The sequence below is a fragment of the Curtobacterium sp. AB451 genome (genome assembly GCF_050585845.1).
In the GTDB taxonomy this organism is placed as follows: Bacteria; Actinomycetota; Actinomycetes; order Actinomycetales; family Microbacteriaceae; genus Curtobacterium.
Genome location: NZ_JBOBQG010000003.1, coordinates 113,390 through 344,075, shown reverse-complemented (window position 1 = coordinate 344,075; position 230,686 = coordinate 113,390). Strand labels below are relative to the sequence as shown.

The window sequence follows — 230,686 nt, the reverse complement described above, 5'->3', positions numbered from 1 at the left end:
GAAGTCGGCGATCCCGACCGACGGTCGCATCGTCACCGTGCAGCAGGCGCTCGTCGCCGGCGCCACCGCTGCCGAGGTGTTCGAGGCCACGAAGATCGACCCGTGGTTCATCGACCAGATCGTGCTCATCAACGAGGTTGCCGACGAGGTCCGGGCCGCCGAGACCCTCGACGCTGACACCCTGCGCTGGGCGAAGGAGCACGGCTTCAGCGACGCCCAGATCGCCTCGCTCCGGAGCACCGGCGACCAGATCGTCACCGAGCAGGACGCGCGCGACGCCCGCCAGGCGTTGGGCATCCGCCCGGTCTTCAAGACCGTCGACACCTGCGCCGGTGAGTTCCCCGCCCTCACGCCGTACCACTACTCGTCGTACGACGCCGAGACCGAGGTCGCCCCGAGCGACCGCAAGAAGGTCGTCATCCTCGGTTCCGGTCCGAACCGCATCGGGCAGGGCGTCGAGTTCGACTACTCCTGCGTGCACGCGTCCTTCGCGCTGAGCGCCGCCGGGTTCGAGACGATCATGATCAACTGCAACCCCGAGACGGTCTCGACCGACTACGACACCTCGGACCGGCTGTACTTCGAGCCGCTCACCACCGAGGACGTCCTCGAGGTCATCGAGGCCGAGGCCGCGTCCGGCGAGCTGGTCGGCGTGGTCGTGCAGCTCGGCGGCCAGACGGCCCTGGGCCTGGCGAAGCCGCTCGAGGCGGCGGGGATCCCGATCCTCGGCACCAGCCCGAGCGCGATCGACTCCGCTGAGGAGCGCGGCCAGTTCTCCGCGATCCTCGACGCCGCGGGCCTCCTCGCGCCGCGGAACGGCACCGCCCACGACCTCGCCAGCGCGACCGCGGTGGCCGAGGAGATCGGCTACCCCGTCCTCGTCCGCCCGTCCTTCGTGCTCGGCGGCCGCGGCATGGAGATCCTGTACGACTCCCCGTCGCTCGCGGACTACTTCGACCGGATGGCCGACCAGGCGATCATCGGCCCGGAGCTCCCGCTGCTGGTCGACCGCTTCCTCGACGACGCGGTGGAGATCGACGTCGACGCGCTCTTCGACGGCGAGCGGCTCTACATCGGCGGGATCATGGAGCACCTCGAAGAGGCCGGCATCCACTCCGGCGACTCCGCCTGCACCCTGCCGCCGGTGGGCCTCGGCCGTGCCGAGATCCAGGGTGTCGTCGACGCGACCGAGAAGATCGCGCGCGGCATCGGCGTCCAGGGCCTGCTCAACGTGCAGTTCGCCATCGGTGCCGGGGTCCTCTACGTGCTCGAGGCGAACCCGCGCGCCAGCCGCACGGTGCCCTTCGTCTCGAAGGCGCTCGGCATCCCGCTGGCCAAGGCGGCTTCGCGGATCATGACCGGCACGGCGATCGACACGCTCGTCGCCGAGGGGCTCCTGCCCGCCCGTGACGGCGCGTTCGTGCCGATCCAGTCCCCGATCGCCGTGAAGGAGGCCGTGCTGCCCTTCCGCCGGTTCCGCACCCACGACGGCCAGGTCGTCGACTCGGTGCTCAGCCCCGAGATGCGCTCCACCGGCGAGGTCATGGGCATCGACCGCGACTTCCCGCGTGCGTTCCTCAAGTCGCAGGAGGCCGCGTACGGCGGACTCCCGACGAGCGGCACCGTGTTCGTGAGCGTCGCCGACACCGACAAGCGCGCCATCGTGCTCCCGGTGCACCGGCTGCAGCAGCTCGGTTTCACGATCACCGCGACCGAGGGCACGGCGGAGATCCTGCGCCGCAACGGCATCGAGGTCACGCTCGTGGGCAAGTTCAGCGAGGGCGGCGAGAGCGTCGTCGACCTGCTGGCCCGCAACGAGGTCGACATCGTCATCAACACGCCGTCGGGTGCCGCCGGTCGTGCGGACGGGTATGAGATCCGTGCGGCGACGGTCGCGGCGGACAAGCCGCTGTTCACGACGATCGCGCAGCTCGGGGCCGCGGTCGCGGCGATCGAGACGATCGGGTCGCCGCACAGCGTGCGGAGCCTGCAGGACTACGCCCTCGAGCGCGCCACCTGGTGAGCGCCACGACCGATCCGGGAGGCGCGGCCTCCTTCGGCGTCCGGCTCGCGTCCGCCATCGGGTCGCGTTCCGCCCTCTGCGTCGGCATCGACCCCCACGCCGCCACCCTGGCGGCGTGGGGGCTCGGCCGCGACGAGCAGGGCCTGACCCGGTTCGGGGCCATCCTGGTCGACGCGGCCGCCGGCCGCGCCGCGATCGTGAAGCCGCAGATCGCGTTCTTCGAGGCCGCGGGGGTGGCGGGCTACCGCGCGCTCGACGCGACGATCCGTCGGGCACGCGATGCGGGCCTCCTGGTCGTCGCGGACGTCAAGCGCGGCGACATCGGGTCGACGGGGGACGACTACGCACTCGCGTGGCTGGACCGCGACGGACCCTTCGCCGCCGACGCGATGACGGTCTCGCCGTACCTCGGCTACGGCTCGCTGACCGGCACGGTGGACGTCGCACGTCGGAACGGTGCGGGCGTCTTCGTGCTCGCCGCCACGAGCAACCCCGAGGCGCGCGTGCTGCAGACCGCGGTGCTCGCCGAGGGTCCGCGTTCGGGGCGGAGTGTCGCTGCCGGTATCGTCTTGGACGTGGCAGACGACAACCGGAGAGGCGGCGACCAGCCCCTCGGCGACGTCGGGCTCGTGCTCGGCGCGACCCTCGACCTCGACGACTTCGGCATCGACGCGGACACGATCGGCACCTCGCCGATCCTCGCACCGGGCTTCGGTGCCCAGGGCGCCCGCATCGAGGACCTCCGCGCGCTGTACGGCGCCCGCGCCGAGCAGGTCCTCGTCAGCGAGTCGCGCGGCCTGCTCACCGACGGTCCCGACGGCGTCGCCGCTCTCGTGGCCGACCGTGCGGACCGGATCCGTGCCGCGCTGGGGGCCGCCGCATGACGACGGACCGCGACGACCTGCCCGCACACCGGAACCCGCCGGAGGTCGACCGGGTCGCCGCGGCTGCCGCCGCCGTGGCCGCACGTCGTGCCCGCGCCGCCGTCAAGGCCGCGGTCGCCTCGGGGGAGCGCTCCGCGCTCGAGGTGGCCCGCACCGCCTGGTCGGACGGCGACGCCCCGGCCGAGAAGTCGCTCCGGGTCCGCGACCTGCTGACGAGCCTCGCCGGCATCGGCCCCGCCCGGGCGGAGTCGATCATGGGCGAACTGCGGATCGCCCCCTCGAAGCGCCTCGGCGGGCTCGGCACCCGGCAGCGCTCCGAGCTCGCCGACTGGCTCGCCGCCCGTGGTCGGAGGCGCGGCACCTCGAAGCTCGTCGTCCTCGCCGGCCCCACCGCGGTCGGCAAGGGCACGGTCAGCGCCCACATCCGCGAGCAGTACCCGGACGTCACCCTGAGCGTGTCGGCGACGACCCGCAAGCCTCGTCCGGGCGAGGTCGACGGCGTGCACTACTACTTCGTCGACGACGCCGAGTTCGACCGGATGATCCGCGACCGCGAACTCCTCGAGTGGGCCACCGTCCACAACTCGTACCGGTACGGCACACCCCGGCCGCCGATCGACCGCGCGCTCGACGCCGGCGAGAAGGTCATGCTCGAGATCGACCTGCAGGGCGCGCGCCAGGTCCGGGACGCCATGCCCGAGGCGGTCCTCGTCTTCCTGCTGCCCCCGTCGTGGGAGGAACTCGTCCGCCGACTGATCGGCCGCGGCACCGAATCCGCCGAGGAACAGGCCCGCCGACTCGACACCGCCAAGGTCGAACTCGCCGCCCAGGACGAGTTCGACGTGCGCATCGTGAACTCCGATGTCGGCACCGCGGCGCGCGAGGTCGTAGACTTGTTCACTGCGCCCTAGCCGGGCGACCCCCCGACCCGTCGACTGGAGACACCATGGCCAACCCCCAGGGCATCATCGACCCGCCCATCGACGACCTGCTCGCCAAGGTGGAGTCGAAGTACGCGCTCGTCATCTTCGCCTCGAAGCGTGCGCGGCAGATCAACGACTACTACGCCGACCTCCACGAGGGGTCCCTGTTCGACAACGTCGGCCCGCTGGTCGACTCGACGATCGACGACAAGCCGCTGTCCGTCGCGCTGCACGAGATCAACGAGGACAAGCTCACCGTCACCAAGCAGCAGCAGCCCACCGACTGATCGCGGTGACGAGCAGCAGCCTGCGCCTCTTCACGTCCGAGTCGGTGACGGAGGGGCACCCCGACAAGATCTGCGACCAGATCTCGGACACGATCCTCGACGCGCTGTTGACCGTCGACCCGCACGCTCGCGTCGCGGTGGAGACCATGGTCACGACCGGGCTCGTGCACGTCGCCGGCGAGGTCACGACCTCCGGCTACGTCGAGATCCCGAAGCTCGTCCGTGACGTCATCACGGGCATCGGGTACAACTCGTCCGAGGTGTCCTTCGACGGTCGCACCTGCGGTGTCGAGGTGTCGATCGGCGCGCAGTCGCCGGACATCGCCCAGGGTGTGGACGAGTCGCTCGACACGCGCTCCGGCGCCGGTGTCGACCCGCTCGACCGCCAGGGTGCCGGTGACCAGGGCATCATGTTCGGCTTCGCGACGAACGAGACGCCCGAGTACATGCCCGTCGCGATCTGGCTCGCGCACCGCCTGGCCGAGCGGCTCGCAGCCGTCCGCAAGTCCGGCGAGCTGACGTTCCTGCGCCCGGACGGCAAGACCCAGGTCACCGTCGGCTACGACGGCGTGGTGCCGAAGACCGTCGAGACCGTGGTCCTGTCCACCCAGCACGCGCCGTCCGTGACGCTCGACGAACTCACCGCTGCGATCACCGAACACGTGATCCGTCCGGTGCTCGACCAGGTCGACCTCGACTCGTCGCACGTCGACGTGATCGTGAACCCGACCGGCCGCTTCGAGATCGGTGGCCCCCAGGGCGACGCCGGCCTGACCGGTCGCAAGGTCATCGTCGACACCTACGGCGGCGCTTCCCGGCACGGTGGCGGCGCGTTCAGCGGCAAGGACCCGTCGAAGGTCGACCGCTCGGCTGCCTACGCCCTGCGCTGGGTCGCGAAGAACGCGGTCGCCGCGGGCCTCGCTGACCGCCTCGAGGTGCAGGTCGCGTACGCGATCGGCCGCGCGAAGCCCGTCGGGCTCTACGTCGAGTCGTTCGGCACCGGGCACGTCGACGACGCCACGATCGAGGCCGCGATCCTGCGGGTCTTCGACCTCCGTCCGGCCGCGGTCATCCGTGACCTCGACCTGCTCCGCCCGATCTACGCGCAGACCGCGACGTACGGTCACTTCGGCCGCGAGCTCCCCGGGTTCACCTGGGAGCAGCTCGACCGCGTCGAGGAACTCCGCGTCGCCGCAGGACTCGTCGCCGCAACCGTCTGAGGCTCCGCGTGACCACCGTCGCGCGCGTCGTCCTCGACTCGCCGCTCCCGCAGTTGGACCGACTGTTCGACTACCGGGTGCCGGCCGAGTTCGAGGACGACTGCGTGCCGGGGGTTCGCGTCAAGGTGCCGCTGCGCACCGGGGCGCGGATGTCCGACGGGTACGTCGTCGAGATCGTCACCGAGGGCGAGTACCCGGGCGAACTCAGTGCCATCGAGACGGTCGTCTCCCCGGTGCCCGTCCTCGCGCCGGAGATCTGGTCGCTCGCACGGGCTGTGGCCGACCGTGCCGCCGGGGTCGCGTCGGACGTGCTCCGGCTCGCCGTGCCGACGCGCCAGGTCCGTGCCGAGAAGGCCTGGCTGGCCCGCGACACCACCTGGTCGCCGCCGGCGGTGACGCCACCGCCGGTCACGGACTACGCCGAGGGCGTCCTGGAGGCGCTGGTCGCCGACCACGGTCGGGCTGCGGTCTCCGCCGTCCCCCACCCCGTCGCGCTCGGTGACCAGGACGCGCCCGTCTGGGTCCCCGGCTGGGCCGCGACGCTCGCCCAGGCGGCGGCGCACACGCTCGCCACCGAGCAGTCTGCGGTGATCGCCGTACCGGACTTCCGCGACGTCATCGACCTCGAGCGCGCGCTCCTCGCGGTGCTGCCGCCGGAGCGGGTCGTCCGGTTCGACGCCAAGCAGACGAACGGGCAGCGCGCGAAGTCGCTGCTGCAGGCCCGCACGCACGCGGTGGTCGCGATCGGCAACCGTACGGCGGTGTACGCGCCTGCGACCGAGCTCGGGCTCATCGCGATGTGGGACGACGGCGACGCCTCCTTCACCGAACCCCGGGCGCCCTACGTGCACACCCGCGACGTCGCCCTGGTCCGGGCCGCGCAGTCCGGTGCGGCGCTCCTGTTCGTCTCGCACGCGCGGAGCACCGACGTCCAGCGCCTCGTCGAGCTGCACTGGCTGCAGGAGGTCGCACCGCACCGCGTCCGGACACCCAAGGTCATCCCGACCGTGCAGCAGACCGGGGCCGAGGGCTTCGCGGCCGAGGCCCGCATCCCGAGCTCTGCTTGGCGAGCCGCCCGCGAGGCGAGCCAGCACGGCGCCGTCCTCGTGCAGGTCGCCAGTCCCGGCTTCGGGACGGGGCTGGTGTGCGCCGAGTGCGGGGAGCGGGCGCACTGCCGGATCTGCGGCGGACCGCTCGGCAGCCCGCACCGCGGAGCGACGCCGCAGTGCCGGTTCTGCGGTGCGCTGGCCGTCGGGTTCCGGTGCCCGACGTGCGGCAACGGCACCGTGAAGCCGGTCGGCCAGGGGGCGCAGCGCACCGCGGACGAGCTCGGCCGGGCGTTCCCCGGCACCCGCATCGTGGTCGCCGACGGGTCCCGTCCGCTCGACGAGGTCCCGGCGCGCCCCTCGGTCGTGGTCGCCACGCGCGGTGCCGAGCCGAGCGTCCCGGGCGGGTACGCGTGCGTGCTCCTGCTCGACGGGGAGCGCATGCTCGCGCGCGAAGGGCTCCGCGTGCAGGAGGACGTGCTGCGCTTCTGGACGAACGCCGCCGCCAAGGGAGCGCCGGGCGCCGAGGCCTACCTCGTCGGCATCGGAGGGAAGCTCGCGACGGCCATGGCGCTGTGGCGGCTCGACCAGCCGGCGCACGACGAGCTCGCCGACCGCCGGGAGCTGCACTTCCCGCCCGCCGTCAGGGTCGCGACGCTGACCGGCACGGACGAGGCGGTCACGGCCGCGGTCGAGGCGCTCGACGGCCTCACGGTCGGCCCGGTGCTCGGTCCGGTGCCCGTCGAGGACGATGCGGCTCCGGGTGCCGTGCGTGCGATCGTGCGCTTCCCGTACGCGCACGGTGCCGAGGTCGCGGCGACCCTCAAGGCCGAGGTGATCCGGCGCGCGTCCACCCGGCGGGTGCTCCCCGGGGGGAACCGACGACGGGCGGCGCCGGCGTTGCGGGTGCGGCTCGACGACGCGGAGCCCTTCAGCGAGGTCTGACGAGGGGTCGTCGTGGGGTGGCGGCCGACGTCGAACGACATCGTCGACGTCGTACGACAGCGGTCTCGTCGCTCGTTCCGTGTCGCGACTGCCGGCGTCTGCAAGGAGCGACATCGTCGACGTCGTACGACAGCGGTGCCGTCGCTCGTTCCGTGTCGCGAATGCCGGCGTCTGCAGGGAGCGACATCGTCGACGTCGTACGACAGCGGTCTCGTCGTTCCGAGTCGGCCACCCTGCCCGCTCGACCTGTGCCAGGCTGGACGACGGTGGCCACGAACCACCGTCGAACACATCACACGCACGACGAAGTGACGAGGTGACGCCGATGCGGGCGCTCTACAAGCCGGACGCTGCTCCGGGACTGATCATGACCGAGCGGCCGGTGCCGGTCCCCACCGAGGACGAGGTCCTCATCCGGGTGCTCCGGACCGGGATCTGCGGGACCGACCTGCACATCCGGCGGTGGGACGACTGGGCGGCCTCGGCGGTCACGGCCCCGCTCGTCCCCGGCCACGAGTTCTTCGGCGAGGTGGTCGAGGTCGGCGCCGCCGTGCGCGACGTCGCGGTGGGGGACCGGGTCTCCGGCGAGGGGCACATCGTGTGCGGCACCTGCCGGAACTGCCGGGCCGGACGCCGTCAGATGTGCATCCGCACGAAGGGCCTCGGCGTGCAGCGAGACGGCGCCTTCGCGGAGTACCTGACGCTGCCCGGAGCGAACGTGTGGGTCCACCACGCCGACGTCGACCCCGAGGTGGGCGCCCTGTTCGACCCGCTCGGCAACGCGGTGCACACGGCGCTCGCGTTCCCGGTCGTCGGCGAGGACGTGCTGGTCACCGGGTGCGGCCCGATCGGCCTGATGGCGATCGCCGTCGCACGGCACGCCGGCGCGCGGTTCGTGGTCGGCACCGACGTCAGCGCGAACCGGTTGGCGATGGCATCGGCGATGGGTGCCGACCTCGGCGTCGACGTCGGCACCGATGGCGACCCGATCCGCGTCGCGCAGGAGCGGCTCGGCATGCGCGAGGGCTTCGACGTCGGCTTCGAGATGTCCGGGGCGCCGCGTGCGCTGCCCGCGATGGTCGACAACATGAACCACGGCGGACGGGTCGCGATGCTCGGCCTGCCGACCGGCCAGATCGCGGTCGACTGGGGCAAGGTCGTGACCCACATGCTCACGGTGAAGGGCATCTACGGCCGCGAGATGTTCGAGACGTGGCAGACCATGAGCTCGATGCTGCAGACGAGCGCGGTGCTGCGCGACCGCATCGCCTCGATCGTCTCGGGGCGCTTCGCGGCGCGTGACTGGGAGGCAGCGTTCGCCGCGGCGGCGAGCGCGGACGGCGGCAAGGTCGTCATCGACTGGACGGAGATCTGATGTACGGCGCGATCAAGGACCACCTGGCGGCCGAGCTGGCGGGCATCGAGTCCGCCGGGCTCACGAAGCGCGAGCGGGGCATCGCCGGACCGCAGCGTGCGGCGATCGAGGCGGACGGTGCGCCGCTGCTGAACTTCTGCGCGAACAACTACCTCGGGCTCGCCGACTCCACCCACCTCGTCGACGCGGCGAAGGACGCCCTCGACCGGTGGGGCTACGGCATGGCGAGCGTTCGGTTCATCTGCGGCACGCAGGACCTCCACCTCGACCTGGAGCGCCGCGTCTCGGCGTTCCTCGGGACCGAGGCGACGATCCTGTACTCGTCGTGCTTCGACGCGAACGGCGGCCTCTTCGAGGTGCTCCTCGGCGCGGAGGACGCGATCATCTCGGACGAGCTGAACCACGCGTCGATCATCGACGGCGTCCGGCTGTCGAAGGCGCAGCGGTTCCGCTACCGGAACCGCGACGTGCAGGACCTCGAGGCGTAGCTCGTCGCCGCCGGGGACGCCCGGTTCCGCGCGATCGTCACCGACGGGGTGTTCTCCATGGACGGCTCGATCGCCCCGCTCGCCGCGATCTGCGACCTCGCCGACCGGTACGACGCGCTCGTCATCGTCGACGACTCGCACGCCGTCGGGTTCGTCGGCGAGCACGGCCGCGGCACACCCGAACTCTGCGGCGTCGCCGACCGGGTCGACGTGTACACGGGCACGTTCGGCAAGGCCCTCGGGGGCGCGTCCGGCGGGTACGTCGCGAGTCGGCGGGAGATCGTCGACCTGCTGCGTCAGCGCTCGCGCCCCTACCTGTTCTCGAACTCGCTCGCCCCGGTGATCGCCGCGGGGACGGTCGCGGCCCTCGACCTCATCGAACGGTCGGACGACGCCCGTGAACGGCTGCGGGCGAACGCGGCGCGGTTCCGGTCGCGCATGACCGACGCCGGGTTCGAGCTGCTGCCGGGGGAGCACCCGATCGTCCCGGTGATGTTCCACGACGCCGCCCTGACCGCGCGGGTCGCCGACCAGATGCAGGCACAGGGGATCTACGTGACCGCGTTCAGCTACCCCGTGGTGCCGAAGGGCCGCGCGCGGATCCGGGTGCAGCTCTCGGCAGCGCACACCGAGGATCAGGTCGACCGGTGCGTCGCGGCCTTCGTCGCGGCGCGCGAGACGGCCGGGGCCGACGACGGGGCGGTCGGGACGCGCTGACGGGCCGGAGCCGACGGCTCGGTCAGGCCGCGCTGACGGGCCGGGGGCGCTCGCGCGGGAAGACCACGCCGAGCGCCACCATCCCGATCGCGAGGACGAGGTGCAGCCAGTTGTCCGCCCAGTTCAGCGGCACGAAGTTCGCCCCGAAGTCGTGGCCGGCGGTGAACAGCCCGTAGACCCAGAGCACGAAGTAGACGACCCCGCCGATCACGAGGTACATGCGCGATCCGGTCGCGTACCGGGCCGCCAGCAGGCCGACGACCCCGAACAGCAGGTGCACGACGTTGTGCAGCACCGACACCTGGAACAGCCCGAGCAGCATCGCCATCGAGCCGTGTCCGGCGCCACCGAGGTCGCCCGTCGTCAGCCCGGGGACGAACCCGGCGATCCCGACGAGCAGGAAGACGATCCCGACGACGAGCGCGATCGCCTGGATCGACGAGCCCGCGTAGCGGTTGGTGGACGTGGTGACGTCGGACATGGGACCTCCTGGTGAGCCGTGCCGCCGAACCTACCGGCCCGCCGCCCGGCGCGTCCGGCAGCCGCGGGCATGGGAGGATCGAACCCATGCGTCTCGTCGTCGCCGGCAGCCCCGCTGCGGCCGTCCCCACCCTCCGCCGCCTCGCGGTGTCCGAGCACGAGATCGCCGCCGTGCTCACCCGTCCGGCGACCCCGCAGGGCCGGAAGCGCGTCCTCACGCCCACGCCCGTCGCCCAGGCAGCCGAGGACCTCGGCCTCCCCGTCATCGAGGCCGTCCGCGTCGACGACGAGGTCACGGCGCGGATCGCCGCCCTCGACGTCGACCTCGGCGTGATCGTGGCCTACGGCGCCCTGCTCCGACGTCCGGCGCTCGACGCTCCGCGGCTCGGCTGGGTGAACCTGCACTTCTCGGACCTGCCGCGGTACCGCGGCGCCGCTCCCGTCCAGCGTGCGGTGATGGCCGGCGACACCCGCACCGCCGCGACGGTGTTCCAGCTCGTCGAGGCGCTCGACGCCGGTCCGGTCTACGCCAGCGACCCGTTCGACATCGACCCCGAGGCGACCTCCGGCGAGGTCCTCGCCGCGATGGCCGAGACCGGTGCCGAGACCGTCGCCCGTGTCGTCGACGGCCTCGCCGCGGGCACCGCGGTCGCCGTGGAGCAGACCGGCGATCCCACCCTCGCCCCGAAGCTGACCATCGAGGACGGCCGCATCGACTTCGCCGCCTCCGCCGCGGTCGTGCACGCACGCCTGCGCGGCGTCACGCCCGAGCCCGGCGCGTACGCCCACCTCGGCGAGACCCGCGTCAAGCTCCTCCGCAGCACCCGCCTGCCAGGAGGCGCGGCAGACCCCGCCCCGTCGCTCGCCCCCGGTGTGCTCGGCGTCCAGGGCGGTCGGCTGCTCGTCGGGACCGCCGACGAGCCGCTCGTGCTCACCGAGGTGCAGCCCGCCGGCAAGCAGGCCATGGACGCCGCGGCGTGGGCCCGGGGCCTCGGCTCCCTCGACGGGAAGGTCCTGGCATGAGCGCCGCGAGCACCGGCCAGCGCCGGCACCACGGGCCGCGGCGGACGAGCGCCCGTCGTGTCGCCTTCGACGTCCTGCGGGCGGTGCAGGTCGACGACGCCTACGCCAACCTCCTGCTGCCGACCCGGATCCGCCGCGCCGGGCTCTCCGCGCGGGACGCCGGGTTCGCCACCGAGCTGACGTACGGGTCGATCCGGATGCTCGGCCGCTACGACGCGATCATCGCCCTCGCCTCCGGCCGCCGCATCGACAACGTCGAGTCCGACGTGCTCGACGTGCTCCGGCTCGGTGCCCACCAGCTGCTCGCGATGCGCACCCCGACGCACGCCGCCGTGGACGCCACGGTCGAGCTCGCCCGCGAGGTCGGTGCCCGTCGCGCCACCGGCTTCGTCAACGCTGTGCTGCGCAAGGTCGCGGCACGCACCGACGACGAGTGGGACGCGCTCATCACGGCGGGCCGCGGCGGGGACGCACTGCTCGCCACCCGGTGGTCGCACCCCACGTGGGTGGTGTCGGCGCTGCGGGACGCCCTGGCGGCCGAACGCTCGCGGGACGAGCTCGCGGCGCTCCTGGCGGCCGACAACGCCGCGCCTCGGGTGCAGCTCGCCGCGCTCCCCGGGCTGGCCACCGACGAGGACGTCGCCGCGGCACATTCCCACATCGCGACCGCGGCGGCCGAGCACGTCGAGCCAGCCGAGCACGTTGAGCACGCCGAGCGGGCGGATCCTGCCGAGCGGCGCGCTGCGACCGAGGACCGGACCGGGTCCGACGGGCCCGACGCGTCGACCGAGCCGACCGAGCCGACCGAGCCGACCGCCCCGACGACCGGAGCCGACGACGTGACGCGGGTCGCGCCTCCCGGACCGCCCACGGACCCCGAGGCGGACCTGCCGGTCTCGCCGGTCGGGATCCGCGGTCTCGCCGGCGACCCCGCCCGGGTACCGGCCGTGGCAGCCGGACGGCTCCGCGTGCAGGACGAGGGCTCGCAGCTCGCCGCGCTCGCCCTGAGCCGGTCGTCGGCGATCCGGCCGGGGGAGCGGTGGCTCGACCTGTGCGCCGGACCCGGCGGCAAGGCGGCGCTGCTCGCTGCCGAGGCAGCCGAGGGCGGCGCGACCCTCGTCGCCAACGAGCTCGTCCCGGCGCGTGCCGGACTCGTGCGGAAGGCCCTCGCCGGTGCCGGCGACAACGTGACCGTGGTCGAGGGCGACGGACGGCGCTTCGGCCGCGACGGCTCCGGCGTCACGTTCGACCGCATCCTGCTCGACGCACCCTGCACCGGACTCGGCGCCCTCCGCCGTCGTCCGGAGGCCCGGTGGCGCAAGCAGCCCGAGGACGTCCCGGAGCTCGCCGCGCTGCAGGCGGAGCTCCTCGACGCCGCGGTCCGGGTGCTCGCGCCCGGCGGGACCCTGGCGTACGTGACGTGCTCGCCGCACCTGGCGGAGACGCGCGGCCAGGTCGACGCGCTGATGGCCCGGCACGGTGGGGAGCTCGAGCAGCTCGACACCGCGTCGGTGGTTCGGTCCGTGGCCGCTCGGGACCCGCGCGTGGCGGACGGGAACACGGTGCAGCTCTGGCCGCACCGCATCGGCACGGACGCGATGTTCATCGCGCTGTTCCGCCGCGTCGCCTGACGCCGGTCGCAGACGGCAGTCGGTGTGATATGTTGGCTGCACAAGACCGGTTCCGCCTGCGCAAGCAGGTCCAGGGCCGGTCCTCTTCCTTTGCGCGATGGGGTGACGTGTCCGGGGTCAAGGAGTTCCGCTCGTACCGGGAGCAGATCGAGCTCCTCACGTCCCGTGGGATGGAGATCGACGACACGGACGGCGCCGTCGAGCAGCTGCGCAGGGTCAGCTACTACCGCCTGAGCGGCTACTGGTACCCGTTCCGCGCCATCGTGGACGGACGCCGATCCGATCGGTTCGTCGAGGGCGCTCGCCTGGTCGACGTCGTGGCACTCTACGAGTTCGACGAGCGCCTGCGGACCACCGTGTTCGACGCGCTCGCACCGGTCGAGCTCATGGTCCGGTCGTCGCTCGGACACGCGCTCGGGCGGCTCGACCCCTGTGCGCACCTCCACCCGGAACTCCTCGGCGCGCTGGCCCGTTCCGGCGACCAGTACGAACGGTGGCGTCGCCGGCACCAGAGCGAGGTCGAGCGGTCGCGAGAGGACTTCGTCGAGCACCACCGCGCCGCCTACGGTGGCACGCTCCCCGTGTGGGCCGCGGTCGAGGTCATGGACTGGGGCAGCCTCACCCGCCTGTTCTCGTTCACGCCGGAACTCGTGCAGCGCGAGATCGCCGAGGTGTTCGCGCTCCGTCCGCCGCAGTTGCTCTCGTGGCTGCGCGCGCTCAACGTGCTCCGCAACGCGTGCGCCCACCACGGGCGCGTGTTCAACCGGGTCTTCCCGAAGCCCCGTCTCCCGCGCGTGGGGACGCACGTCGCACTCGACCGGGCGGCGTCGGCGATGAACCGGACGTTCGGTCAGCTCACCCTCGTGCAGTACCTGCGTGCGGCCAGCGGCATCGGTCCCTCCCGGCTCGTGACCCGCGTCCTGTCGACCTACCCGGCGGTCGAGGTGGTTCCGTTCTCGCAGACCGGTGCCCCGGCCGACTGGCGTTCCTCCGATCTCTGGCGGTGAGGGGCGCCGGTAGGGTTGGCGGGTGACGATCCGCATCTCGCCGAGCATCCTGTCCGCCGACTTCGCGAACCTCGAGCGCGAGCTCCACCGCATCGAGACCGCCGACATGGTGCACGTCGACGTGATGGACAACCACTTCGTGCCGAACCTCACGCTGGGCCTGCCGATCGTGCAGCGCCTGCAGCAGGTCTCGCCGGTGCCGCTCGACGTCCACCTCATGATCACGGACGCCGACACCGAGGCCCCGAAGTACGCCGAGACGGGTGCGTCGAGCGTCACGTTCCACTTCGAGGCCGCGTCCGACCCCGTGGCGACCGCCGCGGCCATCCGGTCGAACGGTGCCCGTGCCGCCGTCGCCGTGAAGCCCGGCACGCCGATCACCCAGGTGCTCCACCACCTCGACGCCTACGACATGATCCTGCTCATGACGGTCGAGCCCGGCTTCGGCGGGCAGTCCTTCATGCCCGGGGTGATGCCGAAGCTCGCCGATGCCCGCGCGGCCGTGGACGCCTCGGGGCTCGACGTCTGGCTCGAGGTCGACGGCGGCATCGCGGTGGACACCGTCCCCGAGGCGGTGCGGAGCGGTGCCGACACGCTCGTGGCGGGCTCGGCGGTCTACGGCGGCGAGCCGGCCGAGCGCATCGCGGACCTCCGCCGGGCGGCGGCGGCAGCGCGCTCGTGACCCGACCGGCACCCGAGGTGACGGGCGAGGCGGACGCGCGCCGTGCCTCCCGTCCGGACGGTCGGTCCACCGCGTCGGCGGAGGGCGGTAGCCTGGTGCGCGTGAAGACGTTCGACGACCTGTTCCAGGAGCTCACCGAGAAGGCGCGCACGCGCCCCGAGGGCTCCGGCACCGTCGCCGAACTGGACGCCGGCGTGCACCAGATCGGCAAGAAGATCGTGGAAGAGGCAGCCGAGGTCTGGATGGCGGCCGAGTACGAGGGCGACGAGCGCACCTCGGAGGAGATCTCGCAGCTCGTGTACCACCTGCAGGTGCTCATGGTCGCCAAGGGGCTCACCCCGGCGGACGTCTGGCGACATCTCTGATCCGCTGATCAGCCGCCGGCCCCTCCACCAGAAAGCAGACCCCTGATGCTCCGCATCGCCGTGCCCAACAAGGGCTCCCTCTCCGAGACCGCCTCCGACATGCTGCGCGAGGCCGGGTACGCCGGCCGCCGCGACCCGAAGGCGCTCCACCTGCTCGACGAGCGCAACGGCGTCGAGTTCTTCTTCCTCCGCCCGCGCGACATCGCCACCTACGTCGGTTCCGGCGCGCTCGACGTCGGGATCACGGGCCGCGACCTGCTGCTCGACTCCGGCTCCGCGGCGCACGAGGTGGACGCGCTCGGCTTCGCCGACTCGACCTTCCGGTTCGCCGGGACGCCCGGCCGGTTCAGCACGCTGCAGGACCTCGACGGTGTGCGGGTGGCGACGAGCTACCCCGGCCTCGTCGGTGAGTTCCTCGCGAAGCACGGCGTCACCGCGACGCTCGTGAAGCTCGACGGTGCTGTGGAGAGCGCCGTGCGCCTCGGCGTCGCCGACGCGGTGGCCGACGTGGTGTCGACCGGCAGCACGCTCCGCGCCGCCGGGCTCGAGATCTTCGGGCCGGTCATCCTCGAGTCGACCGCGCTGCTCATCTCCACCGACGAGACGATCCCCGGCATCGACGTCCTGCGTCGGCGCCTGCAGGGCGTCCTCGTCGCCCGCGGGTACGTGATGCTCGACTACGACATCCCCACCGGGCTCCTGGAACAGGCCACCGCGGTCGCCTCCGGCATCGAGTCGCCCACCGTCTCGCCGCTGCACGGTCGCGACTGGTCGGCCGTCCGCGTGATGATCCCGCGCGACGACGCCAACCTCATCATGGACGCGCTGTACGACCTCGGCGCCCGCGCCATCCTCGTCAGCCCGATCCACGCCGCGCGGCTGTGAGCGGGGTCTCCGTCCGGGTCATCCCGTGCCTGGACGTCAAGGGCGGCCGGGTCGTCAAGGGCGTGAACTTCCTCGACCTGCAGGACGCCGGTGACCCGGTCGAGCTCGCCGCGCGCTACTACGAGCAGGGCGCCGACGAGCTGACCTTCCTCGACGTGGGCGCGACGGTCGAGAACCGCGCGACGATGTACGACACCGTGACGCGGACCGCCGAGCAGGTCTTCATCCCGCTGACGGTCGGCGGAGGCGTCCGGAGCGTCGACGACGTGTCCCGGCTGCAGCAGTGCGGCGCCGACAAGATCGGCGTCAACAGCGCCGCGATCGCGCGCCCGGCACTCGTCGGCGAGATCGCCGACCGGTTCGGCGCGCAGGCCGTCGTGCTGTCCCTGGACGTCAAGCGGTCGGACCGGATGCCGTCCGGCTTCGTCGTCACCACGCACGGCGGACGGACCGAGTCCGACCTCGACGCCCTCGCCTGGGCGCGCGAGGCCGTCGAACGCGGCGCGGGGGAGCTCCTCGTCAACTCGATCGACGCGGACGGCACGAAGAACGGGTTCGACCTCGAGCTCGTCGCCGCGGTGCGCGCGATCGCGACGGTGCCGGTCATCGCTTCGGGAGGCGCGGGTCGGCTCGAGCACTTCGCCCCCGCGATCGACGCGGGTGCGGACGCCGTCCTCGCCGCCAGCGTCTTCCACCGTGGCGAGATGACCATCGGCGACGTGAAGGCCGCGCTGGGCGCGACCGGGCACGCCGTCCGCTGACCCGCCGCCGTAGGCTAGGAGTCTCATGACCGACAGCACCAGCACCAGCACGGACGCGGTCCTCTACCGCGCACGGTTCGGTGCGGACGGGCTGCTCCCCGCCGTCGTGCAAGAGGAGTCGTCGAAGGACGTCCTCATGCTCGGCTACATGGACCGGGAAGCCCTCCGCCGCACCCTCACCGAGGGACGGGTGACCTTCTGGTCGCGCTCCCGCAAGGAGTACTGGCGCAAGGGCGACACCTCGGGGCACGCGCAGTACGTGCGCGGCGCCGCGCTCGACTGCGACGCGGACACCCTGCTCGTCACGGTCGAGCAGGTCGGTGCGGCCTGCCACACCGGTGCCCACCGCTGCTTCGACGTCGACCCGCTCGACCCCGTGACGGCGTCCGCGCCCGCAGGGGGCGTGTCGACACCCGCAGACGGCGGCGCCGCTCCCGCCGACGGCACGTCCGCTCCCACCGACGGCACGTCCGCTCCCGCCGGTGGGGCCGTGGAGGCGACCCGATGACGACCGCGACGCTCTCCGACACGCCGCACACGACCTCCCGTCCGGAGTTCGACGGCCTGCTGGACGGCCACCGCGTCGTCCCGGTCGTCCGTGCCCTCTACGCCGACAGCGAGACGCCGGTCGGCGTCTACCGCAAGCTCGCGGACGGCCGGCCCGGCACCTTCCTGCTCGAGTCGGCCGGGCAGGGCGGCCTCTGGTCGCGCTGGTCGTTCGTCGGCGTGCGCAGCTTCGGGGTGCTCACCCAGGACGACGACCGCGCGGCCTGGATCGACACCGGCATCCCGGCTTCCCGCGCGGTGGACTCGCTCGACGGCGAGCCGCTCGAGGTGCTCGCGCGCCTGCACGAGCGCTGGGCGACCCCGCGCATCCCCGGCACGCCGCCGCTCGTCGGCGGCACCGTCGGGTTCATCGGCTGGGAGGCCGTGCGCCAGCTCGAGCACCTGCCGAACGTGCCGCCGGCCGACTTCGACGTGCCGGGGCAGGCCCTCGCGTTCGTGTCCGAGCTCGCCGCGCTCGACCACCGCACCGGGCTCGTCCTGCTCGTCGCCAGCGTGCTGAACGACGGGGCCGACGACGCCGACACCATGTGGGTGGACGCGCAGGCCCGGCTCGACCGCATGCAGGGTGACCTCGTCCGGCCCTCGGTCGCGACGGTCGCCGAGGCGTTCGACATCGCCGAGCCGACCCCGACGCACCGCTCCACCCCCGAGGACTACATGGCCGCGGTCGAGCGGTCGAAGGGCTTCATCCGCGACGGCGACGTCTTCCAGGTCGTCATCTCGCAGCGGTTCGACCACGAGGTCACCGCGGACCCGCTCGACGTCTACCGCGTGCTGCGGACGCTCAACCCGAGCCCGTACATGTACTTCCTGTCGCTCGCGGACACCGCCGACGAGCGGTTCTGGATCGTCGGCGCATCACCAGAGGCCCTCGTGAAGGTGCAGGCCGGTCGTGCCATCACCCACCCGATCGCCGGGTCGCGTCCGCGCGGTGCGACGCCCGAGTCGGACGTCCGCCTCGGCGAGGAGCTGCTCGAGGATCCCAAGGAGCGCGCCGAGCACCTGATGCTCGTCGACCTCGCGCGGAACGACCTGCAGAAGGTCTGCGAGCCCGGCACGGTCGCCGTGACCGAGTTCATGACGGTGGAGCGGTTCAGCCACATCATGCACCTGGTGTCGAGCGTCGAGGGTGCCGTGCGACCGGATGCGTCGGCGATCGACGTGTTCCGCGCGACGTTCCCGGCCGGCACCCTGTCCGGGGCGCCGAAGCCGCGGGCGCTGGAGATCATCGACGAGCTCGAGCCCGCCACGCGCGGCGCGTACGCCGGGGTCGTCGGGTACTTCGACTTCGCCGGCGACGCCGACCTCGCGATCGCCATCCGCAGCGCCCTCATCAAGGACGGCGTGGCACGGGTGCAGGCCGGGGCCGGGCTCGTGGCCGACTCCGACCCGGAGACCGAGCACATCGAGGCCGTGAACAAGGCTGCCGCGCCGCTGCGTGCCATCGCGACCGCGAACCGGATGCGCGGGGTGCACTCGTGAGGGCGCGGCGCTCCCGGCCGCTCGTCGTCGTCGCCGGCCTCGCCGTGGCCGGCATCATCATGCTCTCGTGGACCCAGACGTGGTTCACCGTGCACCTGCACCCGGGTGCCGCCGTCGCCGCGAAGGTCGACGCCGACGGTGCCGCGGCGGTGCCGCAGTACACCGCCCTGGCGATCGCCAGCCTCGCGCTCTTCCTCGCGATGACCATCGCCGGACGCGTCGTCCGGATCGTGCTGGCCGCCGTCGAGATCCTGCTCGGCGCCGGCGTCGTGGTGTCCGGGATCACCGCGCTGGCCGACCCGGTCGCCGCGGCGAAGGGTGCCGTGGGCGAGGTCGCCGGCGTGGCCGACCTGTCCGCCGTGCGCCGTGTCGTGTCGAGCGTCGACGTGTCGGCGTGGCCGGCCGTCGGCATCGCGGGCGGCGTGCTCGCGGTGCTCCTCGGCGTCGTGGTGCTGGTCGTGCAGCGGTCCTGGCCGGGACCGAGCCGCAAGTACGGCGCCGCGACCGCCGGAGCCGCGGCCGACGCGCGTGCCGCAGCACCCGTCGAACGGGACGCGGTCGTGGACTGGGACGACCTGAGCGCCGGTGTCGACCCGACGTCGGAACCGGTCGCCGGGCCGGACGACACGGCCGGGGCAGCAGCGGACGACACGGTAGGATCGAAGGGACGCCGGTCGAACGACGGCGCCGAAGCAGAACGAGGAGCACCGTGAGCAACACTGAGCCCGCAGAACTCGGCGAAGGCCACTCGCCGGCAGCCTGGACCGCCGTCGTGATCATGTTGATCGGATTCGCGGCCGGCACGCTGTTCTTCTGGTTCGACCAGCCGTGGGGCGTCTGGGCTTCCGCCGGCGTGGTGCTCATCGGCCTCATCGTCGGTGGCGTCATGAAGAAGGCGGGCTACGGCGTCGACGGTCCGAAGTTCGTCCCCAAGCACCACGCGGAGTAGGTCCGGCATGCCGAACGTGCTCGAGACCCTCGTCGCGGGCGCGCTCGAGGACGCCGCGGCCCGTCGCGTCGACCGTCCCTACTCGGACGTCGAACGTGACCTGGACCGCGTCGCGTCCCCGCTCGACGCCCTCGCGTTCCTGGCGCCCGGTGACCGGGTGAAGATCCTCGCCGAGGTCAAGCGCGCCAGCCCGTCCCGCGGGTCCATGGCCACCATCGAGGACCCCGCTGCCCTCGCCGCCGACTACGAACGCGGCGGCGCGTCGACCATCAGCGTGCTGACCGAGGGGCGCAAGTTCCTCGGGTCCCTCGCCGACCTCGAAGCGGTCAAGGCCCGCGTGGGCGTCCCCGTCCTCCGCAAGGACTTCATCGCCGATCCCTACCAGGTGATCGAGGCGCGAGCCGCCGGAGCGGACGTCGTGCTCCTGATCGTCGCGGCGCTCGAGCAGCAGCAGCTGGTCGAGCTCCACACCCTGGCCGAGGAACTCGGCATGCGGGTCCTGGTCGAGGCGCACTCGGCGGACGAGGTCGCACGCGGCCTGGACGCCGGCGCCCGGATCCTCGGGGTGAACGCCCGCGACCTCACCGACTTCTCGCTCGACCGCGACCTGTTCGGCTCGCTCGCCGACCGCATCCCCGACGGGGTCGTGCGCGTCGCCGAGTCCGCGGTCGCCGGCCCCGCCGACGTGGCGCACTACCGCGCCGCCGGAGCCGACGTCGTCCTCGTGGGGGAGGCGCTCGTGACGGGCGACGACCCCGCCGCCACACTCGCGTCGTTCATCCGAGCCGCCGACCGCGACTGACGACGACGACCGTCCCCGCCCGGCACTGCCGAGCACCCCGCCCGGTACCGCCGGGCATCCCGCCCGGTCCCGCCGGGCACCCCGCCCGGCACCGCCGGGCATCCCGCCCGGTTCGCCGGGCCCGTCCCAGCCCGGTTCGCCGGGCGTGTCCCGGGAGACCCATCGTGACCTCACTCCGCGACCTGCACGGACCGTACTTCGGCGACTTCGGCGGGCGGTTCGTCCCCGAGTCGCTCGTCCTCGCGCTCGACGAACTCGAAGCGGCGTTCCGCGACGCCTGGGCGGACCCGGCGTTCCGGAAGGAACTCGACGACCTCCAGCGCGACTACACCGGACGTCCGTCGATCATCACCGAGGTGCCCCGGTTCGCCAAGCACGCCGGCGGTGCCCGGGTCATCCTCAAGCGTGAGGACCTCAACCACACCGGCTCGCACAAGATCAACAACGTGCTCGGGCAGGCGCTCGTGGCGAAGCGGCTCGGCAAGACGCGCCTCATCGCCGAGACCGGCGCCGGCCAGCACGGGGTCGCGACGGCCACCGCGGCGGCGCTGTTCGGGATGGACTGCGTCGTGTACATGGGCGCCGTCGACACCGAGCGACAGGCGCTGAACGTCGCCCGCATGCGACTGCTCGGCGCCGAGGTGGTCCCGGTCGAGACCGGCTCGCGCACCCTCAAGGACGCCATCAACGACGCGCTGCGCGACTGGGTCGCGAACGTCGACTCGACGCACTACCTGCTCGGGACCGTCGCCGGGCCGCACCCGTTCCCCGAGATGGTGCGCGAGTTCCACAAGGTGATCGGCGAAGAGGCACGGCAGCAGGTCCTCGACCTCGTCGGACGCCTGCCCGACGCCGTCGCCGCGTGCGTCGGCGGCGGCTCGAACGCGATGGGGATCTTCGAGGCCTTCCTCGACGACGAGTCCGTGGCGCTGCACGGCTTCGAGGCCGGTGGCGAGGGTGTCGAGACCGGTCGGCACGCCGCCAGCATCACGCTCGGCCGCGAGGGTGTCCTGCAGGGCACGAAGTCCTACCTCATGCAGGACGAGGACGGCCAGACCATCGAGAGCCACAGCATCTCCGCCGGGCTCGACTACCCGAGCGTCGGACCCGAGCACGCCTACCTGGCCTCGATCGGGCGGGCGAAGTACTCGCCGATCACCGACACCGAGGCGATGGAGGCGTTCCGGCTCCTCAGCCAGACCGAGGGCATCATCCCGGCGATCGAGTCGTCGCACGCCCTCGCCGGCGCGATGCAGCTCGGCAAGGAGCTCGGCCCCGAGGGCGTCATCCTCGTGAACCTGTCCGGCCGGGGTGACAAGGACGTCGCGTCCGCCAGTCGCTACTTCGGCATCCTCGACGAGAACGCGGTGCAGCTGTGACCACGACCAAGACCGTCGCGACGACGATCGACACCGCCAACGCCGAACGCGCCGGCGCCGTCGTCGGCTACCTGCCGGCCGGCTACCCCGACCTGCAGACGAGCGTCGACGCCGCCGTGGCCCTGGCCGAGAACGGCGTCGACGTCATCGAGCTCGGGCTGCCGTACTCCGACCCGGTGATGGACGGTCCGGTCATCCAGCGGGCGGCGGAGGAGAGCCTCGCCGGCGGCTTCCGCGTGGCGCAGGTGTTCGATGCCGTGCACCAGATCACCGAGCGTGCCGACGTGCCCGTCCTCGTGATGACCTACTGGAACCCGGTGCTCCGGTACGGCGTGGAGCGGTTCGCCGACGACCTCGTCGCCTCCGGTGCCTCCGGGCTCATCACCCCGGACCTCATCCCCGACGAGGGCCGCACCTGGATCGACGCGTCCGAGCGCACCGGCCTCGACCGCGTGTTCCTCGCCGCGCCGTCCTCGACCGACCACCGGATGCGGCAGGCCGTCGAGGCGAGCCGCGGGTTCGTCTACGCCGTGTCGACGATGGGCGTGACCGGCGCCCGCGTCGGCGTCGACGTCGCCGCCCGCACCGTCGTGTCCCGGCTCCGCGAGGCCGGCGTCGACCGCACCTGCGTCGGCCTCGGCATCTCGACGGCGGAGCAGGTCCGCGAGGTCCTCGAGTACGCCGACGGCGCGATCATCGGGTCCGCCTTCGTGCGAGCCCTCGCCGACCTCGGGGTGCAGGGCGTCGCCGACCGGGCGGCCGACCTCACCTCCGGCGCGACGCGCCGCTGACCGTCCAGGAGGCGCGGTGCCGGCCGTCCCGTCGGCCCACCCGCACCGCGGCGCGGGGACCTGACGTGTCCGGCTCGCACCGCGCCTCCCGACGGTCACAGTTTCCACAGGACCGCTCCCTCGGTTCCTGCCGCACGCACGTCCCGCGCTACAGTGAGCGGGGCCGACGGCACGTCGGTACCGCGCCCAGCCAGCACCGAAAGGCGACAGCACCTCCATGCCCCTCCTGAGCATCCCGAGCCCGAGCACCGCGTGGCAGTACTTCGACCTGACCGCCTGGCTGCGCGACGTGTTCGGCTGGTCGCTGCCGCTCGACTTCCGCATCCACGCGTACGCGATCTGCATCCTGCTCGGCATCGTCGCCGCCGTGGTCCTCGCGAACCGCCGGCTCAACGCGCGCGGCGTCGAACGCTGGATCATCATCGACATCGCGATCTGGGCGGTCCCGGCCGGCATCATCGGCGGACGGCTGTTCCACGTGTTCACGCACGTCAGCGACTACTTCGGCCCCGGGCGCGACCCGCTCTCCTTCCTCTACGTCTGGGAAGGTGGGCTCGCCATCTTCGGTGCGCTCATCCTCGGGTCGGTCGGCGCCTGGATCGGCTGCCGCCAGGTCGGGCTCCGCTTCACCGCCTTCATCGACGCCGTCGTCCCGGGCGTGCTGCTCGCCCAGGCCTTCGGGCGGCTCGGCAACTACTTCAACCACGAGCTGTTCGGCATGCCGACCAGCCTGCCGTGGGGGCTCCAGATCGAGTCGTCGAACGCGGCGTTCCCGAAGGGGCTGCCCGAGGGCACGCTGTTCCACCCGACGTTCCTCTACGAGATCATCTGGAACGTCGTCGGCGTCGTCGTCATTCTCCTGCTCGACAAGAAGTTCCGTCTGCAGTGGGGCAAGGTCCTGTCGCTCTACCTCATCTGGTACGGCATCGGCCGTTCGGTGCTCGAGTCCATCCGCGTCGACACGAGCGAGACGTTCTTCGGCATCCGGACGAACGTGTGGATGTCCTTCGCGGCGATCCTGCTCGGCATCATCATCTTCCTCGTGCAGTCGCGGCGGCACCTCGGCCAGGAGCCGAGCCCGTACCTGCCCGGTCGCGAGCCGCGCGCGAAGTCCGGGGTAGACTCGGACGACACCTGGTCGGAGCACGACGACGACGCTCCGGCGGCCGTCACCGAATCCGATCCGGTCACCAGCAGCACCGCTGGCCGCGCGTAGGAAGCACCCCTCCTGCGTGACCGATCCCGGATCGGTACCGCCTGCCAGCAGCACCACCCTGGACCCGCCACGAGCTGGTCCGACTCCTCGCACGCCGCCAGGGCAACTCACTGTCGGCGGGCACGGGCACCAGTCCCGCCCACTGCGGGCGGAACGCACCACCGGGCCACCGCTGTCCCTGTTCCACTTCCTCGTGAGGACGGTTCCCCATGGCGCTCCAGCCACCCCAGTCCCCGGCGGCACTCCAGCCGCCGCACCGTCGGTTCTCCGCGATCCCGGACGCCGCCGGCATGTACGACCCGGCGAACGAGAAGGACGCGTGCGGCCTGGCCATGGTCGCCACGCTCCGCGGCACCGCGGGGCACGACATCGTCGACGCCGCCCTCGGTGCGCTGCGCAACCTCGAACACCGCGGTGCGGTGGGTTCGGACGCCGGGACCGGTGACGGCGCGGGCATCCTCTGCCAGGTGCCGGACGACTTCTTCCGTGCCGTTGCGCCGTTCGAGCTGCCGGCCGCGGGGGAGTACGCGGTGGGGACCGCCTACCTGCCGGTCGACGAGGACGACCGTCACGCGGCGAAGGGCGCCGTGGAGCGCCTGGCCCGTGAAGAGGGCCTGCGTGTCATCGGCTGGCGCGAGGTGCCCGTCCGTCCCGAGGTGCTCGGCACCCTGGCACGTGCAGCGATGCCCGCGTTCGAGCAGCTCTTCGTCGCCTCGATCCGCCACGACGTGCACGGCGCGTCCTGGAGCGGTGTCGCGCTCGACCGTCAGGCCTTCCGCCTCCGCAAGCGTGCCGAGCACGACAGCGAGGTGTACTTCATGTCGCTGTCGAGCCGGACCATGGTCTACAAGGGCATGGTCACGACGCTCCAGCTCGAGCCGTTCTACCCGGACCTCAGCGACGACCGCTTCGCGTCGAAGCTCGCCATCGTGCACTCCCGGTACTCGACGAACACGTTCCCGTCGTGGCCGCTCGCCCAGCCGTTCCGGACGCTCGCGCACAACGGTGAGATCAACACCGTCCGCGGCAACCGGAACTGGATGCGGGCCCGCCAGTCCCAGCTCCAGAGCGAGCTCCTCGGGGACATGGCACCGCTGCTGCCGATCGTCAGCCCCGGTGCGAGCGACTCGGCGTCCTTCGACGAGGTGCTCGAGCTCCTGACGCTCACCGGCCGGTCGCTGCCGCACGCGGTCTCGATGATGGTGCCGGAAGCGTGGGAGAACCAGACGGGGATGGACCCCGAGCTCCGCGCGTTCTACGAGTACCACTCGATGCTCATGGAGCCGTGGGACGGACCCGCCGCCATCACGTTCACGGACGGCACGCTGGTCGGCGCGACGCTCGACCGCAACGGCCTGCGTCCCGGCCGCTTCCTCGTGACCGACGACGGTCTCATCGTGATGGGGTCCGAGACCGGTGTCATCGACGTGCCCGCCGACAAGGTGGTCCGCAAGGGCCGTCTGCGTCCCGGCCGGATGTTCCTCGTCGACACCGAGGCGGGCCGCATCATCGAGGACGACGAGGTCAAGCGCGAGCTGGCGACCTCCGGCCCGTGGGGCGAGTGGCTCGACGGCGGGCGGATCAACCTCGCCGACCTGCCTGACCGCGAGCACATCGTGCACACGCCGGCGTCCGTGACCCGTCGTCAGCGCGCCTTCGGCTACACCGAGGAAGAGGTCCGCATCCTGCTGCGTCCGATGGCGCAGACCGGGGCGGAGCCGCTCGGTGCGATGGGGTCGGACACGCCGATCGCGGTGCTGTCCCAGCGGCCCCGACTGCTCTTCGACTACTTCACGCAGCAGTTCGCGCAGGTGACGAACCCGCCGCTCGACTCGATCCGCGAGCAGGTCATCACCTCGATGGGCATGGGCCTCGGGCCGGAGCGCAACCTGCTCACCGCCGGTCCCGAGCACGCGAAGCAGATCACGCTCGACTTCCCGGTGATCGACAACGACGAGCTCGCGAAGATCCAGCACTTCGAGACCGAGTCCGGTCGGCACCTGACGGTCACGATCAAGGGCCTGTACCGCGTCGACGCCGGCAAGAAGGCCATGCAGAAGCGGATCGCCGCCGTCTGCGACGAGGTCGACGCCGCGATCGAGTCAGGCAAGCAGTTCATCGTGCTGTCCGACCGTGACGGCAACGCCGAGCAGGCCCCGGTTCCGAGCCTGCTGCTGCTCGCCGCGGTCCACCACCACCTCATCCGCACCGAGCAGCGCATGAAGGTCGGGCTCATCGTCGAGGCCGGCGACGTGCGCGAGGTCCACCACGTCGCGACCCTCATCGGCTACGGCGCCTCGGCGATCAACCCGTACCTGGCGATGGAGACCTGCGAGATCCTGGTCCGTCAGGGCATGATCACCGGCATCACCCCGGAGCAGGCCGTCAAGAACGTGATCAAGGCGCTCGGCAAGGGCGTCCTGAAGATCATGTCGAAGATGGGCATCTCGACGGTGTCGAGCTACGCCGGAGCGCAGGCCTTCGAGGCCGTCGGGCTCAGCCAGGAGTTCGTCGACCGGTACTTCACGGGGACGTCCTCGATCCTCGGGGGTGTCGGCATCGAGGTCATCGCCAAGGAGAACGCCGAGCGGCACGCCCAGGCGTACCCGCAGGACGGTGCGGTGCTCTCCCACGAGCGCCTGCAGACCGGCGGTGAGTACCAGTGGCGTCGCGAAGGCCCGCCGCACCTCTTCAACCCGGACACGGTGTTCCGGCTGCAGCACGCCACGCGCTCGCGCCGGTACGACATCTTCCGCGAGTACTCGCAGGCCGTCGACGACCAGTCCGAGCAGCTCATGACCCTCCGCGGCCTGTTCCGGTTCGCGCAGGGCGCCCGCAAGCCGGTCCCGCTCGACGAGGTCGAGCCGATCGAGTCGATCGTGAAGCGGTTCAACACCGGTGCGATGTCCTACGGGTCGATCTCGAAGGAAGCGCACGAGACCCTCGCGATCGCGATGAACCGGCTGGGCGGTCGGTCCAACACGGGTGAGGGCGGCGAGGACGTCGACCGTCTGCTCGACCCCGAGCGTCGCAGTGCGATCAAACAGGTCGCGTCCGGGCGCTTCGGCGTCACGAGCATGTACCTGACGCACGCGACCGACATCCAGCTGAAGATGGCGCAGGGTGCGAAGCCGGGCGAGGGCGGGCAGCTGCCCCCGACCAAGGTCTACCCCTGGGTGGCCCGCACCCGGCACGCGACCGCCGGTGTCGGCTTGATCTCGCCACCGCCGCACCACGACATCTACTCGATCGAGGACCTCAAGCAGCTGATCTTCGACGTGAAGCGGGCGAACCCGTCCGCACGCGTCCACGTGAAGCTCGTCAGCCAGTCGGGCATCGGCGCCGTCGCCGCCGGTGTCACGAAGGCCCTCGCCGACGTCGTCCTGGTCTCCGGGCACGACGGTGGTACGGGCGCGTCGCCGCTGAACTCGCTCAAGCACGCCGGCACCCCGTGGGAGATCGGCCTCGCCGAGACGCAGCAGACGCTCATGCTGAACGGCATGCGCGACCGCGTCGTCGTGCAGGTGGACGGGCAGATGAAGACCGGCCGTGACGTCGTCGTGGCCGCGCTGCTCGGCGCCGAGGAGTACGGCTTCGCGACCGCGCCGCTCGTGGTCGAGGGCTGCATCCTCATGCGGGTCTGCCACCTCGACACCTGCCCGGTGGGCGTCGCGACCCAGAACCCGGAGCTCCGCAAGCGGTTCAGCGGCAAGCCCGAGTTCGTCGTGAACTTCTTCGAGTTCATCGCCCAAGAGGTGCGCGAGCTCCTCGCCGAGCTCGGCTTCCGGTCCCTCGAAGAGGCCATCGGGCACGCCGACGCCCTCGACGTCGACCGCGCGGTGGAGCACTGGAAGGCCGCCGGCCTCGACCTCGAGCCCGTCCTCAAGGGGCCGCACTTCGACGCCGACGAGCCCCGTCGGCACCTGCGCGACCAGGACCACGAGCTCGAGCAGCACTTCGACGTGCAGCTCATCCAGCAGACGTCCGACGTGCTCGAGCACGGCGGGACGATCGCGCTCGACCTGCCGATCCGGAACACCGAGCGCGCGGTCGGCACCATGCTCGGGCACGAGGTCACCCTGCGCCACGGCGAGAACGGTCTCCCATCGGGCTCCATCGACGTGACGCTGCGCGGGTCCGCCGGACAGTCGCTCGGCGCGTTCCTGCCCGCCGGGATCACGCTCCGGCTCGTCGGCGACAGCAACGACTACGTCGGCAAGGGGCTGTCCGGCGGCGAGATCGTCGTGCGTCCCGACGCCGGCAGCGGGTTCGACCCCGCGCAGAACGTCATCGCCGGCAACGTCATCGGCTACGGCGCCACCCAGGGCAGCATGTTCATCCGCGGCATCGTGGGTGAGCGGTTCCTGGTGCGCAACTCCGGCGCCACCGCGGTCGTCGAGGGGGTGGGGGACCACGCGCTCGAGTACATGACCGGTGGCCTCGCGCTCATCCTGGGCGAGACCGGCCGGAACTTCGGTGCCGGCATGTCCGGCGGGACGGCGTACGTCCGTGGGCTCCGCGACGAGCACGTGAACACCGACGCACTCGCGTCCGGCGAGCTCCGGCTCGAGCCGCTCGACAGCGCTGACGTCGAGATCGTGAACGACCTGCTCGCGCGGCACGCCGCCGAGACCGGGTCGACCCTCGCGAGCGAACTGCTCGAGGCCGGTGACCTGAGCGACTTCGTCAAGGTGCTGCCGCGGGACTACGCGGCCGTGCTCGAGACCCGACAACAGGCCGTCGACGAGGGGCTCGACCCGGACGGCGACGTGGTGTGGAACCGCATTCTGGAGGTGACCGGTGGCTGACCCGAAGGGCTTCCTCAAGGTGCAGGAGCGCGAGCTCCCCGCCCGACGACCCGTGCCCGTGCGACTCATGGACTGGAAAGAGGTCTACGAGCAGCAGGAGTCCGGCGCGCTCAAGCGGCAGGCCGGTCGCTGCATGGACTGCGGCGTCCCGTTCTGCCACCAGGGGTGCCCGCTCGGCAACCTCATCCCCGAGTGGAACGACCTCACCTGGCGCGGCGAGGGCCGACAGGCGATCGAGCGGCTGCACGCGACGAACAACTTCCCGGAGTTCACGGGTCGGCTCTGCCCGGCACCGTGCGAGGCGTCCTGCGTGCTCGGCATCAACCAGCCCCCGGTGACGATCAAGCAGGTCGAGGTCTCGATCATCGACGAGGCGTTCCAGAACGGCTGGGTCACCCCGCACCCGCCGGAGCGCCTGACCGGCAAGACGGTCGCGGTCGTCGGGTCCGGCCCCGCCGGCCTCGCCGCCGCCCAGCAGCTGACGCGCGCCGGCCACACCGTCGCGGTCTACGAGCGCGACGACCGGATCGGTGGCCTGCTCCGCTACGGCATCCCGGACTTCAAGATGGAGAAGCGCCAGATCGACATGCGCCTCGCCCAGATGCAGGCCGAGGGCACCCGCTTCCGCGCGGGTGTCGAGATCGGGCGCGACATCACGTGGGTCGACCTGAAGTCCCGCTACGACGCGGTCGTCGTCGCGACCGGCGCCACGGTGCCGCGCGACCTGCCGATCCCCGGGCGAGACCTGGCGGGTGTGCACTTCGCCATGGACTACCTCGTGCAGCAGAACAAGGCGAACGCCGGCACGACCGTGGACAACCAGGTCACCGCCGAGGGCAAGCACGTCGTCGTCATCGGTGGTGGCGACACCGGAGCCGACTGCATCGGCACCGCGCACCGACAGGGCGCGCTGAGCGTGACGAACCTGGCGATCGGCAAGCAGCCGCCGCTGGAGCGTCCGTCCGACCAGCCGTGGCCGATGTTCCCGACCGTGTTCGAGGTCACCAGCGCCCACGAGGAGGGCGGTGAGCGGCACTACCTCGCGTCCACCGTCGAGTTCCTCGCGAACGAGGCCGGCGAGGTCCGGGCGCTCCGCGTCGCCGAGACCGAGTACCTGGACGGCCGTCGTGTCCCGAAGTCGGGCACCGAGCGCGAGATCCCCGCTGACCTCGTCCTCGTCGCGATGGGCTTCACCGGTCCCGAGACCGACACGCTCGAGCCGCAGCTCGGGCTGCCGGTGACGGTGTCCGGCGCCGTGGCGCGCCAGGCCGACTACACCACGAACGAGCCGGGCGTCTTCGTCGCCGGTGACGCCGGCCGTGGGCAGTCGCTCATCGTGTGGGCGATCGCCGAGGGCCGCGCCGCCGCCGCGAAGGTGGACGAGTACCTCGAGGGCTCGACGATCCTGCCGGCCCCCGTCAAGGCCACCGACCGTGCCATCTCCGTCTGACGTGGGCGGGCACGTGATGCTCACCCACTCGTGAGCGACCGGCCACCAGCACTCGATAGGGTGCTGGTGGCCTCGCTTCGTTCCGCGCGGCCCCACAGCGCGGAGCCCCAAGCACCATCCACCACCACGAAGGAATCCATTGAGACGCGCAAAGATCGTTTCGACGCTCGGACCGGCTACGTCGGAGTACGAGACCGTCAAGGAGATCATCGAAGCGGGCGTCGACGTCGCCCGCCTCAACCTCAGCCACGGTGACTACAGCGTCCACGAGGCCAACTACGAGAACGTCCGTCGCGCCGCCGAGGAGCTCGGCAAGCCCGTCGCGATCCTCGTCGACCTGCAGGGTCCGAAGATCCGCCTCGCGAAGTTCGCCGACGGCCCGCACGACCTCGCGGTCGGCGACGTGTTCACCATCACCACCGAGGACGTCCCCGGCTCGAAGGAGATCTGCGGCACGACGTTCAAGGGCCTCCCGCAGGACGTCCAGCCCGGCGACCCGCTGCTCATCGACGACGGCCGTGTCCGCCTCCGCGTGCTCGACACCGACGGCGTGCGCGTCCGCACCGAGGTCGTCGTCGGCGGCACGGTGTCGAACAACAAGGGCATCAACCTGCCCGGCGTCGCCGTGAACGTCCCCGCGCTCAGCGAGAAGGACGAGGCGGACCTCCGCTGGGGCATCCGCCAGGGTGCCGACCTCATCGCGCTGTCGTTCGTGCGGAACGCCGCCGACGTCCAGCGCGCGCACGAGATCATGGACGAAGAGGGCAAGCGCCTCCCCGTCATCGCGAAGATCGAGAAGCCGCAGGCGGTCGATGCGCTCGAGGAGATCATCGACGCCTTCGACAGCATCATGGTCGCCCGCGGTGACCTCGGTGTCGAGCTCCCGCTCGAAGCGGTCCCGATCGTGCAGAAGCGTGCCGTCGAGCTCGCCCGCCGCATGGCGAAGCCCGTCATCGTCGCGACGCAGATGCTCGAGTCGATGATCTCGTCCCCGATCCCGACCCGCGCCGAGACCTCCGACGTCGCGAACGCCGTGCTCGACGGCGCGGACGCCGTCATGCTGTCCGGCGAGACCAGCGTCGGCGAGTACCCGGTGCAGACCGTCCGGACCATGGCGCGCATCGTCGAGTCCACCGAGGACCACGGCCTCGAGCGCATCGCGCCGCTCGGCACGAAGCCGCGCACCCTCGGCGGCGCGATCACGCTCGCCGCGGTCGAGATCGCCGAGTTCACCGAGGCCTCGTACCTCTGCGTGTTCACCGAGTCCGGCGACTCGGCCCGTCGCATGTCGCGTCTGCGTCACGGTCTGCCGATCATCGCCTTCACCCCGAACGAGGCGACCCGTCGCCGCATGGCGCTCACCTGGGGCGTCCGTTCGTTCCTCGTCGAGCGCAAGACCCACACCGACGAGCTCTTCTCGCAGGTGGACGACGTCCTCCTCGAGAACGGTCTCGCCGCGCCCGGCGACCGTGTCATCGTGACGGCCGGTTCGCCTCCCGGCATCGAGGGGTCGACGAACGACCTGCGCGTCCACCGCGTGGGCGACGCCCACGCGGAGGCCGCTCCGGCCTACGTGCGCGACTGACGTCCGTCGCGTCCCGACAGGGCGCGGACAGGAGGCACGGTGCGGCGACGCACGCAGCCTCCGGTCCGCGCCCTGTCGCGTCCCGCCCCGCCCCGCGGCCGCCGCGACCACGCGGCTCCGCGAGCGGGCAAGATGGCCGGTGTGAGCCTCCAGTCCCGACCCACCGCCCAGCGCACCGACGTCCGACGCTGGCGCCGGTACCTGGCCGACGAGCGGGCGGAAGCCGCCGTCTACCGCAACCTCGCCGCCAGGCGCGACGGCGAGGAGCGCGAGATCCTGTCCGCCCTGGCCGAGGCCGAGGGGCGGCACGAGCAGCACTGGCTCGACCTGCTCGGTGACGACGTGGGCCGCCCGCAGCGCGGCAGTCTCCGTACCCGCGTGCTCGCCTCGCTCGCGAAGCGGTTCGGGTCGGTGTTCGTCCTCGCCCTCATGCAGCGTGCCGAGGACCGATCGCCGTACGCCGACGACGCCGACGCCACCGCGACCATGGCGGCGGACGAGCGGATCCACGGCGAGGTCGTGCGCGGGCTCGCGAACCGCGGGCGGATGCGCCTGTCCGGCACGTTCCGCGCCGCCGTGTTCGGCGCGAACGACGGCCTCGTGTCGAACCTGGCGCTCATCATCGGTGTCAGCGCGTCCGGGGCCGACCGGCACTTCGTCCTGCTGAGCGGCATCGCCGGCCTCCTCGCCGGGGCGCTCTCGATGGGCGCGGGGGAGTACGTCTCGGTCCGGTCCCAGCGGGAGCTGCTCACCGCCTCCGCCCCGCACCCCGAGGCCGGCCGTGCCGTCGCGGACCTCGACGTCGACGCCAACGAGCTGGCCCTCGTCTACCGGGCCCGGGGCATGTCCGAGACCGAGGCGCAGCAGCACGCCGACGACGTCCTCGGCGGTGCCACGGTGACGGGGACCGCGTCGGTCGACGACCACGAGGCGATCGGCAACGGCATGAGCGCGGCGATCTCGAGCTTCTGCTTCTTCGCGTCGGGGGCGATCATCCCCGTGCTGCCGTACCTCTTCGGGCTCGAGGGGTGGGCGGCGATCGCGGTGGCGGCGGTCCTCGTCGGGATCGCGCTGCTCGGCACCGGTGCCGTCGTGGGGGTGCTCAGCGGGGCGTCGCCGCTCCGGCGGGCGCTCCGGCAGCTCGCGATCGGGTTCGGTGCCGCTGCGGTCACGTACGGGCTCGGCCTGCTGTTCGGGACGGGGAGCGCCTAGCCGACCGGCGTAAACGGCCCCCGTCGTACACGACCCCCGGACCGTGCATCCTCGGACCGCGCGGCCCCGGACCGTGCGGGGTCTGGCGGGGTGCCGTTACCGGCGGAGGGCTGCCCGGGGCGGGAGCAGCAGCAGGGCCGCGGCGCCGACGACGATCAGCGCGATCCCGGAGAAGACCATGAAGACGGTCAACGCCAGGCCCGGCGCGACGAGCACGACCACGCCACCGAGGATCGACAGCACGCCGCTGACGACGGACGGGATCCGTGAGGACCCGGGGTGTCCGACGAACGCGCCCACCAGCGACGCGATCCCCTCGACGATGAAGCCGACGCCCGCGAGCACCGCGTAGACGAGGAGCGGGACGGCGGGGTCGAGCAGCGTCACGAGCCCGGCGACGCCGACGAGTCCGCCGACGATGCCGGACGTCCACCGCCACACCGCCGGGGTCCCGTGGCCGCGCACGGCGGCGAACACGCGGAGGGCACCGGCGACCACGAGGTACACGCCGAAGAGCAGCGCCACCACGACGAGGGACGGCCTGGGCCAGACGATCGCGACGACGCCGAGCACGACGGCGACGATGGCGGTGACGACGACGAACACCCGGAACGTGCGGACGGCACGAGAATCCACGAGCACTCCTCCCTGTCAGGTCTGCTCGCAACGACGCTACCTCGACCGGCCGGGGTCCGTTCGGGCCGCCGGGTGCGACCGGGATGCAACCGGATGCAACCCCGACGGTCGTAGCGTTCGGGCAGGCGCGGATCCAGCGCCCCGACAGCGTCGTCGAAAGGTGTCCACCATGACCATCGCACCGTCCCCCTCCACCTACGCCGCACCCGGCGAGGAGGGCTCCCTCGTCTCGTTCCGCTCCCGGTACGACCACTACATCGGCGGCGCGTACGTCCCGCCCGCCGGGGGCCAGTACTTCGAGAACCCCACACCCGTCACCGGCAAGGTCTTCACCGAGATCGCCCGCGGGGACTCCACGGACGTCGACCGGGCGGTCGAGGCCGCGTGGAAGGCCTTCCCCGCCTGGGGCCGGACGAGTGTCGCCGAACGCGCCGCGATCCTCAACCGCATCGCCGACCGGATGGAGCAGAACCTCGAGTCCCTGGCCGTCGCCGAGACGTGGGAGAACGGCAAGCCCATCCGCGAGACGATCGGCGCGGACATCCCGCTGGCCATCGACCACTTCCGCTACTTCGCCGGGGCGATCCGAGCGCAGGAGGGGTCGACGGGGGAGATCGACCACGACACCGTGGCGTACCACTTCCACGAGCCGCTCGGGGTCGTCGGCCAGATCATCCCGTGGAACTTCCCGATCCTGATGGCGGTGTGGAAGCTCGCACCCGCCCTGGCCGCGGGCAACTGCGTCGTCCTGAAGCCCGCCGAGCAGACGCCGGCGTCCATCCACGTCCTCATCGACCTGATCGGTGACCTGCTCCCCGCCGGTGTGCTCAACGTCGTGAACGGCTTCGGCATCGAGGTCGGCGCACCACTCGCGCAGCACCCGGACATCCGCAAGGTCGCGTTCACCGGCGAGACGACCACGGGCCGGTTGATCATGCAGTACGCCTCGCAGAACCTCATCCCGGTGACGCTCGAACTCGGCGGCAAGAGCCCGAACCTCTTCTTCGCCGACGTGGCCCAGGAGAAGGACGCCTTCTACGACAAGGCGCTCGAGGGGTTCGCCTTCTTCAACCTCAACCAGGGCGAGGTCTGCACGTGTCCGTCCCGAGCCCTCGTGGCGAAGGAGATCTACGACGGCTTCGTCGCCGACGGCCTCGACCGGGTCCGTGCGGTCAAGCAGGGCCACCCGCTCGACCTCGCCACGATGATCGGGGCGCAGGCGTCGAACGACCAGCTCGAGAAGATCCTGAGCTACATCGACATCGGCAAGCAGGAGGGCGCGAAGCTCCTCACCGGCGGCGAGCGGGCCGACCTCGGTGGTGAGCTGTCCGGTGGCTACTACGTCCAGCCGACCGTGTTCGAGGGCGACAACTCGATGCGGATCTTCCAGGAGGAGATCTTCGGCCCCGTCCTCGCACTGACGTCGTTCAGCGGCTACGACGACGCGATCTCGATCGCCAACGACACGCTCTACGGCCTCGGCGCCGGAGTGTGGAGCCGCGAGGCGACCACGCTCTACCGCGCCGGCCGCGACATCCAGGCGGGTCGTGTGTGGGAGAACACGTACCACCAGTACCCGGCGGGCGCGGCGTTCGGCGGCTACAAGCAGTCCGGCATCGGACGGGAGAACCACAAGATGATGCTGGAGCACTACCAGCAGACGAAGAACCTCCTCGTGTCCTACGCCGAGGGTCCGATGGGCTTCTTCTGATGCCGCACACCGACGACCGGCCCACGACCGCCCGGGTGGCCGTGACGCCGGCGGCGGCGGCGCTCCTGGGCTCCCTCGCCGCCCGGCACGGCCCGCTGATGTTCCACCAGTCGGGCGGGTGCTGCGACGGCTCGAGCCCGATGTGCTACCCGGTCGGGATGTTCACCACCGGCTCCGGCGACGTGCTCCTCGGCGCGCTCGAGGTCGACGGCATCGCGCCCGTCGAGGTCTACATGTCCCGCTCGCAGTTCGAGTACTGGAAGTACACCCACCTCACGATCGACGTCGTGGACGGCCGAGGTGCCGGGTTCTCCCTCGAGGTGCCGGAGGGCAAGCGGTTCCTCACCCGGTCCCGGATGCTCGACGAGGGCGAACTCGCGGATCTCGGCCTCGTCGGCCCTGGCCCGCGCGCGGCACCCGACGTAGGCTGACCGCACCGGTCGCGACGACGCGACGGGGACCGGACAGGAGGGCGCATGCGCGAACCGTCCGGTCTCCGTCCGCTCGTCGCCGCGTCCTGGCGCCGCTCCGCCCGCGTCGACCCGGACGCCGTGCCGACGCCCTCCCTCGGCGAGGACGAGCTCGACGCGCTCCGCCGCGCGGGCCCGCTCGGCACCGCACTGCCGGTCGTCCGTCGGCTCCTGCTCGACGACGTCCGCTCGGCCGGGTGCGTCGTCGCGGTCGCCGACGCGACGGGTCGGCTCGTCTGGGTGGACGGCGCACGGTCCGCCCGGCGCGCGGCAGAGGGCATGGGGTTCGTCCCCGGCGCCGACTGGGCCGAGGACCGAGCCGGGACGAGCGCCCCCGGGACGGCGCTCCGGCTCGGGCGCGCGGTCCAGATCCACGCCGAGGAGCACTACGCGACCGCGGTGAAGGGGTTCTCGTGCACGGCCGTCCCGCTCCGCGACGCCGCCGGCACGGTCGTCGGCGCGCTCGACATCACGGGCGACGACCGCGCGGTCGAGCGCCACACCCTCCCGCTCCTCACCGCGACGGCCGCGGCAGCCGAGGCGGAGCTCGCGCTGGCGGCCCTCTCGGCACGGACCACCCGTCCGGGACCCGTCGCGTCGGCGGAGCTCACCCTGCTCGGCGCCGACACCGCGACGCTGCACGTCGGCACGCGGTCGACCAGGCTGTCCGAGCGGCACTCGGAGATCCTGGCGGTGCTCGCAGCGAGCCCCGAGGGGCTGGCGGCCGCGGACCTCGCGGTCGCGGTCTACGGCGATGCCCGCGCCGTCCAGACGCTGCGCGCCGAGGTGGTGCGCCTCCGGCGCGTCCTCGCGCACCACGGGCTCGACGCGGGGCTCACGTCCAGGCCGTACCGCCTGCAGGGCATCCGCACCGACGTCGAGACGGTGCTGTCCGCGCTCGACCGCGGGGCGCGCCTCCAGGCTGTCGACCGCTACACGGGACCGGTCCTGCCGGGTTCCGCGTCGCCGGGTGTCGACGACCTGCGCGACCGGGTCCGGTCACGGTTCCGTGAGTCGCTCCTGCAGGACGGCGGCGTCGACGCGCTGCAGGCCTGGGCGCGCACCGCGGACGGCGCAGCCGACGAGCAGGTGCTGCTGGCGCTGCTCGCGGCACTGCCGCGTCGATCGCCGCGGCGCGCGAGCGTGGTGGCGGCGATCGAGGCGATCGAGCGTCCCTGAGGGCTCCGCCGGTCGGGAGGCGCGGCACGCGTCGGTCCGTCGGCCGACGGCACGCGCCTCCCGCGGCGGGTGCGGGGTGCTCAGGACCCGGTCGTCGGTTCCGGCGTCGAGGTGGCGTCGGACCCGGGAGCGGCGGGCGGGGTCGGTGCCGTCCCGTCCTTGGGCTGGGTGGGTGCCGTCCCGTCCTTGGGCGGGGTGGGTGCCTTCCCGTCCTTCGGCGGGGTGGGTGCCGTGCCGTCCTTCGGCGGGGTGGGCGCCTTCCCGTCGGCGAGCGGGCCGGCGACGCATCCGGGGGCGGAGCCCGCGGCGCCGTCCTTCGCGCCGGGGCCGGCGGCGGGACCGTCCGTCGGGGCTCCTGTCGGGGCTCCGGTCGGGGCGCCGGTCGGGGCGCCGCTCGGGCCGGCGGTCGGCGCGCCGGTCGCGGCCGAGCTCGGTGCGGCGGGGGCGGCCATCGCCGCGCTGACCCCGATCCCGCCGAGGACCAGCACGGCCGCCGCGGCGGAACCGATGCCGACCGCCCGGAGGCTCCGGCGGCGCGTGGTGGGCTGTTCGTCCTGCATGGTGATCTCCTGTTCGTCCGTCGGTCGACCGGGGCGGTCCGCCGACGAGGACGACGGTCGGGTTCGAATCTGAAGCAGGACTGAAGCATCTGCTGCGCACAGGGGTTCTCCAGCTCGTTCCATGCTCCGTGCTGGCGGAACCGCCCTACCGTGGCCGCCGTGAACGCACCCGCACGCATCCTGGTGGTCGAGGACGACGACTCCCTCCGCACCGCCGTCGTGACGACCCTCCGCGCCGAGGGCTTCACCGTCGCCGAGGTCGCCGACGGCCGCTCCATCGCGGCCGACCTGGACCGCACCGCCCCGGACCTCGTCCTGCTGGACTGGATGCTCCCCGGGCCGAGCGGCATCCTGCTGGCCGCCCGCATCCGCGCCCGCTCGGACGCCGCGGTCGTGATGACCACCGCGCGCGACGAGCTCGACGACCGACTCCGCGGCTTCGCCGAGGGTGCCGACGACTACGTGGTGAAGCCGTTCGCGATGGCGGAGCTCGTCGCCCGCGTCACGGCCGTGCTCCGGCGGCGCGGACGGGTGCCGTCCGTGATCGAGGTGGGCGACCTCGTCCTCGACCCCGACGGGTCGACGGTCCGGCGTGGCGGCGTGCTGCTCGACCTGACCGCGACCGAGTTCCGGCTGCTCCGGTTCCTCGCCGAGAGCCGGGGGCGGACCGTGTCGAAGGGGCAGATCACGACGCAGGTCTGGGGCTACGAGGACATCGCGCCGAACCTGGTCGAGGTCCACCTGAGCGCGTTGCGGCGGAAGATGGAGGCGCACGGTCCGCGGCTCGTGCACACCGTCCGGGGCCTCGGGTACCGGCTCGCCGTCGACCGGGGTGCAGCGTGATGCGCGACGGTCGGCTGCGCACCACCTCGCTGCGCCTGCGGACGGTGATCGCCATCCTCGTGCTCCTCACCGTCCTGCTCACAGCCCTCGTCGTCGCGGTCGAGGCCGTGCTCGGCGCCCGTCTGACCGCCCAGGTCGAGGACCGTCTGCGCGACCGCGCCTCGGCCGCCGCCGCGCTCGTCGGGGTGCTCGACGCGAGCGACCTCGCCGACCGGTTGTCCGCCCAGGGGCTCTCGGTGCGGATCGTCGAGCCCGACGGCGCCGCGGTCGAGGCGGGGCCCAGCCCGGAGCAGCTCCGGAAGGGTCCGCCCGACCCGGGCACACTGCCGGGGCCGGCACCGCGGTCGGCGGGGACGAGCGCGTCGGGGTCGAACGGCACGGCGTCGGACGGCACAGCGTCGTCCGACTCGGGGTCTTCCGGCACGGCGTCGTCCGCCACCGCCGGAGCGACCATCACGTCGTCGTCGGTGCACGAGGACGACGGGGTGCTCACGCTCCGCTCCGACCTCGCCGACGGCACCCGCATCACGCTGACCGCGGGGACCCGCGACGTGCAGGAGACCCTGACGCAGCTCGGCTGGGTCATGGGCGGGGCGTCGGCCGCGTTCCTCGGGGTCGCCGTCGTGGGTGTCGTGCTCGTCGTCCGCCGCTCCCTGCGGCCGCTCGACGAGATGACCCGGGCGGCCCGCTCCATCACCGCGGGCGACCGCGGACGGCGGCTCCGCCCGTCACGCACCGACACCGAGATCGGCCGCGTCGCACTCGCTCTCGACGAGATGCTCGACGCGGTCGAGGGCGCCGAGGCGCAGGCGGTCGCCGCCGAGGAACGGGTCCGCGCGTTCCTCTCAGACGCGGCCCACGAACTCCGCACCCCCGTCGCCGGCGTCCGCGCGGCCGCGGACACCCTCGTCCGGAACGGACCGGACGACCCCGCGACGAACGAGGTCCTGGCCGTGCACGTCGTCCGGCAGGCCGACCGCGCGGCACGCCTCGTCGACGACATGCTCACGATGGCGCGCCTCGACCGGGGCATCGCCCTCGACCGACGCCGCACCGACCTCGTCGACTGGCTGCGTGCCGAGGCCGATCGGCTCCGGATCCGGCTCCCCGGCGTGGAGGTCGACCTCGACGTCCCGGACCACGCGGTCGACGCCGACGTGGACCCGGACCGGCTCGCGCAGGTCCTCGGCAACCTGGTCGACAACGCCGCGCGGGCGACCGGTGGGACGGGCAGCGTCCGGCTGACGCTCCGCGCGGGGCCGGACGACGCGCTGCTCCGGGTCGAGGACGACGGCCCGGGCATCCCGGCAGCCGACCGCGAGCGCGTCTTCGACCGGCTGGTCCGGCTCGAGGACGCCCGGGACGTCCGCTCCGGTGGGGCGGGGCTCGGGCTCCCCATCGCCCGGGGCATCGCACTCGCGCACGGCGGGTCGCTCGTCCACGGGCCCGACGGGGACCTCGGTGGCGCGGTCTTCGAGCTGCGCCTCGCGACGAGCCCGACGGTGCCGGAGGGTGCGCGTCCGAGGGCGGGCGCCCTGCTAGCCTGATGTCCGCCAGCGAGTGTGGTGGAACGGTAGACACGGGGCACTCAAAATGCTCTGCCTCACGGCGTGCGGGTTCGAGTCCCGCCACTCGTACAACGCGGCTCACGGCGTGCGGGACAGTCCCAGTCCGACCGTCCCGCCACTCGTACAACGCGGCTCACGGCGTGCGGGGCAGTCCTGGTACGACCGTCCCGCCACTCGTACAACGCGGCATCCGCCGCCTGACGAACGCGCGTTCCGGTGTCTAGTAGGCTCTTGCGTGTGAGTGACACAGAAGCAACTGCAACAGCACCCCGTCGCGTCGTCGTCGCCGAGGACGAGTCGCTCATCCGCCTCGACATCGTCGAGATCCTCCGCGACAACGGGTTCGACGTCGTCGGCGAAGCGGGTGACGGCGAGACCGCCGTGCAGCTCGCCACCGACCTCCGTCCCGACCTCGTCGTGATGGACGTCAAGATGCCGCAGCTCGACGGCATCTCCGCCGCCGAGAAGCTCTCGAAGAACCACATCGCCCCCGTGGTCCTCCTCACGGCGTTCAGCCAGAAGGACCTCGTCGAGCGTGCGACCGAGGCCGGCGCCCTCGCCTACGTCGTCAAGCCGTTCACGCCGAACGACCTGCTCCCCGCGATCGAGATCGCCCTCTCGCGGCACCAGCAGATCATCACGCTCGAGGCCGAGGTCGCCGACCTCGTCGAGCGCTTCGAGACCCGCAAGCTCGTCGACCGCGCCAAGGGCCTGCTCAACGAGAAGATGGGCCTCACCGAGCCCGAGGCGTTCCGTTGGATCCAGAAGGCCTCGATGGACCGTCGGCTGACCATGCACGACGTCGCCAAGGCGATCATCGAGCAGCTCAGCGCCAAGAAGTAGCGACCCCGTCGCTCGCACGAGAGCGCCGTCTCCCCTCGGGGAGGCGGCGCTCTCGTCGTCCGTCGACGGACCGGGTTCGGTGGCCGGGCGGCCCGCGGCGGTGGACCCGACCACCTGGCAGGGTGGAGCGATGGACGACGTGGTGATCCGTGCCTCCCGGCCCGACGACATGCCGGCGGTAGCCGACCTGCGCTGGCGGTGGAGCGTCGACGAGGACGGCGCCGCTCCGGCGGTCACGCCGGAGGTGTACCGCGAGGCGATGACCGCGTTCGCCGCCGAGCACGCCGACTCGCACCGGTGCGTGGTGGCCGAGCGGGACGGGCGCGTGCTCGGGATGGCGTGGCTCGCTCTGAGCCCCCGGCCGCCGGCACCGCACCGTCCCGGGGGCCGGGTGGCCGCCGAACTGCAGACCGTCTACGTGCACCCCGAACTCCGGGGCGCCGGTGTCGCAGGACGCCTCGTCGAACGGCTGCTCGTCGAGGCGGACGACGCCGGCGCCGAACGCGTCGTCGTGCACTCGAGCGTGGTCGGCGAGACGCTCTACCGCCGCCTCGGGTTCGGCGACGCCCGGCTGCTGCTGCAGCGCCCGCCCGAGGACTGACCCGTCAGCCGCGCGACGGCAGCTCCTGCAGGGTCCAGGCGTTCCGGTCGGGGTCGGTGAAGAAGACGAAGCGACCCCAGGCCAGCTCGTCCACGCCGATCGCGTCGACGCCGAGCCCCTGCAGGTGCGCGAGCGCCTCGTCGGCGTCCGGCACGACGACCTGGATCGACTTGAGCGAACCCGGGACGACGTCCGGCGACATGATGCCCTCGCCGAACGCGATGGAGCAGGCCGACCCGGGCGGGGTGGCCTGCACGAAGCGGAGCTCGTCGGAGACGCGCTGGTCGTGGTCGATCGAGAAGCCGATCCGTTCGTAGAACGCGCGGGATCGGTCGACGTCGCTGACGGGGACGAGGATCAGTTCGATCCTCCAGTCGGTGGCGGGCACGGGTCACTCCTTCGTGACGCCCGCCGGGATCAGCGGGCTTCGCGGATCATGTTGGTGATGCGCACGGTGGAGCAGCGCCGCCCCTGGTCGTCGGTGAGGACGATCTCGTGCGTGGTGAGCGTGTTCCCCAGGTGCAGCGCCGTGCAGGTGCCGGTCACCAGGCCGCTCGTGGCGCTCCGGGAGTGCGAGGCGTTCAGCTCGATGCCGACGGCGTACCGGCCGGGACCGGCGTGCACGTTCGCGGCCATCGACCCGAGGCTCTCGGCGAGCACGACGTACGCGCCGCCGTGCAGCAGCCCGACCGGCTGCCGGTTGCCCTCGACCGGGAGCGTCCCCACGGCGCGCTCGGCGGAGAGCTCCGTGATGACCATGCCCATCTTCTCGGCGAGCTCGCCCATGCCGCGGTCGGCGAGCCGTCCGTCGACGCCCTTCGTGGAGGTGGCTTCGTCGGTCACGCTGGCGGACTCCCGTGTCGGATGGCGTCGGTAGGCTGTCCGGGTGTCGGACTCCGCAAAGCCTACCCTCATGGTCATCGACGGCCACTCGCTCGCCTTTCGGGCCTTCTACGCGCTGCCGGTCGACAGCTTCGTGAACCGCGACGGGCAGCACACGAACGCCATCCACGGCTTCATCTCGATGCTGCTGATGCTGCTCCAGCGGGAGAAGCCGACCCACCTCGCGGTCGCGTTCGACATCTCGCGGTTCTCGTTCCGCACCCGCGAGTACGAGGACTACAAGGGCACCCGTTCCGAGACCCCGGCCGAGTTCAAGGGGCAGATCCCGCTGCTGCAGCAGGCGCTCGAGGCGATGGGCATCACGACCGTGACGAAGGAGGACTACGAGGCCGACGACATCCTCGCCACCTTCGCCCGCCAGGGCGCCGAGCAGGGCTACCAGGTGTACGTGGTGTCCGGCGACCGCGACTCCATCCAGCTCGTGAACGACGACGTCACGCTGCTGTACCCGTCCGTCCGCGGCGTCTCCGAGCTCACCCGCTACGACCGCGACAAGGTCTACGAGCGCTACGGCATCGAGCCGCACCAGTACCCCGACATCGCCGCGCTCGTGGGGGAGACCAGCGACAACCTCATCGGCATCGACAAGGTCGGCGAGAAGACCGCCGTCAAGTGGATCACGCAGTACGGTTCGCTCGACGGGGTGCTCGAGCACGCCGACGAGATCAAGGGCGTCGTCGGCAACAACCTCCGCGAGCAGCGGGACCGCGCGATCCGCAACCGCAAGCTGAACCGTCTCGTCAACGACGTCGAGCTCCCGGTGGGCCCGGCCGACGTCGCGCTGCGGCCCCTCGACGAGACCGCGGTGCGCGAGCTCTTCGCCAAGCTGCAGTTCCGCACGTTGCTCGACCGCGTGTTCAAGGTCGCGGGCACCGGCGAGCCGTCCGACGCCACCGAGACCGCGGGGTCGGTCGACAGCGGGGCGCCGACGCCGCCGTCCGTCAAGACCCTCATCGACGAGGAACTCGGCTACTGGCTCGAGCGTCGCAACGCGGCCGAGGCGGCGAACGGCTACGGCGTCGCCGTCGAGGTCATCGACGGACGCCTCAGCGCCATCGGCATCGCGACGCACGACGACGCGGTCCTCGTCCCGGGCGGCAGCGGCGCGAAGGACTACGAGCAGCTCTCAGCGTGGTTCGCGTCCGACGCCCCGAAGCACTTCCACGACGCCAAGACCGCGATCAAGGCGCTGGCCACGGCCGGGTTCGAGGTGAACGGCATCGCCGGGGACGCCCGCCTGATCGGGTGGCTCGCACAGCCGGGCAAGCAGGGACAGCCGCTCGCCGACCTCGTCTACCAGGAGCTCGGCGAAGAGCTGCCGACGGCCGACCCGAACCAGCTCGTCCCCGAGACCGACCCGGTGAACGTCGGCGTGCACGCGTGGTTCGTGCTGCGGGTCACGACGGCGCTGCGTGCCCGCCTCGACGAGTCGTCGCTGCGGGTCCTCGACGACATCGAGCTCCCGCTCGTGCCGGTCCTCGCCGGCATGGAGACCACCGGCGTCGCGATCGACCGTCCCGTGCTGACCGGGCTCTCGCACGACCTCGGGGAGCGCGCGGCCGAACTCGCGCAGCAGGCCTTCGCCGAGATCGGGCACGAGGTGAACCTCGGGTCGCCCAAGCAGCTGCAGGAAGTGCTCTTCACCGAGCTCGCGATGCCGAAGACCCGCAAGACCAAGACCGGGTTCTCGACCGACGCCGCCAGCCTCACCGACCTGCAGGAGCAGCACCCGCACCCGTTCCTCGGCCTGCTGCTGCAGCACCGTGACGCCACGAAGCTCCGTCAGATCGTCGACACGCTGGACGCCGCGGTCGTCGACGGTCGCATCCACACCCGGTACGAGCAGACCGGCAGCAGCACCGGCCGGATCTCGTCGACCGACCCGAACCTGCAGAACATCCCGGTGAAGACCGCGGTCGGGCGTCGCGTGCGCTCGGCGTTCGCCGTCGCCGAGCCCTACACGACGCTCATCACCGCCGACTACTCGCAGATCGAGATGCGCATCATGGCGCACCTGTCCGGTGACCCGGGGCTGATCCAGGCCTTCAACGAGGGCGAGGACCTGCACCGTTTCGTCGGCGCCCGGGTGTTCTCGGTCGAACCCGCCGACGTCACGCCCGAGATGCGCACGAAGGTCAAGGCGATGTCCTACGGCCTCGCGTACGGCCTCAGCCCGTTCGGTCTGTCGAAGCAGCTCCGCATCGAGCAGTCCGAGGCGCGCACGCTCATGAACGAGTACTTCGCCCGGTTCGGCTCGGTCCGCGACTACCTGCGCGGCGTCGTCGAGCAGGCGCGCGAGGACGGCTACACCGAGACGATCTTCGGCCGTCGTCGTCCGTTCCCGGACCTGAAGAGCCCGAACCGCGTCCTCCGCGAGAACGCCGAGCGCGCCGCCCTGAACGCGCCGATCCAGGGATCGGCGGCCGACATCATGAAGATCGCGATGCTCGGCGTGGCCGCCGACCTCCGCGACGGCGGGCTGGACTCCCACCTGCTCCTGCAGGTGCACGACGAGCTCATCCTCGAGGTCGCTCCCGGCGAGCAGGAGCGGGTCGAGGACATCCTCCGCGCCCGCATGGGCGGTGCGGCCGAGCTCAGCGTCCCGCTGGACGTGTCCGTCGGCGTCGGCCCGAACTGGGAGGCGGCGGCGCACTGACGCGCGACCGCCTGTCGGCCCGCGAGCTGGGCCCCACCAGCCGGTACCGGCGCGACGCGCCGACGGCGTGGCGGCCGTGCCCGGAGGGACGGTGCGGGCTCGCACCGCGCCTCCCGTCCCACGGGTTCCACGTCGTGCGCGGACGTGGATAGGGTCGAGGACATGACCGATGACCGTCCCGTCCGCCAGCCCTCTGCCGTCGACCGGGTCGCCGAGGACTGGGTGACCACCCTCGTCGACCTCGACCCGACCGTCGCCACGTACATCGGAGTGCCGGGGCGGACGGGGGAGTACGGCGACACGTCGCTCGCCGGTGCTGCGGCCCTGGCGGACGCGGCGCGTGCGGCGAAGCGCGCGCTGGACGCTGCCGACGCGGTGGACGCCGTCGACCGGGTGACGAAGACGGACCTCGGCGCCGAGCTGGACCTCGTCCAGGAGTCCTTCGACCGGAAGCTGCACCTCCGCGACCTCAACGTCATCGCCAGCCCGGCGCAGTCGGTGCGCGACGTCCTCGACCTCATGCCGACCGCGACCGAGTCCGACTGGCAGGACATCGCGAGCCGTCTGCACGCCCTCCCCGACGCGATCGAGGGCATCCGCGAGACCCTGCTCGAGGGCACGCGTGAGGACGTGACGCCGGCGCGCCGCCAGGTGGCGCTCATCGCCGAACAGGCCACCCGCACCGGCGCCGAGGACGGTGTCTTCCGACAGCTCGTCGACGGTGCCGCGTTCGACGACGGCGGGTCCGTGCCCGAGGCGCTCCGTGCCGAGCTGGCCCGCGGGGCCGAGGTCGCCGCGGCCGCCTACCGGTCGTTCGGGCAGTTCCTCGAGCACGAGCTCATGCCGCTCGCGACGCCCGTGGACGCCGTCGGTCGCGAGGCGTACGAGCTGCACTCCCGACGCTTCCTGGGCGCGGTCGTCGACCTGGACGAGACGTACCAGTGGGGCATCGAGGAGCTCGCCCGGATGCGTGCGGAGCAGGAGCGCATCGCCGACCGCATCGAGTCCGGTGCGAGCGTCGCCCGCGCGATCGAGGTACTCGACGCCGACCCCGCCCGCGTGCTGCACGGCACCGACGCCCTGCAGCGGTGGATGCAGGAGACCAGTGACGAGTCGATCCGTGCGATGGACGGCAGGTACTTCGACATCGCCGACCCGATCAAGCGCCTCGAGTGCCGGATCGCGCCGACGCAGGAGGGTGGGATCTACTACACCGGCCCGTCCGACGACTTCTCGCGCGCCGGCCGCATGTGGTGGTCCGTGCCGCAGGGCGTCACCGAGTTCGGCACCTGGCGCGAGAAGACGACGGTCTACCACGAGGGCGTCCCCGGTCACCACCTGCAGATCAGCCAGGGCGTCTACAACCGCGGTGAGCTGAACACCTGGCGCCGGCAGCTCTCCGGGTCGTCCGGACACGTCGAGGGCTGGGCGCTCTACGCCGAGCGCCTCATGGAGCAGCTCGGCTTCCTGGACGACGACGGCGACCGGCTCGGCATGCTCGACGGGCAGCGGATGCGTGCGGCTCGTGTGGTGCTCGACATCGGCGTCCACCTGCAGAAGACGAACCCCGACGGCGGGGCGTGGACGTGGGAGTACGCGCTCGACTTCATGCGGCAGAACGTGAACATGTCCGACGAGTTCGTCCAGTTCGAGGTCGCCCGATACTTCGGGTGGCCCGGGCAGGCGCCCTCGTACAAGGTCGGGCAGCGCGTCTGGGAGTCGATCCGCGACGAGGTGGCGGCCCGCGAGGGTGCCGCCTTCGACCTGAAGGCGTTCCACCACCGCGCGCTCGCGCTCGGCAGCATCGGGCTCGACACGCTCCGGAGTGCCCTGCTCGACTGATCCGCCGGGCGTCGTCACGAACCGACACGCCCGGTTGTGGGCGCTCGCCCGCTGCGGTTAGACTTGTGCGGCGCAATCCGCGCTCATCAAACACATCGCCAGGACGGCTCGAACCGGCATCCGGTTCGGACCAGGGGGTCGCTCCCTCGCCGTCTGGCCCGACTCATGTCCGTTCGGAGCAATCTCTACATGACAACCACCACGACCAAGGCTCCCAAGCAGGTCGCCATCAACGACATCGGCTCGGCTGATGACTTCCTGGCCGAGGTCGAGAAGACCCTGAAGTTCTTCAACGACGGAGACCTCATCTCCGGCACCGTCGTGAAGATCGACCGCGACGAGGTCCTCCTCGACGTCGGTTACAAGACCGAGGGTGTCATCCCCTCGCGCGAGCTCTCCATCAAGCACGACGTCGACCCCAACGAGGTCGTCGAGGTCGGCGACGAGGTCGAGGCCCTGGTTCTCCAGAAGGAGGACAAGGAAGGTCGCCTCATCCTGTCGAAGAAGCGTGCGCAGTACGAGCGCGCCTGGGGCGACGTCGAGAAGATCAAGGAGTCCGACGGCGTCGTGACCGGTACGGTCATCGAGGTCGTCAAGGGCGGCCTGATCGTCGACATCGGTCTCCGCGGCTTCCTCCCGGCCTCGCTCATCGAGCTGCGTCGCGTCCGCGACCTGACGCCGTACCTCGGCCAGGAGCTCGAGGCGAAGATCCTCGAGCTCGACAAGAACCGGAACAACGTCGTCCTCTCGCGCCGCGCGCTGCTCGAGCAGACGCAGTCCGAGTCCCGGACCACGTTCCTCAACAACCTCCACAAGGGCCAGGTCCGCAAGGGCATCGTGTCGTCGATCGTCAACTTCGGTGCGTTCGTCGACCTCGGCGGCGTCGACGGTCTCGTCCACGTCTCCGAGCTCAGCTGGAAGCACATCGAGCACGCCAGCGAGGTCGTCGAGGTCGGTCAGGAAGTCACCGTCGAGATCCTCGAGGTGGACCTGGACCGCGAGCGCGTGTCGCTCTCGCTCAAGGCCACGCAGGAAGACCCGTGGCAGGTCTTCGCCCGCACCCACGCGATCGGTCAGATCGCGCCGGGCAAGGTCACGAAGCTCGTGCCGTTCGGTGCCTTCGTCCGCGTTGCCGACGGCATCGAGGGCCTCGTGCACATCTCGGAGCTCTCGAACAAGCACGTCGAGCTCGCCGAGCAGGTCGTCTCGGTCAACGACGAGGTCTTCGTCAAGATCATCGACATCGACCTCGACCGTCGCCGCATCTCGCTCAGCCTCAAGCAGGCGAACGAGGGCGTGGACCCCGAGGGCACCGAGTTCGACCCGGCGCTCTACGGCATGCCGACCGAGTACGACGACAAGGGCGACTACAAGTACCCGGACGGCTTCGACCCGGAGACGAACGAGTGGCTCGAGGGCTACGACACCCAGCGCACCGAGTGGGAGGGGCAGTACGCCGCCGCCCAGGCGCGTTGGGAAGCCCACAAGGCGCAGGTCGCGAAGACCATCGCCGACGAGGCGCAGGGTGGCTTCGACCTCCCGGCGACCGCTTCGTCGTCGTCGTCGACGTTCGCGACCGAGTCGAACGGTCAGGGAACCCTGGCCGACGACGCGTCGCTCGCAGCGCTCCGCGAGAAGCTCAGCTCGACCAACTGATCGAGCAGCGCTCCCGCACCGGAAGCCCGGCATCCCTGAGAAGGGGTGCCGGGCTTCCGGCCGTTCGTGCGGCGTGGGTCGGTACCCTGTCGCTGTGCGCATCATCGGTCTCACGGGCGGCATCGCCGCGGGCAAGTCGACCGTCTCCGGACGGTGGGCCGAGCACGGTGCGGTCGTCGTCGACGCCGACCGGCTCGCCCGGGACGCCGTCGCCCCCGGCAGTCCCGGCCTCGCGCAGGTCGCCGAGCGGTTCGGCCCCGGCGTGATCGCGGCCGACGGGTCGCTCGACCGGCCGGCGCTCGGCGCGATCGTGTTCGCCGACGCCGCAGCGCGGAAGGACCTCGAGGGGATCACCCACCCCGAGGTGTGGCGTCTCGCCCAGGCGGCCTTCGACGCTGCCGAGCGCGCGGACCCCGACGCCGTCGTGGTCTACGACGTGCCCCTCCTCGCCGAGGCCCGGGGAAGCCGGCCGCTGCGGTTCGACGCCGTCGTCGTGGTCGACGCCCCCGCGGCCCAGCGCATCGAGCGCCTCGTGGAGCACCGCGGGATGCCCCGGGACGAGGCCGAGCGCCGAGTGGCCGCGCAGGCGAGCGACGCCGAGCGGCTGGCACTCGCCGACCACGTGGTGGACGCCACGGGGAGCCTCGCGGACACGCTCCGCTCCGCCGACGCGGTCTGGGACCGTATCGGCCGATGAAGCACCGGCTGCTCCTCGTCATCGCCGCCGTCGTCCTCGTCGTCATCGGTGCCGCGTCGCTCGTCGCGGCGAACGTCCTCGGCGGGGAACGCGTGGCCGAGCACGGCCGGGTCGCCGCAGCCGATCGACCACGCGGTGACGAGCACGGTCCGGCGGGGGAGTTCCACCGCTTCCGACTCGGCACCATCAACGGGCAGCGGCTCGAGCCGAACCGTGACGACTTCGCGGCACGGACCGACTCGGGTGGCCCGCTGCTGCTCTTCCTGCCGGCGACCCGAGCCCGTCCCGCCGACTACCAGCTGTTCCTGTCCACGGCGCTGCGCGACGGCTACCACGTGCTCGGCCTCGACTACTGGAACCTCGGCAAGACCCTGTCGGGGACCTGCGAGGCGGACCCGAGCTGCTACGGCACGGTGCAGCGCAACCGGTTCGACGGCACCCGTCCGTCCCGGTTCAGTTCGGTGGAGCCGTCCGGGTCGATCGTCTCCCGGTTCCGCGACGCGATCGCGTACCTCGACGACCACGACCCCGAGGGCGGGTGGGGGCGCTTCGTGCAGGGTGACTCCGACATCGCGTGGGAGGACATCGTCGTAGCCGGGCACTCGCAGGGCGGCGGCGAAGCGGCGTACATCGCGCACATCCGCTCGGTCCGAGGAGCGCTGATGTTCTCGTCGCCCGTGGAGTCGCTCGGGAGCGAACACGCGGCCTGGATGGACCGCCCCGGCAGGACGCCGGTCGACCGGATGTACGCGATCGACGACGTCCGCGACGTGTTCGGGCCCCGGATCCGCGGGTCGTGGAAGGTGCTCGGCCTCGACGGCGACACCGGGCCGTTCCGGACCGACACCGCACCCCCGGGTGCCGGCCAAGACCCCCACGCGATCCTCACGGACATCCAGGTCGGTTCGCCGGGCGAGAGCCACTCGCGGACGATCAAGGACTCGACGCCGATCGGTCCGGACGGGCTCCCGCGGATGGAGGGGCTGTGGCAGTGGCTGCTCCACCGGTTCCCTTCGGACCCGTCATAGGATCCCGCAATACTCTGAGTCCGTGCAGCAAGCAGGTGAAGGACCCGACCTGCGCTCGACCATCCGTTCCCGGGCGGAGCAGGACGCCGAGCGCAACTACCTCGAGGACGCGCGCAGCGACCGCGTCCTGACCTACCGTGCGCTCGACGACGCGGTGTCCGCGTGGTCCTCGACGTTCGACGCGATCGGGGTCGCACCGTCCGGAGCGGTTCTCGTCGACCTCGGCGACCCGCTCTCCTTCGCCGTCGTGCACCTCGCCGCCCTCGCGACCGGGCGTCGGGCGATCCCCGTCGACACCGGGCAGCCGACCACGGAACCGGGCCGTCTCGCCGACCTGATCGGCGGCGCCTCAATCGTGGTGACCGACCGTGCCGTGGACGCGACCATCCCGGGCGCGCCCGCGAGCGGGATCGACGCGGCCACGTTCCTCCCGGCCGGCGTGCGCGACGGCGACCTGCCGACGGTCAGTCCGGACGCACCCGGCGAGGGGTCGGTCGTGCTCTTCACCTCCGGCTCCACCGGGACCCCGAAGGGCGTCGAGCTGCCCGAGTCGCAGCTGCTGTTCGTCGCCCGCGCGGTGGCGCGGCACAACCGGCTCACCCCCGAGGACCGTGGGTTCAACTCGCTCCCGCTCTTCCACGTCAACGCCGAGGTCGTGGGGCTGCTCGCCACCCTCGTCGCCGGTGCGACCCTGGTGGTCGATCGACGGTTCCGCCGGACCGGGTTCTGGGAGCTCCTCGCCGAGCGTCGGATCACGTGGCTCAACGCGGTGCCCGCGATCCTCGCCGTCCTCGCGAAGACCGGTCCGCTCGACTTCCCCGCGGGGCTCCGGTTCGTCCGGAGTGCCTCCGCACCGCTGCCGGACCCGGTGCGGCAGGCGCTCGGGGACGTGCCGCTCGTCGTCAGCTGGGGGATGACCGAGGGGGCGTCGCAGATCACCGCGACCCCGCTCGACGCTCCGGCGCGGGTCGGGACCGTCGGTGTGCCCGTCGGGTCCGAGGTGCAGGTCCGGGGCGAGGACGGCTCCGTGCTGCCCGCCGACGAGGTCGGTGCCCTCTGGATCCGCGGCGCGGGCATCGTGCGCCGGTACCTCTTCGGGCGCGCGGCCGAACGGTTCGACGCGGACGGCTGGCTGAGCACGGGAGACGTGGGCTCGGTCTCGGCGGACGGCTGGGTCTCGCTCGCCGGACGCTCCGACGACGTCATCAACCGTGGGGGCGAGAAGGTCTACCCGTCCGAGGTCGAGGACGTGCTGCTCGGGGACGACCGCGTGCTCGAGGCCGTGGTCGTCGGGCGGCCGCACGACGTCCTGGGCGCGGTGCCGATCGCGTACGTGATCCCGCAGCCGGACGAGGTCGTGGACGCCGATGCCCTGGTCGCCGACCTCACGGCGCGCGCCGAGGCCCGGCTCACCCGGTTCCGACGCCCGGTCGAGATCGTCGTGGTGCCCGACCTGCCGCGGGCGCCGACCGGGAAGGTTCAGCGGGCGAAGGTGCGGACGATGGCCGAGCAGCCGTGACCGGCAGTGCCTCTGTGCCGCGTGCTGCCGCTGTGTCCGGGGGCACCGCCCCGGCGTCCTCGCGCGCCGTGCAGACGCCGACCCGCACCGCCGAGGGGAAGCCCCGGCACCTCTACGAGGTCGACGTCCTGCGGATCCTGACCTTCGCCTGCGTCATCGGCGTGCACACGACCAGCCACACGGTCGCCGCCGACGACGTGCCGCTGAACGCGCTGCTCGGCCTGCTCCACTTCACCCGGCTCGTGTTCTTCTCGCTCACGGCCTTCGTCCTCGTGTACAGCTACACGCTGCGCCCCCGGCCGATGGCGCAGTTCTGGCCCAAGCGCTTCCTGCTCGTCGGCGTGCCCTACCTGGCGTGGTCGTTCGTCTACGTGGCGGCGTCCTGGCTCCTGAGCGCCACCCGCCGCGGCGACGTCCCCGACCTCGTGCGCACCTACGCCGAGGGCATCGTCACCGGCGTCTCCTGGTACCACCTGTACTTCCTGCTCGTGACCATGCAGGTGTACCTGCTGCTGCCCGTGATCGCGTGGCTCGTGCGGCGGACGCGCGGGCACCACGTCGCCGTCCAAGTCGTGACGCTCGTTGTCCAGCTCGTCGTCTTCGCCGGGTACAAGTACTTCCCGGCCAGCGACGCGTGGATGCAGGGCTACCAGAAGCAGTTCTTCTTCTCGTACGTCTTCTTCATCGTCTCGGGGGCGATCGCCGCCGACCACGCCGACGCCTTCCTCCGGTTCATCCGGGTGCACCGCCGCGCCGTCCTCTGGGGCTTCGCGGGCGTCGGTGCCCTCACGCTCGGCGTCTGGGCGCTGCAGGTCGGCCTCGGACAGTCGCTCTACGCCGCCGGCACCCCGCTGCAGCCGATCCAGGTGATCTGGAGCAGTGCCGTGTTCGTCGGGTTCCTGGCCATCGGCGCCCGGTGGGCGGATCGGCGCCGACCCGGCAGTCCGCTCGCCCGCGTGGTCGACTACGGCTCGGACCGGTCGTTCGGCATCTTCCTGAGTCACCCGTTCGCGATCTGGATCCTGCTCTACGGCGACAGCGTGCTCGAGCGGGTCGTCCCGAAGCCGTGGTTGACGCTCGTCACGTACGTCCTGGTGCTCGTGCTGTCGGTCCTCGTCACGGAGCTGTTCCGGTGGACGCCGCTGAGCGTGCCCCTGACCGGGCGGCCGTCGCTGGCGTCGCGGGGGCAGCGGGCGGCGCGGGCGCGGAGACGGGAGGCGGGTGCTCGGCGCGGGGCCGGGACCAGAGGGGGCGTTCCGGCCGCTGGCGGGTCGGGTGCGTCCGACTCGGCCGTCCAGCCGGGGGAGCCGGTGGAGCCGGTGGAGCCGGACGATGCGCTCGTGGGGGAGACGGACGACGTCGGGAGGCGTCCGACCCGCTGAGTGCGGCCTCGACGGCGACGCTGCCGGGCGGCGTTGCGCGCGGCGTTGCGGGCGGCGGGTGCGCGTGCGCACCGTGCTGGGTCCGCGGCGTGGTGCGGTGGTGCTTGCTGGGTGCGGGGTTGCAGTGGCGCACGGAGCGTGGAACGTCGCACGGGTTGACGGTCGGCGCACCGTGCGCTGGCCGGACGGGAGGCGCGGGGCGGGCTGGCATCGCGCGTCACGTCGAGCGTGGTGGCGGACGGGGGGGACGGGGCGGGCTGGCGCCGCGCCTCCCGTCCGCACCGTGCGGGCGTCGTGAACGGGTGCGGTGCTGCGCGCTGGGTGCGGGGTTGTGGCGGGGCACGGAGCGTGCAACGTCGCACGGGTTGACGGACGGCGCACCGTGCGCTGCCGGGGTTGGCCACGGCGGGGCCGCCCAGGCCAGGACCAGGCGGGCCGGGACCAGGCGGGGCGGGGTGGGCCCGCCCCTGCGGCGGTCAGGCGGTGTGCTGCTCGGCCTTCGGGACGCCGATCTCGAGGACGCCGTCCGTCATCGTGAGGCGCTTCGGCTTCATGTACCAGGCGACGACGGCCGCCGCGGCGAGGAGGGCGCAGGACAGCGCGAACGGGAGCTGCCACCCCGAGGCGTCGATCAGCGCGCCGAAGACGATCGGCGAGATCACGCCGGCGATGCCGAACCCGGTGTTCATGAACCCCGAGGCCGTCCCGGACCACTGCGGCGCGACGTCCATCGGGATCGCCCAGAGGTTGGCGTTGCAGAGCTCGAGGAAGAAGAACGACAGCGCGAGCGAGATCGTGGCGACGACGAGGCCCTGCCCGATGACCAGTGGGACGAGGCAGATGAGCGAGCCTCCGAGTCCGGTGACGAGGACGATCCTGCGGGCGTTCCGGCTGTCGCCGCCGCGGTGGATGATGCGGTCGCTGAGCATGCCGCCGACGGTGTCGCCGACGACCCCGGCGAGCAGCACGAGCGTGGTGAAGAGTGCGAACTGACTGATCGGCAGACCGTAGGTGGAGCTGAGGAAGGTGGGGATCCAGGTGAGGAACACCCAGAGCACCCAGCCGTAGCCGAAGTCGACGAAGGTCACCGGCAGGATCTGGCGCGCGAGCGTGCGCCACGGGACGGGCGGGCGCGTGGCGCGGGTCTCGACGGGCGGGAGCTCGTCGAGTTCGACCTGCCGGATGCCGGCGGTGTCCTCGGGCTTGTCGCGGAACCAGACGAACCAGACGACGGCCCACGCGATGCTCAGCACAGCGGTCGCGAAGAACGCCCACCGCCAGCTGCCGGTCGCACCGATCACCCACGCGACCAGGAGCGGCGCGAGCGCGTTGCCGAGGCGGGCGGCCGAGTGCACGACGCCCTGCGCGAAGCCGTTGCGATCGCGGGGGATCCACCGGCTCATCGCCTGGGTGGCGGCGGGGAACGCGGCGGCCTCGCTGAGACCGAGGAGCGCGCGGGCGGCGAAGAGGGTCCAGAACCCGACCGAGAAACCGGTCCACAGGGTCGCGACGCCCCAGACGACGGTGATGACGAAGAGGGCCTTCCGCGGTCCGAACTTCTCGGCGATCGTTCCGCCGAACACCTGGAGCAGTGCGTAGGGGAGCGCGAACGCCGAGACGATGAGTCCGGCGGTCGTCTCGTTGAAGCCGAAGTCCTCGGTGATGTGCGGGAGCGCGGTCGAGATGTTGGTGCGGTCGATGTACGAGATCGCGTACATGAAGCAGAGGAGGATGAGCACTCGTCCGCGGATGCGTCCGCGGAACGGGGTGCCCTTCGTCGGTGCGGCGGGGGTCGCCGTCGTCATGGGGCCTCTCCAGGGGAGTGAGAGCGATTCGGGTTGCTGAACGGATCGGAGGCTATGCCGGATCCCTATCAGCGGTCTTTGAGCCAGCCTGGGCTGGACGATACGCCGACGGCGAGCAGTCGGCTCCGGTGTCAGGGGTGCCGACTAGCGTTGTCGGCATGGCAGTGTCAATCGAGCCCACGCGCGCGGTCCGCCCGTTCGAGGTCATCAGCGAGTACTCGCCGAGCGGCGACCAGCCCGCGGCGATCGCCGAGCTCGCCGGCCGCATCAACGCCGGTGAGACGGACGTCGTGCTGCTCGGTGCGACCGGTACCGGCAAGTCGGCGACGACCGCCTGGCTCATCGAGCAGGTGCAGCGCCCGACGCTGGTGCTCGCACACAACAAGACCCTCGCGGCACAGCTCGCGAACGAGTTCCGGAGCCTGCTGCCGAACAACGCGGTCGAGTACTTCGTCTCGTACTACGACTACTACCAGCCCGAGGCGTACGTCCCGCAGACCGACACCTTCATCGAGAAGGACTCGTCCGTCAACGCCGAGGTCGAGCGGCTCCGACACTCGACGACCAACTCCCTGCTCAGCCGGCGCGACGTCGTCGTGGTGTCGACTGTGTCGTGCATCTACGGCCTCGGGACGCCGGAACAATACATGAACGCCTCGGTCGCGCTCCACGTCGGCCAGACGATCTCGCGCGACCAGCTCGTCCGCAAGTTCGTCTCGATGCAGTACCAGCGCAACGACGTCGACTTCGCGCGCGGCACCTTCCGGGTCCGTGGCGACACCCTCGAGATCATCCCGATGTACGAGGAACACGCGATCCGCATCGAGATGTTCGGGGACGAGGTCGAGGCGCTCTCGTACCTGCACCCGCTGACCGGCAACGTGATCGAGGACATGCCCGCGGTGTCGATCTTCCCGGCGTCGCACTACGTCGCCGACACCGAGGTCATGCACCGCGCGATCGCCACGATCAAGGACGAGCTCGCCGAGCGGCTGACCGAGCTCGAGGGCCAGGGCAAGCTGCTCGAGGCCCAGCGCCTGCGGATGCGGACCACGTTCGACATCGAGATGATGGAGCAGATCGGCTTCTGCTCGGGCATCGAGAACTACTCCCGCCACATGGACGGCCGCGCGGCGGGGGAGCCGCCGCACTGCCTGCTCGACTTCTTCCCGGACGACCTGCTCATCGTGATCGACGAGTCGCACGTGACCGTGCCGCAGATCGGCGCGATGTACGAGGGCGACGCGTCACGCAAGCGCACCCTCGTCGAGCACGGCTTCCGACTGCCGAGCGCCCTCGACAACCGACCGCTCCGGTGGGAGGAGTTCCTCGAGCGCTCCGGCCAGAAGGTCTACCTGTCGGCGACGCCGGGTCGGTACGAACTCGGCGTGACCGACAGCGTGGTCGAGCAGATCATCCGCCCGACCGGCCTGGTCGACCCCGAGATCGTCGTGAAGCCGAGTGACGGCCAGATCGACGACCTGCTCGAGGAGATCAAGCAGCGCGTCGAGAAGGACGAGCGCGTCCTGGTCACCACGCTCACGAAGCGCATGGCCGAGGAACTCACCGACTTCCTCGGCAACGCGGGGGTCCGCGTCCGGTACCTCCACTCCGACGTGGACACCCTGAAGCGCGTCGAACTGCTCACCGAGCTGCGCCAGGGCGTCTACGACGTGCTCGTCGGCATCAACCTGCTGCGCGAGGGGCTCGACCTGCCCGAGGTGTCGCTCGTCGCGATCCTCGACGCCGACAAGGAAGGCTTCCTGCGCTCGTCGACCTCGCTGATCCAGACGATCGGTCGCGCCGCCCGCAACGTGTCGGGTCAGGTGCTGATGTACGCCGACAAGATGACCGACTCGATGAAGACCGCGATCGAGGAGACCGACCGCCGCCGCGAGAAGCAGGTGGCGTACAACCTCGAGCGCGGCATCGACCCCCAGCCCCTGCGCAAGAAGATCGCCGACATCACCGAGATCCTGGCGCGGGAGAACGACGACACCAAGGCGCTGCTCGAGGGTCGGCCAGGTGCGGACGGTCGCCGCTCCCCGACGCCGAACCTCAAGCGGACCGGCATCGCGGGCGAAGGGGCGACCCAGCTCGAGGCCACCATCGCAGACCTCAACGAGCAGATGCTGCAGGCCGCCGCCGAGCTGAAGTTCGAGTTGGCGGCGCGGCTCCGCGACGAGGTCCAGGACCTCAAGAAGGCGCTGCGGCAGATGGAGTCCGCCGGACATGTCAACTGACGTCGGGGCGACGGCCCCGGGGCCGTCGCGGACCGTCGTCGTCACGGGGGCGAGCGCCGGCCTCGGGTACTTCGCGGCCGAGCAGCTCGCCGCGGCCGGACACCGCGTCGTGCTGGCGACCCGGGACCGCTCGCGCGCCGCAGCCGCCGAACGGAGCATCCGGCGACACGTGGACAGCGCCGACCTCGCGCACGTGCACCTCGACCTGGCGGACCTCGACAGCGTGCGCGCCGCAGCCGACGAGCTCGCGCACCTGCAGCCGGATGGCGTCGACGCGATCGTCAACAACGCCGGCGTGGTCGGCGCGAGCACGATGCAGCGGACCGCGCAGGGGACCGAGCTCCAGGTGGGCACGAACCACCTCGGGCACTTCGCGTGGACGGCCCTGACCCTCCCGCTGCTGGAACGCCGTGCCGGACGGGTGGTGCACCTCGGCTCGATCGCGCACCGCTGGGCGCGACTCGACCCGACGGATCCACTCGGCGCGCGCCACTACTCGAGCTACCGCCAGTACGGCCGGAGCAAGCTCGCGGTCATGCTGTTCGGCTTCGAGCTGGCCGAGCGACTGGCGGATGCGGGCTCTTCGGTGGCGAGTGTCGTCGCGCACCCGGGCTTCTCGCTCGACCTGCTCTCGCCCGAGCGGCCGGACGTCGCGTCGTCCCGCTCCGAGCCGGCGTGGACCCGTCCGGCGCAGCGCCTGTACGCACAGGGCAAGGACGCCGGCGCCGACCCGCTCGTGCACGCTGCCGTGGCGGACGACGTCCGCTCCGGCGAGTACTGGGGACCGTCCGGCTGGATGCAGCTCCGGGGTGCGGCGACGGTCGTCCGCGCCGAGCCACGGGCCCACGACCGCACCGAGGCCGCCCGACTCTGGGCCGCCAGCGAGCGCGCCGCGGGGGTCGCGTTCGCTCTCGACGCACTCGTCTGACCGTCCATCGCAGCCGAATGTCGGTGCCGCTTCGTAGAATCGACGACGATGACCATCACCTCTGACCGCGGAACCTCGACGTCGGGCCGGAACGCCTTCGGCGAGCCCGCAGACCTCCACATCCCCGGCGGGACGGCCCCGCACAGTACCTCGACGCTCAGCGTCCGTGGTGCGCGCGTGCACAACCTGCGCGACGTCGACCTCGAGATCCCACGCGATTCGCTCGTCGTGTTCACGGGCCTGTCCGGATCCGGCAAGTCGTCGCTCGCGTTCGACACGATCTTCGCGGAGGGGCAGCGCCGCTACGTCGAGTCGCTGTCCGCCTACGCCCGGCAGTTCCTCGGCCAGGTCGACCGGCCGGACGTCGACTTCATCGAGGGGCTCTCGCCCGCGGTGTCGATCGACCAGAAGTCGACGAACCGCAACCCGCGGTCGACCGTCGGCACCATCACCGAGGTCTACGACTACATGCGCCTGCTCTGGGCGCGCATCGGCGTGCCGCACTGCCCCGTGTGCGGCGAGGTGATCAGCAAGCAGAGCGTGCAGCAGATCGCCGATCAGCTCATGGAGTTCGAGTCGGGGACGCGCTTCCAGGTGCTCGCGCCCGTGATCTCGAAGAAGAAGGGCGAGTTCGTCGACCTCTTCCAGGAGCTCGCGGCGTCCGGCTACGCCCGCGCGATCGTCGACGGGGAGCGCATCCAGCTCAGCGACCCGCCCAAGCTCAAGAAGCAGGTCAAGCACGACATCTCGGTGATCGTGGACCGTCTCGTCGCCAACGAGGACATCCTCGGGCGTCTGACCGACTCGCTCGAGACCGCACTGCGGCTGACCGACGGTACGGTCGCGATCGACCTCGTCGACGTCGAGGGGCCCGGTGCGGTCCGGACGTACTCCGAGAACCTGTCCTGCCCGAACAACCACCCGCTGGCGCTCACCGAGATCGAGCCCCGGACCTTCTCGTTCAACGCGCCGTTCGGTGCGTGCCCCGAGTGCTCCGGCCTCGGGACCCGGATGTCGGTCGACCCGGACCTGGTCCTCGGCGACCCCGAGGCGTCCTTGCGCGACGGCGTGCTGCTGCCGTGGACCGGGACGAGCGGGCTCTACTCGTACTTCGAGAAGCTCCTCGCGGGCCTCGGCAAGGACCTCGGGTTCGACCTGGACACCCCGTGGAGCAGCCTCGACCCGTCGGTGCAGGCAGCGATCCTGACGGGCAAGGACTTCCAGGTGTCGGTCTCCTGGCGCAACCGGTTCGGCCGCGAGATGCGGTACACGAGCGGGTTCGAGGGCGTCATGCCGTACATCGAGCGCAAGTTCGCCGAGGCCGAGTCCGACTCGCAGCGGCAGCGCTTCCAGGGCTACCTGCGCGAGGTGCCCTGCCCGGTGTGCGACGGCACGCGCCTGAAGCCCGAGGTCCTGGCGGTGACGGTCGACGGCCGTTCCATCGCTGACGTCACGGACATGTCGCTCGACAACGCCTACGGCTTCATGGAGAGCCTCACGTTGACCGAGCGCGAGGCGCACATCGCCGCGGCCGTCCTGCGCGAGATCCGAGCGCGGCTCGAGTTCCTGCTCGAGGTCGGTCTGAACTACCTGACGCTCTCCCGCGGGGCCGGTGGTCTTTCCGGTGGCGAGGCACAGCGCATCCGCCTGGCGACCCAGATCGGCTCCGGTCTGACGGGCGTGCTCTACGTCCTCGACGAGCCGAGCATCGGGCTGCACCAGCGCGACAACCGCCGACTCATCGACACCCTGGTCAAGCTCAAGGACCTCGGCAACACGCTCATCGTCGTCGAGCACGACGAGGACACCATCCGCACGGCGGACTGGGTCGTCGACATCGGTCCGGGTGCCGGTGTGAACGGCGGCAACGTCGTGCACTCCGGTTCGTACGAGGGGATCATCGAGAACCGCGACTCGATCACCGGCGACTACCTCGCCGGTCGGCGCGCCATCGAGGTGCCGGCCGAGCGTCGGAAGGTCAACCTGAAGCGCACGATCAGCGTGCAGGGTGCGCGGGCGAACAACCTCAAGTCGATCGACGCGGACTTCCCGCTCGGTGTCTTCACCGCGGTCACGGGGGTGAGCGGCTCCGGCAAGTCGACGCTCGTCAACGACATCCTCTACAAGGTGCTCGCCAACCAGCTCAATGGCGCACGGCACATCGCGGGGAAGCACACGCGTGTGAAGGGGCTCGACCAGCTCGACAAGGTCGTGCACGTCGACCAGGCGCCGATCGGCCGGACCCCGCGGTCGAACCCGGCGACCTACACCGGTGTCTTCGACCGCATCCGGCAGCTCTTCGCCGAGACGCCCGAGGCGAAGGCGCGTGGCTACCAGCCCGGTCGCTTCAGCTTCAACGTGAAGGGCGGTCGCTGCGAGAACTGCTCCGGGGACGGCACGATCAAGATCGAGATGAACTTCCTGCCGGACGTCTACGTCGCGTGCGAGGTCTGTGGCGGTGCCCGCTACAACCGCGAGACGCTGCAGGTGCACTACAAGGGCAAGGACATCTCCGAGGTCCTCGACATGCCGATCAGCGAGGCGGCCGAGTTCTTCGAGCCGATCTCCGCCATCCACCGGTACATGGCGACGCTGGTCGACGTCGGGCTCGGGTACGTGCGCCTCGGCCAGAGTGCGACGACCCTGTCCGGCGGTGAGGCGCAGCGTGTGAAGCTCGCGACCGAGCTCCAGCGACGCTCGAACGGCCGCACCGTCTACGTGCTCGACGAACCGACCACCGGTCTGCACTTCGAGGACGTCCGGAAGCTCCTGCTCGTGCTGCAGAGCCTCGTCGACAAGGGCAACACCGTCATCACGATCGAGCACAACCTCGACGTCATCAAGTCGGCCGACTGGCTCATCGACATGGGGCCGGAAGGCGGTTCGGGCGGTGGCACGGTCCTCGCGACCGGGACGCCGGAGCACGTGGCGAACGTGCCCGAGAGCCACACCGGCGTGTTCCTCAAGGAGATCTTCGACGCACAGGACGCCCGGGTCGGCAAGGAGCAGGCCGTCGGCGCCCGGACCGCGACGCAGAAGCGTCCGAAGGCGAAGCAGAAGGCGGGTGCGCGGTAGGTGGCGGACACCGTCTCCTGGCGACCGAAGGCGGGGGAGATCCCGACCGATCCGGGCGTCTACCGCTGGCGTGACGAAGCGGGTCGGGTGCTCTACGTCGGCAAGGCGAAGAACCTCCGTGCCCGGCTGAGCAACTACTTCGCCCCACTGCCGACGCTGCACGAGCGCACCCGGCGGATGGTGCTCACGGCACGCAGCGTCGAGTGGACCACCGTCGGCTCCGAGATCGAGGCGCTGCAGCTCGAGTACACGTGGATCAAGGAGTTCGATCCGCCGTTCAACGTCAAGTTCCGTGACGACAAGTCCTACCCGTACATGGCGATCACCCTCGGTGAGGAGTCACCGCGGGTGATGGTCACCCGGAACCGGAAGATCAAGGGCGCGAAGTACTTCGGGCCGTACCCGAAGATCTGGGCCGTGCACGACACGATCGACCTGATGATCAAGGTGTTCCCGATCCGCACCTGCTCGGACTCGTCCTACAAGAAGGCGATGCAGACCGGCAAGCCGTGCTTCCCTGGTCAGATCGGCAAGTGCGGCGGTCCGTGCTCGCAGAAGGTCACGATCGCCGAGCACCGTGCGATGGTCGAGGAGTTCGTCCGCTTCATGGCGAGCTACGACCGACGTGTCATCACCCAGCTCCGGCAGCGCATGGCCGCATCGGCCGACGCGATGCAGTACGAGCAGGCGGCGAAGTTCCGCGACCAGGTCGGCGCGCTCGAGGCAGTGCTCGAGAAGTCCGCGGTCGTGCTCCGCGACTCGGTCGACCTCGACCTGTTCGGCATCTCCGAGGACGAGCTCGCCGCGGCCGTGCAGCTGTTCTCGGTCCGCGGTGGGCGCATCCGCGGTGTGCGCGGATGGGTGGTCGACAAGGAGCTCGACATCTCGACCGGCGACCTCATCGAGCAGATCGTGCAGGGGCAGTACGCGACGGGCGACGAGCCTCCGCGCGAGGTGGTCGTGCCCGAGCTGCCCGAGGACGCCGACGCGCTGCAACAGTGGCTCAGTGAGCGCCGCGGTGGCCGTGGGACGAAGCTCAGCACCGCCCAGCGTGGCGACCGTGCCGGGCTCGCCCGGACGGCGGCGCAGAACGCGGCGCAGGCGCTGATGCTCTACAAGACCAAGCGGTCGGCCGACTACACGACCCGGTCGGCGGCGCTGGCGGACATCCAGGACGCCCTCGGGATGACCGAGGCACCGCTCCGGATGGAGTGCTACGACATCTCGCACCTGCAGGGGACGAACGTCGTCGCGTCGATGGTCGTGTTCGAGGACGGCCTGCCACGCAAGGACCAGTACCGCCGGTACACGATCGCCGAGACCACGGACGACACCGACAGCATGTACCAGGTGCTGACCCGGCGACTCGCGCGCCTCGACGAGGACGCCGAACTGCCGGACGTGCCCGACGTCACGAGCGACGAGCTGATCGAGGGCTCGAAGCCGACCAAGCGCTTCGCGTACCGGCCGCAGCTGTTGATCGTCGACGGCGGGCAACCGCAGGTGCAGGCGGCGAAGCGCGCGATGGACGAGGCCGGCGTGCGGGACATCGCCCTCGTGGGGATCGCGAAGCGGCTCGAGGAGCTCTGGCTGCCGGACGACGACTTCCCGGTGATCCTGCCCCGCAACTCCGAGGCGCTGTTCCTCATCCAACGGATCCGTGACGAGGCGCACCGCTTCGCGATCACGCACCAGCGGACCCGTCGCAAGCGGGACGTCCGGTCGCGGCTGTCCGAGATCCCCGGCCTCGGGCCCACCCGCGTGAACGCCCTGCTGAAGCACTTCGGCTCGGTGGCGCGGCTCCGTGAGGCCACGGCGGAGGAGATCGGCGAGGTGAACGGCGTCGGCCCGGCGACGGCGGCGGCCGTGGTCAGCAAACTCGCCCAGACCCCCACGAGCGCGCCGGAAGCAGCGGGCGCTGGGTCGCCGACGAGCGCGCCGGCGACGAGCGCACCGGACGGAGTGGACGGAGACGCCATGGCGGACGCGCCGAGCGCCCCCGGCACGGCGCGCCTGCCCGAAGCGACCGACGACGGCCCGCACCTGCCCGCATGAGGCGCACCGCGCCTCCCGGACGGACGACGCACGCACCGGACGGACCGGTCGGGCCCGACCAACGCCACGCACCGCACCGACCGGTCCGACGGCACGGACCGCACCGATCGCACGCACCGCACGCATCGCACCGCACCGCACCGACCGCACCCGACCGGATGACGCACCCCGAGCCCCCCGTCCGGGCGGTACCCTTGTCCCGCAGCCGAGACCTCCCCGGGCGACGCGCCCGGGCCGCCACGACGGAGCCCACTCCCAGATGACCGACAGCGACCCAGCGCCGACCCGATCGCCGCAGCAGCACGACATCCTCATCGTCACCGGCATGTCCGGGGCCGGTCGTTCGACGGTGGGGAAGGCGCTCGAAGACCTCGGCTGGTACGTGGTCGACAACCTCCCGACGCAGATGCTCGCGCCGCTCACCGAGCTCGCGGACCGCGCCGGCGAGAAGATCCCGAAGATCGCCACGGTGGTCGACGTCCGCGGCGGGCGGTTCTTCACCGACCCCGAGCAGGCCGTAGAACAGGTGCGCAAGAGTGCGTCGGCGCGGGTCCGGGTGCTCTTCCTCGAGGCCACCGACGCCGTCCTGGTGCGGCGGTTCGAGCAGGTCCGGCGACCCCACCCGCTCCAGGGCGAGGACACGCTCCTCGACGGCATCGGCCGCGAACGCAGTCGGCTCGCGGCACTGCGCGAGGCGTCGGACCTCGTCATCGACACGTCCGACCTGAACATCCACCAACTCGCGAACGCCGTGACCGAGCAGTTCGCCGAGGACCACTTCACCGGCGTGCAGGTGACGCTGATGAGCTTCGGGTTCAAGTACGGACTGCCCGCGGACGCCGACATGGTGGCCGACGTCCGGTTCCTCCCGAACCCGTACTGGGTCCCGGAACTCCGCCCGCACACGGGCCTCGACCGACCCGTCTCCGACTACGTCCTGGCGCAGCCCGGAGCCCGCTCGTTCGTCGAGCGCTACGCCGACGTCCTCGAGCCGGTGTTCGAGGGGTACCAGCGCGAGAACAAAAGACACGCTACGATCGCCATCGGCTGTACCGGCGGCAAGCACCGCTCGGTCGCCATCGTCGCCGAGCTGGCGAACCTCCTCCGCGGGATGCCCGACGTCGCCGTGCGTGTGAAGAACCGAGACCTCGGCCGAGAGTGACCGTCCCTCCGGCCGCTCCACACGACGTGCGCCGGGCACGCGGACCCCACCAGAAGAAACGTTAGGAATGATGCTGTGCCGTTGACTGCCGAGGTCAAGGACGAACTGGCCCGGGTCGTCGTGAACCGGAACACGGTCCGCGCCGCCGAACTCGCGACCATCCTGCGGTTCGCGGGTGGCCTGCACGTCATCTCGGGCAGGATCGCGGTCGAGGTCGAACTCGACACCCGGATCATCGTGCACCGTGTGCGCAAGGACCTCGCCGAGCTGTACGGCGTGCGGAGCGAGGCGTCGGTGGGGTCGTCCGCGTCCGCCCGTCGTGGCACCCGGTACCTCGTGCGCGTGCTCGAGGCGGGGGAGACCCTCGCCCGGCAGACGGGGCTCATGGACGCCCGTCGCCGTCCGGTCCGCGGGCTGCCGAACCGCCTCACCACGGGCAACCGTGAGGACCTCGCCGCGATCTGGCGCGGGGCGTTCCTCGCCGCCGGCACGCTGACCGACCCCGGTCGGGCGGCCGCGCTCGAGGTCACGTGCCCGGGCAACGAGGCCGCGATGGCGCTCGTCGGCGCCGCGTCGCGGCTCGGCATCGCCGCCAAGGGGCGCGAGGTCCGGGGCGTGCACCGCGTCGTCATCCGCGACGGCGAGGCCATCGGCCAGATGCTGACCGTGATGGGTGCCGCGCGCACCACCGCCGACTGGGAGGAGATGCGCCAGCGCCGCGAGGTCCGCGCGACCGCCAACCGGCTCGTCAACTTCGACGACGCGAACCTCCGCCGCTCGGCGCAGGCCGCCGTCGCCGCCTGCGCCCGGGTCGAGCGTGCGCTCGAGATCCTCGGCGACGAGGTCCCGGACCACCTCAAGTACGCCGGCTCGCTCCGTCTGGAGCACCGCGACGCGTCGCTCGACGAGCTCGGCCAGCACGCCGAGCCGCCGATGACGAAGGACGCCATCGCCGGCCGCATCCGCCGCCTGCTCGCGATGGCCGACAAGCGCGCGTCGGACCTCGGGATCCCCGGCACCGAGGCGAGCGTCCCCGAGGAGCTCGAAGGGGCCTGATCGCGGTCGCGAGACGTTCCGAGACGGGAGGCGCGGTGCCAGCTGGCACCGCGCCTCCCGTCCGTCTCGGGGGTGATCCAGGGCGGTCGTCACGACCGTCCGGACGGACCGTCATCGCGCGCAGGCGCGCAGTGTCCGACTGCTAGGGTCGTTACGGCGACGTTACGGGGCGTATCGTCCACCACACGTGGGCCCGAAGGGCCACACGACTCCGAAAGCAGCGCCCCCTGGGCGCTCCACACCCACCAGGAGATCCATTGACCGTCAAGATCGGTATCAACGGCTTCGGCCGCATCGGCCGTAACTTCTTCCGGGCGGCCCTCGCCAAGGGCTCCGACCTCGAGATCGTGGCCGTGAACGACCTCACCGACAACGCCGCCCTCGCGAACCTGCTCAAGTTCGACTCGATCACGGGTCGTCTCGGCAAGTCCGTCGAGCTCGACGGCGACAACATCGTCGTCGACGGCAAGGCGATCAAGGTCCTCGCGGAGCGCGACCCCGCCAACCTCCCCTGGGGCGAGCTGGGCGTCGACATCGTCATCGAGTCGACCGGTTTCTTCACCAAGGCCGCCGATGCGCAGAAGCACATCGACGCGGGTGCCAAGAAGGTCATCATCTCCGCCCCGGCCACGGGTGACGACGTCACCATCGTGCTCGGCGTGAACGAGGACCAGTACGACCCGGCGAACCACAACATCATCTCGAACGCGTCCTGCACCACGAACAGCCTCGCGCCGCTCGCCAAGGTGTTCAACGACAAGTTCGGCATCGAGCGTGGCCTCATGACGACGGTGCACGCCTACACCGCCGACCAGAACCTGCAGGACGGGCCGCACAAGGACCCGCGTCGTGCCCGTGCCGCCGCGCTGAACATCGTGCCGACCTCGACCGGTGCCGCCAAGGCCATCGGCCAGGTCATGCCCGAGCTCGCCGGCAAGCTCGACGGCTTCGCGCTCCGCGTCCCGGTCCCGACCGGTTCGATCACCGACCTCACCCTCGAGACCAAGTCCGAGGTCACGGTCGACGAGATCAACGCCGCCTACAAGGAGGCCGCCGAAGGCCCCCTCAAGGGCATCCTGCTCTACAGCGAGGACCCGCTGGTGTCGACCGACATCACCACGGACCCGCACTCCTCGATCTACGACTCCGGCCTGACCAAGGTCATCGGCGGCCTCGTGAAGATCACCTCGTGGTACGACAACGAGTGGGGCTACTCGAACCGCCTCGTCGACCTCACCGAGTACGTGGGCGAGCGCCTCTAACCCATGGCGCTCCGCACCCTCGAGGACCTCGGCGACCTCGCCGGCAAGCGCGTCGTCGTCCGCTGCGATCTCAACGTCCCGCTCAAGGACGGCGTGATCACGGACGACGGCCGCGTCCGGGCGTCGCTGACCACCCTGGACACCCTGATCACCGCGGGCGCCCGCGTCATCGTGATCTCCCACCTCGGTCGCCCGGACGGCGAACCGAAGCCGGAGTTCTCGCTGGCACCGGTCGGCCAGCGGCTGTCCGAGCTGCTCGGGAAGCCGGTCACGTTCGTCGGCGAGACCGTCGGCGACGAGGCGACCGCCGCCGCCGAGGACCTCGAGGACGGCGACGTCCTGCTGCTCGAGAACCTCCGGTTCAACCCGGAGGAGACCTCGAAGGACGCCGACGTGCGGAAGGCCTTCGCGGACCGCATCGCGGCCCTCGGCGACGCCTTCGTCTCCGACGGCTTCGGGGTCGTGCACCGCAAGCAGGCCTCGGTCTACGAGCTCGCCTCGGCACTGCCGTCGGCCGCGGGTTCGCTCATCGAGACCGAGCTCGGCGTGCTCGAGCGCCTCACCACCTCGCCGGAGCGCCCGTACACGGTCGTCCTCGGCGGGTCCAAGGTGAGCGACAAGCTCGGCGTGATCGACCACCTCCTGCCCCAGGTCGACACCCTGTGCATCGGTGGCGGCATGCTCTTCACGTTCCTCGCGGCCCAGGGCCACGGGGTCGCGAAGTCGCTGCTCGAGCAAGACCAGCTCGACGTCGTCCGCGAGTACCTCTCGCGGGCGAAGGAGCTCGGCGTGACGATCGACCTGCCGACGGACGTCGTCGTGGCGTCCGGGTTCTCCGCCGACGCGTCGCACGAGACGGTCGCCGCGGACGCGATCGAATCGTCGTCCTTCGGGGCGGACGGCATCGGCCTCGACATCGGCCCGGAGACGGCGGCGCGGTTCGCGTCCGCGGTGTCCTCGTCGAAGACCGTGTTCTGGAACGGCCCGATGGGCGTGTTCGAGTTCCCGGCGTTCGCCGCCGGCACGAAGACCGTCGCCACGGCCCTGACCGAGGTCGACGGCCTCGGTGTGGTCGGCGGTGGCGACTCCGCTGCGGCCGTCCGGTCGCTCGGGTTCTCGGACGACCAGTTCGGGCACATCTCGACCGGTGGAGGAGCGAGCCTCGAGTTCCTCGAGGGCAAGTCGCTGCCCGGTCTCGAAGCACTGGGGTGGTCCCGATGAGCCGTACTCCGCTGATCGCCGGCAACTCCGGGGAGGATGCAGCATGAACCGCACCCCCTTGATCGCCGGCAACTGGAAGATGAACCTGGACCACCTCCAGGCCATCGCCACGGTGCAGAAGCTCGCCTGGACGCTGAAGGACGCCCGTCACGACTTCGACGACGTCGAGGTCGCGGTGTTCCCGCCCTTCACCGACCTCCGCAGCGTGCAGACGCTCATCTCGGCCGACAAGCTCCCGATCCGCTTCGGCGCGCAGGACCTCTCGCAGCACGACTCCGGTGCCTACACCGGCGACGTGTCGGGTGCGTTCCTGGCTGCACTCGACGCGCAGTACGTCATCGTCGGACACTCCGAGCGGCGCACCGTCCACGGTGAGACCGACGAGGTGGTCGCCGCGAAGACCGCCGCCGCCGTCAAGCACGGCCTCGTGCCGGTGGTCTGCGTCGGCGAGACGGGTGAGCAGCGCGAGGAGCGCGGCGCCGGTGTCGTGCCGGTCGAGCAGCTGCAGGTCGTCCTCGACGCCGTGCAGCCGTCCGAGATCGTCGTGGCGTACGAGCCGGTCTGGGCGATCGGCTCCGGCCAGGCCGCGACCGCCGAGCAGGCGCAGGACGAGTGCGCGGCGATCCGCCGTGGCATCGCCGCCGCCTGGGGGGACGAGGCCGCTGCGGCGACCCGCGTCCTCTACGGCGGTTCGGTGAAGTCGGGCAACATCGCCGGCTTCCTGCGCGAGCCCGACATCGACGGCGCGCTCGTCGGCGGCGCCTCGCTCGACGTGCAGGAGTTCGCGGCCATCGCGCGCTTCCGGCAGCACGTCGGACTCTGATCCACCGGTCACAGGCCGGTCGCCACGGTGCGGCCGGCCTGTGCCACGCCCAGCCCGAGGCACCTCGGCCGACCACCTGGCCGGTATACTCGGATGGCTGACTGACACGAAAGGTACGTCGTGGCGATTCTCTCCGTCGTGCTGCAGGTCCTGCTCGCGATAACGAGCCTCCTGCTCACGCTCCTCATCCTGCTGCACAAGGGCCGCGGTGGCGGCCTCTCCGACATGTTCGGCGGCGGCGTGACGAGCAACCTCGGGGCGTCCGGCGTCGCCGAGCGAAACCTCAACCGCATCACGGTGATCCTCGGTCTCCTCTGGATCGTGTCGATCATCGTGCTCGGTCTCATCAACAAGTTCACGGCGGGGAGCTGATCCATGGCAACCGGAGGCAGTGCAATCCGGGGTTCGCGCGTCGGCGCGGGTCCGATGGGGGAGCAGGACCGCGGGGTCCAGGCCGAGCGTGTGGCGATCTCGTACTGGGACGCCCTCGGCAACGAGGTCGTGCGGTACTTCGCCGCTGGCCTGCCCGATGACGAGATCCCCGAGACGGTGGACTCGCCGTCGACCGGGCTCCCGGCCGGACGCGACAAGGACAACCCTCCCGTCGTCGCGAAGACCGAGCCGTACAAGACGCACCTCGCGTACGTGAAGGAGCGCCGCACCGAAGAAGAGGCGGCCCAGCTCCTCGAGGACGCGCTGCAGCAGCTCCGCCAGCGTCGCGGTACCGCGAAGTAGTCGAACACGACGTCCGATGGCCCCCGCACCGATCCGGTGCGGGGGCCTTCGTCGTGTGGGCGGCGTTGAGCGCCCACCGAGCTGGCGCCGACCGCGGGCGACCGAGGTCGCGGGACGTGCCGCGCGGGCGCCGCGCGGCCCCGAGCGGGCGCCGCGCGGGCGCCGCGCGGGCGCCGAGCGGGCGCCGAGCGGGCAGGACACGCCGCGTGCGTTCCGTGAGCGGGCAGGATGCGCCGCCGGCGCACGCCGAACGGGACGTATTTCGCCCACTCGACCCCACGAGCTGGGCCGGCCGCACGGGCCGCACCCACGAACGGACGGGAGGCGCGGTGCCAGCTGGCACCGCGCCTCCCGTACGTCAGGGGACCGCGTCTAGTACGTCGACGCGATGAGGTTCTCGGGGACGTCGCGAGCGGCGTCCTGGTCCACGAAGAACACCGTGCGCTTGCGACCCTGCACGCCACCGACCGGGACCTCGTCGACCGAGGCACCCGCGAGCGCGAGCCCGAGGACCGAGGCCTTCTCGGCTCCGGACAGGATGACCCAGACCCGCTGCGACGCGTTGATCGCCGGGTAGGTGAGAGTCAGGCGCTGCGGCGGCGGCTTGGGGGAGTCGTCGACCGGCAGCACGACGCGGTCGGTGACGGTGAGCTGCGGGAACTCCGGGAAGAGCGAGGCGGTGTGGCCGTCGGGGCCGACGCCGAGGAGCGTGATGTCGAACCGGGGCGCGATCGCGTCGTCCGGCGCGGCGGCGTGCAGTTCCTGCTCGTAGCGCGTCGCCGCGTCCTCGATCGAGAGTCCCTCGTCGGAGGCGGCGATCGGGTGGATGTTCGACGCCGGGATGTCGACGTGGTCGAAGAAGTCCGTCTGCGTGCCGGTGATGTTGCGATCGGCGTCACCCGCCGGTACCCAGCGCTCGTCGACCCACCACACGTGCACCTTCGACCAGTCGACGCTCTCACGCGCCGGCGACTGGCCGATCGCAGCGAGGACGAGCGACGAGACCGAGCCACCGCTGATGGCGATGTCCGCGCGCTCCTGCTCGTCGAGCACGTCGATGATCTTCGTGATGAAGCGTGCGGCGACCGAAGCGCCGAGGGCCTGCTTGTCCGGGTGCACCAGCACCCGCCGTTCGTTGGTCACGTGACTCCCGTGTTCGTGGTGGTCGAACGGTCGTGCGACCACCTTCGGTCCGGCCGTCCGGTCCGGCCGCCGCTCGCGCTGGACGAGCGACGGCCGGTCCGACCGGTCGTGTGGGGCTTGCTCAGCCGGCGATCGACTCGCGCAGCTGGGGGACCCCGTGCTTGACGACGTCTCCGAAGAGGACGTCCGGGTCGAGTCTACGGAGTTCCTCGGCCAGGCAGTCGCGCAGGTTGCGGCGCGGCAGCGACAGGTCGTGCGTCGGCTGTCCGGGCATCGAGAGCGTCGCGACGTCCACCAGGGACCGCTCGAGCTCGATGGCGCCGGACTCGCGGACGAGCTTGACGCCGTGGATGCCGCTCGAGCCGGTCGCACGCGGTGAGGTGACGACGGCGACCGGCACCTCGAGCTGCAGCTGCAGCCACGCGGCGAGCATGATCGTCGACGGGCTGTCGTACGCACCCGAGACCTCGACGGCGGTGATCGGCTCGTAGGGCGGCTGGTCGAGCGCCGCGGCGAGCTGGTTCCGCCACAGGGTCAGGCGGGTCCACGCGAAGTCCGTGTCACCCGGCACGTACGAGGCACCGAGGGCCTCGATCGCACCGTTCGGGTCCTTCTGCGCGGCCGCGTCGGTGATCCGTCGCTGGGCGATGCGGCCGAGGGCCGAGGCGGAGGGCTGCTCCGGAGCGGTCTGCGGCCACCAGGCCACGACGGGCGCGTCCGGCAGCAGGAGCCCCGTGACGAGGCTCTCCTCGTCGGTCGCGGTCTCGCCGTAGGCGCGGAGGACGATAACCTCGCTCGCCCCGGCGTCGCTCCCGACCCGGATCTGCGCGTCGAGGCGACCCGGCGACTTGGTGTCACCGTCGTTCTTCGACACGATGATGACGCGCATCGGGTGCTCGCGCGACGCCTCGTTCGCGGCCTCGATCGCCTCTTCCTCGTGGCCGAGGGCCGTCGAGATGATGAGCGTCAGGACACGACCGAGGGCGACGGCGCCGCCCTCCTCGCGGATGTGGACGAGCTTCTTCTGGATCTTCGAGACCGTGGTGTTCGGCAGGTCGATCTTCATGGACGCCTCCAGGTCCGGCCGTCGCGGGCGAGCAGGGCGTCGGCGGATGCCGGACCCCACGTGCCGGGACGGTACTGCTCGGGCTGGCCCTGCGTGGCCCAGAACTCCTCGATCGGGTCGAGGATCTTCCACGACAGTTCCACCTCTTGGTGACGGGGGAACAGGGGCGGGTCGCCGAGGAGCACGTCGAGGATGAGTCGCTCGTACGCCTCGGGCGAGGCCTCGGTGAACGCGTGGCCGTACCCGAAGTCCATCGTCACGTCACGCACCTGGGTGCCGACGCCGGGGACCTTCGAGCCGAACCGGAGCGTGACGCCCTCGTCCGGCTGCACCCGGATGACGAGCGCGTTCTGGCCGAGCGGGGACTGCGAGTTGCCGTAGACGTCCTCGGGGACGCGTTTGAAGACGATCGCGATCTCGGTGACGCGACGACCGAGTCGCTTGCCCGCGCGGAGGTAGAACGGGACGCCCTGCCACCGACGGGTCGCGATGTCGAGCTTGATCGCCGCGTACGTCTCGGTGCCGGACTCGGGGTCCATGCCCGCTTCCTCGAGGAAGCCGAGCACCTTCTCGCCGCCCTGCCAGCCGCCGGCGTACTGCCCGCGGGCGGTGGCGGTCGACAGGTCCTCGGGCAAGCGCACCGCCGAGAGCACCTTCTCCTTCTCGGCGCGGAGGTCCGCGGCCTTGAACGAGACCGGCTCCTCCATCGCGGTGAGCGCGAGGAGCTGCAGCAGGTGGTTCTGGATGACGTCGCGCGCCGCACCGATGCCGTCGTAGTACGCGGCACGCCCGGCGACGCCGATGTCCTCGGCCATCGTGATCTGCACGTGGTCGACGTAGTTCGAGTTCCAGATGGGTTCGTACATCTGGTTCGCGAACCGGAGCGTCAGGAGGTTCTGGACGGTCTCCTTGCCGAGGTAGTGGTCGATGCGGAACACGTCGTCCGGCGCGAAGACGCTCTCGACGATCGCGTTCAGCTCGCGGGCCGTGCGGAGGTCGGAGCCGAAGGGCTTCTCGACGACGACGCGGCTCCACGAGTCCTCGCGCTTCTCGGTCAGGCCGGACAGCTTGAGCTGCTCGGTGACCACGGGGAACATCTTCGGCGGGATGGACAGGTAGAACGCGTGGTTGCCGAGCGTCCCGCGCTCCGCGTCGAGCGTGTCGACGGTGCGCTTGAGCTCGCGGAACGCCTCGGGGTCGTCGAACGATCCCTGGACGAACCGGATGCCCTGTTCGAGCTGACGCCAGACGTCCTCGTCGAACGGGGTGCGCGAGTGCTCCTGGACCGCGTCGTGGACGAGCTGGGAGAAGTCTTGGTCCTCCCAGTCACGCCGAGCGAACCCGACGAGGGCGAACCCCGGGGGCAGGAGCCCTCGGTTCGCCAGGTCGTAGACCGCGGGCATCAGCTTCTTGCGGGACAGGTCGCCCGTCACGCCGAAGATGATGAGGGTGCTGGGTCCCGCGATCCGGTTCAGTCGACGATCCGTCGGCAGCCGGAGCGGGTTGTGCTCCGGGGTGATTGCCACCGGTGACATGAGTCGGTGAACTCCTTCGAGAGTCAGAGGGTGACGACGGCGGTCAGTGCTGCGGTGGCAGCGGCGACGTCCGTCGTCGTGAGGGTCAGGACCGGGCGGCCGTGCTGCGCGAGGACACTCGCGTCGCCGGCGGCCTGGGCCTGGATGAGCTGGCCGAACGTGAACGGACGGCCGGGGATGGCGAGGTCGTCGGGCTCGTCGGCCACGATCTGCAGGAACACACCGTTCGCCGGGCCACCCTTGTGGTACTGGCCGGTCGAGTGCAGGAAGCGCGGTCCGTAGCCGAACGTGACCGGTCGGCCGGTGCGCGCCGCCAGGTCGTCGCGCAGCGACGCGAGGGCCGGGTTCGCGGTCCGGTCCACGTACGCCTGCACGGCCAGGTAGCCGGTCGGGCCGACGTGGTCCAGGAGGCGCGTCACGGCTTCGGCGAGCGTGGTCCCGACCGCCAGGCCCTCGGTCGCGTGGACGGCGGTGGCGTCCTCGGTGAACGCGGGCACGGTCGGGGCCGGACGGTCGTCCAGGAGCGCACGGGCGGCGGACTTCGCCGCTTCGACGTCGGGCTGGTCGAACGGGTCGATGCCGAGCAGTCGACCGGCGACGGCCACGGCGTACTCCCACACGAGGAACTGGCCGCCGAGCGTCCCGGTGATCTCCACCTCGCCGTCGGCGACGTGGCGCTCGTCCTCGCGGGACCCGACGATTCGGATCACCTGCAGGTCGGGCAGACCGGCGGTCACCTCGGGGGAGTCGACGTCGAGCACGACGGGCAGCAGGCCGCGCCCGCTCTTGCCGGTCGACTCGGCGATCAGCTGCTCCACCCAGTCGCCGAAGCCGACGATGTGGGTGCCGTCCGCGACGATGCCGATCGTGGAGCGCAGCGGGGCGGTCCCACCGAGGACGGCGCCGAGCACGAGGCCCGGGTTCTCGTCGATGTCGACCGCGAGGAGCGCGGAGATCGCGTCGGCCTCGTCGAGGAGTTCCGCGATGTCGGCGCCCGCGAGGCCGGACGGCACCAGGCCGAACGCGGTCAGCGCGGAGTAGCGGCCGCCCACGTTCGGGTCGGCGGTGAACACGCGGTACCCGGCGTCGATGGCCGCGGCCTCGAGCGGAGAGCCCGGGTCGGTGACGACGACGATCCGCTTCGCCGGGTCGATGCCGGCGTCGCGGAAGGCCTGCTCGTACACACGGCGCTGCGAGTCGGTCTCGAGCGTCGAACCCGACTTCGAGGAGACGACGAGCACGGTGCGGTCCAGCTGGTGCTCCACAGCGGCCCGGACCTGTGCCGGGTCGGTGGAGTCGAGGACCGTGAGCGGCACACCGGCGGTCCGGGTGATGACCTCCGGTGCGAGCGACGAGCCGCCCATGCCGGCGAGGACGACGTGGTCGACCCCCTCGGCACGGAGCGACTCGCGGAGGGCAGCGACCTCGGCGACGAGCGGGCGGGAGACCGAGACGGCCTCCACCCAGCCGAGGCGCTTCGACGCCTCGGCCTCGGCGTCCGGACCCCAGAGCTCGGGGTCCTGGGCCGTGATGCCCGACGCCACCAGGTCGGTGACGAGACGCGGGACCACCTGGTCGATGGCCCGCGCCGCGTCACCGCTGGCGGCGATGGAGACCGTCACTCCTTGGCGCCCTCGAGCGCGGTCTTGACGGTGTCGACGAGCTCGCCCCACGAGACGATGAACTTGTCGACGCCCTCACGCTCGAGCAGCGCCACGACGTCGTCGTAGCTGATGCCCTGGGCGGCGATCTGGTCGAGGACCTGCTGCGCCTCGTCGAACGAGCCGGCGATGGCGTCGCCGTGGATCTCGCCGTGGTCGAACGTGGCGTCGAGGGTCTTGCCCGGCATGGTGTTGACGGTGCTCGGCGCGGCGAGCTCGGTCACGTAGAGCGTGTCCGGCAGCGACGGGTCCTTGACACCGGTCGATGCCCACAGCGGGCGCTGGGTGTTCGCGCCGGCCTCGAGCAGGCCGAGGGCGCGCTCGGAGGCGAACGCCTCGGTCCAGACCTGGTACGCGAGCTGGGCGTTCGCGATGCCGGCCTTCGACTTGAGGGCCTTCGCCTCGTCCGTGCCGACGGCGTCGAGACGCTTGTCGATCTCGGAGTCGACGCGCGACACGAAGAAGGACGCGACCGAGTGGATCTTCGAGAGGTCGTGGCCGGCGGCCTTGGCCTTCTCGAGACCACCGAGGTAGGCGTCGATGACGGCGCGGTAGCGCTCGAGCGAGAAGATCAGGGTGACGTTGACCGAGATGCCGGCGGCGATGACCTCGGTGATGGCCTCGAGGCCCTCGACGGTCGCCGGGATCTTGATGAGCACGTTCTCGCGGCCGACCTTGTCGAACAGGAACTTCGCCTGCTCGATGGTCTTCTGGGTGTCGTGCGCGAGGCCGGGCTCGACCTCGATCGACACGCGGCCGTCGAAGCCCTTGGTCGAGTCGTAGATCGGCTTGAAGATGTCGGACGCGTTCGCGACGTCCTGCGTGGTGATCTCGAAGATCGCGTCGGTCAGCTCGGTGCCGGCGGCCGCGAGCTCCTTGACCTGCGCGTCGTAGCGCTCGCCCTTGGCGAGGGCCGAGGCGAAGATCGTCGGGTTGGTCGTGACGCCGACGACGTTCTTCTCGGCGATGAGGGACTCGAGCTTGCCGGTCTCCAGCAGTTCGCGGGACAGGTCGTCGAGCCAGATGCTCACGCCGACCGCGGAGAGGGCGGCGGTGGGGGTGTTCTCAGCCATGTGTTTCTCTTCTTCTTTCATCGACTGGCCGTCGTCGCGGTGGCGACGGGGGCCGTGGTGTCGGGGTCTCGGTGGACCGGCAGGCGCGGGGCGGGGCCGAGCCGCGCCTCCCGGAAGAAGGGCCGGATCCGGCGAACCGGACCCGGCCCTGTCGGGTCAGGAAGCCGCGAGGGATTCCTTCGCGGCGGCCACGACGTGCTCCGTCGTGAAGCCGAACTCCTTGAAGAGCGTCTGGTAGTCGGCCGAGGCACCGAAGTGCTCGATCGAGACGCTGCGGCCCTTGTCGCCGACGATGTCGCGCCAGCTCATCGCGATGCCGGCCTCGACCGACACGCGAGCGGTGACGTCCTTCGGCAGGACCTGGTCCTGGTAGTTCTCGGACTGTGCGCGGAACCACTCGAGCGACGGGGCGCTCACGACGCGGGCGTTGATGCCCTCGCCCTTGAGCTGCTCACGCGCGTCGACGGCGATCTGGACCTCGGAGCCGGTCGCGATGAGGATCACGTCCGGGGTGCCGTTCGGCGCCTCGGCCAGGATGTACGCGCCCTTGGCGACGTTCTTCGCCGAGGCGAAGGTCTCACCCGAGGCCTCGCCCTCGCCACGCTCGAAGACGGGGAGGTTCTGACGGCTCAGCGCGATGCCGGCCGGGCGGTCCTTGTGCTTGAGCATCTCGAGCCAGGCGTAGGCGACCTCGTTGGCGTCGGCCGGGCGGACGACGTCCAGACCCGGGATCGCGCGGAGGGCGCTGAGCTGCTCGATCGGCTGGTGCGTCGGGCCGTCCTCGCCGAGGGCGACGGAGTCGTGCGTCCAGACGTAGATCGCCGGCGCCTGCATGAGCGCGGCGAGACGGACCGCCGGACGCATGTAGTCGCTGAAGATGAGGAAGGTGCCGCCGAAGGGGCGGGTGTTCCCGTGCAGGACGATGCCGGACAGGATCGAGCCCATCGCGTGCTCGCGGATGCCGAAGTGCAGCACGCGGCCGTACGGGTCGGTGCTCCACGTCTTGGTCGACGCCTCGACCGGACCGAAGGACTTGGCGCCCTCGATCGTGGTCAGGTTCGACTCGGCGAGGTCGGCCGAACCGCCCCAGAACTCGGGCATGAGCGGCGCGATGGCGTTGATGACCTTGCCGGAGGCGGCGCGGGTCGAGACGGCCTTCTCGGTCGGGAAGACCGGGAGCGCCTCTTCGAGGCCCTCGGGGAGCTCGCCGGCGTTGATGCGGTCGAGGAGCGTCTTCTTCTCCGGGTTGGCCGCGGCCCACGCGTCGAAGGTCTGCTGCCACTCGGCGTGCTCGGCCTGGCCCTTGGCGACGGCGCCGCGGGTGTACTCGAGCACCTCGGGGTCGACGTGGAAGGTCTGCTCGGGGTCGAAGCCGAGCACCTCCTTGAGGCCCTTGAGCTCCTCGCCACCGAGGGCGGAGCCGTGGATCTTGCCGGAGTTCTGCTTGGTCGGCGACGGCCAGCCGATGATCGTCTTGAGGACGATGAGCGACGGCTTGGTCGTCTCGGCCTTGGCGGCCTCGACGGCGCGGTACAGCTCCTCGACGTCTTCGGAGTACTCGCCGGTCTTCTTCCAGTCGACGTGCTGGACGTGCCAGCCGAGGGCCTCGTAGCGGGCCGCGACGTCCTCGGAGAACGCGATGTCGGTGTCGTCCTCGATCGAGATCTGGTTCGAGTCGTAGAAGACGACCAGGCGACCGAGCTGCTGGCGGCCGGCGAGGCTGGCGGCCTCGTTCGTGACGCCTTCCTGCATGTCGCCGTCACCGGCGATCACGTAGGTGAAGTGGTCGAACGGCGACTGGCCGTCGGCGGTCTCCGGGTCGAACAGACCGCGCTCGAAGCGCTGCGCGTAGCCGAAGCCCACGGCGGACGCGAGGCCCTGGCCGAGCGGGCCGGTGGTGATCTCGACACCGTCGGTGTGGCCGTACTCCGGGTGACCCGGGGTCTTCGAGCCCCACTTGCGCAGGTGCTGGAGGTCCTCGAGCTCGAGGCCGTAGCCGTGCAGGTAGAACTGCACGTACTGCAGGATCGAGGCGTGGCCCGCGGAGAGGATGAAGCGGTCGCGGCCGATCCAGGTGGAGTCGCTGGGGTCGCGACGCATCACCTTCTGGAAGAGGAGGTGGGCGACCGGCGCGAGGCTCATCGCGGTGCCGGGGTGACCGTTGCCGGCGGCCTCGACCGAGTCGGCGGCGAGTACGCGGGCCGTGTCGACGGCCTTCCTGTCGATGGCGTCCCAGGTGAATTCAGCCACTTGGATGTTGACCCTTCTTGATGCGACATGTGCGAGGGCTCGTGCCATCGCACGGACATGATCGCCATCCCGGGGCCTTCGTCAGGTCGCCGTCTCGCGGCGGCCGACCGGCTCTTCGCGGCCGACGTCATCGGGGCACGCACTGCGGGAGGGCGTCTCCAGCATAGTGACCATGCACTCAGAAGGGGTTCAGGTGACGCCGGTTGTTCACTCGTCGCCACGGGGACCCGCCGTCGGCCGGGCGTGTCGGTGGGCGACTTCGGTCCGGATGGCGGGGCGGGGCATCGTCGCAGCGCCTCGATCACGTAAACTGTCGGAGACCCGTGAGCATTCCGGGCCGACGCACGCCCCCGACGACGACGGAGCCGTCCACCGAGCGTGCGAGCTGACGCGAACAGACTGAGGTTCCCTTGCCGACTGCCACCGTGACCCGGCCCGACACCGATCGACCCCGCTCGACGCTGTCCCGCAAGGTGCGCGCGTACGTCTCGCTGACGAAGCCGCGGGTCATGGAGCTGCTGCTCGTCACCACGGCACCGACGATGTTCCTCGCCGAGCGCGGGGTGCCGGACCTGTGGCTCGTGTTCTGGACGATGCTCGGTGGTGCCATGTCCGCCGGGTCCGCCTCGGCCTTCAACTGCTACATCGACCGCGACATCGACCGCCTCATGAAGCGGACGAGCACGCGCCCGCTCGTCACCGGTGAGCTCTCCGACCGCGAGGCCCTCGTGTTCTCGTGGGTGCTCGGCATCCTGTCGACCGCCGTCCTCGGCTTCCTGGTGAACTGGCTCGCCGCTGCGCTGAGCGTCATCGCGATCCTCATCTACGTGTTCCTCTACACGCTGTGGCTCAAGCGCCGCACGCCGCAGAACATCGTGTGGGGCGGCTCGGCCGGCTGCATGCCGGTGCTGATCGGCTGGGCGGGCGTCACCGGGTCGCTGACCTGGGCGCCGGTCATCCTCTTCATGGTGATCTTCCTCTGGACGCCGCCGCACTACTGGCCGCTGTCGATGAAGTACCGCGACGACTACGACGCCGCCGACGTGCCGATGCTCGCCGTGGTCCGCGGGCGCACCGTCGTCGGGCTGCAGGTCGTCCTGTACGCGTGGGCGACGCTCGTCTGCTCGCTGCTGCTCGTCCCCGTCGCACACATGGGACCGCTCTACACGGTCGTCGCGTTGGCCGGTGGCATCTGGTTCGTCGTCGAGTCGCACCGGCTGTACTCGCGGGCGATCCAGCACGTCGAGCACGTGCAGCCGATGCGGGTCTTCCACAGCTCGATCACGTACCTGACGCTGCTCTTCATCGCGGTGGGCATCGACCCGCTGCTCCCGCAGGTCTTCACCTTCTAGCCCGGGGCTGGCGGGGCCGGGCCCGGGGCGGGGGCCGGTCGCGCAGGCTCGGTCGCGCTGGGGGTGCTGCGGGTGCGCGGGCCGTGGTGTCGTCGTGCGGCCGACGTGGAGCGACAAGGTCGCTGTCGTACGACGTCGACGTTGTCGCTTTTGCGTGCGCGCGCGGTGGTGTCGTCGTGCGGCCGACGTGGAGCGACGAGACCGTTGTCGTACGACGTCGACGTTGTCGCTCCTTGCGTGCGCGCGCGGTGGTGTCGTCGTGCGGCCGACGTGGAGCGACGAGGTCGCTGTCGTACGACGTCGACGTTGTCGCTTCTTGCGTGTGCGCGCGGTGGTGTCGTCGTGCGGACGACGCGGAGCGACGAGGCCGCTGTCGTACGACGTCGACGATGTCGCCCCGACTCGCCCCTCGCCGAGTCCGGCCCGGCAGGGAGCACGCCGCGACGTGCGGTGGTCGACGCGACCCACCGACGGCCTGGAGGCGCGGTGCGGGCCCGCACCGCGCCTCCAGGCCGTCACGGGGTGACGATCACCGCACCGTGCTGCCCTGATCGGATGCGTGCGCAACGGACGACACCCCACGAGTCGATCGACTCGTGGGGTGTCGTCGACCGCGTGAAGTGGGCTGCGCGTCAGCCCGCGAGCGGCTCGCGGACGGCCTGGCGACCGGCGGTGCCGCGCGTCGAGAGCGTGACGACGGTCATCGCGCCGACCAGCAGCCCCGCGAGGACCATGTGCGTCCCGACCAGGCCGACCGGCAGGCCCGTGCGCGCCTGGGTGAGCCCCACGGCGATCTGGACGAACTCGACGACGAGGAGCAGCAGCGCCCACTTGCTCGACAGGCGCAGGCGGACCGCACCGACGACGAGCACGAGCGTCAGCGCGAACAGGACGTAGGCGGGCACCGCGTGCAGGTGCTCCATCACGGCCGGGTCGAAGCCCGTGCGGTGCAGCCGGCCGCCGTCGACGGCCTCGTCCGCTCCGGCGTGCGGGCCGCTGCCCGTGGTGAGGATGCCGACGAGCACCGTGACGACGACGGCCGCGATCGTGCCGCGGACGACGCCCGTGTACCAGCGCGGGACGAGTCGCTCGCCGGTGCGCGGGCCCCGCATCGCGCGGTAGACCAGTGCGGCGGTGACGGAGGTGAGCGCGGCCGAGACCACGAAGTGCAGTCCGACGACGAAGGGGTTGAGGTTCGTCCAGACGCTCATGCCGCCGATCACGGCCTGCACGGGGATCGCTGCGCCCTGGGCGAACGCGAGCCAGAACAGCTCGGGGCGGGTGCGACGCATCCGGACGACGAGCAGGAACATCGCGATCGCGACGATGACGAGCACGAAGGTCAGCAGTCGGTTGCCGAACTCGATGACGCCGTGCACGCCCATCTCGGGCGTCGAGACGAGCGAGTCCGCCGTGCACTTGGGCCAGGTCGGGCAGCCGAGGCCGGACGCGGTGAGGCGCACGAGACCGCCGGTGCCGATCAGGATCACCTCGACGACGAACGACGCCCAGGCGAGGACGACGACGCGCTGGTCGACGACACGGGGGAGCGACCACCACCGCGCATCGCGGACGTCCTGGTCGGCGGGGGATGCGACGCGAGTCACGAGCGTGGTGCCTTCCTGTTGTTCCGTGCAGTGAACCTGTAGGATTCGAGGGTTCAGCAGCAGTCAAGTCTAGGCAGGCGCCGGCTCCGAAAGGTCCGAGATCGCCGCTCACGTCCAGGACTGCGTGGAACCATCGACGTTGCGAGGGAGCAACACCGTGGCCGCCTGTCGGCGGTCTGCGGTGGAATGGCGTCCAGACGCCACGGGTTGACACCCAGAACGCTGCCGCGAGAAGGAAACGAGGAGACCATGTCCGACGTGCTCATCGACCGTCCCGAGCTCGAAGGGCTCGGCCAATACGAGTTCGGCTGGTCCGACTCCGACTCGGCCGGCGCCTCCGCGCGCCGCGGCATCTCCGAGGAGGTCGTGACCGACATCTCGAACCTCAAGGGCGAGCCCGAGTGGATGCTCAAGAACCGCCTCAAGGGCCTGCAGCTGTTCGGTCGCAAGCCGATGCCGACGTGGGGTGCCGACCTGACCGGCATCGACTTCGACAACATCAAGTACTTCGTGCGCTCGACCGAGAAGCAGGCGCAGTCGTGGGAGGACCTCCCCGAGGACATCCGCGCCACCTACGAGAAGCTCGGCATCCCCGAGGCCGAGCGCCAGCGCCTCGTCGCCGGCGTCGCCGCGCAGTACGAGTCCGAGGTCGTCTACCACCAGATCCGTGAAGACCTCGAGCAGCAGGGTGTCATCTTCATGGACACCGACACCGCGCTCCGCGAGCACCCCGAGATCTTCGAGGAGTACTTCGGTACCGTGATCCCGGCCGGCGACAACAAGTTCGCCGCGCTGAACACGGCCGTGTGGTCGGGCGGCTCGTTCGTCTACGTCCCGAAGGGCGTGCACGTCGAGATCCCGCTGCAGGCGTACTTCCGCATCAACACCGAGAACATGGGGCAGTTCGAGCGGACGCTGATCATCGCGGACGAGGACTCCTACGTCCACTACATCGAGGGCTGCACGGCGCCGATCTACAAGTCGGACTCCCTGCACTCGGCCGTCGTCGAGATCATCGTGAAGAAGAACGCCCGCGTGCGCTACACGACGATCCAGAACTGGTCGAACAACGTCTACAACCTCGTGACCAAGCGTGCGATCGCGCACGAGGGCGCCACGATGGAGTGGATCGACGGCAACATCGGCTCCAAGGTGACGATGAAGTACCCGTCGATCTACCTCGCGGGCGAGCACGCCAAGGGCGAGACCCTGTCGGTGGCCTTCGCCGGTCCCGGTCAGCACCAGGACGCCGGCGCGAAGATGATCCACATGGCGCCGTACACGACGTCCTCGATCGTGTCGAAGTCGATCGCCCGCGGCGGCGGTCGTGCCGGGTACCGCGGCGAGGTCCGGGTCGACCCGAACGCGCACCACGCGGCGAACACCGTCCGGTGCGACGCGCTGCTCGTCGACACGATCAGCCGGTCGGACACCTACCCGGCGATCGACATCCGCGTCGACGACGTCCAGCTCGGCCACGAGGCCACCGTCTCCCGCGTGAGCGAGGAGCAGCTGTTCTACCTCATGTCGCGCGGCATGCCCGAGGACGAGGCGATGGCGATGATCGTCCGCGGCTTCATCGAGCCGATCGCCCGCGAGCTCCCGATGGAGTACGCACTCGAACTCAACAAGCTCATCGAGATGAGCATGGAAGGATCCGTCGGCTAGATGTCCAGCACCACCCCTCCCCACATCGACCAGCCGATCGAGCCGTCCGCGGCCGCCCAGGCACCGGCCCAGCACGGCGCCGGCGCGCACACCGACGGCGGCTGGGACGCCCCGGACGCCAAGGTTCCCGTCCAGACCCGTTCGGAGCGCCCGCAGTCCGGCGACATCGACGCGTTCCCGACCGTCACCGGGCGTGAGGTGAACTGGAAGTTCGCACCCCTCGCGAAGCTCCAGCCGCTGCTCGACGGCGGGCTCGACGGCTCCGCGTACCCGTTCCTCGCCCGCCAGTCCGACGGTGCCGACGTCGAGTGGGTCCGCAGCGACGACCCGCGCGTCGGCACGGCCGGCCTGCCCGAGGACCGCGCCGCGGCCGCAGCCTGGACCGCGCGCGACGCCGTGCTCGCCGTCACGGTCACGGCGACCGAGGCGCACGAGTTCATCACGATCACCCGCTCGGACTTCGGCACGCAGCCCCGCGCGGCGCACACGGTCATCACGGCCGAGGCGCACGCACAGGGCATCGTCGTGCTCGACAACCGCGGTTCGGCGCTCCTCAGCGAGAACGTCGAGATCGTCGCCCGCGACGGCGCGCGCCTGACCGTCGTCACCCTGCAGGACTGGGACGACGACGCCGTGCACGTGTCGACCCACTTCGCCGAGGTCGGCCGTGACGCCTTCCTCAAGCACGTCGTGGTGTCGCTCGGCGGTGCGGTCGTCCGCGTGAACCCGTCGACGCACCTCGGGGCGCAGGGCGCCGACACCGAGATGTACGGCGTGTACTTCGCCGACGCCGGCCAGTACATCGAGCAGCAGGTCTACGTGAACCACGACGCGCCGAACACGCGCGGTCGGGTCAACTACAAGGGCGCGCTGCAGGGCCAGGGCGCCCACACGGTGTGGATCGGCGACGTGCTCATCGGCCGTGCCGGTGACGGCACGGACTCGTACGAGCAGAACCGCAACCTCGTCCTCACCGACGGAACGCGCGCGGACAGCATCCCGAACCTCGAGATCGAGACGGGCAACATCGAGGGTGCCGGCCACGCGAGCGCGACCGGCCGCTTCGACGACGAGCAGCTGTTCTACCTGCAGTCCCGCGGGATCCCCGAGGAAGAGGCGCGTCGTCTCGTCGTGCTCGGCTTCCTCGTCGAGGTCATCCAGAAGATCGGCGCGCCCGAGCTCGAGGAACGCCTCATCGCCGCCGTCGAGCAGGAGCTCGCCGAGGGCCGCTCGGTCATCGCCGACGCGGCACCGGAGGCGTCCGCCTGATGTCGACGAAGGTCTGCTCCGAGGCGGACATCCAGGTGGACAGCCCGATGCGTGCCGTGGTCGACGGCACCGCGGTCGCCATCGTGAAGGACTCCGCCGGCACCGTGCACGCGATCGGCGACACCTGCACGCACGGGGACATCTCCCTGGCCGAGGGGTTCGTCGAGGGCGACACGCTCGAGTGCTGGGCCCACGGGTCCCGGTTCTCGCTGGCCACCGGCAAGCCGCAGAACTTCCCCGCCTACGAGCCCGTCCCGGTCTTCCGGGTCGAGGTCCGCGACGGCGACGTCTACGTCGACGTGCACGACCCCGTCCCGGTCGACTGAGCCCCTCCCGTCCCGGCCGACCCCGGCCCCACACACGTCCCGCGGCTGACGCCGCGCACCAGCTGCAACCGAAGGAACGCAATGTCCACTCTCGAAATCCGTGACCTCCAGGTCTCGATCGACACCGATCAGGGCACCAAGGAGATCCTGAAGGGCGTCGACCTCACCATCAACGAGGGCGAGATCCACGCGATCATGGGGCCGAACGGCTCCGGCAAGTCCACCCTCGCCTACACGATCGCTGGCCACCCGCGGTACAACGTCGTCGGCGGCTCCATCACGCTCGACGGCGAGGACGTCCTCGCGATGAGCGTCGACGAGCGTGCCCGCGCCGGCATGTTCCTCGCGATGCAGTACCCGGTCGAGATCCCGGGCGTCACGGTGTCGAACTTCCTCCGCACCGCGAAGACCGCGATCGACGGCGAGGCCCCCGCGCTCCGCAGCTGGGTCAAGGACCTCCGCCAGTCGATGGCCGACCTCAAGATGGACTCGGCCTTCGCCGAGCGCAACGTCAACGAGGGCTTCTCCGGTGGCGAGAAGAAGCGCCACGAGATCATGCAGCTCGAGCTCCTCAAGCCGAAGTTCGCCGTCCTCGACGAGACCGACTCCGGGCTCGACGTCGACGCGCTGAAGATCGTGTCCGAGGGCGTCAACCGCGCCAAGGCCGCGACCGGCCTCGGTGTGCTGCTCATCACGCACTACACGCGCATCCTCCGCTACATCAAGCCGGACTTCGTGCACGTGTTCGTCGCGGGCAAGGTCGCCGAGCAGGGTGGCCCGGAGCTCGCCGAGCGCCTCGAGAACGAGGGCTACGACCGCTACGTGCAGGCCGCGGCCGCCGAGGCGCAGGCCTGATGATCACCGCACTCGCACCGGAGAAGTTCGACGAGGTCGTCGAGGGCCTGAAGGAGGTCCAGGACCCGGAACTCGGCGTGAACATCGTCGACCTCGGGCTCATCTACGACCTCGCCTGGGACGACGAGGCGACCGCGCTCGTCATCAGCATGACGCTGACGAGTGCGGGCTGCCCGCTGACGGACGTCATCGAGGGCGACACGGCGAACGCGCTGGACGGCATCGTCGACGCGTTCCGGATCAACTGGGTCTGGATGCCGCCGTGGGGTCCGGAGCGGATCACCGACGACGGGCGCGAGATGATGCGCGCGCTCGGGTTCTCGATCTAGTCGCGACCCCCTGACGGACGGGAGGCGCGGTGCCGGCTGGCACCGCGCCTCCCGTCCGTCTGTGGCCGGGTCCCGGGCGCGCCCCGAGCGGGCGAAGTACGTCACGCTCGGCGCAGTCGAGCGGCCGGTTCCGCCCGCTCGGCGGGCGACGCGCGGCGTGTCCTGCCCGCTCGGCGGGCGGCGGACGGCATGGCCCGCCGGTCCGCGCGGGCGGCCGACGGCGTGTCCTGCCCGCTCGCACGCGCCCCGCGGACGTCGAAGGGCCCCACACCGGACGGTGCGGGGCCCTTCGAGCAGCGGATTCAGCGGCGGCCGACCAGCTTCCACGCCAGCGGCAGGACGCCGGCGGCGATGAGGGCCTTGGCGATGCCGCCGACGATGAACGGGTACAGGCCGGCGGCGAGCACCGACTGCAGGTCGTTCGGCGCGCCGAGCTGACCCAGGACGACGGCGAGCCAGGGCAGGCCCGTCACGAACGGGATCGCGCTCGCGAGGGTGAAGGCGACCGCTGCACGGCCGACCTTGCGGTCCCACTGGTGCTCGGCGAGGCGTCCGACGACGGCCGCGGCGATGACGAAGCCGATGACGTAGCCGAAGCTCGGCGTCGCGAGGGCCGCGAGACCGCCGGTGTGCTCGGCGAAGATCGGTGCGCCGGCGAGTCCCGCCACCGCGTACAGCAGCAGCGAGAGGAAGCCGCGGCGCGCGCCGAGGGTCGCCCCGACGAGCACGACGGCCAGGGTCTGGCCCGTGATCGGCACCGGCCACATGGGCACCTGGAGCTGCGCCATGCCGGCGGTGAACAGGGCGCCTCCGGCGATCAGGGCGACATCGGTGGCCAGGCCGTGGGTGCGCAGACGGTCGGCGAGGACTGCGCGGCGAGCGAACCCGGTGGCGTTCGTCATGGATTCTCCTAGAATGGACTGCTGGTCCCGTTCGGGACCATCGGTCCCGTCAGCGTAGCGGTGCACCTCCCGCACACACCGTTGTGCACATCCACCAACTGATTGGACGTCTGCTGTGCTTGCCGTGCACGACCTCGAGATCCGCGTCGGGGCTCGCCTCCTGATGGAGAACGTGTCCTTCCGCGTCGAGAAGGGGGACAAGATCGGCCTCGTCGGCCGGAACGGCGCGGGGAAGACCACCATGACCAAGGCCCTGGCGGGGGAGACCCAGCCCACCGGGGGCAAGATCGACCGCTCCGGCGAGATCGGCTACCTGCCGCAGGACCCCCGCTCCGGCAACCCGGAGGACACCGCCCGCAAGCGCATCCTCGACGCCCGCGGGCTCGGCGAGCTCGTCGAGGGCATCCGCCAGGCCACGCTCGACATGGCCAGCACGGACACCGCCGTCGCCGAGAAGGCGATGCGTCGGTACAGCCGGCTCGACGACCAGTTCAACGCGCTCGGTGGCTACGCGGCCGAGGCCGAGGCGGCCTCCATCGCCTCCAACCTGAAGCTGCCGGACCGCATCCTCGACCAGCAGCTCAAGACGCTGTCGGGCGGTCAGCGTCGCCGCATCGAGCTCGCCCGGATCCTGTTCTCGGACGCCGAGACGATGATCCTCGACGAGCCGACGAACCACCTCGACGCCGACTCGATCATCTGGCTGCGCGAGCACCTGAAGACCTACCCCGGCGGCGTCATCGTCATCTCCCACGACGTCGAGCTCGTCGACGAGGTCGTCAACCGCGTCTTCTACCTCGATGCCAACCGCCAGTCGATCGACGTCTACAACATGGGGTGGAAGCTGTACCAGCGGCAGCGTGCCGCCGACGAGGAACGCCGCCGCAAGGAGCGCGCGAACGCCGAGAAGAAGGCCGCGACCCTCAAGGACCAGGCCGCCCGCTTCGGTGCGAAGGCCACGAAGGCCGCCGCGGCGCACCAGATGGTCGCGCGTGCCGAGAAGCTCCTGGCCGGACTCGAGGACGAGCGCGCCGTGGACCGCGTCGCGAAGCTGCGGTTCCCCACGCCGACCCCGTGCGGCCGCACCCCGCTGATGGCCGAGGGGCTGTCGAAGTCCTACGGCTCGCTCGAGATCTTCGCGGGCGTGGACCTCGCCATCGACCGGGGCTCGCGCGTCGTCATCCTCGGCTTCAACGGTGCCGGCAAGACGACGCTGCTGCGGATCCTCGCGGGCGCCGACCAGCCCGACACCGGCGAGATCCTCCCCGGGCACGGTCTCCGGATCGGCTACTACGCCCAGGAACACGAGAACATCGACGTCAACCGCACCGTCATCGAGAACATGGTGTCGGCGTCGAACGACCTCAACGAGACCGAGGCGCGGCGGGTGCTCGGCTCGTTCCTGTTCACCGGCGACGACGGCTACAAGAAGGCCGGCGTCCTCTCCGGCGGCGAGAAGACACGGTTGTCGCTCGCGATGATCGTCGTCTCGGGCGCGAACGTGCTGCTGCTCGACGAGCCGACGAACAACCTCGACCCGGCGTCCCGCGAGGAGATCCTCGGCGCCCTCGCCGGCTACGAGGGTGCCGTGGTGCTCGTGTCGCACGACGCCGGCGCGGTCGAGGCGCTCAACCCGGAGCGCGTCCTGCTGCTGCCGGACGGCACCGAGGACCACTGGAACAAGGACTACGCGGAGCTCATCGAGCTCGCGTAGGGGGCGCGCGCGGTGCAGGCGCATGCGCGCCCGAGCACGGTGCGGCGTTTGCCACCTGGTGCGGCGTCGACCGCTCGGTGCGAGGTTGTAGCGCGGCACGGTGCGCGGAAGCTCGCACGGAGCGACGGAGCGCGCACGGTGCGGTCTGGAGGCGCGGGGCGGGCTGGCGCCGCGCCTCCCGTCCGCATGGTGCGGCGCTTCTCGCGAGCTGGGGCCCTCCTCGCACGGTGCGGGTTCCGCCGTGTGGTGCGGCGGTGGCCGCTGGGTGCGCGCTTTCAGCGCGGCACGGTGCGGGGAAGCGCGCACGGGGTGACGGACCGCGTACGGTGCGGGCAAGCGCGCACGGGGTGACGGACCGCGCACGGTGCGGCCCGGAGGCGCGGGGTGGGCTTGGACCGCGCCTCCCGTCCGCCGGGTGCGGCGCTTCTCGCGAGCTGCGGCAGTCTTCGCAAGGTGCGGGTTCCGCCGTGTGGTGCGGCGGTGGCCGCTGGATGCGCGCTTTCAGCGCAGCACGGTGCGGGCAAGCTCGCACGGGGTGACGGACCGCGCACGGTGCGGTCTGGAGGCGCGGGGCGGGCTGGCACCGCGCCTCCGGGCCGCTGGATGCGGCGCTTCTTGTGCTGCAACCGTCGTCGCGGTGCGGGATTCGCCGTTTGGTGCGGCGTCGACCGCTGGGTGCGAGGTAGTAGCGCGGCACGGTGCGGGCAAGCTCGCACGGGGTGACGGAGTGCGCACGATGCGGTCGGGAGGCGCGGGGCGGGCGGGCACCGCGCCTCCGGGCCGCCGGATGTGGCGCTTCTTGCGCTGCAGCCGTCGGCGCACGGTGCGGGACTCGCCGTCTGGTGTGGCGTCGACCGCTGGGTGCGCGCTTTCAGCGCGGCACGGTGCGGGCAAGCGCGCACGGGGTGACGGAACGCGCACGGTGCGACGACGCGGCCCCGGCGAGCAGCCGAGACGCGGCGCGCAACGCGCACCGCCCGCCGGGGCGTCAGCGGCCGGCGTTGAGCAGCTCGTCCTCGATCTGGGCGTCCGACTTCGGCTTCGCGTCCTTGCGGCGCTGCCGCTCGAGGGCGCGCTCGCGCTCCTCGGGGTCGTCCTGGTTGAGGTTCCGGAACTCCTGCACCATCAGGTAGGCGAGAAACCCGAACCCTCCCGCGGCGAACATGAACCACTGGATGAAGTAGCTGAGGTGCAGGCCGGTGTCGGCGGTCGGGCGCTCCCAGCCGAGCGGGCGCGCCTCGGTCGGGGCGGGGGACTCGGAGGCGAGCTGCCCGTACGCGCCCGTGTAGATCGGCGTGTCGACCTTCTTGTCGACGTCCGACAGCGTCACCGACTGCACCTGGTCGGTGTGCGCCGGGTCGGTGCGGCCGGGGATGCGTGGCTCGCTCTGCTGCAGGCGGACGATCGCGGTCACCTCGCCGGACGGGGGAGCGGGGACGTGGTCGGGGGCGTCCTGCGCGTTGCCGGTGGGGACCCAGCCACGGTCGACGATGAAGGCCCGGCCGTCGGCGGTGACCAGGGGCGTGAGGACCTCGAAGCCGGGCTGCCCGTTGTGCACGCGGTTCCGGACGAGGAGCTGGTCGGCGGTGTCGTAGCGGCCGGTCACGCTGACCCTGAGCCAGGTCTTCGCGTCGTCCCAGCTGGACGCCGTCGGGAGGGCTTCGTCGAGGGGCACCGGGGTGTGCTCGTAGTTCTGCGCGACCTGCTCGTTCTGGCGCACGGCCTCGTTCCGGCGGTCCCACTGCCACATGCCGAACAGTGTGCACACGATCGCGAACGCCACGGCGATGGCGAAGTAGCCGAGCCATCGTCTGCTGCGGACGAACCGCCAGCCGACGAACGGTTCGTCGGGGTCACGTTCGGCGAGGGCGCTCCCGCTGCCGCGTTCGGGCGAGGCTGCCGCGGCGCGCTCGAGCTTCTGCGCGTGCCGTCGGCCGTACCGGGAAGTCGGGTCGAACTGCTGGCTCACCGACGGTCACCGGCTGCGCGTGCACCGACGTCGTTCTTCGGGGCGTCGGCCGGATCGCGTTCGTCGTCGAGTCGGTCCACGTCCTCGTGCATGCCCGTGACCCGGACCGGGAAGGAACGGGACCGCAGGTAGTCGGCGAGGAAGTCCCGGTGCTCGTCACACGCCGCCCAGATCTTCACGCGGTCGATGGCGTGGATCCGGGGGTTGCGCCAGTTCACGCGCCAGGCGGCGGTGGACACGCAGCCGGCGCGCGAGCACACGGGGGTCGAGCCGGGTTCGGTGACGAGGTCGAACGTCGCCCCCATCAGCGCCGTCCCCAGACACGGGAACGGTCGCCGCTCCGCTGCCACTCGGCCTGCGCGTCCTGCGCCTGCTCGCGCAGTCGGTCCTGCTCGGCGCGGTACGCCTCGGCCCGGGCGTCCTCCTGCTGTTCGCGGAGTCGGGGGTCCACGGCGTCGTACAGCTGGATCGCACCAGCCGGCGTCACGATGTCGCTCTCGGCGCGGCTGCCGGCGTTCGCGATGATGACGGCGACCCACGGGATCACACCGGCGAGCACGATCGGGATGACCGCGAGCCACGTGTGCCAGATCGACCAGACGACGACCGCTCCGATGAAGAAGACCACCCGGAGGGCCATCTGCCAGACGTACCGGGACAGGCGATGTGCACGGTCCTGCTCCGGAGAGTCCGGGAGGGTGGTGATGCTGTGCGTCGTCTTCATCCGATGTTCTTTCCTCTGCCCGAGAGCAAGCCTAACTCCGTGGGGGCCGAACCGGTTCCGCCGCGCGCGGACACGGTGCGCGTATCGGCTCCGGTACGCTCTTCCGGGCGTGTCCGACCCGGTCCGGGTCCGGCGCGCCGTGCACCCACACCGAACGGAGCGACCATGAGCACCCCCCGTACCGTCCTCGTCACCGGCGGCAACCGCGGCATCGGCCACGCCCTCGCCGAGCGCTTCGTCGCAGCCGGCCACCGTGTCGCCGTCACCTCCCGGAGCGGGCAGGGCGGACCGGAGGGGGCACTCACGGTCCAGGCGGACATCACGGACACCGCGAGCGTCGACGCCGCCTTCTCGCAGGTCGAGGCCGAGCTCGGTCCGATCGAGGTCCTCGTCGCCAACGCCGGCATCACGAACGACCAGCTGCTGCTCCGCATGTCGGAGGAGGACTTCACGAGCGTGATCGACACGAACCTGACGGGCACGTTCCGGGTGGTCAAGCGCGCCACGAAGGGCATGATGAAGGCCAAGTTCGGCCGCATCGTGCTCATGTCCAGCGTGGTCGGCGCCTACGGCCAGGTCGGGCAGGTCAACTACGCGTCCTCGAAGGCCGCCCTCGTCGGCATGGCCCGGTCGATCACGCGTGAGCTCGGCTCCCGTGGCATCACCGCGAACGTCGTCGCTCCCGGGTTCATCCAGACCGACATGACCGCGGCGCTGCCGGACGAGCTCGTCGCCGAGTTCAAGAAGCAGATCCCGGCGTCGCGGTACGGCACGGTGGACGACGTCGCCGACGCCACGCTGTTCCTCGCGGGCGACGGTGCCGGCTACATCTCGGGAGCGGTCATCCCCGTCGACGGCGGCCTCGGGATGGGCCACTAGGCCCCCGGCGGCCGACCCCCGGTCGGCCGACCCCAGTCGGGCGACCGCCGAGCACCCAGCTCCGCCGGTCAGGCGCGCGGCACCTGGCCGGCACGCAGCATCGCCCGTTCCAGGAGCTCGAGGTCGATCCCCACGTGCCGCCGTGCGAGCTGCCCGGCGGTGACGGGGTCCCCGCCGCAGACCGCGTCGACGATCGCCTCGTGCTCGTGGAGCGCCCGGTCCTCCATCGCGGCCATCCCGTCGGCGACACCCCAGAGGTGCGCGGGCGCCGCGATCGACACCTGGCCCTCGAGGTCGGCGAGCACCGCCGCGAGCACGTCGTTGCCCGCCGCGTCGATGATCGTCCGGTGCAGCACCGCATCGGCCTGCTGCTTGGCGAGCCCGGACGACGCGGCCCGGAAGTCCTCGAGGCGCTCCCGGACCCGTGCCGCGTGTTCGGTGTCGATCCGTTCGGCGGCCGCGGTCGCGAGGGCGCCGTGCAGCAGGGCGATCGCGTCCGCGGTGGCGCGGATGGCGTCCCACCGTGCCAGGAGGGTGCGTCCGACCGCGTCGGAGGAGGAGTCCGGCCACTGGGTCCTGACGAAGGTCCCGCCACCGCGCCCGCGCCGGGTCTCCAGCAGTCCGCGGTCGACGAGTCGAGCCAGCGCGGCGCGCACCGTGACGCGCCCGACCCCGAGCAGGATCGCGAGTTCTCGCTCGGGTGGGAGCCGTGACGCCGGGAGGTACTCGCCGACCGCGACGGCCGTGACCAGCCGGTCCTCGACCTCGTCGACCCGGCTCTCGGTCGTCCGTTCCGCCACCGGGTTCCCCTCGTTCGTTTCGTCCACGTTAAAGGACCAGAAAAGGTCTTGCACGGGACCTTTGCGCGGTCCATGCTGTGCGACATGTCCCGCATCACCGAAGGCACGATGCCGTTCCAGGACGGGCACACCTGGTACCGCGTCACCGAACCCGATCACCCCACGCCGGGTGCGCTGCCCCTCGTCGTCCTGCACGGCGGCCCGGGCATGGCACACGACTACCTCCGGAACCTCGCCGCCCTCGCAGACGAGACCGGGCGCACGATCGTGCACCACGACCAGTTCGGCTGCGGTCGGAGCACCCACCGCCCGGACGCACCGGTCTCCACCTGGGTACCGCAGCTCTTCGTCGACGAGTACTCCGCCCTCGTCGAGCACCTCGGACTCGGTGCCCACCACCTGCTCGGGCAGTCGTGGGGCGGGATGCTCGGCGCCGAGATCGCGGTCCGGCGCCCGGCGCACCTGCGGAGCCTCGCGATCTGCAACTCGCCGGCGTCGATGCAGCTCTGGGTGGAGGGCGCCGCCGAACTCCGCGCCCAGCTCCCCGCAGACGTGCAGGACGCGCTGACGCGCCACGAGGCCGACGGCTCCGTGGACGACCCGGAGTACCTCGCCGCCACGCAGGTCTTCTACCAGCGCCACGTCTGCCGCACCGTGCCGATGCCGCAGGACTTCGTCGACTCCGAGGCCCAGATGGAGGCCGAGCCGACCGTCTACCACACCATGAACGGTCCGAACGAGTTCCACGTGATCGGCACCATGCGCGACTGGACGATCATCGATCGGCTCGACGCCGTGACCGTCCCCACGCTCGTGGTCGCCGGCGAGCACGACGAGGCGACCCCGGCCACCTGGCAGCCCTTCGTCGAGCGCATCGCCGACGTCGAGCAGCACGTCTTCCCGGGGGCGAGCCACTGCTCGCACCTGGAGCAGCCCGAGGAGTTCCGCCGCGTGGTCGCGGCGTTCCTCGCCGGGCACGACGACCCCGTCGACTGAGCGCGTGGCCGGCCCCACCGGGCCGGCCACAGGGACCAGCCGGCGGTCCGCCGGACGGGAGGCGCGGCTCACCCCCGCACCGCGCCTCCCGTCCGTCCTTCCCCCCTCCACGCACCGTCTCCCCGAACGGAACCACCATGTCGCAGCAGCACAGCGAGCTCTCCGCACAGCAGCAGCTCGAGGCCTACGGCTACAAGCAGGAGCTGAAGCGCTCCGTGTCCACCACCGACCTGCTCGTCTACGGGCTGGTCTTCATGGTGCCGATCGCTCCGTGGGCGATCTTCGGCACCGTCTACAACTCGTCCCGCGGCATGGTGCCGCTCGTCTACATCGTCGGCCTCGTCGCGATGATCTTCACGGCACTCGCCTACGCCCAGATGGCGAAGTCGATCCCGCTCGCCGGGAGCGTCTTCTCGTACGTCGGCCGCGGCATCCACCCCACCGCCGGCTTCTTCGCCGGGTGGGCGATCCTGCTCGACTACCTGCTCGTCCCGACGCTCCTCTACGTGTTCGCGGCGGAGAGCATGGTCGGCATCTTCCCCGGGACGCCCCGGTGGCTCTGGGCCCTGCTGTTCGTCGCGATCAACACCGTCATCAACCTGCTCGGTGTCTCGTCGTTGAAGATCGCGAACCGCCTGTTCCTCCTCGTCGAGCTCGTGTTCGTCGTGATCTTCGTCGTCATCGCGGTCGTGGCCCTCACCGGCGGGACCGTGCCGGGCGCCGCGTTCTCGACCGACCAGGTGTGGGACCCGGCGAAGGTCTCTGCTCCGCTCATCGCCGGCGCGCTGTCCATCGCGGTGCTCAGCTTCCTCGGGTTCGACGGCATCTCGACGCTCTCGGAGGAGTCCACCGGGCGCCGAGGCGGAGCGGGCACGGCAATGATCCTCGCGCTGGTCATCGTCGCGTTCCTGTTCGTCGTGCAGACCTGGCTCGCATCGGCCCTCGCCGCCGGACGGGACTCCTTCTCGGACTCCGAGGTGGGCAACGCGTTCTTCACCGTCGTCGAACAGGCATCGTCGAGCGGGTGGGCCACGGCCTTCTTCGCGGTGAACGTGCTCGCGGTCGGGATCGCCAACGCGATGGCCGCGCAGGCGGCGACGAGCCGACTGCTGTTCTCGATGAGCCGCGATCGGCAGCTGCCGGCGTTCCTGCGCCGGCTGAACCGCCGCCAGGTCCCGTCCGCCGCGATCATCGTCGTGTCGGTGCTCTCCGCGATCCTCGTGCTGTTCTTCGTCGGCCAGATCGACACGATCTCGTCGCTCGTGAACTTCGGGGCGCTCTTCGGGTTCATGCTGCTGCACGTCTCGGTGTTCGTGCACTACGTCGTCAAGGGACGGTCCCGGAACTGGCTGCTCCACCTCGTGGTCCCGCTGGTGGGGTTCCTCATCATCGGCTACGTGCTGCTGAACGCCGCGGTCGAGGCGAAGGTCGGTGGGATCGTGTGGCTCGTCGTCGGCGCCGTCGTCTTCCTCTACTACCGACGGACCGGGCGGTCCACGGCGGTCGGATCCGAGGAGCCGCAGGCGCCGCAGGAGGCCGAGGCGCGATGACCCCCGACCACTTCCTGCCCAACACCCTCGGTCGGCCGGGCTTCTCGGCGGACCGCGAGCCGGTGCTCACCGTCCGACCGGGCACCGGCGAGACGATCGGGTTCGAGACGACCGACGCCGTCTACGCCGAGCTCGACCAGCACCACGATCTCGGGCGACTGCGGGCACCGATCAACCCGGTGACCGGCCCGGTGTTCGTCGAGGGCGCCGAGCCCGGCGACACCCTGGCCGTGACGATCCACGACATCGAGCTCACGACGCACGGGTGGTCGGTCTCCCTGCCTGGCTCCGGCGCACTGCAGCACGTCATGCCCGAGGGGGTGTTCGCCCGCCGGTGTCCCATCGAGGGCGGCGTGGTGCACGTCACCGATCGGCACGCGTTCCCGGTGCGGCCGATGATCGGCTGCATCGGCGTGGCGCCGGCGTCGGGGGAGCACTCGACGATCATGCCCGCCCACCCCGAGGGCGGGAACATGGACGTCACCGAGGCGCGCCCCGGCTCGACCGTGTACCTGCCCGTCCGGGTGCCCGGTGCGCTGCTGTCGATCGGTGACGTGCACGCGCTGATGGCCGAGGGGGAGTCGTCCTTCGTCGCGATCGAGGCCCAGGGGACGGCGATCGTGTCGGTCGACCTCGTGCGCGGCGGCCCCGAGCTCCGCGCGCCGCGCATCGAGACAGCCGACGAGTGGCTCTTCGTCGGCCTGGGCGACCCCGTGCAGGAGAGTGTCCGACGCGGCTACGAGGACGCGTTCGCGTTCCTGGTCGGCACGCACGGATTCACCGCGGAGGACGCCTACGCGGTGCTCAGTGCGGTGGGCGACTCGAAGCTCGGCGGTCCGACGGGCTCCGGCGACCCGGATCCGCTGCACCCGTTCGCCGCAGTCGGGGCGGTCACGCTCCACCGGGTGCCGAAGGCGGTGCTGCCGGGCAGCTGACCTGAGCCGAGCCGCCGGTGCGGCCTCGGGATGGGCAGCTGACCCGGTCGGGTCGCGCCGACGTCACGCGCTGCGCGACACCTCACGCCACCGGTCGGCCGTGAGGTGTCGCTGAGCCCGTGACGTCCGCGCGGCAGCGGAGCGAGTCAGCCGCGCGCGTCAGCCGCGCGGCGGCGGAGCGCGTCAGCCGCGCAGGCCGAGCGTCGCCAGCACGCTCGACAGGTCGCGGTCGACGACGGCCACGTCGGCCTGCTCGCGCACGAGCGGCTTCGCGTCGAAGGCCACCGACAGCCCGGCGACCCGCATCATCTCGAGGTCGTTCGCACCGTCGCCCACCGCGACGGTGCGGACGATCGGCACGGCGTCGGCGCCGGCCCACTCCCGGAGCGCCACGGCCTTCGCGTGCGCGTCCACGACGTCGCCGAGCACGAGCCCGGTGAGGACGCCGTCCACCACCTCGAGCCGGTTGGCTCGGCAGTGGTCGAGCCCGAGCCGCTCGGCGAACGGGTCGAGCACCTCGTGGAAGCCACCCGAGACGACGCCGACGGTGCCGCCTGCGGCGTGCACGCCACGGACGAGTTCGTCGGCGCCCCGCGTCACGCGGACCGCCTGCTGTGCGCCCCGGAAGACGTCGTCCTGGAGGCCCGCCAGGGTGGCGACACGCTCCCGGAGGCTCTCGGTGAAGTCGATCTCGCCGCGCATGGCACGCTCCGTGATCGCCTGGACCTGTGGTCGGGTCCCGGCGGTGTCCGCCAGGAGTTCGATGACCTCGTCCTCGAGGAGCGTGGAATCGGCATCGAGGACGACGAGGAAGCGGGGCACGGACCAACGGTACCGACTCAGGAGGCGCGGCCCGCGTCGATGACGTCAGCCGCGCCTCCTGGACCGCTGGTCGCTGGTCGCTGGTCGCTGGTCGCTCCGAGCGCGACGCTACGCGTCGACGCGGACGCCCTTGCCCACGACCGTGATGCCGGACTCGGTGACGGTGAAGCCGCGTGCCTCGTCGACCTCACGGTCGACACCGACCTGGGCGCCTGGTGCGATCACCACGTCCTTGTCGAGGATCGCCCGGTTCACGACGGCGCCCGCGCCGATCGACGCGCGTTCGAAGACGATCGAGTCGAGGACCTTCGCACCGGAGTCGATGCCGCACCACGGACCGATCATGCTGCGCTCGACCTGCGCGCCGGAGACCAGGCAGCCGAGCGAGACGAGCGAGTCGACGGTGGACCCGGTGTTGCCGTTCGCGTCGCGGACGAACTTCGCCGGGGGCAGGTTCGTCTGCTGGTTGAAGATCGGCCAGTCCTGGTTGTACAGGTTGAACACCGGGACGGGCGCGATGAGGTCCATGTGCGCGTCGTAGAACGAGTCGATCGTCCCCACGTCGCGCCAGTAGTACCGGTCGCGCTCGTTCGACCCGGGGACGTCGTTGCGCTTGAGGTCGTAGACGCCGGCGTCGCCGCGGGCCACGAAGTCCGGCACGATGTCGCCGCCCATGTCGTGGTTCGAGGTCTCGATCTGCCCGTCGCGGAGGACCGCGTCGACGAGGGCGTCGGCGTCGAAGACGTAGTTGCCCATCGACGCGAGGATCTCGCCGGGGGAGTCCGCGAGGCCGACGGCGTCCTTCGGCTTCTCGAGGAAGGCCTCGATCTTGGTCGGGTCGTCGTCGGCGACCTGGATGACGCCGAACTGGTCGGCGAGGCCGATCGGCTGGCGGATCGCGGCGACGGTGGCGCTGCGGCCGGAGGCGATGTGCGCCTCGACCATCTGGTGGAAGTCCATCCGGTAGACGTGGTCGGCGCCGACCACGACGACGATGTCGGGGCGCTCGTCACGGAGGAGGTTGAGGGACTGCAGGATCGCGTCGGCCGACCCGGCGAACCACCGCTTGCCGAGTCGCTGCTGCGCCGGGACCGAGGCGACGTAGGAGCCGAGCAGCCCCTCCATGCGCCAGGTCTCGGCGACGTGACGGTCGAGGCTGTGGGACTTGTACTGCGTCAGGACGACGATCTTCTGCAGGCCGGAGTTCACCAAGTTCGACAGCGCGAAGTCGATGAGCCGGAAGTTGCCGCCGAACGGGACTGCTGGTTTCGCACGGTCCGCCGTGAGCGGCATGAGGCGTTTGCCCTCTCCGCCGGCGAGGACGATGCCGAAGACCTTCTTTGGTGCCATACCGCTCACAGTATGCGTCCGGACCGGTGAACGGTTACGTTGAACCCGTGCGAGTCGATCTGTTGACCAGGGAATACCCACCAGAGGTGTACGGCGGGGCGGGCGTCCACGTCGCCGAGCTCACCGCAGCGCTGCGGTCGGGCACCGACACCGAGGTGCGTGTCCGAGCCTTCGGGGCCCACCGTGAGGAGGCGGGCGTGTCGTCCTACGGCACCCCCGACACGCTCGGGCAGGCGAACGGCGCACTCCAGGCGCTCGGGACCGACGTTGCCATCGCGGCGGACGTCGAGGGCGCCGACCTCGTGCACTCGCACACCTGGTACGCGAACGCGGCCGGCCGGATCGCGCAGCTGACCTACGGCATCCCGCACGTCGTCACGGCGCACAGCCTCGAGCCGCTGCGCCCCTGGAAGGCCGAACAGCTCGGCGGCGGCTACCGGCTCTCGAGCTGGATGGAGCGCGAGGCGTTCGAGCAGGCCGACGGCGTGATCGCCGTGTCCAAGGCCATGCGTGCCGACATCCTCCGGTCGTACCCGTCGATCGACCCGTCGAAGGTGCACGTCGTCTACAACGGCATCGACATCGACGAGTGGAAGCCGACCGTCGACGAGGACGCCGTGCGCGCACTCGGGATCGACCCGACGCGCCGCTCGGTCGTGTTCGTCGGACGGATCACCCGGCAGAAGGGCCTGCCCTACCTGCTCCGCGCGGTCGCGACGCTGCCGGAGGACGTGCAGATCGTCCTCTGTGCCGGCGCGCCGGACACGCCGGAGATCATGGCCGAGGTGACCGGGCTCGTCGAGTCGCTGCGGTCCACACGGCAGGGTGTCGTCTGGATCGACCGGATGCTCGCCCACCAGGAGATCGTCAACGTGCTGTCGTCCGGCACCGTCTTCGTGTGCCCCTCGATCTACGAGCCGCTCGGGATCGTCAACCTCGAGGCGATGGCGTGCGGGATCCCCGTCGTCGGCACCGGTACCGGCGGCATCCCCGAGGTCGTCGCCGACGGGCTGACCGGACGCATCGTGCCGATCGACCAGGCGCAAGATGGCACCGGCACCCCGACGGACCCGGACCGGTACGTGGCGGACCTCGCCGCGACCCTCGACGAGGTGCTCGCCGACGAGGGGCTCGCGAAGCTCATGGGCCGCGCCGGACGGCTCCGCGTCGAGACCGAGTTCACCTGGGACGCGATCGCCCGTCGGACACGCCAGGTCTACGACGAGGTGCTCGGGCAGAACCCCTAGGCTGGTCGCATGCCCTCGGTCGTGCGCTTGTCAGACGTCTCCGTGGTCCGCAACGGGGCCACCATCCTCGACGGGATCTCGTGGGAGGTGCAGGACGACGAACGCTGGGTCGTGCTCGGTGCCAACGGCGCCGGCAAGACCACGCTGCTGCAGGTCGCCGGTGCCCAGACGTTCCCGACCTCGGGTGACGTCGAGGTGCTCGGCACCGAGCTGGGCGGTGCCGACCTGTTCGAGCTCCGACCGCGCATCGGCTTCGCGTCGACCGCGCTCGCCCGTCGCATCCCGGTGACCGAGAAGGTCATCGACGTCGTGCTCACCGCGGCGTACTCGGTCACGGGTCGCTGGAACGAGGAGTACGAGGAGCTCGACGTCCGCCGTGCCCAGCGCGTGCTCGACGAGTGGGGCCTGGGTGCGTTCACCGACCGGACCTTCGGCGAGCTCAGCGACGGCGAGCAGAAGCGGGTCCAGATCGCCCGCGCCGTGATGACCGACCCGGAGATCCTGTTCCTCGACGAGCCGGCGGCGTCGCTCGACCTCGGCGCACGCGAGAGCCTCGTCCGGACCCTCGGCGGCTACGCCCAGAGCGAGGACTCGCCGGCGATCGTCATCGTCACCCACCACGTCGAGGAGATCCCGGCCGGGTTCACCCACGCGCTGGTGCTCGCCGACGGCCACGTGCAGGCTGCCGGACCCATCGACGACGTCCTGACCGCCGAGACCCTGACCGAGGCGTTCGGCATCGAGCTCACGGTCTCGAAGGACGCCGGGCGGTACACGGCACGCGCCGCCTGATCGTCCGCGTGTCCGTCCTGCGCCTGCTGCACTCCGGGCCGCCGATCTGGTAACGTAGACGGCTGGCGCAAGCCGCAGACTTCCGGCGTCGTGCTCGTACGAGTGCCGCGCACATCCCACCACCGCAACCGAGGAATCTCCATGAAGACCGACATCCACCCCGAGTACCGCGCCATCGTCTTCCGTGACCTGGCTTCCGGTGAGACGTTCCTGACGCGTTCGACCGCGAACAGCGACAAGACCATCGAGCTCGACGGTGCGACCTACCCGGTCATCGACGTCGAGATCTCGTCCGCGTCGCACCCGTTCTACACGGGCAAGCAGCGCATCCTCGACTCGGCCGGCCGCGTCGAGAAGTTCAACCAGCGCTTCAAGGGCTTCGGCAAGTAATCAGTCGTCCACGACGCTCGAACGGGCGGTCCTCCTGCGGGAGGGCCGCCCGTTCCGTCGTTGTCGGGTGCGTGGGTGGCAGGTCGGGTGGAGCGGCCGGTGGTTCGGGCGTCCGGTGCTGGCGGTGCGGCCGGGGTGTGGCATGTTGGGCGGACGGTGCGCGTTGCAGCCGAGTGGTGCGAGGCGTGGCCGCGGCGACGGTTCGAACCACGGAACCGACGTCGAACCAGGCGAACGGCGTGGTTCGACGTCGGAAGCGTGGTTCGACGTCGCGTCACGCTCGGCCGGGCCGCGCGGGCGGCGCGGGCGGCGCGGGCGGCGCGGTGCGGCCGGCCCGGGCGGACCGAGTGGTGCGGCCGACAGAGCGCAGGGGTGGCCGACGGTCGCGGATTGCCGGCGCACAACGCAAGTGCGTTCACGCCGCGGCATGGCGCGGCTCGGGCGGACTTCGGTTGTGCGGCCGTGCGGGAGCGGCACGGGCGTCGGCGCGGGCGGCGCGGGCGGGCCAGCCGGCGCGCCCGTCGAACCACGGATCCGACGTGGAACCAGGCGAGCGGCGTGGTTCGACGTCGGATTCGTGGTTCGGAGCCCGGCGGGCGCCTCAGCCCGCGTTGCGGTGGGGCCAGCGGCCGTCGGCGGTGAACGACGGGTCGCGCTGCTTCCGCATGTACTCCTGGAACGAGGAGGCCTGGTCGGCGCACCAGCCGACCTGCTTGCGGTGCAGTTCCTCGGCTGAGACGCCGAGCTCCTCGGGGTACTTCGCCGCGATGGCCTGCGCGACACGCCCGGCAGCGATGGCATCGGCGCCGGCGTCGTGGGCATCGGACAGGGTGACGCCGTAGAGCTCGGACGCGGCCTCGAGCGTGCGCTTGCCCTTGCGGTAGGTGTCCAGCGCCTTGTCGATCACGAGCGGGTCGACGACGTTCCCGATGACGGGGGAAGCGATTCCGTGCCGCTTGGCCTCGCGGTCGAGGACGGTGAGGTCGTACGGGGCGTTGTAGATGACCAGGGGGATGCCGCGGGCGAACACGGCCTCGACCGCGGCGATGATCTCTGCGACGACCTCGGCAGCAGGACGGCCGTCGGCGCGGGCGCGCTCGGTCGTGATGCCGTGCACGGCGGCGGCGCCCTCGGGGATCTCCACACCGGGGTCGGCGAGCCAGGCACCCTCGACGATGGAGCGTCCGGTCATGTCGATCAGGCCGACGTGGGCTGTGACGATCCGGGCGGTCTCGACGTCGACGCCGGTGGTCTCGAGGTCGAACACGCCGAGCGCGTGCCACCACGGGCGACCCGAGAGGTCCTGGGTCGGAGCGGGGGAGTCGAGCTGCGCTGTGGGGAACGTCACGCGGTCAGGCTAACCGGACGCACCGACACGCCGAGACGCGACCCGCCCACCGGTGCCGACCCGCGCCTCCCGAACCGCCAGACCGGACCGCCGCCCGACCGAACCGCCGCCCGACCGGACCGTCGCCCGACCGGACCGCCGCGCGACCGAGCCGCGCGACCAGGGGGCGGCGCGACCGAGCCGCGCAGCCGCGCGGGGGCGCGGCAGCCCTACCGGGGCCGACCCGCGCCTCCTGGACGCCCCTACCCGACCGGCGCACCCACGTGCAGCCAGTAGAACGACTGCGTCCCCATGGTCAGCGTCACCTCGCCCGACTCGTCGAACGACGGGAACGACCCGCCGCCGAACAGGTCGTACAGCGGCCGCCCCGCGTACTCGGGCGCCGAGATCGTGACGGACGTCGGGTTGGTGGCGAAGGAGAAGACGCACAGGACGTCCTCGGCGGAGGGCCCGAACTGGTGGCCGGAGCCGGAGCCCTCCCACGACCGGACGAACGCGAGCACCGAGTCGTTCGAGGTGTCCTGCACGGCCAGGGTGCCGAGGCCGAACACGGGGTGCGCCTTCCGGACGTGGATGACGTTCCGGACCCAGTGCAGGAGCGAGCGGGACTGGGCGAGCTGCGCCTCGACGTTGACCTGTGCGTAGTTGTAGACGAGCGACTGGACGACCGGCAGGTAGAGCTTGCCGGGGTCGGCGGTCGAGAACCCGGCGTTGCGGTCCGGCGTCCACTGCATCGGCGTGCGCGAGGAGTCGCGGTCCGGGAGCCAGATGTTGTCGCCCATCCCGATCTCGTCGCCGTAGTACAGGAACGGCGACCCCGGGAGCGAGAACAGCAGCGCGTGGATGAGTTCGAGCTCGGCGCGGGAGTTGTCCAGCAGGGGAGCGAGGCGGCGACGGATGCCGATGTTCGACCGCATGCGCGGGTCGTAGCCGTACCAGCCGTACATGGCCTGCCGGTACTCCTCGCTGACCATCTCGAGCGTGAGTTCGTCGTGGTTGCGGAGGAACACGCCCCAGGCGGCGGAGGACGGCACGTCGAGCGTCTCGGACAGGATCGCCTTGAGCTCGGCCGCGTGCTGCGCGCGGAGCGAGTAGAAGATGCGCGGCATCACCGGGAAGTCGAACGCCATGTGGCACTCGGGCTCCTCGTCGGTGCCGAAGAACGCGGCGGTCTCGCGCGGCCACTGGTTCGCCTCGGCGAGCAGGACGCGCCCGGGGTACTCGTCGTCCACCATCGCGCGGAGCTTCTTGATGAACTCGTGCGTCTCCGGTTCGCCCTCGCCGTTGCCGTCCTCGGACTCGAACAGGTAGGGGATGGCGTCGAGCCGCAGCCCGTCGACGCCCAGGTCGAGCCAGTGCCGGACGACGTCGTACACGGCCTCGACGACGGCGGGGTTCTCGAAGTTGAGGTCCGGCTGGTGCGAGAAGAACCGGTGGAAGAAGAACTGGCGGCGCACCGGGTCGAACGTCCAGTTCGACTCCTCGGTGTCCACGAAGATGATCCGGATGTTCTCGTACTCGGTGTCCGTGTCCCGCCAGACGTAGAAGTCGCCGTAGGGGCCGTCCGGGTCCTCGCGTGACTGCTGGAACCACTCGTGCTGGTCGCTCGTGTGGTTGATCACCATGTCGATGACGATGCGCATGTTGCGTTCGTGCGACTTGGTGACGAGTTCGCGGAAGTCGTCGAGGGTACCGAACTCCGGCAGGATCGCCTTGTAGTCGGCGATGTCGTAGCCGCCGTCGCGCATCGGCGACTGGAAGAACGGCGGGAGCCACAGTGCGTCGACGCCGAGCCACTGCAGGTAGTCGAGCTTGCCGATCACCCCCTGGATGTCGCCGATGCCGTCACCGTTCGAGTCGACGAAGGAACGGATCATGCACTCGTAGAACACCGAGCGCTTGTACCACTGCGGGTCCAGTGTCAGGCCTGGGAGCTGGATCGGGGCGGTGAACGTCACCGTGGACACGCTAGGCCGCGGCGCATGGAGTTGTCCGGAGATCGCAGCGACCCGGCAGGCCGGGTGGGTCCGGAAGGGCCTGGAGGCGCGGCTCGTCTTCCACAGGCGCGTCACGTTCGCGGGTGGTCCGGTCCTCCACAGGCGGGTCGCGTTCGCGGGTGGTCCGGTCCTCCACAGCGGGGTCGCCTCTGCGAGTTGTCCACGATTCCGGGTGGGGCAGCCCGGGCGCACCGGCTCGCGTTCGTAGACTGGCCCGGATGCAACCGCCCGTGCTCTCCCCGTACCAGTCGCTGATGGCCGCCACCCCGGTCGTCCACCGTTCCGTGCAGGTCGACGGCCGCACCACGCACTACTGGGAGTACGGGCCGTCCGACGCCGACGAGACCGTCCTCGCGGTGCACGGCTTCCGCGGGGACCACCATGGCCTCGAGACGATCGCCGCGCACCTCGTCGGGGTGCGCGTGATCGTGCCGGACCTGCCGGGCTTCGGCATCTCGGACCCGCTGCCGGTCTCCGACATCGACTCCTACGTCGCGTGGTTGCATGGCTTCCACGCGGCACTCGGCCTCGGCCCCGACACCGTCGTGCTCGGGCACTCGTTCGGGTCGATCGTGGTCGCCGCGACGGTGGCCGCGGGGCTCGCGACGCGGTTGCTCGTGCTCGTGAACCCGATCGCCGCCCCGGCACTGCAGGGCCCGCGGGCGGTGGGCACGGCGATCGCGATCGGGTACTACCGCGCCGGTGCGGTGCTCCCGAAGCCGCTGGGCCTCGGGCTGCTCCGGAACCCGGCCATCGTCCGCGTGATGAGCCTGGCGATGGTGAAGTCGCACGACCGCGACCTCCGGCGGTGGGTCCACGACCAGCACGACCGGTACTTCTCGGCCTTCGCGAACCGGACGAGCGTGCTCGAGGCGTTCCGCACCTCGGTCACCCACGACGTCTCCGAGTACGCCGACCGCATCGGCGTGCCGGTGCTCATGATCGCGGCCGAACGCGACGACATCACCGCCGTGCCCGAGCAGCGCGCCCTGGCCGCCCGACTGCCCGACGCCGAACTCGTCGTCGTGCCGGACGTCGGGCACCTCGTGCACTACGAGACCCCGGGGGCCGCGGCGTCCGCGGTACTGCGGCGGATGGCGGACGCCCCGAAGCGGGGTCGCAAGGGCGGGCCGTCGGGCACGAAGCGTGCGCCGCGGTCGTCGGCCGCGTCGGACGGCGCGGCGTCGTGACCCGGCTGCGCATCGGGATCGACTGCCGGTACGTCCGCATCGGGCGCCACGACGGCATCAGCCGGTTCACCGCCGGTGTCGTCGCGCACCTGCCGCAACGGCACGACTACATCCTGCTCGTGCACGACGAGCGACAGCTCGAGTCCCTGCCGTCGGATCTGCCGTGGGAGCTCCTGCCGGCACCGACCGAGCCGGGCGAGCCGTTCGTCGCCCGGACGGTCAACCGCCTGGGGTTCGACGCCGTGTTCTCGCCCATGCAGACCATGGGCTCGCGCGGCCGGCGGTACGCCCTCGTGCTGACGCTGCACGACCTCATCTACTACCGGAACCGTACGCCCCCGCGCGAGTTCTCGTGGCCGCTCCGGCTCGGTTGGCGTGTCTTCCACCTCAGCTGGGTGCCGCAACGCGTGCTCCTGAACGGTGCCGACGGGGTCGTGACGGTCTCCGAGACGACCGCCGGCCTGATCGCCGAGTACCACCTGACCAAGCGGCCCGTCACGGTCGCGTACAACGCCGCCGACCCGGCGACCCCGCGCCTCGGCGGCACGCGCGAGAAGTCCCTCGTCTACATGGGCTCGTTCATGCCGTACAAGAACGTCGAGACGCTGGCGGCCGCGCTGCCGTTGCTCGGCGCGGACTGGGTGCTGCACTGCATGTCGCGCGTGTCCGTCGCCGATCGTGCTCGTCTGGAGCGGCTCGCGCCCGCCAGTTCGATCGTGTTCCACGACGGCGCCTCGGACGACGAGTACCTGTCCGTGCTGCGGTCGGCGACCGCGCTGGCGACGGCGTCGTACGACGAGGGCTTCGGCATCCCGCTCGTCGAGGCGATGGGCGTCGGCACACCGGTGGTGGTCAGTGACATCCCGATCTTCCGTGAGATCGGCGGGGACGTCGCCGAGTACTTCGACCCGACGTCGCCGTCGGCGGTCGCCGCCGCGGTCCGCCGGCTCGAGGCGCGGTGGGACGACGCGTCACGGGCGTCGATCGCGCAGGCGGGTCGGTTCCGGTGGGAGTCGTCGGCCGAGCAGGTCGTCCGTGCGGTGGAGCAGGCGGTCGCCCGGCGCGAGGACCGCGGGACCGACTGACGCTGGCGGTGCGCACCCGCGGCCGGTCATCCGGGCGGTGCGCTCCCGTTACCGGTCACGTGGTCGGTGCGCGCCCGCGACCGGTCACGAGGACGGACGGACCGCCGTCACGAGGACGGACGGACCGCCGTCACCGTCGCCCCGGGGAACACGGCGTGCGCCTCCGCGGTCGCCTTCGCCACCACGGCGCCGAGTGCGGCACCACGACCGATCGTCTCGACCGTGATCGTCTGATCCGCCGGGTCGTCCGACGGGCCGTCGTCGCCCCACGAGCACCGGACCGCGGACACACCCCCGATGGCGTCCAGCTGCCGGGCGAGCTCGAGTCGTTCCCGGGTGACCGTCGCGTCGGTCGAGATCCCGACCTCGAGTGCGCCGAGGTCGGCGACGGCGAACACCCGGACGCCGTTCCCGCTGGCGTCCTCGGTCGCGGTGCGGAGTCCCTCGACGACCGCGGTGCGCTCCTCGTCGGACAGGGTCGGGGTCACCGTGACGGTCGACTCGACGTCGTAGCTCGCGAACGAGGTCTTCTCCGGCTCCTGGTCGCGGACCCCCTCGACCCCGTCGAGTGCGCGTGCTGCGCCGCCGAACCGGTCGAGGGCGGCCCCGGGCTGCGGGAACACCCCGCCGACGCCGTTCTGCACGCTCCCGACGATCGTGACGAGCACGACCGCGATCACACCGACCGCGACGACCACGCCGAGGCCCACGAGCGCACTGCGTCCGACCCGCTGCCGCGGCGTGCGCACCGGGACCGATGCGGTGTCCGGACCGAACGCGCGGTCGAGGTCGTCCGTTTCGGGGCTCTGGGGCCGTCCGGGCCGAGCGCCCCCACCACCGGATCCGTCGACGGTCATGTCAGCCCCCCCTCACACGCTCGGGTCTGCGAGTGCATCGGAGCCTAGTACGGTGCCCCCGGCTACGCCCGACGCTCGAGGGGGTTCTGGTCCGCGAACGCCGAGCGGCCCTCGGCGTCGGACACCTCGTCGATCGGGTCGTCGAACCGGACGAGCTCCGCACGGAAGCGCTCGGGGTCCCACCGGAAGGAGTGCACCGACCCGTTCCGGATCGGGGTGCTGTGCCGGTCGGCCGTCCCCGGGGCCGCGGCGTTGACGACGGTGCGGATGACGGCGCCGTGCGTGGCGACGACGACGCGGCCCGCGTCGAACCGCACCGCGATCTCGCCGAGCGTCTCGGTCACCCGGGCGAGCAGCGCGCTGCGGGACTCGCGGCCGGGGATGTCATCGTGCGGGTACCGCGCCCGGACCTCGTCGTCGGTCAGGCCCTCGGCCTCGCCGTAGGAGCGCTCGGCGAGTCCGGGGTACGTCGAGGGCTCGGGCAGGTCGAGGTGGGCCGCGATGACGGCACCCGTCTCGAACGCCCGGGACAGCGGGGATGCGACGACGGCGTCGAACCGGCGTCGCCCGAGCAGGGTCGCGGTGGCATGTGCCTGCCCGCGTCCGGTGTCGTTGAGCGGGATGTCCGTCGAGCCCTGGATGCGCCGTTCGGCGTTCCAGTCGGTCTCGCCGTGCCGGACCAGGTACAGGAGCGTCGTCACCGCTCGATCATCGCAGACGCGCCGCGAGGGCTTCGAGGGTCTCGGTCGTGCCCGCGTCGATCTTGACCGCGGCCCGGCCGTCGCTCCGGGTCGCACCGCGGTTGACGATGACGACGGGGTGCTTCCGGCGGGCGGCGTGGTCCACCAGTCGGACGCCGGAGTTCACGGTGAGCGAGGAGCCGACGACGAGCAGTGCGTCGGCCTCGGCGACGATGGAGACGGCCTCGCGGAACTTCTCGGCCGGCACGAACTCGCCGAAGAACACCACGTCGGGCTTCAGCACCCCGCCGCACACCGAGCAGTCCGGCACCCGGAAGCGATCGACGTCGGTGATCTCGACGTCGCCGTCGGGCTGGAGCTGCACCGACCCGGGTTCGTCGATCCACGGGTTGTCGCGGTCGAGCACGGCCGCGAGGTCGGCCCGCGAGAACACCTGCCCGCAGGTGAGACAGACGGCACGGTCCATCGACCCGTGGATCTCGACGACCCGCCGGGACCCGGAGCGGAGGTGCAGTCCGTCGACGTTCTGCGTGACGATGCCCGTGACGACACCGTCGCGTTCGAGCCCGGCGAGCGCCTGGTGCCCGGGGTTCGGACGGGCCGCCGCGAAGGTCCGCCACCCGAGGTGCGAGCCGGCCCAGTAGCGCTGGCGCTTGGCTGGGTCGGCGCGGAACTCCTGGAAGGTCATCGGCTTGCGGACGACGCGGCCGGCACCGCGGTAGTCGGGGATGCCCGAGTCGGTGCTCAGCCCGGCGCCCGAGAGCACCGCGATGCGCTTGCCCGCGAGGAGCTCGACGGCGCGGTCGAGGTCGAGCGCGGACGCGGTCGCGCCCTGGGGGCTGGTCGGTTCGCTCGTGGCCATCGTGTTCACGGTACCCTCAACAGCCGACCGACCCGGTCACTTCCCTCCCGCCGTGCGAGGCCCCACGGCGTCGCGGGCAACACCCTCCCGACACCGAATCGAGCCCCGTGCACGCCGTCCGCATCGACTCCCTCGACGACCCCCGTCTCGACGACTTCGCCCGGCTGACCGACGTCGCCCTGCGCCGCGTGTCCGAGCCCGAGGGTGGGCTCTACATCGCCGAGTCGAACACCGTCATCGAGCGTGCCGTGCGGGCCGGTCACGTCCCACGCAGCGTGCTCGTGCAGGAGAAGTGGCTGGACAGCGTCCTGCCGGTCGTCGCGGACCACGACGGCCCGGTGTTCGTCGGTCCTGACGACCTGCTCGAGGACCTCACGGGGTTCCGCATGCACCGTGGCGCCATCGCCGCGATGCACCGTCCGGAACTGCCGAGCGTCGCGGACGTGGTGCGCGACGCGAAGGTCGTGGTCGTACTCGAGGACATCGTCGACCACACCAACGTCGGCGCCGTCTTCCGGAGCGTCGCCGGCCTCGGGGCCGACGCGGTCCTCGTCAGCCCGCGCTGCGCCGACCCGCTCTACCGCCGCAGCGTCCGGGTCAGCATGGGCACCGTGCTGCAGGTCCCCTGGACCCGCATCGGCGACTGGCCGGCCGCCGGCGAGGAGCTCCGGGCGCAGGGCTTCCACCTCGCCGCGATGGCGCTCACGGACCGCTCGGTGGACCTCGACGCCTTCGTCGCCGACGTGCCGGAGCGCGTGGCGCTCGTGATGGGCACCGAGGGGCAGGGCCTCACGCCCGCGGCGATCGCCTCGGCCGACACGACGGTGCGGATCCCGATGGCGCACGGCGTCGACTCGTTGAACGTCGCCGCGGCGAGCGCCGTCGGCCTGTGGGCGGTCACCCACGCCCAGCGGCTCGCCGCCGAGCGCGCCTGAGTCGCGTCCAGGAGGCGCGGCTCGTCCCCGTCGGTCGGGCCGGGGGACCGGGTGGTCGCGTCCCGCCTCCACCGTCCCGCCGCCCGTGGCAGCGCACCGCGTCGGGGTACCGACGACTCGGGACCGGGGTCCCGCCGGACGCGACCGTCCGTGTCTGGGCCGAGCCGCGCCTCCCGTCCGCCGTCCCGCTGTCCGCGCGTCCTCGCAGCCGCGCGGGACCCGCCCCCGGTACGCTCGGTTCCCGTGTCACGAGTCGTCCGCCGCCCCCGTTCCGCCGTCCGGAGGCCGGTGACCGTCTCGGTCGTCGCCGTGCTCGTGCTGGCGGTCGGCTACCTCGTGGCCGCGGCCGTCGTGCCGTTCGCCCCGGCGAGCGCCTCGACGACGACCTACTCGGCGCCCACGTCGTCGGTGCCGGACCTGACGTTCCCCGGCTACGGCGCGACCGCGGTCGAGGCCACCGACTTCCCGGAGAGCCTCCGCACGAGCGGCGACACCAAGCCACGGTCGATCGCGAGCATCTCGAAGGTGGTCACGGCGCTCGTCGTCCTCGACGCGAAGCCGCTGGAGCAGGGAGAGTCCGGGCCGACGATCACGTTCAGCCCGGGGATGCAGGCGCTCTACGCGAAGTACCTCGCGGTGAACGGCGAGGTCGCGCCGATGCCGGCCGGCCTGCGGCTGTCGGAGTACCAGACGCTCCAGGTCATGCTCATGAAGTCCGCGAACAACTACGCCGGTGCGCTGGCGCTGTGGGCGTTCGGGTCGATGGACGCGTACCGCTCCGCGGCGGACACCTGGCTCGACGAGCACGGACTCGACCACACCACGATCCACGAGCCGACGGGCCTCGACGCCGGCAACACCTCGACCGCGACCGACCTCGTCATGCTCGGGCAGCTGGCCCTCGCCGACCCGGTGGTGAAAGAGGTCGTCGGGACGAAGCAGGTCACGGTCCCCGGTGCCGGCGAGATCGAGAACTCGAACAAGCTGCTCGGGCTCGACGGCGTGGAGGGCATCAAGACCGGCACGCTCGACGAGGCCGGGGCGTGCCTGCTGTTCGCCGCGACCTACGAGCGGGGCGGCCGGCAGGTGACGGTGGTCGGGGCGATGCTCGGCGGCGTCGACCACGAGTCGCTCGACGACGACGTCCAACGGCTGCTGCGGTCGGTCGCCGACAACTTCCAGGTCGTGACGCTCACCCACGCCGGCCAGACGTTCGGGACCTTCTCGACGCCGTGGCAGGACGAGGCCGACGCGGTGTCCGGCCGGGCGGCCGAGGTGCTCGTCTGGGGGAGGACGACGGTGTCCGCGTCGACGCACCTCGACCGGATCACGCTCGGCACGAAGGGGGAGCGGGTCGGACGGGTCCGGTTCACGATCACCGACCACGACGCGGTGACGGTCCCGCTCGTGCTCGAGCGGTCGATCGACGACCCGGGCGTCTGGTGGCGGTGGACGAACCCGTTCCAGGGCGCCTGACGACCGACGGGCGCAGCGCCCGACGGCGCGCCTGACGAGCGTCGGGCCGACGGCGCGCTCGACCGGCTCAGCGCCCGACGGCGTGCTCGATCATCGAGCAGGGCACGACCGCGTCCCACCCGGCGAGCCGTGGCATCCCGCCGATCCGGACGGTGTCCCCGGGATGCGCGGCGCAGTGGGCCGCACGGTGCTCGACCTGGGCGGCCCACACGGGGCCGTCCGCGCGGAGCGGTGTCGCTCCGCTCCCGGCGACGAGGGCGGCGACCGTCACGACGACGAGCGCCCCGCCGGCCGCACGCCAGGGCCACCGCCCGCGGGCGAGCAGGACGTCGGCGGCGAGGACCACGGCCGCGACGAGGAACATCGACGCCGCCGCCGCATAGCGCAGGGGCTCGGTGTCCGCCCAGTCCGACGGGGTGAACGTCGACCACGTGGTGCCGGGCGTCCGGTTCACGATGAGCGCCGCGTACCAGACGAGGCCGGCGCCGACCGTGGTGGCGAGGAGCATCCACCTGGACGGCCAGGGTGCCCGCACGAGCGCGGTCACCACGGCGGCGACGAGGAGCGCCGCGGGCACGGCGACGACCCACCAGCCGTGCGCTGCGACGGAGGCACCCACGGCGCGGACGTCGGCGTCCCAGCTGCCGCCGACGACCTGCGCGAGGAACCCGGCGGTCATGTCCCGGAACGAGGTGATGCCACCCTGGTGCGTCGCGGAACGGGGGTGCGTCAGGGCCGCGGTGGCCTGCGCCGCGACACCGAGCACCGCGGTCGCGGCGACGGGCAGCACGCGCACCTGCCGACGGCCGATCAGGAGCAGCGGGAGGAACACGGCCGCCTGGATCTCGCTCGTCGTCACGACGCCGACGGCCGCGGCGGTGGCACCGGCCGCCCACCAGCTCCGCGGACGGTGGGCGAGGAGCCAGGGTGCCGCGAACAGCAGGTACCAGTGCAGGTTCGCCGCGGTGCCGGCGATCTCGACGGGTGCGAGGGGGATCACCGCCGGGACGACCGCGAGCAGGACGCGCAGCGGCCAGGACCGCACGACGTCGCGGGCGAGCGCGAAGACCGTGCCGCAGACCGCGCCGAGGACCGCGCACGACAGCGCCGAGACCGTCAGGGCGTACAGGTCGATGCGCCCGGTCGCGACGGCGGCGTCGACGACGAGGCGGGGCAGGACGTGCAGGTACCCGTCGTACGGGTGCCAGACGGACCGGACCGGGCCGAGGACGAGCCGGTCGGTGAGGAATCGCCCGGAGTCCTCGGCCCAGGCGACGCCGCGGGCGGGGGCGCCGATGCGGACCCAGGCGAGCACGGCCGTGGCGACGGCGACGAGCACCGTCGACAGCGCGGGCACCGTCCACCGCGCGGGCACCGCCGCCGACACCCGCCCCGGGCGGACCGCTGCCGTCATCGGGCCCCCTCGTGCTGTGGTGCAGTCGTACCGGGGGATCATGGCGCAGGAGCGTGGACGGCGGCCGTGACCCGGATGCCGTGCCTCTCAGGCTCGTCCCGGGTTCCGTCCGACGCACCGGTCGACCGCACGCGTAGGGTCGATGGTGTGACGACGACGTTCCCCACCGCTGCACCGTCCGCCCTCGGCATCGACGCCGGCGGTGTCGACCGGTTCCTCGACGCCCTCGAGTCCACACCGGGGGTCGAGCCGCACAGCATCGTGCTGCTCCGCCACGGTCAGGTGGCCGCCGCGGGGTGGTGGCACCCGTACGCCGAGGACCGCGTCCACCTGCTCTACTCGCTCAGCAAGAGCTTCACGGCCGCAGCCGTCGGGATCGCCGTCCGCGAGGGGCTGATCGACCTCGACGCCACCGCGCTGTCGTACTTCCCCGAGCTCGACGCCGAGATCACCGACGAGCGCAGCCGCCGGATCCGCGTCCGGCACCTGCTCGCGATGGCGAGCGGGCACCGCGAGGAAGCCCTCGACCGGGCCCGTGCCGCCGACCCGGACGACCTCGTCCGCGGCTTCCTGCTCACGCCGCCCGACGAGGAGCCCGGCAGCGTCTTCGCCTACAACCAGCCGTGCACCTACACGCTCGGTGCCATCGTCCGGCGGGTCAGCGGCGGCACGCTGGTCGACTACCTGCGCCCGCGGCTGCTCGACCCGCTCGGCATCGACGACCTCGCTTGGCGACGCGACGAGACCGGCGCGGAGCTCGGCTTCAGCGGCTGTTACGCGCCGACCTGGGCGATCGCGCGGCTCGGACAGCTGTACCTGCAGCGTGGCGTGTGGGACGGCGAGCGGATCCTCGACGAGGACTGGGTCGCGCAGGCCACGAGCACGCAGGTCGAGAACCCGGCCGAGGAGAACCCGGACTGGTCGCAGGGCTACGGTTTCCAGTTCTGGATGGCCCGCCACGGGTACCGCGGCGACGGCGCCTACGGCCAGTTCTGCGTCGTCCTGCCCGAGCAGGACGTCGTCCTCGCGCTCACCGGGCAGAGCCTCGACATGCAGGCCGTCCTCGACGCGGCCTGGCAGCACCTCCTGCCCGCCCTCGACGCAGCGGACGTGGACGCGGCCGCGGACGCCGGCCTGGAGGCGCGGCTCACCTCCTTGGGGCTGCCACCGGTGGCGGGTGGTCGCCTCCCCGAGCACCTCGCCGACGTCTCCCTGCGGTCCCGCCCGGGTGGGATCCTCGACGCGGTCACGTTCGCGCGCGACGGCGACGGGATCCGTATGACCGTGACCGACGACGGACGCTCGGACTCGGTGCCGCTCGGCGAAGGACGATGGGCCGTCGACGGCGCCCTCGCGGCGAGCGCCGCGACCGAGCCGGACGGGACGGTTCGCGTCGCCTTGCGGTTCGTCGAGACGCCGCACCTGCTGCACCTGCGCGTCGACCTCGACCGGGGCACGGTCGGGGCGAGGTGGGGGACCGAACCCCTGCACGACGGGCCGATGACGCTCCGGCGCCCCGCCGACTGACGGGGCCTAGGGGATGTCGGAGCGGTGCTCGACGACGTCCTGGAGCTCGGGCCGCTTCGCGGTCACGCCGTCGCCCGAGGACGTGTGCTTGATCCGCCGCACCACCCACGGCACGAGGTACTCGCGCGCCCAGCCGAGGTCCTCGGCGCGGGCCTCGCGCCACGGCCGGGCCTCGAGCGGCTCCGGGTTGAACGGTTCGAGGCCGTACTCGACACCGAGTGCGTCCAGCACCGCGGCGGCGACGGTGGCGTGGCCCATGGGGGAGTGGTGCAGTCGGTCGGGCGCCCACATGCGCGGGTCGCGGAGGACGCGGAGCGCCCACATGCTCGCCACGATCGCACCGTGCTTCAACGCGATCGCGTGCAGGTTCTCGTTGTAGATCGCCGTCTTGCCGCGGACCATCCCGAGGACCGGGGTCATGCCGACGTCGGGCCCGGTGAAGAGCACCACGGTCGCGCCGTCGCTCCGGAGCCGGGCGACCATCGCGTCGACGCGCTCGGCGAGCTCGTCGGGGTCGGAGCCCGGGCGGATGATGTCGTTGCCACCCGCGGACACCGTCACGAGGTCCGGGTGCAGCGCCAGCGCCGGCTCGACCTGCTCGTCGATGATCTGCTGGAGCAGCCGTCCGCGGATCGCGAGGTTGGCGTACGCGAAGTCGTCGGACTGGTGCGCGAGGACCTCGGCCACCCGGTCCGCCCAGCCGCGGTTGCCGCCGGGCACCGTGGGGTCGGGGTCCCCGATCCCCTCGGTGAACGAGTCACCGATCGCGACGTACCTGGACCACGGATGACGATCTGACACCCCTCGGACCATAGTCTCGTGCCATGACGAAGGCCAACCCGTCCCGGAGCCTGCCCGACGAGCTGCTCGACCGGATCGCGGCGCGTGCGCCCGACTACGACGCCCGGAACGCGTTCTGCGCCGAGGACCTCGACGAGCTGCGGGCGGCGGGCTACCTCCGACTCGGCGTCCCCGTCGAGCGCGGCGGCGCCGGGCTCGGGCTCGCCGCGACGGCAGCGGTGCAGCAGCGGCTCGCGCAGGCCGCACCGGCGACGGCGCTCGGACTCGGGATGCACCAGGTCTGGGTGCAGGCGGCGCGAGCCGTCACCGCGCGAGGCGAGTCGTTCCTCCAGTCCGTCACCGACCACGCGGCGGACGACCGCCTGCTCGCGTTCGGGGTGAGCGAACCCGGCAACGACGCCGTGCTGTTCGACTCGACGACGTCGGCGGAGCCGGACGGCGACGGCGGCTACCGGTTCACGGGCACGAAGGTGTCGACCTCGCTCGCACCCGCGTGGGACGTCCTGAGCGTGTTCGGGAAGGACGGCAGCGGCGCGGAACCGCGACTGGTGCACGGCTTCGTGCTGCGGTCGGACGGCGACGTCGAGCACCTGGACGACTGGGACACCCTCGGGATGCGGGCGACGCAGAGCCCGACGACGCTGCTGCACGGGGTGCACGTGCCGGCCGACCGGATCGTGCGGAGCCTGCCGGTGGGGCCGAACCAGGACCCGCTCGTGTTCGGGGTCTTCGCGGCGTTCGAGCTCCTCGTCGCGTCGGTGTACGTCGGGATCGCCTCGCGGGCCGTGTCGCTGGCGGTGTCGGCGGTGCACGCCCGGACCGCCCGGGACGGGACCCCGCGTTCGGCGGACCCCGACGTCCGGCGGGCGATCGCGGACGTGCAGGGCGCCGTCGACGCGGTCGAGCTGCAGGTCTCGTCGCTCGCGCGGTCGGTGGACGAGCTCGACGACCTCGGGGCGCGGTGGTTCCCGCTGCTCGTGGGGACGAAGGCCCGGGCGGTGGACACAACGGCGCACGCGGTGGACGAGGCGATGCGCGTGGTGGGTGGGAGCGCCTACCGGGCGGGCAGCGAGTTGGCGCGGCTGGCGCGGGACGTCCGGGCGGGGCAGTACCACCCGTCGACGCGGGACTCGGCGGCGCGGACGATCGCGGCGTCGGTGCTCGGGCCGCTCGCCTGACGGGCGAGGGCGGGGGCGAGGCGCGGGCGGGGGCGGACGGGGGCGGTGGCGCGGGGGCGCGGGGCGGGCGGCCGGCTCGCCTGGTGCGGGTTTCGGCGCCCGGTGCGGGTTTCGTCGCCCGGTGTGGCGCTGCCCGCTCGGTGCGAGGTTGTAGCGCCGCACGGAGCGGGCAACCCGGCACGCGGTGACGGGAGCCGCACGGTGCAGCCGGGCGATCGCCGACGCCGCACGGTGCGGGGACCGTCGGCCGGTGCGGCGCTGCCCGCTCGGTGCGAGGTTGTAGCGCCGCACGGGGCGGGCAACCCGGCACGCGGTGACGGGAGCCGCACGGTGCCGCCCGCGCCGCTTCGTGCGGGGTTGCCCGGCTAGTGTCCGGCCAGCCGGTGAGCCCCCGCCCCCGCGGACCGCGATGTCGGTAGCTGGTGGCATCATCGGCGCGTGAGCAAACAGGACGGACGCAACCGGCTCGTCTCGGACGCACCGGTGGACGACGTCACGGCGACCGTGCTGCACGTCGACATGGACGCCTTCTTCGCCTCGGTCGAGCTGCTGGACCGGCCGGACCTCCGCGGCCTGCCCGTGATCGTCGGGCACGACTCCGACCGCTCCGTCGTGACGGCCGCCACGTACGAGGCACGCAAGTACGGCGTGAACTCCGCGATGCCGATGGCCGTCGCCAAGCGTCGGTGCCCGAACGCGATCATCGTCGAGCCGCACTTCGAGAAGTACCGTGCGAAGTCGGACGCCGTGATGCACGTCTTCGACCGGTTCACTCCGCGCGTCGAGAAGCTCGGCATCGACGAAGCGTTCCTCGACGTCGCCGGGGCCATCCGGCTCTACGGCACACCGTGGGAGATCGGCCGGGCGATCCGCGCCGCCGTGTTCGCCGAGACCGGGCTGCACTGCTCGGTCGGCGCCGCGTCGACGAAGTTCGTGGCGAAGCTCGCATCGAGCCGGTCGAAGCCGGACGGGCTCCTCGTGGTGCCGGCGGCCGACACCGTGGCGTTCCTCCACCCGCAGCCGGTCTCCGCGCTGTGGGGCGTCGGCGGCAAGACGCAGGAGACCCTCGAGCGCCGCGGCATCCGGACGGTCGGTGACCTCGCGACCACGCCCCTCGGCTCGCTCGTCTCCGCGCTCGGACCCGCCGGTGGCCAGCGGCTGCACGACCTCGCCTGGGGCCGCGACCCGCGGACGGTCGAGGCCGGCGTCGGCGAGAAGTCGATCGGGCACGAGGTCACCTTCGGCCACGACCTCACCGAGCGCGACGACGTCGCCCGTGAACTCCTGCGCCTGGCCGACAAGGTGGCCGTGCGACTCCGGCGCGCCGACGTGCAGGCACGGACAGTGGCGCTCAAGGTCCGCTACACCGACTTCAGCACGCTGACCCGGTCCCGCACCCTCGCGGAACCGACCGACGTCGCCAAGCGCCTGCACCGCGAAGCCGTCGAGCTGTACGACGTGCTGCACCGGCCGGGCAACCGGATCCGCCTCATCGGGGTCCGCGGCGAGAACCTCGTGCCGGCCGCGGCGAGCAACGCGCTGTGGGACGACGACGCGCCGTGGCGCGAGACCGAGACGACGATCGACGCGGTCGCCGCTCGCTTCGGCGCCGGCGTGCTCCGACCGGCATCCCTGGTGCGCGGCACGCCCGAGGGGCACGTCCCACACGCTCGGCAGGACGAAGGGTGACGGTAGAATCTCGTGCAGTGAGCGCAGCCGAGTACACCGATCAGCCAGGGGCGGGGGACCAGCCCGCGGCCCTGTGGGACGACGGTACCGCCGCACCTGAGCATGCGGTCGTCGCCCACGACGAGGCCGTCGCCGCTGCCGAGGCAGCGGGCAACTCGGCCGTGCAGAACCTGTCGCCGGCGTTCCCGGACCGTGCCGCCTGGGGCACCGCCTCGAAGCTCCGCGCCTGGCAGGTCGAGGCGCTGACGAAGTACTTCGAGACCGAGCCGCGCGACTTCCTCGCCGCGGCCACGCCCGGCGCCGGCAAGACCACGTTCGCGCTCCGGCTCGCCACCGAGCTCCTCGCCCGCGGCACCGTCGACCGCATCGTCGTCGTCGCCCCGACCGAGCACCTGAAGCGGCAGTGGGCGGACTCGGCGGACCGTGTCGGCATCCGGATCGACCCGATGTTCAAGAACGGCGACGGCATGTTCGGCCGGCACTACCAGGGCGTGGCGATCACGTACGCCCAGGTCGGCATGAACCCTGAGGTCCACCAGAAGATCACCGCCGGCGGCAAGACGCTCGTCATCCTCGACGAGGTCCACCACGGCGGCGACGCCCTCACCTGGGGCGACGGCATCAGGGAGGCGTTCTCGAAGGCGACCCGTCGCCTGTCCCTCTCCGGCACCCCGTTCCGCTCGGACACCGCGCCGATCCCGTTCGTGCAGTACGCCCCCGACGAGCAGGGCATCCGCACCTCGATCTCCGACTACAACTACGGCTACGGACGTGCCCTCAAGGACGGCGTCGTCCGTCCGGTGCTCTTCATGGCGTACGCCGGGCAGATGCGCTGGAAGACCCGCATGGGCGACGAGATGTCGGCGTCGCTCGGCGAGCAGGTCACGAAGGACATCACCGCCCAGGCGTGGCGGACCGCCCTCTCGCCGGAGGGCGAGTGGATGCCGGCCGTCCTCTCCGCCGCCGACAAACGCCTGACCGAGGTCCGCCGTGGTGTGCCGGACGCCGGCGGGCTCGTCATCGCCACCGACACCACCACGGCCCGCGCCTACGCCCGGATCCTGCAGCAGATCACCGGCGAGCGGCCAACCGTCGTCCTCTCGGACGAAGCCGCGGCGTCGAGCCGGATCCAGGCCTTCGCCGAGGACACCTCGCGCTGGATGGTCGCCGTCCGGATGGTGTCCGAGGGCGTGGACGTCCCGCGACTGTGCGTCGGCGTGTACGCGACGAGCGCCAGCACCCCGCTCTTCTTCGCCCAGGTGATCGGCCGGTTCGTCCGAGCCCGACGGCGCGGCGAGACGGCGTCGGTGTTCCTGCCGAGCGTGCCCGGCCTGATGGCGCTGGCTGCCTCCCTCGAACTCGAGCGCGACCACGCCCTCGACCGCCCGAAGGACGCCGACGACGGGATGTACAACCCCGAGGACGCGATGGTCGCCGAGGCCAACAAGGAGGACCGCGCGTCGGAGAGCCTGCTCGAGGTCCAGCCGTTCGAGGCGCTCGACTCGCAGGCCTCCTTCGACCGGGTCCTCTACGACGGCGGCGAGTTCGGCACCGGCGGCGAGGTCGGATCGCTCGAGGAACTCGACTTCATCGGCATCCCGGGGCTGCTCGAGCCCGACCAGGTGCGCGACCTGCTCCGCGCGCGGCAGGCGACCCAGGCGAAGCGAGCGAAGGGGCGCACCCCGAAGGACGGCATGCCCAAGGCCGCAGCCGCCACCGAGGACCGCCCGATGTACCAGACGATCAAGGAGCAGCGGTCCGAACTGCACCGGCTCGTCTCGATCTGGTCGCGGCACGCGAACGAGCCGCACGGCGCGATCCACGCGGAGCTCCGCCGCATCAGCGGGGGTCCGGCGGTCGCGCAGGCGAGCATCGAGCAGATCCAGAAGCGCATCGACGTGCTGCGCTCCCGCATCGGCGGGCGTCGGTGAGCACCGCGTGATCGAGGCCGTCGACGACCGCACCTGGTACGTCAAGCGCGACCCCGAGTCCTCGCCCGAGGCCATCATCGACCGCTTCGGCGGCGGCTACCGGCTCCGCCGCTTCTCGCTCACCGAGTCCCGTCGGACCCCGCACGGCGTCTACACCGGCGTCGAACTCGCCGAGACCGCCTGGTGGCGGCTCCGCGACAGGCCGCGCGGCACATGACATCACAAGCCGAAGTCGGGTAGACCGGGGGAATGGCAGACTCCATCCCTCACGTCCTCGTCCTCGGCGGCGGCTCCGCTGGCTACACCACCGTCAAGCAGCTCCAGAAGCACGCCGCGACCGTGCCGATGCGCATCACGCTGGTGGACCAGAACACGTACTACACGTACCTGCCGTTCCTGCCCGAGGTCGCCGGTGGCCACATCGCCCCGAAGGACGTGACCTTCGAGCTGCGCCGCGCGCTCGGCAAGACGCGGGTCATCCAGGGCAAGGTCACCGGGATCTCGTCGGCTGACAAGACCGTCTCGATCGCCACGGCGGGCGGCGACGACCGCACGCTCGGCTACGACCAACTCGTCGTCGCCCTCGGCTCCGTCACCCGCACCTTCCCGACCCCCGGGCTCGAGGAGTACGGCGTCGGCTTCAAGAGCGTGGAAGAGGCTGCCTACGTCCGCGCGAAGCTCCTCGACAACATCGCCAAGGCCGCTGCCACGCGTGACGAGGACGAGCGCCGCCGCCTGCTCACGAGCATCTTCGTCGGCGGTGGCTACACCGGCGTCGAGGCGATCGGCGAGCTGTTCGACGTCTCGCAGGCCGCCATCAAGACGTACCCGTCGCTCGCCGGCGAGCACCCCCGCTGGGTCCTCATCGACGCGCTCGACCGCGTCGCGCCCGAGGTCGGCCCGGAGCTGTCGAAGTGGACCCTCGAGTCCCTCCGCGCCCGTGGCATCGACGTCCGTCTGAAGACCACCATGCCGAGCGCCGAGGGCGGCGTCATCAAGCTCTCCGACGGCGACGAGTTCGCGGCCGGCCTGCTCGTCTGGACCGCCGGCGTGAAGCCGAACCCGCTCCTCGACGCCTCCGACCTGCCGCGCGGTCCGAAGGGCCACCTCGCCGCGAACGCGAAGCTGCAGGTCGAGAGCGAGGACACGCACGAGGTCGTCCCGGGCGTCTGGGGGCTCGGCGACGTCGCGCAGGTCCCCGACCTGACCGCCGAGAAGCAGCCGGCGTACTACCCGCCGAACGCGCAGAACGCCGTCCGCCAGGCCGTCGTGGCCGCGGACAACGTGGTCGCGACGATCACCGGCAAGCCGCTCGAGGAGTACCGCCACCCGTCCATCGGCACCGTCGCCTCGTACGGTGTCGCGAAGGGTGCGGCGAACATCAAGGGCATCAAGATGACCAACTTGCTCGCCTGGCTCGCACACCGCGCCTACCACGTGTACGCGATGCCGACGCTCAACCGCAAGGTGCGCATCGTGATCGGGTGGATCACCGGTGCCGTCTCGGGTCGCGACGCAACGTCGCTCATCAAGGAGACCGACCCGCGCCGCACCTTCGTCGAGGCGTCGAAGTCGTAGACGCCAGACCCTGACGGACAGGAGGCGCGGTGCCGGCTGGCACCGCGCCTCCTGTCCGTCGTCCGGTCGCGCCGACGCGCGTGGTGCGGCAGACTGACTCCCTCGGTGCCGCCGCACGGAGGTCCTGGAAGAGGCCGCACGTGACCACCACCATCTCCTGCCCCCGCTGCGGTGCCGCTCGCCTGCCCGCGGCCGTCCACCGGTGCCCCGGCCCCACGGACCCCGAGGACGCGCTCGGCGTGACCGGTGCCGTCGCCGCGCTCCTCGCCGTCCTCGGCAGCGTCGGCCGCGCGCTCCTCGTCGGCGGGGTGGTCCGTGACGCCGTGTTCCGCGAGACCGGGCGGTCGGGCACCGACCCCGAGCACGACGTCGACGTCGAGGTGCACGGCACCCAGACGGCTGCGGTGATGGACGCCCTCCGCGCGGCCGGGGCCGTCGTCGTCCTCGCCGGCACGCGGTTCGAGGTGCTCAAGGTGGTGTTCCTCGGCGTGCAGGCCGACGTCGCCGTGCTCCCGAGCGGCAGCGACGACGCGGCCCTCGTCCGGGCAGCCGCCCGTCGGGACTTCACCGTGAACGCGATCGCCTGGGACCCGGCGACGAACGAGTACGTCGACGCGTTCGGCGGGATCGAGGACGCCGCTCGGGGGATCCTCCGGCACACCTCGGAGCAGTTCGGCGACGATCCGCTGCGGGTGCTGCGGGCCGCCCAGCTCGCCGCGCGCTTCGACCTCAGCGTGCACCCCGCCACGGTCGCCGTCGCCCGCTCACTGGTGGACGCGTTCCCCGCCGTGGCACCGGAACGCACCTGGCCGGAGGTGCGCAAGGTGACCAGGGGCGACCACCCCTCGCGGGCCCTCGACGTCCTCCACGCCACGGGGTGGGAACGGCACTTCCCGGAGCTCGCCGCGGTCCGCGACGTGCCGCAGGACCCGCACTGGCACCCGGAGGGTCCGGTGCACGTGCACCTGGGGCTCGCAGCGGACGCCGCGGCGGCATCCTGCACGGCCGACGGGGTGACGGGGGAGGACCGGACGGTCGTCGTGCTCGCCGCGCTCCTGCACGACCTCGGCAAAGCAGGGGACGGCACGCAGCGGGTGCGGGGCGAGGACGGCACCGTCCGGATCCGGAGCCTCGGACACGAGGTCAGCGGTGCCCGTGCCGCGCGGTCACTGCTCCGCCGCATCGGTGCGCCGAGGGCCGTCGTCGACCGGGTGGTCCCCGCGATCCGGGAGCACATGGTGGCGCACTCGACGACGGGCGCGCCGCCGTCCGTCCCGGCCGTGAGACGACTCCGGCGCCGACTCGGCGGTCCGCTGTCGGCCGTGGAGGTCTGGGCACGGGTGTGCGAGGCGGACTCGCGGGGTCGTGGCCCGGCGTCGGGGCCGTCTCCGGCGTGGGCGTGGTTCGAGGTCGTGCTGGCCGACGAGGTGTCGGGGCCGCGGCCGCGCCTGGTGACGGGCCGCGACCTCATCGACGCGGGGCTCGTCCCGGGGCCGCGGTTCCGTGCGCTCCTCGACGCAGCGGCGGACGCGCAGGACGACGGGCGCTTCGTCGATGCGGAGGGTGCCGCGCGGTGGGTGCAGGAGGCGATCCGACACTGACCGCGGGTCCGTGTCGCCGCCGCGACCGGAACGGGAGAAGCCCCCTGGCCGGTGGCCAGGGGGCTTCTCCTTCGTGTGTCCGAGGGGGGACTTGAACCCCCACGCCCTAATACGGGCACTAGCACCTCAAGCTAGCGCGTCTACCATTTCCGCCACCCGGACAGGGTGTCTGGTGTCTGTTTCCCGGGTTTTCCCCGGCGTTCCTGCCGAGAGAAGACACTAGCACGGGTCTGAACGCGCGATGAACACGGCAACGCATCCCGGGCGCGTCCCGCTGTGACGCCGGGCACCGGGCACGTCGGACCAGACCGGTAGCGTGGGGCCATGACGAACCCGGAGGCCACGCCGACCGACCTCGAGGCCACCGCGGCGATCGCCCGCGACCTCATCCGCATCGACACGACGAACTGGGGCGAGGGGAAGTCCCGCGGCGAGACCGAGGCGGCGCACTACGTCGAGGCGGAGCTCCGAGCACTCGGACTCGAGCCGCAGCTCTTCGAGTCCGAGCCCGACCGGGTGAGCGTCGTGGCCCGGGTGCCCGGACGCGACCGCGACAAGCCCGCCCTGGTCGTGCACGGCCACCTCGACGTCGTGCCCGCGGACCCGGCGAACTGGTCCGTGGACCCGTTCGGCGGCGAGGTCCGTGACGGCATGCTCTGGGGTCGCGGCGCCGTGGACATGAAGAACATGGACGCGATGATGCTCACGTCGCTGTCGGACGTCATCGAGCGGCAGGGCGCACCCGAGCGGGACCTCGTGATCGCGTACTTCGCTGACGAGGAGGCCGGGGGCGTCCTCGGCTCCCACCACGTCGTCGAGCACCACCCCGAGGTGTTCCGGGGCGCGAACGCCGCCATCAGCGAGGTCGGCGGCTACTCGATCACGCTCGGCGACCGTCGTGCCTACCTGCTGCAGACGGGCGAGAAGGCGCTCATGTGGATCAAGCTCGTCGCGACGGGCACGGCGGCGCACGGCTCGCACGTCATCCACGACAACGCGGTCACGAAGCTCGCCGCCGCGGTCGCCCGGATCGGCAGCGAGGAGTGGCCCGTCCGGCTGTCGGCGACGACGGACGCGATGGTCGCCGAGGTCGCGCGGTTCCTCGGCGTGGACCCCACGGTGACCGGCCCGGACGAGGTGGCGCTCGCGACGGGCTCGGCCTCGCGGTTCATCCACGCGGCGCTCCACACGACGACGAACCCGACGGTGCTGACGGCCGGGTACAAGCACAACGTGATCCCGGACCGCGCCGAGGCCCTGGTCGACATCCGGTGCCTGCCCGGCGACGAGGACGCGGTGCTGGCGCGGGTGCGGGAGCTCGCGGGCGACGACGTCGAGGTGGTGATGTCCTTCCGCGACATCGGCCTCGAGCAGGACTTCGGCGGGCCGCTCGTCGACGCGGTGCGCGACGTCCTCGGCCGCCACGACCCCGGTGCCCCGGTGCTGCCGTACCTGCTCTCCGGCGGCACGGACAACAAGGCGCTCTCGACGCTCGGCATCGCCGGGTACGGGTTCGTCCCGCTCCAGCTGCCGGCCGGGGTGGACTTCCCGGCCATGTTCCACGGCGTGGACGAGCGGGTGCCGCTCGACGCGCTCGCGTTCGGTCGGCGGGTCCTCGGAGACCTCCTCGCCACGTACTGATACCGTGCGTGGTCGCCTCCGTGGCGGTGTCCTGACCGACTTCCCCGAAAGGCCCGTGCGTGCACATCCTCGAGGCGATCTTCCTCGGCTTCGTCCAGGGGCTCACCGAGTTCCTGCCGGTCTCGTCCAGCGCCCACCTGCGCATCGTCGGGCTGTTCCTGCCGGACGCGCAGGACCCGGGTGCGGCGTTCACCGCCGTGACGCAGCTCGGGACCGAGACCGCGGTGCTCATCTACTTCTGGAAGGACATCGCCCGGATCGTCGGCCGGTGGTTCCGCTCCGTCGTCCAGCGTGACGTCCCGAAGGGCGACCCGGACGTGCGCCTCGGCTGGCTGGTGATCCTCGGCACGATCCCGATCGGTGTCGCCGGGCTGCTGCTCAAGGACTCGATCGAGACCACCTTCCGGTCGCTCTGGATCGTCGCGATCGTGCTCATCGTCTTCGGCATCGTGCTGGGCGTCCTCGACGTCGTCGGCAAGAAGGTGCGCCGCCTCGAGCACATGACGTTCGGCGGCGGGATCCTGATCGGCCTGGCGCAGATGCTCGCGCTCGTGCCGGGGGTGTCGCGCTCGGGGGCGACGGTGTCGATGGGGCTCGCGCTCGGATACACCCGCCCGGCAGCCGCCCGGTTCGCGTTCCTGCTCGCCGTGCCCGCCGTGTTCCTCTCCGGGCTGTACGAGGCGGCGACGAGCCTCGGGGACACCGGAGCGCCCTTCGGCGTCGTCGACACGCTCATCGCGACCGTCGTCGCGTTCGTCGTCGGTTTCGTCGTCATCGCCGCGTTCATGAACTACATCAGCAAGCGCAGCTTCATGCCGTTCGTCGTCTACCGCATCGCACTCGGTATCGTTCTCATCGTGTTGTTGTCGCTCGGAGTGATCCAGCCGTGAGGGCCTGGCAGGTCCCGTCCGTCCCCGACGTCCCGGGCTCCGCGCCCCGCCCGGTCGTGCACGACACGGCGAGCGGCAAGCCCGTCGACCCGACCGGCGGCGAGGAGCGGGCGGCGCTCTACGTCTGCGGCATCACCCCGTACGACGCGACCCACCTCGGCCACGCCGCGACCTACCTGGCGTTCGACACGCTCGGACGCGTGTGGCGCGACGCCGGGCTCGAGGTCGAGTACGCCCAGAACACGACCGACGTCGACGACCCGCTCCTCGAACGCGCCGCCCGTGACGGTGTCGACTGGCGGGACCTCGCCGCGTCGCAGATCGACCTGTTCCGGCGTGACATGGAGGCGCTGCGCATCCTGCCGCCGGACGACTACGTGGCTGTCACCGACGAGGTCGAGCGCGTCGCAGCGGCCGTGGCGTTCCTGCAGGAGACCGGCTACGCCTACGACGTGCCGACCGACGACTCCGACGGCGACGACGTCTACTTCGACGTGAACCGTCCGACCGAGTCGTGGACCCTCGGCGACGAGAGCCGGCTCGACCGCGAGACGATGCTCGCCCTGTCGGCCGAGAGGGGCGGCGATCCCGACCGCCCGGGCAAGCGCGATCCGCTCGACCCACTGCTCTGGCGTGCCGCCCGCGACGGCGAACCGAGCTGGGACACCGAGCTCGGCCCCGGTCGTCCGGGGTGGCACATCGAGTGCAGCGTGATCGCTGGCGACAAGCTCGGCCTGCCGATCAGCGTGCAGGGCGGCGGCAGCGACCTCGTCTTCCCGCACCACGAGATGAGCGCGGGGCACGCCGCGGCCCTCGCGCACCAGCCGTTGGCACGCGCGTACGTGCACACCGGGATGATCGCCTACCAGGGCGAGAAGATCTCGAAGTCGCTCGGCAACCTCGTGACCGTCCGCGGGCTGCTCGACGACGGCGCCGACCCCCGCGCGATCCGGCTCGCGCTGCTGTCGCACAAGTACTCGGACGACTGGGAGTGGTTCGACGCCGAGCTCACGAGCGCGACGACGCGTCTGGCGACCTGGGACGCGTGGGCGTCCGGCAGCGATGCCGGACACGCCGACGACGCGGCCGACGTCGTCGCGCGCGTCCGGGCCCGTGTCGCGGACGACCTCGACACGCCCGGTGCCGTCGCGGCGGTGGACACCGCCATCGCCGGCGGGACGGCGGTCACGCCGGAGCTCGTCGACCTCGTCGACGCGCTCCTCGGCATCCGCCTGGGCTGACCTCGAGGCCGCAACAGCGGAATCGAGCGGGCAGGACGCGCCGCTCGGATTCGCCGAAAGGGCGGAACGGGCCGGATCCGCGTGCTGAGCGTGACGGACCGCGCCCGTTCGGTGCGCGGCCGCGCGCCCGGAACGTCCCCAACGGACGGACGGGAGGGACGGTGCCAGCTGGCTCCGCGCCTCCCGTCCGTCCGTTGGTCACGTCTACTGCGCCGGAGGCGGCGGGCGGAAGCCCTCGCCGCCGGCGGTACCGCCGTCCTTGCCGTCCTTGCGCTCGCGACGGCGCAGGTACTGCTCGAACTCCTGCGCGATGGCGTCGCCCGAGGCCTCGGGGGAGTCGACCGTGTCGCGCGCCTGCTCGAGCTGGCCGATGTAGGACGCCATGTCCTCGTCGTCGGCCGCGAGGGCGTCGATGCCCTCCTCCCACTCGGTGGCGTCGTCGAGCAGCGATCCCCGCGGGACGGTGACGTCGGTGAGCTCCTCGATCTTGTCGAGCAGCGACAGCGTGGCCTTCGGCGACGGCGAGTTGTGCACGTAGTGCGGCACCGAGGCCCAGAGCGACAGCGTGGTGAGCCCGGCGGTGTCCATGGCGTCGGCGAGGACGCCGAGGATGCCGGTCGGCCCCTCGTAGGACGAACGGTCGACGTCGAACGCGGCACGGACGCCGGCGTTCTCGCTCGACACGAAGACGGAGATGGGCCGGGTGTGCGGGACGTCGGCGAGCATCGCACCGACGAAGACGACCGCGTCGATCGAGTACACGTCGGCGAGGTCGATGATCTCGGCGCAGAAGCCGCGCCAGGTGCGCGAGGGCTCCGGGCCGACGAGCACGAACACGTCGCGCTCGGACGGGGAGCCGGTGGCGCCGATCACGGGTCGGCCCTCGGCGCCGGGGCCGTGCAGGACGATCCGCGGCCACTGGATGCCGCGCCCGCCGTTCTCGTCCGTGCCGACGTTCGGCCGGTTGAACTGGTAGTCGACGTACCGCTCGCCGTCGAGCTCACGCAGCTCGTCGAGCTCGAGCGACTCGACGATGCGCCTGGCGAGACCGCTCGCCGCTTCTCCGGCGTCGTTCCAGCCCTCGAAGGCGACGACGAGCAGTCGACCGTCGCTGAAGGGGGAGTGCTGTGGCACGGACGGGACCTCCTGGTGGTGGAGCGGGGCGAGCGCGGTGCGGGACCGCCCTCGGCCGGACACGAATCGCAGCAACAAGGATAGGGCCGCTCGACCGCAGTGCGTCCATGCGTCCGCGGTGAGCGGAAAGCGGGTCCGGCCGCCCCGGTAGACTCGTCGCCCGTGACCGCCCAGCACCCCGACCGAGTCCTGCCCGCAGCCGTGCTGTGGGACATGGACGGCACGATCATCGACACCGAGCCCATCTGGCAGCAGTCCCAGGTCGAGCTGACGGCGCGGTACGGCGCCGAGTGGACCCACGAGGACGGACTGTCCCTCGTCGGCAGCGGTCTCGAGCGCTCCGGCGAGCTCCTCCGCGACAAGGGCGTCGACATGGAGGTCGAGGAGATCATCCAGTGGATGACCGACTACGTCATGGAGCGACTGCGCGACGGCGAACTGCCGTGGCGACCGGGCGCCCGAGAACTCATCGAGGGGCTGCACGACCGCGGCATCCCGACCGCGCTCGTGACGATGTCCCGCCGCAAGATGGCGCTCGTCGCCGCTGAGGCGATCGGCGACCGCGGCTTCCGTGTGGTGGTCGCCGGTGACGACGTCGAGCGGCCGAAGCCGTACCCGGACGCCTACCTCTCCGCCGCGGCCCAGCTCGGCGTCGACGCCACCGCCTGCATCGCGATCGAGGACTCCGCCACCGGCGTCGCCTCGGCCGTGGCCTCCGGCGCGGTGACGGTCGCCGTCGAGCACATCGTGCCGCTGTCGGACATCACGGGCGGCGACGTCCACCTGACCACCCTCGCGGACGTCGACGTCGACCGGCTCGTCGAGCTGACCGGCCCGGCCCTCGCCGCCCGCACCCAGGAGGTCGCGCGATGACCGACGCCGTCCCGAACCCGACCGAACACCTCCCGCACACCGCCGGGGGAGCGCCGCACACCCCGCCGCGCGGACCCTTCCGCGCCGGTGACCGCGTGCAGCTGACCGGCCCCAAGGGCAAGCTCACGACCCTGTCGCTCGAGGTCGCCGGTGAGTACCACACGCACCGCGGCGTGCTCCGGCACGACGACGTCATCGGGCAGCCCGACGGCTCGGTGATCCGTGCGAGCACCGGCGACGAGTACCTGGCGCTCCGCCCGCTCCTCAACGACTACGTGATGTCGATGCCCCGCGGTGCGGCGATCGTCTACCCGAAGGACGCGGCCCAGATCGTCGCGTTCGCCGACGTCTTCCCCGGCGCCCGCGTGGTCGAGGCCGGTGTCGGCTCGGGGGCGCTCTCGCTCTTCCTGCTCCGGGCGATCGGCCCGACCGGGCAGCTGCGGTCGTTCGAGCGTCGCGAGGAGTTCGCGGCCATCGCCAGGGGCAACGTCGGCACCTTCCTCGGTGCCGTCCCAGACAACTGGTCGGTCACCGTCGGCGACCTCGTCGAGGAACTGCCGGGCGCCGTCGACGAGCAGAGTGTCGACCGGGTCGTCCTCGACATGCTCGCGCCGTGGGAGTGCGTCGACGCCGCGGCCGACGCCCTCGTCCCCGGCGGCCTCATCGTCTGCTACGTCGCAACCGTCACGCAGTTGTCCCGCACCGCCGAGGCGCTCCGGGACACCGGTCGGTTCACGGACCCCCAGTCGAGCGAGACGCTCGTGCGCACCTGGCACGTCGAGGGCCTCGCGGTCCGACCCGACCACCGCATGGTGGGGCACACCGGGTTCCTCGTGACGGCACGCCGGCTGGCGGACGGCGTCGTGCTCCCCAACCTGAAGCGTCGCGCAGGCAAGGCCGAGTTCTCCGACGAGGACGTCGAGGCCTGGACCCCCGGCGCGGTCGGCGAGCGGTCGGCCAGCGACAAGAAGCTCCGCAAGGTCGCGCGGCAGGCGGCGGCGCAGGCCCGCAAGGTCGCCGCTGCCGAGGCCGGCCCCGCAACGTCCGACGCGGACGGCCCTGCTGAGGACGACCGGTAGGCTACGCGTCGTGCCCGTCCTGCATCGAACGGAAAGAGGGTCCGTGCGCACCATCCCCGCACTCCTGGTCACCATCGGCCTCGCCGCAGCACTCACCGGGTGCGCGGCGAGCGGGGCCGGTTCCACGCCGTCGAGCTGTGCCGCTCCCGGCGCCGCGTCCGAGGCGGTCACCGCGACGGGTGCGTTCGGCAAGGAGCCGAAGGTCAGCGTCCCGAGCGGCCTCACCACGAAGGGCACGCAGGTCTCGGTCCTGAAGACGGGCGACGGACGCGAGATCGAGGACGGCACGCCGGTCCTCATCGAGTACACGCTCGTCGACGGTTCGACCGGCGAGGTCGCGCAGACCAGCGGGTACTCCGGCCAGACGGCCCCGATCACGGCCGGCGCCGACAACTACGGTGCCCTCGGTGCCTCGCTCGAGTGCGCGCACGTTGGGGACCGCCTCGCCGTCGCCCTGCCGAAGAGCGCGCTCAACTCGTCCACGACCGGCGAGACCGGCACGACCTCCGGCAAGACCGAGGACGCCGTCATCGCGGTCATCGACGTCAAGCGCGCCTACGACGCCCGCGCCACCGGCACCCCGCAGCTCGCCGGCGACGGCATGCCCGCCGTCGTGCTCGCACCCTCCGGTGCCCCCGGCATCACGATCCCGTCGTGGAGCGCGCCGTCCTCGGACGAGACGCACCTGCTCCGCAAGGGCAGCGGCGCCGTGCTCACCGAGAAGGACACCGCCCTCATCAAGTACACCGCCGTGTCCTGGGGCACGGACGGCGCCGACTCGTCGGTCGCCGGTTCGAGCTGGACCGACGGGTCGGGCGCGCAGAGCGTCCCGCTCGCCAAGGGCCAGGTGCAGGAGGGCGTCCGGAACGCCATCGTCGGCCACCGCGTCGGCGACCAGGTCCTCGCGATCGTGCACCAGCAGGGACAGGCGTACGCGTACGTGATCGACGTCCTCGGGAAGGTCTCGGCCTGACCTTCCCGGACCGTCCACCGACCGCGGCGCGGGTGCACTCCGGTGCACCCGCGCTGCCGTAGGATCGGCTCGTGCCAGCGACCCGTGTGCCCCGAGTGCCTGCCGAGGAACGGCTCTTCAGCCTGGTGCTCGCGCTGCTCTCGACGGAGTCCGGGCTGACGAAGTCCGAGATCCTGGCGAACGTCCAGGGCTACCGGCAGCGGTTCACGACGGGCGGCGACAACGCCTCGCTCGAGCGACAGTTCGAGCGCGACAAGGACGACGTCCGCGAGCTCGGCATCCCGCTCGAGACGATCGAGACGCCCGGGGCGGCCGGCAACAACCAGACGCTCCGGTACCGGATCCCGAAGGGCGAGTACGACCTGCCGGTCGACGTCCGCTTCACGCCGGACGAGTCGGCGCTGCTGTCGCTCGCGGCGATGGCCTGGCGCGAGGGCGCGCTGTCCGCCGACTCCCGTCGTGGCCTCCTCAAGGTCCGCTCCGCCGGGTCCGAGGACGACGCGGCCGGGGCCATCGGCGTCGACGCGTACGCCCCGCGGCTCCGCGCCCGCGACGTCGCGTTCGAACCGCTGCGCTCGGCGCTCGACCGGGCCGCGGCGGTCCGGTTCGACTACATCACGCCCGGTCAGCACGAACCCCGTCGTCGGGAGGTCGCGCCGCTCGCCCTCGTCCAGCACGGCGGCCGGTGGATGCTCGCCGCACACGAGTTCGCGACGGGCAGCGAGAAGAACTACCTCCTGGCCCGGATCGTCGGCCCCGTCACGCAGTTCGAGGTCGGACGGCACCCGGCTCCGGCCGGCGCCGGCGAACGCGCCCTGGCCGAACTCGAACGGGTCTGGGCGGCCCGCACCGCACGGATCCGCGTCGCACCGGGGTCCGACGCCGCGCGCCGGCTCGCGCGACGTCGCGACACCGAGACCGACGACGACGGCGTCCTCGTGCTGCACCACGTCGACCCGCAGATCCTCGCCGAGGAGCTCGCCGCGTTCGGCCCCGAGGTCCGTGTGCTCGAGCCGGAGGACCTGCGCGACCGGGTGACCGCGCGCCTGACGGCCCTCGTGGCCGACCACACCGACGACCACGACGGGAGCACCCGTGGCTGAGCAGCAACCGCTCCAGGCACAGGACAAGCTCGCGTTCCTGCTCGCCCTCGTGCCCTACCTGATCGACCGCGAGCGGGTCTCCGTCGCCGAGGCCGCGCGGCACTTCGGTGTGCCCGAGACCCGGATCCGCCGCGCCGTCGAGCTCATCGCGGTGTCCGGCGTCCCCGGCGAGACCATGCAGTACCAGCACGGCGACCTGTTCGACATCGCCTGGGACGACTTCGACCAGAACGACATGATCGTGCTGACGAACCTCGTCGCGATCGACGACTCGCCCCGGCTCTCGGCGCGTGAGGCGTCGGCGCTCATCGCCGGGCTGCAGTACCTCTCCGCCCTGCCCGAGGCCGCCGACCGCGACGCGATCCGGGCCCTCATGGCGAAGCTCTCCCGCGGCGCCGGTGGTGCGGCGGCGAACGTGACGGTCGGACAGGACCTGCACGACGTCGCCCTCGCGACCATCCGTCGCGCGACGGCAGACTGCCGAGGCCTCGTCTTCGACTACGCCGGACCCCGCACGCGGGGGAGCACCCGCCGGGTGGACGCGCTGCGCGTGGAGTCGATCGACACCGACTGGTACCTGCGGGCGTGGGACCTCGACCGACAGGCCCTCCGGACGTTCCGCCTGGACCGGATGTCCGGCGTGCGGGTCGACGACCGTCCGGCCGAGAAGTCCATCGACGACGTCGTGATCCCGGACACGCTGTTCCAGCAGTCGGCGGAGGACGTGATCGTCACGGTCGAGCTCGACTCGTCGTCGTTGCCGCTCGTGGCCGACTTCCTCGCGGACACGGCCGACGCGCCGGACACCGACGGCCGGGTGCGCATCCGACTGGCCGCGTCGAACGGGTTCGACGGCGTCGTGCGGCTCGTCGCCGGGCTGCCCGGTCGCGCGGTCGTGCTCGACCCGCCGGCCGCGCGCGCCGCGGTCCGCGACTTCGCCGCCGCGGCCCTCGCCGCCGACTGAGGCGCGCTCCCGCTGCGCTGCGCGTCAGCGCGCCGACCCGGGCTCGGGTCGCTCCCGGGCGTCGGCCCCGCCGCAGACGCGCCCACCGACGGGACGGGAGGCGCGGTGCCAGCCCGCACCGCGCCTCCCGTACGCCGCCCCCTGCGCCGTGACCCGCCACCGCGGGCCGCCCCTGTCGCTTGAGTCCGTGACCCACCTGTGCGATCGCACGTCGCGGTCGACTGTCGGTCCCGACCCCGTAGGATCGAGGCATGGCTTCGACGACCGCGCGCGGGCGAGCGAGGCGGACCGGGCGTCCGACGAAGGACGCCGAAGGCCGCATGTCGCTCGGGCAGCACCTCATCGAGCTGCGCAACCGACTGTTCCGCGCCGTGATCGCGATCGTCGTCGCCGCGGTCGGCGGGTGGTTCCTCACCCCGTTCGTGCTCGACGCGCTGCGGTCCCCGGTCTCCCAGCTCGCCAAGGTCGGCGGGCACACGGCCGAACTGAACTTCCCGATGATCACGGGCGCCTTCGACCTGAAGCTGCAGATCGCGATCACCATCGGCATCGTCATCGCGAGCCCGGTGTGGCTGTACCAGATCTGGGCGTTCATCGTCCCGGCTTTGGTCCGCCGCGAGAAGCAGTACGTCTGGGGCTTCCTCGGCACCGCGATCCCGCTGTTCTTCGCCGGCTGCTGGTTCGGGTGGTACATCCTGCCGCACGTGGTCGGCATCCTCGGCAGCTTCGTGTCGAGCCAGGACACCTCGATCGTGGACGCCAAGGCCTACTACGACTTCGTCATCAAGCTCATCGTCGCCGTCGGCATCGCGTTCGTCCTGCCGGTCTTCCTGGTGCTGCTGAACTTCGTCGGCGTACTGTCCGCGGCGTCGATCATGAAGTCGTGGCGCGTCGCGATCCTCTGCATCCTGGTCTTCTGCGCCATCGTGACGCCGAGCGCCGACGTCATCTCGATGTTCCTGCTCGCCGTGCCGATGATCGTGCTGTACGTCGCCGCGTGCGCCGTGGCCTGGGTCCACGACCGCCGGGTGGCGAAGCGCCAGGCGAAGCTCGACGAAGAGTACGGACTGTGAGCACGACGGAACCCAGCGCTGCCGAACGGTTCCGGGCGGCGAAGGTCCGGAACCGGTCCCGCAACCTCGAACTGTTCCGCACCGACCTCCGGTTCGACCTCGACCCGTTCCAGTTCGCCGCGTGCGACGCGCTCGACCAGGGGCGCAGCGTGCTCGTGGCCGCGCCGACCGGTGCCGGCAAGACCGTCGTGGCCGAGTTCGCGATCTGGCTGGCGATGCGGCAGCCCTCGGCGAAGGTCTTCTACACGACGCCGATGAAGGCGCTGAGCAACCAGAAGTACGCCGAGCTCGTCGACGTCTACGGCGAGTCCGAGGTCGGGCTGCTCACCGGCGACACGAACGTGAACCCGCGGGCGCGCGTCGTCGTGATGACGACCGAGGTCCTGCGGAACATGATCTACGCGGACTCCGACCTGCTCGACGACCTCGCGTGGGTGGTCCTCGACGAGGTGCACTACCTCGCCGACCGGTTCCGCGGTGCCGTGTGGGAAGAGGTGATCCTGCACCTCCCGACCGAGGTCCGTCTCGTCTCGCTGAGCGCCACGGTGTCCAACGCCGAGGAGTTCGGCGACTGGTTGCAGACCGTCCGCGGCGACACCGACGTCATCGTCTCCGAGGACCGGCCGGTCCCGCTCGAGCAGCACGTGCTCGTCGGTTCGAAGATGGTCGACCTGTTCGACTCGAGCGGTGCCGCGGCGACGAACCGGGTCAACCCGGAGCTCCTGCGCCTCGTCGGCGGAGCCTCCCGCAGCGAGCGACACGGCGGTGGACACCGCGGTGGCCGCGGGCGTGGCGGCTACCACGACCGTCGCGGGCCCCGCACCGAGAAGCTCCACCGCGAGCGCATCGCGCACATGCTCGACGAGCGGATGCTGCTGCCGGCGATCTTCTTCGTCTTCAGTCGCAACGGGTGCGACCAGGGCGTCCGCAACGTCCTGCGCTCCGGCCTGTCGCTGACGACGGCCCAGGAACGCAACGAGATCCGCGAGACGGCGGAGTACCACTGCCGCACGCTCCTCGACGAGGACCTCGCCGTCCTCGGCTACTGGGAGTGGCTCGAGGGGCTCGAGCGCGGGGTCGCCGCACACCACGCCGGCCTGCTGCCCGCCTTCAAGGAGGTGGTCGAGGACCTCTTCCAGCGCAAGCTCCTCAAGGTCGTCTTCGCGACCGAGACCCTGGCGCTCGGGGTGAACATGCCGGCCCGCACGGTGGTCCTCGAGAAGCTCGAGAAGTTCAACGGCGAGGCCCGTGTGCCGATCACGCCGGGGGAGTACACGCAGCTGACCGGTCGTGCCGGCCGCCGCGGCATCGACGTCGAGGGGCACTCGGTCATCCAGTGGTCGGACGGCCTCGACCCGCAGGGCGTCGCCTCACTCGCCAGTCGTCGGACCTACCCGCTCAACTCCTCGTTCAAGCCGACGTACAACATGGCCGTCAACCTGATCGACCAGTTCGGACGGCAGCGCACGCGCGAGGTCCTCGAGACCTCGTTCGCCCAGTTCCAGGCCGACCGGTCCGTCGTCGACCTGGCCCGCAAGGTCCGGTCGCAGCAGGAGTCGCTCGACGGCTACCAGCAGGCGATGCAGTGCCACCTCGGGGACTTCACCGAGTACGCGGCCCTGCGCCGGGAGCTCTCCGACCTCGAGCGGACGAACGTCCCCGGCGGTCGCGAGGCTTCGCACGGCGCCCGGGCCGAGCGCCAAGCGGCCATCACCGACGTCCGGCGACGGATGCAGCGGCACCCGTGCCACGCGTGCCCCGACCGTGAGGCGCACGCGCGCTGGTCCGAGCGCTGGTACAAGCTCAAGCGCGCCAACGACAAGCTCGTGCAGCAGATCCGGTCCCGCACCGGTGCGGTCGCGACCACCTTCGACCGGGTCACGAACGTGCTGCTCCAGCTCGGCTACCTGGTCGACACCGGCAACGGCGAGGCCACGGTCGCCGCGGGCGGGCGACGCCTGCAGCGGATCTACGGGGAGCGCGACCTGCTCGTCGCCGAGTGCCTCGAAGCCGGTGTCTGGAAGGACCTCACCCCGGCGCAGCTCGCCGCCATGGCCGCCACGATCGTCTACCAGCCCCGCCGCGAGGACGCTCCCGGCACCGAGCACGCCCTGCCCCGCGGTGCGTTCCGGCCCGCGCTCGACGAGACCCTGACGATCTGGTCGCGCCTCGACGACATCGAGCGGGACGCCCGTCTCGCCGGGTCGCAGCCGCCGACCCCGGCCGCCGCGGTCGGCATGTTCCGCTGGGCGTCGGGCTCCGCGCTCGACGACGTGCTCCGCACGCTCGACCTGCCGGCCGGTGACTTCGTGCGCTGGTCGAAGCAGGTCATCGACCTGCTCGACCAGATCCGGAACGCCGGCGACGGCGACCTCGCCCAGACCGCGCGGCGGGCGACGGACGCGGTGCGCCGCGGCATCGTCGCCTACGCGGCGGTCTGACAGGAGGCACGGTGCCGGTTCCCGAGTCCGACGTGCGCCCGCAGGGCGACGGGTCCACTGCCCCCGGTGGCACGTCCGGTGGCGCGTCCGCGACCGCCGGTCCTGCGTCCGCGACCGCCGGTCCTGCGTCCGCGACCGCCGGTCCTGCGTCCGCGACCTCCCGTGGCGCGTCCGCCGGGGTCGGTCGCGGCGCCGCAGCGCTTCCTCCGGCGGGCCGTCGGCCGGACTTCGCCGCCCTCCCGCTCGCGCAGGCGTTCCCGCTCGCCGTGATCGGCGGCGTGCTCTTCGCACTCGCCTTCCCCTCGCCGGGCTGGTGGTTCCTCGCCTACCCGGCACTCGCGTGCATGCTGCTCGCCGCGATGGGCCAGCGCGCCCGGCGTGCGGCGTGGCTCGGCTACGTTGCCGGAGCGGCCTTCTGGATCCCCGCGATCTCGTGGGCCGGCCGCTACCTGGGGCCGGTGCCGTGGTTCGCGCTCGCGCTGTTCGAAGCCGCCTTCTTCGCACTCGGCAGCGTCGCGATCGCCCTTGCGTACCGCTGGGTCGCGCGCGTCCTGCCGTCGACCGCCGGACGCGTGTGGGGCCTCCCGGCCGTCGTCGCCGCACTCTGGACCGGACGCGAGTGGTTCTCGGGGAGCTGGCCCTACGGCGGCTTCGCCTGGGGACGCGTCGGCCTCTCGCAGTCGCAGGGCCCGTTCACGCACCTGGCCGCCTACGTCGGCGTCCTCGGCGTGACGTTCGTCGTCGTGTACTGCGTCGCCGTCGTCCTGTCGCTCGCGCTCGTCACGCCCAGGGGCCCGGGTCGCCCGGTCCGCGTCCCGTTCAGGGTGGCGACCGCCGGGCTGCTCGTCGCGGCGGTGCTCGCCGTGCCCGCGTGGCCGACCGCGGTCGACGGCACGATCCGGATCGAGTCCGTGCAGGGGAACGGTCCGGCCGGGTACTTCGACCGGGCGGCTCCGGGCGCGGTGCTGAGCGCGCAGGTCGCGGCGACCGACGTCGACGCGAAGGGCGTCGACCTGGTGGTGTGGCCCGAGGGCTCCGCCGAGTTCGACCCGCGGCAGCAGCCTGTGATCGCATCCGCGCTCGACCAGGTCGTCGACGGCGTCGGTGCGCCGATCGTCGCCGGCGCGATCACGCAGACGCCCTCCGGGGTCCTGCACAACACCTCGTTCGTGTGGACGAAGGACGGCTGGCAGTCGTCCTACGACAAGAAGCGTCCGGTGCCCTTCGGTGAGTACGTGCCCGACCGGTGGTTCTTCTCGAAGCTCGCGCCGTCGCTCATCGGGCTGCTGCAGCGTGACTACACCCCGGGGACGAAGCCGAACGTCCTGTCCGTCGCCGGGATCAAGGCCGGGATCGCGATCTGCTTCGACATCGTCGACGACGGTCTCGCCACCGACATGGCGCGCGGGGGAGCGCAGGTCATCCTCGCGCAGACGAACAACGCGGACTTCGACGGCACCGACGAGAACCTGCAGCAGCTCGAGATCGCCCGGATGCGGGCGATCGAGACGGGGCGGTCGCTCGTGAACATCTCGACCGTCGGGGCGTCGCAGGTCATCGACCCGACCGGTCGCACGATCGACCGGGTGCCCGCCTACACCGCGACGTCCATGGTGACGGACGTGCCGCTCGGGACCTCGACGACGCCGGCGACCCTCGCATCGGGGTCGATCGCGCTCGTGCTCTCGCTCGGCGGGCTGCTCGTCCTGCTCGCCTGCGCCCCGTGGAGTCGGCGCCGGGCTACGCGTCGCGCCTGAGCCGACCAGTCGCGGTGGCCCGCCGTGGCGGTCCCGACCCGCCGCGGGGGCTCGCCGCGTCTGAGCCGACCAGTCGCGGGGCACGCCGTGGCCGTGGCGAGCTGCAGCAGCGGCTCGCTGGCTGTCCGGTGGGAATCCGGTTGCCGAGCCCCGGCACTGGGAGAGGACTGTGAATGCGCCGGTCCGGGAGTGCAGGCGCGTGGGACAGTGTTGTGCAGGGCAGACGAGCGAGAGGAGCACACACATGGCTGATCGGAGTCTCCGCGGCATGCGGCTCGGGAGTCAGAGTCTCCAGAGCGAAGAGGGCGTCGAGCTCTCGGACCGCAAGCGAGCGGTCTACCAGACGGAATCGGGGGAGACGTTCGACATCGTCTTCTCGGCGGATGCGGACGTGCCCCAGACGTGGTCGGAGCCCCGCTCCGGACGTGAAGGACGACTCCTCGGTGACGACGGCATCCCCGTCGAGGTCGCCGAAGAGGACGTCAAGGCCCCCAGGACCCACTGGGACATGCTGCTCGAACGCCGTTCGCGCGAGGAACTCGAGGAGCTCCTGCAGGAGCGCCTGCAGTTCCTGCGTGCTCGACGCGGCGCCTGACACCGCACTCGGACACGACGACGCCCGCCCCGGTCTGCCGGGGCGGGCGTCGTCGTGTTCGGTGACCGCGTCGTCAGCGTCGGCCGGAGCCGTCGCTGGTGCGGTGTCCGGAGGCGTCCGGACCGGCGTCCGTCGGTGCGGCCTGGTGCTCGTCGACCGCGGCGTGCGTCGGAGCGGCGTGGTGCTCGTCGGCTGCGGCGTCACGAAGCTCGTCCGCCGCTGCCTCGTCGGAGGCCGCGAGGTGCGCGTCGACGCTGCGGTTCGACTCGGCCAGGCGCTGGTCGAGCTCGGACTCGGGGACGATGTCCGCCGCGGTGGCGTCCGGGCGGGGCACCGACGCCGCAGCCGCGTCGGCTGCGGCGGTGTTCGCGAGGCTCTCGTTGGCGAGCTTCGAGATGCGCGACAGGAAGTCGCCGCCGGCGGCGCCGCCCGCGACGGGTCCGCTGCCGGTGCGGCCTGTCGTGAAGCCCTTGGCGATGCCGGACAGCGCCTCGGTGAACTCGCTCGGGATCATCCAGAGCTTGTTCGCGCTGCCCTCGGCGATCTTCGGCAGCGTCTGCAGGTACTGGTACGACAGGAGCTTGTCGTCCGGGTCGCCGGTGTGGATGGCGTCGAACACCGTGGCGATGGCCTGTGCCTCACCCTCGGCGCGGAGGACCTGGGCCTTCGCGTCACCCTCGGCCGCGAGGATGGCGGCTTGCCGCTGCCCCTCGGCCTCGAGGATCTGGGACTGCTTCGTGCCCTCGGCCTGCAGGATCGCCGCACGACGGCTCCGTTCGGCGCGCAGCTGCTGTTCCATCGCGTCCTGGATCGACACGGGCGGCTCGATGGCCTTGAGCTCGACGCGGCCGACGCGGATGCCCCACTTGCCGGTCGCCTCGTCGAGCACGACGCGGAGCTGGCCGTTGATGTTGTCTCGGCTGGTCAGCGCCTCTTCGAGGTTGAGGCCACCGACGACGTTGCGGAGCGTGGTGGTCGTGAGCTGCTCGACCGCACCGAGGTAGTTCGCGATCTCGTACGTCGCCGCACGGGCGTCGGTGACCTGGAAGTAGACGACCGTGTCGATCGAGACGACGAGGTTGTCCTCGGTGATCACCGGCTGCGGCGGGAAGGACACGACCTGCTCGCGCATGTCGAGCAGCGGCCGGAGCCGGTCGATGAACGGCACCAGGAGGTTCAACCCCGGGTTGAGGGTCTTGTGGTACTTCCCGAGGCGTTCGACGATGCCCGCGGTCGCCTGCGGCACGATCCGGATCGCGCGGGACAGGACGACGATCACGAAGATGACGACGACCAGGATGAGGACGAGCAGAGCGATCGTCCCGGCTGAGATGGTCACGAGGTGGCCCTTTCTCCGAGGCGGACGACAGCCGTCGACCCCTCGATGGACTCGACGACCACGGGGGTCCCGAGCGGCGGTGTTCGGTCTGTGGAGCCGGCGGCGATGCGGGCGCTCCAGGTCTCGCCGTTGGCGAGGCGGACCTGTCCGGGCGACGACGCGGTGAACGCGACGGCGACGGTGCCGGGCAACCCGATGAGGCCCTCGACGTTGGTGCGGTGCGGGTCGGCGTTCCGGCCGAGCGCGGTCAGCAGGCGCGGGCGCACCAGCAACAGCAGCAGCAGGGCGACGCCGGCAGCGACGATGGCGGACAGCCACCACGGGGCACCGAGCAGGGCGGCGACGAGGCCCCCGGCGGCGCCGGCCGCGAGCATGATGAAGATGAAGTCGAGCGTGAAGATCTCGACCACACCCAGCAGGAGCACCAGTCCGATCCAGACGACGGTCTGGATCCAATCGATCCCGTTCACGCGATCTCCCTCCCTCGGTCGCGCGCGGCTGCTCGCTGCGTCGCGACGGCCGGTCCAACTCCGTTCAACATATCACCTCAGTGCTGCGGCTGCCCGGCGGTTGGTAGGCTCGTCGGCGGCCGAACCGCCGAACCAGACCTGGAGAACACGACTGTGAGCAACCCTCTCGCCCCCGGATCCCTCGCCGACAAGCGCGCCCTCGTCACGGGGTCGTCCCGCGGCATCGGAGCCGACACCGTCGGGTACCTGGCCGAGGCCGGCGCCAAGGTCGTCGTGAACTACCGGAACAAGGCCAAGCGTGCCGAGCAGATCGCCGAGAAGATCGTCGCGGCAGGCGGATCGGCCCTGGCGGTCGGCGCGGACCTCACCGACCACGACTCCGTCCAGGCCATGGTCGACACGGTCGTGGGGGAGTGGGGCGGCATCGACCTGCTCGTGCTCAACGCCTCGGGCGGCATGGAGTCCGGCCTCGGCGAGGACTACGCCCTCCGACTGAACCGCGACGCACAGGTCGACATGCTGCAGACCGCCGTCTCGCACATGCCCGCCGGCTCACGGGTCGTGTTCGTCACGAGCCACCAGGCGCACTTCGTCGAGACGGCCGAGACGATGGACGAGTACGTCCCGGTCGCCAAGAGCAAGCGCGCCGGCGAGCTCGCCCTGCGCGAGCTCGTGCCGCAGCTCGACGCCGCGGGCATCGAGTTCGTGGTGGTGTCCGGCGACATGATCGAGGGCACGATCACCGCGACCCTCCTCAACCGCCTCAACCCGGGAGCGATCGAGGGGCGCCGTGCCGAGGTCGGCAAGCTCTACAGCGTCTCCGAGTTCGCCGCCGAGATCGCTGCGGCGGCCGTCGAGCCGATCCCCGCCGACCACACCAAGCTCGTCGGCGACGTCAGCGGCTTCGTCGGCTAACGTCGGACGGGTGACTGCGAAGCCCGGCCTGCGCCGCACCTCCCGGATCATCCTGCTCGACCCCGACGGTCGCGTGTTCCTCATGGACACCAACTCACCGTCGTCGGACGGCGCCCACCGCTGGATCACGCCGGGCGGTGGCGTCGACCCGGGCGAGGACCACCGCGACGCGGCGATCCGCGAGCTGCGCGAGGAGACCGGCATCGTCATCGACGAGCCGGGGGAGCCGGTGTGGTCCTGGGACTTCACCGTCGAGTGGGACCTGGCCGACCACGATCGCGGCCACGCGGAGTTCTACGTCGTCCGGACGCCCGGCTTCACGCTGTCGGACGCCGAGTGGACCGATGACGAGCGGGTGGACATCCTGCGCGCCCGGTGGTGGACGGCGGACGAACTCGACGCGACGGACGAGCCGTTCGAGCCGGCGGAGCTCCCCGAGCTGGTCCGTCGCTACACGACGACCTGATCCCCGCTCGTTCCGGACCGGAACCACCCTCTGGAGCGTCCGTTCCGCTCCGGAACCGTCCTGTGGAACGTGACACGTCACCGCTACGCTGTGGTCATGGAACCGAGCGCCGAGCACGCCGCCGACAGCCACGACCGCATCAGGGTCCGGGGTGCGCGTGAGAACACGCTCCGGGACGTCGACGTCGACCTGCCGAAGCGACGACTGACGGTCTTCACCGGCGTGTCCGGTTCGGGCAAGAGCTCCCTGGTCTTCGCGACGATCGCGGCCGAGTCGCAGCGCATGATCAACGAGACGTACAGCGCCTTCGTGCAGGGGTTCATGCCGTCGCTGGCGCGTCCGGACGTCGACGTACTGGACGGGCTCACCACGGCGATCGTCGTCGACCAGGAACGCATCGGTGCCGACCCACGGTCCACCGTCGGCACCGTGACGGACGCGAACGCCATGCTCCGCGTCCTCTTCAGCCGGCTGGGCACGCCGCACGTCGGGGGACCGAACGCCTTCTCGTTCAACCTCGCGACCGTGACCGCGGGTGGCGCGATCACGGTGCAGAAGGGCAAGGACGCCAAGGCCGAGAAGGTCTCGTTCTCGCGCCTCGGCGGCATGTGCGCCGACTGCGAGGGTCGCGGGACGGTGACCGACATCGACCTCACCCAGCTGTTCGACGACACGAAGGCGCTGTCCGACGGTGCGATCACCGTCCCGGGCTACGGCACCGACGGCTGGAACGTCCGGATGTTCTCCGAGTCCGGGTACTTCGACAAGGACACCCCGATCCGGGACTTCACCGACGCCGAGCGAGCGGACTTCCTGTACCGCGAGCCGACGAAGCGGAAGATCGCCGGCATCAACATGACGTACGAGGGACTCGTTCCGCGCGTGCGCCGCTCGCTCCTGCAGAAGGACCGCGAAGCGATGCAGCCACACATCCGGGCGTTCGTGGACCGCGCGGTCACCTTCACCACCTGTCCGGCGTGCGGGGGCACCCGGCTGAACGACGTCGCCCGCTCGTCGACGATCGCCGGCAAGAGCATCGCGGACGTCTGCGCCATGCAGATCACCGACCTGGCCACCTGGCTGCACGGACTCGACGAGCCGACCGTCGGGCCGTTGCTGGACGGCCTCCGCGACGCCGTCGACTCCTTCGTGGAGATCGGTCTCGGCTACCTCTCGCTCGACCGTCCCACCGGGACGCTGTCCGGGGGAGAGGGGCAGCGCGTCAAGATGGTCAAGCACCTCGGCTCGTCGCTGAGCGACGTCACGTACGTGTTCGACGAGCCGAGCACCGGCCTGCACCCGCACGACATCGAGCGGATGAACGCGCTGCTGCTCCGGCTCCGTGACAAGGGCAACACGGTGCTCGTCGTCGAGCACAAGCCCGAGGTCATCGCGATCGCGGACCACGTCGTCGACCTCGGACCCGGTGCGGGCAAGGACGGTGGCACGCTCTGCTACGAGGGGCCGGTCGACGGCCTGCGCTCGAGCGACACGGTGACCGGTCGGCACCTGGACGACCGGGTGCGCGTGAAGGACGTCGTGCGCGAGCGGACCGGCGTGCTCGCGATCCGCGGTGCCGACGCCCACAACCTGCAGGGGATCGACGTCGACGTCCCGACCGGGGTGCTCACCGTCGTGACGGGTGTCGCGGGCTCCGGCAAGAGCACGCTGATCCACGGATCACTGGCACCCCGCGACGGTGTCGTCGCGGTCGACCAGGGTGCGATCCGGGGGTCGCGTCGGAGCAACCCGGCGACGTACACCGGACTGCTCGAACCCATCCGCAAGGCGTTCGCCAAGGCCAACGGTGTGAAGCCCGCCCTGTTCAGCGCCAACTCCGAGGGCGCCTGCCCCGCCTGCAACGGTGCCGGTGTTGTATACACCGACCTCGGCATGATGGCGGGGATCGCAACCCCGTGCGTCGAGTGCGACGGCAAGCGGTTCGACCAGTCGGTGCTCGAGTACCGGCTCGCCGGCAAGGACATCAGCGAGGTCCTCGCCATGCCCGTGGCCGACGCGGCGGCGTTCTTCGCAGCAGGGGAGTCGCGGATCCCAGCGGCGCACGCGATCCTCGCCCGACTCGTGGACGTCGGTCTCGGGTACCTCACCATCGGCCAGCCGCTCACGACCCTGTCCGGCGGCGAGCGGCAGCGACTCAAGCTCGCAGTGCACCTCGGTGACCCCGGCGGCGTCATCGTGCTCGACGAGCCGACCACCGGGCTGCACCTGGCGGACGTCGAACAGCTGCTCGGGCTGCTGGACCGGATGGTCGAGGCCGGCCGGACCGTCGTCGTCATCGAGCACCACCAGGCCGTGATGGCGCACGCCGACTGGCTCATCGACCTCGGCCCGGGCGCGGGTCACGACGGTGGTCGTGTGGTCTTCGAAGGCACCCCGGCCGCCCTCGTCGCGGCGCGGTCGACGATCACGGGGGAGCACCTCGCCGCGTACGTCGGGGCCTGAAACGGGGTACAGCGGACCACGAGGAACCTGAGCGCCAGCTGGCCGAGCGGTCTAGCGTCCGGGCTGACGCTCACGTCCTCTGGTCCGCGGCTGCCCGGCCGTCGAGAGCGTCCCTGACCGAAGGAGCTCTTCATGTCCACGAATGGATACCCGCCCGCACGGAACGGTGCTGCGCCGGCCGCGAGCGGTGGCAACGGCATCGCGATCGGTTCGCTCGTCCTCGGCATCGTCGGGGTGGTCTTCTCGTTCCTGTTCGTCTGGATCGGTCTCATCGCGGGGATCGTCGGCCTCGTGCTCGGGATCATCGCCCGTCGTCGTGCGGTCGGCAGCCGTGGGATGGTCCTCGCCGGCATCGTCCTGAGCGCCATCGCGATCGTGCTGTCCATCATCCTGATCATCGTCGCGCTGGCGGTCGTCGTGCCGGCGGTCACCAACAACTGACCCGACGAGCGCCGGTGACCGACGACGGGAGCGACGACAGCTCCTGACGGGTCACCGACCTCGTGCCAGAACGCCCCGACGGCCCGTGCCGGCGGGGCGTTCCGTCGTGCACAGCCAGCGAGAGCACGACACATGGTCGGCCGGGTGCGCGTTCCGGACCGGCGGATGCCCGCCCAGGTGTGGCCGCGTACGGTCCGACACATGAGCTACAGCCAGCCTGACCCCGCCGAAGAGACCACGCACGCCGAGGAGCCGGAGCAGCCGGACACAGACCGGGCGAACCTCGAGGAACACGGTGAGGAGCACGCCTCGCTGGAGATCGACGCGGACGACGTCCCCACGAGCGGCGACGACCAGTCCTGAGACCCTTCCTGGGTTCTGTGCAGCGCGCCGATAATGCATATTATGTCAACTCGGAGATCGACCGCGCACTGATCGTGCGCTTCCCCACCCGTTGCTCGACCGCACGATCGGCTCCGCGACGACCCTCCTGGGCCGCGCGTCACTGCTCCGGTTGAATCCCGGACTTGCTACGTGTCGGACGAGGACCCGCGCCTCCGCGGAGAGCCACTCGACTCCAGCGGGCCCTCGTTCTCGATCTGACGTGCGGACCGGTGAGTCAGCAGGATGACCACCTCGAGAGATCAGCTCGGCAGGAACCGTCGGAGCCGGGCCGTCCGAGAGAGGTTCCCCGGCCGAGAGAGTCAGAACACCGCGACCGTCATGCCGGCGGACGTCGCCGGCCGGTCCATCGCGAGGATCGCCTCGGGGATCTCGTCGAACCCGATCGTCCGACCGATCGACTCCGCCGGGCGGAGACGACCCGCGACGACGTCGTCGAGCATCGCGGCGTACTCCCCCACGGAGATGCCGTGACTGCCGAGCAGCTCGAGCTCGTCGCCGATCACGCGGCCCATCGGGATCGCCGGCACGGCCTCGTCGTCGAGCAGCAGCCCGACCTGGACGTGCCGACCGCGCGGGCGGAGTGAGTCCACCGCAGCGACGGAGGTGGCACGGCTGCCGAACGCGTCCACGGAGACGTGCGCACCACCACCGGTGACGGTCCTGACGGCGTCCGCGACCGCGTCGTCCATCGGCACTGCGATCGCGCCGAGGGCCTCCGCACGTGCGAGCGCTGCGGGCGAGACGTCCACCGCGACGACGTGCGCTCCGGCGGCGACCGCGACGATGACGGCCGACAGCCCGACTCCCCCGCAGCCGAAGACGGCCACCCACTCCCCCGCGGCGACCCGTCCCCGGGCGTGCAGGGCGTGGTACGCGGTGCCGAAGCGGCAGCCGAGCCCAGCGGCCTCGGCGAACCCGACGGCCTCCGGCAGCGCGACGAGGTTCACGTCCGCGTGCGGGACCACCACTGCCTCGGCGTACGAGCCCGGGAGCGTGAAGCCCGGCTGCTGCTGCCGGGTGCACACCTGCGTCGCGCCGTCCAGGCACTGCTCGCACTCGCCGCACGCGAAGACGAACGGCGCGGTGACCCGGTCCCCCACGGCGAACCCCCGGACGTCCGATCCGACGGACGACACCACGCCGGCGAACTCGTGCCCCGGGACGTGCGGCAGGTGTACCGAGTCGTCGTGCCCCTTCCACGCGTGCCAGTCGCTCCGACAGACACCGGTCGCGGCGACCCGGACGACCACGCCGTCGCTGGGGGCGGTCGGGTCCGGGACCTCGACGACTGCGGGGACGGAACCGAACTCGTCGTACTGGACTGCGCGCATCGGGCAATCCTGACAGACGGAGCCCGACGTGCGTGCTGTCCACAGATCGCGGATCGGCCGTTGCGGGCGGGACGCGGCCGCCGCTTCACTGGCTGCATGAACGGACTGCGCTTCTCCGCCGACCCCGACGACCTCGACGTCGCCCGCGTGCACCGCTGGTTGAGCGAGGAGTCCTACTGGGCCCGCGGCCGTGATCGTGCGACGCAGGACGCGATCATCGCGGGCTCGCGGAACTTCGGGGTGTACGACGACGACTCGGGGCAGCAGCTCGGGTACGCGCGTGTGATCACCGACGGCGTGACGTTCGGCTGGCTCGCCGACGTCTTCGTCGACCCGGGAACGCGGGGCCGCGGGGTCGGCGTCGCCCTCGTGCGGGGTGTCACCGAGGCGATCGAGCCGCTCGGGCTGAAGCGGTTCGCGCTCTTCACCGCCGACGCCCACGGGTTGTACGAGCGGTTCGGGTTCCGCCCGCTCCCCGACGCCGCGGGCTGGATGATGCGTCCCGGCCCCGGGTTCGGTGCCGACGTGCACGACTGAACCGGGCGCTCTGCGACCCGGCCACGGGACGGGGCGAGCTCGCCCCGTCCCACGCGCGCCGTGCCTCCAGGCCGTCCCGCCCGCGGTGGGGACGCACTCGGTGAGCAGAAGGTGTCGGGTCCGTCCGTCAGACCCGACTTCTCCTGCTCACGAAGCGGCCACGGGGCGCGCGCGGCGTGCCCCGTGGCGCGCCTCCGCCCCGCCCCTCAGTACGCGATGCGCCCGTCCCGGTCGTGGAACTCCCCCGTGGGGCCGTCCGCGCCGATCGTCGCCAGCGCCACCGTGGCGTCCGTCCCCTCGGTCACGGTCTGGTGTCCGCCGAAGCCGTTGAACTCCGTCGCCGTGTACCCGGGGTCGCTCGCGTTCACCCGGAACCCGGGCAGGTTCTTCGCGTACTGCACGGTGAGGGCGATGAGCGCCGCCTTCGACGCCGCGTACGGCACCGCTGGCACCGGGTACTCGTCCCGACCCGGGGTCGTCAGCCACCGCGGGAAGCCCACACCCGAGGCCACGTTGACGATGACCGGGTTCGCCGACTCCCGCAGCAGCGGCAGCGCAGCCTGCGTGACCCGGACGACGCCGGTCACGTTCGTGTCGAGCACCGCCGTGATCGCGTCGGCGTCCAGGTCGTCGACCCCGAACGACGTCCCGAGGATGCCGGCGTTGTTGACGAGCACGTCGAGTCCGGGCAGTTCGCCGACCGCCCGCTCGACCGAGGCCTGGTCGGTGACGTCCAGCTGGACGACGTGCGCGCCGAGGGCCCGCACTTCGTCCCCGGTGTCGGGGTCGCGCATGCCGGCGTACACGGTGTGCCCGGCCTCGACGAGGCGGCGGACGGTCTCGAGCCCCAGGCTGCGGTTGGCTCCGGTGATGAGTGTCGTTGTCATGCCCCCAGCCTCCGCCCCCGTGGCCGGGTCCCCCAGGCACCGCTCGACAGTGGGACCACCAGTACCAGGCAGGCCGGGAGGCGCAGGTCGAGGATGGTGGGCATGAGCGAGTTCGCGAGTGTGCTGCGTTCCTGGCGCGACCGGGTCCGTCCTGAAGCGGTCGGCCTGCCGGCCGGGTCCGGTCGACGGACGCCCGGTCTCCGTCGTGAGGAGCTCGCCGCCCTCGCCGGTGTCAGCGTCGACTACATCGTCCGGTTGGAACAGGGGCGGGCGACGAACCCGTCCCCGCAACTGCTCGGCGCGCTCGCCACCGCACTCCGGCTGTCCGATGCGGAGCGTGAGCACCTCCACCGGGTCGCGGGGACCGCGCTGCCGTCCCGCCGGATGGTCCCGCGGCACGTCACGCCGGGCGTGCAGCGGATCATCGACCGCCTCGGCGACGTCCCGCTCGCCGTCTTCACCGCCGCGCACGACATCATCCTGTGGAACGCCCTCTGGGCTGCGATGACCGGTGACCCGTCGCGGTACACGGGCATGGACCGGAACCTCGTGTGGCGGCACTTCATGCACGGGCACGACGAGGTCGAGTTCGACGACGAGCACCAGGAGGAGTTCTCGAGCGATCTCGCGGCCGACCTCCGTGCCGCGGTGGGCCGGTACCCGGCGGATCGCGACCTCGCGGAGCTCGTCGCCCGCCTGCGTCGTGAGTCACCCGAGTTCGAGCGCCGCTGGGACACCGGCCGGGTCGCCGAGCACCGCGCGAGCCGCAAGTGCGTGCACACCTCGGTCGGCCCGATCGAGATCGACTGCGACGTGCTGAGCGTGCCGGGTGGGGACCTCCGCATCGTCGTCTACACCGCCGTGCCGGGCACCGAGGACGCCGCGAAGCTCGACCTCCTGCGCGTCACCGGTCTGCAGGAACTCACGCCGAGCTGAGCACGACCCTACCGAACGCCGCCGGCAACCTCCGCTCCGACGTGTCAGCGCGCCTCGGCGAGCAGCGCGTCGACGGCGGCGAGGACCTCGGCGACCTCGGTGCGGGTCGTGTAGTCGACGTGGACGTCCGCGAAGCGCACGACGCCGCCGGCGTCGATGACGAACACCGACGGGAACGGGATCGCGGCGGTCGCGTCCGCGTTGCTGTCCGCGACGTCGAACCCGAGCGCCGTGTGCGCACCACGCGCCGCGGCACTCGGCTCCGTCACGATGCCGAACCGTCCGGCAAGCTCGTTCTCCGGGTCGGTGAGGACCGGGAAGGCGAGTTCGCCGTTCGCGATGGACTGCTCCGCGGCCTCCGGTGTCTGGGGCGACACGGCCACGAGCCGGGTGCCGCGACCCTCGAGCGCGGGCAACAGCTCCTGCTGGTACGTGCGCAGGGTGATGTTGCAGTAGGGGCACCAGGCGCCGCGGTAGAAGACGAGCACGGTCGGCGCATCGCCACGGACGGCGGAGAGCGAGGTCCGTTCTCCGGTCGGCGTCACGAGCGGGGCGTCCGGGGTCGTGTCGCCGACGCCGACGACGTCCCCTGGCACGCCCGCGGCACGGAGGTCCCGCTGCTCACCGTCGAACACCGCGGACAGGTCCGGGCCGATCTGGGCGGTGAAGCCCTCGTTGAATTCGTGCACCTGGCGGGCGATGGTCTGTTCGGTCACGGTCGGGCTCCTCGATGACGGGTTGTGCTGGCCACGGTGCCAGTGGATGGAGCGTAGGCAGGCGCGTCCGCTCCTGGCGCGATCGGCGTCACAGAGCGTCATGCCGCGGTGAACACCAGCGACGCGTTCTGCCCACCGAACCCGAACGAGTTGTTCAGCGCCGTTCGGATCGGCACCTCTCGCGCGGCCCCCGCGACCACGTCGAGCTCGACGGACGGGTCGAGGTGCTCGAGGTTCAGGGTCGCGGGGACGACCCCGGTCTCGATCGCGCGCAGGGCGAGGATCGCCTCGACGGCGCCCGCCGCACCGAACAGGTGGCCGATCGCTCCCTTCGGTGCGGTCACGACGGCGCCCGTGCCGACGGCGCGGGCGATGGCCGCGGCCTCGCCGACATCCCCGACGGGGGTGCTCGTCGCGTGTGCGTTGACGTGGTCGATGTCGGCGCGGGTCAGCCCGGCCATCCGGATCGCCGCCGTCATCGCGCGCTCCTGCTCGGAGCCGTCGGCGAGCGGCGCGGTGATGTGGAAGGCGTCCGACGTGATGCCCCAGCCGGCGAGGGTCCCGTGCGACGGCCGACGACGGGCTGCGGCGTGGTCGGCCCGCTCGAGCACGACGAACCCGGCGCCCTCCCCGAGCACGAACCCGCGGCGGGATGCGTCGAACGGGCGGGAGAGCGTCGTCGGGTCGTCGTCGCCGGGCTTCGCGAGCGCCTGCGACTGGGCGAACGACGCCATCGTCACGGGCGTCACGGCCGCCTCGGTCCCGCCGGCGATGACCACGTCGGCCTCTCCGGTGACGATGAGTCGCGCGGCCGTCGCGATCGCCTCGGCGCCGGACGCGCAGGCCGACACCGTGGTGTAGGCGCCGGCGCGTGCCCCCACGGCGATGCTGATCTGCGCGGCAGCGGCGTTCGCCATGAGCATCGGCACCGTGCGCGGCGACACCCGACGTGCCCCTGACGTCCCGAGCACGTCGTGCGCGTCGAGGAGGGTCTCCACTCCCCCGATCCCGGTGCCGACGACGACGGCGAGCCGGTCCCCCGCCACCTCGGGTGCGCCGGCGTCCGCCCACGCCTCCTCCGCGGCGACGAGGGCGAGCTGCTGGCTGCGGTCGAGCCGGTTCGCGCGGACCCGTCCGAGCGCGCCGTCGGCGTCGAGTGCGGCGGCGGCCCCCACCCGGATCGGCACCTGGTCCCAGCGCGCTCCGGTCCGGTCGAGGACGCGCACGCCCGAGCGACCGGCGACGAGGGCGTCCCAGAGCGTGTCGACGCCGTGGCCGAACGGCGAGACCGCTCCGTAGCCGGTGATGGAGATGTGCACGGGTGACTCCTTCTTGTACGTTGAACAAGTTGAGTTGTACCACGTACAATTCCGGCATGGCAACCACGAGCGACGCTCCAGGGACCCCGCGAGGTGCGGCCACGCGGGCACGGATCCTCGCCGCGACCGCCGGGCTGCTGGGCGCTGGCGAAGGCGGTCGGCCCACGCGGCGGTCGATCACCGTCAGCGAGATCGCGCGGGCCGCGGGCGTGTACCCGAACCAGATCACGCACCACTACGGCTCGAAGGACCGCCTGGTGCTCGACGCCGCGTTCGCGCTCTTCCTCCGCGACACCACGCGCCTGCAGGCCGCCGGGCGTCGAGCCGGCAGCGCCGAGGCCTTCCGTCGGGTGCTCGCACGGACTGCCCTCGCGATGCCGTCGACCCCGCTCGTCGTCCGGGCCCTCGCCGCGGCGGGCGACGACGCCGCGCAACGCGACCGGGTCCGGCTGCTCCTGCAGGTGTTGTTCCGCCAGTCGGAACGCTACCTCGAGCGGGTCGTCACCGAGCACGGGTGGACGAGCGGGAGCGGCGTCGGTCGTGACGCACGGACGTTCTGGAGCGCGGTGTTCGGCGCCACGCTCCTCGCCGACGCCGGGGTCACCGGCGGCCCGTCCGACCTCGACCTCGCCGGGACCGTCTCGATCCGCGAGATCCGCGAGATCCGCTAGATCCGGCGCCTCGCTGGAACCCGGACGGGTCCGGTCACTCGCCGAAGCCGGAACGGACGAGCGTCACGAGGGCGTCGACTGCTTCGGGGGCGTCCTGCCCGGTGCCCTCGATCGTGACGGTGGCCCCCTTCGGCAGCGCGAGCGCCATGATCGCGAGCAGGCTCTTGGCGTCCACCCCGTTCACCCGCACGGCGGCCGCGAACTTCGCGGCCGTTTTCACGAACTCCGCGGCGGGCCGGGCGTGCAGCCCGCTCTCGTTCACGAGTTCCACCGTCTCGGACGCGGCCGCCTCGTCGACGGGCGGCGTCCCGGAGACCGGTGCCGCGCCTCCAGGACCGTCGTCGGACGCACTGGAGGCACGGCTCGCGTCCGTCTCGGAGGCTGCGGCAGACGCGGCAGCGGCCAGGACGGCGTCGACGTCGCCGCCGGTCTGCGCGGCGACCGCCGCGGCGACCGTCCCCTCGACCAGCGGAGCCGGCGAGACGTGCACGCGCGCCCGGGCGTCGTCGTCGAGGAAGTCGAGCGCGGTGTCGGTCGTGAGGTAGGCGGACCCGAGGTCGCACAGCACGACCACGGCGTCGGCCGCACCCAGTTCCTCGATGCCGGCCGTGATCGCTTCGAACGAGGTCCCGATCCCGCCGTCGTCCGTGCCGCCCGCGGCGACCATCGGGACGTCGGCGGCCATCTGCCGGGCGAGCTCGACGGTGCCGGTCGCGATCGACGCGCTGTGCGAGACGACCAGGATGCCGACGCTCACGCGGCGTCCACGGCCGCACGGAGGATGTAGACCGTCGACTGCGCACCCGGGTCACGGTGCCCGACCGCGCGCTCCCCGAGGTAGCTGGCCCGACCCTTGTGGGCGACCAGGGGGTCGGTCGACTCGGCGCCGGTGGCGGCGGCGTCCGCCGCGGCCGCCAGCACCCGCTCCGGTGCCTCGCCGGCTGCTGCGGCGGCGGCCGCGGCGTCGACGGCGGGCGACCAGGCGTCCACCATCGTCTTGTCGCCGACGGCGGCCTTGCCCCGCGACACGATGCCGTCCCGCGCGGCGGTCAGGACCTGGACGAGCGTGTCGGCGTCGAGCTCCGTCTCGTCGCCCGCAGCCTGTGCTCCCTTGAGGTACGCGGTCCCGAAGAGCGGCCCGGCGGCCCCGCCGACCGTCGAGATGAGCTTCGTCGCGACGACCTTGAGCACGGCTCCGGGGGTGTCGAAGGAACCGGCGTCCACGGCCTGGAGCACGGCGCGGAAGCCCCGGTCGAGGTTCTCGCCGTGGTCGCCGTCACCGATCTCGCGGTCGAGCGTGACGAGCTCGGCCCGGTGGTCGTCGATCGTGGCGGCGGTGCGTCGGACCCAGTCGATGGCCCATGCGGTGTCGAGCGCCAATTCGGTGTTCCTTCCTGGAGGGTGGGCGGTGGGTCAACGTCCCCAGCGCAGTGCCGGGGTCTCCACCGGTGCGTCCCAGAGGGCGGTGAGTTCGTCGTCGAGCACCGTGACGGTGAGCGAGAACCCCTGCATCTCGAGGGATGTCACGTAGTCGCCGACCAGGCTACGCGCGACGTCGTGGCCGCGGTCGGTGAGGACCTCGGCGGCGCGTCGGTACACGATGTACAGCTCGGACAGCGGTGTGCCGCCCATGCCGTTCACGAGGAGCAGCAGCTTCGACCCGGCGGGAGCGGCGAGGTCGGTGAGGATCGGTTCGAGCACCCGGTCGACGAGCTCGTCGGCCGGCGCCATCGGGATGCGTTCGCGGCCGGGCTCGCCGTGGATGCCGATGCCGAGTTCGACCTCGTCGTCGGCGAGGGTGAACGACGGCTCGCCGGCGTGCGGGACCGTGCCGGAGGCGAGCGCGAGCCCCATCGAGCGGGTGACGTCGTTGACGTGCCGCGCCACGGCGGCGACGGCGTCGAGGTCGTCGCCGCGCTCGGCTGCGGCGCCGGCGCACTTCTCGACGACGACGGTGCCGGCGACTCCGCGCCGGCCGGCCGTGTAGAGCGAGTCCTGGACGGCGACGTCGTCGTCCACCACGACCGACTCGACCCGGATGTCGTCCATGCCGGCGAGCTCGGCGGCGGTCTCGAAGTTGAGGACGTCCCCGGTGTAGTTCTTCACGATGTGGAGCACGCCAGCTCCCCCGTCGACGGCCTTCGTCGCGGCGACGATCGGGTCCGGGGTGGGGCTCGTGAAGACCGGCCCGGGCACCGCGGCGTCGAGCATGCCGTGTCCGACGAACCCGGCGTGGAGGGGCTCGTGCCCGCTGCCGCCACCGCTGACGATCCCGACCTTGCCCGACACCGGGGCGTCCGCGCGGTGGATGTGGATCGGGTCCTCGACGAGGACGACGTGTCCGGCGTGTGCGCGGGCGAACCCGCGGACGGTTTCGTCGACCACGGCCTGCGGATCGTTGATGAGCTTCTTCATGCTGACCTCCACGGGGTGCGGGCGATCGCGAGGCAGCACCGCCGTCGTCGACCGGAGTGCCCTCAATCTACATCGCCACCCCGGGCGACCGTTCCTGCCGTGTGCACGTTCGTGCACGCCTCCGAGGGGTGCCCACCGACCTGGGATGCGCGAGCGCACACGGTCCGTGCACGTTCGTGCACAATCGCGCACTTCCCTCACCGATGCGTCGCGATCCGCCGATGCCCGTCAGTATGCTCGGCCCCAATCACTCAACGGGGAGTGCCGGCGCTGTACCACCGGACCCCCACCCTCACGCACTGGAGGTCACCGATGGACGGCATCGGCGTCAATTTCCTGTCCGAGCTCGTCGGCACGGCGATGCTCATCATCCTGGGTGGCGGCGTCGTCGCCGCCGTCTCGCTGACGAAGTCCAAGGGCTTCGGAGCCGGCTTCCTCATGGTCACGATCGGCTGGGGTTTCGCGGTCTTCGCCGGTGTCACCGTGTCCTACAGCTCCGGCGGCCAGCTCAACCCCGCGGTCAGCCTCGCGCTCGCCATCCTCGGCAAGATCACGGTCGGGGAGATGTTCCTGTACTGGATCGCCCAGCTCATCGGCGCGATCATCGGTGCGGTCATCGTCTGGCTCGCCTACAAGCAGCACTTCGACGAGGAGCCCGACGCGGCCGCCAAGCTCGGCGTGTTCTCGACCGGCCCGGCCATCCGCTCGTACGGGTGGAACGTCGTCACCGAGATCATCGGCACCTTCGTGCTCGTCTTCGTCGTGCTCGCCTTCACCAACGGCAAGACCCCGGCCGAGCTCGGCGCCGTCCCGGTCGCCTTCCTCGTGATCGCGATCGGTGTCAGCCTCGGTGGCCCGACCGGTTATGCCATCAACCCGGCACGTGACCTCGGTCCGCGCATCGCCCACGCCTTCCTGCCGATCAAGGGCAAGGGCTCGAGCGACTGGGCGTACGCCTGGGTCCCGGTCGTCGGACCGCTCGTCGGCGGCGCCCTCGCGGCCGGCCTCTCGACCTTCCTGCTGCCGATCGCTTCCTGATCGTCTTCACCCCACCAACCCGAGCACCAGCGTAAGGAGCACCAATGGCCGACTACATCGTCGCCATCGACCAGGGCACCACCTCCACCCGAGCCATCGTCTTCGACCACTCCGGCTCGATCGTCTCCGTCGGACAGAAGGAGCACGAGCAGATCTTCCCGCGTGCCGGGTGGGTCGAGCACGACCCGTCGGAGATCTGGGACAACACCCGTGAGGTCATCGGCCAGGCACTGTCCCGCGCCGACATCACCCGCCACGACGTCGCGGCGGTCGGCATCACGAACCAGCGCGAGACCGCGGTGGTCTGGGACAAGAACACCGGCAAGCCGGTCTACAACGCCATCGTCTGGCAGGACACCCGCACGCAGTCGATCGTCGACAAGCTCGCCGACGGCGACACCGACCGCTACAAGTCGGTCGTCGGCCTGCCCCTGGCGACGTACTTCGCCGGGACGAAGATCGTCTGGATCCTCGAGAACGTCGAGGGTGCACGCGAGAAGGCCGAGGCGGGCGACCTGCTCTTCGGCACCACCGACACCTGGGTCCTCTGGAACCTGACCGGTGGCGTGGACGGCGGCGTCCACAAGACCGACGTCACGAACGCGTCCCGCACGCTGTTCATGGACCTCGAGACGCTCCAGTGGCGCGACGACATCCTCGCCGACTTCCGCGTGCCGAAGTCGATGCTCCCCGAGATCGTCAGCTCCTCCGAGGTCTACGGCCACGTCGAGTCGTCGAACCTCCTCCGCGAGGTCCCGATCGCCGGCATCCTCGGCGACCAGCAGGCCGCGACGTTCGGCCAGGCCGCGTTCGACCAGGGCGAGTCGAAGAACACCTACGGCACGGGCAACTTCCTCATCTTCAACACGGGCACGGAGATCGTCCGCTCGGAGAACGGGCTGCTCACCACCGTCGGCTACAAGCTCGGCGACCAGGAGACGCACTACGCGCTCGAGGGGTCGATCGCCGTCACCGGTTCGCTCATCCAGTGGCTCCGCGACAACCTCGGCCTGATCGGCAGCGCGCCCGAGGTCGAGGCCCTCGCCAAGACCGTCGAGGACAACGGCGGCGTGTACTTCGTCCCGGCGTTCTCGGGCCTGTTCGCGCCGTACTGGCGCCCGGACGCCCGCGGCGCGATCGTCGGCCTCACCCGCTACGTCAACAAGGGGCACATCGCCCGTGCCGCCCTCGAGGCGACGGCGCTGCAGACCCGCGAGGTCCTCGACGCCGTCAACGCGGACTCGGGCGTGGACCTGACGGAGCTCAAGGTCGACGGCGGCATGACCGCCAACGACGCGCTCATGCAGTTCCAGGCGGACATCCTCAACGTGCCGGTGGTCCGTCCGGTGGTCGCCGAGACCACGGCGCTCGGTGCGGCCTACGCGGCCGGCCTGGCCGTCGGGTTCTGGGCGAACCTCGACGAGCTCCGCGCCAACTGGCAGGAGGACAAGCGCTGGGTGCCCCAGCTCGACGAGGCAGAGCGCGAGCGCACGCTGCGCCTCTGGAAGAAGGCCGTCACGAAGACGTTCGACTGGGTGGACGAGGACGTCCAGTAGTCCGCTTCTGCGGTGACCGCCAGGAGGCGCGGTGCGGGTCCGACGGACCGGCACCGCGCCTCCTGGCGTTGCGGGGGCGCGCGGGCGCGGGGTGCGTGGGGTGCGTGGTGGGTGCGGTCGGGTGTGGGGGTGCGCTGGGGTCGGGCGCGGCGCGGGTGCGGTGAGGCGCGGGCGCTCGCGCACGGTGCGGCGTCCGTGGTCCGGTGCGAGGTTGCCCGCACGGTGCGCGCCTACAGCGCCGCACCGTGCGCGCAACCGCGCACCAGGTGACGAAGTACGCACGGCGCGGCTCGCGGTTGCGCCGTGCTGCACGTGCGAGGTCCGGGCGGCGGCGGCCGGCGCGCGGTGCGGCTTGCGTGGTTCGGTGCGAGGTTGCCCGCACGGTGCGCGCTTGCAGCGCCGCACCGTGCGCGCAACCGCGCACCAGGTGACGAGGCACGCACGGTGCGGCGCGCAGCGGCAGCGGGTGCCGCAGCCAACGACCTCGCACGGTGCAGGTCAGGCGGTAGGGGCAGCGGGTGCAGCGGCCAGCAACCTCGCACGGTGCAGGTCAGGCGGCGGGGGCGACGCCGATCCAATCAGCCAGTTTGCGCGCTGCGGCGCCGGAGTCGATCGCGTCCGCGGCGACCACCAGCTGCTCGCGGAACCGCTGCAGGATCGGCCGGTCGACCTCGGTCGGGTCCTCGGCGAGTCGGAACGACACGAGACCGGCCGCGGCGTTGAGCAGCACGATGTCGCGCACCGGACCGGTCTCCCCCGCGAGGACGCGGTGCACCACGGCGGCGTTGTGCTCCGGGTCACCCCCGAGGAGGTCCTCGATGCGCGCACGGGCGATGCCGAGGTCGCGCGGGTCGAGGTCGTGCTCGGTGACACGCCCGCCCGTGACCTCCCAGATGTGGCTGTGGCCGGTCGTCGTCAGCTCGTCGAGGCCGTCGTCGCCGCGGAACACGAGCGCCGTGGCCCCGCGGGTCTGGAACACGCCGGTGATGATCGGCACGAGTTCGAGCTGCGCCACGCCCACGGCGTTCGCTTCGCACCGTGCGGGGTTGACCAGCGGCCCGAGGAAGTTGAAGACGGTCGGCACGCCGATCTCCCGCCGCACCGGGCCTGCGTGCGCGAAACCGGGGTGGAACGCGCTCGCGAACGCGAAGGTCAGTCCGACACGCCGGAAGGTGTCGGCAACACGCGCGGCGTCCATCGTGAGGTCGAGTCCGAGTGCGGCGAGCACGTCGCTGGACCCGGACTTCGACGAGCTCGCCTTGTTGCCGTGCTTGACGACCGGCACGCCCGCTGCCGCGATGACGATCGCGCTCATCGTCGAGACGTTCACGGTCCCGACGACGTCACCACCGGTCCCGACGATGTCGAGCGCCATCGGGTCGACGTCGAGCGGGACGGCGGCGTCGAGGATCGCGTCGCGGAAGCCGACGACCTCGTCGACCGTCTCCCCCTTGGCGCGCAGGGCCACGACGAAGGCCGCGATCTGTGCCGGCGTGGCGCGGCCCACCACGATCTCCTGCATGGCCCATGTGGACTGGCTGATCGTCAGGTCTTCGCGCGCCATGAGCGCACTGATCACGGCAGGCCAGGTGAGAGCGTCGAGCATGCTCCGATCGTAGTGAATTCGAGCAACCCGCCAGTTGGCTAGGAAAACACTGTCCGTGGTTTCGGCCATAATGGAGTCTGTGACTAGCACCCCTCTCTCCAGATCCGCCAGCGGTCCGGTCCTGAACAGGCCGAACGCCGTTGCCGTGGGGACGATCGTGTGGCTGGGCAGCGAGGTCATGTTCTTCGCCGGCCTGTTCGCGATCTACTTCACGTTGCGCAGCACCTCGCCCGAACTCTGGGCGACCGAGACCGCCAAGCTCGAGGTGCCCTTCGCCTCGGTGAACACGATCATCCTGGTGCTGTCCAGCTTCGCCTGCCAGTTCGCGGTCTTCGCCGCCGAGCGCTTCCAGGTGCACCGGACGAGCTGGAACCCCAAGGACTGGGGCATGACGGAGTGGTTCTTCGTCACGTACTGCATGGGCGCGATCTTCGTCTGCGGTCAGATCTTCGAGTACGCGAACCTCTGGCACGAGGGCGTGACGCTCTCCTCCAGCGCCTACGGTTCGGCCTTCTACATGACCACCGGGTTCCACGGTCTGCACGTCACGGGTGGCCTCATCGCCTTCCTGCTGACGCTCGGCCGCGGGTTCGCCGCCAAGAACTTCGGTCACAAGGAAGCGACCACCGCGATCGTCGTGTCGTACTACTGGCACTTCGTCGACGTCGTCTGGATCGGCCTCTTCGCCGTCATCTACCTTCTCAAGTAGGAACTGGATAGCCCCCACCGCATGTTCAACAGAAGCAAGTCCAAGAAGGGCCGCCGTTCACCGATGGCGACCGTGTCGCTCATCGTCGTCGGTCTCATGACCACCGGCGGTGCGTACGCGCTGTTCAGCTCCACGGCGAACGCCGACGACAGCACGACCACCGTGGCGGCGTCGAGCCAGTCGAAGGTGAACGAGGGCCAGAAGCTCTTCGCCTCGAACTGCGCCACCTGCCACGGCCTCTCCGCGCAGGGCACCAGCGAGGGTCCGTCCCTCATCGGTGTCGGCGCCGCGTCGGTCGACTTCCAGGTCGGCACCGGCCGCATGCCGATGGCCGCCCAGGGACCGCAGGCGGAAGAGAAGCCCGCGCAGTTCACGGACGAGCAGATCGACGCCCTCGCCGAGTACGTCGCGTCGCTCGGCCCCGGCCCGGCCGTCCCCTCCGAGAGCCTCACCAACGGCTCCGACGGCGACGCCGCCGAAGGTGCGGAGCTCTTCCGCATCAACTGCGCCATGTGCCACAACGTGGCCGGCGCCGGTGGTGCACTGACCGAGGGCAAGTACGCGCCGAACCTGCAGTCGGTGTCCGGCAAGCACATCTACGAGGCCATGGTCACGGGCCCGCAGAACATGCCGGTGTTCAACGACCTGAACCTCACCCCCGAGCAGAAGGCCGACATCATCACGTACCTCAAGTACGTGCAGGACAACAAGTCGCCCGGCGGGTTCGCACTCGGCTCCCTCGGCCCGGTGGCAGAGGGTCTGTTCATCTGGATCTTCGGACTCGGCGCGGTCGTCGCGATGACCGTCTGGCTGACCGCGAAGTCCAACTGATCGTCCGTGTCGAACGACACTGAAGGGAACACCATGGCAGAGCACGACGACGAGGCACTGAACTCGTCCTCGGCTGTCGAGAAGCACGGCACGACCACCACGTCGCCCGGGACCGCGGTCCTGCCGACCGACCCGTTCGAGAACCCGGGCGAGCCGCCGCACCGCGCACGACGCACCGACGTCGACCCGAAGAAGCAGCGCCTCGCCGAGCGTCAGGTCGCCACGTTCTTCTACCTGTCGATCGTCGGCAGTGTCCTCGCGATCGCGGCCTACGTCGCGTTCCCGATCGACTCCGACAACTTCGGCACGGTCCGGACCGCCAACCTCTGGCTCGGTCTGTCGATCGCCCTCGCCCTCCTCGCGCTCGGCCTGGGCGCGGTGTACTGGTCGAAGTCGCTCGTGGTGGACCGTGAGATCACCGAGCTCCGCCACAGCACGCGCGGCACCGACGCGACCCGTGCCAAGGCGGTCGAGGCGTTCCAGCTCGCCGACAAGGAGTCCGGCTTCAGCCGTCGCAAGCTGATCCGCAACTCGATGATCGGCGCCCTGGCGGCCTTCCCCCTCCCGGGCATCGTCCTCGTGCGCGACCTCGCGCCGGCGGCCGACCCCAACGAACTCCTCCGCCACACCATGTGGGCGAAGGGCACGCGCCTGACGAAGGACCCGACGGGTCTCCCGATCAAGGCGTCCGACGTGACCATCGGTTCGGTGTTCCACGTCATCCCGGACGGCATGCTCGACAAGGAGGACATGCTCGAGGAGAAGGCCAAGGCCTCCGTCCTCCTCATGCGCCTCGACCCCAAGGACCTCAACCCCTCCAAGGGCCACGAGAACTGGGGTTACGACGGCATCGTCGCGTACTCGAAGATCTGCACCCACGTCGGATGCCCGGTCGCCCTGTACGAACAGCAGACGCACCACCTGCTCTGCCCGTGCCACCAGTCCACCTTCGATGTCTCGAACAACTGCGAGGTCATCTTCGGACCGGCTGCACGCCCCCTCCCCCAACTTCCGATCGCGATCGACGACGACGGCTACCTGGTTGCGCAGAGCGACTTCCACGAGCCCGTCGGACCGTCCTTCTGGGAGCGTGAACGCTGATGAGCAGCACGACCACCAACGCACCCGCGTCGTCGACCACCAAGCCGGCACCGGAGCGCGGATCCCGCATCATCGGCGGGGTCGCCAACTACATCGACGAGCGCACGAGCATCTCGGGCCTCGTGAAGGAGGTCGGGCGCAAGATCTTCCCCGACCACTGGAGCTTCATGCTGGGCGAGGTGGCGCTGTACAGCTTCGTCGTCGTCCTGCTCTCCGGTACCTTCCTCACGTTCTTCTTCCAGGCGTCCATGGCCGAGGTGGTCTACCACGGCTCGTACGTCCCGCTGAAGGGCATCGAGATGTCGACCGCGCTGCAGTCGACGCTCAACATCTCGTTCGACATCCGCGGCGGGCTCTTCGTCCGGCAGATCCACCACTGGGCAGCCCTGCTGTTCGTGGCCTCGATCATGCTGCACATGGCCCGCGTGTTCTTCACCGGCGCGTTCCGCAAGCCGCGTGAGCTCAACTGGGTGTTCGGCTTCGTCCTCTGGGTCCTGGCCATGGCCGAGGGCTTCACGGGCTACTCGCTCCCCGACGACCTGCTTTCCGGCAACGGTCTGCGCATCATCGTCGGCATGATCGAGGGTGTGCCGGTCATCGGCGTCTGGATCGCCTACCTGCTCTTCGGCGGAGAGTTCCCGGGCACCGACATCGTCGGCCGTCTCTACACGCTGCACATCCTGCTGCTGCCCGCGATCCTCGTGGCCGTGCTCGGTGTCCACCTCGTGCTGGTCGTCATCAACAAGCACACGCAGTTCGCCGGGCCCGGCAAGACGAACGAGAACGTCGTCGGTGTGCCGATCCTCCCCGCGTTCGCCGCGAAGGCCGGTGGGTTCTTCTTCATCGTCGCGGGCATCCTCGCCCTCATCGCGTCGCTGTTCACGATCAACCCGATCTGGAACTACGGCCCGTACGACCCGTCCCCGGTGTCCGCCGGTACCCAGCCCGACTGGTACATCGGTTTCGCCGACGGCGCGCTCCGTCTGGTGCCGCCGCACTGGGAGGTCGTGTGGTTCGGCTACACGGTGTCGTTCAACATCCTCGTGCCGATCGCGGTCCTGGTGCTGCTCATCCTCGCCATCTTCATCTACCCCTTCATCGAGGCGTGGGTCACGGGCGACAAGCGTGAGCACCACATCCTCGACCGTCCGCGCAACGCCCCGACCCGTACGGCGTTCGGTGCCGCCGGCATCACGCTCTACGCGAGCCTCTGGGCCGCCGCGTCGTCGGACATCATCGCGACCCACTTCTACGTGTCGATCGACCACGTCATCCACGTGATCCAGGCCACGACGGTCCTCGGCCCGTTCGTCGCCTTCTGGATCACGAAGCGCGTGTGCCTCGCCCTGCAGAAGAAGGACCGCGAGATCGTCCTGCACGGCTACGAGTCCGGACGCATCGTGCGACTCCCCCACGGCGAGTACATCGAGGTGCACGAGCAGCTCGACGAGTACGAGCGGTGGAAGTTGCTGCAGTTCAACGAGTACAAGCCGCTGATGATCCGTCCGAACGCCCGGGGCAAGATCTCCGGGCTGCAGAAGGCGCGCGCCGGCCTGTCGCGCTTCTTCTTCGAGGACCGGATCACCCCGGTGTCGAAGGCCGAGCTCGAGGCTGCGCACGCCGCGCACCACGGCCCGGACCTCGAGGCCGGTCACGCCGCCCCCGCGGTCGAGGCCAAGCACTAGGCAGTCAGCTGATCCGAGCGATCGGATCCCGGAACCCCCGTCACGTCGTGGCGGGGGTTTCGTCGTGCGTGCGGGAACACGCCGGGCCGCGTTCACGTTGGGTTCACCGACTCGTGCTGGACTCGTCCAGGACGGTGTGGCACTGTGTTGCACCACGCACCCGACCAACGGAATGAGACCCCGATGGACAGCCGGACGGCCGAACACCCCAGGCCGAACCACTTCCTGCTCCACCTCAGCGACACCCACCTCGTGGCGGGTGACCGCGAACTCTACGGTGACGTCGACTCTGCAGCCCGCCTCGCGGCGATCATCGCCGACATCGAGGCGTCGGGTACCCGACCCGAGGCCATCGTCGTCACCGGCGACGTGGCCGACAAGGGCGAACCGGGCGCGTACGCCCGAATCCGCGACATCGTGGAGCCGGCCGCCGAGCGCATCGGTGCGACCGTGATCTGGGCGATGGGCAACCACGACGAGCGCGGTGCGTTCCGGCAGGAGCTGTTCGGGCTCCAGCCGACCGACCGCCCGGTCGACTTCGTGTACGACGTGAACGGGCTGCGCGTGATCACCCTCGACACGAGCGTGCCCGGCGCTCACCACGGCGAGGTCTCCCCCGAACAGCTCGACTGGTTGGCCGAGGTGCTCTCCGAGCAGGCGCCGCACGGCACCATCCTGGCGATGCACCACCCGCCGGTGCCGAGCGTCCAGGACCTCGCGGTGCTCGTCGAGCTCCGTGACCAGGACGCCCTCGCCGAGGTCGTCGAGGGCAGCGACGTCATCGCGATCATCGCCGGTCACCTGCACTACTCGACGAGTGCGGTCTTCGCGGGCATCCCGGTGTCGGTGGCGAGTGCCACGTGCTACACGCAGGACCTCACCGAGTACCAGGGTGGGACCCGCGGGCAGGACGGTGCCCAGTCGTTCAACCTCGTCCACGTCTACGGCCACAACGTGGTGCACTCGGTCGTGCCGATCGGGCACTACTCGACGGTCGGCGAGCCGGTGTCAGCAGTGGAGACCGAGGCGCGGCTCGCAGCGGCCGGCGTCACGATCCCTTCGGCGGCCGAGCCGGCGCCGGTGACGTCGAGCATCCCGGTGTTCACGCTCGACTCGGTACCGGTCTCCCCCGTCCACCGCTGAGGGCGGGGCGCCCGACGAGCCCCGTTCGGGGCCAGGAGGCGCGGGTCGGCTCGATCGTGCGGGCGCGGCCCGTGGGGGTTGCGTGTGCATGGGGCGACACCGTGGTCGTCGTTCGACGAGCGTCGAGTCGGAACGTGCACATGCATCAGTTGCGTGTGCATCGTGCGACATCGCGGTCGTCGTTCGACAGGCGTCATGTCGGAAGTGGCAGACGCATCACTCCGTGCGCGCAACGGACGACACGCCCAACGTCGGACGACAGCGGACCGGTCGCCGAGCCGACCGTCAGCCCGCGTCGCGCTCCCACGGCGCCGGGAACGGGAAGTACTTCTCGAGGAAGTCCGTCACGCGCTCGGTCCGCTCCTCGTCGCTGACCTCCGGGAAGCTGCCGTCGTTCAGGCAGAAGAAGTCCGCGTTCCGCTTCTTGAGCAGGTCGCCGAGTGCCCGCAGCCCGGACTGCATCGTCGTGTCGATGTACCGCACCTCGGCGGTCTCCTGCACGATCGCGCGCCCGGTGAGCAGCGAGTAGTAGTGGTAGAGCGAGTTCGTCACCGAGATGTTGTCGGCCGCACGGAACCGTGACGCCGCGGTGGCCGCGAACTCGTCGGCGAACTCGTGCTCCATCTCTGTCATGATCGACGCGCGCAGCGGGGTAGGCGCGTGCTCGAGGTGCCGGGTGGTGACCGCCCCGAACCGCTGCTGCAGGAGCCGGCGGTTGACGCGGGCGGAGTTCTCGAACCCGCTGCGTGCGGGGTTGTTCGAGCCGAGTCCGATCCGGGTCGTCGCGAGGATGAACTTCGTCACGGAACCCGGGCTGAAGAACACCGACGGGTCCACCAGGCGGCCGAAGAACATGTCGTCGTTCGAGTAGATGAAGTGCTCGCTGATGCCCGGGATGTGGTGCAGCTGCGACTCGACGGCCTGCGAGTTGTGCGTCGGCAGGACGGACGGGTCGGCGAAGAACTCCTCGGAGCGGACGATCCGCACCTTCGGGTGGTCGGCGAGCCACGCGGGCGCCGGGGAGTCGGTGGCGATGTAGATCTGTCGGATCCACGGCGCGAAGGTGTGCACCGAGCGGAGCGCGTACTTCAGCTCGTCGATCTGTCGGAAGCGCGCCGGGGCGTCGTCCCCCTCGCCGAGGACGGCCCCGGACTGCGCCGCCTGGCGTGCCCGCTGGTACTCGATGGCGTTGCCGTCGACCCACGAGAACACGATGTCGATCGGGAAACGGATGTCGGAGACGTGGTCGTCGAACATGTGCTCGACGGTGCGCCAGGTGCGGCCGTACCGCTCGATGTCGACGAGCACGAAATCGTCGACCGGCAGGCTGCGTCGCATGAGGGCGTTCTCGACGGGCGCGAGGACCTCGGTGTCGGTGACCCGCCAGAACTCGAGCTGCACGCTCGTCTCGGCGCCGTAGCGCAGGCGTCCGAGCGGCTCGAGGCGCGGTCGGAACACGCGCAGCACGGGCTCGTCGACCGAGCCGAGTCCGTCGTCGATGACGAGCACGGCGGGCTTGCCCGGCGGCTTCGCGTAGAACGGCTCGTTGGCGGCGGCGGCCATCACGGCGCTCTCCGCCCGCTGCCGGTCGCGTTCGTCGAGCGCGATCACCGGGCGCTGGTCGTTGCCGCGGATGAGCAGGTGGTCGACGTCGCCCGCGGTGAGGGCGTCGTCGAGGAACAGGAGGTCCTCGATCATCGACTGCTGGGGCGTGAGGTGCCCGTTGACGAGCGTCAGACGGCCCTTCCGCACGACGACGTCGGGACGTTCGAGACCGCCGGAGGACGGTCGAGGGTTCAGCAGAGGACTCTCGGTCACCGGCTCGGTCTCGTTGCTCATCCATGCCCTTCGCATCAGTGCGCGGGCCTTCGGTGCCCGGCGCCTCATCCTACCGTCCGCGCGGACTCCGGTCCGCTCCGGGACGCACGCTCCGGGCCGGGCGGCCGCGGCGGCGCGTCAGGGCCGGGAGGCGCGGGTCGGCTCCGTCTCGCGCGGCACCGTGACGACGATGCCGACGACGACGAACAGAGCGGCCGCGACGAGCTGCAGGGCCGCCCACACCTCGCCGGGGATCGGGACGACCGCGATCGGGTTCCAGCAGACGGCGACGGCCGCCATGAGCACCGCCGCCCACCAGGTGCGACCCCGGACGGCGAACACCAGGACGATGAGCGCGAGGACCGAGACACCCCACCGGGCGAACACGAAGGCGGACGAGTCGATCACGGCGAGGCAGGCGAGCAGGAGCATCGCCGCGATGAGCGACGGCGCCAGCGCGGGCCGGGTGAACCCCGGCAGCTCGCGCCCGGACTTGCCGGCAGTGGTGCTGGTCGGCCGAGCCGGCGTGCCGGTCGGGACACCCTGCAGGGACGAACCCGCCGGTGGCCGACCCTTCCGCGCTGCCATCAGGCGGTGGCCCCGTCGAGGTCGATCGCCTGGATGGACCGGGACATCGGCGGGAGGTCGCGGACCCGTTCGAGGGCCGGGAGGAGTTCGGCGACGTACGCGCGGTAGCCGTCCTCGGTGAGGTGCAGCCCGTCGTCGGTGAAGCGGTCGTCGAGGTGGTCGCCGTCGGCGAGGGCCGGCCAGGCGTCGAGGTACTGGGCGTGGCAGGTCGCGACGAACTGGCGGAGGTGGCGGTTGGCCTCCTCGATCTTGGCGGTGTACTCGGCCTGACGCGGCAGGATCGACACGAGCAGCAGGCGGACGCCGGGCAGCTCGCGGCGCAGCGTCACGAGCACCGACTCGACGCCGCGCACGACGTGCTCGACGCTCTTGCGGTGGTTCCCGAAGTCGTTCGTGCCGATGAGCAGGACGATCACCTCCGGCTGCTCGGCCACGACGGCGTCGAGCCGCTGCAGGACCCCGTCGGTCGTGTCACCGCCGATGCCCTGGTTGACGGTCCGCTCGTCGGGCAGCCAGGCGTCCCACGACCCCTGCTCGGTGATGCTGTCGCCCAGGAACAGGACGCTCGTGCGTTCCTCGGTCATGCTGCCTCCTCGTGTACGGGTTCCGGGGTCCCATTCTGCTGGGTCCAGTTCCGCCCCGTCGACTCGGTGTGCTCGGACTCCCGCTCGGCGGCCGCCGTGATGCGCTCGACCATGCCGGGGAAGATCACGCCGTGGAAGGGCAGGATCGAGTACCAGTACAGGCGACCGGCGAGTCCCTGCGGGAAGTAGATCGCCCGCTGCCGGTAGTCGCTGCCGCCGTCGTCCGCCGGGGTCACGGTCATCTCGAGCCACGCGCGTCCGGGCGACTTGAACTCGGCGCGCAGCCGCAGGTACCGGCCACGCTCGAGGCGCTCGACCCGCCACCAGTCGAGCGCGTCACCCTGCTCGAGACGTTTCTGGTCCCGCCGGCCACGGTTGAGTCCGACTCCCCCGGCGAGCTTGTCCATCCACCCACGGGCGACCCAGGCGAGCGGGAACGAGTACCACCCGTTGTCGCCGCCGATCGACTCGACGACGCGCCAGACGTCCTCGGCCGACGCCGCGGAGTGCCGCTTGCGGTCGTCGACGTACACGGTGTGCCCGGCCCAGTCCGGGTCACTCGGCAGGGGGTCGGCCGGCGTGGCGGCGAGCGTCGCGTTCCGCCAGCTCGTCTCGACCTCGCCCGTGCGCATGCGGGTGAGCGCGAGCCGGACGGCCCGGCGGTACCCGGTGAGGCCGCCCTCCGGTCGCGGGACCACCTCGTCGATGTCGTGCTCGCGCTGGACGCACTCGAACTGGAGCGACTCGATGATCGGCGTCGCGAGCTTGCGCGGGACGGGGGTGACCAGGTTGAACCAGTGCGCGGCGAGTCCGGGCGTCAGCACCGGCAGGACCGAGATCGCCCGCTGCGGGAGCTTCGCCTCGACCGCGTAGCCGTTGAGCATCTGCCCGTACCGGAGGACGTCCGGCCCGCCGATGTCGAAGGTGCGGTTCACGTCGGCGGGGATGTCGAGTGCCTTGACGAGGTAGTAGAGCACGTCGCGGACGGCGATCGGCTGGATGAAGTTGCGGACCCAGCGGGGCGTCGGCATCCACGGCAGGACGTCGGTGACGTGCCGGATCATCTCGAACGAGGTGCTGCCGGACCCGATCACCACACCGGCCTGGTAGGCGATCGTCGGGACGCCCGAGCGGAGCAGGACGTCGCCGACCTCCTTGCGGCTCCGGAGGTGCTTCGAGAGCTCGCCGTCCGGGTGCAGCCCACCGAGGTAGACGAACCGTCGGACCCCCGCCGCCTTCGCCTCGTGCGCCATGGTCTCGACGGCGTCGCGCTCCGCGCGTTCGAAGTCGCCGTCGGCGCCCATCGCGTGTGCGAGGTAGTAGACGGCCTCGATGTCCTGCACCGCGGTGCGGACGGCGTCGGCGTCCTGCAGGTCGCCGGAGGTGATCTCGACGTCGTCGTGCCAGGGGACGTCCTGCAGCTTGCGGGGGGTGCGGACGAAGACCCGGACGGTGTGACCGGCTTCGAGGAGACGTGGGACGAGGCGACCGCCGATGTAGCCGGTGGCCCCGGTGACGAGGACGCGCATGCGGGGCACGGTACGCGGCTCGGCTCCGGGTAGGCTTGCCGGGTGGACAAAGCAGCGTTCTCCGTCACCGCCGATGCCGTCCGTGGTCTCATCGACCACGCGATCCTCAAGCCCGAGCTGACACGCTCGGACGTCGACGCCCAGCTGGACGAGGCCGCCGAGTACCGCGTCTTCAGCGTGTGCGTCCGTCCGAGCGACGTCGCGCACGCCGTCGAGCGCCTGACGGGCACCGGCGTCGGTGTCGGGACGGTCATCGGCTTCCCGCACGGCACCACGTCCACGGGCGCCAAGGTCGCCGAGTCGCTGCAGGCCCTCGCCGACGGCGCCTTCGAGCTGGACATGGTGCAGAACATCGGCGCCGCGAAGTCCGGCGACTGGGAGCGGGTCGAGGCCGACGTCCGCGCCGTGGTCGACGCCGCGGGCAGCACGGTCGTCAAGGTCATCCTCGAGACCGCGTTCCTCACCGACGACGAGATCGTCGCGGCATCGCGCGCCGCGCAGTCGGCCGGTGCCGCGTTCGTGAAGACCTCCACCGGGTTCGCCGGCGGCGGCGCCACCGCGGAGCACATCGCGCTCATGCGCGCCACCGTCGGCCCGGACACCGGGGTGAAGGCCTCCGGCGGCGTCCGCGGGCTCGACACCCTCGTCGAGATGGTCGAGGCCGGCGCGGACCGCATCGGCACGAGTGCCTCGGCCCGCATCCTCGACGAGGTCGCGCACCGTGCCGAGACCGGCACCGCGTCCTCCGTCGGCGACGACACCACGTCCTACTGACCTGCCGGGGCGCGAGCCCCGGACCGCCAGAGCACCACCCGACCCCACCGGGGCCGGCGCCCGCCGGACGCGACGACGCGTCCGGGACCGGCACCGCGCCTCCCGACCGCCGCATCGGAGCGCGCATGTCCACCACCCAGCCCACCGCCCTCGCACTCGCCGTCGACCTCGGCGGCACCAAGGTCGAGGCGGCCCTCGTCACCGACGCCGGCGTCGTCCTGCCGGCCACCCGGTTCCGCAGCCCGACCGGCCCGGGCCGGACGTCCGACGAACTGCAGGCCGCGGTCGACGAGGTCGTGACGGCGGCCCTCGCCGCGCTGCCGACCGATGCCGCGCTCGTCGGGGTCGGCATCGGCTCGGCCGGTCCGGTCGACGAGGAGCACGGCCTCGTCTCGCCCCTCAACATGCCGGTCTGGCGCGGGTACCCGCTGCGGGACCGCGTCGCGGCGCACGTCCCCGCCGGCACGCCCGTGACGCTCCGGATGGACGGCCTCGCGATCACCCTCGCCGAGCACTGGGTCGGCGCTGCGCAGGGCTCCGACCACGTCATGGGCATGATCGTCTCGACCGGGGTCGGCGGTGGCCTGATCCTGCACGGCCGGACGGTGTCGGGCCCGACGGGCAACGCCGGGCACATCGGCCACGTCGAGTGCGGCGGCTTCGACGACCACTGCGCCTGCGGTGGCACCGGGTGCCTCGAGGCGATCGCCAGCGGGCCGAAGACCGTCGCCTGGGCGCAGCGGCAGGGCTTCGCGGGCAGCACCGGCGAGGAGCTCTCGGCTGCGTACGCGGCCGGCGACGAGATCGCGGTGGCGGCGGTCAAGCGCAGCGGCCGTGCGCTCGGGCAGGCCATCGCGGCCGCCACGAGCCTCGTCGACCTCGAGGTCGTGGCCATCGGCGGCGGGTTCTCGCACGTCACCCCCGACCTGTTCGAGTACGCGCGCGAGGCGGTGGCGGAGCGCGTCGAGTTCGGCTTCGTGACCAAGGTGCGCATCGTCCCGACCGGGCTCTCGCAGGACGGCCCGCTCATCGGCGCCGCGGCGCTGGTGCACCGCGCGGACGTCCTGCGCTGACCCGACGTCGCCGGACGGCGACTGCGGTGCTCGCGGCGTCGGTGCTGTCGGACGGGAGGCGCGGCGCGGGGCCGACCCGCGCCTCCCGTCCGACAGACGGTCGCGTCGTCGACGGGTCCCGCAGCCTCTCCACAGGCGGCGCCGGTGCGCGGCGCGCGTCGGGCAGGATGTCCGGGTGCCCCGAACCCGACTGCTGACGACCGACGACTGGCCGGAGGCCGAGTTGCGGGCGGCCGTCCTCGCCGGTGAGCTCGTGGCGGTCGGCGCCTGCTGGGCCTCCCCCACCGAGCCGCAGACGCCGTCGCTCCGGGCTGCTGCGGCCGCGTGGTCGCTCGGCGACGCACGGTTCATCGCCGGCACCCGGACGGCCGCCTGGATCTGGGGCGCCGTCTCCCGCGCGCCGTCGCCGGTCGAGGGCTGTGTGCCGCTCCGCGTCCGCGTGCACACCGACGGCGCCGTCCACGTCCGCGAGGTCGTGATCGCCGACGAGGACACGGTCGTCCTCGGTGGACTCCGCGTGACCACACCGCTCCGTACCGTCGTCGACCTGCTGCGCAGCCCCGGGGACCGTCCGGGCGGGTTCGATCCGGCGGACGCCCGAGCCGTGGCCGGTCTCCTCGCGATCGAAGCCGTCTCGGTCGACGAGGTCATCGGACACCTCGCGGCGCTCGGGACGATCCCGATGGTCCGTCAGGCGGAGCGGCGACTGGCGGCAGTGCAGCGGCTCGGCGGCTGCAGCGACCCGGTCAGCCCGCGCTGACCCGGTACACGTCGTAGACCGCGTCGATCCGGCGCACGGCGTTCAGCACGCGGTCGAGGTGCGTCGTGTCGCCCATCTCGAACACGAAGCGACTGAGCGCCAGCCGGTCCGAGGACGTCGAGACCGTCGCGGACAGGATGTTCACGTGGTGGTCGGTGAGGACACGGGTCACGTCGCTGAGCAGGCCCGACCGATCGAGTGCCTCGATCTGGATCTGCACGAGGAACACCGACTTCGACGACGGCGCCCACTCGACCTCGATCATGCGGTCGGGCTCGTTCATGAGCGACTTCACGTTCGTGCACGAGGCCTGGTGCACCGAGACGCCCTGACCGCGGGTGATGAACCCGACGATCTGGTCGCCGGGGACGGGGGTGCAGCACTTCGCGAGCTTGACGAGGATGTCGGGCGCCCCGCGCACCAGCACGCCGCTGTCGCTGTTGCGCAGCTGGCGACTCGTGACCTGGCGCGGGAAGCTGAGCTCCGGCTCTTCCGTCTCGGTCTCGGTCTGGACGTTGCCGAGGACCTTCTCGATCACCGACTGCGTGGAGACGTGCCCCTCGCCGACGGCCGCGTACAGCGCGGAGATGTCGTCGTAGCGCATCGAGGACGCGACCTCGGAGATCGAGTCCTGGCTCATGATGCGCTGCAGCGGCAGGTTCTGCTTGCGCATGGCCCGTGCGATCGCGTCGCGGCCCTGCTCGATCGCCTCTTCGCGGCGCTCCTTGGTGAACCACTGCTTGATCTTGTTCCGGGCACGGGGGCTCCGGACGAAGGTCAGCCAGTCCTGGCTCGGACCGGAGTCGGGGTTCTTCGACGTGAAGATCTCGACGACGTCGCCGCTCGACAGCGCGCTCTCGAGCGGGACGAGGCGGCCGTTGACCTTGGCGCCCATCGTGCGGTGCCCGATCTCGGTGTGCACGGCGTACGCGAAGTCCACCGGGGTCGCGCCGGACGGCAGCCCGATGACCTTGCCCTGCGGCGTGAAGACGTAGGTCTCCTTCGCGCCGATCTCGTAGCGCAGCGAGTCGAGGAACTCCCCCGGGTCGCTGGTCTCGGCCTGCCAGTCGGTGATGTGCGCGAGCCACGCCATGTCCTGGTCGGTCGCCGAGGACGAGTCGACGTCACGGCCGGCGGCGCGCTGCTTGTACTTCCAGTGCGCGGCGACACCGAACTCGGCGCGCTGGTGCATCTCGTGCGTGCGGATCTGGATCTCGACCGCGCGGCCCTGGGGCCCGAGGACGGTGGTGTGCAGCGACTGGTACAGGTTGAACTTCGGCGTCGCGATGTAGTCCTTGAAGCGACCCGGCAGCGGCGTCCACCGCGCGTGCACCGAGCCGAGCATGGCGTAGCAGTCGCGCACGGTCGGCACGAGGACACGGATGCCGACCAGGTCGTAGATCTCGTCGAACTCGCGCCCGCGCACGATCATCTTCTGGTAGATCGAGTAGTACTGCTTCGGACGACCCATCACCTCGCCGCGCACCTTGGCCGCCTTGAGGTCTTTCTTGAGCGTGCCGATCACGTTCTGGACGAACTGCTCGCGCTTCGGCTGGCGTTCCTTGACGAGGCTGTCGATCTCGACGTAGAGCTTCGGGTGGAGCACCGCGAACGACAGGTCCTCGAGCTCCAGCTTGATCATCTGGATGCCGAGCCGGTGCGCGAGCGGCGCGTAGATCTCGAGGGTCTCCTTCGCCTTGCGTGTGGCGGAGGTGGACTCGACGAAGCCCCAGGTGCGCGCGTTGTGCAGGCGGTCGGCGAGCTTGATCACCAGGACCCGGATGTCCTTCGACATCGCGATGACCATCTTGCGGACGGTCTCGGCCTGGGCGCTGTCGCCGTACTTGACCTTGTCGAGCTTCGTGACGCCGTCGACGAGCATCGCGATCTCGTCGCCGAAGTCCTCGCGCAGCTGGTCGAGCTGGTAGTCGGTGTCCTCGACGGTGTCGTGCAGGAGCGCGGCGGCGATCGTGATCGGCCCGATGCCCAGGTCGGCGAGGATCTGCGCGACCGCGACGGGGTGCGTGATGTAGGGCTCGCCGGACTTGCGCTTCTGCCCGTCGTGCGCGCGCTCCGCCACCGAGTAGGCCCGCTCGATGAGCGTGACGTCGGCCTTGGGGTGGTGCGACCGGACGGTGCGGATCAGGGTGTCGACGGCCCCCGCGGGCTGGGCGCGGGAGAACAGCCGGGGCAGCAGCGAACGGAGCGAGCCGAGGTTGCCGGTCGTGTTCGGACCGAGGGGACTCGTCGGACGCTGGGGCGAACCGGGCCGACTGGCGGAGCCGGTGTCCTGGCCAGCTCGCGGCGCAGGGGCGTCCTGGGGCGTGGACTCACGTGTGTCCGTCATGCTGCGCCTCCCGGGGTGCCCGTCCGAGCTCGATCCGACAAGACTACGCGTGTCCGGTCAGTGCTCGTGACGCGGTTCGCCCTGGGCGTCGCGCACCACGGGGGCGCCCGACTGCTCCCACGCGACCATGCCGCCGACGAGGTTCACCGCGGCGACACCGGACTGCTCGAGCGCGGCGACGACCCGGGCGGAGCGTCCGCCGGAGTGGCAGACGATGATCGCCGGCTGGTCTCCGCCGTCGATCTCCTTCCAGCGGGCGACGAGCTCGGACATCGGCACCAGGGTCGCCGCTTCGGCGTGGACCTCGTCCCACTCGCCCTGCTCGCGCACGTCGAACAGGCGCGCCCCGGCCTCGATCCGGCGACGGGCCTCGGCGACGTCGACGTCGACGATCTCCGCCGGCATCAGACGCCCGCCGTCGCGTCGACCTCGCGCTGGCGCTTGGCGGCAGCGGCCTGCTTCTTGGCGTCGGCCTGCTTGATCTTCGGCTCGTTCTCACGCAGGTGCGCGTACATCGGCGACGCGATGAAGATCGTCGAGTACGTGCCGACGATGATGCCGATGAACAGGGCGAGCGAGATGTCGCGGAGCGTGCCGGCGCCGAGGACGTACGACCCGATGAAGAGGATCGCCGCCACGGGCAGGAGCGCCACCACGGACGTGTTGATCGAGCGCACGAGGGTCTGGTTCACCGCGAGGTTGACCGACTGCACGAAGGTGCGGTGCGACTCCTGCGACGTGTTCTCGCGCACCTTGTCGAAGACCACGACGGTGTCGTACAGCGAGTAGCCGAGGATCGTCAGGAAGCCGATCACCGCAGCGGGCGTGACCTCGAGCCCGACGATGCCGTACACGCCCGCCGTGATGAGGAGGTCGTGGAGGAGCGCCACCATCGCGGAGACCGACATCTTCCACGTGCGGAAGTACAGCGCCATGAACACCGCCGCGAGGGCGAGGAAGATCACGAGGCCGCGGATCGCCTGGTTGAGGACGTCGGCGCCCCAGGTCGCACCGATGAAGGTCGCGGCGACCTGGCTGTCCGGCACGTCGTACGCCTTGGCGAGGGCGTCCTGGACCTCGGAGGTCTCACGGTCGGTCAGCTGACCGGTCTGCACGCGGATGCCGTGCGTGCCGAGCTGGGAGACCCGCGGGACACCGTCGGGGACGATCGACTCGACGGTGTCGGTGGCGAGGTTCTGGTCGAGGTTCTTCACGTCGGAGAGCGTGAACTCGGACCCGCCGGTGAACTCGATGCCGAGCTGGTACCCGCCGCGGAGCCACGGCACCGCGAGCGACACCACGATCGCGACGACCGCGATGATGTACCAGGTCTTGCGCCGGCCGACGATGTCGTACGAGCGCTTCCCCGTGTAGAGGTCGCTGCCGAACTGGCTGAAGCTGGCCATCAGTCGTCCTTCCCGTCCGGCGCCTGGCCGTTCTCGCCGGAGGCCTGCGCGGCCTTCCGCTCTGCGATCGTCTGTCGACGCTGTGCCTCGCCCGCGCTGCGCTGCCGCTTGCCGTCGACCACGGGAGCGCGGAACTGCGCGCGACCGCGGTAGACCGCACCCAGGGCCGAGGGGTCGAGGCCGCTGAACCGGTGGCCCTCGCCGAAGAACCGGCTGCGGGAGATGAGCTGCATCATCGGGTGCGTGAACATCACGACCACGACGACGTCGATGAGGGTGGTGAGCAGCAGCGTGAACGCGAAGCCCTTCACGTCGCTGACGGCGAGGATGTAGAGCACCACGGCAGCGAGGAAGTTGATCGAGTCGGACGCCAGGATGGTGCGGAGTGCCCGCTTCCAGCCGGCCTCGACCGCGCTCTCGAGGCCACGGCCGTCCCGGAGCTCGTCACGGATGCGTTCGAAGTACACGATGAACGAGTCCGCCGTGATGCCGATCGCGACGATCAGACCCGCCACACCCGCCAACGACAGGCGGTAGTCGACGCGCCACGACATGATCGCGATCACGAGGTAGGTCAGCGCCGCGGCCACACCGAGCGACAGGACCGTGACGAACGCCAGGGCCCGGTACTGGATGACCGAGTAGATGATGACCAGGATCAGGCCGATCAGGCCCGCGACGAGGCCGCCGACGAGCTGGGCCGTGCCGAGCGTCGCGGAGATGTTCTCGTTCGACTGCACCTGGAAGTTGATCGGCAGCGCGCCGTACTTCAACTGGTCCGCGAGGGTCTTCGCGGACTCCGCCGTGAACGACCCGGTGATCTGCGCCTTGCCGTTCGTGATCGCGGCGTTCGACGCCGGCGCCGTGATGACGGAGCCGTCGAGCACGATCGCGAACTGATTCTGCGGCGCCTGCAGCTTCACGAGCCGGCTCGTGACCTCGCGGAAGTCGTCCGAGCTCTTGCCCTTGAAGGTCAGGTTGACGGCCCACTGGCCGGTCGAGGTGCCCTGCGAGTCGGTCGCGAGGCCCGACGTGGCGTTGCTGATGCCCGAGCCGGACACCTCGACGGGGCCGAGGATGTACTTCGCGGCGCCGTCCTGGTCGCAGGTGACGAGGGGCTCGTCGTCCGGCGCTGCCGTGACGTCGTCGGGCGCGTTGCAGTTGTAGTTGGTGTACAGCGCCTGCAGTGCCGGGGTGACCTGCGACAGGTCGCTGCCGTTCGTCGGCTTCGTGCTCGGCGTGGACTGCAGCGACGCGGGCGGCGAGTACGGCGTCGGCGAGGCCGTGGAGCCGTCGCTGCCGCCGACCGCGGTGTTCGTCGCGGCCTCGGTGTAGAGGACCGGGCGGAACGTGAGCTTCGCGGCCGCTTCGATGCGGTCGATCGTCGCCTTGTCCGGCTTGCCCGGGATGGAGACGACGATGTTGTTCGTCCCCTGGGTGTTGATCTGGGATTCCGAGACACCGGTCGCGTTGATGCGCTGACGGATGATGTTGACGGCCTGGTTGAGCTGCTGGCTCGTCACCGAGCCGCCCTCGGTGTTCTGGGCCGCGAGCGTCAGCTGCGTCCCACCCTGGAGGTCGAGCGCGAGCTCCGGGACCCAGCTGGCCCCTTCGAACCACTTGCCGGTGTCGTCCTTGGTGTTCCCGGCGAGGACCGACGCGGCGGTGTTCAACCCCGCGAGGACCGCCATGAGGATCACCAACCAGGTCAGCGAGCGGATCGCCTTCTTGACGGGTGTCGATCGTGCCACCGGTCGTCTCGTCTTTCTGTCAGGACCGACGGCGGGAGACCGGCGGCAGGTGTCGCCGCCGGGTCGGTGGACCCGGCGGCCGAGGGAGTCAGTCTTCGGTCTTGCGCTTCGCAGCGTCGGCGTCGGCGTCCGTGGAGTCGACACGCTCGCCGTAGATCGGCTCCCCGTTCAGCTCGGCGACGGGCTTCGGCGCAGCGGGCTCGTCCTCGGGCGTGGCCGTGGTGGTGATGTCCGACGCGGTGTCGTCCACGACACGCGACAGGGTCTGGCGGTGCACCGTGACGACCGTTCCCGGAGCGATCTCGACGTCGGCCGTGACCTTCTCGTCGTCGATCGACAGGAGCGTGCCGTACAGGCCGAAGGACAGCATGACCTTCGCTCCGGGCACCATCTTGGTGGCGAGCTCGGACTGCTGCTTCTTGCGCTTCCGGCTGTTGTAGAACATGAAGGCCGCGAACGCCACGACGATGACGATGAGGATGACTTCTTGACCCATGATGCGTTGCCTTCTCTGGTTGCTCGGTTTCGGGCCGTAGCAGTCTAGGGCACACGTCTGTGCGTGGCATGTCACCGGGACTGCTGGCGGGGACGTCAGTCGGCGTCGTCGTCGAACAGCCCGGGCTGCGCGAGACCGTTCTGCCCCGGGGTCATGTCGAAGTGGCGCCAGGCCTGCGGCGTGGCGATCCGGCCGCGGGGGCTGCGGGTGACGAGCCCGACGCGCACGAGGAACGGCTCGACCACCGACTCGATCGTCTCGGATTCCTCGCCCACGGACACCGCGAGGGTGTTGAGGCCGACGGGCCCACCGTCGAAGCGCGTCAGCATGGTCTCGACGACGGCGCGGTCGAGCCGGTCGAGACCGAGCTCGTCGACGTCGTAGAGGTCGAGGGCACCCTGCACGGCGGCCATGCCGTCGGTCGTGCGGTGCACCAGGGCGTAGTCGCGGACACGGCGGAGCAGCCGGTTCGCGATGCGCGGGGTGCCCCGCGAGCGTCCGGCGATCTCGCGCAGGGCGGACCGGTCCATGTCGAGCTCGAGCAGGTGGGCCGCGCGGATCAGGACCTGTTCGAGCTCGTCCTTCTCGTAGAACTCGAGGTGCGCGGTGAACCCGAAGCGGTCGCGCAGCGGGTTCGGCAGGAGGCCGGCTCGGGTGGTGGCACCGACGAGGGTGAACGGCGCCAGGTCGAGCGGGATGCTCGTCGCTCCGGCGCCCTTGCCCACCATCACGTCGATGCGGAAGTCCTCCATCGCGAGGTAGAGCATCTCCTCTGCCGAGCGCGCCATCCGGTGGATCTCGTCGATGAAGAGGACCTCCCCCGGGACGAGCGACGACAGCACCGCGGCGAGGTCGCCCGCGTGCTGGATCGCCGGCCCGCTCGACATCCGCAGGGGGCGGCCGGACTCGTGCGCGACGATCATCGCGAGGGTCGTCTTGCCGAGCCCGGGCGGGCCGGCCATCAGGATGTGGTCCGGGGTGCGGTCCTGCATCGCGGCCGCCTTGAGGAGCAGGTCGAGCTGCCCCCGGACCTTCCGCTGCCCGACGAACTCGTCGAGGGACTTCGGCCGCAGGGCGCCCTCGAACGCGAGCTCCTCCTGCGACTCGGCGCCGGCGGACGTGATCCCGCTCACCGGCCGGCACCGGCGGGACGGAGGGCACCGAGCGCGGCGCGGAGCAGGGCCTGCGTGCCCATCGAGGCGACGCCCGGCTCGGACGCGATGGTCTCGTCGACCGCACGCTGCGCCGCGTCCTCACGCCAGCCGAGGCCGACGAGGGCGGCGACGACGTCGGTCGCGGCCGGGTGCGCGGCGCCGCCGCTGGCAGCCACGACGGGGGCCTGCTCGAACGCGGCGAGCTTGCCGGAGAGCGCGACGATGATGAGCTTCGCGGTCTTCGGGCCGATGCCGGACACCTTCCGGAAGGCGCCGTCGTCGTCGTTCGCGACGGCGTTCGCGACCTGGGCGGGCTCCATGTGGGCGAGCACACCCATCGCCGACTTCGGCCCGACACCGGACACGCTGCGCAGCAGGTCGAACACCTGGAGCGCGTCGGTGGAGGCGAAGCCGAACAGCTGGTGCTCGTCCTCGCGCACGATCATGGCGGTGCGGACGAAGACCTCGGACCCGTGCCGCATGGTGAGCGCGTGCGCCGGGGTGACCGTGACCGCGTAGCCCACTCCCCCGACCTCGATCACCACGCCGGAGCCGGCGATGTCGATGCAGGTGCCCCGGAGACTCGCGATCATGCTCCGAGCCTACGGCCGGCCGCCGACGATGCCGACGAGCCACGCTGCGAGCGGCTGGCGGCCGCGGCGGCCCGGGCGAGCGGCGAGTCGGTGGTCCCGCCCTGCGCGTCCCGCCAGGCACGCTGTGCCGGGGTGAGGTTCGTGGCACGGGTGCCGACCGCGTCGGGCGACCCGAGCCTCCAGGCGTGGCACACGGCCAACGCGAGCGCGTCCGCGGCGTCCGCCGGCTTCGGGGCCTCGTCGAGGCCGAGCACGCGGGCGATCATCGTCTGCACCTGGCGCTTGTCCGCGTTGCCGTACCCGGTGACCGCGGCCTTGACCTCGGACGGGGTGTGCAGCCCGACGGGCAGGCCGCGCACCGCCGCGGCGTGCAGGGCGAGCCCGGCGGCCTGCGCGGTGCCCATCACGGTGCGGACGTTCGCCTGCGCGAACACCCGCTCCACCGCGACGGCGTCCGGGCGGTGCTCGTCGATCTCGGCGGCGATGCCGTCGGCGATCCGGAGCAGTCGTTGCTCGAGTGCCATGTCCGCCGGGGTGCGCACGACCGTCACGTGGACGAGCCGGGCGCGTCGGTTCGATGCGACCTCGACGATGCCGACGCCGCACCGCGTGAGCCCGGGGTCGACCCCGAGCACGCGCAGCATCGGGCTAGTCCTCGTCCTCGTCGAGCTCGGCCTGGACGTCCGCGGGGATGTCGAAGTTCGAGTAGACGTTCTGGACGTCGTCGCTGTCCTCGAGCGCGTCGATGAGGCGGAACACCTTGCGGGCGGTGTCGGCGTCGACCGGCACCTTGAGGCCCGGCACGAACTCGGCGTCGGCCGAGTCGTAGTCGATCCCGGCGTCCTGCAGCGCGGTGCGGGCCGCGACGAGGTCGCTCGCCTCGGTGATGACCTCGAAGCCGCCACCCTGGTCGATGACGTCCTCGACGCCGGCGTCCAGCACGGCCGTCATGACGGTGTCCTCGTCGAGGCCGTCGGTCTTCGTGACCGAGATGACGCCCTTGCGCGAGAAGTTGTAGGCGACGCTGCCCGGGTCGGCCATGGTGCCGCCGTTCCGCGACATCGCGGTGCGGACCTCGGCAGCGGCACGGTTCTTGTTGTCCGTGAGGCACTCGATGAGCATGGCGACGCCGTTCGGGCCGTAGCCCTCGTACATGATCGTCGTGTACTCGATCGACTCACCGGTCAGGCCGGCGCCGCGCTTGATGGCGCGGTCGATGTTGTCGTTGGGGACCGAGGTCTTCTTGGCCTTCTGCACGGCGTCGACGAGCGTCGGGTTGCCCGACATGTCGGCGCCGCCCATCTTGGCGGCGACCTCGATGTTCTTGATGAGCTTCGCGAACGACTTGGCACGTCGCTGGTCGATGACGGCCTTCTTGTGCTTGGTCGTTGCCCACTTGGAATGCCCGGACACGGTGCTCCTTGCGTCTTGCGGAAAGTCCGGTCCAGCTTACCGGGCCGGGAGGGACGGTGCGGCCCCGCCTCGCGGGTCCGGTGCTTCCCCGCTCGCGATCAGGCGCTGCGGACGAGGGCGAGGAAGCGGCGGTGGAAGCGGTCCTCGCCGGCGACCTCGGGGTGGAACGCACTCGCGATGACGTTCTCCTGCTGCACCGCGACGACCTGGCCGTCCGGCAGGGCGCCGAGGACCTCGACCCCCGGGCCGTGCTGCTCCACCACGGGTGCGCGGATGAACACCGCGTGCACCGGGGCCTCGCCGAGCGCGGGCATCGGGACGTCGATCTCGAACGAGTCGTTCTGGCTGCCGAAGGCGTTCCGCCGGACGGTCGTGTCGAGCACGTCGAGCGTCTGCTGTCCGGGGATGCCGGCGGCGATGCGCGAGGAGAGCATGATCATGCCCGCGCAGGTGCCGTAGGTCGGCAGGCCGCCGCGGATCGCCTCGGACAGGGGCTCGGCCACGCCGAACGCCCGCGAGAGCTTGTCCATGACGCTCGACTCACCGCCGGGGATCACGACGCCGTCGAGGGCGCCGATCTCTTCGGCGCGACGGAGCGGCACCACGTCGGCGCCGAGTTCCGTCAGCGACGCGATGTGCTCACGGAAGTCGCCCTGCAGCGCGAGGACCCCGATGCGGGGCCGGGCGCTCACCAGCCGCGCTCGGCGAGGCGGTGCGGTGCGGGGACGTCGGCGACGTTGATGCCGACCATCGCCTCGCCCAGCCCACGGGAGACCTCGGCGATGACCTTGGGGTCGTCGTGGAAGGTCGTGGCCTTGACGATCGCGGCGGCACGCTTGGCGGGGTCGCCCGACTTGAAGATGCCCGAGCCGACGAACACGCCGTCCGCGCCGAGCTGCATCATCATCGCGGCGTCGGCCGGGGTCGCGACACCACCGGCGGTGAAGAGCACCACCGGGAGCTTGCCGGTCTGCGCGACCTCCTTCACGATGTCGAACGGGGCCTGCAGGTCCTTCGCGGCGACGTAGAGCTCGTCTTCCTTGAGGTGGCGCAGCGCCGCGATCTCCTTGTTGATCGTGCGGATGTGCTTGGTGGCCTCGGACACGTCACCCGTGCCGGCCTCGCCCTTGGAGCGGATCATGGCCGCGCCCTCGGTGATGCGACGGAGCGCCTCGCCCAGGTTCGTCGCACCGCAGACGAAGGGCGTGGTGAAGTTCCACTTGTCGATGTGGTTGACGTAGTCGGCCGGGGACAGCACCTCGGACTCGTCGATGTAGTCGACGCCGAGCTCCTGCAGCACCTGCGCCTCGACGAAGTGGCCGATGCGGGCCTTCGCCATGACGGGGATCGACACCGCGGCGATGATCTCCTCGATCATCGACGGGTCGGACATGCGGGCGACGCCACCTTGCGCACGGATGTCGGCGGGGACGCGCTCGAGGGCCATGACGGCGGTCGCGCCGGCCTCTTCCGCGATGCGGGCCTGCTCGGCGTCGACGACGTCCATGATCACGCCGCCCTTGAGCATCTCGGCGAGGCCGCGCTTGACGCGGTCCGAGCCGGTGATCGAGGTGCCGGGGGTGCTCGTGGTGCTGCTGCTGTCGCTCATGATGCCGACAGTCTAGTGCTCCGACGGCCACCCGTCGGCGACGAGTCGGCGGGTCTCGCCGAGCAGCTGGGACATCGACTTCGTCCGCGCGATGATCGGGAAGAAGTTCGCGTCGGACTGCCACCGCGGGACGATGTGCTGGTGCAGGTGGCCGGCCACCCCGGCCCCCGCGACCTCGCCCTGGTTCATCCCGATGTTGAAGCCGTCGCAGTGCGACACGGCACGCAGGACCCGCATCGCCGTCTGGGTGAGCTCGCCGATCTCGCGGAGTTCGTCCGGCGTCGCCTCGTCGTAGAGCGGGACGTGGCGGTACGGGCAGACGAGCAGGTGCCCGTTGTTGTACGGGAAGAGGTTGAGGAGGACGTAGGCGTGCTCGCCACGGGCGACGATGAGGCCGTCCTCGTCGGACTTGTGCGGGGCCTCGCAGAACGGGCAGTCGTCGTCGTGTCCGCGGCCCTTCCCCTCGCGGCCGGCGTCGATGTACGCCATCCGGTGCGGGTTCCAGAGGCGCTGGAACGCGTCCGGCACCGCGGCGCCGGTCGCGGCGTCGCGGATCACGAGCGGGTCGTCGGCCGACCCGGTCGCGGTGGGCACGGCCGTGGGGCCGGCCACGTCGTCGACGTGACCGGTCCCCCGGACGGGATCCGTGCCTCCTGGCCGGGTCATCAGACCTGCGCGCGCTCGCGGATGGCGGTGAGGATGCGCTCGACCGCCTCGTCCACCGGCACGCCGTTGTCCTGACGGCCGTCGCGGAAGCGGAACGACACCGCGCCGGCGTCGCGGTCGTCGCCGCCCGCGATGAGCTGGAACGGCACCTTCTGCTTCGTGTGCGTGCGGATCTTCTTCTGCATGCGGTCGTCCGAGTGGTCGACCTCGGCGCGGACGCCGTGCGCACGGAGCTTCGCGACGACCTCGTCGAGGTAGTCGCCGTACTCGGCCGCGACCGGGATCGCGACGACCTGGACCGGCGCGAGCCACGCCGGGAAGGCGCCGGCGTAGTGCTCGGTGAGGACGCCGAAGAACCGCTCGATCGAACCGAAGAGGGCGCGGTGGATCATCACCGGACGCTGACGCGTGCCGTCCGCCGCCGCGTACTCGAGGTCGAAGCGCTCCGGCAGGTTGAAGTCGAGCTGCACGGTCGACATCTGCCACGTCCGGCCGATCGCGTCGCGGGCCTGCACCGAGATCTTCGGGCCGTAGAAGGCCGCGCCGGCGGGGTCCGGGACGAGTTCGAGTCCGGACTCCTCGGCGACCTCGCGCAGGGTGTCGGTCGCGACGTCCCAGACGTCGTCGTCGCCGACGTACTTCTCGGGGTCCTTCGTCGACAGCTCGAGGTAGAAGTCGTTCAGCCCGTAGTCGCGGAGCAGCGACAGGACGAACTGGAGGGTCGTGGTGAGCTCCTCCTTCATCTTCTCCTGCGTGGTGAAGATGTGGGCGTCGTCCTGCGTGAGGCCGCGCACACGGGTGAGGCCGTGGATCACGCCGGACTTCTCGTTGCGGTACACGGTGCCGAACTCGAACATCCGCAGCGGCAGGTCGCGGTACGACCGGGCCTGCGAGCGGTACGCGAGGATGTGCATCGGGCAGTTCATCGGCTTGAGGTAGTAGTCGGCGCCCTGGCGGGTGACGTTGCCGTCCTCGTCGCGTGCCTCGTCCATGTGCATGGGCGGGAACATGCCGTCCCGGTACCAGCCGAGGTGCCCGGACTGTTCGAAGAGGTCGCCCTTGGTGATGTGGGGCGTGTAGACGAACGAGTAGCCCTCCTGCTCGTGCCGACGGCGCGAGTAGTCCTCCATCTCGCGGCGGATGATGCCGCCCTTCGGGTGGAAGATCGCGAGGCCGGAGCCGATCTCGTCGGGGAAGGAGAACAGGTCGAGCTCGGCACCGAGCTTGCGGTGGTCGCGCTTGGCAGCCTCTTCCAGGCGGACGAGGTACGCCTTGAGCTGGTCCTTGTCCGGCCAGGCGGTGCCGTAGATGCGCTGGAGCTGCGGGTTCTTCTCGGAGCCGCGCCAGTACGCCGCGGCGACGCGCATGAGCTTCGACGCGTTGCCGATGATCCGGGTGTGCGGCAGGTGCGGACCGCGGCAGAGGTCCTGCCAGAGCACCTCGCCCGTCTTCGGGTCGACGTTCTCGTAGACCGTCAGCTCGCCGGCGCCGACCTCGACGCTCTCGCCGGAGTCGCCGGCCTCGGCAGCGCCCTTGAGGCCGATGAGCTCCTGCTTGTAGGGCTCCCCCGCCATGCGCTCGCGGGCCTCGTCGTCGGTGACGACCACGCGACGGAAGCGCTGGGCCTGGCGGATGATGCGATCCATGTTCTTCTCGATCGCCTTGAGGTCCTCCGGTGTGAAGGGCTCGGCGACGTCGAAGTCGTAGTAGTAGCCGTCGCTGACGGGCGGGCCGATGCCGAGCTTGGCGTCGGGGTTGATCTGCTGCACGGCCTGCGCGAGCACGTGCGCGGCCGAGTGGCGCAGGATGTCGAGGCCGTCCTGCTCGTCGAGGGTGACCGGCTCGACGACGTCGCCGTCGTGCACCTCGGCCGCGAGGTCCTTGAGCACGCCGGCGACCCGGATCGCCACGACGCCGCGGACGCCGTCGAACAGCTCGGTGCCCGTCGTGGTCGTCGTCGCGGTGCGGGGCTCGGGTGCCTGGGGAAGGTCTGCGGGCTCGGGTGCGACTGACTCGGTCACGATGATGGGACTCCTCGGTTGGATGGGGTGGATCAAGACTAGTGCGCGGGCGGTCCGCTGGCGGCTCAGGCCGGTCCGTCCGCTGGACGGTCCGTTTGCTGGCGGACCAGGCCGGGCCGTCCGCTGGCGGACCAGGCCGGGCCGTCCGCTGGCGGACCAGGCCGGGCCGTCCGCTGGCCGGTCAGGCCGGCCCGTCCGCTGGCCGGTCAGGCCGGCCCGTCCGCTGGCCGGTCAGGCCGGGACGGCGCCGAGGGTCTGCACGGGCAGGCGCGGCTCGAGGCGTTCGCGGCCGGCCAGTCCGTCCAGCTCGAGCAGGGCGGCGAAGCCGATCGCCTCGTACCCGGCGCGCTCGAGCAGGGTCACGGTCGCGGCGGCCGTCCCACCGGTCGCGAGGACGTCGTCGACCACGAGCACCCGCGTCCCCGCCGGCAGCTGCCCCGGTCGCAGCTCGAGCTCGGCCTCGCCGTACTCGAGCGCGTACTGCTCGCTGAGGACCTCGCCCGGCAGCTTGCCCGCCTTGCGCACGGTCAGGACACCGACCTGGTGCTGTGCGGCGATCCCGCCCGCGAGGGCGAAGCCCCGGGCCTCGATGCCGGCGACCGCCGCGAAGCCGTCGCCGATCGCGAACGGCGCCGCGAGTGCTTCGCACACCCGGCCGAACGCGACGGCGTCCGAGAACACCGGCGTGACGTCGCGGAACAGGATCCCGGGCGAGGGGAAGTCCGGCACGACGGCGGTGAGGCGTTCGACGAGGGCAGCTGCGGTTTCGGTCACCCGACAACGGTACGGGAGGCGCGGGGCACCTCCGTCACGCGCGGCCCGTCCCGAGGTGGCCGGGCTCGCGTGCGTGCTCGTCGCACGGTGCGAGGTTGGCGCGCTGGTGCTCGTGCTGGTGCGGGTGCGAGTGCGCCGCGCCGTGCGGGTCGCGGCCGTGCCGCACCGTGCGGCGGACGCCGGCTGGTGCGGGCGCGATCGCTCGGTGCGGGTTTACAACCTCGCACCGAGCGATCGGCGCCGCACCGGATGACGTGGGACGCACGGTGCAGCAAGCGCGTTGTGCCTGGTCGTGCGGGCCGCGGCCGCACGGCACGGTGCTGCGGTCGCCGGCTGGTGCGGGCGCGACCGCTCGGTGCGGGGATAGAACCTCGCACCGAGCGTGCAGCGCCGCACGGGGTGACGTAGGGCGCACGGTGCAGCAAGCGCGCCGTGCTGGGTGCGGCGGGCCGCGGACGCACCGCACGATGCGGCGGACGCCGGCCGGTGCGAGCGCGACCGTTCGGTGCGGGGTTACAACCTCGCACCGAGCGGGCAGCGCCGCACCGGGTGACGCAGGGCGCACGGTGCGGCGGTCGCCGGCCGGTGCGGGCGCGACCGCTCGGTGCGGGGTTACAACCTCGCACCGAGCGGTCAGCGCGGCACCGGCTGACGCAGGGCGCACGGTGCGGCGGAGCCGCCGCGCTGCAGCGGGAGCTGCCGCGCCGCACCGGGTGACGCAGGGCGCACGGTGCGGCGGAGCCGCCGCGCTGCACCCCGCGCCGTGCGCGGAGCAACCGCGCGGCGCTCAGCGCCAGCGGTTCTGCAGGCCGACCTGCAGGAGCCAGGCGGCCTCGCGGGCAGCCCGCTCCTGCTCGAGACGCCGGCGCGTCTCGAGGTCGACGGAATGACGGACGTGGTGCGTCCGGCGGCTCCAGATGATCAGGGACAGCCCGACGCGGAGCGCGATGCGGTCGGACAGTGAGACCCGACGGCGCACCGCGCGGGTATCGGGAGGGCGGATGACGGTCTTCGTTGACAAGGTGGTGCCTTTCAGGCGTGATGACGACTGCCAGGGCATGGCAGTGCTGCCCGGAACGCGGGCAGAGAGATGAATGCGCGAGAATGCATTCCGCACGCCGTCGAAGAATGCACGACGAGTGCGGTCAGGAATGACTACCGATGGTGGGAGCGTCGCACCGACCACCGACGTCCACGACGACCATCCGGCGCGCTCGGACCGAGGCACCACGAGGGTGTCGGACGAGCGCAAAGGACGGCTGGATCGGCACCGTGCGGCGAGGAGACCTCAGCGCGGACGGGCCGGTCGGAGATGCGGCTGGTGTGGGACGCTCCGTGTCAGCGGACCCGGATCGGGGTGCCGCCGGACGTACGGATTCCACGGAACGGAGTCGTTGCGGTGAACATCATGGTCAGGCCCCCTCTCGGTCTCGTGCTGACGCGGTGATTGCTGCTCGTGAACACTATCCACACCGCTATTCCCCGCGCAACCCTTTTCCGGGAATTCGTCCGGAATTGTATTCCCGAACCGTTCGGACGCACCGGCACCACGGACATCCGGACACGAAGGACGCCCCGGCACCACGAGGGGTGCCGGGGCGTCCCGGCGCAGAGCGGACCAGACCGGACTAGACCGCCGCGGGGACCGCGACCGAGGCCTCGAGCGCCCCGTCGACCACGTCGATCCGGACGGTGTCGCCGCCCGTCACGGCCTCGTCCACCACGAGGCTCGCGATGCGGTCGTCGACCTCGCGCTGGATCAGGCGCCGGAGCGGGCGGGCGCCGTACTCTGGCTCGTAGCCGTGCTCGGCGAGCCACGCCACCGCGGCGTCCGTCACCGTCAGGGTCATGCCCTGCGCGACGAGCCGGAGCGCCGTGTCCTCGAGCAGCAGCGACACGATCGACTCGATCTGCGAGCGGTCGAGCTTCCGGAACAGCACGATCTCGTCGATGCGGTTGATGAACTCCGGCCGCATCGCCTCACGCAGCTTGCCCATGACCCGGGCGTGCAGGTCCTCCTCGGCGTACCCGTCCCCGGACCCGACCGGCGCGAAGCCGAGCGCACCGGAGCGCGACGCGAGGAACTCGGAGCCGATGTTCGACGTCATGATGACGACCGTGTTCCGGAAGTCCACCGTGCGACCCTGGCCGTCCGTGAGACGACCGTCGTCGAGGACCTGCAGCAGCAGGTTGAACACGTCCGGGTGCGCCTTCTCGACCTCGTCGAGCAGCACGACCGAGTACGGGTTCCGACGGACGCGCTCGGTGAGCTGCCCGGCCTCGTCGTAGCCGACGTACCCGGGAGGGGCGCCGACCAGTCGCGAGACGGTGTGCCGCTCGCCGAACTCGCTCATGTCGAACCGCAGCATCGCCGACTCGTCGCCGAACAGCGACCCGGCCAACGCCTTCGCGAGTTCGGTCTTGCCGACACCCGTCGGACCGAGGAACAGGAAGCTGCCCACCGGACGACGGGGGTCGCCCATGCCGGTCCGGCTGCGCCGCACCGCGGTGGCGATCGCCCGCACGGCGTCGTCCTGGCCGACGACGCGCTCGTGGAGCTCGTCCTCGAGCGCAGCGAGCCGGGAGCGGTCGCCCTGCGTCAGGCGGGTCGCCGGGATCCCGGTGGCACGCGACACGACGGCTGCGATGTCCTCCTCCGTGATCGAGGTGCCCACGGTCTCCGGACCGGAGGCGCGACCAGCGTCGGCCTGACCGGCGGCGGTGATCCGCGCCTCCAGTCCGTCGATCTCGTCGCGCAGGCGCGACGCCTCCTCGTAGTGCTCCTCGGCGACCGCCGCGTCCTTCGACGCCACGAGCGTGGCGACCTCGGCGCGCAGTGCCTCGACGTCGACGTCCCCGGACAGGGCGAGCCGACGGCGCGCACCGGCCTGGTCGACGAGGTCGATGGCCTTGTCCGGCAGGTGCCGGTCGGTGACGTAGCGGTGGGACAGCTCGACCGCGGCGCGGAGGGCGTCGGGCGTGTAGGTGACGCCGTGGTGCTCCTCGTAGCGCGGTGCGAGGCCGGTGAGGATCGCGACGGCGTCCTCGACGCTCGGCTCCCCCACCGTGACCGGCTGGAAGCGACGCTCGAGTGCGGCGTCCTTCTCGATCCGGCGGTACTCGTTCAGCGTGGTCGCGCCGACCAGGTGCAGATCGCCGCGGGCCAGCCGGGGCTTGAGGATGTTGCCGGCGTCCATCGAACCGCCCTCGCCGCCACCGCCGGCGCCGACCACGGTGTGCAGCTCGTCGACGAACACGATGAGCTCGTCGGCGTGCGCCGCGATCTCGTCCATCGCCGTCGTGAGGCGCTCCTCGAAGTCGCCGCGGTAGCGGGTGCCGGAGAGCATGCCAGCGAGGTCCAGCGCGACGACCCGCTTGCTCTGGAGCAGCACGGGCACGTCGCCGTCGGCGATGCGCTGCGCGAGTCCCTCGACGATGGCGGTCTTGCCGACGCCGGGCTCGCCGATGAGGACGGGGTTGTTCTTGGTGCGACGGAGCAGGATCTCGACGGTCTGCTCGATCTCGTCCGCGCGGCCGATCACCGGGTCGATGCGGCCGTCGCGGGCCCGCTCGGTGAGGTCGGTGCCGAACTGGTCGAGCGTCGGGGTGTCGCTCGCGGTGTCGGTGGTCTGGTCCGTGGTCGTGGGCATCGTGCGCCCCTCCCTGGCGGCGGCTGCGGCCTCCGCCGCGTACTCCTGCATGACCTGCGGGGTGACGCCGGCGCTCGCGAGCAGCTGCCCGGTGACGGTGTCCTGGTCCATGACGAGCGCGAAGAAGACGTGCTCGGGGTCGGTGTACGTGCTGCCGAACCCGCGGGCGGCCTGGGTGGCCTCGAGCAGGATGCGCTGGGCGGTGCCGGTCAGGGCCGGCCGAAGGTCGGGCTGCTCCTGGGGCTCGCGGGCCATCGGCAGGCGCTGCTCGACCTCGTCGGCGAAGCGCTCGGGGTCGACACCGGCGTGCCGGAGCACGGCGGTGAACGGGTCGGTGCGCACGAGCACGTGCAGGACGTGCAGGGCGTCGATCTCGCGCTGGCCCTGCGCGGCCGCGTACTCGGCGGTGCGCTGGAGCAGCTCGTGGGTGCGACGGCTGAGCAGTCGCGTGATGTCGACCGGGCGTCCCAGCGGGACGGATCGCTGGGCGCCGGTCTCCTGTGCCGCGAGCAGACGGGCGAGGAACTCGTCGAACGAGTCGTTGCCGCCGGTCGGGCCGAACGTTGCTGGCAAAGGGACCTCCTGGGAACTTGAGTGCCTTCGACTCAATGCAACGCAGGAGGGACCGGCTCATTCCCGGTCGGCGGAGAAACTTGCGGTGACCCGGCTCAGGTCCGTGCGATCGGCGCCGCGGTGGCGTCCGTGACCCGCACGAGGTCGGCCGGGGCCACCTCGATGTCGAAGCCCCGCCGGCCGCCCGACACGAAGATGCTCGGGTAGGAGAGCGCCGACTCGTCCACCACGGTCGGCAGCTTCGTCTTCTGACCCACCGGGCTGATGCCGCCGACGACGTAGCCCGTGCGCCGCTCCGCGAGTGCCGGGTCCGCGAGGGTCGCCTTCTTCCCGCCGACGGCCGCCGCGATGGCCTTGAGGTCCAGTCGGTTCGCCACCGGGACGATCGCCACCGCGAGGGCACCGTCGACCGACACCACCAGGGTCTTGAACACCTGCTCCTCGCGGAGTCCGAGCGCGGCAGCCGCCTCCTCGCCGAAGTTGGTGGCGGTCTCGTGGTGCTCGTACACATGCGGGGTGTACGCGACCCCCGCCTGCTCGAGGGCGACGGTCGCTGGGGTGCTCGGCGAACCTGCGGTCATGGGCACGATCCTGCCGTGACCAGGCACTTCCCCCGCGACGGCGCGCGGGGGTTACCCTGAACGGACCATGACCATCGTCGAGCTCGTCCTGCGCTGCACCGCCGCGCTCGTCCTCGGCGACCCCTCGGTCGGCGCCGTCCCGCTCGTCGCCGTCGTGGCGCTCGGGCTCACGGCCGTGGCGGTCGCGGTCCTCGTGGCGGCCGTCCTCGCGATCGTGGTCGGCCTCGTGCCGGCGCGGTCGGCGGTGCCGTCGCGCGCCCCGGCCGACCTCGTGACGCGGATCGCCTGGAGTCATCCCGACGCCGACGGGCACGCGCGACCGCGGGCCCCGGGAGCCGTCGCACCGGCCTGACCACCGATCGGTGGCCGGGCCGCACTTGCGACCCACTCCCACCGAACCGATCGGAACGTCATGGACCTCACCACCCTGCCCCTCGTCGGGCCGCTGCTGCACGGCGGCGCCGACCTCCTCGCCGCCACCACCGCGGCACTCTCCCCCACGCTCGGCGGACTCGCCGCCGCGATCGCCGTCGTGCTGCTCACCCTGGCCGTCCGCGCCGTGCTCGTCCCGCTCGCGGTGCTGCAGGTGCGCGCGGAACGGGACCGCCGTCGCCTCGCTCCGCAGATCGCGGCGCTGCGACAGCGCCACGCGAAGGACGCCGAGCGGCTCCGGCGCGCGATGCAGGAGCTCTACACGCACGAGAAGGTCTCGCCGCTCGCCGGCTGCCTGCCGGTCCTCGCCCAGGCGCCGGTCCTCTCGCTCGTCTACACGCTGTTCACGCACGCCTCGATCGACGGCACGGTGAACACCCTGCTCTCGGCGACCCTCGCGGGGGTGCCGCTCGGGCACTCGTTCGTCGTCGTCGTGACCTCGCCGCTGTGGGCGCACGCCTGGGTCGTGGTGCTCCTGCTCGCCGTGCTCGCCATCGTGGTCGAGCTCACCCGCCGCGCGAACCTGCGGTGGAACCCGGCAGCCGTCGCGGACGCCTCGGTGCCCGGTGCCGGTGCGACGGCGGCGATCGGGCGTTGGGCGCCCTTCGTCACGGTCGTGTTCGCGGCGATCGCACCGCTCGCGGCAGCCCTCTACGTCGTCACGAGCGCCGTGTGGACCCTCGGGGAGCGGGCGGTGCTGCGGCGCGTCCTGGCCTGACGGCGGGCACCGTTCGTCGGCCCTCGGCCGCGTCGCCGGGTGTCAGCCGCCCTGGCCCTCCTGCTGCGGACCCTGGTCGACGGGGTCGTACTCGGTGCCGCGACCCTGCTCCTGCTCCGGCAGGGGCACGTGGCGCTCGGTGCCGGTCCCCCCGGGGCTCGTCGCGACGTAGTCGGCCTCGCCGGACTGCGTGTCGTGGCTCAGCGGCTCGAGGGTCTCGGGGTCGGGATCGTGCTTGTCGCTCATGCTCCCCGTCTACGCCCCGCGAACTGGGTGCGCGCCCGCACGCCGCCGGTGGGACGATGGGCGGACAGTGCGACCGACCGGGAGTGCGCATGGCCGACGACGACGTGGCAGCAGAACGAGCACGGCTCGAGTCGCTCGCATGGGGTGGTGGCGTGTCCGAGGCCGACGCGGCCGCCGCGAGGATCGCCCTGCAACGGCTCGGCGCCCCACGGCGCGGTCCAGGAGGCGCGGCTGGCGTCACCCCGCCGGTACCGTCCACGACGCGGTCGCGTCCGACGCCGTCTGCCGCCGGTCCGTCCTCGGTGCCGTCCGGTGCCGCGGGCGACGGCAGCCTCGGACGCGCGGCTCGGGCCTCACTCGGCACCGGCGGCACACGGCCCCTCGCGGGTTCGTCGGGGGCAGCGGCGGCCGCGGCCGGCGGCGACGCGTCCCGAGCTCCCGGTGCGACGGCCCCGGCTGCCGGTTCCGCATCGACCGCCTGGGCGTCCGGTGCCGCACCGGTCGGTACCACGGCTCCGGCCCCGGCTCCGGGGTCCGCATCCACCCCGGGACCGTCCGGTGTGACACCGGTCGGTCCCGGGGCCGTCGGCGCTGTGCCGGACGCAGCCGCTTCGGCGGTGCGCCGGGCCGACGCGGACGTGTCGGCCGACGTCGACGGCGGCGACGGCGCCACCGGCGCCACCGGCGCCCCTGGCGACGGGACGGGTGGTCCGGATGGACGCACGATGCCCGGCCACGAGGCGGGGGCGGGCGTCGGCGGCGGGGGTGCGCCGCGCCTCCAGGACCGCACCCGCGCCGTGCGCGAACGGATCACGCGCCTGATCGGGACGACGCGCCCGCGTGTGTGGGTCGGTCTCGGGGTCGCCGCCGCGGTCGGCGTCGCGTTCGCCGCCGGGACCGTCGTCGGGACCTCCCGACCGGACCCCGCGGCGGCGCCGAGCGTGACGCCGAGCGCCGGGACCATCACGCTCGAGGACCTGTTGGACATGCCGCAGACCTACGCGGACCAGCTGCCCGGTCCGGTCGAGGCGCCGGTGACGCTCCGGACGACCCGGCTCATCTTCACGAACCGAGCGCTCGACGGGGGCTCGTTCGAGACGCCCTGGAGCGTCTGGGCGGGCGTCGGGACCGACCGCTCCACGATCTGCCTCGTCGCGACGGCGAACCGGTTGGAGTCGACCTCGGCGTGCTACCCGCGCCAGGACGCGCTGCACGGGTCGGTGTCACTGTCCGCGCAGTCGATGAGCGGGACGCTGACGCTGAACCTCCGGGGCGGCGGTGTGCAGGGCACGGTGACGAACGAGAACTGACCGGGAATGCCTGGGCGCCACAGGCGTTGGAGCGCTCCTAGGACTTTCTCGGCGAAGGCTCTCGCATCTCATCGGTGCACCGTGCAACACTGGAAGAGCGCACTCGCCGTGGAGTCGTACCCACAACCCACACACCACAGCGAGCGCGCATCGTCGGCCGGCACCGTCCGGTCCGGTCGTCGTCACGTCGACACCGACGCGCGCTCCGCCGTTCCCCGGAGGAGGTCAGCAGCGTGTCCACCCACACCACCACCTCGGCCGTGTCGACGAACACGCGGCCGATCACCGTCACCACGCAGTCCGTCGTGGGCATCGCCGTGCTCGGTCTCGCGACGTTCTTCGCGATCACGACCGAGCTCATGCCCGTCGGGCTGCTCGGCACCATGAGCGCCGACCTCGGCGTCTCCGAGTCGACCATGGGCATCGTCGTCACGGTGTACGCCGCCGCGGTGGCGATCCTCGCGCTCCCGCTGACCTCGCTCACCGCCCGGCTCCCGCGCAAGACCGTCCTCGTGGCGACGCTCATCGGCTACACGGTGTCGAACGTGATGATCGCCCTCGCGCCGTCATTCGCCGTCGTGTGCGCCGGCCGGGTCGTCGGCGGTGTCGCCCACGCGCTGTTCTTCTCGGTCGCCTCGGCGTACGCCACGCGCATCGTCCCGCCGCGGCTCGCCGGTCGTGCGATCGCCTTCGTGTACTCCGGGAGCTCGCTCGGCTTCGTCATCGGCGTGCCCGTGGCGACCTGGGTCGCGCAGTCCATCGGGTGGCGCCCGGCCGTCGGGGCCGTCGCGGTCGCCGCAGCGGTGCTCGCCGTGGTCGCGCTCCTGTTCCTGCCGAGCGTCCGCGGGGCCTCCTCGCCGCACATCGGCTCGCCGAAGGCCTGGGCTCGCACCGGCCTGCTCTCCGTCGTGGTCGCCGACCTGCTGCTCTTCGCCGGGCACTACGTCGTCTACACGTACATCGGGCCCTACGCGGTCGACGCCGGGCTCGACGCCGACATGGTCAGCGGGGCGTTGCTCGTCCTCGGCGGCACGGGTGTCGTCGGGCTCTGGCTCGCCGGGATGTTCGTCGACCGGGCACCGCGGCAGACCCTCATCGCAGCCGTCGCCGTGATGGCCGCGGCGTTCGCGGTGCTGCCGTTCGTGCACGGGTCGCTGCTCGGCACCATGGTCGTCGCCGGCGTGTGGATGGCCGCCAACGGCACCACGGGCACGCTGTTCATGGCGGCGGCAATCCGGACCGGCGGTGTCTCCCCCGACATCGCGGGCGCCCTCGTCAACGGTGCGTCGAACATCGGCATCGCCGGAGGGGCCGCCATCGGCGGCCAGGCACTCGGCGTCGTCGGCCTGCAGTTCATGCCGTTCGCCGGCGCCGCCGTGCTGGTCGGGTCCCTCGGCGTCGTGATCGCGGCGCGTCGGGGCTTCCCGGTGCACACGCACAACCAGGAGCACCTGTCGACGTCGTCCATCGAGGCCATCACGTCGTCGCTCCAGGTGGTCACGACCTCGGTGCCGGTGGTGTCGCGGGCGATCCAGACCCTCACGGGGTCGGTCGCGGTGGCCACGGGCTCGGTGCCGACGCGGCGCGGGCGCTGAGGCGCTGAGACGCGGGGGCGCGGGGGCGCGGGGGCGCGGGGGCGCGGGGGCGCTGGTCGAGCCGGCCGTCCGGCGCGGCGCACGGTGCGGTGTCGGTCACTCGGTGCGGTGTTGACGGCTGGGTGCGGCGCTACAGGCGGGCACGGAGCGAGCAACCTCGCACGGGGTGGCGGATCCGGCACGGTGCCGAGCGTCGGTGCTGGTCCGGTACGAGGCCGGTCGGCGGGCGTCTGGCACCCGGCCAGTTCCGCACGGTGCGGTGTCGGTAACTCGGTGCGGCGTTGATGGCTGGGTGCGGCGCTACAGGCGGGCATGGAGCGAGCAATCTCGCACGGGCTGGCGTATCCGGCACGGTGCCGAGCGCCCAATGCTGCGTCGGCGTGAGGCTGATCGGGGGCTTGCGGCACTCGGCCAACTCCGCACGGTGCAGTGTCCGTCACCCGGTGCGACGCTGACGGCTGGGTGCGGCGCGACAGGCGGGCACCGAGCGAGCAACCTCGCACCGCACGGCACGGCACGGCACGGCACGTGCCGGCGCGCCGCGCACGAGACGACGAGGGGCGGGACCGGCAGCGCCGGCCCCGCCCCTCGCGTGTGCGGTTAGTCCTGGAGGTGCGACGTCCGGCGACGGTTGCGCGCCGCGCGGAACGTCAGGAGCCCTCCGCCGAGCAGCACGAGCACGCCCGCGGCGATGAGCCCCGGCGTCAGGTCGGCGCCCGTGTAGGCGAGGGCGCCGCTCGTCGGGCCGGATCCCGTCGCGGCGACCGGCGCGGTCGTCGGGACGGGGTTCGCCGTGGGCACCGGGGAGGCGGTCGGCGTCGCGGCGGCTGCCACGACGAGGTCGTCGACGGTCACCACGTCGGTGTCGTCGAGGCCGGACGTGAACCCGATCGTCGCGTCGCTCCCGGTGACCGACACGGTGTAGTCGGTCGACGGGGCGAGTCCGTCGAGCGTGTAGCGGCCTTCGGCGTCGGTCGTGGCCGTCACGGGCGCGCCCGAGTCTGCCTCGTCCGGCGTCGCCGTCACGGTGCGCCCGGCCACGGGAGCACCGTTCGTGTCCACGACCCGACCGCTCGCGCTGGTGGTGACCGGTACCGGCGCCGCGGGCGTGGTGAAGGCGAAGTCGCGGGTCTGGTCCGCGCCCCCGCCGACCAGCGTCACCGCGGTGCTCGTCGCTGCGCCCGTCGCGTCGGGCGTCGGCAGTGCCGAGCGGACCGTGTAGGTGCCACCGACCGTCGTGAACGAGTAGGAGCCGTCGGCTCCGGTGACCGTCGTGTCGACGACCGTGCCCGACGCGTCGAGCAGGTCGATGGTCACGTTCGCCTGCGGTGCGCCGTCGAGACGCACCACCCCACCGACGCTCGCGACGGCTGTGGTGACGATCGGCCCGGCTCGCGTGGGTGCCGTGGGAGTGGCTGCACCCGTCGTGACCGTGACCGGGTCGGCACCGTCGACCGCGACGGTGACCGCCGTGTTCGGCGTCAGGCCCGACGCGGTGTAGTAGCCGTCCTCGTTCGTGACCGTCTCGATCGGGTCGGTCGCGTTCGGGTCGGTGATGACCACGGGCACGTCGGCTGCGGGGTTGCCCGCGTCGTCGACGACCTGTCCGATCACCGCGGTGGTCCCGTCGGGGGACGTGAACGTGAAGTCGCGCACCTGGTCCGCGCCGCCCGGGACGCCGTTCAACGAGACGTCCGTCGCCGTCGATGCACCGTTGGCTCCGGGCGGCGCGGTGATCGACACCGTGTAGCCGTTGATGACGGGGAGCTCGGGGAACGCGTACTCCCCCTCGGCGTCGGTCGTCGTCGTGTACACGGTGCCGCGCGGCGCCGTCACGGTGACCGTCGCCCCGGGAATGGGCGTGCCGTCGAGCGTGGCCGTACCGGTGATCGCGGCGGTACGGTTCGCGAACCAGGTCTGGTAGACGGGGAACCCGCTCCGGCGCTCGTAGGTGATCGTCAGGCTCGTCAGCGGGGTCGTCGGCGTGAACCAGGCGGTCGCGCCCGCGGTGTCCACCGACCCGGCGTTGCCGGTGAGCGTCAGCGTCGCCGGGTCCCAGGTCGGGACGTCTCGACCGGTCGACCCGTCCGGGTCCGCCGGGCACGACCAGCCACCGGGCGACGTCGCCGAGCACGAGTTGTAGACGCTCTGGAACCCGAGGTCGGTAGCGGTCGCGGCGGCACCGGCCTGGGTGACGGCCGAGATCGTCGCACGGTCGGCATCGACGTCGCCGAGCACGAAGGACCAGCTGCTCGCACCGGGCGTCGGCTCGGCGAAGGTGTACGTGGTGACCGACGGCTGGCCGGCCGCGTCGGCGAGCGGTCGCTGGTTGAGGTACGTGTTGCCACGACTCGACCCGTACGCCGCGCCCGGGCCGGTGTTCGGTCCCTGCCAGGTGGAGTTGCCGCTCACGACGGTCGACTGCCGCGAGTTCGACGTGAAGGTGGTCTCCGGGAAGCCAGGCATGCTGACGGTGCCGGTGTAGGCCTTGGTCTGGCCGGCGAGGGTGAAGGTCCCCCAGTGTCCGGCCGGTTCGGCGGAGGCTGACGACGCGCCGACGAGCGCGAGTCCCCCTCCGAGTGCGAGGGCGGTCAGTGCCGCCGTGACGGTGCGCAAGCGCCGCATCGTGCTCCCCTGCTCGTGCTGACCTGGTCCCTGAGCCAGACGTCGGTGTCTCGACGTCTCCTCAGGCTATCCAGGGAGCGCGAAGACCGTCCACACGATGCCGTGACCGGGACAGGTGACCGTCGACCGGTGTCCGGCGCGGGTCACCCCTCCGCCAGCCGGTCGAGCGCGGCGACCTGCCCCGCGACGAGCATCGTGCGCGCCTCGTCGACCGGCACCCACCGTGCGTCGTCGACCTCCGGCACCTCGACGTACCGGCCGGATCCCCGCGGCAGTTCGATCCACGCCGTGTTCGACCGCACCCGGTCGACCGTGAACGCGGGGGCCGCGACCGCGAACACCCGCACACGCTTGCCGGACGCCTGGCGCACCTCGCCCAGGTCCGTGACGGGGCCGTCGGGCGCGGCGACCCCGATCTCCTCGGCGAACTCGCGGCGGGCGGTCTCGAGCGGGTCCTCGTCCCCCTCGACGAGCCCCTTCGGGATGGACCACGCGCGTGGTCGGTTCCGCTAGAACGGTCCGCCCATGTGCGCGATCCAGACCTGCACGCCGACGTCGTCCGTCCGGTACAGCAGGAGTCCCGCGCTCAGCACCACGAGCGCGACGCTACCCGGCGGCGGACGGTGTCGACGCCGGGCCGCGCGGTGCGGGCCGGTCCCCGGCTGCGCCGGTCGGTCCAGGAGGCGCGGGTCGGCCCGGTCGGCGTCCGCACCGTGCCGACGGGTCGGGTCCGCGACCGGGGAGCGGGAGTAGTTTGCAGGGTGAGGAGCGCCATGACGACGCCCCGGAGGGCCCCGGACGAGGAGGTCGATCGGGATGGACGAACGGTGGAGGACGGTCACACTGGCCGCCGATGCGGCAGCGCCGCACGAGGAGGCTCTGCACTGGGTCACCGACCGGGCCGGGACGGGCATCGACCGCATCCGGGTGATCGGGGTCGACCCGGCGATCGAGGGTCGCACGGGTCCGGACGGCAAGCGCGTCGCCGACGCGGTGGCGGACGCCGCCCGGGCCGCGATGCCCGATGCTCGGGTCGAGGTACGACGGCACGCCGGACCGTTCACCACGGCACTCGTCGAGGAGTCGGACGGCGGCGACGTCCTCGTCATCGGCACGTTCCGCGGCCGTCGCGGCTCCACCGCCGGTGGGGACCCGGCCCGTGTCGCGGCACGCGCAGCGGTCCCGACGGTCGTCGTGCCGGAGGGACCCCGTCCGATCGCCGGCGACGTCGTGCTCGCGGTCGAGGAACCGGTCGACGACCGCGCCCTCGCGATCGCCGTCGACGAGGCCCGTCGGCTCCGCCGGAGAGTGACGCTGCTCCGCGCGTGGGAGATGCCGGTGCTCACCCGGACGGGTCTCACGGACTTCGCCGAGGACCCGATGCGATGGCGGACCCGGAACGCCGAGCTCCTGCAGCGGGTCACGACGGACCTGGTGGGCCGCTACCCCGACGTCCGCTTCCACCCGCTGCTCGTCGAGGGCCACCCGGGGCACGCGATCGCCGCGCACACGCGTCGCGCCTCGGTCGTGGTGCTCGGGCTCGGGCACGTGACGGCGCTCTCGGGCTCGGTCCTGCACGACGTCCTGCGCGAGACGGTGTCGCCGGTCGTCGTGGTCCCGCCCGCGGCGCACGACGCTCCGGTCCCCGGAGCGGCGGATCAGCCGGCGAGGTCCCGGGCGGCCGCCGCGACGCGCTTGGTGAGGTAGGCGACGCCGCGGGTGTTCGGGTGCAGCGCGCCCGGCTCGAGGTCGATCCGCCGCAGGTCACCGGTCCCGTCGAGCGAGACCCCCGACACGTAGGGCTTCTTCGTCGCGCACGCCGAGTGCGCCTGGGTGCTCGAGAACACGTCGACGAACCGGACCCCTGCGGCCCGTGCGGCCGACGCCGACACGTCGTTCAGTGCTTCCTGCACGCCGTGCAGGTACCGCACGTCGGTGTTCGTGAACGGGTAGGTGTTCGAGGGGAAGGAGCCCGCCAGGGTCCCGAGGTCGAGCGCGGACCGGAAGCAGCCGCCCTTCGGCGTGTGGTCGGCGTCCGGGAAGATCGCCGGGTACCCGAGGAACAGGACGGTCGCGTTCGGCGCGGCCTCCCGCACGGTGGCGAGGGTGTCGGCGATGCCGAGCGCCACGCGGGACTCGATCTTCGTCCGGAGCATGTCCTCGCCGTCCCGGACGAGCGTGCTGCGGCAGGAGGGCGCGTCGCGGCCGGAGAACACCGGCCCCTTCGGGGAGAGGGCGAGGCACGACGCCGCGGTGCCGAACAGGTCGGCGTCGTTGCCGCCGATCGTCAGCGTCACCAAGCGGGTGCGCTCGGACAGCGACCGGATCTGCGGCGGGACCCCCTTGAACTGGAACCCGCTCGTGACGTCGTCGCTCGTGGCGCCGCCGCAGGTGACGTCGGTGAGGTCGAGCCCGAACCGTGCGGCGATGCGGTGCGGGTAGTCCTGGGCGGACTGTCCGCAGGCGCCGGTCGGCAGGTGGGTGGGATCGGACAGCCCGTAGCCGGCCGAGTACGAGTCGCCGAGTGCGACGTACTCGCTGCCCGGCGGGAGGTCGGTGAGCGTCTCGACCGGGTCGCCGGTCACCGGGTACGGCTGCGGGACCGGCCACATCGGCGCGGCGGAGACCGCACCACCACCCGCGACCGACCCCGCGAGCACGACGGAGGCCGCCACCACGGCGAGCAGCGTCGAGCGGACGGAGCGGAGCAGGTTCGGCCTCCAGGGACGGGTCGGACGAACCAGGCTAACGCGCCGACCCGTCGCGGGCGGTCAGCGACGGCCCAGTCGTCGCTCTCCCCCGCTGCCCGTGCGGTACTCGAGGCCGTAGTGCTGGTAGACCTCCGGCTCGAGCGACGCGTCGAGCTCACCGTCGGTCGCGATCGTCGGCGCGTCCTTCACGAGCTTCTTCGGGTACGCGACCCGCAGGTGCTTCGGCGCGACCAGCGCACCGGTCAGCGGCACGAACAGGAGCTTCTGGAAGCCGACCATCCCCGTGGTGACCGCTCCGAAGGCGGGCTCGGAGGTCGCGGTGTCGTAGTAGATGCTCTCGAGCGTGCCGACCTTGTCGTCCGCCTCGTCGACGACCGGCAGACCGATCCAGTCCCGGATGTTCGCGGCTTCGAACACGTGTGCCTCCTCGTGAGCACCCGGCGTGTCCGGGTCGCTCACCCGCCACGCTACTGAGCGGCCGTCCCGTCGGTCACAGCGGGTCGTCGACCGACCGCGAGCGTGTCGACCGCGGCGAGCACGTCGTCGGGACCGATCGCGAGGAGCGCCGGGTCCGGGTCCTCGGCGAAGACGTCGCCGCGGCGCACCGAGGCGTCGGTGAGGACGACGTGCGGACCCGTTGCGGGCGGCCCCCACGCCTCGGGTGGCGCCGGTCCGAACACGACCACCGAGGGGATCCCGTAGGCGGACGCGAGGTGCGCCGCCCCGGTGTCCACCGTGACGACGAGCGCGGCGGCGGCGATGACGCCCGCGAAGTCCTGCAGCGGCAGCACACCGGCCAGCACCGCCCCCGGCGCCAGCCCGGCCGCCTGCGCGACGTCGGCCGCACGCTCGACGTCGTCCGCGCCTCCCGTCAGGACCACGTCGAGGCCGCGCGCTCGCAGTCCGCGCACCACGGCGGCGAAGCGATCCGTCGGCCAGTGCCGCGCGCCGTGGAAGGCGCCGACGTGCACGACCGCGGCCCCCTCGGCGACCGGGGGTGTCGCCGGACGCGCGATGCCGACGTCGTCGGGATCGGCGGCGATGCCGTGCCAGGCGAGCAGGCGGGTCCACCGGTCGCGCTCGTGCACGCCGTCGGGCCACCCAGGCCCGTCGAAGCCGTTCGTGGGGTCGGCGTGGCCGATCACCCGACGGGCACCGAGGGCCGCGACCAGGTCGGAGGACTCCGGCCCGGCGCCGTGCAGGTTCACCGCCACGTCGATCGCCCCGGCGGGCGCACCGATCGGGTGGTCCAGACCGTGCTGGGCGAGGTGCACGTCGACGTCCGGCAGGAGTTCGACGACGGGCGCGAGCCACGCCGTGGTGGCGAGCGAGATCCGGTGGTCCGGGAAGGCGCGGCGCAGCGCGTGCAGTGCGGGCACCGCGACGAGCAGGTCGCCGAGCTTGATGGCGCGGAGCACGAGCAGCTCGGGGCGCCCGTCGGACGGGGGCAGGGTGGGGACGGCGGTCACGCGGGCGACGGTAGCCGTGGACACCGGTCCGTTCGTCCGGGATCGCGTTCGCCGGCTGTTCCTGAGCCGACCCCCTGCTGCGCGCCGGTAGGTCGGGGGCATGGCTCTCGCTCCGGACCGCACCGTGCGCGGTCTCCTCTTCGACCGCGACGACACGCTCGTCGTCGACGTCCCCTACAACGCCGATCCGAGACTGGTGGTGCCCGTCCCCGGCGCGCGGCGGGCGGTCGGTCGTGCCCGGGCGGCCGGTCTCGCGCTCGGGGTGGTGACGAACCAGTCGGTGATCGCGAGGGGGACGGCGACGCGCGAGCAGGTCGACGCCACGAACGCCCGGGTCGACGAACTCGTCGGACCCTTCGACGTGTGGTGCGTCTGCCCGCACGACGCCGACGACGACTGCGCGTGCCGGAAGCCCCGCCCCGGGATGGTCCTCGACGCGGCCGACCGGCTCGGCCTCGACCCGTCGGAGCTCGTGGTCGTCGGGGACATCGGCGCCGACGTCGGGGCGGCGCTGGCCGCGGGCGCCCAGTCCGTGCTCGTCCCGACGCCGCGCACCCGGCAGGAGGAGGTCGACGCCGCACCGACGGTCGCGGCGACGATCGAGGACGCGGTCGCCCTCGTGCTCGAGCACGTGCGGACGGTCCGATCGTGAGGGCCGGCCCCCGGGTCCTCGTCGTCCGCCTCGACTCGTTCGGGGACGTGCTCGTCGCGGGCCCCGCTGTCCGGGCCGTCGCCGCCGGGGCGTCCCACGTGACGATGCTGTGCGGGCCGCAGGGCGCCCCCGCGGCGGACCTGCTGCCCGGTGTCGACCGGGTCCGGGTCTGGGCGGCCCCGTGGGTGACCGAGACCGCCAGACCGGTGGACGACGCCGTGCTCGCCGAGTTCCGGGCGCTCGTCGCCGATGAGGGCCCGGACGAGGCGGTGGTGCTCACGTCGTTCCACCAGTCACCGCTCCCCGTGGCGCTCCTGCTCCGCCTCGCCGGCGTCGGCCGGGTCTCCGGCGCCAGCGTCGACCACCCCGGCTCCCTGCTCGACGTGCGGCTCCGCCCCGGCGAGGACCTCCCCGAGGACGTCCCGGAGGCCGAACGGGCGCTGCGCATCGTCGCAGCGGCCGGGTTCCGTCCGCCCGAGGGGGACGCCGGGAGGCTCGGCGTGCGTCTCGACGTCGACCCGCCTGCCGAGGTGGCCGCCCTGGACCGCTACGTCGTCGTGCACCCCGGCGCAAGCGTCCCGGCGCGCGCGTGGCCGGAGGAGCGGCACCGCGACCTGGTCGCCGCGTACGCGACCCGCGGGATGCCCGTCGTCGTCACGGGATCGCCGGGCGAACGCGCGCTGACGGCCCGGGTCGCCGGGGACACCGCGATCGACCTCGGTGGTCGTACGACGCCGGCCGAGCTCGCGGCGGTGCTCGCCGGCGCCGAGGTCGTCGTCGTGGGCAACACCGGGCCGGCGCACCTCGCGGCCGCGGTCGGGGCACCGATCGTGAGCCTGTTCTCGCCGGTCGTCCCCGCCGTCAAGTGGGCGCCGGACGCGCCGCTCGTCGAACTGCTGGGCGACCAGCAGGCTCCGTGCCGCCTCAGCCGCGCCCGCGAGTGCCCGGTACCGGGCCACCCGTGCCTGTCCTCCGTGCGCACCGAGAACGTCCTCGAAGCGCACGAACGGCTCCTCGACCGCGCTTCGTGGATGGACCGGAGAAGTCTGCGGAGCGCGCCAGAGGGTGCTGCGTAGCTTCCGCACTGCTCCCACTTCTCCTCGACCGGAAGGCCCGCATGCGGATCCTCGTGTGGCACGTGCACGGCGGCTGGATGGACGCCTTCGTCCGCGGCCCGCACGAGTACCTCATCCCGACGAACGCCGAGCGCGACGCGTGGGGCCTCGGCCGTGGCGGCCGGGACTGGCCCGACTCGGCGATCGAGATCGACCCGGCCGACGTCGCCGCCGCCGAGGTCGACGTCGTCGTCGTGCAGCGGGTGGAGGAACGCGAACTCGCTCGACGACTGCTCGGTGGTCGGGAGGTGCCCGTGGTCGTCGTCGAGCACAACGCACCGCGGATCGACGTGCCGAACAGCCTGCACCCGTTCCGGGACCGCGACGACCTCACGATCGCGCACGTCACGCACTGGAACGCGCTCATGTGGGACTGCGGCACCACCCGGACGACCGTCATCGAGCACGGCGTCGTCGACCCCGGGCCGCTGTACACCGGTTCGCTCGACCGCTTCGGCGTCGTCATCAACGAGCCGGTCCGGCGGAACCGCGTGGTCGGGACGGACCTGCTCCCCCGCTTCGCCGCGGTGGCGCCGGTCGACGTGTGGGGCATGGCCACCGAACGACTGCCGGAACTCGGGTTCGGCGACGGTGTGGTCGCGCTCGGCGACGTCCCGTCCGACCCGATGCACGCCGCGCTCGCGGAGCGCCGCGCCTACGTGCACCCCAACCGGTGGACGTCCCTCGGACTGTCCCTCATCGAGGCGATGCACATGGCGATGCCCGTCCTGGTGCTCGCCACGACCGACGCGAGTCGCACGGTCCCCGCCGAGGCGGGCGCGATCGCGACCGACGTCGAGGAGTTGGTCCGCGCCTCCAGGACCCTGCTCGAGGACCCCGACGAAGCACGTCGCCGCGGGGCCGTGGCACGGGAGGCCGTGCTGGCGCGGCACGCGCTCGGACGGTACCTGGCCGACTGGGACGACCTGCTCGACGACGTGGTCACGCGCGGGGGGCGCACGAACCGAGCGGCGGGAGCCGCTCTCGAAGGGAGCCTGGGATGAAGATCGCCATGGTGTCCGAGCACGCGAGTCCGCTCGCGGTTCTCGGCGGGGTCGACGCTGGTGGCCAGAACGTCCACGTCGCGGAGCTGTCCGGTGCACTCGCGGACCGGGGCCACCGGGTCACCGTCTACACCCGGCGCGACGACGCGGGGCAGCCGGTCCGGGTGCTCCTCCGACCGGGCGTCGAGGTCGTGCACGTCGATGCCGGTCCGGCACGGCACGTCCCCAAGGACGAGCTGTTCCCGTACATGGGGACGTTCGCGTCCGTCCTCGCCGCCGAGTGGTTCGTCGACCGGCCGGACGTCGTGCACGGGCACTTCTGGATGTCCGGGCACGCTGCGCTCGAGGCCGTCGCCCAGGTGCAGGCCCGCACCGGGGGCGTCCGGATCCCCGTCGCGCAGACCTTCCACGCGCTCGGTGTCGTGAAGCGTCGGCACCAGGGTTCGGCGGACACCAGTCCGGCCGAGCGCGAGTGGATCGAACCGACCGTCGGGCGGAGCGTCGACCAGGTCGTCGCGACCTGCTCGGACGAGGCCTTCGAGCTCAAGGCCCTCGGAGTGCCGCTCCAGCGCATCTCGGTCGTCCCGTGCGGCGTCGACACGACGCTGTTCCGACCGGACGGCCCCGTCGAGGAGCGGCAGCGTCCGTTCCGGGTGCTGTCCGCCTCCCGCCTCGTCCGGCGCAAGGGCGTCGGCACGACCATCGCCGCGCTCGCGGACCTCGTGCACGCCGGACGCGACGTCGAACTCGTCGTGGTCGGCGGTGCCGGTGTCGCCGGCGCCGACCTGCCGGACGACCCGGAGTACCAACGGCTCGACGCGCTGGCGCGGGAGCTCGGCGTGCGGGACCACGTGACCTTCCGGGGCCAGCTCGGTCAGCACGACATGCCCGCCGTCTACCGCAGCGCCGACGTCGTCGTGTGCGCCCCGTGGTACGAGCCGTTCGGCATCGTGCCGCTCGAGGCGATGGCGTGCGGTCGACCGGTCGTGGCCTCGAGCGTCGGTGGACTCATCGACACCGTCGTGGAGGACGCCACGGGGCTGCACGTCCCGCCGCGCGACGAGCACGCGGTCGCCCGGGCGGTCGGTGCGCTGCTCGACGACGCGGACCGGCGGGAGGCCTACGGGCGCGCCGGCCGGGAACGTGCAGAGGCCCGGTACACCTGGCAGAAGGTCGCGGGGGACAGCGAACGCGTCTACGAGCGCCTCCTCGCCGGGACGACAGGGGTCGCGGGGTCGGCGGGCGTCGCCGGCGCCACCGCCGCGGGGTCGGCGGGCGTCGCCGGGGCCACCGCCGCGGCACGCACCCGCACAACCGCACGCACGCGCAGCACCGACGCCGGCCGGATCGCCCGCGCCGTGCAGCCGACGGAGAGGACCGCACGATGACCATCGACCAGCAGACCGGACTCGGCGAGCACGCCACCACGGCGAGTGCCCGGGTGGTCCTCGACCACGTCGCCGCCTCCGTCCCCGTCATCGCGTCGCTCGTCGACCACGGGGACCACATCGCCGACTGGGCGGACGACATCGCTGCGCGGCTCGTCGCCGGCCGACGGTTGCTCGCCGCGGGCAACGGCGGGTCCGCAGCCGAGGCGCAGCACCTGACGTCGGAGCTGGTCGGACGGTTCGACGGGGACCGGCCCGCCTACTCCGCGATCGCGCTCCACGCCGAGTCGTCGGCCGTGACGGCCATCGGCAACGACTACGGCTACGACGAGGTGTTCGCCCGGCAGGTGTCCGCGCACGCCCGCGCCGGGGACGTGGTCGTGCTGCTCTCGACCAGCGGGAGGAGCCCGAACCTGCTCCGTGCGGCAGCCGCGGCACGGGCGGTCGGCGCGCGGGCGATCGCGATGACCGGCCCGCGTCCGAACCCCCTCGCCGAAGCGGTCGACGACGCGATCTGCATCGACGGGGCGTCCGCGAACGTGCAGGAGGCGCAGCTCGTGCTCGTGCACGCGCTCTGCCGCGCCATGGAGCCCGCGCTCCGCCGGGGCGGCCGCCGATGAGCGCCGACACCCGCCGACAGCGGGCGGGCACCCGCCGACAGCTGGTCGGTACGGCCGCCCCAGGTGGCCCCGTCCGGCTGCGGATCGCTGTGGTCGGCGACACCCTGCTCGACGTCGACGTCTCCGGGACCAGCGATCGGCTCAGCCCGGACGCACCGGTGCCCGTCGTCGACGTCCGCACGGACGACCGACGCGCCGGCGGCGCCGGTCTGGTCGCGACGATGCTCGCCCGGGACGGACACGACGTCACCCTCGTCACGGTGCTGAGCGACGACGGCCGGGCCGACGAGATCCGGGCGCTGTTGCCGGACGTCACCGTGGTCGCCGGGCCGTCCGGCGCGCCCACCCCGGTGAAGACCCGCGTCCGCGTCGTCGACCACGCCCTCGTGCGCATCGACGAGGGGTGCGCCACCCCGCCGGCGCCACATGCCACGCCGGAGATGCTGGCCGCGCTCGACACCGTGGACGCCGTGGTCGTCGCCGACTACGGCCGCGGTGTCGCGGCCGCGCCGGCCCTGCGCACCGCGATCGCCCGCACCGCCGAGCGTGTCCCCGTGGTGTGGGACCCGCACCCCAAGGGTGCCGAGCCTGTCGCCGGGGTCGCGGTGGCGACCCCGAACCAGGCCGAGGCGCGGGGTTTCACCGACATCGGCGGACGCGGCGTGCCCTTCGCGACCGAAGCGGCAGGAGCGTTGGTCACGCGCTGGGGCGTCGACGCCGTGGCGGTGACGCTCGGTGACCGGGGCGCCCTCGTCGCGGACGGTCGGTCCGGCAACCGCTTCGTCCCCGCCCCGTCCGTGACGGCCGGCGACCCCTGCGGTGCCGGCGACCGACTCGCTGCGAGCGTCGCCGTGGCGCTCGCGTCCGGGTCCGACGTCACCGACGCCGTTGCAGCCGGGGTCGACGCCGCCTCCGAGTACCTCGCCGCCGGAGGGGTGACCGCACTCCTCGCGGACGAGGGTTCCCCACCCGTGCGCGTCCCCGGAGCCGACCGCGACGCGATGCGCGTCGTGCACGACGTCCGGAGTGCCGGGGGGACGGTGGTCGCGACCGGTGGCTGCTTCGACCTGCTGCACGCCGGCCACGCCCGCACCCTCTCCGCCGCCCGCGCGCTCGGCGACTGCCTGGTCGTCTGCCTGAACTCGGACGACTCGGTCCGGGCGCTCAAGGGTCCCGAACGACCGATCATGACCCAGGACGACCGCGTCGAACTCCTGCTCGCGCTGGACTGCGTCGACGCCGTCGTGGTGTTCGACGAGCAGACACCCGACGAGGCCCTCCGACGCTTCCGGCCCGACGTGTGGGCGAAGGGCGGCGACTACACCGCGAGCGAGCTGCCCGAGACGGCCACCCTCGCCGAGTGGGGTGGCCGCGTCGTCACGGTCCCGTTCCACCCCGGCCGCTCGACGACCCGCCTCGCGGCCGCGCTCGAGCACGTCGGCTGAGCCTCGACGTCCCACGACGCTCGCGCGCGGACCGCGCGCGAGCACCACCACCACGGAAGGAAGTCCATGCCCGTCCCCACCACCCCCATCGGCCGCGTCCTCGTCACCGGCGGCGCCTCCGGCCTCGGAGCCGCCGTCGTCGCTGCGGTCACCGAGGCCGGCGGTACCCCGATCGTCCTCGACCTGCGGGTCGACGCCGTCCCGGAGGGCACCGACGCGGTCGCGGTCGACGTCACCGACACCGAGGCGACCGAGCGTGCCGTGCGCGACGCGGCCGAGCGGCACGGCGGTCTCGACGCGGTCGTCACCGCGGCCGGGATCGACAAGCCCGCGCCGATCGGCGGCATCTCCTCCGGGGACTGGGAGCGCATCGTCGCCGTCAACCTGCTCGGCACCGCAGCGGTCGTGCGTGCGGCGCTGCCGGCGCTCGAGGCCTCGCACGGCCGGGTCGTGACGATCTCGTCCTCGCTCGCCCTGCGCGGGGTCGGGGACGGCACCGCCTACTCGGCGTCGAAGTTCGGTGTCCGCGGGTTCTCGCAGGCGCTCGCCGCCGAGACCGGCGGCAGCGTCGGCGTGACGAACGTCATCCCCGCCGGGATGCGCACGAACTTCTTCGCGGACCGCACCGAGCAGTACAAGCCCGGTCCGGACGCGCAGCTCATCGAGCCCGAGTACGCGGCGAACGCGATCCTGTTCGCGCTGTCGCAGCCGGCCGGCTGCGAGATCCGCGAGATGTCGATCATGCCGGCGACGGAGCCGAGCTGGCCGTAGACCGCACCGAGTGCGTGACGGGAGGCGCGGTGCGGGCTCGCACCGCGCCTCCCGTCACGTGGTGCGGAGCAGGTCCTCGACGTCGGCCAGGACCGCCTGCGGATCGACCGCGTCGACGTACGACGGGTCGTGCGCGCAGCGCTCGGCCGTCCACCCGACCTGCGTGACGTCGATGCCGCAGACCGGGCACCGCGTCACGTAGGCGAGGTGCACGCGGTGCCGGCCGCGGTCGAACGGCCCGGCGTTCACGATGTTGCCGAACCAGAACACCCCGACCGTCGGCGTCCCGACGGCGACCGCGAGGTGTCGCGGGCCGGAGTCGTTCCCGACCACGAGGTCGGCGGCGGCGAGCACCGCCGGAAGCTCGGTCAGCGGGAGCGATCCGGTCACGTCGTGCAGCCGGCCCACGACCTCGTCCGGCAGCGCCGCCCGGATCGCGCGGGCCGCGGGGACGTCGGTCGCGTCACCGACCAGGACCACGTCGTCGCCGGCGCGGAGTCGGGCCAGGGCGACGGCGGCGAAGCGCTCCGGGCTCCACCGTCGACGCGGGTCGGTGGCGCCCGGGTGGATCGCGACGAGCCGGTCGGTCACCCCGAGTCCGTCGCGGACCGCCAGGCGTTCCTCGTCGGTGACGCGGACGCGAGGATCGAGCACCACCGGTGCTGCACCGGCGAGCGAGACGACCTCGAGCGCCCGCAGGACCTCGTGCTGGTAGTAGACGTAGCGGACCCAGCGGTCCGGCACCTCGGCGTCCTCGGTGGCGGTGCCGACCGTGTGTCGGGCGCCGAGGCGGAGCAGGAACGGGTTCGAGTTCCGGCCGCCGCCGTGGAGCTGCACGGCCAGGTCGAAGCGGCCGACGGTCCGCGCCTCGAAGGCCTCGACGGTCGGGGCACCGGTACCGGCTCCGGCGTCCCGGACGCCCGGCACGACCGGGAGCTCCTCGAACGCGTGCACGGCGTCGGTCCGACCGCGCAGGACCGCCGGTGCGATCGGCGTGCCGAGCAGGGTGACCCGCGCCGCCGGGTAGGCCGCCGCGAGGGCCTCGATCGCAGGGACGGCGAACATGAGGTCGCCGAGTCCACCGCCCCGGAGCACCGCGATCTCGCGGACGTCGTCGAAGGGTTCTCCACCGTTGCCGATCAGTTGCACCCGTCCCGTCTACCGACCGTGCGCCGCCCGGGCGTCCAGCAGCGACGCCGGATGGACGAGAAACGCGATGCCGTGGACGTGCCCAGCACCGCGCGAGGAGCGTCGGACGCCCGGCAGCCCCTCGGAAGGACACCATGACGATCGCACCCCCCGCCACCGACGACATCGTCGTCGCCGACCCCACCACCGGGACCCTCGCCACCACCGTCCGGCGGGCCACCGAGGACGAGGTCCGGACCGCGGTCGCCCGCGCCCGGGCGGCCGCACCCGCCTGGGCGCGCACCGCACCCGCCGAGCGTGGTGCCGTGCTCCACCGCGCGGCCGAGCACGTCCGTGCGCACGCACAGGAGTTGGCGGACCTCAACACCCGCGAGACCGGCAAGGTCCCCGGCGACGCGATCGGCGGGGTCGAAGCGGGCATCGGGACCCTCGTGCAGTACGCCGAGCTCGGCCCCGTGCACCGCGGCGAGGCCCTGCGCGGTGCGTTCGGCGCTGCCGACTGGTCGGTGCCGCACCCGCGTGGCGTCGTGCTCGCACTCACTCCCTGGAACGACCCGGTCGCCGTCGCGTGCGGGATCCTCGGCGCCGCGATCGTCACCGGCAACACGGTCGTGCACAAGGGCAGCGAGCGCTCCCCCGCGACGATCGCCCGCCTGAACGCCCTGCTCGCCGAGGTCCTGCCGGACGGCGTCCTCGTCGGGGTCGACGGCGACGCCGCCACCGGCGAGCTGCTCCTCGAACAGGACGGCATCGACGTCTACGCCCACGTCGGGTCGACCGCCACCGGCGACCGGCTCTCCGAGGCGGCCGTGCGGACCCGCGCCCACGTCGTGCGCGAGAACGGCGGGAACGACGCCGTGGTCGTGGACGGCGACGTCGACCCGGTGTGGGCCGCGGCCCAGGTCGCCCTCGGGGCCTTCGCCAACACCGGCCAGATCTGCACGAGCGTCGAGCGGGTCTACGTGCACCGCGCGGTCGCCGAGCCGTTCGTGACCGCACTCGTCGCCGAGGCCGAGCGGCGGACGTCCGCCCCGGCGGCGGAGTACGGGCCGCTCGTCGACGACCGGCTCCGGCGCACCGTGCAGTCGCACGTCGACGAAGCCCTGCAGCGTGGTGCGTCGGCACGCACCGGCGGGACCACACCGGACGGCCCTGGCACCTTCTACCCCGCGACCGTGCTCACCGGTGTCACCGACGACATGCTCGTCATGACCGAGGAGACCTTCGGGCCGATCGCCCCCGTCCGCGTCGTCGAAGACTTCGACGAGGGCCTCCGGCTCGCCGCCGCCGACCGGTACGGGCTGGCCGCCACGGTGCTGACGAACGACTCCGGGCGCGCCCTGCGCGCCGCGGCCGAGCTCCCCGTCGGCACGGTGAAGGTGAACGCCGTGTTCGGGGGCGCCCCGGGTGGCAGCGCCCAGCCACGGGGGGCCTCGGGTGCCGGGTTCGGGTACGGCCCGCACCTGCTCGACGAGCTGACCACCACGACCGTCGTGCACCTCGAGGCGGCACCGCCCGCCGGGGGCGCACGGTGAGCGCGGACGTCCGGCTCGTCCGGGAGCTCGTCGCCGCGGTCGACGACCGCGAACCGCTCGTCGTCGTCATCGGCGACTGCATCCTCGACCGCTGGACCGTCGGCGAGGCGGAACGGGTCTCGCGCGAGGCACCGGCCCCGGTGGTCCGTGTCACCGGGACGGTCGCGGTCCCCGGCGGCGCGGCGAACACCGCCGTGAACGCCCGCGCGCTCGGCGCACGCGTCCGGATGGTCGGGCTGCTCGGCGACGACGAGGCCGGTGTCGTGCTCCGCGAACGCCTCGACGCCGCCGGGGTGGACACGTCCTGCATGGTCGTCGTCCCCGGCACCCGCACCACGAGGAAGTCGCGCGTCGTCGGCGGCGACCGGGTCGTCGTCCGCGTGGACGAGATCGCCGCCGAGCCGACCGCCGAGCACGGTGTGCGTCTCGCCGGTGCCGTCGCCCGTGCGCTCCGGTGCGCGGACGCCGCGGTCGTCTGCGACTACGGCCTCGGCGTGGACCCGGCCGACGTGGTCCCGGTGCTCGACGCCGACCGTCCCGCCGCGGTGGTCGTCGACGCGCACGACCTCACCCGCTGGTCGGAGCTCCGACCCGACCTCGTCACGCCGAACGCCGGCGAGGCCGGGGCACTGCTCGATGCGTCCCTCGGGACCGGCAGCGACCGGGCCTCGGCGGTCGTGGACGCCCGGCAGGAGGTCCTCCGACGCACCGGCGCGCGCGCTGCCGTCGTCACGCTGGACCGCGACGGCACCGTCCTCGTCGAGGACGGCACCGACGACGGCTTCCGCACGCGTGCCGTCCCGGCGTCCGAGCAGCAGGCGTCCGGTGCCGGCGACACCTTCTGCGCCGCCGTGACGGTCGCGCTCGCGGTGCGCGCACCGCTCCGCGACGCCGTGTCCGTCGCACAGGCCGCCGCGGACGTCGTCGTCCGTGAGGCGGGGACGTCCGTCTGCACCGCCGCGGCGCTCCTGGAGTCCGTGACGGCGCCGGCGGCCACGGTCGTCGACCACGAGGAACTCGCCGCCGCCGTGGCGGACGCGCGGGCGGCCGGTCGGCGGGTCGTGTTCACGAACGGCTGCTTCGACGTGGTGCACCGCGGACACACGACCTACCTCCGGCAGGCCCGCGACCTCGGCGACCTGCTCGTCGTCGCACTCAACGACGACGACTCCGTCCGGCGGCTGAAGGGCCCGGAGCGTCCGATCAACCAGGCCGAGGACCGGGCGGGCGTCATCGCGGCACTGGCGTGCGTCGACCTGGTGACCGTCTTCGCGACCGACACCCCGATCCCCCTGCTGGAGCGGCTGCGGCCCGAGGTCTACGTCAAGGGCGGCGACTACTCCCCCGAGATGCTGCGGGAGACCGCGGTGGTGCGCGGCTACGGCGGCGAGGTCGTCATGGTCGACTACGTCCCGGAGCACTCCACGACGGCCGTGGTCCGACGGATCCGTGAGGCAGCCGCGGCGACCGAGGCAGCCGCGGCGACCGAGACGATCGCGCGCGAGGCGACGGCCGCCGACGGGTCGGACGGCGCCGCCTGACCGGTCGGGCGACCTCACACCACGGTAGGGGGTGGTCGAGACCCGCGGGGGATGGCAGCAGGCGCGCGGTTCCGTAACGTCGGGACCGTCGACGAGGTCCGTCGGCGGAGGGAGCCACCGTGTTCGACCAGATCACCCCGCTCGTCGTCGAGCTGGCGACCAGCCCGCTCGTCTTCGTCGTCCTGTTCGTGCTCTGCCTGGTGGACGGCTTCTTCCCGCCGGTCCCGAGCGAGACGGCCCTCGTCGCGGTCGCCGCCGTCGCCGCGACCTCCGGACAGCCGCTCCTCGCGGGGGTGCTCGTGGCCGCCGCGCTCGGCGCGGTCGCCGGGGACTCCGTCGCGTACTGGATCGGCCGTCGGATCGGACTGGACCGGCTCGCGCGATCCCGCCGCCCACGGATCGCCTCGGCGTTCGCCTTCGCCGAGCGGCAGATGCGACGGCGGTCCGCGAGCCTCGTCCTCGTCGGCCGGTACATCCCCGTGGGACGGGTCGCGGTGAACATGACCGCCGGCGCCACCCGGCTGCCGTACCGCCGTTTCCTCGCGATCAGCTCGATCGCCGGACTGGCGTGGTCGGCCACCTCGATCGGGATCGCCCTCGCGACGTCGAGCGTGCTGCACGAACCCGTCGTCGCCGCGCTCGTCTCGATGGTGGTCGCCGCCGGGCTCGGCATCGCCGTCGACCGCGTCCTCGGTAGAGTCGGCCGGAAGCGGGACGCCCGCGCCGCGGCCCGTGCGGCCGAGATGGACACGGCACCACCCGCCCCGCAGCTCGCCCACGCCGGAGGGACCGCTCGACCGTGACCGCCCACGTCCCACCCGTGACGCCCCGCCGACGCCGGCCGTGGTCGACGCGTCGGGAGTGGGCGACCTGGCCCGTGGTCGTCGCTCGGATCGTGCTCGTCGTGGTCGCCGCGACCCTGTTCGCGGTCGCGGCCCCCGTGACGGTGGCGGTGTACGACGTGCCCGTCCCCCTCGCACTGCTCGTCACCGCGGTCCTCTCGGTCTCGCTCGGGCTCGCCCCGGTCCTGCCGCGGACCTCCTCGGTGGCGCACCTCGCGGCGGTGGCGGCGCTCGGCCTCCTCACCGCCGGGTCGCCCGCCGGTCCGTGGCCGCTCCCGGTCACCGCGATCATCGGCGTCGGCGCGCTCCTGGTCGTGCTCGGCGTCCGGACCGACTGGCGGCTCACCGCAGCCGTCTGGACCGCGGCCACGGTGCTGACCCTCGCCCTCGTCGCGGTGGCACCCGGACGCTGGGAGCCGGCCGACGTCTGGGCCGCCACCTTCGTCGTCTCCGCGGGCAGCTCCCTGCTCTTCGCCGGCACGGCCGTGGCCGTCGGGCAGCGCCGGGCGGTCCGGGTCGAGCTCGCCGAGGCCCGTCGGGACGTCGAGCTCGAGCAGGCCCGACGCCGCTCGGTCGAGGAACGCTCCCGGATCGCCCGCGAGCTCCACGACGTCGTCGCGCACAGCATGTCGGTCGTGCACATGCAGGCCGAGTCGGCACCCTTCCGCGTGGCGGACCTGCCGCCGGCCGCACGCGCCGAGTTCGCCGCGATCGCCGAGACCTCGCGGACCGCCCTGCGGGAGATGCGCCAGTTGCTCGGTACGCTCCGCGCCGACACCGCCGCCGAACGGGCTCCGCAACCCGGGCTCGACGACCTGCCCGCACTCGTCCGTGCCACGCAGGCCGCCGGGATCCCGGTCGCGCTCCAGCTCGACGAGGGGGCGTCCGGGGGCACGATCGACCCGCTGGCCCGACTCGCTGCCTACCGCGTCGTGCAGGAGGCCCTCGGGAACGTCGCACGCCACGCCCCGGGTGCCGAGACCGCCGTGACCGTCGTACGGCGCGACGCGGTGGTCGCGGTCGAGGTCGTGAACGCGGCACCACCGCGGGACACCGTCGCGATCGTCCCGCCCGACGACGGCGGCTTCGGGCTCACCGGCATGCGGGAGCGCGTCGCGGCCCTCGGCGGCACGATCGACCACGGACCGCTGCCGTCCGGCGGGTTCCGCGTCCGGGTCACACTGCCCTGCCACCCCGGCACCACCACCCTGCGTCCGCAGGCCGACCGAGGAACCCGATGACGCGTGTGATGGTGGTCGACGACCAGCAGATGTTCCGCATCGGACTCGTGGCGATCCTCCAGGCCCAGGACGGCATCGAGGTCGTCGGCGAGGCCGCCGACGGCGCCGCAGCGGTCGTCGAGGCGCTGCGGCTCCGGCCGGACGTCGTCCTGATGGACGTGCGGATGCCCGCGCTCGACGGCATCGAGGCGACCCGCCGGATCACGGCCGCACCCGCGACCGAACCGGTCCGGGTCGTCATGCTGACGACCTTCGACATCGACGACTACGTGTTCGACGCCCTCCGCGCCGGTGCGAGCGGCTTCCTGCTCAAGGACGCCACTGCCGACGAGCTCGTGCAGGCGGTCCGGACGGTGGCGGCCGGCGACTCGTTGCTCGCTCCGCGCGTGACCCGGCACCTCGTCGAGGCGTTCGTCGCGGGCCCGCTGCCGGTCGCGCCCCGGACCGAGGTGCTCGAGGTGCTCACGGAACGGGAGCGCGACGTGTTCCTGCTGCTCGCACGGGGCCGGTCGAACGGGGAGATCGCCGCGGAGCTCTTCATCGCCGAGCAGACCGTGAAGACGCACGTCGGACGGATCCTCGCGAAGCTGCAGCTGCGGGACCGCGTGCACGCGGTGGTGCTGGCGTACGAGACGGGCCTGGTGACGCCCGGCGGCTGACGCAGGGGCACGGCGCGCCCCGCCGGTCCGGCAGGGCGCGCCGTGGACGTCGTCCGTCCCGGGTGCTAGCGGACCCGGACCTGCTTCGACGCCTGCTTGCCGGACTGCACGCCCGTGAAGGTGATCGTCGACTTGCCGGGCGTCGCCTTCCACACCACCGTGGCGGTGCCGTCGATGACGTCGACCGTGCCGAGGTCGGTCGAGCCGACCGCGACCCGCACCTGGCGGTCGCCGGCGAACCGCGAGCCCGTGAGCGTCACGCGCTGGCCCGGACGCGGTGCTCCGACCGACAGGTCGACGCGGGCGCCGCGGGACAGCGCCGCGAGGTCCTCGTGCAGGTCCAGGCCGTCGCGGATCGTGAAGAACGTGTCCGTCTGGTCCGAGAGCCCGACGACGTTCGCGGCGCCGGGGCCGTACGCCGCGATGCGGACCTGCGTGCCGGTGTGCTGCTGCGAGCTGCCGGCGGCCGAGGTGCCGTACGAGACCTTCATCGTGGTGCCGTCGGCCGTGCGGAGCGCCGTGGAGAGCGAGGTCGGCGGCGTGTTGTCGACGATCTGGCTCGAGTGGGCGTGGTCCGCCGTGGCGATCACGAGCGTGTTGCCGTCCTTCTTGGCGAACGCGAGCGCCGCCTGCACGGCCTCGTCGAAGTCGATCGTCTCGCCGATCTGGCCGCACGCGTCGGCGGCGTGGTCCTGCTTGTCGATGCTCGCGCCCTCGACCTGCAGGAAGAAGCCCTTGCCGGACTTCGCACGGTCACGGTTCAGCAGGTCGATCGACTTGTTCGTGAGCGACTGCAGCGAGAGCCCGGTCGACAGGCGTGCCGGGTTCGGCGTGCACTGCACGGGTGCTTGGTCGGCCCCGCCGACGGTCGCCGTGGTGGGGGCGTACCGGGTCGGGAAGTTCCCGGGGGTGAAGAGCCCGAGGAGCGGCTTCGACTGGTCGGCGCGACGGACGGCGGCGAGGCCGTCGGCGTCGGAGACCACCTGGTAGCCGCGCTGCTCGGCCTGGTCGAACAGGGTCGAACCCTGCCACTGCCCGGCCTTCGCGGTCTGCTGGAAGCTCGCCGACCCGCCGCCGAGGGTGAGGTCCGGTCGGGTGTTCAGCAGCTGCTCGCTGATCGACCCGAGGCCGCCGTTCTGCAGCGCGTCCGTGCCGCACGACGCGGTGTCGGGGCCGTAGCAGGAGCGGGCGCCGACGTGGGCGACCTGGACCGCCGGGGTGGCGTCCTGGATCTCGGCGGTGGACACGTCGCCGGTGCGCAGCCCGTTGGCCTTGGCGAGCTCGAGGAGCGTCTGCTGCTGCTTCCCGTCGACGTCGACCGAGATCGCGCCGTCGTACGTCTTCGTGCCCGTCGCCCACGCGCTGCCCGACGCCGCGGAGTCGGTCACGTAGTCGGGCTTGCCCTTGTCCGCGCCGTCCTTGACCACGGAGTACGTCGTGTACGACCCGGTGAGCGGCAGGGCGTCGAGGCCCGGCAGCCGACCGGCCGCGCCGTACTGGTAGTTCCGGGCGATGGTGATCTCGGAGTCGCCCATGCCGTCGCCGATGAGCAGGATGACGTTCTTCGCGCCGGCGCGCTCGATCTCCTGCTGGACCGAGCGCGTCTGGTCGCCCTGGTGGCGCTGGGCGCCGCCGTGCTGGTCGAGCGCGAGCTGGCCGACCGCCTCGGCCGCGCCCGGCAGTGCCACGGCGCCGGCGATGAGCGCGGCGGAGAGTGCGAGCGCCGTCCGGCGGCGTCGCTCGGGAGTGTGCTGCATCGGTTGTTCCCCTCGTCTGTGCCCCCGAACGGGTGCCATCCGAGGATGGCTGTGCGTGGGTACAGGCGGGTGAACGGGCGACGGCCGTCACGTGAACGGCTGCCGCGCGGTCGGTGCGCGTGCGTCGGACGGGTCGCGTCTACGCGGCCAGGTGCGCCTGCAGGAACCAGCGGTCCTTGGTCAGCCCGCGCTCGATCTCGATGACGACGTCCTGGCTGTTGAGGTCGACCTCGTCGAGGCCCTCGACCGCACGGCGGACCTGCAGCAGCGCGGCGTCGATCTCGGCGATCACCTCGGTGATGGTCACGTCGGAGTTCTGGAAGCCCTCGGAGAGCGGCGGGATCGTGGTGTTCGCGGCGACGGTGGCGATGCGCGAGTCGACGGGCAGGCCGAGTGCGACGATGCGTTCCGCGGCGAGGTCGGCCCACTCCTGCGCGTGTTCGACGATCGTGTCGAGCAGCTCGTGCACGCCGACGAAGTTGCGGCCACGGACGTGCCAGTGCGCCTGCTTGCCGTTGACGACGAGCGCCTCGAGGTCGATGACGACCGGGGCGAGGAACTGCGCCACACCGGCGGCGAGCTCCGGCGTGGTCGAGAACGGCGACGTGGTGCTGGTGCTGGTGCTGGTGGTGTCGGTCATGTCGTTTCCTCCTGCCTCGTGGTCCCACCCGAGTGGGGTGGGTCCGATGGTGACAACAGTGCCCGCTCCGCTCGTGCGCCACAAGGGAGCGAAGGCTGGCCTCGCTCGGTCAGCCGACGAGGGTGTCGAAGCCGGCCTCGTCCAGCTCGATCTGCACGACGGAGCGCGCCCGCTCGACCCAGGGGCTGTCGGCACAGCCGATCCAGACGGTCGTGCGCGGTTCGCAGTCGGCGACGCACCACTCGGCGGCCCACCCCGTGACCGCGCTCGCGAGGGCCTCGCCGTGGTCGGCGAAGACGAGGGACGCCACCGCCGAGGGGCGGGCGCTCCGGACCAGCCAGGTCACGGTGACCCGCGGGGGCGCCGGGAGGGTGTGCACCTGCTCCGGCAGGGCCGTCTCGACGAAGACCTGGCCGTACGCGTTGGCGGGCAGGTCCTCGAGCATGCGGGTGATCTCGGGCAGGTCGTCGACGCCACCGGCGAGGAGGATGCGTTCGCTGGGCTGTCGCCGGGTCCGTGCCATACGGCAACGGTAAGGGAAGCCTTACCTCATCACAAGGGCACCGACACGGTTCCGGCGAGACGCTCAGCCGGCACACCGAGTTCGTGGGCGAGGAACGTCCACATCCACGACAGCGCGACGGTGTTCGTCAGCCCGGGGACACCCTGCGCGATCTGCGTCGCCACCCCGTCGCTGTACGCGGCGAGCTTGAGCGCGACGACCTCGGCCGTCCCCTCCGGTGTGAACACCCGGGCGTCCGTGCCCCGGCGGACGACCCGCACGAGGCACGCCTCCCAGACGCGGATGCGTTCGGCGTACTCCGCGGCGACCTCGGGACGACGGACGACCGCGGTCCAGTAGTCCGACCAGATCCGCCAGTGCTGCCGGACCTGCTCGGTGTCGCCGAAGAGCGGCTCGACGAGCATGCGGATGCCGACGACGGGGTCGGGTTCGGCGTCGACGGCGGCGACGATCGCCCCGTAGAAGCGCTCGGTCTCGAGCACGACGACCTCGTTGAGGATCTCCGCGACGCTCCCGAAGTGGTAGGTGACGGTCCCGACCGAGACGTCCGCCTCGGCGGCGATGTCGCGCAGGCCGGTGGCGCCGACACCGTTCCGGACGATCACGGCCCGCGCGGCCTCGACGATCATCGCGCGGCGGACCTCCGGGCGCTGTCGGACCCGGGCCGGTCCTGCGCCGCTCACGCCGAGGTCCTCGGGACGTCGTCGACGAAGGTCCGGTCGGCGACGAGGACCTCGGGGACGTCGGGGCCTCCGTCGCGTGCCCAGGCGCGCACGGTGTTCCGCACGTGGAAGGCGTCGGCGTCCGCGGTGACCTCGGACGCGGTCTCGATCCGTGCGGCCCACCCGGGCTGCTCCAACCCGATCGACCAACGGGACGTCGCGCTGGCGCTCGTCGGGTCGTCGGACCGGATCCGGTAGGTCTCGCGGGCGTCCTCGCTGAAGACGAGGCCGTCCGGGTACACGCGTCCGCCGCCGTACCCGGGGTCGACGTCGAGGGTCCACTCCCCCGTCTCGACGTCGTGCGTGACCGTGCGTTGCGGGAGCGCCTCGGTCGGCGCGACCCGTTCGATCGCGAGCGGTGTCGACCGCTCGGGCTGCTCGAACCGGACGCCGTCGTCGGCGCCACGTGTCCAGACGGGCAGCTCCAGGGTCGACGCCGCGGGGTCGAGCGTCAGGGTCGGCGCGTCCGGGTGCGGCCAGACCCACGGCCAGTACGCCGTCGACACGGCGATCCGGAGCCGGTGCCCGGCGGCGAACCGGTGTCCGGTCGACACGAGGCGGACCGGCAGCGACGCGGGCATCCCGGGCTCGAGCGGGTCGTTCCGGTCCGCCCCGTCGCGCTTCGCGGCGTTCAGGACACCACGCGTGACGAGGGTCGACGAGCCGTCCGGGGCGACGTCGCACAGCCGGACCGTCAGCGTCGCCCGTGGTCGGTCGCTCGTGACCGCGAGGTGGACGAGGACGTTGCCGAGCACGTCGAGCGGTTCGTCGAGCGGCAGGTCGAAGCAGACCGAGCGGCCGTCCTCGGCGCGCTGGTCCGGCGGCAGGTCGGTGGCGTTCCCGAACGGGAAGAACCGGCCCGCGTCGGCGCCGGTGTGCTGCGGCGACCGCATGACGACCGGGCCGTCTGCGCCGCCGCGGAGCGCGGTCAACCCCACCCTGCGTGCCATGGTCGCGGTCGACGGCCACGCCTCGGCGCCGACCCACCGGCCGCGGCGCGACTCGTAGTACGTCGCGGGCGGCTCGCCCTCGTTGATCCAGGCACGGAGCGCTGGATCCGCTTCGACGCCGGTGTCGATCCCCCGCAGCCAGCGGTCCCACCACCGCAGGGTCTCCTGCAGGAAGCCGACCGACGGCCCGGGCGCGAGCCCTCGGTCGGGGTACTGGTGCGACCACGGACCGACGATGCCCTTGACCGGGGCGTCCACGTTCGCCACGAGCCGGAGCACGGCGTCGCGGTACGGGTCCGCCCAACCGCCGACCGCGAGGACCGCGGCGCCGATGCCGTCGTAGTCCTCCGCAGCGCTGCCGTGCCGCCAGTAGTCGTCGCGCTCCTGGTGCGACAACCACACCGGGGTCATCGGCCGGTTCCGATCCAGACGGTCACGCCACTGGTCGACCCAGCCGGAACCGACGACCTCGGGCCGCGGCGGTCGCGAGTTGAAGGCGAACATCGTCGCGCCCCACGCCGCCATGTCGATCCCGAGCACCGCACCGCCGACGTAGTGCACGTCGTTGTCGTACCGGTCGTCGGTGGAGCACACCGTCACGATCGCCTTGAGGGCCTCGGGGGCACGGGCGGCGAGCTGCAGCGCGTTGAACCCGCCCCACGAGACGCCGAACATGCCGACGGCACCCGTCGACCACTCCTGCTCGGCGAGCCAGGCGATCACGGCCTCGCCGTCGCGGAGCTCCTGTTCGCTGTACTCGTCGTCGAAGAACCCGTCCGACGAGCCGGTCCCGCGGATGTCCACCCGCACCGAGGCGTACCCGTGCTGGGCGTACCAGGGGTGCCGTTCCGAGTCGCGGGGCGCCGTCCAGTCGTCGAGCCGGTACGGCAGGTACTCGAGCAGCACCGGCACCGGACCGTCGGGCGACGACGGTGACCAGATCCGGGTGTGCAGCCGGACGCCGTCGGGCATCGGGATCCACTCGTCGCGGACGGTCACGCCTTCAGGCAGCACGGGGTCCACCCCGAGTGCGGTGGAGCCGGTCATGCGTCCTCCCAGTTCCGGGTCAGGTGTCCGTCGCCGCGGTCTGTCCAGCCCTCGGCGTGCCGCCAGCGTGGGACGCCGTCGCCGACGTCCGGCAGCACGGTGCTGCCGGGTTCCAGCGTCGCCGCGAGGAGCGTCGCCGTGTACGGGTGGTTCGGGCCGCCGAAGACGGCCTCGGTCGGGCCGATCTCGACGATGCGACCGCCGGTCATCACGGCGACGCGGTCGGCGACGCCGCGCACGACGGCGAGGTCGTGGCTGATGAACAGGCAGCTGAGCCCGCGCGAACGCTGCAGCTCGGCGAGGAGCGCGAGGATCCCGGCCTGCACCTGCACGTCGAGTGCCGTCGTGATCTCGTCGGCGATGACCAGGCGCGGCTCGGCGGCCAGCGCCCGGGCGATGCCGACGCGCTGGCGCTGCCCGCCGGACAGTTGCGCGGGCAGGCGGTCGGCGAACGCCGGCCCCAGCCCGACCTGCGTGAGCAGTTCGCCGACCCGCTCCGCCGACGAGGAGCCGGTGAAGAGCTTGAGCGGGCGGGCGATCGCCGCGCCGACGGTCCGCCGGGGGTTGAGCGACGTGTCCGCGTTCTGGAAGACGAGCTGCACGGCACGGCGGAGCTCCGGGGAGCGTCCGGCGACGGGCTCGCGGAGGTCGCCCGACACGGTGCCGTCGTCGAACGCGAACGTGCCGGACTCGGCGGGCACCAGACCCGCGAGGGCCGTCGCGAGCGTCGACTTGCCGCTCCCGGACTCGCCGACGACGGCGAGCGTCTCGCGCGGCGCGATCGTGAAGGACACCCCGTCGACGGCAGCGGGCAGGCCGCTCGCGTAGCGGACGACCAGGTCCTCGGCGGTCACCACGGGGCGGACGAGCGGTTCGGGAGGAACGGTGCGGCCGGCCCTGGAGGCGGCCGTCGACGAGACGGTCGCCGTCTCGGGCGCCTGGTCCGTCCCTCCCGGCCGTCGCCCGTCCGGCACCGCGGCCAGCAGGGCGCGCGTGTACTCGTGCTGCGGCGCGGCGAAGAGCGCCGCCGTGGCGGCGTGCTCGACGACCTCGCCGTCGCGCATCACCGCGATCTCGTCCGCCATCGCCGACACGACGCCGAGGTCGTGGCTGACGAGCAGGACGGCCATGGTGAGCTCGCGCCCGAGGTCGGCGACGAGGTCGAGGACGGCCGCCTGGGTGACGACGTCGAGCGCCGTGGTGGGTTCGTCGAGGACGAGCACCCGGGGCCGCGCGGCGACCGCCATCGCGATCGCGACGCGCTGCTGCTGGCCGCCGGAGAGCTGGTGCGGGTACCGGCGGACGATCGTCTCCGGCGACGGCAGTCGGACGAGCCGGACGAGCTCGAGCACGCGCTCGGGGCCGTCGGGCTCGCCGTGGGCGCGCAGGGCCTCGCGGATCTGCTCGCCGACGCGCATCGACGGGGTGAGGGCCTGCCCGGCGTTCTGCGCGACCACCGAGGCGGTGCCGCCCCGGAGCGACCGTCGACCGGCCGACGACAGGGCGAACACGTCGTCGCCGGCGACCCGCACCGAGCCGCGCTCGATCCGCGACCCGGCGCGGAGGTGCGCGAGGAGGGTGCGGGCGACGGTGGACTTGCCGCTGCCGGACTCCCCGACGAGGCCGAGGGTCCGACCGGCCGCGATCGTGAAGGACACACCGCGGACGACCGGGACGAGGCGTCGGCCGGCGGCGTACGAGACGGCGAGGTCGGTGACCCGGACGATCGGGTCCGTGCCCGCTCCGGTCGCCCGGGCGGCGACGTCCGGGGCGGTGGTCTGGTCGGTGTGCGTCATGCGCTGACCCCCTGCGTGGCACGGTCGACACCGAGGGACTTCGCCAGTCCGTCGGCGGCGAGGTTGAGCCCGATCACGAGGGTCGCGAGCGCGACGATCGGGGCGAGCGTGCCGAGCGGCACGACCGTCAGGGCGGTGCGGTTCTCCTGCACCATGAGCCCCCAGTCCGGCGTCGGCGGGTTCGCACCGAAGCCGAGGAAGGACAGCGAGGCGACGAGCAGGACGATCCAGGAGGCGCGCATCGCGTACTCGACGAGGACCACGTCGAGCACGTTCGGCAGGATCTCGCGGAACACGATGGACAGGGCGCGCTCCCCGCGGGCGCGCGCGGCGGTGACGTAGTCCTGCGTGATCACGGTCCGTGCCGCGCCGCGGACCACACGGGTGACGGCCGGCGCGTAGACCACGGTCACGGCGAGGACGATGACCCAGAGGCCGGCGTCGAAGACCGTGACGACGACGAGGAGCGCGAGGATCGACGGCACGCTGAGGAGCGCGTCGACGACCCGCATCACGACCTCGTCGAACCAGTTGTCGGCGTACGCGGTGACGCACCCGAGGACGGTGCCGATCGCCACGGCGATGGTCGTCGCGAGGAAGGTGACGAGCAGCGCGTACCGACCGCCGTTGAGGGTCCGCGAGAGGATGTCGCGGCCGTACTGGTCGGTGCCGAGCCAGTTCGTCCAGGTCGGACCGGCGAGCACGTCGGCGGAGTTCGTCGCGACCGGGTCGTGCCCGGCGATGAGCGGTGCGAGGACCGCGAGCACGAGGTGCAGCGCGATGAGGCCCAGGCCGATGCTCAGCGCGGTCGAGCCGCGCAGGGGGGCGACGGCGGCGCCGATGACGGTCCGGGTGCGCGGGACGATGGCGGTCATGCTGCTGCCTTCCGGGCGGAGCGCGTGCCGCGCGACCCGGCGCGGGTCCGGGTGCGCGTCCGACGCTGTCGGGTGCGGAGCTTCGGGTCGAGCGCGAGCGCCGTGAGGTCGGCCGCCAGGTTGCACACGACGTAGACGACGGCGCTGAGGAGTGCGATCGCCTCGATCGTCGGCAGGTCGCGGTTGAAGACGGACTCGAGCATGAGCTTGCCCATGCCGGGGTAGTTGAAGACGTTCTCGACGACGACCACCCCGCCGAGGAGCCAGGCGACGTTGAGCGCCACGACGTTGAGCGTGGGCAGGAGCGCGCTCGGGACCGCGTGCTTCCAGACCACCCGCCGCATGGTGAGGCCCTTCAGCTCGGCGGTCGTGACGAACTCGGACGCCATCACGTCGATCGTCGAGGACCGTGCGGTCCGGACGATGTAGGCCGCCATCGCCAGGGTGAGCACGATGATCGGCAGCCAGATGGTCGGCAGCAGCTCGGCCACCGTGGCGTCGCTCCCGCGCAGCACGACCGCGGGGAACAGCGGCAGCCCGATCGCGAACAGCAGCACGAGCACGGTGGCGACCATGAACTCCGGCACGCTCATCACGACGAGGCTGACGATCGAGATGACCCGGTCGGACGCGCGGCCGCGGCGGACCCCCGCGACGACCCCGAGCGTGAGCGACAGGGTGACGCCGACGAGCATCGCGGGGACGGCGATGAGCATGCTGTTCCGGAACGCGGTGAAGAGGGTCGGGGCGACGGGTTCCCCGCTCACGAGCGAGGTGCCGAAGTCGCCGTGCACCGCGCCGCCGAGCCACTCGAGGTACCGGAGCCAGACGTTCTGGTCGAGCCCGAGCGACTCCCGGAGCTGCTTGACCGCGTCCGGTGTGGCGTTCTGGCCGAGCAGCTGCTGCGCGACGTCGCCGGGCAGCGCCTGCACGGCGAGGAACACGAACAGCGACGCGAGCACGACCGTCAGGACGGCGATGCCGAGGCGGCGGAGGACGGGGACGAGGACGTCCGACGGCGCGGTGCGCCGGGGTGTGGGGGTCATCGGCGCAGTCCGATCCGGAGGTAGTCGAACTCGAAGCCGTACTCCGAGTAGTTCACGACGTCGCGGGACAGCCCGACCAGGCGGTCGCCGAACATCGGGGTCATGTCCGCACCGTCCTCGACCACGAGCCGCTGGGCGTCCTGGTAGAGGGTCAGGCGTTTCGCGTCGTCCATCTCGGCACGGGCGTCGTCGAGCAGGCCGTCGAAGCGCTCGTTCGACCACGCGCTCTCGTTGTACGACGAGCCGGACCGGAAGATCTGGTTGAGGAGCTGGTCGATCGGGCGGCCCGTGAACCAGTAGCTCACCATGAGCGGCTTCTGCATCCAGATCTGCGTGTAGTACGAGTCCGAGCTGGCGTTCTGCACGGTCAGGCGGATGCCGGCGTCCGCGACGGCGTCGCGGTAGGCGACCGCCATCGGGGTGAACACCGACTCGTAGCTCGACGTGTAGATCGACGTGCGGAGGTCCGACCGGCCGGCGGCCTTGAGCAGCGCCTTCGCCTTGTCCGGGTCGTACTCGCGGTGGTCGTCCACGAACGCGGCGAGCTGCGGCGGCACCGGGTTGTCCCAGCCGGGCGAGCCGGTGCCCTGCAGGGCGGTGTCCACGATCGTGCGGGGGTCGTACGCGAGCTTCATCGCCTGCCGGACCCGCGGGTCGCGGAACTCCTCGGAGGTGGCGAGCATCGGGATCGTGTACCACTGCGCGTTCTTCGAGCGGGCGATGGTCGCGCGGTCGGAGGCGGCGACGACCCGAGCCGTCGCGAAGTCGAGGTTCGTCTGCGAGATGAGGTCGATCTGCCCGGCGAGCAGCGCGTTCACCCGGGCGGTGGTGTCCTGGATCGAGAAGAAGTCGATCCCGTCGAGCGCGGGGCGACCGGCGAAGTGGTCGTCGAAGGCCTCGACGCTGCCGGCGCCCGCCGGGGTGAAGGACGACAGCCGGAACGGCCCCGTCCCGATGCCGGTCCGGCCGATGTCCGTGATCGCGTCCGCCGGCACGATGTAGCACTGGTAGGCGCTGAGGAGCGACGGGAACTCGGCGTTCGGCTTCGTGAGCGCGAACCGCAGCGTGTGCGGGTCCACGGCGGTCATGGAGCGCGCGTCCATCACCTCGCCGAGCACCCCGGCCTGCGGGCTGCCGGTCTTCTCGTCGAGGATGTGCCGGATGCTCGCGATCGCGTCGTCCGCGGTGCAGCGCGACCCGTCGTGGAACCGGACCCCGCGGCGGAGGCGGAACGTCCACTCGGTGCCGTCGGCGTTCGCCGACCACTCTTCGGCGAGGTCGGGCACGGTCCGGCCCTGTTCGTCGAGCTTGACGAGCCGGTTGTAGAGCGCGCCGAGGTACTCGTACGCCGACAGCGAGCTCGCGGAGTCGAGCGTCTCGGCGGCCGAGGCTGCCGGTCGGGCGATGCGGAGCCGACCGCCACGCCGGGCGGTCCCGGTGGCGGCCGCCTCCGGCAGGTCGGTGGTGCCGGCCGAGGCGCCGGAGCTGCACCCGGTGAGCGTCAGCAGGCCGAGACCGGCGAGGCCGGCGGCGCCGGTGAGGACCGCGCGACGGCTCGGGCCGCGGGCGTTCCGGGGTTCGTGGACGATGGGTGGCATTCGGGGTGACCCCTCCTGGTAATCGTTCCGGTGAACGATAGAGGGCGGATCGCCTGCGGCCAAGCCCGGCGTCGGACCCGCACGGCGCACCGGACGGCCCCGGATCCGCGGGCTGCGGGCGATCGAGCGGCCCCGTGCGGCCCCGCCACGGGCGCGGGAACGTTTACCAAGCCGTTACACGAGGGCCGGTCGGAGGCGGGATGATCGACGACAGCGGCGACCACGCGGTCACCGGACGCGCGAGCGAGGAGCACCGATGGCGACCTTCACCCGAGGCTTCGGCGGTCGCCGCGACGACCGCGACGACCCGCGCATCCCGCCCGGCCAGACGCTCGTGCGCGACTGGCCCGTGCTGTCCGCCGGCGCCACCCCCGACATCGAGCCCACCGACTGGGCGTTCTCGATCCGGACCGAGTCCGGGCTGCACACCTGGACGTGGGACGAGGTGCACGCGCTCGGGGTCGAAAACGTCACCGTCGACATCCACTGCGTGACGCACTGGACGAAGCTCGACATGCCGTGGCGGGGCGTCCCGCTCGACCGGCTGTTCGAGGACGTCGAGACATCGCTCGACTTCTGCATGGTGCACAGCTTCGGCGGCTACACGACGAACGTCCCGCTCGACGAGCTGCTCGACGGCCAGGCGTGGATCGCGTTCGAGGCCGACGGCGAGCCCCTCACCCCCGAGCACGGCGGGCCGGCCCGCCTGCTGGTCCCCCACCTCTACTTCTGGAAGAGCGCGAAGTGGGTGCGCGGCATCGTCATGCAGTCCGAGGACGAGCCCGGGTTCTGGGAGAACGCGGGCTACAACCTGCACGGCGACCCGTGGAAGGAAGAGCGGTACTGGTGAGCGCCGTCGAGGGCCTGGAGGCACGGATCGCCCCGCCGACGTCGGCACCGGCACGCAGGCGGCCGGCCTGGCACGCCGCGACGGTCGCCGCCGTCTCCCCCGAGACGCCGAACGCCCGACGGATCGTCCTCGACGTCCCCACCTGGCCGGGCAACGACCCGGGACAGCACCTCGACCTGCGCCTGACGGCCGAGGACGGCTACCAGGCGTCACGCTCCTACTCGATCGCCTCGTCGGGCACGGCGACCTCGGTCGTGCTCGCGGTCGACCGGGTCGAGGACGGCGAGGTCTCCCCCTTCCTCGTGGACGCCGTCGAGGTCGGGGACGCCCTCGAGGTGCACGGTCCGCTCGGCGGCTGGTTCGTCTGGCGCCCGGGCGTGTCGGACCGCCCGGTGCAGCTCGTCGCCGGCGGATCCGGGATCGTCCCGCTCGCCGCGATCGCCACCGCGCACGCCGAGGCCGAGGACCCGGCACCGTTCCGGCTCCTCTACGCAGTGCGCACCCCGGACGACGTGTTCTTCCGCACCGAGCTCGACCGGGCCGAGGCCGCCGGGGTCGACACCACCGTCGTGTACAGCCGCCGGGCCCCGGACGGTGCGACGACCCCCGCCGGACGGCTCACCCGGGACGCCCTCGCCGCCGCGGTGTTCCCGCCGGACGCCGGCGCCCTCGTCTACGTCTGCGGGTCGACGCCCTTCGTCGAGCAGGTGCTCACCTGGCTCGGCGAGCTCGGTCACGACACGACCGACGTCCGCGCCGAACGGTTCGGAGGGAGCGCATGACGGTGCTCGACGGCAACGCGTTGGCCGGGGCGCTCGCCGGGTTCCTCGGACCGGACCCGACCGTGGCCACGCTCCGGTGCTCCGGGTGCCGGACGGTCGGGGCACTCGCGGTCACGCGGGTGCACGCCAGTCCGATGGGCGTCGTCGCGCGGTGCCCGCACTGCGACGACGTGCTCGTCACGGTCGTCGACGTCCCGGGAGGGCCCTGGATCGGCATCCCGGGCGCGCGCGTCACCCCCAGCGACGACTGAGGGCGTCCGACGGACGGAGCGCGAGCGCCACGCCGTGTCGGCGCACGGACGTGCGGGATCCGTGCGGGAAACCGCATGCTGGCGCAAGTCGACCCATCCGGACGACGCCCCGTTCCGGATCACTCGATGGGCGCCGACCGGACCACCCATCCGCAGGCGCTCGAGTGGGCACGGTGGCCCGCGCGTCCGAGGGGCGCGGGCACCCGAAGCCTGCGCCCCCGGACCGGGAACGACTGCCGTCCCCATGACGAAGGCCCCGGTCGGGTGACCGGGGCCTTCGTGTACCGAGCGGATGACGAGATTCGAACTCGCGACCCTCACCTTGGCAAGGTGATGCGCTACCACTGCGCCACATCCGCGTACACGAGAACTCTACCAGGCCGAGGGAGTTCGATCGCACCATGAGCTACGTGCACGACAACCCCGGCGGTACCGAGGCCCACGGTGTGGACCTCGTCGACGGAGACCGGCCCGCGGTGCGCATCCTCGTGCACGGCGACCTGCCGACGACGATCGAGCACGAGGGGCGCACCTGGCTGTCCTCCGGCGAGAGCCACGACGACGGCGACGACCAGGCGCCCCCCATCGCGATCTACCGGCCGGTCGGCTGAGCCGACCCGCGCCTCCTGGACCGTCGGAGCCCGACCGCGTGACGTGACACGCGCTGCGGAACGCATCCGGTTCGTCCCGGCGGCGCCCGGCGTGCACTAGCGTCGGGGGTGCGGGCAACGGATCAGCGCCCGGTGTGGACCGTGCGACCGACCGCCGCCCGGACACCCGACAGAGAGCGGTGCCCGCCCATGGACGACTACGCGGCCGCGGCGTCCGCCATGCAGGCGGCGCCGGACGGCTCGGACCTGTGTCCGCCCTTCCTCGCCACACTGCCCGTGACCACCGTCGGGATCTCGACGCTCGGGGACCCGTTCGGCACCGCCACGGTGTTCGCCAGCGACGCCCTCGCCGAACGCGTCGACGAGATCCAGTTCGACCTCGGCGAAGGCCCGTGCTGGGAGGCGTTGGACACCCGTCGGCCGGTCCTCGAACCCGATCTGCGGGTGACGCCCGTCGAACGGTGGCCCCTCGCGCTCGACGGGCTGCTGAGCGCCGGGGTCGGCGCGATCTTCTCCTTCCCGATGCGCATCGGGACGATCCCGGTGGGCGCGGTCGACCTGTCGATCGGCCACGACCTGACCCTGACCGCCGCCCAGGTGCGCGGCGCGGTCGAACTCACCGAGGTCGCCGCTCGCCGCGTCCTCCGCAGCGCGCTCGTCGCCGCGACCGCGGATGAGCACACCGCGACCGAGAACGGACGATACTCGCGACGAGAGGTGCACCAGGCCACGGGCATGGCCGCCGCGCAACTCGGCGTGAGCGTCGAGGATGCGCTGCTGGTCCTCCGCGCGCACGCCTTCGCCACCGAACGACCGGTCCGCGACGTCGCCGCGGACGTCATCGCACGCCGACTCGACCTCGCCCGGCCGTACGGTTCCGAGACCTAGGGAGCACGCACCATGGCACCGACCCGCGAGCACCGACTCGTCGAGACCTTCGTCGCCCTGACCGACACCCTCGTCGACGACTACGACGTCGTCGAGCTCCTGCAGAACCTCGTCGACAGCGTCGTCGAGATCTTCGATGCCTCCGCGGCCGGCATCCTGCTCGTGAACCAGGAGCAGGAGCTCGAGGTGCTCGCGTCCACGAGCGAACGGTCCAGCTTCCTCGGCCTGCTCCAGCTCGACTCCGGCGAGGGGCCCTGCGTGGAGTGCTTCGCCACCGGCAAGACCGTCTCCGGCCGCGACCCCGCCGAGATGCAGCGTCGATGGCCGACCTTCGCACGCGCCTCGGCCGAGTCGGGGTACGCCTCGGTGCACTCGATCCCGATGCGCCTCCGCGAGACCACGCTCGGGTCGCTGAACCTCTTCCGCGAAGCCGAGGGCGCCCTCAACCGGGACGACGCGCTCGCCGCCCAGGCGCTCACCGACGTGGCCACCATCAGCATCCTGCAGCAGCGGACCCTCGAGCACGCCACCCTGGCGCAGCAGCAGCTCCAGCGCGCGCTCGACAGCCGGGTCGTCATCGAACAGGCGAAGGGCTTCGTCGCGCACACCCACCAGGTGGAGATGGACGACGCGTTCGCGATGCTCCGCGCGTACGCCCGATCCCACCAGCTGCTGCTCGCGGACGTCGCCCGCGCGGTCGTGGAACGGCGACTCGTCCTCCCCTGAGCGCCGGACCCGAGCGGGTGGCGGCGGGTGCACGGTCCACCGCTCAGCCGCCGAGGACTAGCGTCCCACGAGGTGACCCGAGTCCACGGCCGCCGGAACGATCCCATCGTCCAGCGACCGGAAGCACCATGACCTCCCTCTCCAGTTCCGAGCACTCCGGATCCGACGACCTGCGCTGGGTCGTCATGGACGCCCAGACCTGGGAGGCGCGATGGGGCTCCGAGGTGATCGGCACGGTCCTGTTGGGGTCGTCCTACGAGGTGCGGGCCCAGTTCGGTGGTCTCGGGGGTTCGCACACGAGCCTCGAGAGCGCGAAGGCGCAGCTCGAGGCCTGGGTCCGCTGGCAGTCCGGGCCTCCCGGCGCGCTCTGACCGACCGGGTCAGCGCGGCACGGACGGACCGCCTCGGCGTCGCGCCGAGACCGTTCCGTGCGGCCTGGGCGTCCGCGCGTCGGCATCCCGTGTCGACGTGGCGACGACCTCGAAGCCGGCGGCGGTGAGCTCGCCGACCAGGTGGCCGACCGACCAGCGGTACGCGGTGGTGACGGCGTGGTCGAACGGCTCCACGCGCTCGCCGGCGAAGAACCCGACGAGCAGCTGCCCGCCCGGTCGCAGCACCCGCGCGAACTCCGCCAGGGGACGCCCGAGCGCATCCGGGTCGTGGTGGATCAGCGAGTACCACGCGAGGACCCCACCGAGGCGCTCCGGCTCGTCGGGGAGCGCGTCGACGTCCGCGACCGCGAACGCGACGCCCGGGTGCGCCTGCCGCGCGTGGTCGACGAACGCCGGGGTCCGATCGATCCCGCGCACGTCGTGGCCGAGGGCGGCGAGGTGCGC

Annotated in this window: 205 protein-coding genes, 3 tRNA genes and 2 pseudogenes (2 of these 210 cut by a window edge); 132 read left to right on the top strand and 78 right to left on the bottom strand. The window is 71.9% G+C overall.

Going from position 1 to position 230,686, the window contains the following annotated elements:
* The 8 genes and pseudogenes from carB to ACQXVK_RS08570 form a co-directional block, all read left to right on the top strand.
* Positions 1-2,023, top strand: partial view of a carbamoyl-phosphate synthase large subunit gene (gene carB, locus ACQXVK_RS08605; protein WP_430853282.1) — the 3' portion only. The gene continues 1,271 nt to the left of window position 1, outside the view; the window shows 2,023 of its 3,294 coding nt (coding positions 1,272-3,294); its start codon lies beyond the left edge, outside the window; it ends in the stop codon at positions 2,021-2,023.
* Positions 2,020-2,907, top strand: coding sequence for an orotidine-5'-phosphate decarboxylase (pyrF, locus tag ACQXVK_RS08600; RefSeq protein WP_022906714.1), 888 nt, complete (start codon positions 2,020-2,022; stop codon positions 2,905-2,907). The genes carB and pyrF overlap by 4 nt, the downstream gene beginning before the upstream one ends.
* The gene (gene gmk / locus ACQXVK_RS08595; protein WP_430853281.1) at positions 2,904-3,818 is read left to right on the top strand and encodes a guanylate kinase; all 915 of its coding nucleotides are present in this window, start codon (positions 2,904-2,906) and stop codon (positions 3,816-3,818) included. Before pyrF ends, gmk begins: the two co-directional genes overlap by 4 nt.
* A gap of 35 nt (positions 3,819-3,853) precedes the next feature.
* A complete protein-coding gene (gene rpoZ, locus ACQXVK_RS08590; RefSeq protein ID WP_022906709.1) occupies positions 3,854-4,117 on the top strand; it encodes a DNA-directed RNA polymerase subunit omega in 264 nt (87 codons plus the stop codon).
* Between the two features lie 5 nt (positions 4,118-4,122).
* A complete protein-coding gene (gene metK / locus ACQXVK_RS08585) occupies positions 4,123-5,337 on the top strand; it encodes a methionine adenosyltransferase (RefSeq protein WP_430853280.1) in 1,215 nt (404 codons plus the stop codon).
* A gap of 8 nt (positions 5,338-5,345) precedes the next feature.
* The gene (locus ACQXVK_RS08580; RefSeq protein WP_430853279.1) at positions 5,346-7,328 is read left to right on the top strand and encodes a primosomal protein N'; all 1,983 of its coding nucleotides are present in this window, start codon (positions 5,346-5,348) and stop codon (positions 7,326-7,328) included.
* Between the two features lie 325 nt (positions 7,329-7,653).
* Positions 7,654-8,703, top strand: a complete 1,050-nt coding sequence (tdh, locus tag ACQXVK_RS08575) for an L-threonine 3-dehydrogenase (RefSeq protein WP_430853278.1) — start codon at positions 7,654-7,656, stop codon at positions 8,701-8,703.
* A pseudogene (locus tag ACQXVK_RS08570) lies at positions 8,703-9,908 on the top strand (glycine C-acetyltransferase). Before tdh ends, ACQXVK_RS08570 begins: the two are co-directional and overlap by 1 nt.
* A gap of 22 nt (positions 9,909-9,930) precedes the next feature.
* Here the strand turns inward: ACQXVK_RS08570 and ACQXVK_RS08565 are convergent.
* Positions 9,931-10,389 carry a DUF4383 domain-containing protein gene (locus ACQXVK_RS08565; protein WP_430853277.1) on the bottom strand — a complete coding sequence of 153 codons (459 nt, stop codon included), beginning with the start codon at positions 10,387-10,389 and terminating at the stop codon, positions 9,931-9,933.
* 86 nt (positions 10,390-10,475) lie between these two features.
* On the opposite strand from ACQXVK_RS08565, the gene fmt reads away from it, so the two are divergent.
* The 19 genes from fmt (at position 10,476) to ACQXVK_RS08470 (ending at position 32,983) form a co-directional block, all read left to right on the top strand.
* On the top strand, positions 10,476-11,411 hold the full coding sequence (gene fmt, locus ACQXVK_RS08560) for a methionyl-tRNA formyltransferase (RefSeq protein ID WP_430853276.1): 936 nt from the start codon (positions 10,476-10,478) through the stop codon (positions 11,409-11,411).
* Positions 11,408-13,042: an RsmB/NOP family class I SAM-dependent RNA methyltransferase gene (locus ACQXVK_RS08555; RefSeq protein WP_430853275.1), complete on the top strand. Its 1,635-nt coding sequence runs from the start codon at positions 11,408-11,410 to the stop codon at positions 13,040-13,042. Before fmt ends, ACQXVK_RS08555 begins: the two co-directional genes overlap by 4 nt.
* Positions 13,043-13,149: 107 nt before the next feature.
* Positions 13,150-14,049 (top strand): Abi family protein, encoded by a 900-nt coding sequence (locus ACQXVK_RS08550; RefSeq protein WP_430853274.1) that lies wholly within the window; start codon positions 13,150-13,152, stop codon positions 14,047-14,049.
* Positions 14,050-14,071: 22 nt separating this feature from the next.
* On the top strand, positions 14,072-14,731 hold the full coding sequence (gene rpe / locus ACQXVK_RS08545; protein WP_022906701.1) for a ribulose-phosphate 3-epimerase: 660 nt from the start codon (positions 14,072-14,074) through the stop codon (positions 14,729-14,731).
* A 101-nt stretch (positions 14,732-14,832) separates the two neighbouring features.
* Positions 14,833-15,096, top strand: a complete 264-nt coding sequence (locus ACQXVK_RS08540; RefSeq protein WP_031259753.1) for a phosphoribosyl-ATP diphosphatase — start codon at positions 14,833-14,835, stop codon at positions 15,094-15,096.
* Positions 15,097-15,141: 45 nt separating this feature from the next.
* Complete coding sequence (gene hisG, locus ACQXVK_RS08535; RefSeq protein WP_022906699.1) at positions 15,142-15,981, top strand: ATP phosphoribosyltransferase; 840 nt, start codon at positions 15,142-15,144, stop codon at positions 15,979-15,981.
* Positions 15,978-16,742: an imidazole glycerol phosphate synthase subunit HisF gene (hisF, locus tag ACQXVK_RS08530; RefSeq protein WP_402263171.1), complete on the top strand. Its 765-nt coding sequence runs from the start codon at positions 15,978-15,980 to the stop codon at positions 16,740-16,742. Before hisG ends, hisF begins: the two co-directional genes overlap by 4 nt.
* Before the next feature lie 25 nt (positions 16,743-16,767).
* Positions 16,768-17,250 (top strand): phosphoribosyl-AMP cyclohydrolase, encoded by a 483-nt coding sequence (hisI, locus tag ACQXVK_RS08525; protein ID WP_430853272.1) that lies wholly within the window; start codon positions 16,768-16,770, stop codon positions 17,248-17,250.
* Positions 17,247-18,791, top strand: a complete 1,545-nt coding sequence (locus ACQXVK_RS08520) for an anthranilate synthase component I (RefSeq protein WP_430853270.1) — start codon at positions 17,247-17,249, stop codon at positions 18,789-18,791. The genes hisI and ACQXVK_RS08520 overlap by 4 nt, the downstream gene beginning before the upstream one ends.
* Positions 18,788-19,504: a Trp biosynthesis-associated membrane protein gene (locus ACQXVK_RS08515; protein WP_430853269.1), complete on the top strand. Its 717-nt coding sequence runs from the start codon at positions 18,788-18,790 to the stop codon at positions 19,502-19,504. Before ACQXVK_RS08520 ends, ACQXVK_RS08515 begins: the two co-directional genes overlap by 4 nt.
* Positions 19,501-19,740: an HGxxPAAW family protein gene (locus tag ACQXVK_RS08510; protein WP_022906930.1), complete on the top strand. Its 240-nt coding sequence runs from the start codon at positions 19,501-19,503 to the stop codon at positions 19,738-19,740. The genes ACQXVK_RS08515 and ACQXVK_RS08510 overlap by 4 nt, the downstream gene beginning before the upstream one ends.
* 16 nt (positions 19,741-19,756) lie before the next feature.
* Complete coding sequence (trpC, locus tag ACQXVK_RS08505; protein WP_031262166.1) at positions 19,757-20,542, top strand: indole-3-glycerol phosphate synthase TrpC; 786 nt, start codon at positions 19,757-19,759, stop codon at positions 20,540-20,542.
* Between the two features lie 164 nt (positions 20,543-20,706).
* Positions 20,707-21,921, top strand: a complete 1,215-nt coding sequence (trpB, locus tag ACQXVK_RS08500; RefSeq protein WP_022906928.1) for a tryptophan synthase subunit beta — start codon at positions 20,707-20,709, stop codon at positions 21,919-21,921.
* Positions 21,918-22,712 (top strand): tryptophan synthase subunit alpha, encoded by a 795-nt coding sequence (trpA, locus tag ACQXVK_RS08495; RefSeq protein ID WP_022906927.1) that lies wholly within the window; start codon positions 21,918-21,920, stop codon positions 22,710-22,712. Before trpB ends, trpA begins: the two co-directional genes overlap by 4 nt.
* 217 nt (positions 22,713-22,929) lie before the next feature.
* Positions 22,930-23,928 carry a prolipoprotein diacylglyceryl transferase gene (lgt, locus tag ACQXVK_RS08490; RefSeq protein WP_402263158.1) on the top strand — a complete coding sequence of 333 codons (999 nt, stop codon included), beginning with the start codon at positions 22,930-22,932 and terminating at the stop codon, positions 23,926-23,928.
* Positions 23,929-24,218: 290 nt separating this feature from the next.
* Positions 24,219-28,736, top strand: coding sequence for a glutamate synthase large subunit (gltB, locus tag ACQXVK_RS08485; protein ID WP_430853441.1), 4,518 nt, complete (start codon positions 24,219-24,221; stop codon positions 28,734-28,736).
* Positions 28,729-30,186 carry a glutamate synthase subunit beta gene (locus tag ACQXVK_RS08480; RefSeq protein ID WP_430853268.1) on the top strand — a complete coding sequence of 486 codons (1,458 nt, stop codon included), beginning with the start codon at positions 28,729-28,731 and terminating at the stop codon, positions 30,184-30,186. Before gltB ends, ACQXVK_RS08480 begins: the two co-directional genes overlap by 8 nt.
* A 139-nt stretch (positions 30,187-30,325) precedes the next feature.
* The gene (gene pyk / locus ACQXVK_RS08475; protein WP_430853267.1) at positions 30,326-31,771 is read left to right on the top strand and encodes a pyruvate kinase; all 1,446 of its coding nucleotides are present in this window, start codon (positions 30,326-30,328) and stop codon (positions 31,769-31,771) included.
* Between the two features lie 132 nt (positions 31,772-31,903).
* Entirely contained in the window at positions 31,904-32,983 is a 1,080-nt protein-coding gene (locus ACQXVK_RS08470) for a VIT1/CCC1 transporter family protein (RefSeq protein ID WP_022905554.1), read from the top strand.
* Positions 32,984-33,079: 96 nt separating this feature from the next.
* On the opposite strand, the gene ACQXVK_RS08465 is transcribed toward ACQXVK_RS08470, so the two are convergent.
* Positions 33,080-33,619: an HdeD family acid-resistance protein gene (locus ACQXVK_RS08465; RefSeq protein ID WP_402263149.1), complete on the bottom strand. Its 540-nt coding sequence runs from the start codon at positions 33,617-33,619 to the stop codon at positions 33,080-33,082.
* A gap of 169 nt (positions 33,620-33,788) precedes the next feature.
* Between ACQXVK_RS08465 and exaC the strand changes: the two genes are divergently transcribed.
* Genes exaC through ACQXVK_RS08450 form a run of 3 tightly spaced genes read left to right on the top strand, consistent with a single transcriptional unit; the run spans position 33,789 to position 36,979 of the window.
* Positions 33,789-35,330 carry an acetaldehyde dehydrogenase ExaC gene (gene exaC, locus ACQXVK_RS08460; RefSeq protein ID WP_402263146.1) on the top strand — a complete coding sequence of 514 codons (1,542 nt, stop codon included), beginning with the start codon at positions 33,789-33,791 and terminating at the stop codon, positions 35,328-35,330.
* Positions 35,330-35,761 (top strand): DUF779 domain-containing protein, encoded by a 432-nt coding sequence (locus ACQXVK_RS08455; protein WP_022905557.1) that lies wholly within the window; start codon positions 35,330-35,332, stop codon positions 35,759-35,761. Before exaC ends, ACQXVK_RS08455 begins: the two co-directional genes overlap by 1 nt.
* A gap of 45 nt (positions 35,762-35,806) precedes the next feature.
* Complete coding sequence (locus ACQXVK_RS08450) at positions 35,807-36,979, top strand: GAF domain-containing protein (RefSeq protein WP_430853266.1); 1,173 nt, start codon at positions 35,807-35,809, stop codon at positions 36,977-36,979.
* Positions 36,980-37,059: 80 nt separating this feature from the next.
* On the opposite strand, the gene ACQXVK_RS08445 is transcribed toward ACQXVK_RS08450, so the two are convergent.
* Complete coding sequence (locus ACQXVK_RS08445; RefSeq protein ID WP_430853265.1) at positions 37,060-37,539, bottom strand: hypothetical protein; 480 nt, start codon at positions 37,537-37,539, stop codon at positions 37,060-37,062.
* 159 nt (positions 37,540-37,698) lie between these two features.
* Here ACQXVK_RS08445 and ACQXVK_RS08440 point away from each other — a divergent pair, with 159 nt between their 5' ends.
* The 5 genes from ACQXVK_RS08440 to ACQXVK_RS08420 all read left to right on the top strand — a co-directional run bounded on the left by ACQXVK_RS08440 (position 37,699) and on the right by ACQXVK_RS08420 (position 41,394).
* Entirely contained in the window at positions 37,699-38,382 is a 684-nt protein-coding gene (locus ACQXVK_RS08440) for a response regulator transcription factor (protein WP_042723507.1), read from the top strand.
* The gene (locus tag ACQXVK_RS08435) at positions 38,382-39,929 is read left to right on the top strand and encodes a HAMP domain-containing sensor histidine kinase (protein ID WP_430853264.1); all 1,548 of its coding nucleotides are present in this window, start codon (positions 38,382-38,384) and stop codon (positions 39,927-39,929) included. The genes ACQXVK_RS08440 and ACQXVK_RS08435 overlap by 1 nt, the downstream gene beginning before the upstream one ends.
* 9 nt (positions 39,930-39,938) lie before the next feature.
* A tRNA-Leu gene (locus ACQXVK_RS08430) sits at positions 39,939-40,019 on the top strand.
* A gap of 168 nt (positions 40,020-40,187) precedes the next feature.
* Positions 40,188-40,793 carry an ANTAR domain-containing response regulator gene (locus ACQXVK_RS08425; RefSeq protein ID WP_022905562.1) on the top strand — a complete coding sequence of 202 codons (606 nt, stop codon included), beginning with the start codon at positions 40,188-40,190 and terminating at the stop codon, positions 40,791-40,793.
* Positions 40,794-40,923: 130 nt separating this feature from the next.
* Positions 40,924-41,394: a GNAT family N-acetyltransferase gene (locus ACQXVK_RS08420; protein ID WP_430853263.1), complete on the top strand. Its 471-nt coding sequence runs from the start codon at positions 40,924-40,926 to the stop codon at positions 41,392-41,394.
* 4 nt (positions 41,395-41,398) lie between these two features.
* Here ACQXVK_RS08420 and ACQXVK_RS08415 read toward each other — a convergent pair whose 3' ends face one another.
* Complete coding sequence (locus ACQXVK_RS08415) at positions 41,399-41,782, bottom strand: VOC family protein (RefSeq protein WP_022905564.1); 384 nt, start codon at positions 41,780-41,782, stop codon at positions 41,399-41,401.
* Between the two features lie 29 nt (positions 41,783-41,811).
* A complete protein-coding gene (locus ACQXVK_RS08410) occupies positions 41,812-42,180 on the bottom strand; it encodes a PaaI family thioesterase (protein ID WP_430853440.1) in 369 nt (122 codons plus the stop codon).
* A gap of 100 nt (positions 42,181-42,280) precedes the next feature.
* On the opposite strand from ACQXVK_RS08410, the gene polA reads away from it, so the two are divergent.
* From polA to ACQXVK_RS08375, 7 genes are all read left to right on the top strand, one after another.
* Positions 42,281-44,953: a DNA polymerase I gene (polA, locus tag ACQXVK_RS08405; RefSeq protein ID WP_430853262.1), complete on the top strand. Its 2,673-nt coding sequence runs from the start codon at positions 42,281-42,283 to the stop codon at positions 44,951-44,953.
* Between the two features lie 162 nt (positions 44,954-45,115).
* Positions 45,116-46,795, top strand: coding sequence for a DUF885 domain-containing protein (locus ACQXVK_RS08400; protein ID WP_430853261.1), 1,680 nt, complete (start codon positions 45,116-45,118; stop codon positions 46,793-46,795).
* 189 nt (positions 46,796-46,984) lie between these two features.
* Positions 46,985-48,451: a 30S ribosomal protein S1 gene (gene rpsA / locus ACQXVK_RS08395; protein ID WP_022905568.1), complete on the top strand. Its 1,467-nt coding sequence runs from the start codon at positions 46,985-46,987 to the stop codon at positions 48,449-48,451.
* Positions 48,452-48,545: 94 nt separating this feature from the next.
* Positions 48,546-49,148, top strand: a complete 603-nt coding sequence (gene coaE, locus ACQXVK_RS08390) for a dephospho-CoA kinase (RefSeq protein WP_416393387.1) — start codon at positions 48,546-48,548, stop codon at positions 49,146-49,148.
* On the top strand, positions 49,145-50,176 hold the full coding sequence (locus tag ACQXVK_RS08385; RefSeq protein WP_416393388.1) for a BPSS1187 family protein: 1,032 nt from the start codon (positions 49,145-49,147) through the stop codon (positions 50,174-50,176). The genes coaE and ACQXVK_RS08385 overlap by 4 nt, the downstream gene beginning before the upstream one ends.
* Before the next feature lie 22 nt (positions 50,177-50,198).
* Positions 50,199-51,695 carry a class I adenylate-forming enzyme family protein gene (locus tag ACQXVK_RS08380; protein ID WP_430853260.1) on the top strand — a complete coding sequence of 499 codons (1,497 nt, stop codon included), beginning with the start codon at positions 50,199-50,201 and terminating at the stop codon, positions 51,693-51,695.
* A gap of 32 nt (positions 51,696-51,727) precedes the next feature.
* Positions 51,728-53,077 carry an acyltransferase gene (locus ACQXVK_RS08375; RefSeq protein WP_430853259.1) on the top strand — a complete coding sequence of 450 codons (1,350 nt, stop codon included), beginning with the start codon at positions 51,728-51,730 and terminating at the stop codon, positions 53,075-53,077.
* 476 nt (positions 53,078-53,553) lie between these two features.
* Here ACQXVK_RS08375 and ACQXVK_RS08370 read toward each other — a convergent pair whose 3' ends face one another.
* Positions 53,554-54,882 carry an MFS transporter gene (locus ACQXVK_RS08370; protein ID WP_416393391.1) on the bottom strand — a complete coding sequence of 443 codons (1,329 nt, stop codon included), beginning with the start codon at positions 54,880-54,882 and terminating at the stop codon, positions 53,554-53,556.
* A gap of 170 nt (positions 54,883-55,052) precedes the next feature.
* On the opposite strand from ACQXVK_RS08370, the gene uvrB reads away from it, so the two are divergent.
* The 11 genes from uvrB to ACQXVK_RS08315 all read left to right on the top strand — a co-directional run bounded on the left by uvrB (position 55,053) and on the right by ACQXVK_RS08315 (position 69,442).
* Positions 55,053-57,125: an excinuclease ABC subunit UvrB gene (uvrB, locus tag ACQXVK_RS08365; protein WP_430853439.1), complete on the top strand. Its 2,073-nt coding sequence runs from the start codon at positions 55,053-55,055 to the stop codon at positions 57,123-57,125.
* Positions 57,115-58,053: an SDR family NAD(P)-dependent oxidoreductase gene (locus ACQXVK_RS08360; RefSeq protein ID WP_430853258.1), complete on the top strand. Its 939-nt coding sequence runs from the start codon at positions 57,115-57,117 to the stop codon at positions 58,051-58,053. The genes uvrB and ACQXVK_RS08360 overlap by 11 nt, the downstream gene beginning before the upstream one ends.
* Positions 58,054-58,101: 48 nt before the next feature.
* Positions 58,102-61,128, top strand: a complete 3,027-nt coding sequence (gene uvrA / locus ACQXVK_RS08355) for an excinuclease ABC subunit UvrA (protein WP_402263115.1) — start codon at positions 58,102-58,104, stop codon at positions 61,126-61,128.
* A complete protein-coding gene (gene uvrC / locus ACQXVK_RS08350; RefSeq protein WP_430853257.1) occupies positions 61,129-63,183 on the top strand; it encodes an excinuclease ABC subunit UvrC in 2,055 nt (684 codons plus the stop codon).
* A gap of 259 nt (positions 63,184-63,442) precedes the next feature.
* Complete coding sequence (rapZ, locus tag ACQXVK_RS08345) at positions 63,443-64,345, top strand: RNase adapter RapZ (RefSeq protein WP_402263109.1); 903 nt, start codon at positions 63,443-63,445, stop codon at positions 64,343-64,345.
* Between the two features lie 75 nt (positions 64,346-64,420).
* A complete protein-coding gene (whiA, locus tag ACQXVK_RS08340) occupies positions 64,421-65,401 on the top strand; it encodes a DNA-binding protein WhiA (RefSeq protein WP_022908389.1) in 981 nt (326 codons plus the stop codon).
* Positions 65,402-65,658: 257 nt separating this feature from the next.
* The gene (gap, locus tag ACQXVK_RS08335; RefSeq protein ID WP_144749714.1) at positions 65,659-66,663 is read left to right on the top strand and encodes a type I glyceraldehyde-3-phosphate dehydrogenase; all 1,005 of its coding nucleotides are present in this window, start codon (positions 65,659-65,661) and stop codon (positions 66,661-66,663) included.
* A 3-nt stretch (positions 66,664-66,666) separates the two neighbouring features.
* A complete protein-coding gene (locus ACQXVK_RS08330) occupies positions 66,667-67,884 on the top strand; it encodes a phosphoglycerate kinase (protein WP_430853256.1) in 1,218 nt (405 codons plus the stop codon).
* 43 nt (positions 67,885-67,927) lie between these two features.
* Positions 67,928-68,707 (top strand): triose-phosphate isomerase, encoded by a 780-nt coding sequence (tpiA, locus tag ACQXVK_RS08325; protein ID WP_430853255.1) that lies wholly within the window; start codon positions 67,928-67,930, stop codon positions 68,705-68,707.
* Positions 68,708-68,827: 120 nt separating this feature from the next.
* A complete protein-coding gene (gene secG, locus ACQXVK_RS08320; protein WP_056124375.1) occupies positions 68,828-69,079 on the top strand; it encodes a preprotein translocase subunit SecG in 252 nt (83 codons plus the stop codon).
* A 3-nt stretch (positions 69,080-69,082) separates the two neighbouring features.
* On the top strand, positions 69,083-69,442 hold the full coding sequence (locus tag ACQXVK_RS08315) for an RNA polymerase-binding protein RbpA (protein WP_402263098.1): 360 nt from the start codon (positions 69,083-69,085) through the stop codon (positions 69,440-69,442).
* A 372-nt stretch (positions 69,443-69,814) separates the two neighbouring features.
* Here ACQXVK_RS08315 and pgl read toward each other — a convergent pair whose 3' ends face one another.
* From pgl to tkt, 6 genes are all read right to left on the bottom strand, one after another.
* Positions 69,815-70,585 carry a 6-phosphogluconolactonase gene (gene pgl / locus ACQXVK_RS08310; RefSeq protein WP_402263095.1) on the bottom strand — a complete coding sequence of 257 codons (771 nt, stop codon included), beginning with the start codon at positions 70,583-70,585 and terminating at the stop codon, positions 69,815-69,817.
* Between the two features lie 121 nt (positions 70,586-70,706).
* On the bottom strand, positions 70,707-71,651 hold the full coding sequence (locus ACQXVK_RS08305) for a glucose-6-phosphate dehydrogenase assembly protein OpcA (protein ID WP_402263092.1): 945 nt from the start codon (positions 71,649-71,651) through the stop codon (positions 70,707-70,709).
* Positions 71,648-73,186: a glucose-6-phosphate dehydrogenase gene (gene zwf / locus ACQXVK_RS08300; protein WP_071296305.1), complete on the bottom strand. Its 1,539-nt coding sequence runs from the start codon at positions 73,184-73,186 to the stop codon at positions 71,648-71,650. The genes ACQXVK_RS08305 and zwf overlap by 4 nt, the downstream gene beginning before the upstream one ends.
* Positions 73,187-73,209: 23 nt before the next feature.
* Positions 73,210-74,808 carry a glucose-6-phosphate isomerase gene (locus ACQXVK_RS08295; RefSeq protein WP_430853254.1) on the bottom strand — a complete coding sequence of 533 codons (1,599 nt, stop codon included), beginning with the start codon at positions 74,806-74,808 and terminating at the stop codon, positions 73,210-73,212.
* A complete protein-coding gene (gene tal / locus ACQXVK_RS08290; RefSeq protein ID WP_402263087.1) occupies positions 74,805-75,920 on the bottom strand; it encodes a transaldolase in 1,116 nt (371 codons plus the stop codon). The genes ACQXVK_RS08295 and tal overlap by 4 nt, the downstream gene beginning before the upstream one ends.
* 156 nt (positions 75,921-76,076) lie before the next feature.
* On the bottom strand, positions 76,077-78,170 hold the full coding sequence (tkt, locus tag ACQXVK_RS08285) for a transketolase (protein WP_402263084.1): 2,094 nt from the start codon (positions 78,168-78,170) through the stop codon (positions 76,077-76,079).
* 425 nt (positions 78,171-78,595) lie between these two features.
* Here tkt and ACQXVK_RS08280 point away from each other — a divergent pair, with 425 nt between their 5' ends.
* The gene (locus ACQXVK_RS08280) at positions 78,596-79,522 is read left to right on the top strand and encodes a heme o synthase (protein WP_430853438.1); all 927 of its coding nucleotides are present in this window, start codon (positions 78,596-78,598) and stop codon (positions 79,520-79,522) included.
* 632 nt (positions 79,523-80,154) lie between these two features.
* Here ACQXVK_RS08280 and ACQXVK_RS08275 read toward each other — a convergent pair.
* A complete protein-coding gene (locus ACQXVK_RS08275; protein WP_430853253.1) occupies positions 80,155-81,129 on the bottom strand; it encodes a COX15/CtaA family protein in 975 nt (324 codons plus the stop codon).
* Positions 81,130-81,378: 249 nt separating this feature from the next.
* Between ACQXVK_RS08275 and sufB the strand changes: the two genes are divergently transcribed.
* From sufB to ACQXVK_RS08250, 5 genes are all read left to right on the top strand, one after another.
* Positions 81,379-82,797, top strand: coding sequence for a Fe-S cluster assembly protein SufB (sufB, locus tag ACQXVK_RS08270; RefSeq protein ID WP_402263078.1), 1,419 nt, complete (start codon positions 81,379-81,381; stop codon positions 82,795-82,797).
* Positions 82,798-84,066, top strand: coding sequence for a Fe-S cluster assembly protein SufD (gene sufD / locus ACQXVK_RS08265; protein WP_022906028.1), 1,269 nt, complete (start codon positions 82,798-82,800; stop codon positions 84,064-84,066).
* A complete protein-coding gene (locus tag ACQXVK_RS08260) occupies positions 84,066-84,392 on the top strand; it encodes a non-heme iron oxygenase ferredoxin subunit (RefSeq protein ID WP_022906027.1) in 327 nt (108 codons plus the stop codon). The genes sufD and ACQXVK_RS08260 overlap by 1 nt, the downstream gene beginning before the upstream one ends.
* Before the next feature lie 81 nt (positions 84,393-84,473).
* Positions 84,474-85,247, top strand: a complete 774-nt coding sequence (gene sufC, locus ACQXVK_RS08255; RefSeq protein WP_402263069.1) for a Fe-S cluster assembly ATPase SufC — start codon at positions 84,474-84,476, stop codon at positions 85,245-85,247.
* A complete protein-coding gene (locus ACQXVK_RS08250; RefSeq protein ID WP_022906025.1) occupies positions 85,247-85,576 on the top strand; it encodes a metal-sulfur cluster assembly factor in 330 nt (109 codons plus the stop codon). The genes sufC and ACQXVK_RS08250 overlap by 1 nt, the downstream gene beginning before the upstream one ends.
* 302 nt (positions 85,577-85,878) lie before the next feature.
* Here the strand turns inward: ACQXVK_RS08250 and ACQXVK_RS08245 are convergent, their stop codons facing one another.
* Positions 85,879-86,478, bottom strand: coding sequence for a biotin transporter BioY (locus tag ACQXVK_RS08245; protein ID WP_402263066.1), 600 nt, complete (start codon positions 86,476-86,478; stop codon positions 85,879-85,881).
* Between the two features lie 115 nt (positions 86,479-86,593).
* On the opposite strand from ACQXVK_RS08245, the gene ACQXVK_RS08240 reads away from it, so the two are divergent.
* Positions 86,594-88,192: an ABC-F family ATP-binding cassette domain-containing protein gene (locus ACQXVK_RS08240; protein WP_031261586.1), complete on the top strand. Its 1,599-nt coding sequence runs from the start codon at positions 86,594-86,596 to the stop codon at positions 88,190-88,192.
* 988 nt (positions 88,193-89,180) lie between these two features.
* Here the strand turns inward: ACQXVK_RS08240 and ACQXVK_RS08235 are convergent.
* Genes ACQXVK_RS08235 through ACQXVK_RS08225 form a run of 3 tightly spaced genes read right to left on the bottom strand, consistent with a single transcriptional unit; the run spans position 89,181 to position 90,885 of the window.
* The gene (locus ACQXVK_RS08235; protein WP_430853252.1) at positions 89,181-90,161 is read right to left on the bottom strand and encodes an SURF1 family cytochrome oxidase biogenesis protein; all 981 of its coding nucleotides are present in this window, start codon (positions 90,159-90,161) and stop codon (positions 89,181-89,183) included.
* Positions 90,158-90,466, bottom strand: a complete 309-nt coding sequence (locus tag ACQXVK_RS08230) for a hypothetical protein (protein WP_022905875.1) — start codon at positions 90,464-90,466, stop codon at positions 90,158-90,160. The genes ACQXVK_RS08235 and ACQXVK_RS08230 overlap by 4 nt, the downstream gene beginning before the upstream one ends.
* Positions 90,466-90,885: a DUF3099 domain-containing protein gene (locus ACQXVK_RS08225; protein ID WP_022905876.1), complete on the bottom strand. Its 420-nt coding sequence runs from the start codon at positions 90,883-90,885 to the stop codon at positions 90,466-90,468. The genes ACQXVK_RS08230 and ACQXVK_RS08225 overlap by 1 nt, the downstream gene beginning before the upstream one ends.
* 165 nt (positions 90,886-91,050) lie before the next feature.
* On the opposite strand from ACQXVK_RS08225, the gene fabG reads away from it, so the two are divergent.
* Positions 91,051-91,764 (top strand): 3-oxoacyl-ACP reductase FabG, encoded by a 714-nt coding sequence (gene fabG / locus ACQXVK_RS08220; protein WP_022905877.1) that lies wholly within the window; start codon positions 91,051-91,053, stop codon positions 91,762-91,764.
* 68 nt (positions 91,765-91,832) lie between these two features.
* On the opposite strand, the gene ACQXVK_RS08215 is transcribed toward fabG, so the two are convergent.
* Positions 91,833-92,591, bottom strand: a complete 759-nt coding sequence (locus ACQXVK_RS08215) for a FadR/GntR family transcriptional regulator (protein ID WP_430853251.1) — start codon at positions 92,589-92,591, stop codon at positions 91,833-91,835.
* A 57-nt stretch (positions 92,592-92,648) separates the two neighbouring features.
* Here ACQXVK_RS08215 and ACQXVK_RS08210 point away from each other — a divergent pair, with 57 nt between their 5' ends.
* The 3 genes from ACQXVK_RS08210 to ACQXVK_RS08200 all read left to right on the top strand — a co-directional run bounded on the left by ACQXVK_RS08210 (position 92,649) and on the right by ACQXVK_RS08200 (position 96,045).
* Positions 92,649-93,560 carry a proline iminopeptidase-family hydrolase gene (locus ACQXVK_RS08210; RefSeq protein ID WP_402263055.1) on the top strand — a complete coding sequence of 304 codons (912 nt, stop codon included), beginning with the start codon at positions 92,649-92,651 and terminating at the stop codon, positions 93,558-93,560.
* Between the two features lie 137 nt (positions 93,561-93,697).
* Positions 93,698-95,110, top strand: coding sequence for an APC family permease (locus ACQXVK_RS08205; RefSeq protein WP_430853250.1), 1,413 nt, complete (start codon positions 93,698-93,700; stop codon positions 95,108-95,110).
* Positions 95,107-96,045 carry an acetamidase/formamidase family protein gene (locus ACQXVK_RS08200; RefSeq protein WP_430853249.1) on the top strand — a complete coding sequence of 313 codons (939 nt, stop codon included), beginning with the start codon at positions 95,107-95,109 and terminating at the stop codon, positions 96,043-96,045. The genes ACQXVK_RS08205 and ACQXVK_RS08200 overlap by 4 nt, the downstream gene beginning before the upstream one ends.
* 183 nt (positions 96,046-96,228) lie before the next feature.
* Here ACQXVK_RS08200 and serB read toward each other — a convergent pair whose 3' ends face one another.
* Together serB and ACQXVK_RS08190 are read right to left on the bottom strand one after the other, a co-directional pair.
* Positions 96,229-96,867 carry a phosphoserine phosphatase SerB gene (gene serB / locus ACQXVK_RS08195; RefSeq protein ID WP_430853248.1) on the bottom strand — a complete coding sequence of 213 codons (639 nt, stop codon included), beginning with the start codon at positions 96,865-96,867 and terminating at the stop codon, positions 96,229-96,231.
* Positions 96,868-96,975: 108 nt separating this feature from the next.
* The gene (locus ACQXVK_RS08190) at positions 96,976-98,217 is read right to left on the bottom strand and encodes a glucose-1-phosphate adenylyltransferase (protein WP_022905884.1); all 1,242 of its coding nucleotides are present in this window, start codon (positions 98,215-98,217) and stop codon (positions 96,976-96,978) included.
* A 47-nt stretch (positions 98,218-98,264) separates the two neighbouring features.
* On the opposite strand from ACQXVK_RS08190, the gene glgA reads away from it, so the two are divergent.
* From glgA to ACQXVK_RS08175, 3 genes are all read left to right on the top strand, one after another.
* Positions 98,265-99,464: a glycogen synthase gene (gene glgA / locus ACQXVK_RS08185; protein ID WP_022905885.1), complete on the top strand. Its 1,200-nt coding sequence runs from the start codon at positions 98,265-98,267 to the stop codon at positions 99,462-99,464.
* A gap of 9 nt (positions 99,465-99,473) precedes the next feature.
* Complete coding sequence (locus tag ACQXVK_RS08180) at positions 99,474-100,256, top strand: ABC transporter ATP-binding protein (protein WP_022905886.1); 783 nt, start codon at positions 99,474-99,476, stop codon at positions 100,254-100,256.
* Positions 100,257-100,397: 141 nt separating this feature from the next.
* The gene (locus ACQXVK_RS08175) at positions 100,398-100,646 is read left to right on the top strand and encodes a type B 50S ribosomal protein L31 (RefSeq protein ID WP_022905887.1); all 249 of its coding nucleotides are present in this window, start codon (positions 100,398-100,400) and stop codon (positions 100,644-100,646) included.
* A 601-nt stretch (positions 100,647-101,247) separates the two neighbouring features.
* On the opposite strand, the gene ACQXVK_RS08170 is transcribed toward ACQXVK_RS08175, so the two are convergent.
* Complete coding sequence (locus ACQXVK_RS08170) at positions 101,248-101,994, bottom strand: 3'-5' exonuclease (protein WP_402263036.1); 747 nt, start codon at positions 101,992-101,994, stop codon at positions 101,248-101,250.
* A 242-nt stretch (positions 101,995-102,236) separates the two neighbouring features.
* Entirely contained in the window at positions 102,237-103,952 is a 1,716-nt protein-coding gene (gene treS / locus ACQXVK_RS08165; RefSeq protein ID WP_031261495.1) for a maltose alpha-D-glucosyltransferase, read from the bottom strand.
* A gap of 257 nt (positions 103,953-104,209) precedes the next feature.
* On the opposite strand from treS, the gene ACQXVK_RS08160 reads away from it, so the two are divergent.
* Complete coding sequence (locus ACQXVK_RS08160) at positions 104,210-105,181, top strand: alpha/beta fold hydrolase (RefSeq protein ID WP_430853247.1); 972 nt, start codon at positions 104,210-104,212, stop codon at positions 105,179-105,181.
* Positions 105,182-105,186: 5 nt separating this feature from the next.
* Positions 105,187-106,266 carry a glycosyltransferase family 4 protein gene (locus tag ACQXVK_RS08155; protein WP_430853437.1) on the top strand — a complete coding sequence of 360 codons (1,080 nt, stop codon included), beginning with the start codon at positions 105,187-105,189 and terminating at the stop codon, positions 106,264-106,266.
* 107 nt (positions 106,267-106,373) lie between these two features.
* Here the strand turns inward: ACQXVK_RS08155 and ACQXVK_RS08150 are convergent, their stop codons facing one another.
* The 3 genes from ACQXVK_RS08150 to ACQXVK_RS08140 all read right to left on the bottom strand — a co-directional run bounded on the left by ACQXVK_RS08150 (position 106,374) and on the right by ACQXVK_RS08140 (position 108,686).
* Positions 106,374-107,123, bottom strand: coding sequence for a hypothetical protein (locus tag ACQXVK_RS08150; protein ID WP_430853246.1), 750 nt, complete (start codon positions 107,121-107,123; stop codon positions 106,374-106,376).
* Positions 107,124-107,185: 62 nt separating this feature from the next.
* Complete coding sequence (locus ACQXVK_RS08145) at positions 107,186-107,824, bottom strand: histidine phosphatase family protein (protein WP_430853245.1); 639 nt, start codon at positions 107,822-107,824, stop codon at positions 107,186-107,188.
* Positions 107,825-107,831: 7 nt separating this feature from the next.
* Positions 107,832-108,686 (bottom strand): Sir2 family NAD-dependent protein deacetylase, encoded by an 855-nt coding sequence (locus ACQXVK_RS08140; RefSeq protein ID WP_430853244.1) that lies wholly within the window; start codon positions 108,684-108,686, stop codon positions 107,832-107,834.
* Between the two features lie 107 nt (positions 108,687-108,793).
* Here ACQXVK_RS08140 and ACQXVK_RS08135 point away from each other — a divergent pair, with 107 nt between their 5' ends.
* Positions 108,794-109,621, top strand: coding sequence for a TrmH family RNA methyltransferase (locus ACQXVK_RS08135; RefSeq protein WP_022905894.1), 828 nt, complete (start codon positions 108,794-108,796; stop codon positions 109,619-109,621).
* A gap of 243 nt (positions 109,622-109,864) precedes the next feature.
* Positions 109,865-111,097 (top strand): D-alanyl-D-alanine carboxypeptidase family protein, encoded by a 1,233-nt coding sequence (locus ACQXVK_RS08130; protein ID WP_430853243.1) that lies wholly within the window; start codon positions 109,865-109,867, stop codon positions 111,095-111,097.
* A 67-nt stretch (positions 111,098-111,164) separates the two neighbouring features.
* Here ACQXVK_RS08130 and ACQXVK_RS08125 read toward each other — a convergent pair whose 3' ends face one another.
* Positions 111,165-112,511, bottom strand: a complete 1,347-nt coding sequence (locus ACQXVK_RS08125) for a hypothetical protein (protein WP_430853242.1) — start codon at positions 112,509-112,511, stop codon at positions 111,165-111,167.
* A 147-nt stretch (positions 112,512-112,658) separates the two neighbouring features.
* Here ACQXVK_RS08125 and ACQXVK_RS08120 point away from each other — a divergent pair, with 147 nt between their 5' ends.
* A complete protein-coding gene (locus ACQXVK_RS08120) occupies positions 112,659-114,038 on the top strand; it encodes a serine hydrolase domain-containing protein (protein WP_430853241.1) in 1,380 nt (459 codons plus the stop codon).
* Positions 114,039-114,044: 6 nt separating this feature from the next.
* On the opposite strand, the gene ACQXVK_RS08115 is transcribed toward ACQXVK_RS08120, so the two are convergent.
* Positions 114,045-114,839, bottom strand: coding sequence for an SGNH/GDSL hydrolase family protein (locus tag ACQXVK_RS08115; RefSeq protein ID WP_430853240.1), 795 nt, complete (start codon positions 114,837-114,839; stop codon positions 114,045-114,047).
* Positions 114,840-114,862: 23 nt separating this feature from the next.
* Between ACQXVK_RS08115 and ACQXVK_RS08110 the strand changes: the two genes are divergently transcribed.
* The 6 genes from ACQXVK_RS08110 (at position 114,863) to ACQXVK_RS08085 (ending at position 122,816) form a co-directional block, all read left to right on the top strand.
* On the top strand, positions 114,863-116,017 hold the full coding sequence (locus ACQXVK_RS08110) for an acyl-CoA dehydrogenase family protein (protein ID WP_430853239.1): 1,155 nt from the start codon (positions 114,863-114,865) through the stop codon (positions 116,015-116,017).
* A gap of 438 nt (positions 116,018-116,455) precedes the next feature.
* Positions 116,456-117,706: a DNA polymerase IV gene (gene dinB / locus ACQXVK_RS08105; RefSeq protein WP_430853238.1), complete on the top strand. Its 1,251-nt coding sequence runs from the start codon at positions 116,456-116,458 to the stop codon at positions 117,704-117,706.
* Between the two features lie 17 nt (positions 117,707-117,723).
* Positions 117,724-119,637 carry a DEAD/DEAH box helicase gene (locus ACQXVK_RS08100; protein ID WP_022906232.1) on the top strand — a complete coding sequence of 638 codons (1,914 nt, stop codon included), beginning with the start codon at positions 117,724-117,726 and terminating at the stop codon, positions 119,635-119,637.
* Between the two features lie 7 nt (positions 119,638-119,644).
* A complete protein-coding gene (locus ACQXVK_RS08095; protein ID WP_022906233.1) occupies positions 119,645-119,854 on the top strand; it encodes a hypothetical protein in 210 nt (69 codons plus the stop codon).
* A 32-nt stretch (positions 119,855-119,886) separates the two neighbouring features.
* Positions 119,887-121,215 carry an NAD(P)/FAD-dependent oxidoreductase gene (locus tag ACQXVK_RS08090; RefSeq protein WP_430853237.1) on the top strand — a complete coding sequence of 443 codons (1,329 nt, stop codon included), beginning with the start codon at positions 119,887-119,889 and terminating at the stop codon, positions 121,213-121,215.
* A gap of 140 nt (positions 121,216-121,355) precedes the next feature.
* The gene (locus tag ACQXVK_RS08085) at positions 121,356-122,816 is read left to right on the top strand and encodes an HD domain-containing protein (RefSeq protein WP_022906235.1); all 1,461 of its coding nucleotides are present in this window, start codon (positions 121,356-121,358) and stop codon (positions 122,814-122,816) included.
* 76 nt (positions 122,817-122,892) lie between these two features.
* Here ACQXVK_RS08085 and ACQXVK_RS08080 read toward each other — a convergent pair.
* Positions 122,893-122,978, bottom strand: a tRNA-Leu gene (locus ACQXVK_RS08080).
* A 162-nt stretch (positions 122,979-123,140) separates the two neighbouring features.
* Between ACQXVK_RS08080 and ACQXVK_RS08075 the strand changes: the two genes are divergently transcribed.
* Genes ACQXVK_RS08075 through mshC form a run of 3 tightly spaced genes read left to right on the top strand, consistent with a single transcriptional unit; the run spans position 123,141 to position 126,588 of the window.
* Positions 123,141-124,457: a M20/M25/M40 family metallo-hydrolase gene (locus ACQXVK_RS08075; RefSeq protein WP_402262998.1), complete on the top strand. Its 1,317-nt coding sequence runs from the start codon at positions 123,141-123,143 to the stop codon at positions 124,455-124,457.
* Between the two features lie 59 nt (positions 124,458-124,516).
* The gene (locus tag ACQXVK_RS08070) at positions 124,517-125,347 is read left to right on the top strand and encodes an undecaprenyl-diphosphate phosphatase (protein ID WP_430853236.1); all 831 of its coding nucleotides are present in this window, start codon (positions 124,517-124,519) and stop codon (positions 125,345-125,347) included.
* Positions 125,344-126,588: a cysteine--1-D-myo-inosityl 2-amino-2-deoxy-alpha-D-glucopyranoside ligase gene (mshC, locus tag ACQXVK_RS08065; protein WP_430853235.1), complete on the top strand. Its 1,245-nt coding sequence runs from the start codon at positions 125,344-125,346 to the stop codon at positions 126,586-126,588. Before ACQXVK_RS08070 ends, mshC begins: the two co-directional genes overlap by 4 nt.
* Before the next feature lie 204 nt (positions 126,589-126,792).
* Here mshC and ACQXVK_RS08060 read toward each other — a convergent pair whose 3' ends face one another.
* Positions 126,793-127,722: a proteasome assembly chaperone family protein gene (locus tag ACQXVK_RS08060; RefSeq protein WP_031261723.1), complete on the bottom strand. Its 930-nt coding sequence runs from the start codon at positions 127,720-127,722 to the stop codon at positions 126,793-126,795.
* Between the two features lie 162 nt (positions 127,723-127,884).
* On the opposite strand from ACQXVK_RS08060, the gene ACQXVK_RS08055 reads away from it, so the two are divergent.
* The 9 genes from ACQXVK_RS08055 to ACQXVK_RS08015 all read left to right on the top strand — a co-directional run bounded on the left by ACQXVK_RS08055 (position 127,885) and on the right by ACQXVK_RS08015 (position 138,580).
* A complete protein-coding gene (locus ACQXVK_RS08055; RefSeq protein WP_022906240.1) occupies positions 127,885-128,595 on the top strand; it encodes an HAD family hydrolase in 711 nt (236 codons plus the stop codon).
* Positions 128,592-129,674, top strand: a complete 1,083-nt coding sequence (locus ACQXVK_RS08050) for a tRNA (adenine-N1)-methyltransferase (protein WP_022906241.1) — start codon at positions 128,592-128,594, stop codon at positions 129,672-129,674. The genes ACQXVK_RS08055 and ACQXVK_RS08050 overlap by 4 nt, the downstream gene beginning before the upstream one ends.
* Positions 129,675-129,717: 43 nt before the next feature.
* Complete coding sequence (locus tag ACQXVK_RS08045) at positions 129,718-130,647, top strand: hypothetical protein (RefSeq protein WP_430853234.1); 930 nt, start codon at positions 129,718-129,720, stop codon at positions 130,645-130,647.
* 71 nt (positions 130,648-130,718) lie between these two features.
* Positions 130,719-131,750: a helix-turn-helix transcriptional regulator gene (locus ACQXVK_RS08040; RefSeq protein WP_416393429.1), complete on the top strand. Its 1,032-nt coding sequence runs from the start codon at positions 130,719-130,721 to the stop codon at positions 131,748-131,750.
* Positions 131,743-132,714, top strand: coding sequence for a helix-turn-helix transcriptional regulator (locus ACQXVK_RS08035; protein WP_430853233.1), 972 nt, complete (start codon positions 131,743-131,745; stop codon positions 132,712-132,714). Before ACQXVK_RS08040 ends, ACQXVK_RS08035 begins: the two co-directional genes overlap by 8 nt.
* Before the next feature lie 320 nt (positions 132,715-133,034).
* Positions 133,035-133,787 (top strand): twin-arginine translocase subunit TatC, encoded by a 753-nt coding sequence (gene tatC, locus ACQXVK_RS08030; protein ID WP_402263809.1) that lies wholly within the window; start codon positions 133,035-133,037, stop codon positions 133,785-133,787.
* Complete coding sequence (locus ACQXVK_RS08025; protein WP_430853232.1) at positions 133,784-136,228, top strand: DEAD/DEAH box helicase; 2,445 nt, start codon at positions 133,784-133,786, stop codon at positions 136,226-136,228. Before tatC ends, ACQXVK_RS08025 begins: the two co-directional genes overlap by 4 nt.
* Positions 136,229-136,239: 11 nt before the next feature.
* Complete coding sequence (lnt, locus tag ACQXVK_RS08020) at positions 136,240-137,985, top strand: apolipoprotein N-acyltransferase (protein WP_430853231.1); 1,746 nt, start codon at positions 136,240-136,242, stop codon at positions 137,983-137,985.
* A gap of 244 nt (positions 137,986-138,229) precedes the next feature.
* Positions 138,230-138,580 carry an RNA polymerase-binding protein RbpA gene (locus ACQXVK_RS08015; protein WP_070419007.1) on the top strand — a complete coding sequence of 117 codons (351 nt, stop codon included), beginning with the start codon at positions 138,230-138,232 and terminating at the stop codon, positions 138,578-138,580.
* A 73-nt stretch (positions 138,581-138,653) separates the two neighbouring features.
* On the opposite strand, the gene ACQXVK_RS08010 is transcribed toward ACQXVK_RS08015, so the two are convergent.
* On the bottom strand, positions 138,654-139,919 hold the full coding sequence (locus ACQXVK_RS08010) for an SPFH domain-containing protein (protein WP_430853230.1): 1,266 nt from the start codon (positions 139,917-139,919) through the stop codon (positions 138,654-138,656).
* Positions 139,916-140,389, bottom strand: a complete 474-nt coding sequence (locus ACQXVK_RS08005) for an NfeD family protein (protein WP_042723839.1) — start codon at positions 140,387-140,389, stop codon at positions 139,916-139,918. The genes ACQXVK_RS08010 and ACQXVK_RS08005 overlap by 4 nt, the downstream gene beginning before the upstream one ends.
* A 153-nt stretch (positions 140,390-140,542) precedes the next feature.
* Between ACQXVK_RS08005 and ACQXVK_RS08000 the strand changes: the two genes are divergently transcribed.
* The 5 genes from ACQXVK_RS08000 (at position 140,543) to ACQXVK_RS07980 (ending at position 145,037) form a co-directional block, all read left to right on the top strand.
* Positions 140,543-141,304, top strand: coding sequence for an SDR family oxidoreductase (locus tag ACQXVK_RS08000; protein WP_430853229.1), 762 nt, complete (start codon positions 140,543-140,545; stop codon positions 141,302-141,304).
* A 10-nt stretch (positions 141,305-141,314) separates the two neighbouring features.
* On the top strand, positions 141,315-141,770 hold the full coding sequence (locus ACQXVK_RS07995) for an NUDIX hydrolase (protein WP_022907285.1): 456 nt from the start codon (positions 141,315-141,317) through the stop codon (positions 141,768-141,770).
* A gap of 96 nt (positions 141,771-141,866) precedes the next feature.
* Positions 141,867-144,233 carry an ATP-binding cassette domain-containing protein gene (locus ACQXVK_RS07990; RefSeq protein WP_430853228.1) on the top strand — a complete coding sequence of 789 codons (2,367 nt, stop codon included), beginning with the start codon at positions 141,867-141,869 and terminating at the stop codon, positions 144,231-144,233.
* A gap of 132 nt (positions 144,234-144,365) precedes the next feature.
* Positions 144,366-144,674, top strand: coding sequence for a hypothetical protein (locus ACQXVK_RS07985; protein ID WP_402262965.1), 309 nt, complete (start codon positions 144,366-144,368; stop codon positions 144,672-144,674).
* A 201-nt stretch (positions 144,675-144,875) separates the two neighbouring features.
* A complete protein-coding gene (locus ACQXVK_RS07980; protein WP_430853227.1) occupies positions 144,876-145,037 on the top strand; it encodes a hypothetical protein in 162 nt (53 codons plus the stop codon).
* Positions 145,038-145,378: 341 nt separating this feature from the next.
* On the opposite strand, the gene ACQXVK_RS07975 is transcribed toward ACQXVK_RS07980, so the two are convergent.
* Positions 145,379-146,410 (bottom strand): alcohol dehydrogenase catalytic domain-containing protein, encoded by a 1,032-nt coding sequence (locus ACQXVK_RS07975; protein ID WP_430853226.1) that lies wholly within the window; start codon positions 146,408-146,410, stop codon positions 145,379-145,381.
* 96 nt (positions 146,411-146,506) lie between these two features.
* Between ACQXVK_RS07975 and ACQXVK_RS07970 the strand changes: the two genes are divergently transcribed.
* A complete protein-coding gene (locus ACQXVK_RS07970; protein ID WP_402262959.1) occupies positions 146,507-146,947 on the top strand; it encodes a GNAT family N-acetyltransferase in 441 nt (146 codons plus the stop codon).
* 206 nt (positions 146,948-147,153) lie between these two features.
* Here the strand turns inward: ACQXVK_RS07970 and ACQXVK_RS07965 are convergent, their stop codons facing one another.
* Positions 147,154-147,834 carry an SDR family NAD(P)-dependent oxidoreductase gene (locus ACQXVK_RS07965; protein ID WP_430853225.1) on the bottom strand — a complete coding sequence of 227 codons (681 nt, stop codon included), beginning with the start codon at positions 147,832-147,834 and terminating at the stop codon, positions 147,154-147,156.
* Between the two features lie 102 nt (positions 147,835-147,936).
* Between ACQXVK_RS07965 and ACQXVK_RS07960 the strand changes: the two genes are divergently transcribed.
* Positions 147,937-148,770, top strand: a complete 834-nt coding sequence (locus ACQXVK_RS07960) for a helix-turn-helix transcriptional regulator (protein ID WP_430853224.1) — start codon at positions 147,937-147,939, stop codon at positions 148,768-148,770.
* Between the two features lie 44 nt (positions 148,771-148,814).
* Here ACQXVK_RS07960 and ACQXVK_RS07955 read toward each other — a convergent pair whose 3' ends face one another.
* Both ACQXVK_RS07955 and ACQXVK_RS07950 read right to left on the bottom strand, forming a co-directional pair.
* On the bottom strand, positions 148,815-149,486 hold the full coding sequence (locus ACQXVK_RS07955; protein ID WP_022907275.1) for a peroxiredoxin-like family protein: 672 nt from the start codon (positions 149,484-149,486) through the stop codon (positions 148,815-148,817).
* 98 nt (positions 149,487-149,584) lie between these two features.
* Complete coding sequence (locus ACQXVK_RS07950) at positions 149,585-150,805, bottom strand: beta-ketoacyl-[acyl-carrier-protein] synthase family protein (protein ID WP_430853223.1); 1,221 nt, start codon at positions 150,803-150,805, stop codon at positions 149,585-149,587.
* Positions 150,806-150,861: 56 nt separating this feature from the next.
* On the opposite strand from ACQXVK_RS07950, the gene ACQXVK_RS07945 reads away from it, so the two are divergent.
* Positions 150,862-151,476: a TetR/AcrR family transcriptional regulator C-terminal domain-containing protein gene (locus tag ACQXVK_RS07945; protein WP_430853222.1), complete on the top strand. Its 615-nt coding sequence runs from the start codon at positions 150,862-150,864 to the stop codon at positions 151,474-151,476.
* 34 nt (positions 151,477-151,510) lie between these two features.
* Here ACQXVK_RS07945 and dhaM read toward each other — a convergent pair whose 3' ends face one another.
* Genes dhaM through dhaK form a run of 3 tightly spaced genes read right to left on the bottom strand, consistent with a single transcriptional unit; the run spans position 151,511 to position 153,891 of the window.
* Positions 151,511-152,233, bottom strand: coding sequence for a dihydroxyacetone kinase phosphoryl donor subunit DhaM (gene dhaM, locus ACQXVK_RS07940; RefSeq protein ID WP_430853221.1), 723 nt, complete (start codon positions 152,231-152,233; stop codon positions 151,511-151,513).
* Positions 152,230-152,856 (bottom strand): dihydroxyacetone kinase subunit DhaL, encoded by a 627-nt coding sequence (gene dhaL, locus ACQXVK_RS07935; protein ID WP_430853220.1) that lies wholly within the window; start codon positions 152,854-152,856, stop codon positions 152,230-152,232. Before dhaL ends, dhaM begins: the two co-directional genes overlap by 4 nt.
* A gap of 33 nt (positions 152,857-152,889) precedes the next feature.
* Complete coding sequence (gene dhaK, locus ACQXVK_RS07930; protein WP_031262554.1) at positions 152,890-153,891, bottom strand: dihydroxyacetone kinase subunit DhaK; 1,002 nt, start codon at positions 153,889-153,891, stop codon at positions 152,890-152,892.
* 312 nt (positions 153,892-154,203) lie between these two features.
* On the opposite strand from dhaK, the gene ACQXVK_RS07925 reads away from it, so the two are divergent.
* Both ACQXVK_RS07925 and glpK read left to right on the top strand, forming a co-directional pair.
* Positions 154,204-154,929, top strand: coding sequence for an MIP/aquaporin family protein (locus ACQXVK_RS07925; RefSeq protein ID WP_022907269.1), 726 nt, complete (start codon positions 154,204-154,206; stop codon positions 154,927-154,929).
* A 44-nt stretch (positions 154,930-154,973) separates the two neighbouring features.
* A complete protein-coding gene (gene glpK, locus ACQXVK_RS07920; RefSeq protein WP_430853219.1) occupies positions 154,974-156,485 on the top strand; it encodes a glycerol kinase GlpK in 1,512 nt (503 codons plus the stop codon).
* A gap of 550 nt (positions 156,486-157,035) precedes the next feature.
* On the opposite strand, the gene trpD is transcribed toward glpK, so the two are convergent.
* A complete protein-coding gene (gene trpD / locus ACQXVK_RS07915) occupies positions 157,036-158,091 on the bottom strand; it encodes an anthranilate phosphoribosyltransferase (protein ID WP_430853218.1) in 1,056 nt (351 codons plus the stop codon).
* Between the two features lie 70 nt (positions 158,092-158,161).
* Between trpD and ctaE the strand changes: the two genes are divergently transcribed.
* The 5 genes from ctaE (at position 158,162) to ACQXVK_RS07890 (ending at position 163,560) form a co-directional block, all read left to right on the top strand.
* The gene (gene ctaE / locus ACQXVK_RS07910; RefSeq protein ID WP_031260857.1) at positions 158,162-158,800 is read left to right on the top strand and encodes an aa3-type cytochrome oxidase subunit III; all 639 of its coding nucleotides are present in this window, start codon (positions 158,162-158,164) and stop codon (positions 158,798-158,800) included.
* A 21-nt stretch (positions 158,801-158,821) separates the two neighbouring features.
* Entirely contained in the window at positions 158,822-159,631 is an 810-nt protein-coding gene (gene qcrC, locus ACQXVK_RS07905) for a cytochrome bc1 complex diheme cytochrome c subunit (RefSeq protein ID WP_402262928.1), read from the top strand.
* Positions 159,632-159,664: 33 nt separating this feature from the next.
* On the top strand, positions 159,665-160,732 hold the full coding sequence (qcrA, locus tag ACQXVK_RS07900) for a cytochrome bc1 complex Rieske iron-sulfur subunit (RefSeq protein WP_022905301.1): 1,068 nt from the start codon (positions 159,665-159,667) through the stop codon (positions 160,730-160,732).
* Entirely contained in the window at positions 160,732-162,417 is a 1,686-nt protein-coding gene (gene qcrB / locus ACQXVK_RS07895) for a cytochrome bc1 complex cytochrome b subunit (RefSeq protein ID WP_022905300.1), read from the top strand. The genes qcrA and qcrB overlap by 1 nt, the downstream gene beginning before the upstream one ends.
* A gap of 183 nt (positions 162,418-162,600) precedes the next feature.
* Entirely contained in the window at positions 162,601-163,560 is a 960-nt protein-coding gene (locus tag ACQXVK_RS07890) for a phosphodiesterase (protein ID WP_430853217.1), read from the top strand.
* Between the two features lie 285 nt (positions 163,561-163,845).
* Here ACQXVK_RS07890 and ACQXVK_RS07885 read toward each other — a convergent pair whose 3' ends face one another.
* The 4 genes from ACQXVK_RS07885 to ACQXVK_RS07870 all read right to left on the bottom strand — a co-directional run bounded on the left by ACQXVK_RS07885 (position 163,846) and on the right by ACQXVK_RS07870 (position 168,079).
* A complete protein-coding gene (locus ACQXVK_RS07885) occupies positions 163,846-165,399 on the bottom strand; it encodes a stealth conserved region 3 domain-containing protein (protein WP_430853216.1) in 1,554 nt (517 codons plus the stop codon).
* A gap of 117 nt (positions 165,400-165,516) precedes the next feature.
* Entirely contained in the window at positions 165,517-165,966 is a 450-nt protein-coding gene (locus ACQXVK_RS07880) for a DUF6804 family protein (protein ID WP_022905296.1), read from the bottom strand.
* Positions 165,966-166,550 carry a GDSL-type esterase/lipase family protein gene (locus tag ACQXVK_RS07875; protein WP_031260853.1) on the bottom strand — a complete coding sequence of 195 codons (585 nt, stop codon included), beginning with the start codon at positions 166,548-166,550 and terminating at the stop codon, positions 165,966-165,968. The genes ACQXVK_RS07880 and ACQXVK_RS07875 overlap by 1 nt, the downstream gene beginning before the upstream one ends.
* Positions 166,547-168,079 carry an SDR family oxidoreductase gene (locus ACQXVK_RS07870; protein WP_430853215.1) on the bottom strand — a complete coding sequence of 511 codons (1,533 nt, stop codon included), beginning with the start codon at positions 168,077-168,079 and terminating at the stop codon, positions 166,547-166,549. Before ACQXVK_RS07870 ends, ACQXVK_RS07875 begins: the two co-directional genes overlap by 4 nt.
* Before the next feature lie 42 nt (positions 168,080-168,121).
* Between ACQXVK_RS07870 and deoC the strand changes: the two genes are divergently transcribed.
* From deoC to ACQXVK_RS07855, 3 genes are all read left to right on the top strand, one after another.
* Positions 168,122-168,853, top strand: a complete 732-nt coding sequence (deoC, locus tag ACQXVK_RS07865; protein ID WP_022905294.1) for a deoxyribose-phosphate aldolase — start codon at positions 168,122-168,124, stop codon at positions 168,851-168,853.
* Between the two features lie 125 nt (positions 168,854-168,978).
* Entirely contained in the window at positions 168,979-169,926 is a 948-nt protein-coding gene (locus ACQXVK_RS07860) for an ROK family protein (RefSeq protein ID WP_022905293.1), read from the top strand.
* A 175-nt stretch (positions 169,927-170,101) separates the two neighbouring features.
* Entirely contained in the window at positions 170,102-170,686 is a 585-nt protein-coding gene (locus tag ACQXVK_RS07855) for a type IV toxin-antitoxin system AbiEi family antitoxin (protein WP_430853214.1), read from the top strand.
* On the opposite strand, the gene ACQXVK_RS07850 is transcribed toward ACQXVK_RS07855, so the two are convergent.
* From ACQXVK_RS07850 to ybaK, 17 genes are all read right to left on the bottom strand, one after another.
* Entirely contained in the window at positions 170,673-173,033 is a 2,361-nt protein-coding gene (locus tag ACQXVK_RS07850) for a RelA/SpoT family protein (protein WP_022905291.1), read from the bottom strand. The two genes, ACQXVK_RS07855 and ACQXVK_RS07850, sit on opposite strands and share 14 nt — an antisense overlap.
* A 57-nt stretch (positions 173,034-173,090) precedes the next feature.
* Positions 173,091-173,438 (bottom strand): rhodanese-like domain-containing protein, encoded by a 348-nt coding sequence (locus ACQXVK_RS07845; protein WP_430853213.1) that lies wholly within the window; start codon positions 173,436-173,438, stop codon positions 173,091-173,093.
* On the bottom strand, positions 173,438-174,439 hold the full coding sequence (gene secF / locus ACQXVK_RS07840; protein WP_416394562.1) for a protein translocase subunit SecF: 1,002 nt from the start codon (positions 174,437-174,439) through the stop codon (positions 173,438-173,440). Before secF ends, ACQXVK_RS07845 begins: the two co-directional genes overlap by 1 nt.
* A complete protein-coding gene (secD, locus tag ACQXVK_RS07835; RefSeq protein ID WP_402262904.1) occupies positions 174,439-176,190 on the bottom strand; it encodes a protein translocase subunit SecD in 1,752 nt (583 codons plus the stop codon). The genes secF and secD overlap by 1 nt, the downstream gene beginning before the upstream one ends.
* An 88-nt stretch (positions 176,191-176,278) precedes the next feature.
* The gene (locus ACQXVK_RS07830; protein WP_430853212.1) at positions 176,279-176,686 is read right to left on the bottom strand and encodes a preprotein translocase subunit YajC; all 408 of its coding nucleotides are present in this window, start codon (positions 176,684-176,686) and stop codon (positions 176,279-176,281) included.
* Between the two features lie 95 nt (positions 176,687-176,781).
* Positions 176,782-177,819 (bottom strand): Holliday junction branch migration DNA helicase RuvB, encoded by a 1,038-nt coding sequence (gene ruvB / locus ACQXVK_RS07825; protein WP_430853211.1) that lies wholly within the window; start codon positions 177,817-177,819, stop codon positions 176,782-176,784.
* A complete protein-coding gene (gene ruvA, locus ACQXVK_RS07820) occupies positions 177,816-178,433 on the bottom strand; it encodes a Holliday junction branch migration protein RuvA (RefSeq protein ID WP_430853210.1) in 618 nt (205 codons plus the stop codon). Before ruvA ends, ruvB begins: the two co-directional genes overlap by 4 nt.
* A complete protein-coding gene (ruvC, locus tag ACQXVK_RS07815; protein WP_430853436.1) occupies positions 178,430-179,074 on the bottom strand; it encodes a crossover junction endodeoxyribonuclease RuvC in 645 nt (214 codons plus the stop codon). The genes ruvA and ruvC overlap by 4 nt, the downstream gene beginning before the upstream one ends.
* 7 nt (positions 179,075-179,081) lie before the next feature.
* Positions 179,082-179,846 (bottom strand): YebC/PmpR family DNA-binding transcriptional regulator, encoded by a 765-nt coding sequence (locus ACQXVK_RS07810; protein ID WP_022905284.1) that lies wholly within the window; start codon positions 179,844-179,846, stop codon positions 179,082-179,084.
* A 98-nt stretch (positions 179,847-179,944) separates the two neighbouring features.
* Positions 179,945-180,541, bottom strand: coding sequence for a pyridoxal 5'-phosphate synthase glutaminase subunit PdxT (pdxT, locus tag ACQXVK_RS07805; RefSeq protein WP_402263806.1), 597 nt, complete (start codon positions 180,539-180,541; stop codon positions 179,945-179,947).
* Positions 180,535-181,455: a pyridoxal 5'-phosphate synthase lyase subunit PdxS gene (gene pdxS, locus ACQXVK_RS07800; protein WP_402262897.1), complete on the bottom strand. Its 921-nt coding sequence runs from the start codon at positions 181,453-181,455 to the stop codon at positions 180,535-180,537. Before pdxS ends, pdxT begins: the two co-directional genes overlap by 7 nt.
* Before the next feature lie 12 nt (positions 181,456-181,467).
* The gene (locus ACQXVK_RS07795) at positions 181,468-182,121 is read right to left on the bottom strand and encodes an HIT family protein (RefSeq protein ID WP_430853209.1); all 654 of its coding nucleotides are present in this window, start codon (positions 182,119-182,121) and stop codon (positions 181,468-181,470) included.
* Complete coding sequence (thrS, locus tag ACQXVK_RS07790) at positions 182,121-184,055, bottom strand: threonine--tRNA ligase (RefSeq protein ID WP_430853435.1); 1,935 nt, start codon at positions 184,053-184,055, stop codon at positions 182,121-182,123. The genes ACQXVK_RS07795 and thrS overlap by 1 nt, the downstream gene beginning before the upstream one ends.
* A gap of 318 nt (positions 184,056-184,373) precedes the next feature.
* Positions 184,374-184,916: an adenine phosphoribosyltransferase gene (locus ACQXVK_RS07785; RefSeq protein WP_022907327.1), complete on the bottom strand. Its 543-nt coding sequence runs from the start codon at positions 184,914-184,916 to the stop codon at positions 184,374-184,376.
* A 787-nt stretch (positions 184,917-185,703) separates the two neighbouring features.
* Complete coding sequence (locus ACQXVK_RS07780; RefSeq protein WP_402262892.1) at positions 185,704-185,937, bottom strand: hypothetical protein; 234 nt, start codon at positions 185,935-185,937, stop codon at positions 185,704-185,706.
* 607 nt (positions 185,938-186,544) lie between these two features.
* Positions 186,545-189,139 carry an ATP-dependent Clp protease ATP-binding subunit gene (locus tag ACQXVK_RS07775; protein ID WP_430853208.1) on the bottom strand — a complete coding sequence of 865 codons (2,595 nt, stop codon included), beginning with the start codon at positions 189,137-189,139 and terminating at the stop codon, positions 186,545-186,547.
* 95 nt (positions 189,140-189,234) lie between these two features.
* The gene (gene ybaK / locus ACQXVK_RS07770) at positions 189,235-189,720 is read right to left on the bottom strand and encodes a Cys-tRNA(Pro) deacylase (protein WP_402262886.1); all 486 of its coding nucleotides are present in this window, start codon (positions 189,718-189,720) and stop codon (positions 189,235-189,237) included.
* A gap of 67 nt (positions 189,721-189,787) precedes the next feature.
* Between ybaK and ACQXVK_RS07765 the strand changes: the two genes are divergently transcribed.
* Entirely contained in the window at positions 189,788-190,072 is a 285-nt protein-coding gene (locus ACQXVK_RS07765; protein WP_022907502.1) for a DUF6412 domain-containing protein, read from the top strand.
* Between the two features lie 60 nt (positions 190,073-190,132).
* Positions 190,133-190,870 (top strand): YidC/Oxa1 family membrane protein insertase, encoded by a 738-nt coding sequence (locus tag ACQXVK_RS07760; RefSeq protein WP_430853207.1) that lies wholly within the window; start codon positions 190,133-190,135, stop codon positions 190,868-190,870.
* Positions 190,871-190,912: 42 nt separating this feature from the next.
* Here ACQXVK_RS07760 and ACQXVK_RS07755 read toward each other — a convergent pair whose 3' ends face one another.
* Positions 190,913-191,116: a hypothetical protein gene (locus ACQXVK_RS07755; RefSeq protein ID WP_430853206.1), complete on the bottom strand. Its 204-nt coding sequence runs from the start codon at positions 191,114-191,116 to the stop codon at positions 190,913-190,915.
* A 725-nt stretch (positions 191,117-191,841) separates the two neighbouring features.
* Between ACQXVK_RS07755 and ACQXVK_RS07750 the strand changes: the two genes are divergently transcribed.
* On the top strand, positions 191,842-192,426 hold the full coding sequence (locus tag ACQXVK_RS07750) for a hypothetical protein (protein WP_430853205.1): 585 nt from the start codon (positions 191,842-191,844) through the stop codon (positions 192,424-192,426).
* Positions 192,427-192,659: 233 nt separating this feature from the next.
* Positions 192,660-194,021 carry an MFS transporter gene (locus tag ACQXVK_RS07745; protein WP_430853204.1) on the top strand — a complete coding sequence of 454 codons (1,362 nt, stop codon included), beginning with the start codon at positions 192,660-192,662 and terminating at the stop codon, positions 194,019-194,021.
* 600 nt (positions 194,022-194,621) lie between these two features.
* Here the strand turns inward: ACQXVK_RS07745 and ACQXVK_RS07740 are convergent.
* Positions 194,622-196,637 carry a carboxypeptidase regulatory-like domain-containing protein gene (locus ACQXVK_RS07740; protein ID WP_430853203.1) on the bottom strand — a complete coding sequence of 672 codons (2,016 nt, stop codon included), beginning with the start codon at positions 196,635-196,637 and terminating at the stop codon, positions 194,622-194,624.
* Between the two features lie 152 nt (positions 196,638-196,789).
* Positions 196,790-197,134: pseudogene (locus ACQXVK_RS07735) on the bottom strand (NUDIX domain-containing protein); the annotation flags it as partial.
* A 328-nt stretch (positions 197,135-197,462) separates the two neighbouring features.
* Here ACQXVK_RS07735 and ACQXVK_RS07730 point away from each other — a divergent pair.
* Complete coding sequence (locus ACQXVK_RS07730) at positions 197,463-198,353, top strand: universal stress protein (protein WP_430853202.1); 891 nt, start codon at positions 197,463-197,465, stop codon at positions 198,351-198,353.
* Here the strand turns inward: ACQXVK_RS07730 and ACQXVK_RS07725 are convergent.
* The 3 genes from ACQXVK_RS07725 to ACQXVK_RS07715 all read right to left on the bottom strand — a co-directional run bounded on the left by ACQXVK_RS07725 (position 198,305) and on the right by ACQXVK_RS07715 (position 200,826).
* The gene (locus tag ACQXVK_RS07725; RefSeq protein WP_430853201.1) at positions 198,305-199,324 is read right to left on the bottom strand and encodes an SGNH/GDSL hydrolase family protein; all 1,020 of its coding nucleotides are present in this window, start codon (positions 199,322-199,324) and stop codon (positions 198,305-198,307) included. The genes ACQXVK_RS07730 and ACQXVK_RS07725 overlap by 49 nt on opposite strands.
* A 93-nt stretch (positions 199,325-199,417) precedes the next feature.
* Entirely contained in the window at positions 199,418-199,774 is a 357-nt protein-coding gene (locus ACQXVK_RS07720) for a PRC-barrel domain-containing protein (RefSeq protein ID WP_031263208.1), read from the bottom strand.
* 50 nt (positions 199,775-199,824) lie between these two features.
* A complete protein-coding gene (locus ACQXVK_RS07715; protein WP_022908397.1) occupies positions 199,825-200,826 on the bottom strand; it encodes a glycosyltransferase family 9 protein in 1,002 nt (333 codons plus the stop codon).
* 100 nt (positions 200,827-200,926) lie between these two features.
* Between ACQXVK_RS07715 and ACQXVK_RS07710 the strand changes: the two genes are divergently transcribed.
* The 7 genes from ACQXVK_RS07710 (at position 200,927) to ACQXVK_RS07680 (ending at position 207,821) form a co-directional block, all read left to right on the top strand.
* On the top strand, positions 200,927-201,478 hold the full coding sequence (locus ACQXVK_RS07710; RefSeq protein WP_430853200.1) for a D-glycero-alpha-D-manno-heptose-1,7-bisphosphate 7-phosphatase: 552 nt from the start codon (positions 200,927-200,929) through the stop codon (positions 201,476-201,478).
* Positions 201,475-202,554: a glycosyltransferase family 9 protein gene (locus tag ACQXVK_RS07705; RefSeq protein WP_430853199.1), complete on the top strand. Its 1,080-nt coding sequence runs from the start codon at positions 201,475-201,477 to the stop codon at positions 202,552-202,554. Before ACQXVK_RS07710 ends, ACQXVK_RS07705 begins: the two co-directional genes overlap by 4 nt.
* Positions 202,555-202,595: 41 nt before the next feature.
* Complete coding sequence (locus ACQXVK_RS07700) at positions 202,596-203,597, top strand: glycosyltransferase (RefSeq protein WP_430853198.1); 1,002 nt, start codon at positions 202,596-202,598, stop codon at positions 203,595-203,597.
* Complete coding sequence (locus ACQXVK_RS07695; RefSeq protein WP_430853197.1) at positions 203,594-204,985, top strand: glycosyltransferase; 1,392 nt, start codon at positions 203,594-203,596, stop codon at positions 204,983-204,985. The genes ACQXVK_RS07700 and ACQXVK_RS07695 overlap by 4 nt, the downstream gene beginning before the upstream one ends.
* Entirely contained in the window at positions 204,982-205,605 is a 624-nt protein-coding gene (locus ACQXVK_RS07690) for a D-sedoheptulose-7-phosphate isomerase (protein ID WP_402262850.1), read from the top strand. The genes ACQXVK_RS07695 and ACQXVK_RS07690 overlap by 4 nt, the downstream gene beginning before the upstream one ends.
* Positions 205,606-205,682: 77 nt before the next feature.
* A complete protein-coding gene (locus tag ACQXVK_RS07685) occupies positions 205,683-207,050 on the top strand; it encodes a PfkB family carbohydrate kinase (protein ID WP_430853434.1) in 1,368 nt (455 codons plus the stop codon).
* Positions 207,051-207,116: 66 nt separating this feature from the next.
* The gene (locus tag ACQXVK_RS07680) at positions 207,117-207,821 is read left to right on the top strand and encodes an SDR family oxidoreductase (protein WP_430853196.1); all 705 of its coding nucleotides are present in this window, start codon (positions 207,117-207,119) and stop codon (positions 207,819-207,821) included.
* A gap of 54 nt (positions 207,822-207,875) precedes the next feature.
* On the opposite strand, the gene ACQXVK_RS07675 is transcribed toward ACQXVK_RS07680, so the two are convergent.
* Entirely contained in the window at positions 207,876-208,970 is a 1,095-nt protein-coding gene (locus ACQXVK_RS07675) for a glycosyltransferase family 9 protein (protein WP_430853195.1), read from the bottom strand.
* Positions 208,971-209,104: 134 nt separating this feature from the next.
* On the opposite strand from ACQXVK_RS07675, the gene ACQXVK_RS07670 reads away from it, so the two are divergent.
* From ACQXVK_RS07670 to ACQXVK_RS07650, 5 genes are all read left to right on the top strand, one after another.
* Positions 209,105-210,505, top strand: coding sequence for an aldehyde dehydrogenase family protein (locus tag ACQXVK_RS07670; RefSeq protein ID WP_430853194.1), 1,401 nt, complete (start codon positions 209,105-209,107; stop codon positions 210,503-210,505).
* Entirely contained in the window at positions 210,502-212,046 is a 1,545-nt protein-coding gene (gene rfaE2 / locus ACQXVK_RS07665; protein ID WP_430853193.1) for a D-glycero-beta-D-manno-heptose 1-phosphate adenylyltransferase, read from the top strand. The genes ACQXVK_RS07670 and rfaE2 overlap by 4 nt, the downstream gene beginning before the upstream one ends.
* A gap of 119 nt (positions 212,047-212,165) precedes the next feature.
* Complete coding sequence (locus ACQXVK_RS07660; RefSeq protein WP_022905808.1) at positions 212,166-212,849, top strand: DedA family protein; 684 nt, start codon at positions 212,166-212,168, stop codon at positions 212,847-212,849.
* The gene (locus ACQXVK_RS07655) at positions 212,846-214,129 is read left to right on the top strand and encodes a sensor histidine kinase (protein ID WP_430853192.1); all 1,284 of its coding nucleotides are present in this window, start codon (positions 212,846-212,848) and stop codon (positions 214,127-214,129) included. The genes ACQXVK_RS07660 and ACQXVK_RS07655 overlap by 4 nt, the downstream gene beginning before the upstream one ends.
* On the top strand, positions 214,126-214,788 hold the full coding sequence (locus ACQXVK_RS07650) for a response regulator (RefSeq protein WP_430853191.1): 663 nt from the start codon (positions 214,126-214,128) through the stop codon (positions 214,786-214,788). The genes ACQXVK_RS07655 and ACQXVK_RS07650 overlap by 4 nt, the downstream gene beginning before the upstream one ends.
* Positions 214,789-214,853: 65 nt before the next feature.
* Here the strand turns inward: ACQXVK_RS07650 and phoA are convergent, their stop codons facing one another.
* From phoA to ACQXVK_RS07605, 9 genes are all read right to left on the bottom strand, one after another.
* Positions 214,854-216,545 carry an alkaline phosphatase gene (gene phoA / locus ACQXVK_RS07645; protein WP_430853190.1) on the bottom strand — a complete coding sequence of 564 codons (1,692 nt, stop codon included), beginning with the start codon at positions 216,543-216,545 and terminating at the stop codon, positions 214,854-214,856.
* Between the two features lie 139 nt (positions 216,546-216,684).
* Complete coding sequence (locus tag ACQXVK_RS07640) at positions 216,685-217,185, bottom strand: Dps family protein (protein WP_430853189.1); 501 nt, start codon at positions 217,183-217,185, stop codon at positions 216,685-216,687.
* 109 nt (positions 217,186-217,294) lie between these two features.
* On the bottom strand, positions 217,295-217,708 hold the full coding sequence (locus ACQXVK_RS07635; RefSeq protein WP_022905803.1) for an SIP domain-containing protein: 414 nt from the start codon (positions 217,706-217,708) through the stop codon (positions 217,295-217,297).
* Between the two features lie 29 nt (positions 217,709-217,737).
* A complete protein-coding gene (locus tag ACQXVK_RS07630; protein ID WP_416394135.1) occupies positions 217,738-218,391 on the bottom strand; it encodes a TetR/AcrR family transcriptional regulator in 654 nt (217 codons plus the stop codon).
* A complete protein-coding gene (locus ACQXVK_RS07625; protein ID WP_430853188.1) occupies positions 218,388-220,427 on the bottom strand; it encodes a CocE/NonD family hydrolase in 2,040 nt (679 codons plus the stop codon). Before ACQXVK_RS07625 ends, ACQXVK_RS07630 begins: the two co-directional genes overlap by 4 nt.
* Positions 220,424-222,223, bottom strand: coding sequence for a dipeptide ABC transporter ATP-binding protein (locus ACQXVK_RS07620; RefSeq protein ID WP_430853187.1), 1,800 nt, complete (start codon positions 222,221-222,223; stop codon positions 220,424-220,426). The genes ACQXVK_RS07625 and ACQXVK_RS07620 overlap by 4 nt, the downstream gene beginning before the upstream one ends.
* A complete protein-coding gene (locus ACQXVK_RS07615) occupies positions 222,220-223,098 on the bottom strand; it encodes an ABC transporter permease (RefSeq protein ID WP_430853186.1) in 879 nt (292 codons plus the stop codon). The genes ACQXVK_RS07620 and ACQXVK_RS07615 overlap by 4 nt, the downstream gene beginning before the upstream one ends.
* On the bottom strand, positions 223,095-224,144 hold the full coding sequence (locus ACQXVK_RS07610) for an ABC transporter permease (RefSeq protein WP_402262818.1): 1,050 nt from the start codon (positions 224,142-224,144) through the stop codon (positions 223,095-223,097). Before ACQXVK_RS07610 ends, ACQXVK_RS07615 begins: the two co-directional genes overlap by 4 nt.
* The gene (locus tag ACQXVK_RS07605) at positions 224,141-225,742 is read right to left on the bottom strand and encodes an ABC transporter substrate-binding protein (protein ID WP_430853185.1); all 1,602 of its coding nucleotides are present in this window, start codon (positions 225,740-225,742) and stop codon (positions 224,141-224,143) included. Before ACQXVK_RS07605 ends, ACQXVK_RS07610 begins: the two co-directional genes overlap by 4 nt.
* A gap of 256 nt (positions 225,743-225,998) precedes the next feature.
* On the opposite strand from ACQXVK_RS07605, the gene ACQXVK_RS07600 reads away from it, so the two are divergent.
* From ACQXVK_RS07600 to ACQXVK_RS07590, 3 genes are read left to right on the top strand one after another with little or no spacing between them, the layout of a single operon-like run.
* Positions 225,999-226,592 (top strand): molybdopterin-dependent oxidoreductase, encoded by a 594-nt coding sequence (locus ACQXVK_RS07600; RefSeq protein WP_430853184.1) that lies wholly within the window; start codon positions 225,999-226,001, stop codon positions 226,590-226,592.
* Positions 226,589-227,374 (top strand): FAD-binding oxidoreductase, encoded by a 786-nt coding sequence (locus ACQXVK_RS07595; RefSeq protein ID WP_430853183.1) that lies wholly within the window; start codon positions 226,589-226,591, stop codon positions 227,372-227,374. Before ACQXVK_RS07600 ends, ACQXVK_RS07595 begins: the two co-directional genes overlap by 4 nt.
* Positions 227,371-227,625: a DUF6510 family protein gene (locus ACQXVK_RS07590; protein ID WP_430853182.1), complete on the top strand. Its 255-nt coding sequence runs from the start codon at positions 227,371-227,373 to the stop codon at positions 227,623-227,625. The genes ACQXVK_RS07595 and ACQXVK_RS07590 overlap by 4 nt, the downstream gene beginning before the upstream one ends.
* A gap of 287 nt (positions 227,626-227,912) precedes the next feature.
* Here ACQXVK_RS07590 and ACQXVK_RS07585 read toward each other — a convergent pair.
* Positions 227,913-227,984 (bottom strand) — tRNA-Gly (locus ACQXVK_RS07585).
* 42 nt (positions 227,985-228,026) lie between these two features.
* Here ACQXVK_RS07585 and ACQXVK_RS07580 point away from each other — a divergent pair.
* From ACQXVK_RS07580 to ACQXVK_RS07565, 4 genes are all read left to right on the top strand, one after another.
* Positions 228,027-228,236 carry a hypothetical protein gene (locus tag ACQXVK_RS07580; RefSeq protein ID WP_022905794.1) on the top strand — a complete coding sequence of 70 codons (210 nt, stop codon included), beginning with the start codon at positions 228,027-228,029 and terminating at the stop codon, positions 228,234-228,236.
* A 189-nt stretch (positions 228,237-228,425) separates the two neighbouring features.
* Positions 228,426-229,124, top strand: a complete 699-nt coding sequence (locus ACQXVK_RS07575; protein WP_022905793.1) for a GAF and ANTAR domain-containing protein — start codon at positions 228,426-228,428, stop codon at positions 229,122-229,124.
* Positions 229,125-229,136: 12 nt separating this feature from the next.
* Positions 229,137-229,850 (top strand): ANTAR domain-containing protein, encoded by a 714-nt coding sequence (locus tag ACQXVK_RS07570; RefSeq protein ID WP_430853181.1) that lies wholly within the window; start codon positions 229,137-229,139, stop codon positions 229,848-229,850.
* A 128-nt stretch (positions 229,851-229,978) separates the two neighbouring features.
* The gene (locus ACQXVK_RS07565) at positions 229,979-230,221 is read left to right on the top strand and encodes a hypothetical protein (RefSeq protein ID WP_430853180.1); all 243 of its coding nucleotides are present in this window, start codon (positions 229,979-229,981) and stop codon (positions 230,219-230,221) included.
* 9 nt (positions 230,222-230,230) lie between these two features.
* Here ACQXVK_RS07565 and ACQXVK_RS07560 read toward each other — a convergent pair whose 3' ends face one another.
* Positions 230,231-230,686: the 3' portion of a class I SAM-dependent DNA methyltransferase gene (locus ACQXVK_RS07560; RefSeq protein WP_430853179.1), read on the bottom strand. Its footprint extends 174 nt past the window's final position; only the last 456 of its 630 coding nucleotides appear in the window; its start codon lies beyond the right edge, outside the window — the gene reads right to left on this strand; its stop codon occupies positions 230,231-230,233.

Excerpts from the sequence above, each read along its gene's own strand:
- gmk (WP_430853281.1), top strand. The coding sequence starts at position 2,904 with ATGACGACGGACCGCGACGACCTGCCCGCACACCGGAACCCGCCGGAG.
- rpoZ (WP_022906709.1), top strand. The coding sequence starts at position 3,854 with ATGGCCAACCCCCAGGGCATCATCGACCCGCCCATCGACGACCTGCTC.
- tdh (WP_430853278.1), top strand. The coding sequence starts at position 7,654 with ATGCGGGCGCTCTACAAGCCGGACGCTGCTCCGGGACTGATCATGACC.
- ACQXVK_RS08565 (WP_430853277.1), bottom strand. The coding sequence starts at position 10,389 with ATGTCCGACGTCACCACGTCCACCAACCGCTACGCGGGCTCGTCGATC.
- fmt (WP_430853276.1), top strand. The coding sequence starts at position 10,476 with ATGCGTCTCGTCGTCGCCGGCAGCCCCGCTGCGGCCGTCCCCACCCTC.
- ACQXVK_RS08555 (WP_430853275.1), top strand. The coding sequence starts at position 11,408 with ATGAGCGCCGCGAGCACCGGCCAGCGCCGGCACCACGGGCCGCGGCGG.
- hisG (WP_022906699.1), top strand. The coding sequence starts at position 15,142 with ATGCTCCGCATCGCCGTGCCCAACAAGGGCTCCCTCTCCGAGACCGCC.
- hisI (WP_430853272.1), top strand. The coding sequence starts at position 16,768 with ATGACCGACAGCACCAGCACCAGCACGGACGCGGTCCTCTACCGCGCA.
- ACQXVK_RS08520 (WP_430853270.1), top strand. The coding sequence starts at position 17,247 with ATGACGACCGCGACGCTCTCCGACACGCCGCACACGACCTCCCGTCCG.
- lgt (WP_402263158.1), top strand. The coding sequence starts at position 22,930 with ATGCCCCTCCTGAGCATCCCGAGCCCGAGCACCGCGTGGCAGTACTTC.
- gltB (WP_430853441.1), top strand. The coding sequence starts at position 24,219 with ATGTACGACCCGGCGAACGAGAAGGACGCGTGCGGCCTGGCCATGGTC.
- ACQXVK_RS08470 (WP_022905554.1), top strand. The coding sequence starts at position 31,904 with ATGGCCGGTGTGAGCCTCCAGTCCCGACCCACCGCCCAGCGCACCGAC.
- exaC (WP_402263146.1), top strand. The coding sequence starts at position 33,789 with ATGACCATCGCACCGTCCCCCTCCACCTACGCCGCACCCGGCGAGGAG.
- ACQXVK_RS08455 (WP_022905557.1), top strand. The coding sequence starts at position 35,330 with ATGCCGCACACCGACGACCGGCCCACGACCGCCCGGGTGGCCGTGACG.
- ACQXVK_RS08450 (WP_430853266.1), top strand. The coding sequence starts at position 35,807 with ATGCGCGAACCGTCCGGTCTCCGTCCGCTCGTCGCCGCGTCCTGGCGC.
- ACQXVK_RS08445 (WP_430853265.1), bottom strand. The coding sequence starts at position 37,539 with ATGCAGGACGAACAGCCCACCACGCGCCGCCGGAGCCTCCGGGCGGTC.
- ACQXVK_RS08435 (WP_430853264.1), top strand. The coding sequence starts at position 38,382 with ATGCGCGACGGTCGGCTGCGCACCACCTCGCTGCGCCTGCGGACGGTG.
- ACQXVK_RS08420 (WP_430853263.1), top strand. The coding sequence starts at position 40,924 with ATGGACGACGTGGTGATCCGTGCCTCCCGGCCCGACGACATGCCGGCG.
- ACQXVK_RS08410 (WP_430853440.1), bottom strand. The coding sequence starts at position 42,180 with ATGGGCGAGCTCGCCGAGAAGATGGGCATGGTCATCACGGAGCTCTCC.
- ACQXVK_RS08400 (WP_430853261.1), top strand. The coding sequence starts at position 45,116 with ATGACCGATGACCGTCCCGTCCGCCAGCCCTCTGCCGTCGACCGGGTC.
- rpsA (WP_022905568.1), top strand. The coding sequence starts at position 46,985 with ATGACAACCACCACGACCAAGGCTCCCAAGCAGGTCGCCATCAACGAC.
- ACQXVK_RS08385 (WP_416393388.1), top strand. The coding sequence starts at position 49,145 with ATGAAGCACCGGCTGCTCCTCGTCATCGCCGCCGTCGTCCTCGTCGTC.
- ACQXVK_RS08370 (WP_416393391.1), bottom strand. The coding sequence starts at position 54,882 with ATGACGACGGCGACCCCCGCCGCACCGACGAAGGGCACCCCGTTCCGC.
- ACQXVK_RS08360 (WP_430853258.1), top strand. The coding sequence starts at position 57,115 with ATGTCAACTGACGTCGGGGCGACGGCCCCGGGGCCGTCGCGGACCGTC.
- uvrA (WP_402263115.1), top strand. The coding sequence starts at position 58,102 with ATGACCATCACCTCTGACCGCGGAACCTCGACGTCGGGCCGGAACGCC.
- rapZ (WP_402263109.1), top strand. The coding sequence starts at position 63,443 with ATGACCGACAGCGACCCAGCGCCGACCCGATCGCCGCAGCAGCACGAC.
- ACQXVK_RS08330 (WP_430853256.1), top strand. The coding sequence starts at position 66,667 with ATGGCGCTCCGCACCCTCGAGGACCTCGGCGACCTCGCCGGCAAGCGC.
- tpiA (WP_430853255.1), top strand. The coding sequence starts at position 67,928 with ATGAACCGCACCCCCTTGATCGCCGGCAACTGGAAGATGAACCTGGAC.
- ACQXVK_RS08315 (WP_402263098.1), top strand. The coding sequence starts at position 69,083 with ATGGCAACCGGAGGCAGTGCAATCCGGGGTTCGCGCGTCGGCGCGGGT.
- ACQXVK_RS08305 (WP_402263092.1), bottom strand. The coding sequence starts at position 71,651 with ATGAAGATCGACCTGCCGAACACCACGGTCTCGAAGATCCAGAAGAAG.
- zwf (WP_071296305.1), bottom strand. The coding sequence starts at position 73,186 with ATGTCACCGGTGGCAATCACCCCGGAGCACAACCCGCTCCGGCTGCCG.
- tal (WP_402263087.1), bottom strand. The coding sequence starts at position 75,920 with ATGGCTGAGAACACCCCCACCGCCGCCCTCTCCGCGGTCGGCGTGAGC.
- sufB (WP_402263078.1), top strand. The coding sequence starts at position 81,379 with ATGTCCGACGTGCTCATCGACCGTCCCGAGCTCGAAGGGCTCGGCCAA.
- sufD (WP_022906028.1), top strand. The coding sequence starts at position 82,798 with ATGTCCAGCACCACCCCTCCCCACATCGACCAGCCGATCGAGCCGTCC.
- ACQXVK_RS08260 (WP_022906027.1), top strand. The coding sequence starts at position 84,066 with ATGTCGACGAAGGTCTGCTCCGAGGCGGACATCCAGGTGGACAGCCCG.
- sufC (WP_402263069.1), top strand. The coding sequence starts at position 84,474 with ATGTCCACTCTCGAAATCCGTGACCTCCAGGTCTCGATCGACACCGAT.
- ACQXVK_RS08250 (WP_022906025.1), top strand. The coding sequence starts at position 85,247 with ATGATCACCGCACTCGCACCGGAGAAGTTCGACGAGGTCGTCGAGGGC.
- ACQXVK_RS08245 (WP_402263066.1), bottom strand. The coding sequence starts at position 86,478 with ATGACGAACGCCACCGGGTTCGCTCGCCGCGCAGTCCTCGCCGACCGT.
- ACQXVK_RS08230 (WP_022905875.1), bottom strand. The coding sequence starts at position 90,466 with ATGGGGGCGACGTTCGACCTCGTCACCGAACCCGGCTCGACCCCCGTG.
- ACQXVK_RS08225 (WP_022905876.1), bottom strand. The coding sequence starts at position 90,885 with ATGAAGACGACGCACAGCATCACCACCCTCCCGGACTCTCCGGAGCAG.
- fabG (WP_022905877.1), top strand. The coding sequence starts at position 91,051 with ATGAGCACCCCCCGTACCGTCCTCGTCACCGGCGGCAACCGCGGCATC.
- ACQXVK_RS08210 (WP_402263055.1), top strand. The coding sequence starts at position 92,649 with ATGTCCCGCATCACCGAAGGCACGATGCCGTTCCAGGACGGGCACACC.
- ACQXVK_RS08205 (WP_430853250.1), top strand. The coding sequence starts at position 93,698 with ATGTCGCAGCAGCACAGCGAGCTCTCCGCACAGCAGCAGCTCGAGGCC.
- ACQXVK_RS08200 (WP_430853249.1), top strand. The coding sequence starts at position 95,107 with ATGACCCCCGACCACTTCCTGCCCAACACCCTCGGTCGGCCGGGCTTC.
- ACQXVK_RS08190 (WP_022905884.1), bottom strand. The coding sequence starts at position 98,217 with ATGGCACCAAAGAAGGTCTTCGGCATCGTCCTCGCCGGCGGAGAGGGC.
- ACQXVK_RS08180 (WP_022905886.1), top strand. The coding sequence starts at position 99,474 with ATGCCCTCGGTCGTGCGCTTGTCAGACGTCTCCGTGGTCCGCAACGGG.
- ACQXVK_RS08175 (WP_022905887.1), top strand. The coding sequence starts at position 100,398 with ATGAAGACCGACATCCACCCCGAGTACCGCGCCATCGTCTTCCGTGAC.
- ACQXVK_RS08160 (WP_430853247.1), top strand. The coding sequence starts at position 104,210 with ATGCAACCGCCCGTGCTCTCCCCGTACCAGTCGCTGATGGCCGCCACC.
- ACQXVK_RS08150 (WP_430853246.1), bottom strand. The coding sequence starts at position 107,123 with ATGACCGTCGACGGATCCGGTGGTGGGGGCGCTCGGCCCGGACGGCCC.
- ACQXVK_RS08140 (WP_430853244.1), bottom strand. The coding sequence starts at position 108,686 with ATGGCCACGAGCGAACCGACCAGCCCCCAGGGCGCGACCGCGTCCGCG.
- ACQXVK_RS08125 (WP_430853242.1), bottom strand. The coding sequence starts at position 112,511 with ATGACGGCAGCGGTCCGCCCGGGGCGGGTGTCGGCGGCGGTGCCCGCG.
- ACQXVK_RS08110 (WP_430853239.1), top strand. The coding sequence starts at position 114,863 with ATGACGAAGGCCAACCCGTCCCGGAGCCTGCCCGACGAGCTGCTCGAC.
- ACQXVK_RS08090 (WP_430853237.1), top strand. The coding sequence starts at position 119,887 with ATGGCAGACTCCATCCCTCACGTCCTCGTCCTCGGCGGCGGCTCCGCT.
- ACQXVK_RS08075 (WP_402262998.1), top strand. The coding sequence starts at position 123,141 with ATGACGAACCCGGAGGCCACGCCGACCGACCTCGAGGCCACCGCGGCG.
- ACQXVK_RS08050 (WP_022906241.1), top strand. The coding sequence starts at position 128,592 with ATGACCGACGCCGTCCCGAACCCGACCGAACACCTCCCGCACACCGCC.
- tatC (WP_402263809.1), top strand. The coding sequence starts at position 133,035 with ATGTCGCTCGGGCAGCACCTCATCGAGCTGCGCAACCGACTGTTCCGC.
- ACQXVK_RS08015 (WP_070419007.1), top strand. The coding sequence starts at position 138,230 with ATGGCTGATCGGAGTCTCCGCGGCATGCGGCTCGGGAGTCAGAGTCTC.
- ACQXVK_RS07990 (WP_430853228.1), top strand. The coding sequence starts at position 141,867 with ATGGAACCGAGCGCCGAGCACGCCGCCGACAGCCACGACCGCATCAGG.
- ACQXVK_RS07985 (WP_402262965.1), top strand. The coding sequence starts at position 144,366 with ATGTCCACGAATGGATACCCGCCCGCACGGAACGGTGCTGCGCCGGCC.
- ACQXVK_RS07980 (WP_430853227.1), top strand. The coding sequence starts at position 144,876 with ATGAGCTACAGCCAGCCTGACCCCGCCGAAGAGACCACGCACGCCGAG.
- ACQXVK_RS07975 (WP_430853226.1), bottom strand. The coding sequence starts at position 146,410 with ATGCGCGCAGTCCAGTACGACGAGTTCGGTTCCGTCCCCGCAGTCGTC.
- ACQXVK_RS07970 (WP_402262959.1), top strand. The coding sequence starts at position 146,507 with ATGAACGGACTGCGCTTCTCCGCCGACCCCGACGACCTCGACGTCGCC.
- ACQXVK_RS07965 (WP_430853225.1), bottom strand. The coding sequence starts at position 147,834 with ATGACAACGACACTCATCACCGGAGCCAACCGCAGCCTGGGGCTCGAG.
- ACQXVK_RS07960 (WP_430853224.1), top strand. The coding sequence starts at position 147,937 with ATGAGCGAGTTCGCGAGTGTGCTGCGTTCCTGGCGCGACCGGGTCCGT.
- ACQXVK_RS07945 (WP_430853222.1), top strand. The coding sequence starts at position 150,862 with ATGGCAACCACGAGCGACGCTCCAGGGACCCCGCGAGGTGCGGCCACG.
- dhaK (WP_031262554.1), bottom strand. The coding sequence starts at position 153,891 with ATGAAGAAGCTCATCAACGATCCGCAGGCCGTGGTCGACGAAACCGTC.
- ACQXVK_RS07925 (WP_022907269.1), top strand. The coding sequence starts at position 154,204 with ATGGACGGCATCGGCGTCAATTTCCTGTCCGAGCTCGTCGGCACGGCG.
- glpK (WP_430853219.1), top strand. The coding sequence starts at position 154,974 with ATGGCCGACTACATCGTCGCCATCGACCAGGGCACCACCTCCACCCGA.
- trpD (WP_430853218.1), bottom strand. The coding sequence starts at position 158,091 with ATGCTCGACGCTCTCACCTGGCCTGCCGTGATCAGTGCGCTCATGGCG.
- ctaE (WP_031260857.1), top strand. The coding sequence starts at position 158,162 with ATGGAGTCTGTGACTAGCACCCCTCTCTCCAGATCCGCCAGCGGTCCG.
- qcrC (WP_402262928.1), top strand. The coding sequence starts at position 158,822 with ATGTTCAACAGAAGCAAGTCCAAGAAGGGCCGCCGTTCACCGATGGCG.
- qcrA (WP_022905301.1), top strand. The coding sequence starts at position 159,665 with ATGGCAGAGCACGACGACGAGGCACTGAACTCGTCCTCGGCTGTCGAG.
- qcrB (WP_022905300.1), top strand. The coding sequence starts at position 160,732 with ATGAGCAGCACGACCACCAACGCACCCGCGTCGTCGACCACCAAGCCG.
- ACQXVK_RS07890 (WP_430853217.1), top strand. The coding sequence starts at position 162,601 with ATGGACAGCCGGACGGCCGAACACCCCAGGCCGAACCACTTCCTGCTC.
- ACQXVK_RS07885 (WP_430853216.1), bottom strand. The coding sequence starts at position 165,399 with ATGAGCAACGAGACCGAGCCGGTGACCGAGAGTCCTCTGCTGAACCCT.
- ACQXVK_RS07880 (WP_022905296.1), bottom strand. The coding sequence starts at position 165,966 with ATGGCAGCGCGGAAGGGTCGGCCACCGGCGGGTTCGTCCCTGCAGGGT.
- ACQXVK_RS07875 (WP_031260853.1), bottom strand. The coding sequence starts at position 166,550 with ATGACCGAGGAACGCACGAGCGTCCTGTTCCTGGGCGACAGCATCACC.
- ACQXVK_RS07870 (WP_430853215.1), bottom strand. The coding sequence starts at position 168,079 with ATGCGCGTCCTCGTCACCGGGGCCACCGGCTACATCGGCGGTCGCCTC.
- ACQXVK_RS07860 (WP_022905293.1), top strand. The coding sequence starts at position 168,979 with ATGTCCACCACCCAGCCCACCGCCCTCGCACTCGCCGTCGACCTCGGC.
- ACQXVK_RS07850 (WP_022905291.1), bottom strand. The coding sequence starts at position 173,033 with ATGACGGACACACGTGAGTCCACGCCCCAGGACGCCCCTGCGCCGCGA.
- ACQXVK_RS07845 (WP_430853213.1), bottom strand. The coding sequence starts at position 173,438 with ATGCCGGCGGAGATCGTCGACGTCGACGTCGCCGAGGCCCGTCGCCGG.
- secF (WP_416394562.1), bottom strand. The coding sequence starts at position 174,439 with ATGGCCAGCTTCAGCCAGTTCGGCAGCGACCTCTACACGGGGAAGCGC.
- ACQXVK_RS07830 (WP_430853212.1), bottom strand. The coding sequence starts at position 176,686 with ATGGGTCAAGAAGTCATCCTCATCGTCATCGTCGTGGCGTTCGCGGCC.
- ruvA (WP_430853210.1), bottom strand. The coding sequence starts at position 178,433 with ATGATCGCGAGTCTCCGGGGCACCTGCATCGACATCGCCGGCTCCGGC.
- pdxS (WP_402262897.1), bottom strand. The coding sequence starts at position 181,455 with ATGAGCGACAGCAGCAGCACCACGAGCACCCCCGGCACCTCGATCACC.
- ACQXVK_RS07795 (WP_430853209.1), bottom strand. The coding sequence starts at position 182,121 with ATGACCCGGCCAGGAGGCACGGATCCCGTCCGGGGGACCGGTCACGTC.
- ybaK (WP_402262886.1), bottom strand. The coding sequence starts at position 189,720 with ATGACCGCAGGTTCGCCGAGCACCCCAGCGACCGTCGCCCTCGAGCAG.
- ACQXVK_RS07765 (WP_022907502.1), top strand. The coding sequence starts at position 189,788 with ATGACCATCGTCGAGCTCGTCCTGCGCTGCACCGCCGCGCTCGTCCTC.
- ACQXVK_RS07760 (WP_430853207.1), top strand. The coding sequence starts at position 190,133 with ATGGACCTCACCACCCTGCCCCTCGTCGGGCCGCTGCTGCACGGCGGC.
- ACQXVK_RS07755 (WP_430853206.1), bottom strand. The coding sequence starts at position 191,116 with ATGAGCGACAAGCACGATCCCGACCCCGAGACCCTCGAGCCGCTGAGC.
- ACQXVK_RS07750 (WP_430853205.1), top strand. The coding sequence starts at position 191,842 with ATGCCCGGCCACGAGGCGGGGGCGGGCGTCGGCGGCGGGGGTGCGCCG.
- ACQXVK_RS07730 (WP_430853202.1), top strand. The coding sequence starts at position 197,463 with ATGGACGAACGGTGGAGGACGGTCACACTGGCCGCCGATGCGGCAGCG.
- ACQXVK_RS07710 (WP_430853200.1), top strand. The coding sequence starts at position 200,927 with ATGGCTCTCGCTCCGGACCGCACCGTGCGCGGTCTCCTCTTCGACCGC.
- ACQXVK_RS07700 (WP_430853198.1), top strand. The coding sequence starts at position 202,596 with ATGCGGATCCTCGTGTGGCACGTGCACGGCGGCTGGATGGACGCCTTC.
- ACQXVK_RS07695 (WP_430853197.1), top strand. The coding sequence starts at position 203,594 with ATGAAGATCGCCATGGTGTCCGAGCACGCGAGTCCGCTCGCGGTTCTC.
- ACQXVK_RS07690 (WP_402262850.1), top strand. The coding sequence starts at position 204,982 with ATGACCATCGACCAGCAGACCGGACTCGGCGAGCACGCCACCACGGCG.
- ACQXVK_RS07680 (WP_430853196.1), top strand. The coding sequence starts at position 207,117 with ATGCCCGTCCCCACCACCCCCATCGGCCGCGTCCTCGTCACCGGCGGC.
- ACQXVK_RS07670 (WP_430853194.1), top strand. The coding sequence starts at position 209,105 with ATGACGATCGCACCCCCCGCCACCGACGACATCGTCGTCGCCGACCCC.
- ACQXVK_RS07650 (WP_430853191.1), top strand. The coding sequence starts at position 214,126 with ATGACGCGTGTGATGGTGGTCGACGACCAGCAGATGTTCCGCATCGGA.
- phoA (WP_430853190.1), bottom strand. The coding sequence starts at position 216,545 with ATGCAGCACACTCCCGAGCGACGCCGCCGGACGGCGCTCGCACTCTCC.
- ACQXVK_RS07640 (WP_430853189.1), bottom strand. The coding sequence starts at position 217,185 with ATGACCGACACCACCAGCACCAGCACCAGCACCACGTCGCCGTTCTCG.
- ACQXVK_RS07635 (WP_022905803.1), bottom strand. The coding sequence starts at position 217,708 with ATGGCACGGACCCGGCGACAGCCCAGCGAACGCATCCTCCTCGCCGGT.
- ACQXVK_RS07625 (WP_430853188.1), bottom strand. The coding sequence starts at position 220,427 with ATGACCGGCTCCACCGCACTCGGGGTGGACCCCGTGCTGCCTGAAGGC.
- ACQXVK_RS07620 (WP_430853187.1), bottom strand. The coding sequence starts at position 222,223 with ATGACGCACACCGACCAGACCACCGCCCCGGACGTCGCCGCCCGGGCG.
- ACQXVK_RS07615 (WP_430853186.1), bottom strand. The coding sequence starts at position 223,098 with ATGACCGCCATCGTCCCGCGCACCCGGACCGTCATCGGCGCCGCCGTC.
- ACQXVK_RS07610 (WP_402262818.1), bottom strand. The coding sequence starts at position 224,144 with ATGACCCCCACACCCCGGCGCACCGCGCCGTCGGACGTCCTCGTCCCC.
- ACQXVK_RS07605 (WP_430853185.1), bottom strand. The coding sequence starts at position 225,742 with ATGCCACCCATCGTCCACGAACCCCGGAACGCCCGCGGCCCGAGCCGT.
- ACQXVK_RS07600 (WP_430853184.1), top strand. The coding sequence starts at position 225,999 with ATGGCGACCTTCACCCGAGGCTTCGGCGGTCGCCGCGACGACCGCGAC.
- ACQXVK_RS07590 (WP_430853182.1), top strand. The coding sequence starts at position 227,371 with ATGACGGTGCTCGACGGCAACGCGTTGGCCGGGGCGCTCGCCGGGTTC.
- ACQXVK_RS07580 (WP_022905794.1), top strand. The coding sequence starts at position 228,027 with ATGAGCTACGTGCACGACAACCCCGGCGGTACCGAGGCCCACGGTGTG.
- ACQXVK_RS07575 (WP_022905793.1), top strand. The coding sequence starts at position 228,426 with ATGGACGACTACGCGGCCGCGGCGTCCGCCATGCAGGCGGCGCCGGAC.
- ACQXVK_RS07570 (WP_430853181.1), top strand. The coding sequence starts at position 229,137 with ATGGCACCGACCCGCGAGCACCGACTCGTCGAGACCTTCGTCGCCCTG.
- ACQXVK_RS07565 (WP_430853180.1), top strand. The coding sequence starts at position 229,979 with ATGACCTCCCTCTCCAGTTCCGAGCACTCCGGATCCGACGACCTGCGC.